The organism is Gordonia sp. HS-NH1, assembly GCF_001418765.1.
Taxonomy (GTDB): domain Bacteria; phylum Actinomycetota; class Actinomycetes; order Mycobacteriales; family Mycobacteriaceae; genus Gordonia.
In genome coordinates this window covers 115,344-346,029 of sequence record NZ_LIYC01000001.1, presented here as the reverse complement: position 1 = coordinate 346,029, position 230,686 = coordinate 115,344, and the positions used below count along the sequence as shown (strand labels likewise).

At 68.3% G+C, this 230,686-nt stretch carries 207 protein-coding genes, 5 pseudogenes and 1 riboswitch (2 of these 213 only partly in view); of the genes and pseudogenes, 119 read left to right on the top strand and 93 right to left on the bottom strand.

Translation table 11 applies throughout. From position 1 onward, the window contains the following. The 3 genes in view from benC to benA are tightly spaced (at most 15 nt apart) and all read right to left on the bottom strand, a layout consistent with a single transcriptional unit that may run on beyond the window. Positions 1 to 500, bottom strand: the start of a protein-coding gene (gene benC, locus AMD30_RS01460; RefSeq protein ID WP_055474472.1) for a benzoate 1,2-dioxygenase electron transfer component BenC. The gene continues 2,335 nt to the left of window position 1, outside the view; only the first 500 of its 2,835 coding nucleotides appear in the window; it begins with the start codon at positions 498 to 500; its stop codon lies off the left edge, out of view. A gap of 15 nt (positions 501 to 515) precedes the next feature. Beyond that, positions 516 to 1,073, bottom strand: coding sequence for a benzoate 1,2-dioxygenase small subunit (gene benB / locus AMD30_RS01455; protein WP_055474555.1), 558 nt, complete (start codon positions 1,071 to 1,073; stop codon positions 516 to 518). Positions 1,074 to 1,084: 11 nt separating this feature from the next. Then, positions 1,085 to 2,467 (bottom strand): benzoate 1,2-dioxygenase large subunit, encoded by a 1,383-nt coding sequence (gene benA, locus AMD30_RS01450; protein ID WP_055474471.1) that lies wholly within the window; start codon positions 2,465 to 2,467, stop codon positions 1,085 to 1,087. Between the two features lie 220 nt (positions 2,468 to 2,687). On the opposite strand from benA, the gene AMD30_RS01445 reads away from it, so the two are divergent. The 4 genes from AMD30_RS01445 to catC all read left to right on the top strand — a co-directional run bounded on the left by AMD30_RS01445 (position 2,688) and on the right by catC (position 5,968). Next, the gene (locus AMD30_RS01445; protein WP_055474470.1) at positions 2,688 to 3,644 is read left to right on the top strand and encodes a LysR family transcriptional regulator; all 957 of its coding nucleotides are present in this window, start codon (positions 2,688 to 2,690) and stop codon (positions 3,642 to 3,644) included. Next, positions 3,641 to 4,744, top strand: coding sequence for a mandelate racemase/muconate lactonizing enzyme family protein (locus tag AMD30_RS01440; RefSeq protein WP_055474469.1), 1,104 nt, complete (start codon positions 3,641 to 3,643; stop codon positions 4,742 to 4,744). Before AMD30_RS01445 ends, AMD30_RS01440 begins: the two co-directional genes overlap by 4 nt. Positions 4,745 to 4,808: 64 nt before the next feature. Continuing rightward, positions 4,809 to 5,675: a catechol 1,2-dioxygenase gene (catA, locus tag AMD30_RS01435; RefSeq protein ID WP_055474554.1), complete on the top strand. Its 867-nt coding sequence runs from the start codon at positions 4,809 to 4,811 to the stop codon at positions 5,673 to 5,675. After that, the gene (gene catC / locus AMD30_RS01430) at positions 5,675 to 5,968 is read left to right on the top strand and encodes a muconolactone Delta-isomerase (protein WP_010842743.1); all 294 of its coding nucleotides are present in this window, start codon (positions 5,675 to 5,677) and stop codon (positions 5,966 to 5,968) included. The genes catA and catC overlap by 1 nt, the downstream gene beginning before the upstream one ends. A gap of 8 nt (positions 5,969 to 5,976) precedes the next feature. Here the strand turns inward: catC and AMD30_RS01425 are convergent, their stop codons facing one another. Next, positions 5,977 to 7,140 (bottom strand): metallophosphoesterase, encoded by a 1,164-nt coding sequence (locus AMD30_RS01425; protein WP_035717373.1) that lies wholly within the window; start codon positions 7,138 to 7,140, stop codon positions 5,977 to 5,979. Between the two features lie 116 nt (positions 7,141 to 7,256). Here AMD30_RS01425 and AMD30_RS01420 point away from each other — a divergent pair. Then, positions 7,257 to 8,096, top strand: a pseudogene (locus AMD30_RS01420) (sulfurtransferase); the annotation flags it as partial. Here the strand turns inward: AMD30_RS01420 and AMD30_RS01415 are convergent. The 3 genes from AMD30_RS01415 to AMD30_RS01405 form a co-directional block, all read right to left on the bottom strand. Next, the gene (locus tag AMD30_RS01415) at positions 8,008 to 9,312 is read right to left on the bottom strand and encodes a fatty acid desaturase family protein (protein ID WP_197282722.1); all 1,305 of its coding nucleotides are present in this window, start codon (positions 9,310 to 9,312) and stop codon (positions 8,008 to 8,010) included. The pseudogene AMD30_RS01420 and the gene AMD30_RS01415 sit on opposite strands and share 89 nt — an antisense overlap. A gap of 258 nt (positions 9,313 to 9,570) precedes the next feature. Further along, the gene (locus AMD30_RS01410) at positions 9,571 to 10,554 is read right to left on the bottom strand and encodes a TauD/TfdA dioxygenase family protein (protein ID WP_055474468.1); all 984 of its coding nucleotides are present in this window, start codon (positions 10,552 to 10,554) and stop codon (positions 9,571 to 9,573) included. A gap of 101 nt (positions 10,555 to 10,655) precedes the next feature. After that, complete coding sequence (locus tag AMD30_RS01405) at positions 10,656 to 13,001, bottom strand: arylsulfatase (protein ID WP_055474467.1); 2,346 nt, start codon at positions 12,999 to 13,001, stop codon at positions 10,656 to 10,658. Between the two features lie 232 nt (positions 13,002 to 13,233). Here AMD30_RS01405 and AMD30_RS01400 point away from each other — a divergent pair. The 5 genes and pseudogenes from AMD30_RS01400 (at position 13,234) to AMD30_RS01380 (ending at position 20,664) form a co-directional block, all read left to right on the top strand. Beyond that, positions 13,234 to 14,828 (top strand): annotated as a pseudogene (locus AMD30_RS01400) (ABC transporter substrate-binding protein). A 2-nt stretch (positions 14,829 to 14,830) separates the two neighbouring features. Then, the gene (locus AMD30_RS01395) at positions 14,831 to 15,787 is read left to right on the top strand and encodes an ABC transporter permease (RefSeq protein WP_014928132.1); all 957 of its coding nucleotides are present in this window, start codon (positions 14,831 to 14,833) and stop codon (positions 15,785 to 15,787) included. 2 nt (positions 15,788 to 15,789) lie between these two features. Next, positions 15,790 to 16,725 carry an ABC transporter permease gene (locus AMD30_RS01390; RefSeq protein WP_055474466.1) on the top strand — a complete coding sequence of 312 codons (936 nt, stop codon included), beginning with the start codon at positions 15,790 to 15,792 and terminating at the stop codon, positions 16,723 to 16,725. Next, positions 16,722 to 18,434, top strand: a complete 1,713-nt coding sequence (locus tag AMD30_RS01385; protein WP_055474465.1) for a dipeptide ABC transporter ATP-binding protein — start codon at positions 16,722 to 16,724, stop codon at positions 18,432 to 18,434. The genes AMD30_RS01390 and AMD30_RS01385 overlap by 4 nt, the downstream gene beginning before the upstream one ends. Before the next feature lie 73 nt (positions 18,435 to 18,507). Further along, on the top strand, positions 18,508 to 20,664 hold the full coding sequence (locus AMD30_RS01380) for an acyl-CoA dehydrogenase (protein ID WP_055474464.1): 2,157 nt from the start codon (positions 18,508 to 18,510) through the stop codon (positions 20,662 to 20,664). Positions 20,665 to 20,686: 22 nt separating this feature from the next. Here the strand turns inward: AMD30_RS01380 and AMD30_RS01375 are convergent, their stop codons facing one another. Further along, positions 20,687 to 21,004, bottom strand: coding sequence for a hypothetical protein (locus AMD30_RS01375; protein WP_010842754.1), 318 nt, complete (start codon positions 21,002 to 21,004; stop codon positions 20,687 to 20,689). A 38-nt stretch (positions 21,005 to 21,042) separates the two neighbouring features. Further along, positions 21,043 to 21,726 carry a winged helix-turn-helix transcriptional regulator gene (locus tag AMD30_RS01370; RefSeq protein WP_035717375.1) on the bottom strand — a complete coding sequence of 228 codons (684 nt, stop codon included), beginning with the start codon at positions 21,724 to 21,726 and terminating at the stop codon, positions 21,043 to 21,045. An 82-nt stretch (positions 21,727 to 21,808) separates the two neighbouring features. On the opposite strand from AMD30_RS01370, the gene AMD30_RS01365 reads away from it, so the two are divergent. From AMD30_RS01365 to AMD30_RS01340, 6 genes are all read left to right on the top strand, one after another. Then, a complete protein-coding gene (locus tag AMD30_RS01365) occupies positions 21,809 to 23,371 on the top strand; it encodes an MFS transporter (RefSeq protein WP_055474463.1) in 1,563 nt (520 codons plus the stop codon). 222 nt (positions 23,372 to 23,593) lie between these two features. After that, positions 23,594 to 24,343 (top strand): FadR/GntR family transcriptional regulator, encoded by a 750-nt coding sequence (locus tag AMD30_RS01360; RefSeq protein ID WP_010842757.1) that lies wholly within the window; start codon positions 23,594 to 23,596, stop codon positions 24,341 to 24,343. Between the two features lie 157 nt (positions 24,344 to 24,500). Further along, a complete protein-coding gene (locus AMD30_RS01355) occupies positions 24,501 to 25,616 on the top strand; it encodes an ADP-ribosylglycohydrolase family protein (protein WP_055474462.1) in 1,116 nt (371 codons plus the stop codon). Between the two features lie 169 nt (positions 25,617 to 25,785). Beyond that, positions 25,786 to 27,030 carry an HNH endonuclease signature motif containing protein gene (locus AMD30_RS01350; protein WP_055474461.1) on the top strand — a complete coding sequence of 415 codons (1,245 nt, stop codon included), beginning with the start codon at positions 25,786 to 25,788 and terminating at the stop codon, positions 27,028 to 27,030. A gap of 173 nt (positions 27,031 to 27,203) precedes the next feature. After that, the gene (locus tag AMD30_RS01345; RefSeq protein ID WP_055474460.1) at positions 27,204 to 27,986 is read left to right on the top strand and encodes a hypothetical protein; all 783 of its coding nucleotides are present in this window, start codon (positions 27,204 to 27,206) and stop codon (positions 27,984 to 27,986) included. Positions 27,987 to 28,014: 28 nt separating this feature from the next. Then, positions 28,015 to 28,506 (top strand): NADPH-dependent FMN reductase, encoded by a 492-nt coding sequence (locus tag AMD30_RS01340; protein WP_010842761.1) that lies wholly within the window; start codon positions 28,015 to 28,017, stop codon positions 28,504 to 28,506. Here AMD30_RS01340 and AMD30_RS01335 read toward each other — a convergent pair. The 8 genes from AMD30_RS01335 to AMD30_RS01300 form a co-directional block, all read right to left on the bottom strand. Continuing rightward, complete coding sequence (locus tag AMD30_RS01335; protein WP_010842762.1) at positions 28,461 to 29,876, bottom strand: amidohydrolase family protein; 1,416 nt, start codon at positions 29,874 to 29,876, stop codon at positions 28,461 to 28,463. The two genes, AMD30_RS01340 and AMD30_RS01335, sit on opposite strands and share 46 nt — an antisense overlap. After that, positions 29,873 to 30,484: a pyridoxamine 5'-phosphate oxidase family protein gene (locus AMD30_RS01330; protein ID WP_044507256.1), complete on the bottom strand. Its 612-nt coding sequence runs from the start codon at positions 30,482 to 30,484 to the stop codon at positions 29,873 to 29,875. The genes AMD30_RS01335 and AMD30_RS01330 overlap by 4 nt, the downstream gene beginning before the upstream one ends. Next, positions 30,481 to 31,281 (bottom strand): creatininase family protein, encoded by an 801-nt coding sequence (locus tag AMD30_RS01325; RefSeq protein ID WP_010842764.1) that lies wholly within the window; start codon positions 31,279 to 31,281, stop codon positions 30,481 to 30,483. The genes AMD30_RS01330 and AMD30_RS01325 overlap by 4 nt, the downstream gene beginning before the upstream one ends. Continuing rightward, positions 31,278 to 32,609, bottom strand: coding sequence for an FAD-binding oxidoreductase (locus AMD30_RS01320; protein WP_010842765.1), 1,332 nt, complete (start codon positions 32,607 to 32,609; stop codon positions 31,278 to 31,280). Before AMD30_RS01320 ends, AMD30_RS01325 begins: the two co-directional genes overlap by 4 nt. Continuing rightward, positions 32,606 to 33,784: a hypothetical protein gene (locus AMD30_RS01315; RefSeq protein WP_055474459.1), complete on the bottom strand. Its 1,179-nt coding sequence runs from the start codon at positions 33,782 to 33,784 to the stop codon at positions 32,606 to 32,608. The genes AMD30_RS01320 and AMD30_RS01315 overlap by 4 nt, the downstream gene beginning before the upstream one ends. 98 nt (positions 33,785 to 33,882) lie before the next feature. Beyond that, positions 33,883 to 34,788: an ABC transporter permease gene (locus AMD30_RS01310; protein WP_014928118.1), complete on the bottom strand. Its 906-nt coding sequence runs from the start codon at positions 34,786 to 34,788 to the stop codon at positions 33,883 to 33,885. After that, positions 34,785 to 35,555, bottom strand: coding sequence for an ABC transporter ATP-binding protein (locus AMD30_RS01305; protein WP_014928117.1), 771 nt, complete (start codon positions 35,553 to 35,555; stop codon positions 34,785 to 34,787). The genes AMD30_RS01310 and AMD30_RS01305 overlap by 4 nt, the downstream gene beginning before the upstream one ends. Next, positions 35,555 to 36,889: an amidohydrolase family protein gene (locus AMD30_RS01300; RefSeq protein WP_055474458.1), complete on the bottom strand. Its 1,335-nt coding sequence runs from the start codon at positions 36,887 to 36,889 to the stop codon at positions 35,555 to 35,557. Before AMD30_RS01300 ends, AMD30_RS01305 begins: the two co-directional genes overlap by 1 nt. Before the next feature lie 216 nt (positions 36,890 to 37,105). Between AMD30_RS01300 and AMD30_RS01295 the strand changes: the two genes are divergently transcribed. From AMD30_RS01295 to AMD30_RS01285, 3 genes are all read left to right on the top strand, one after another. Further along, positions 37,106 to 37,711 carry a helix-turn-helix domain-containing protein gene (locus tag AMD30_RS01295; RefSeq protein ID WP_010842770.1) on the top strand — a complete coding sequence of 202 codons (606 nt, stop codon included), beginning with the start codon at positions 37,106 to 37,108 and terminating at the stop codon, positions 37,709 to 37,711. 70 nt (positions 37,712 to 37,781) lie between these two features. After that, entirely contained in the window at positions 37,782 to 38,747 is a 966-nt protein-coding gene (locus tag AMD30_RS01290) for a PDR/VanB family oxidoreductase (RefSeq protein WP_055474457.1), read from the top strand. Then, the gene (locus tag AMD30_RS01285) at positions 38,744 to 40,054 is read left to right on the top strand and encodes an amidohydrolase family protein (protein WP_156354129.1); all 1,311 of its coding nucleotides are present in this window, start codon (positions 38,744 to 38,746) and stop codon (positions 40,052 to 40,054) included. Before AMD30_RS01290 ends, AMD30_RS01285 begins: the two co-directional genes overlap by 4 nt. A 220-nt stretch (positions 40,055 to 40,274) precedes the next feature. Here AMD30_RS01285 and AMD30_RS01280 read toward each other — a convergent pair whose 3' ends face one another. Beyond that, positions 40,275 to 40,751 carry a cupin domain-containing protein gene (locus tag AMD30_RS01280; RefSeq protein WP_055474552.1) on the bottom strand — a complete coding sequence of 159 codons (477 nt, stop codon included), beginning with the start codon at positions 40,749 to 40,751 and terminating at the stop codon, positions 40,275 to 40,277. 162 nt (positions 40,752 to 40,913) lie between these two features. On the opposite strand from AMD30_RS01280, the gene AMD30_RS01275 reads away from it, so the two are divergent. Then, the gene (locus AMD30_RS01275) at positions 40,914 to 42,005 is read left to right on the top strand and encodes an alpha/beta hydrolase (protein WP_035718281.1); all 1,092 of its coding nucleotides are present in this window, start codon (positions 40,914 to 40,916) and stop codon (positions 42,003 to 42,005) included. Positions 42,006 to 42,042: 37 nt separating this feature from the next. Beyond that, a complete protein-coding gene (locus AMD30_RS01270; protein WP_055474456.1) occupies positions 42,043 to 46,302 on the top strand; it encodes a non-ribosomal peptide synthetase in 4,260 nt (1,419 codons plus the stop codon). A gap of 91 nt (positions 46,303 to 46,393) precedes the next feature. On the opposite strand, the gene katG is transcribed toward AMD30_RS01270, so the two are convergent. From katG to AMD30_RS01255, 3 genes are all read right to left on the bottom strand, one after another. Then, the gene (katG, locus tag AMD30_RS01265) at positions 46,394 to 48,619 is read right to left on the bottom strand and encodes a catalase/peroxidase HPI (protein WP_055474455.1); all 2,226 of its coding nucleotides are present in this window, start codon (positions 48,617 to 48,619) and stop codon (positions 46,394 to 46,396) included. 52 nt (positions 48,620 to 48,671) lie between these two features. Continuing rightward, positions 48,672 to 49,115 carry a Fur family transcriptional regulator gene (locus AMD30_RS01260; protein WP_010844737.1) on the bottom strand — a complete coding sequence of 148 codons (444 nt, stop codon included), beginning with the start codon at positions 49,113 to 49,115 and terminating at the stop codon, positions 48,672 to 48,674. Between the two features lie 122 nt (positions 49,116 to 49,237). Beyond that, the gene (locus tag AMD30_RS01255) at positions 49,238 to 50,254 is read right to left on the bottom strand and encodes a ferritin-like domain-containing protein (protein ID WP_055474454.1); all 1,017 of its coding nucleotides are present in this window, start codon (positions 50,252 to 50,254) and stop codon (positions 49,238 to 49,240) included. A gap of 294 nt (positions 50,255 to 50,548) precedes the next feature. On the opposite strand from AMD30_RS01255, the gene AMD30_RS25360 reads away from it, so the two are divergent. Continuing rightward, entirely contained in the window at positions 50,549 to 50,797 is a 249-nt protein-coding gene (locus AMD30_RS25360; RefSeq protein WP_231632617.1) for a hypothetical protein, read from the top strand. Next, positions 50,794 to 52,065 (top strand): Mur ligase family protein, encoded by a 1,272-nt coding sequence (locus AMD30_RS01250; protein WP_231632616.1) that lies wholly within the window; start codon positions 50,794 to 50,796, stop codon positions 52,063 to 52,065. Before AMD30_RS25360 ends, AMD30_RS01250 begins: the two co-directional genes overlap by 4 nt. Positions 52,066 to 52,076: 11 nt before the next feature. Here AMD30_RS01250 and AMD30_RS01245 read toward each other — a convergent pair whose 3' ends face one another. The 3 genes from AMD30_RS01245 to AMD30_RS01235 form a co-directional block, all read right to left on the bottom strand. Further along, complete coding sequence (locus tag AMD30_RS01245; protein WP_231632615.1) at positions 52,077 to 53,531, bottom strand: CYTH and CHAD domain-containing protein; 1,455 nt, start codon at positions 53,529 to 53,531, stop codon at positions 52,077 to 52,079. 91 nt (positions 53,532 to 53,622) lie between these two features. After that, a complete protein-coding gene (locus AMD30_RS01240; protein WP_055474453.1) occupies positions 53,623 to 54,519 on the bottom strand; it encodes an MBL fold metallo-hydrolase in 897 nt (298 codons plus the stop codon). 31 nt (positions 54,520 to 54,550) lie between these two features. Then, complete coding sequence (locus tag AMD30_RS01235) at positions 54,551 to 55,099, bottom strand: DUF6328 family protein (protein ID WP_055474452.1); 549 nt, start codon at positions 55,097 to 55,099, stop codon at positions 54,551 to 54,553. 189 nt (positions 55,100 to 55,288) lie between these two features. On the opposite strand from AMD30_RS01235, the gene AMD30_RS01230 reads away from it, so the two are divergent. After that, positions 55,289 to 56,065, top strand: a complete 777-nt coding sequence (locus AMD30_RS01230) for a DUF427 domain-containing protein (protein WP_055474451.1) — start codon at positions 55,289 to 55,291, stop codon at positions 56,063 to 56,065. A 34-nt stretch (positions 56,066 to 56,099) separates the two neighbouring features. Here AMD30_RS01230 and AMD30_RS01225 read toward each other — a convergent pair whose 3' ends face one another. Both AMD30_RS01225 and AMD30_RS01220 read right to left on the bottom strand, forming a co-directional pair. Next, positions 56,100 to 57,395 carry a TerD family protein gene (locus tag AMD30_RS01225; protein ID WP_055474450.1) on the bottom strand — a complete coding sequence of 432 codons (1,296 nt, stop codon included), beginning with the start codon at positions 57,393 to 57,395 and terminating at the stop codon, positions 56,100 to 56,102. A gap of 154 nt (positions 57,396 to 57,549) precedes the next feature. Continuing rightward, positions 57,550 to 58,788: a cytochrome P450 gene (locus AMD30_RS01220; protein ID WP_055474449.1), complete on the bottom strand. Its 1,239-nt coding sequence runs from the start codon at positions 58,786 to 58,788 to the stop codon at positions 57,550 to 57,552. A gap of 151 nt (positions 58,789 to 58,939) precedes the next feature. On the opposite strand from AMD30_RS01220, the gene AMD30_RS01215 reads away from it, so the two are divergent. After that, on the top strand, positions 58,940 to 60,835 hold the full coding sequence (locus tag AMD30_RS01215) for a glycoside hydrolase family 15 protein (RefSeq protein WP_055474550.1): 1,896 nt from the start codon (positions 58,940 to 58,942) through the stop codon (positions 60,833 to 60,835). Positions 60,836 to 60,909: 74 nt separating this feature from the next. On the opposite strand, the gene AMD30_RS01210 is transcribed toward AMD30_RS01215, so the two are convergent. Further along, positions 60,910 to 62,352 carry a glucose-6-phosphate dehydrogenase gene (locus AMD30_RS01210; RefSeq protein WP_231632614.1) on the bottom strand — a complete coding sequence of 481 codons (1,443 nt, stop codon included), beginning with the start codon at positions 62,350 to 62,352 and terminating at the stop codon, positions 60,910 to 60,912. A gap of 157 nt (positions 62,353 to 62,509) precedes the next feature. On the opposite strand from AMD30_RS01210, the gene clpB reads away from it, so the two are divergent. Then, positions 62,510 to 65,062: an ATP-dependent chaperone ClpB gene (gene clpB, locus AMD30_RS01205; protein ID WP_010844726.1), complete on the top strand. Its 2,553-nt coding sequence runs from the start codon at positions 62,510 to 62,512 to the stop codon at positions 65,060 to 65,062. A 96-nt stretch (positions 65,063 to 65,158) separates the two neighbouring features. On the opposite strand, the gene AMD30_RS01200 is transcribed toward clpB, so the two are convergent. The 4 genes from AMD30_RS01200 to AMD30_RS01185 form a co-directional block, all read right to left on the bottom strand. Then, entirely contained in the window at positions 65,159 to 66,796 is a 1,638-nt protein-coding gene (locus AMD30_RS01200) for an HNH endonuclease signature motif containing protein (RefSeq protein ID WP_055474548.1), read from the bottom strand. A 197-nt stretch (positions 66,797 to 66,993) separates the two neighbouring features. Continuing rightward, positions 66,994 to 67,869 (bottom strand): vWA domain-containing protein, encoded by an 876-nt coding sequence (locus tag AMD30_RS01195; RefSeq protein ID WP_156354127.1) that lies wholly within the window; start codon positions 67,867 to 67,869, stop codon positions 66,994 to 66,996. Between the two features lie 105 nt (positions 67,870 to 67,974). After that, the gene (locus AMD30_RS01190) at positions 67,975 to 68,925 is read right to left on the bottom strand and encodes an AAA family ATPase (RefSeq protein ID WP_055474447.1); all 951 of its coding nucleotides are present in this window, start codon (positions 68,923 to 68,925) and stop codon (positions 67,975 to 67,977) included. 60 nt (positions 68,926 to 68,985) lie between these two features. Then, positions 68,986 to 69,813, bottom strand: coding sequence for a mycofactocin-coupled SDR family oxidoreductase (locus AMD30_RS01185; RefSeq protein ID WP_010840816.1), 828 nt, complete (start codon positions 69,811 to 69,813; stop codon positions 68,986 to 68,988). A 131-nt stretch (positions 69,814 to 69,944) separates the two neighbouring features. On the opposite strand from AMD30_RS01185, the gene AMD30_RS01180 reads away from it, so the two are divergent. After that, positions 69,945 to 70,568 carry an acyl-CoA-like ligand-binding transcription factor gene (locus AMD30_RS01180; protein WP_055474446.1) on the top strand — a complete coding sequence of 208 codons (624 nt, stop codon included), beginning with the start codon at positions 69,945 to 69,947 and terminating at the stop codon, positions 70,566 to 70,568. A gap of 28 nt (positions 70,569 to 70,596) precedes the next feature. On the opposite strand, the gene AMD30_RS01175 is transcribed toward AMD30_RS01180, so the two are convergent. Continuing rightward, positions 70,597 to 72,153 carry an MFS transporter gene (locus AMD30_RS01175; protein ID WP_055474445.1) on the bottom strand — a complete coding sequence of 519 codons (1,557 nt, stop codon included), beginning with the start codon at positions 72,151 to 72,153 and terminating at the stop codon, positions 70,597 to 70,599. Further along, complete coding sequence (locus AMD30_RS01170) at positions 72,153 to 72,737, bottom strand: TetR/AcrR family transcriptional regulator (protein ID WP_010840803.1); 585 nt, start codon at positions 72,735 to 72,737, stop codon at positions 72,153 to 72,155. Before AMD30_RS01170 ends, AMD30_RS01175 begins: the two co-directional genes overlap by 1 nt. 109 nt (positions 72,738 to 72,846) lie before the next feature. Between AMD30_RS01170 and AMD30_RS01165 the strand changes: the two genes are divergently transcribed. Together AMD30_RS01165 and AMD30_RS01160 are read left to right on the top strand one after the other, a co-directional pair. Beyond that, a complete protein-coding gene (locus tag AMD30_RS01165) occupies positions 72,847 to 73,944 on the top strand; it encodes a GIY-YIG nuclease family protein (protein WP_035716944.1) in 1,098 nt (365 codons plus the stop codon). Positions 73,945 to 74,048: 104 nt separating this feature from the next. Continuing rightward, positions 74,049 to 74,864, top strand: a complete 816-nt coding sequence (locus tag AMD30_RS01160; protein WP_010840801.1) for an SDR family NAD(P)-dependent oxidoreductase — start codon at positions 74,049 to 74,051, stop codon at positions 74,862 to 74,864. Positions 74,865 to 74,874: 10 nt separating this feature from the next. Here AMD30_RS01160 and AMD30_RS01155 read toward each other — a convergent pair whose 3' ends face one another. The 3 genes from AMD30_RS01155 to sigK form a co-directional block, all read right to left on the bottom strand. Then, the gene (locus AMD30_RS01155) at positions 74,875 to 75,603 is read right to left on the bottom strand and encodes a mycothiol-dependent nitroreductase Rv2466c family protein (protein ID WP_010840800.1); all 729 of its coding nucleotides are present in this window, start codon (positions 75,601 to 75,603) and stop codon (positions 74,875 to 74,877) included. Positions 75,604 to 75,688: 85 nt separating this feature from the next. Beyond that, the gene (locus tag AMD30_RS01150) at positions 75,689 to 77,926 is read right to left on the bottom strand and encodes an NADP-dependent isocitrate dehydrogenase (protein ID WP_010840799.1); all 2,238 of its coding nucleotides are present in this window, start codon (positions 77,924 to 77,926) and stop codon (positions 75,689 to 75,691) included. A gap of 317 nt (positions 77,927 to 78,243) precedes the next feature. Next, positions 78,244 to 78,798: an ECF RNA polymerase sigma factor SigK gene (gene sigK / locus AMD30_RS01145; protein ID WP_010840798.1), complete on the bottom strand. Its 555-nt coding sequence runs from the start codon at positions 78,796 to 78,798 to the stop codon at positions 78,244 to 78,246. 254 nt (positions 78,799 to 79,052) lie between these two features. Here sigK and AMD30_RS01140 point away from each other — a divergent pair, with 254 nt between their 5' ends. From AMD30_RS01140 to AMD30_RS01100, 11 genes and pseudogenes are all read left to right on the top strand, one after another. Beyond that, the gene (locus AMD30_RS01140; protein ID WP_010840797.1) at positions 79,053 to 79,658 is read left to right on the top strand and encodes a DNA-3-methyladenine glycosylase I; all 606 of its coding nucleotides are present in this window, start codon (positions 79,053 to 79,055) and stop codon (positions 79,656 to 79,658) included. Between the two features lie 29 nt (positions 79,659 to 79,687). After that, positions 79,688 to 80,434, top strand: a complete 747-nt coding sequence (locus AMD30_RS01135) for a maleate cis-trans isomerase family protein (protein ID WP_055474444.1) — start codon at positions 79,688 to 79,690, stop codon at positions 80,432 to 80,434. After that, entirely contained in the window at positions 80,431 to 80,826 is a 396-nt protein-coding gene (locus AMD30_RS01130) for a PPOX class F420-dependent oxidoreductase (protein WP_010840795.1), read from the top strand. Before AMD30_RS01135 ends, AMD30_RS01130 begins: the two co-directional genes overlap by 4 nt. Before the next feature lie 254 nt (positions 80,827 to 81,080). Next, a complete protein-coding gene (locus tag AMD30_RS24425) occupies positions 81,081 to 81,179 on the top strand; it encodes a hypothetical protein (RefSeq protein WP_010840794.1) in 99 nt (32 codons plus the stop codon). A 3-nt stretch (positions 81,180 to 81,182) separates the two neighbouring features. Then, positions 81,183 to 82,808, top strand: coding sequence for a potassium-transporting ATPase subunit KdpA (kdpA, locus tag AMD30_RS01125; protein WP_084817172.1), 1,626 nt, complete (start codon positions 81,183 to 81,185; stop codon positions 82,806 to 82,808). A 90-nt stretch (positions 82,809 to 82,898) separates the two neighbouring features. After that, positions 82,899 to 83,030: pseudogene (locus AMD30_RS25770) on the top strand (potassium-transporting ATPase subunit KdpA); the annotation flags it as partial. After that, positions 83,027 to 85,171: a potassium-transporting ATPase subunit KdpB gene (gene kdpB / locus AMD30_RS01120; protein WP_010840792.1), complete on the top strand. Its 2,145-nt coding sequence runs from the start codon at positions 83,027 to 83,029 to the stop codon at positions 85,169 to 85,171. The pseudogene AMD30_RS25770 and the gene kdpB, both read left to right, overlap by 4 nt. Positions 85,172 to 85,175: 4 nt before the next feature. Beyond that, positions 85,176 to 85,811 carry a potassium-transporting ATPase subunit C gene (locus tag AMD30_RS01115; protein ID WP_010840791.1) on the top strand — a complete coding sequence of 212 codons (636 nt, stop codon included), beginning with the start codon at positions 85,176 to 85,178 and terminating at the stop codon, positions 85,809 to 85,811. Positions 85,812 to 85,830: 19 nt separating this feature from the next. Continuing rightward, positions 85,831 to 88,380: a sensor histidine kinase gene (locus tag AMD30_RS01110; RefSeq protein WP_010840790.1), complete on the top strand. Its 2,550-nt coding sequence runs from the start codon at positions 85,831 to 85,833 to the stop codon at positions 88,378 to 88,380. Next, positions 88,377 to 89,081, top strand: coding sequence for a response regulator (locus tag AMD30_RS01105; RefSeq protein WP_010840789.1), 705 nt, complete (start codon positions 88,377 to 88,379; stop codon positions 89,079 to 89,081). Before AMD30_RS01110 ends, AMD30_RS01105 begins: the two co-directional genes overlap by 4 nt. Before the next feature lie 22 nt (positions 89,082 to 89,103). Further along, entirely contained in the window at positions 89,104 to 90,033 is a 930-nt protein-coding gene (locus tag AMD30_RS01100; protein WP_055474443.1) for an aminoglycoside phosphotransferase family protein, read from the top strand. Between the two features lie 559 nt (positions 90,034 to 90,592). Here the strand turns inward: AMD30_RS01100 and AMD30_RS01095 are convergent. Continuing rightward, positions 90,593 to 91,333, bottom strand: a complete 741-nt coding sequence (locus AMD30_RS01095; protein WP_055474547.1) for a maleate cis-trans isomerase family protein — start codon at positions 91,331 to 91,333, stop codon at positions 90,593 to 90,595. A gap of 56 nt (positions 91,334 to 91,389) precedes the next feature. On the opposite strand from AMD30_RS01095, the gene AMD30_RS01090 reads away from it, so the two are divergent. The 4 genes from AMD30_RS01090 (at position 91,390) to AMD30_RS01075 (ending at position 95,634) form a co-directional block, all read left to right on the top strand. After that, the gene (locus AMD30_RS01090) at positions 91,390 to 92,796 is read left to right on the top strand and encodes an amidase (RefSeq protein WP_055474442.1); all 1,407 of its coding nucleotides are present in this window, start codon (positions 91,390 to 91,392) and stop codon (positions 92,794 to 92,796) included. Next, positions 92,793 to 93,329, top strand: coding sequence for a DUF3830 family protein (locus AMD30_RS01085; protein WP_010840784.1), 537 nt, complete (start codon positions 92,793 to 92,795; stop codon positions 93,327 to 93,329). Before AMD30_RS01090 ends, AMD30_RS01085 begins: the two co-directional genes overlap by 4 nt. A 10-nt stretch (positions 93,330 to 93,339) precedes the next feature. Next, positions 93,340 to 94,128, top strand: a complete 789-nt coding sequence (locus AMD30_RS01080; RefSeq protein WP_197282721.1) for a GntR family transcriptional regulator — start codon at positions 93,340 to 93,342, stop codon at positions 94,126 to 94,128. 120 nt (positions 94,129 to 94,248) lie between these two features. Beyond that, on the top strand, positions 94,249 to 95,634 hold the full coding sequence (locus AMD30_RS01075; protein WP_014928071.1) for an MFS transporter: 1,386 nt from the start codon (positions 94,249 to 94,251) through the stop codon (positions 95,632 to 95,634). On the opposite strand, the gene AMD30_RS01070 is transcribed toward AMD30_RS01075, so the two are convergent. From AMD30_RS01070 to AMD30_RS01020, 11 genes are all read right to left on the bottom strand, one after another. After that, the gene (locus tag AMD30_RS01070; RefSeq protein ID WP_055474440.1) at positions 95,631 to 96,839 is read right to left on the bottom strand and encodes a M20 family metallopeptidase; all 1,209 of its coding nucleotides are present in this window, start codon (positions 96,837 to 96,839) and stop codon (positions 95,631 to 95,633) included. The genes AMD30_RS01075 and AMD30_RS01070 overlap by 4 nt on opposite strands. Continuing rightward, complete coding sequence (locus AMD30_RS01065; RefSeq protein WP_014928069.1) at positions 96,836 to 98,074, bottom strand: aminotransferase-like domain-containing protein; 1,239 nt, start codon at positions 98,072 to 98,074, stop codon at positions 96,836 to 96,838. Before AMD30_RS01065 ends, AMD30_RS01070 begins: the two co-directional genes overlap by 4 nt. 24 nt (positions 98,075 to 98,098) lie before the next feature. Then, positions 98,099 to 99,292, bottom strand: a complete 1,194-nt coding sequence (locus tag AMD30_RS01060; RefSeq protein WP_014928068.1) for a M24 family metallopeptidase — start codon at positions 99,290 to 99,292, stop codon at positions 98,099 to 98,101. Between the two features lie 50 nt (positions 99,293 to 99,342). Continuing rightward, on the bottom strand, positions 99,343 to 100,860 hold the full coding sequence (locus AMD30_RS01055; protein WP_055474439.1) for an NAD-dependent succinate-semialdehyde dehydrogenase: 1,518 nt from the start codon (positions 100,858 to 100,860) through the stop codon (positions 99,343 to 99,345). Next, on the bottom strand, positions 100,857 to 103,841 hold the full coding sequence (locus tag AMD30_RS01050) for an FAD-binding and (Fe-S)-binding domain-containing protein (protein WP_055474438.1): 2,985 nt from the start codon (positions 103,839 to 103,841) through the stop codon (positions 100,857 to 100,859). The genes AMD30_RS01055 and AMD30_RS01050 overlap by 4 nt, the downstream gene beginning before the upstream one ends. A gap of 10 nt (positions 103,842 to 103,851) precedes the next feature. After that, positions 103,852 to 105,159 (bottom strand): aspartate aminotransferase family protein, encoded by a 1,308-nt coding sequence (locus AMD30_RS01045; RefSeq protein WP_055474437.1) that lies wholly within the window; start codon positions 105,157 to 105,159, stop codon positions 103,852 to 103,854. A 45-nt stretch (positions 105,160 to 105,204) separates the two neighbouring features. Next, a complete protein-coding gene (locus AMD30_RS01040) occupies positions 105,205 to 105,651 on the bottom strand; it encodes a MarR family winged helix-turn-helix transcriptional regulator (protein ID WP_010840775.1) in 447 nt (148 codons plus the stop codon). After that, entirely contained in the window at positions 105,648 to 106,253 is a 606-nt protein-coding gene (locus AMD30_RS01035; RefSeq protein WP_055474436.1) for a DJ-1/PfpI family protein, read from the bottom strand. The genes AMD30_RS01040 and AMD30_RS01035 overlap by 4 nt, the downstream gene beginning before the upstream one ends. Before the next feature lie 69 nt (positions 106,254 to 106,322). Then, the gene (locus AMD30_RS01030) at positions 106,323 to 107,684 is read right to left on the bottom strand and encodes an MFS transporter (RefSeq protein WP_055474435.1); all 1,362 of its coding nucleotides are present in this window, start codon (positions 107,682 to 107,684) and stop codon (positions 106,323 to 106,325) included. Positions 107,685 to 107,886: 202 nt separating this feature from the next. Then, the gene (locus tag AMD30_RS01025) at positions 107,887 to 108,876 is read right to left on the bottom strand and encodes a 3-hydroxybutyryl-CoA dehydrogenase (RefSeq protein WP_055474434.1); all 990 of its coding nucleotides are present in this window, start codon (positions 108,874 to 108,876) and stop codon (positions 107,887 to 107,889) included. Continuing rightward, the gene (locus AMD30_RS01020; protein ID WP_010840771.1) at positions 108,873 to 110,012 is read right to left on the bottom strand and encodes an NAD/NADP-dependent octopine/nopaline dehydrogenase family protein; all 1,140 of its coding nucleotides are present in this window, start codon (positions 110,010 to 110,012) and stop codon (positions 108,873 to 108,875) included. The genes AMD30_RS01025 and AMD30_RS01020 overlap by 4 nt, the downstream gene beginning before the upstream one ends. Before the next feature lie 133 nt (positions 110,013 to 110,145). Between AMD30_RS01020 and AMD30_RS01015 the strand changes: the two genes are divergently transcribed. The 6 genes from AMD30_RS01015 (at position 110,146) to AMD30_RS00990 (ending at position 115,139) form a co-directional block, all read left to right on the top strand. After that, positions 110,146 to 111,132 (top strand): Lrp/AsnC family transcriptional regulator, encoded by a 987-nt coding sequence (locus AMD30_RS01015; RefSeq protein ID WP_055474433.1) that lies wholly within the window; start codon positions 110,146 to 110,148, stop codon positions 111,130 to 111,132. Position 111,133: 1 nt separating this feature from the next. Further along, positions 111,134 to 111,808: a YoaK family protein gene (locus AMD30_RS01010; protein ID WP_055474432.1), complete on the top strand. Its 675-nt coding sequence runs from the start codon at positions 111,134 to 111,136 to the stop codon at positions 111,806 to 111,808. Continuing rightward, the gene (locus tag AMD30_RS01005) at positions 111,808 to 112,809 is read left to right on the top strand and encodes a D-2-hydroxyacid dehydrogenase (protein WP_055474431.1); all 1,002 of its coding nucleotides are present in this window, start codon (positions 111,808 to 111,810) and stop codon (positions 112,807 to 112,809) included. Before AMD30_RS01010 ends, AMD30_RS01005 begins: the two co-directional genes overlap by 1 nt. A gap of 37 nt (positions 112,810 to 112,846) precedes the next feature. Next, positions 112,847 to 113,779 carry a hypothetical protein gene (locus AMD30_RS01000; protein ID WP_055474430.1) on the top strand — a complete coding sequence of 311 codons (933 nt, stop codon included), beginning with the start codon at positions 112,847 to 112,849 and terminating at the stop codon, positions 113,777 to 113,779. Positions 113,780 to 113,842: 63 nt separating this feature from the next. Beyond that, positions 113,843 to 114,421, top strand: coding sequence for an orotate phosphoribosyltransferase (pyrE, locus tag AMD30_RS00995; protein ID WP_055474429.1), 579 nt, complete (start codon positions 113,843 to 113,845; stop codon positions 114,419 to 114,421). Next, positions 114,414 to 115,139, top strand: coding sequence for a TrmH family RNA methyltransferase (locus AMD30_RS00990; protein ID WP_055474428.1), 726 nt, complete (start codon positions 114,414 to 114,416; stop codon positions 115,137 to 115,139). Before pyrE ends, AMD30_RS00990 begins: the two co-directional genes overlap by 8 nt. Positions 115,140 to 115,146: 7 nt before the next feature. Here the strand turns inward: AMD30_RS00990 and AMD30_RS00985 are convergent, their stop codons facing one another. Next, entirely contained in the window at positions 115,147 to 115,863 is a 717-nt protein-coding gene (locus AMD30_RS00985; RefSeq protein WP_010840760.1) for a VTT domain-containing protein, read from the bottom strand. 227 nt (positions 115,864 to 116,090) lie between these two features. Here AMD30_RS00985 and fbaA point away from each other — a divergent pair, with 227 nt between their 5' ends. Beyond that, a complete protein-coding gene (fbaA, locus tag AMD30_RS00980; RefSeq protein WP_055474546.1) occupies positions 116,091 to 117,128 on the top strand; it encodes a class II fructose-bisphosphate aldolase in 1,038 nt (345 codons plus the stop codon). A 60-nt stretch (positions 117,129 to 117,188) separates the two neighbouring features. Here the strand turns inward: fbaA and AMD30_RS00975 are convergent, their stop codons facing one another. The 3 genes from AMD30_RS00975 to AMD30_RS00970 all read right to left on the bottom strand — a co-directional run bounded on the left by AMD30_RS00975 (position 117,189) and on the right by AMD30_RS00970 (position 119,666). Beyond that, positions 117,189 to 117,479, bottom strand: a complete 291-nt coding sequence (locus tag AMD30_RS00975; protein ID WP_156354125.1) for a hypothetical protein — start codon at positions 117,477 to 117,479, stop codon at positions 117,189 to 117,191. Positions 117,480 to 117,627: 148 nt separating this feature from the next. Continuing rightward, on the bottom strand, positions 117,628 to 117,783 hold the full coding sequence (locus AMD30_RS25195) for a hypothetical protein (RefSeq protein ID WP_014928053.1): 156 nt from the start codon (positions 117,781 to 117,783) through the stop codon (positions 117,628 to 117,630). A gap of 137 nt (positions 117,784 to 117,920) precedes the next feature. After that, complete coding sequence (locus AMD30_RS00970; protein ID WP_084817180.1) at positions 117,921 to 119,666, bottom strand: Rv0361 family membrane protein; 1,746 nt, start codon at positions 119,664 to 119,666, stop codon at positions 117,921 to 117,923. A 353-nt stretch (positions 119,667 to 120,019) separates the two neighbouring features. On the opposite strand from AMD30_RS00970, the gene AMD30_RS00965 reads away from it, so the two are divergent. The 4 genes from AMD30_RS00965 (at position 120,020) to AMD30_RS00950 (ending at position 124,071) form a co-directional block, all read left to right on the top strand. Beyond that, positions 120,020 to 120,472 carry a DUF3151 domain-containing protein gene (locus AMD30_RS00965; protein WP_010840755.1) on the top strand — a complete coding sequence of 151 codons (453 nt, stop codon included), beginning with the start codon at positions 120,020 to 120,022 and terminating at the stop codon, positions 120,470 to 120,472. Between the two features lie 33 nt (positions 120,473 to 120,505). Next, a complete protein-coding gene (locus AMD30_RS00960) occupies positions 120,506 to 121,630 on the top strand; it encodes an FUSC family protein (RefSeq protein ID WP_035716911.1) in 1,125 nt (374 codons plus the stop codon). Positions 121,631 to 121,678: 48 nt separating this feature from the next. Then, positions 121,679 to 122,587 carry a cation diffusion facilitator family transporter gene (locus tag AMD30_RS00955; protein WP_010840753.1) on the top strand — a complete coding sequence of 303 codons (909 nt, stop codon included), beginning with the start codon at positions 121,679 to 121,681 and terminating at the stop codon, positions 122,585 to 122,587. 131 nt (positions 122,588 to 122,718) lie between these two features. Next, a complete protein-coding gene (locus tag AMD30_RS00950) occupies positions 122,719 to 124,071 on the top strand; it encodes an MFS transporter (RefSeq protein ID WP_014928049.1) in 1,353 nt (450 codons plus the stop codon). A gap of 60 nt (positions 124,072 to 124,131) precedes the next feature. Here the strand turns inward: AMD30_RS00950 and AMD30_RS00945 are convergent, their stop codons facing one another. After that, positions 124,132 to 124,788 (bottom strand): hypothetical protein, encoded by a 657-nt coding sequence (locus AMD30_RS00945; RefSeq protein WP_010840751.1) that lies wholly within the window; start codon positions 124,786 to 124,788, stop codon positions 124,132 to 124,134. An 81-nt stretch (positions 124,789 to 124,869) separates the two neighbouring features. On the opposite strand from AMD30_RS00945, the gene AMD30_RS00940 reads away from it, so the two are divergent. Both AMD30_RS00940 and AMD30_RS00935 read left to right on the top strand, forming a co-directional pair. Then, positions 124,870 to 126,156: an adenylosuccinate synthase gene (locus AMD30_RS00940; RefSeq protein ID WP_010840750.1), complete on the top strand. Its 1,287-nt coding sequence runs from the start codon at positions 124,870 to 124,872 to the stop codon at positions 126,154 to 126,156. Between the two features lie 74 nt (positions 126,157 to 126,230). Then, a complete protein-coding gene (locus AMD30_RS00935; protein WP_010840749.1) occupies positions 126,231 to 127,784 on the top strand; it encodes an adenylate/guanylate cyclase domain-containing protein in 1,554 nt (517 codons plus the stop codon). Positions 127,785 to 127,793: 9 nt separating this feature from the next. Here the strand turns inward: AMD30_RS00935 and AMD30_RS00930 are convergent, their stop codons facing one another. Together AMD30_RS00930 and AMD30_RS00925 are read right to left on the bottom strand one after the other, a co-directional pair. After that, complete coding sequence (locus AMD30_RS00930) at positions 127,794 to 128,192, bottom strand: hypothetical protein (protein WP_055474426.1); 399 nt, start codon at positions 128,190 to 128,192, stop codon at positions 127,794 to 127,796. Positions 128,193 to 128,264: 72 nt separating this feature from the next. Next, on the bottom strand, positions 128,265 to 129,857 hold the full coding sequence (locus AMD30_RS00925) for a Na+/H+ antiporter (RefSeq protein WP_010840747.1): 1,593 nt from the start codon (positions 129,855 to 129,857) through the stop codon (positions 128,265 to 128,267). A 44-nt stretch (positions 129,858 to 129,901) separates the two neighbouring features. Here AMD30_RS00925 and AMD30_RS00920 point away from each other — a divergent pair, with 44 nt between their 5' ends. The 7 genes from AMD30_RS00920 to AMD30_RS00890 all read left to right on the top strand — a co-directional run bounded on the left by AMD30_RS00920 (position 129,902) and on the right by AMD30_RS00890 (position 136,686). Next, the gene (locus tag AMD30_RS00920; protein WP_014928045.1) at positions 129,902 to 130,261 is read left to right on the top strand and encodes a UBP-type zinc finger domain-containing protein; all 360 of its coding nucleotides are present in this window, start codon (positions 129,902 to 129,904) and stop codon (positions 130,259 to 130,261) included. A gap of 106 nt (positions 130,262 to 130,367) precedes the next feature. Further along, a complete protein-coding gene (purT, locus tag AMD30_RS00915) occupies positions 130,368 to 132,140 on the top strand; it encodes a formate-dependent phosphoribosylglycinamide formyltransferase (RefSeq protein WP_035716909.1) in 1,773 nt (590 codons plus the stop codon). A gap of 14 nt (positions 132,141 to 132,154) precedes the next feature. Further along, complete coding sequence (locus AMD30_RS00910) at positions 132,155 to 132,634, top strand: DUF456 domain-containing protein (protein WP_010840744.1); 480 nt, start codon at positions 132,155 to 132,157, stop codon at positions 132,632 to 132,634. Between the two features lie 144 nt (positions 132,635 to 132,778). Then, positions 132,779 to 133,891, top strand: a complete 1,113-nt coding sequence (locus AMD30_RS00905) for a ferredoxin reductase (RefSeq protein ID WP_014928043.1) — start codon at positions 132,779 to 132,781, stop codon at positions 133,889 to 133,891. 8 nt (positions 133,892 to 133,899) lie between these two features. After that, positions 133,900 to 135,183, top strand: a complete 1,284-nt coding sequence (locus AMD30_RS00900) for a fatty acid desaturase family protein (protein ID WP_055474425.1) — start codon at positions 133,900 to 133,902, stop codon at positions 135,181 to 135,183. Between the two features lie 88 nt (positions 135,184 to 135,271). Then, positions 135,272 to 136,174: an LLM class flavin-dependent oxidoreductase gene (locus AMD30_RS00895; RefSeq protein WP_231632612.1), complete on the top strand. Its 903-nt coding sequence runs from the start codon at positions 135,272 to 135,274 to the stop codon at positions 136,172 to 136,174. A gap of 26 nt (positions 136,175 to 136,200) precedes the next feature. Then, positions 136,201 to 136,686, top strand: coding sequence for a hypothetical protein (locus AMD30_RS00890; RefSeq protein WP_014928040.1), 486 nt, complete (start codon positions 136,201 to 136,203; stop codon positions 136,684 to 136,686). On the opposite strand, the pseudogene AMD30_RS25355 reads toward AMD30_RS00890, so the two are convergent. From AMD30_RS25355 to AMD30_RS00875, 4 genes and pseudogenes are all read right to left on the bottom strand, one after another. After that, positions 136,660 to 136,956: pseudogene (locus AMD30_RS25355) on the bottom strand (AMP-binding enzyme); the annotation flags it as partial. The gene AMD30_RS00890 and the pseudogene AMD30_RS25355 sit on opposite strands and share 27 nt — an antisense overlap. Before the next feature lie 18 nt (positions 136,957 to 136,974). Next, positions 136,975 to 138,288: an AMP-binding protein gene (locus AMD30_RS00885; protein WP_231632611.1), complete on the bottom strand. Its 1,314-nt coding sequence runs from the start codon at positions 138,286 to 138,288 to the stop codon at positions 136,975 to 136,977. Continuing rightward, positions 138,285 to 139,076 (bottom strand): SDR family NAD(P)-dependent oxidoreductase, encoded by a 792-nt coding sequence (locus AMD30_RS00880; protein WP_055474424.1) that lies wholly within the window; start codon positions 139,074 to 139,076, stop codon positions 138,285 to 138,287. Before AMD30_RS00880 ends, AMD30_RS00885 begins: the two co-directional genes overlap by 4 nt. A 31-nt stretch (positions 139,077 to 139,107) precedes the next feature. Further along, positions 139,108 to 140,823: pseudogene (locus tag AMD30_RS00875) on the bottom strand (thiamine pyrophosphate-binding protein). A 113-nt stretch (positions 140,824 to 140,936) separates the two neighbouring features. On the opposite strand from AMD30_RS00875, the gene AMD30_RS00870 reads away from it, so the two are divergent. Beyond that, complete coding sequence (locus AMD30_RS00870; RefSeq protein WP_055474423.1) at positions 140,937 to 141,851, top strand: helix-turn-helix domain-containing protein; 915 nt, start codon at positions 140,937 to 140,939, stop codon at positions 141,849 to 141,851. A 16-nt stretch (positions 141,852 to 141,867) separates the two neighbouring features. On the opposite strand, the gene AMD30_RS00865 is transcribed toward AMD30_RS00870, so the two are convergent. Further along, positions 141,868 to 143,433 carry an MFS transporter gene (locus tag AMD30_RS00865; protein WP_055474543.1) on the bottom strand — a complete coding sequence of 522 codons (1,566 nt, stop codon included), beginning with the start codon at positions 143,431 to 143,433 and terminating at the stop codon, positions 141,868 to 141,870. A gap of 146 nt (positions 143,434 to 143,579) precedes the next feature. Between AMD30_RS00865 and AMD30_RS00860 the strand changes: the two genes are divergently transcribed. Both AMD30_RS00860 and AMD30_RS00855 read left to right on the top strand, forming a co-directional pair. Continuing rightward, entirely contained in the window at positions 143,580 to 144,617 is a 1,038-nt protein-coding gene (locus AMD30_RS00860; RefSeq protein WP_010840734.1) for an Lrp/AsnC family transcriptional regulator, read from the top strand. Positions 144,618 to 144,692: 75 nt separating this feature from the next. Next, on the top strand, positions 144,693 to 146,030 hold the full coding sequence (locus AMD30_RS00855) for a ClC family H(+)/Cl(-) exchange transporter (protein WP_055474422.1): 1,338 nt from the start codon (positions 144,693 to 144,695) through the stop codon (positions 146,028 to 146,030). Positions 146,031 to 146,109: 79 nt separating this feature from the next. On the opposite strand, the gene AMD30_RS00850 is transcribed toward AMD30_RS00855, so the two are convergent. Genes AMD30_RS00850 through AMD30_RS00840 form a run of 3 tightly spaced genes read right to left on the bottom strand, consistent with a single transcriptional unit; the run spans position 146,110 to position 149,116 of the window. Then, positions 146,110 to 146,940 (bottom strand): ABC transporter ATP-binding protein, encoded by an 831-nt coding sequence (locus tag AMD30_RS00850; protein WP_055474421.1) that lies wholly within the window; start codon positions 146,938 to 146,940, stop codon positions 146,110 to 146,112. After that, positions 146,937 to 148,076, bottom strand: a complete 1,140-nt coding sequence (locus AMD30_RS00845) for a FecCD family ABC transporter permease (protein WP_055474420.1) — start codon at positions 148,074 to 148,076, stop codon at positions 146,937 to 146,939. The genes AMD30_RS00850 and AMD30_RS00845 overlap by 4 nt, the downstream gene beginning before the upstream one ends. Further along, on the bottom strand, positions 148,073 to 149,116 hold the full coding sequence (locus AMD30_RS00840) for a FecCD family ABC transporter permease (RefSeq protein WP_044507228.1): 1,044 nt from the start codon (positions 149,114 to 149,116) through the stop codon (positions 148,073 to 148,075). The genes AMD30_RS00845 and AMD30_RS00840 overlap by 4 nt, the downstream gene beginning before the upstream one ends. Before the next feature lie 273 nt (positions 149,117 to 149,389). On the opposite strand from AMD30_RS00840, the gene AMD30_RS00835 reads away from it, so the two are divergent. Then, a complete protein-coding gene (locus tag AMD30_RS00835; RefSeq protein WP_010840729.1) occupies positions 149,390 to 149,899 on the top strand; it encodes a hypothetical protein in 510 nt (169 codons plus the stop codon). Positions 149,900 to 150,067: 168 nt separating this feature from the next. Here AMD30_RS00835 and AMD30_RS00830 read toward each other — a convergent pair whose 3' ends face one another. After that, the gene (locus tag AMD30_RS00830) at positions 150,068 to 151,465 is read right to left on the bottom strand and encodes an FAD-dependent oxidoreductase (protein ID WP_010840728.1); all 1,398 of its coding nucleotides are present in this window, start codon (positions 151,463 to 151,465) and stop codon (positions 150,068 to 150,070) included. A gap of 178 nt (positions 151,466 to 151,643) precedes the next feature. After that, on the bottom strand, positions 151,644 to 152,669 hold the full coding sequence (locus tag AMD30_RS00825) for an ABC transporter substrate-binding protein (protein WP_055474542.1): 1,026 nt from the start codon (positions 152,667 to 152,669) through the stop codon (positions 151,644 to 151,646). 170 nt (positions 152,670 to 152,839) lie between these two features. On the opposite strand from AMD30_RS00825, the gene AMD30_RS00820 reads away from it, so the two are divergent. The 3 genes from AMD30_RS00820 to AMD30_RS00810 are packed head-to-tail and all read left to right on the top strand — an operon-like array spanning position 152,840 to position 154,934. Beyond that, entirely contained in the window at positions 152,840 to 153,310 is a 471-nt protein-coding gene (locus AMD30_RS00820) for an Rv0361 family membrane protein (RefSeq protein ID WP_055474419.1), read from the top strand. Beyond that, a complete protein-coding gene (locus AMD30_RS00815) occupies positions 153,307 to 153,720 on the top strand; it encodes a rhodanese-like domain-containing protein (RefSeq protein ID WP_014928026.1) in 414 nt (137 codons plus the stop codon). Before AMD30_RS00820 ends, AMD30_RS00815 begins: the two co-directional genes overlap by 4 nt. Beyond that, the gene (locus tag AMD30_RS00810) at positions 153,717 to 154,934 is read left to right on the top strand and encodes an O-succinylhomoserine sulfhydrylase (RefSeq protein WP_055474541.1); all 1,218 of its coding nucleotides are present in this window, start codon (positions 153,717 to 153,719) and stop codon (positions 154,932 to 154,934) included. The genes AMD30_RS00815 and AMD30_RS00810 overlap by 4 nt, the downstream gene beginning before the upstream one ends. Positions 154,935 to 155,024: 90 nt before the next feature. Here AMD30_RS00810 and AMD30_RS00805 read toward each other — a convergent pair whose 3' ends face one another. Then, a complete protein-coding gene (locus AMD30_RS00805) occupies positions 155,025 to 156,101 on the bottom strand; it encodes an isochorismate synthase (RefSeq protein ID WP_055474418.1) in 1,077 nt (358 codons plus the stop codon). Positions 156,102 to 156,208: 107 nt separating this feature from the next. Beyond that, a riboswitch (SAM riboswitch) is annotated at positions 156,209 to 156,322 on the top strand. 18 nt (positions 156,323 to 156,340) lie between these two features. On the opposite strand from AMD30_RS00805, the gene AMD30_RS00800 reads away from it, so the two are divergent. Together AMD30_RS00800 and AMD30_RS00795 are read left to right on the top strand one after the other, a co-directional pair. Continuing rightward, a complete protein-coding gene (locus AMD30_RS00800) occupies positions 156,341 to 157,705 on the top strand; it encodes an aminotransferase class V-fold PLP-dependent enzyme (RefSeq protein ID WP_055474417.1) in 1,365 nt (454 codons plus the stop codon). 4 nt (positions 157,706 to 157,709) lie between these two features. Continuing rightward, entirely contained in the window at positions 157,710 to 158,210 is a 501-nt protein-coding gene (locus AMD30_RS00795) for a hypothetical protein (RefSeq protein ID WP_055474416.1), read from the top strand. Between the two features lie 150 nt (positions 158,211 to 158,360). On the opposite strand, the gene AMD30_RS00790 is transcribed toward AMD30_RS00795, so the two are convergent. Continuing rightward, on the bottom strand, positions 158,361 to 158,873 hold the full coding sequence (locus AMD30_RS00790) for an inorganic diphosphatase (protein ID WP_010840705.1): 513 nt from the start codon (positions 158,871 to 158,873) through the stop codon (positions 158,361 to 158,363). A gap of 163 nt (positions 158,874 to 159,036) precedes the next feature. On the opposite strand from AMD30_RS00790, the gene dacB reads away from it, so the two are divergent. From dacB to tilS, 3 genes are read left to right on the top strand one after another with little or no spacing between them, the layout of a single operon-like run. Continuing rightward, a complete protein-coding gene (gene dacB / locus AMD30_RS00785) occupies positions 159,037 to 160,440 on the top strand; it encodes a D-alanyl-D-alanine carboxypeptidase/D-alanyl-D-alanine endopeptidase (RefSeq protein WP_055474415.1) in 1,404 nt (467 codons plus the stop codon). Further along, positions 160,437 to 161,591, top strand: a complete 1,155-nt coding sequence (locus AMD30_RS00780; RefSeq protein ID WP_055474540.1) for a zinc-dependent metalloprotease — start codon at positions 160,437 to 160,439, stop codon at positions 161,589 to 161,591. Before dacB ends, AMD30_RS00780 begins: the two co-directional genes overlap by 4 nt. Then, entirely contained in the window at positions 161,570 to 162,523 is a 954-nt protein-coding gene (tilS, locus tag AMD30_RS00775) for a tRNA lysidine(34) synthetase TilS (protein ID WP_055474414.1), read from the top strand. Before AMD30_RS00780 ends, tilS begins: the two co-directional genes overlap by 22 nt. A 33-nt stretch (positions 162,524 to 162,556) precedes the next feature. On the opposite strand, the gene AMD30_RS00770 is transcribed toward tilS, so the two are convergent. After that, the gene (locus AMD30_RS00770; protein WP_010840701.1) at positions 162,557 to 163,261 is read right to left on the bottom strand and encodes a hypothetical protein; all 705 of its coding nucleotides are present in this window, start codon (positions 163,259 to 163,261) and stop codon (positions 162,557 to 162,559) included. 332 nt (positions 163,262 to 163,593) lie between these two features. Between AMD30_RS00770 and hpt the strand changes: the two genes are divergently transcribed. The 9 genes from hpt to AMD30_RS00725 all read left to right on the top strand — a co-directional run bounded on the left by hpt (position 163,594) and on the right by AMD30_RS00725 (position 172,122). Then, positions 163,594 to 164,157 (top strand): hypoxanthine phosphoribosyltransferase, encoded by a 564-nt coding sequence (gene hpt / locus AMD30_RS00765; RefSeq protein ID WP_010840700.1) that lies wholly within the window; start codon positions 163,594 to 163,596, stop codon positions 164,155 to 164,157. Positions 164,158 to 164,316: 159 nt separating this feature from the next. Beyond that, positions 164,317 to 166,797, top strand: a complete 2,481-nt coding sequence (ftsH, locus tag AMD30_RS00760) for an ATP-dependent zinc metalloprotease FtsH (protein WP_055474413.1) — start codon at positions 164,317 to 164,319, stop codon at positions 166,795 to 166,797. Between the two features lie 9 nt (positions 166,798 to 166,806). Beyond that, the gene (gene folE, locus AMD30_RS00755; RefSeq protein ID WP_010840698.1) at positions 166,807 to 167,418 is read left to right on the top strand and encodes a GTP cyclohydrolase I FolE; all 612 of its coding nucleotides are present in this window, start codon (positions 166,807 to 166,809) and stop codon (positions 167,416 to 167,418) included. Between the two features lie 50 nt (positions 167,419 to 167,468). Then, a complete protein-coding gene (folP, locus tag AMD30_RS00750) occupies positions 167,469 to 168,323 on the top strand; it encodes a dihydropteroate synthase (protein ID WP_055474539.1) in 855 nt (284 codons plus the stop codon). Next, positions 168,316 to 168,687: a dihydroneopterin aldolase gene (folB, locus tag AMD30_RS00745; RefSeq protein WP_010840696.1), complete on the top strand. Its 372-nt coding sequence runs from the start codon at positions 168,316 to 168,318 to the stop codon at positions 168,685 to 168,687. Before folP ends, folB begins: the two co-directional genes overlap by 8 nt. Beyond that, entirely contained in the window at positions 168,684 to 169,202 is a 519-nt protein-coding gene (folK, locus tag AMD30_RS00740; protein ID WP_010840695.1) for a 2-amino-4-hydroxy-6-hydroxymethyldihydropteridine diphosphokinase, read from the top strand. Before folB ends, folK begins: the two co-directional genes overlap by 4 nt. Next, entirely contained in the window at positions 169,199 to 169,714 is a 516-nt protein-coding gene (locus AMD30_RS00735) for a DUF3180 domain-containing protein (protein WP_055474412.1), read from the top strand. Before folK ends, AMD30_RS00735 begins: the two co-directional genes overlap by 4 nt. Before the next feature lie 115 nt (positions 169,715 to 169,829). After that, a complete protein-coding gene (locus AMD30_RS00730) occupies positions 169,830 to 171,167 on the top strand; it encodes a DUF6779 domain-containing protein (RefSeq protein ID WP_055474411.1) in 1,338 nt (445 codons plus the stop codon). A 139-nt stretch (positions 171,168 to 171,306) separates the two neighbouring features. Further along, entirely contained in the window at positions 171,307 to 172,122 is an 816-nt protein-coding gene (locus tag AMD30_RS00725) for a hypothetical protein (protein WP_055474410.1), read from the top strand. Positions 172,123 to 172,152: 30 nt separating this feature from the next. On the opposite strand, the gene AMD30_RS00720 is transcribed toward AMD30_RS00725, so the two are convergent. Next, positions 172,153 to 173,550 (bottom strand): serine/threonine-protein kinase, encoded by a 1,398-nt coding sequence (locus AMD30_RS00720; protein ID WP_055474409.1) that lies wholly within the window; start codon positions 173,548 to 173,550, stop codon positions 172,153 to 172,155. 286 nt (positions 173,551 to 173,836) lie between these two features. Here AMD30_RS00720 and AMD30_RS00715 point away from each other — a divergent pair, with 286 nt between their 5' ends. From AMD30_RS00715 to AMD30_RS00700, 4 genes are read left to right on the top strand one after another with little or no spacing between them, the layout of a single operon-like run. After that, the gene (locus tag AMD30_RS00715; protein ID WP_055474408.1) at positions 173,837 to 174,901 is read left to right on the top strand and encodes a Rossmann-like and DUF2520 domain-containing protein; all 1,065 of its coding nucleotides are present in this window, start codon (positions 173,837 to 173,839) and stop codon (positions 174,899 to 174,901) included. Between the two features lie 23 nt (positions 174,902 to 174,924). Next, positions 174,925 to 175,872, top strand: a complete 948-nt coding sequence (panC, locus tag AMD30_RS00710) for a pantoate--beta-alanine ligase (RefSeq protein ID WP_014928010.1) — start codon at positions 174,925 to 174,927, stop codon at positions 175,870 to 175,872. A 2-nt stretch (positions 175,873 to 175,874) separates the two neighbouring features. Then, positions 175,875 to 176,315 carry an aspartate 1-decarboxylase gene (panD, locus tag AMD30_RS00705; RefSeq protein WP_014928009.1) on the top strand — a complete coding sequence of 147 codons (441 nt, stop codon included), beginning with the start codon at positions 175,875 to 175,877 and terminating at the stop codon, positions 176,313 to 176,315. 17 nt (positions 176,316 to 176,332) lie between these two features. Then, positions 176,333 to 177,136 (top strand): type III pantothenate kinase, encoded by an 804-nt coding sequence (locus tag AMD30_RS00700; protein WP_014928008.1) that lies wholly within the window; start codon positions 176,333 to 176,335, stop codon positions 177,134 to 177,136. Between the two features lie 18 nt (positions 177,137 to 177,154). On the opposite strand, the gene AMD30_RS00695 is transcribed toward AMD30_RS00700, so the two are convergent. Then, entirely contained in the window at positions 177,155 to 177,742 is a 588-nt protein-coding gene (locus tag AMD30_RS00695) for a TetR/AcrR family transcriptional regulator (RefSeq protein WP_014928007.1), read from the bottom strand. Between the two features lie 60 nt (positions 177,743 to 177,802). Between AMD30_RS00695 and AMD30_RS00690 the strand changes: the two genes are divergently transcribed. Further along, positions 177,803 to 178,768, top strand: coding sequence for an alpha/beta fold hydrolase (locus AMD30_RS00690; RefSeq protein WP_055474407.1), 966 nt, complete (start codon positions 177,803 to 177,805; stop codon positions 178,766 to 178,768). A gap of 11 nt (positions 178,769 to 178,779) precedes the next feature. Here AMD30_RS00690 and AMD30_RS00685 read toward each other — a convergent pair whose 3' ends face one another. Then, positions 178,780 to 179,250 (bottom strand): TetR/AcrR family transcriptional regulator, encoded by a 471-nt coding sequence (locus tag AMD30_RS00685; RefSeq protein ID WP_055474406.1) that lies wholly within the window; start codon positions 179,248 to 179,250, stop codon positions 178,780 to 178,782. A gap of 82 nt (positions 179,251 to 179,332) precedes the next feature. On the opposite strand from AMD30_RS00685, the gene AMD30_RS00680 reads away from it, so the two are divergent. From AMD30_RS00680 to lysS, 3 genes are all read left to right on the top strand, one after another. After that, on the top strand, positions 179,333 to 180,475 hold the full coding sequence (locus tag AMD30_RS00680) for an FAD-dependent oxidoreductase (protein WP_055474538.1): 1,143 nt from the start codon (positions 179,333 to 179,335) through the stop codon (positions 180,473 to 180,475). Positions 180,476 to 180,633: 158 nt separating this feature from the next. Beyond that, positions 180,634 to 181,098: a hypothetical protein gene (locus AMD30_RS00675; RefSeq protein ID WP_055474405.1), complete on the top strand. Its 465-nt coding sequence runs from the start codon at positions 180,634 to 180,636 to the stop codon at positions 181,096 to 181,098. Between the two features lie 60 nt (positions 181,099 to 181,158). Next, a complete protein-coding gene (gene lysS, locus AMD30_RS00670) occupies positions 181,159 to 182,727 on the top strand; it encodes a lysine--tRNA ligase (protein WP_156354123.1) in 1,569 nt (522 codons plus the stop codon). A 42-nt stretch (positions 182,728 to 182,769) separates the two neighbouring features. Here the strand turns inward: lysS and AMD30_RS00665 are convergent, their stop codons facing one another. Both AMD30_RS00665 and AMD30_RS00660 read right to left on the bottom strand, forming a co-directional pair. After that, positions 182,770 to 183,645, bottom strand: a complete 876-nt coding sequence (locus tag AMD30_RS00665; protein WP_231632609.1) for a type IV toxin-antitoxin system AbiEi family antitoxin domain-containing protein — start codon at positions 183,643 to 183,645, stop codon at positions 182,770 to 182,772. 108 nt (positions 183,646 to 183,753) lie between these two features. Then, positions 183,754 to 185,337, bottom strand: a complete 1,584-nt coding sequence (locus AMD30_RS00660) for a FadD3 family acyl-CoA ligase (RefSeq protein ID WP_055474403.1) — start codon at positions 185,335 to 185,337, stop codon at positions 183,754 to 183,756. 43 nt (positions 185,338 to 185,380) lie between these two features. Between AMD30_RS00660 and AMD30_RS00655 the strand changes: the two genes are divergently transcribed. The 7 genes from AMD30_RS00655 to AMD30_RS00625 all read left to right on the top strand — a co-directional run bounded on the left by AMD30_RS00655 (position 185,381) and on the right by AMD30_RS00625 (position 194,845). Beyond that, complete coding sequence (locus AMD30_RS00655) at positions 185,381 to 186,652, top strand: acyl-CoA dehydrogenase family protein (RefSeq protein WP_055474402.1); 1,272 nt, start codon at positions 185,381 to 185,383, stop codon at positions 186,650 to 186,652. Then, positions 186,652 to 187,491 carry an SDR family oxidoreductase gene (locus tag AMD30_RS00650; protein WP_055474401.1) on the top strand — a complete coding sequence of 280 codons (840 nt, stop codon included), beginning with the start codon at positions 186,652 to 186,654 and terminating at the stop codon, positions 187,489 to 187,491. The genes AMD30_RS00655 and AMD30_RS00650 overlap by 1 nt, the downstream gene beginning before the upstream one ends. 37 nt (positions 187,492 to 187,528) lie before the next feature. Further along, positions 187,529 to 188,686, top strand: a complete 1,158-nt coding sequence (locus AMD30_RS00645) for an acetyl-CoA C-acetyltransferase (RefSeq protein WP_055474400.1) — start codon at positions 187,529 to 187,531, stop codon at positions 188,684 to 188,686. A 162-nt stretch (positions 188,687 to 188,848) separates the two neighbouring features. Next, a complete protein-coding gene (locus tag AMD30_RS00640; protein ID WP_055474399.1) occupies positions 188,849 to 190,375 on the top strand; it encodes an aldehyde dehydrogenase family protein in 1,527 nt (508 codons plus the stop codon). Between the two features lie 87 nt (positions 190,376 to 190,462). Next, on the top strand, positions 190,463 to 191,146 hold the full coding sequence (locus AMD30_RS00635; protein WP_083889035.1) for a TetR family transcriptional regulator: 684 nt from the start codon (positions 190,463 to 190,465) through the stop codon (positions 191,144 to 191,146). A 61-nt stretch (positions 191,147 to 191,207) separates the two neighbouring features. Next, on the top strand, positions 191,208 to 193,112 hold the full coding sequence (locus AMD30_RS00630) for an ABC transporter ATP-binding protein (protein WP_044507212.1): 1,905 nt from the start codon (positions 191,208 to 191,210) through the stop codon (positions 193,110 to 193,112). Then, positions 193,109 to 194,845, top strand: coding sequence for an ABC transporter ATP-binding protein (locus AMD30_RS00625; RefSeq protein ID WP_055474398.1), 1,737 nt, complete (start codon positions 193,109 to 193,111; stop codon positions 194,843 to 194,845). The genes AMD30_RS00630 and AMD30_RS00625 overlap by 4 nt, the downstream gene beginning before the upstream one ends. Positions 194,846 to 194,993: 148 nt before the next feature. Here the strand turns inward: AMD30_RS00625 and AMD30_RS00620 are convergent, their stop codons facing one another. The 5 genes from AMD30_RS00620 to echA20 form a co-directional block, all read right to left on the bottom strand. Beyond that, positions 194,994 to 195,785, bottom strand: a complete 792-nt coding sequence (locus AMD30_RS00620; protein WP_055474397.1) for an ABC transporter ATP-binding protein — start codon at positions 195,783 to 195,785, stop codon at positions 194,994 to 194,996. A 94-nt stretch (positions 195,786 to 195,879) separates the two neighbouring features. Beyond that, positions 195,880 to 196,992: an NAD(P)H-dependent flavin oxidoreductase gene (locus tag AMD30_RS00615; protein WP_010840670.1), complete on the bottom strand. Its 1,113-nt coding sequence runs from the start codon at positions 196,990 to 196,992 to the stop codon at positions 195,880 to 195,882. Beyond that, positions 196,989 to 197,780, bottom strand: coding sequence for a CoA-transferase subunit beta (locus AMD30_RS00610; RefSeq protein ID WP_055474396.1), 792 nt, complete (start codon positions 197,778 to 197,780; stop codon positions 196,989 to 196,991). The genes AMD30_RS00615 and AMD30_RS00610 overlap by 4 nt, the downstream gene beginning before the upstream one ends. Beyond that, a complete protein-coding gene (locus AMD30_RS00605; RefSeq protein ID WP_010840668.1) occupies positions 197,777 to 198,670 on the bottom strand; it encodes a CoA transferase subunit A in 894 nt (297 codons plus the stop codon). The genes AMD30_RS00610 and AMD30_RS00605 overlap by 4 nt, the downstream gene beginning before the upstream one ends. Position 198,671: 1 nt before the next feature. Continuing rightward, positions 198,672 to 199,457 (bottom strand): (7aS)-7a-methyl-1,5-dioxo-2,3,5,6,7,7a-hexahydro-1H-indene-carboxyl-CoA hydrolase, encoded by a 786-nt coding sequence (gene echA20, locus AMD30_RS00600; RefSeq protein ID WP_055474395.1) that lies wholly within the window; start codon positions 199,455 to 199,457, stop codon positions 198,672 to 198,674. 90 nt (positions 199,458 to 199,547) lie between these two features. Here echA20 and AMD30_RS00595 point away from each other — a divergent pair, with 90 nt between their 5' ends. From AMD30_RS00595 to AMD30_RS00585, 3 genes are read left to right on the top strand one after another with little or no spacing between them, the layout of a single operon-like run. After that, complete coding sequence (locus AMD30_RS00595; protein WP_055474394.1) at positions 199,548 to 200,336, top strand: SDR family oxidoreductase; 789 nt, start codon at positions 199,548 to 199,550, stop codon at positions 200,334 to 200,336. A gap of 60 nt (positions 200,337 to 200,396) precedes the next feature. Next, positions 200,397 to 201,281, top strand: a complete 885-nt coding sequence (locus AMD30_RS00590) for an SDR family oxidoreductase (protein ID WP_055474393.1) — start codon at positions 200,397 to 200,399, stop codon at positions 201,279 to 201,281. Next, positions 201,278 to 201,658: a hypothetical protein gene (locus AMD30_RS00585; protein WP_055474392.1), complete on the top strand. Its 381-nt coding sequence runs from the start codon at positions 201,278 to 201,280 to the stop codon at positions 201,656 to 201,658. Before AMD30_RS00590 ends, AMD30_RS00585 begins: the two co-directional genes overlap by 4 nt. Before the next feature lie 79 nt (positions 201,659 to 201,737). On the opposite strand, the gene AMD30_RS00580 is transcribed toward AMD30_RS00585, so the two are convergent. Further along, positions 201,738 to 202,394 carry an acetyltransferase gene (locus AMD30_RS00580; RefSeq protein WP_010840663.1) on the bottom strand — a complete coding sequence of 219 codons (657 nt, stop codon included), beginning with the start codon at positions 202,392 to 202,394 and terminating at the stop codon, positions 201,738 to 201,740. Between the two features lie 169 nt (positions 202,395 to 202,563). Here AMD30_RS00580 and fadD8 point away from each other — a divergent pair, with 169 nt between their 5' ends. Further along, a complete protein-coding gene (fadD8, locus tag AMD30_RS00575) occupies positions 202,564 to 204,210 on the top strand; it encodes a fatty-acid--CoA ligase FadD8 (protein ID WP_055474391.1) in 1,647 nt (548 codons plus the stop codon). 50 nt (positions 204,211 to 204,260) lie between these two features. On the opposite strand, the gene AMD30_RS00570 is transcribed toward fadD8, so the two are convergent. Together AMD30_RS00570 and AMD30_RS00565 are read right to left on the bottom strand one after the other, a co-directional pair. Continuing rightward, on the bottom strand, positions 204,261 to 205,379 hold the full coding sequence (locus AMD30_RS00570) for a DUF5685 family protein (RefSeq protein WP_055474390.1): 1,119 nt from the start codon (positions 205,377 to 205,379) through the stop codon (positions 204,261 to 204,263). 78 nt (positions 205,380 to 205,457) lie between these two features. Then, positions 205,458 to 206,408: a helix-turn-helix transcriptional regulator gene (locus AMD30_RS00565; RefSeq protein WP_055474389.1), complete on the bottom strand. Its 951-nt coding sequence runs from the start codon at positions 206,406 to 206,408 to the stop codon at positions 205,458 to 205,460. 91 nt (positions 206,409 to 206,499) lie between these two features. Here AMD30_RS00565 and AMD30_RS00560 point away from each other — a divergent pair, with 91 nt between their 5' ends. Further along, a complete protein-coding gene (locus tag AMD30_RS00560) occupies positions 206,500 to 207,135 on the top strand; it encodes a TIGR03086 family metal-binding protein (RefSeq protein WP_055474388.1) in 636 nt (211 codons plus the stop codon). A 28-nt stretch (positions 207,136 to 207,163) separates the two neighbouring features. Here AMD30_RS00560 and AMD30_RS00555 read toward each other — a convergent pair whose 3' ends face one another. Then, positions 207,164 to 207,655 (bottom strand): nitroreductase family deazaflavin-dependent oxidoreductase, encoded by a 492-nt coding sequence (locus AMD30_RS00555; RefSeq protein ID WP_010840658.1) that lies wholly within the window; start codon positions 207,653 to 207,655, stop codon positions 207,164 to 207,166. Then, positions 207,655 to 208,818 (bottom strand): steroid 3-ketoacyl-CoA thiolase, encoded by a 1,164-nt coding sequence (locus tag AMD30_RS00550; RefSeq protein ID WP_014928762.1) that lies wholly within the window; start codon positions 208,816 to 208,818, stop codon positions 207,655 to 207,657. Before AMD30_RS00550 ends, AMD30_RS00555 begins: the two co-directional genes overlap by 1 nt. Before the next feature lie 341 nt (positions 208,819 to 209,159). On the opposite strand from AMD30_RS00550, the gene AMD30_RS00545 reads away from it, so the two are divergent. The 5 genes from AMD30_RS00545 (at position 209,160) to AMD30_RS00525 (ending at position 212,819) form a co-directional block, all read left to right on the top strand. Next, positions 209,160 to 210,479 carry a cytochrome P450 gene (locus AMD30_RS00545; protein ID WP_035716895.1) on the top strand — a complete coding sequence of 440 codons (1,320 nt, stop codon included), beginning with the start codon at positions 209,160 to 209,162 and terminating at the stop codon, positions 210,477 to 210,479. Continuing rightward, positions 210,476 to 210,940 carry a nuclear transport factor 2 family protein gene (locus AMD30_RS00540; RefSeq protein WP_010840655.1) on the top strand — a complete coding sequence of 155 codons (465 nt, stop codon included), beginning with the start codon at positions 210,476 to 210,478 and terminating at the stop codon, positions 210,938 to 210,940. Before AMD30_RS00545 ends, AMD30_RS00540 begins: the two co-directional genes overlap by 4 nt. Before the next feature lie 237 nt (positions 210,941 to 211,177). Beyond that, complete coding sequence (locus tag AMD30_RS00535) at positions 211,178 to 211,657, top strand: RNA polymerase sigma factor (RefSeq protein ID WP_055474536.1); 480 nt, start codon at positions 211,178 to 211,180, stop codon at positions 211,655 to 211,657. Then, positions 211,654 to 212,274: a hypothetical protein gene (locus AMD30_RS00530; protein ID WP_055474387.1), complete on the top strand. Its 621-nt coding sequence runs from the start codon at positions 211,654 to 211,656 to the stop codon at positions 212,272 to 212,274. Before AMD30_RS00535 ends, AMD30_RS00530 begins: the two co-directional genes overlap by 4 nt. Beyond that, a complete protein-coding gene (locus AMD30_RS00525) occupies positions 212,271 to 212,819 on the top strand; it encodes a carboxymuconolactone decarboxylase family protein (RefSeq protein ID WP_014927990.1) in 549 nt (182 codons plus the stop codon). The genes AMD30_RS00530 and AMD30_RS00525 overlap by 4 nt, the downstream gene beginning before the upstream one ends. Before the next feature lie 43 nt (positions 212,820 to 212,862). On the opposite strand, the gene AMD30_RS00520 is transcribed toward AMD30_RS00525, so the two are convergent. From AMD30_RS00520 to AMD30_RS00510, 3 genes are read right to left on the bottom strand one after another with little or no spacing between them, the layout of a single operon-like run. Continuing rightward, positions 212,863 to 214,041, bottom strand: coding sequence for a thiolase domain-containing protein (locus AMD30_RS00520; protein ID WP_055474386.1), 1,179 nt, complete (start codon positions 214,039 to 214,041; stop codon positions 212,863 to 212,865). Next, positions 214,041 to 215,090: a thiolase domain-containing protein gene (locus AMD30_RS00515; protein WP_055474385.1), complete on the bottom strand. Its 1,050-nt coding sequence runs from the start codon at positions 215,088 to 215,090 to the stop codon at positions 214,041 to 214,043. Before AMD30_RS00515 ends, AMD30_RS00520 begins: the two co-directional genes overlap by 1 nt. A 16-nt stretch (positions 215,091 to 215,106) precedes the next feature. Then, a complete protein-coding gene (locus AMD30_RS00510; protein ID WP_055474535.1) occupies positions 215,107 to 216,153 on the bottom strand; it encodes a Zn-ribbon domain-containing OB-fold protein in 1,047 nt (348 codons plus the stop codon). 91 nt (positions 216,154 to 216,244) lie between these two features. On the opposite strand from AMD30_RS00510, the gene AMD30_RS00505 reads away from it, so the two are divergent. Together AMD30_RS00505 and AMD30_RS00500 are read left to right on the top strand one after the other, a co-directional pair. Beyond that, positions 216,245 to 217,282 carry an LLM class F420-dependent oxidoreductase gene (locus tag AMD30_RS00505; protein ID WP_010840648.1) on the top strand — a complete coding sequence of 346 codons (1,038 nt, stop codon included), beginning with the start codon at positions 216,245 to 216,247 and terminating at the stop codon, positions 217,280 to 217,282. Between the two features lie 69 nt (positions 217,283 to 217,351). Then, complete coding sequence (locus AMD30_RS00500) at positions 217,352 to 218,086, top strand: PAS and ANTAR domain-containing protein (RefSeq protein WP_084817170.1); 735 nt, start codon at positions 217,352 to 217,354, stop codon at positions 218,084 to 218,086. Between the two features lie 48 nt (positions 218,087 to 218,134). Here the strand turns inward: AMD30_RS00500 and AMD30_RS00495 are convergent, their stop codons facing one another. Further along, positions 218,135 to 218,956, bottom strand: coding sequence for a crotonase/enoyl-CoA hydratase family protein (locus AMD30_RS00495; protein WP_010840646.1), 822 nt, complete (start codon positions 218,954 to 218,956; stop codon positions 218,135 to 218,137). Between the two features lie 110 nt (positions 218,957 to 219,066). On the opposite strand from AMD30_RS00495, the gene AMD30_RS00490 reads away from it, so the two are divergent. Both AMD30_RS00490 and AMD30_RS00485 read left to right on the top strand, forming a co-directional pair. Then, complete coding sequence (locus AMD30_RS00490; RefSeq protein ID WP_055474384.1) at positions 219,067 to 220,692, top strand: acyl-CoA synthetase; 1,626 nt, start codon at positions 219,067 to 219,069, stop codon at positions 220,690 to 220,692. A gap of 23 nt (positions 220,693 to 220,715) precedes the next feature. Further along, a complete protein-coding gene (locus tag AMD30_RS00485; RefSeq protein WP_055474383.1) occupies positions 220,716 to 221,855 on the top strand; it encodes an NAD(P)H-dependent flavin oxidoreductase in 1,140 nt (379 codons plus the stop codon). A gap of 21 nt (positions 221,856 to 221,876) precedes the next feature. Here the strand turns inward: AMD30_RS00485 and AMD30_RS00480 are convergent, their stop codons facing one another. From AMD30_RS00480 to AMD30_RS00455, 6 genes are all read right to left on the bottom strand, one after another. Continuing rightward, positions 221,877 to 222,629: a YoaK family protein gene (locus tag AMD30_RS00480; RefSeq protein ID WP_010840643.1), complete on the bottom strand. Its 753-nt coding sequence runs from the start codon at positions 222,627 to 222,629 to the stop codon at positions 221,877 to 221,879. Between the two features lie 275 nt (positions 222,630 to 222,904). Further along, entirely contained in the window at positions 222,905 to 223,141 is a 237-nt protein-coding gene (locus AMD30_RS00475; protein ID WP_231632607.1) for a hypothetical protein, read from the bottom strand. A gap of 68 nt (positions 223,142 to 223,209) precedes the next feature. Continuing rightward, positions 223,210 to 223,449, bottom strand: coding sequence for a hypothetical protein (locus tag AMD30_RS00470; protein ID WP_055474381.1), 240 nt, complete (start codon positions 223,447 to 223,449; stop codon positions 223,210 to 223,212). A 194-nt stretch (positions 223,450 to 223,643) separates the two neighbouring features. After that, positions 223,644 to 225,173: a long-chain-fatty-acid--CoA ligase gene (locus AMD30_RS00465; protein ID WP_055474380.1), complete on the bottom strand. Its 1,530-nt coding sequence runs from the start codon at positions 225,171 to 225,173 to the stop codon at positions 223,644 to 223,646. Continuing rightward, the gene (locus AMD30_RS00460; protein WP_055474379.1) at positions 225,170 to 226,294 is read right to left on the bottom strand and encodes an acyl-CoA dehydrogenase family protein; all 1,125 of its coding nucleotides are present in this window, start codon (positions 226,292 to 226,294) and stop codon (positions 225,170 to 225,172) included. Before AMD30_RS00460 ends, AMD30_RS00465 begins: the two co-directional genes overlap by 4 nt. A gap of 94 nt (positions 226,295 to 226,388) precedes the next feature. Then, on the bottom strand, positions 226,389 to 227,591 hold the full coding sequence (locus AMD30_RS00455) for an acyl-CoA dehydrogenase family protein (RefSeq protein ID WP_055474534.1): 1,203 nt from the start codon (positions 227,589 to 227,591) through the stop codon (positions 226,389 to 226,391). 147 nt (positions 227,592 to 227,738) lie between these two features. Here AMD30_RS00455 and AMD30_RS00450 point away from each other — a divergent pair, with 147 nt between their 5' ends. The 5 genes from AMD30_RS00450 to AMD30_RS00430 form a co-directional block, all read left to right on the top strand. Further along, entirely contained in the window at positions 227,739 to 227,933 is a 195-nt protein-coding gene (locus AMD30_RS00450; RefSeq protein ID WP_010840635.1) for a ferredoxin, read from the top strand. An 82-nt stretch (positions 227,934 to 228,015) separates the two neighbouring features. Beyond that, complete coding sequence (locus AMD30_RS00445; protein ID WP_055474378.1) at positions 228,016 to 228,906, top strand: 3-oxoacyl-ACP reductase; 891 nt, start codon at positions 228,016 to 228,018, stop codon at positions 228,904 to 228,906. A 63-nt stretch (positions 228,907 to 228,969) separates the two neighbouring features. Beyond that, complete coding sequence (locus AMD30_RS00440; RefSeq protein ID WP_010840633.1) at positions 228,970 to 229,734, top strand: MlaE family ABC transporter permease; 765 nt, start codon at positions 228,970 to 228,972, stop codon at positions 229,732 to 229,734. A 3-nt stretch (positions 229,735 to 229,737) separates the two neighbouring features. Beyond that, positions 229,738 to 230,589: an MlaE family ABC transporter permease gene (locus AMD30_RS00435; RefSeq protein WP_010840632.1), complete on the top strand. Its 852-nt coding sequence runs from the start codon at positions 229,738 to 229,740 to the stop codon at positions 230,587 to 230,589. A 57-nt stretch (positions 230,590 to 230,646) separates the two neighbouring features. Then, positions 230,647 to 230,686: the start of an MCE family protein gene (locus AMD30_RS00430; RefSeq protein WP_044507199.1), read on the top strand. It continues 1,082 nt past the right edge of the window; the window shows 40 of its 1,122 coding nt (coding positions 1–40); the start codon lies at positions 230,647 to 230,649; its stop codon lies beyond the right edge, outside the window.

Sequence of the window (230,686 nt, the reverse complement as noted above, 5' to 3'; positions counted from 1 at the left end):
CCGTCATCGCTGCCGGGGATCTCGATGTTCACGTATTGACCCGGCAGGAACGCCAGTTGTCCGCGATTCTCGATGCGGATACCCAGCCGGACGGTGGATTCCGACAGCCGGTCGAGCTCGACGACGGTGCCGGTGAATCTGGCCGCCTGCGTCTTGGCGATGTCCGACGTCGCCGGGATCTGCAGAACCAGATCGGATCTCGGCTTCATGCAGCACGGCAGCGCATAACCCTGCTCCGACTCGTCGTCGCTGAGAGCGTCATCGATGTAGGTGCCGCCGTCATAATCCCCGGACTCGCAGAACGACTTACACGTGCCGCACGCGCCGTCGCGGCAGTCGAGCGGGATGTTGATGCGCTGACGATACGACGCGTCGGCGATGGTCTGATCCTCCCGGCACGTGATGAATCGGGTGACCCCGTCCTCGAAGGACAGAGCCACCTGGTGGGTGGTCGCGGTGTCGTCGGTGCCGGCGACACCCGACTCTGTGGTGACAGTCATTGACAGGTCCTCCTGTCAGAAGTGGTAGACGTCGACGACGTGATGGATGTAGTCGTTCTTGAGCACGATCGTCTTGCGCCGGATCAGCGGATGCTCGCCGGAGAAGTCGATCGTGTAGAACGAGGTGCCGTAGTACGGGTCGACGGTGTTGTACCGGAAATACATGGTGTGCCAGTTGAATCGGACGTCGACGAGGTCACCGCGCCGGTCGATGACCTCCACGTTGGTGATGTTGTGACTCGTCCGCGGTTCCGGAAGTGACGTTGCCGACGACCGCTCGGTGCGGATCCGGAACACCCGGTCCTCGAGGCCGCCCTTGTTGCCGTAGTAGATGAGAGAGATCTCGCGGTTCGGGTCCTCGGTGAGGCGGTCCCGGTCGTCCCACGACGGCATCCAGTAGACGACGTCGTCGGCGTAACAGTCGAGCCACTTCTCGAACTCGCGGTCGTCGAGGTGACGCGCCTCCCGATAGAGGAACTGCTCGATCATGTTCTGGGTGATGAGTTTCCCGGTCGAGTCGGTGGCGCCTCGGGGGGACGCCGGTGCAAGGGAATCGGTGTGGACGTTCGTCATGGCCATCCCTTTCAGTGCTCGGTGGCGGTGATGCGTTGTTCGGCGGCAGCTGCGGCGCGCATCGTCTCGAGCCAGTGGCCGTGCTGGACGGGGTAGAGGCCCTCGTCCTCGTTCTTGACGCCGGCCGAGATCACCCCGGTCATACCCAGCGATTCGGCGACGGGGTCGGGCCCGGTGAGCCAGTGCTCGGCGCCTCGGCTCATGTCGTTCCACGGCGCGGCCTGCGCCCGGAATGTGAGCTGGCACGAGCGGAACTCCTCGAGGTCGTCGGGCGTGGCCATGCCGGAGGCGTTGAAGAAGTCTTCGTACTGACGGATGCGGTGCGCCCGTGCGGAGTCGCTCTCCCCCTTGGGGGCTATGCAGTAGATGGTGACCTCGGTCTTGTCCGGGGCGATCGGACGGAAGTGGCGGATCTGCGTCGAGAACTGGTCCATCAGATAGACATTCGGGTACAGGCACAGGTTGCGCGAGCCCTTCACCATGAACTCGCCCTTGGCGTCGCCGTGGATCTCCTTCAGATGCTCGAGCGAATCCCACAGCGGACGGTCCTGCGGATTGGCCGCCCACGTCCACAGGCACAGGTGACCGTTGGGGTAGGACCAGTAGCCGCCGCCGGACTTCCCCCAACCGCCGGCGTCCAGTGCCTTGGTGTCGTTCTTCGACTCGCCGGTGCCGCGACGAGACGTGGTGGCAGCGTAATTCCAGTGGGTGGCCGTGACGTGGTAGCCGTCGGCACCGTTCTCCGCCTGCACTTTCCAGTTCCCGTCGAAGGTGTAGGTGGATGCGCCGCGCAGGACCTCGAGTCCGTCGGGGGACTGGTCGACGAGCATGTCGATGACCACGCGCGTGTCGCCGAGATGGTCGGCGAGCGAACTGACGTCGTCGTTCAGGCTGCCGAACAGGAAGCCGCGGTAGCTGTCGAAGCGCGCGACCTTGGTCATGTTGTGCGAACCGTCGACGTCGAAGGTGTCCGGGTAACCGGCGCCGTCCGGGTCCTTGACCTTGAGCAGCGTGCCGTCGTTGCGGAAGGTCCACCCGTGGAACGGACAGGTGAGGGTCATCCGGTTGTCGGTCTTGCGACGGCAGATCATGGCGCCGCGGTGCGCGCATGCGTTGATCAGGCAGTGCAGTTCACCGCTCTTGTCGCGGGTGATGACCACGGGCTGCCGACCGATGTAGGTGGTGAAGTAGTCGCCGGGCTCGGGGACCTGGCTCTCGTGCGCGAGGTAGATCCAGTTGCCCTCGAAGATGTGCTTCATCTCCAGCTCGAAGATGTCCTCATCGGTGAAGATCCGTCGGTTGGCGCGGTAGACGCCGGCGTCACGGTCGTCGACGACCGCGTCGCCGAGGACCGAGTTCACATGGTTCAGGTGTTCCGATACTGACGCGGTCATGGTCGTTTACCTCCAGAAAGTGGGCTGCTCTTTGCACTGTGGCAGCACGTGGTGGCGATCACACTGGGGTAATTGCCAGTCCTGGCCCAGTAGTCGATTGATCGATGTGATTGATCAATCGACGTAAATTTTGTCTTTGTCATGTATGGATCGACGCTCTACCGTGAGACGTGTCCGCGGTCACAGCCGCGGTGGGTCGATCGGCGAGACGAGGCGGGTCATGGAACTACGGCACTTGCGGTATTTCGCCGCGGTGGCGGACACCTGCCATTTCGGCCAGGCGGCGGAGTCACTTCATGTGGCGCAACCCGCGCTGTCGTACGCCATCCGCCAGCTCGAGGCCGAGCTCGACGTCACACTGTTCACGCGGACCACGCGCCAGGTGTCGCTCACTCCGGCCGGGCAGTACCTCAGGGTCCAGACCGAACGGATCCTCGCCGGCGTGGACGAAGCCGTGGACGGCGTGCGTCGGATCGCCGCCGGCCGCAGCGGTCTTGTCCGGGTCGGTATCACCGGTATCGCCGCCTTCTCCCACCTTCCGCGTATCGCACGGGTCGTCAAGCGCGAGTTGCCCGACGTGGATCTCCGTATCCGGTCCGACATGCTCACGCCGGGGCAGTGCGATGCCCTGCGGGTCGGCAGCCTCGACCTCGGGGTGCTCCGCCCGCCGGCGATCGGTGAGGACATCGAGACGAAGGTGATCGATGTCGAGCCGATGGTGCTCGCGGTGTCGGTCGATCACCGCCTCGCCGTCGAACCCGTGGTCTCGGTCGCCGACCTTCGCAACGAGCCGTTCGTGCTCTACGACAGCCGGGACTCGGCGGTCAACGATGCCGCGGTGCGTGCCTGTCGCGCAGCGGGTTTCGTTCCGCATCGGGCTCACCAGGCGCCGGGTACCGCCGTGCTGCTGGCGCTGGTCGCCGCCGGCCTGGGTGTCTCCCTGCTGCCGGCCTCGGTGCGTTCGCTGCCTCTCGACGGCCTCGTGGTGCGCGACCTCGCCGACGCCGACACCGTCGAGGTCGCACTCGCGTGGAGGTCGGGCGCCGACGACCCGGTCGTCGCCGCGGTCGCCGAGGTCATCGTCGACGCCTTCGCCCCCGATCCCGGCGAGACCCCGCTCGCCGACCATCGTTCCGTGAGCGCCCGTCCGGGTGCGCGATCTGGAGAGACATCGTGAAAATCACTGCTGTGGAGGCGATACCGTTCGCCATCCCCTACGTGAAGCCGCTGCTGTTCGCCTCCGGTGAGGTGCACGCCGCGACCCACGTGCTGGTCCGGGTGCACACCGACGCCGGGGTGGTCGGCGTCGCCGAGGCGCCGCCCCGGCCCTTCACCTACGGGGAGACCCAGGACGGCATCATCGCCGTGATCGAGGGAATCTTCGCGCCTGCCGTCGTCGGCCTCACCCTGCTCGAGCGTGAGGTCGTCGCCGCCCGGATGGCCCGGACGATCGGCAATCCGGCCGCGAAATCGGCTGTGGACATGGCGATCTGGGACGCCCTGGGCAAGGTTCTCGGACTCCCGGTCGGCGACATGCTCGGTGGCTACACCGACCGGATGCGGGTCAGCCACATGCTCGGTTTCGCCGAGCCGGCCGCGATGGTCGCCGAAGCCGAGAAAATGGTCGACACCTACGGGATCCGCACGTTCAAGGTGAAGGTCGGGCGTCACCCCGCCTCCCTCGACACCGCGGTCGTCCGCGCCCTCCGCGAGCGGTTCGGCGGCGACGTCGAACTGTACGTCGACGGCAACCGGGGCTGGTCGGCCGCCGAGTCCGCGCGAGCCATGCGGGAGATGGCCGACCTCGATCTGTTGTTCGCCGAAGAGCTCTGTGACGCAGCAGATGTGCTCGGCCGGCGCTGGCTCGTCGAACAGCTGGCGGTGCCGTTCATCGCCGACGAATCGGTGCCCACCCCCGCCGACGTCACCCGCGAGATCCTCGGCCGGTCGGCGACCGCCATCAGCATCAAGACCGCACGCTCGGGGTTCACCACGTCGCGCCGCATCCACCACCTCGCCGAGGGCCTGGGCGTACCGGTCGTCATGGGCAACCAGATCGACGGCCAGGTCGGGACGGCCTGTGCGCTCGCGTTCGGCAGCGCCTTCGATCTGACCTCGCGTTACGCCGGTGAGCTGTCGAACTTCCTCGACATGAGTGACGACCTGCTGGCCGAACCGCTGCAGATCCGTGACGGCCACCTGCACCGCTCGACCGCGCCGGGCATCGGTTTCGAGATCGATCCGGACAAGCTCGAGCAGTACCGCACCGACAACTGAAAGCACCGCCCCCCCAACACCTTTCGTGGCAGCCCCACGAACCCGGAGCAACAAGGAGAAGGACATGACCACCACCGAGCATCCCCAGGAAGTCGCCACCGCCGCCGCGTCCGGCGCCTCGGCGACCGAGCGGTTCCACGCGGACAAGTCGCCGTTCGAGGCCGTCAAGGACACTCCGCCCGAGCGTGTCTCCACCCTCATCAACGAGGTCCTCGCCGGCGTGCACGAGACCATCCGCAAGCACAAGGTCACCTACGACGAGTACAACGCCCTGAAGGCGTGGCTCATCAACGTCGGCGAGGACGGGGAGTGGCCGCTGTTCCTCGACGTGTGGGTCGAGCACGTCGTCGAGGACGTGGCCACCGAGCACCGCCAGGGCAACAAGGGCAGCATCGAGGGCCCGTACTACGTCCCGGACGCACCGGAACTCGGCGCCAAGGGCACCCTCCCGATGCGCGACGACGAATCCGGCGATCCACTCCTGTGGACCGGTCAGGTCCGGTCGTGTGATGGCACCGCACTGGCCGGCGCCACGGTCGAACTCTGGCACGCCGACGACGACGGCTTCTACTCCCAGTTCGCCCCGGGGATCCCGGAATGGAACCTCCGCGGCACCTTCACCGTCGACGACGACGGCCGGTTCGAGATCACCACCATTCGGCCCGCGCCGTACATGATCCCGACCGACGGCTCGTGCGGGAAGATGATCTCCGCGGCCGGCTGGCATCCGTGGCGTCCCGCGCACCTGCACCTCAAGGTGTCGGCGCCGGGCCACGAGCAGCTCACCGCGCAGCTGTACTTCCCGGGCGACCCGCACAACGACGACGACGTCGCCAGCGCCGTCAAGCCCGAACTCGTGCTCGATCCGCAGGCCGACGGCAAGGGTGGCTACACGGTCTCCTACGACTTCGTGCTCGACCCGGAGAAGTGATGCTGTTCCACGTACGGATGGACGTCTCCATTCCCGACGATCTCGACCCCGACGTGCGGGCCGACACCGTCGCGAGGGAGAAGGCGTACTCCCAGGATCTGCAGCGGGCGGGCAAGTGGCCGCACATCTGGCGGATCGTCGGCGAGTACTCCAACTTCTCGATCTTCGACGTCGAGTCGAACGACGAACTGCACGCGCTGCTGTCGGGCCTGCCGCTGTTCCCGTACATGCAGATCAAGGTCACCCCGCTGGCGACCCATCCGTCGGACATCAACGGCCCCGCTGCTGCCTGAGCGAGTACTCAGGGCGCGTCAGATCGCAGGGTGAGCATCGTGATCTCCGGCGGGGCGAGGACCCGTACCGGGGGACCCCACGCCCCGGCGCCGCGGGTGGTGTACACGGCGGTGTCACCGACCTCGTCCAGGCCGGTGACGGTCGGCTGCTGGGCGCGTACCAGATAGCGGATGGGCCACATCTGCCCGCCATGGGTGTGGCCCGACAGCTGCAGGTCGACACCCAGATCGGAGGCCTCGAAGGCCTGCCGCGGCTGGTGGGCGAGCAACAGGACGAAGTCCTCGGCTGACGAACCCGACAGGGCGGCAGGCAGATCCGGTTCATACGGTTCCGGGGCGGTGTAGTCGTGGACCCCGGCCAGCTGGATCGTCGCGCCGTCGACCTCGAGGGGCACCCGGGCGTTGCGCAGCGTCCGCACGCCGAATTCTTCCCAGACGTCGAGCCACCGACCGCCGTCGTCGGCGTAGTACTCGTGGTTTCCGCTGACACCGAAGACGCCCAGCGGAGCCCGGAGATCGGCGAGCGGTTCGAGGGTGTCGCGGACGTACGGGATGGTCCCGTCGGTGAGGTCGCCGACGAGGACGACGAGGTCGGGCTTTTCCGCATTGACCTGATCGACGACGCGTTGCGTGAACGACGCGTCGCGGGCCGGACCCACGTGCAGATCCGACACCACGGCGATGCGCGTGCCATCGAACTGCGCGGGCAGTCCCGGCAGGGTGGCGTCGACGTCGACGACCTGCGGCCGGGATGCCTCGAACACCCCGTAACCGGTGATGGCGAGAGCGAGGACCACCACCGTCGCGGTGGCACCGCGGAGTCGGCCGAGCCGGCGGGCCGCGAGCGCGGGGGTGTCCTGCACACCCGACCGGCGTCGGCGGATCGACCGGACGACGTGCGCCGCGAACGAGACGAGGCCGATCACCGCGAGGCCCAGGAACAGATAGAGGACCGCCGCCATCCACACGAGGCCGACGAAGGCGAACGGCCGTGACCACGACGGGTCCACCGAGCGTCCGGCGGCGAAGCCGACGAGGACGAGTGCCCACAGCATCACCAGCAGTATGTCGGCGATGATCGACCACGGTCGGGGAAGCGCGGTGGCCCGGACGATGCGCCGGTGCAGCCAGAAGGTGATGAGTCCGAAGACGACGGCGGAGAACAGCGCCACGAACGGGACCCCCTGTTGTTGACGATGCTGTCGATGTCGACAGCGTTGACGTGAGTGCCCGGACTCGGGCGGTTCGTCCCATTCTTCCATCGCGGCCCGTTGGTACCCTCGCCGCCATGAGCGACGTCGTCATCGATCCACTCGACCTGGCCGAGATGCTGCTGGCGACGCCGCCGGTGCTGCTGGACGTGCGCTGGCAGTTGGGCGACTTCGACGGCCGGCGTGCGTATCGCGAGGGTCACATCCCCGGCGCGGTCTACGTCGACCTCGACTCCGAACTGGCGGCCCCGCCGTCGGGCCCGGTCGGCGGACGACACCCGCTGCCCGCCGTCGCCGACCTCCAGGACGCGGCCCGGCGCTGGGGGATCGACGACGGCGTGCCGGTGGTGGTGTACGACGACTCCGGAAATCTCGCGGCCGCCCGCGCCTGGTGGCTGCTGCGCTGGGCCGGGATCGCCGACGTGCGACTCCTCGACGGCGGTCTGGCGGCATGGCGTGCCGAGGGCCTGCGGACGACGACAGGCGACGGCGGTCGGCCGCGACCCGGCAGAGTGACGCTCGCCGCCGGGCACCTGCCGGTCGCGACGATCGACGACGTGGCGGCCGGGCCGGAACACCTGCTCGACGCCCGCGCCGCCGAACGTTATCGGGGCGAGTCCGAACCGGTCGACCCGCGCGCGGGTCACATCCCCGGGGCCATCAGTGTCCCGACGGCGGACAACGTCGACGCGTCCGGGCGCTTCCGTCCGGCCGATGAGCTGCGGCGGCGATTCGCGGGTGTCGGCCTCGACCCGGAGACCGCGTCCGGCGCGGTGGTCTACTGCGGTTCCGGGATCAACGCGGCGCACCAGATCGCGGCGCTCGCCATCACCGGTATCGACGCAGCGCTGTTCCCGGGCTCGTTCTCGCAGTGGGCGTCGGACCCGCAGCGACACGTTGTCGAGGGTGACCGGCCAGGGCACTCCGGAGACCGGTCCGTCGGCCGACTCCCGGACTGACGCTGTCCACCCTCGGGACCACGGAGCGGAATCGCTGTTCCGAACCGGTCTCCGGGGCGTCGTGTGACGAACGACGGAGGAATCGGTCGGGGAGAGCCAGTTTGTGAACGGTGCGGAGCGCGAGCAGGTACTGATGTGCCAGGGAGCCCGTGGTGTAGGGAAGGTCGTAGCGCTCGCACAGTGCCTGCACGCGACGGGAGATCTGACGGTAGCGATTGCTGGGAAGGTCGGGAAACAGGTGGTGCTCGATCTGATAGCACAGGTTGCCGCTCATGAACGCCATGACCGGTCCGGCACGAAAGTTCGCGCTGCCCAGCATTTGTCGTAGATACCAGAGCGGCCGGGTCTCGGATGCGAAGTCGCTCATGGTGAACTTCTCGGCGCCGTCGGGAAAATGTCCGCAGAAGATCACCACGTACGCCCACAGGTTGCGGAGCACGTTCGCGGTGAGGTTCGCGGTCATGGTCGAACGGAACGCGGGTCCGGTCAACGCGGGGAAGACGACGAAGTCCTTGAGGAGTTGCCTGCCGATCTTGCGGGAGAACTCGCGGCGGCTTCGCGCCCGTGGGGCCGGCAGTCTCGCGGGTGCCGCTTCCGCCGCCGCGGCCTCTCTGGCCTTCTCCGCGTCGAGGTCGTGCCTGGCGATGCCCCACTCGAATGTCAGTGCCAGCACGATGTTGGCGAGCGGTTGCAGCGCGTTGATCGGTCGCCACGGGACGTCGCGGGTCATGCGGATGACGCCGAATCCGATGTCGTCGTCCATTCCGACGATGTTGGTGTAGACGTGATGGGAGTAGTTGTGTGCCTGCTTCCACTGGGCGGACGGCCCGACCTGGTCCCATTCCCACTTGGCGCTGTGCAGTTCGGGATCGTTCATCCAATCCCACTGCCCGTGCATGATGTTGTGGCCCAGTTCCATGTTCTCGATGATCTTCGCGCATGCGAGCAGGCCCGTTCCGACGATCCATGCCGGCCGGCGTCTGGAGAAGACCAACACCGCCCGTCCGGCGACCTCCAGCGATCGCTGCAGCGCGACCGCGCGGTGGATGTAGCGCGCATCGCTCGCGCCCCGATCGGCTTCGACGTCGGACCGTATCGAGTCCAGTTCGCAAGCGAGCGAATCGATGTCGGCGTCAGAGAGGTGTGCGTACCCCGCGATGTCGGTGATGGCCATGTCTGCTCCAGTCTGCACCCGGCACACTCATCACCCTGGCTGCTCGCCCCAGGGTGCCTGAGCGGTGTGCAGGTGGCGGGTTCTCCCCATCACCAGTGCGTAGCGGTGGGGTACCCAGCCGACGGGCGGATGAACCCGGATCACGACGGATCGTCGGGAGTTCTCCGTCACAACGCGGTCTCGCCGGTCTCGGGGTACCCGGCGGTCGGGCCGAGATCTGTGACCGCCGGGTACCCGGCCGGTGGTGGCCGGGGAGGTTCAGGCCGCGAACACCGACAGACGTGCGGGTTCCTCGACGACCGAGTAGTGCGTCGCGTCGCCCTGGAGAATCTGGCTGGACTGACCGTGGACGTCCACCGGTACATCGCCGGCCAGCGTGATGCGGTGCAGTTCGCGCTTCTGGTTGCCGAAGTCGGCGATGCCGTAGTGCTGCGTGGCGCGGTTGTCCCAGATCGCCACGTCGCCGAGCTTCCAATTCCACCGGAAGGTGTTCTCCAGCTTCACGATGCGAGCCTGGAGGAGTTGGTAGAGGTCGGCGAACTCCGAACTCTTGAGGCCGCGGAACTCCTTGGCGAAGTGCCCGAGCAGCAGGCTGCGTTCGCCGGTCTCGGGATGGACTCGGACGACGGGGTGCAGCGTCTGGTACTCCGAGCTGGTGAACTCCTTGTAGTGATCGGCCTTGCGGCTGACGTCGATTCCCCCCGAAGGTTCCGACTGGCTGACGTAGTCGTACAGGTTGGTGTGGGTGGCCCACAGTTCCTCCGCCAGTGCGCGCAGCGGTTTCGGCAGCTGTTCGTAGGCCGCCACCGTCGACGCCCAGGTGGTCGCGCCGCCGTAGGCGGGCAGCGTCACGGCGCGGAGAATGGACGCCTTCGGGATGCGATCGACGAACGTCACGTCCGAGTGCCAGCTGTTCGCCGCACCCTCGATGGTCAGCAACTGCTCACCGCGTGAGGTCACCGTGGGATGAGGTGCGGTGGGATCGCCCAGGAGCTCGGCGAAGGCGTACTGGCTGGCGTCGTCGAGCTGATCCTGGCCTTCGAAGACGATCGTCTTGTTGATCGCGAGCGCCAGCCGGATCGCCTCCACCTGTTCCGGGGCGATGTCCCCGCCGAGCCGCACCTGCCCGACGCGGGCCCCGATGTGCTCGCCGAGCTTGTCGACGGTGATCCCCGCGTCGCGGTAGATCCGATGCGCCGCCTGCTCGCGCTCGGTCCGGTCCTCGATCTGCGCCAAGGTCATCTCGTGTCCTCTCTTCTCGATGTCGTTTCGTGGCAATCGGATTCATGAGATCACCACGATGGCGATGCGATCGAGGTAATCGCTCACGGTGATCGGAAGCGTCAGTCCGCCGAGGACTCGGCGGCCTGGTCGATCTCGCGCCGGACATCGGCGGGGACCCGCACCGTTCCGGGGCGGTAGGTCACCGCGCGAAGCGCTGGGCCGAACCGGAACACGCCCCGGCGCCTCCGGAGATCGGGATCCACCGGCCCGCGGGCGTCCACGCCCACCGAGATGCCCGTCCACGGCGCCATGCCGACCAGCTGCACCTGATCGTCGAGCTTCGCGATGACCGACGAATGTTCGCCGGCCGCCGCCTCGATCGTGAATCCCCAGCGCACCGAGGGCGTCGCGACGGCATGGACGACGAGCCGGGTGGTACCCGACGGCATCGGACCCGACACGCGGTGCCGGCGACCGTAGGCGTTGAACACGAAATGCGCCGAGCCCGACTCGACATACAGCAGGTACCCGCCCTGGGGGTCTCCATGCGCGACCACGACGCCCTCGGCGTCGGGAGTCCATCCGTCGAGTTCGGCCTCGATGTCGAAGTCGCGGTAGGCGATCAATCGACTCGAGCGGTACCGCTCCAGGGCCGGCGTGCCGGCGAGGATCCGCACCGGGTCGCTCAGGCGCTCCTCCGCGGGCCGGCGGCGGGACTGTGCCGCGGGCGAGTCGAACAGCGGGAACACCGTGTTGTGCCACGCCGCCTCGTCCCAGGCACGGGCCAGCTCGGTGACCTTGTCGGGATGCGTCGCAGCCAGATCGCGGGTCTCGGCGGGATCGTTCGTGACGTCGTACAGTTCCCAGACCGGATCGTCCACCGCCGCCGGATCCTGATGCAAGGACACCAGTTTCCAGCCGTCGCGATAGAACCCGCGATGTCCGCCGAACTCGGCGTACTGCTCGATGTGGGGAGACTCCGCAGACGGATTCCGGAGGAAATCCACGACACTCACGCCGTCCCGCTCCTGGGCGGGCCGTCCGTGCCGGTGGGTGGGGGTGTCCACCCCGGCGAGTTCGAGGAGCGTCGGGACGACGTCGGTCACGTACGAGAACTGCCGTCGCACGCCATTGTCCCGGGGGTCTCGCGACAGGCCGGCGGGCCACGAGATGACGAACGGCACCCGGACGCCGCCGGCGAAGGTCTGGCCCTTGTAGAAGCGGAACGGTGTGTTCGACGCCTGGCCCCAGCCACGCGGATAGTGCACCCCCAGATCGGGTGACCCGATGAGATCCTCGTCGTGCGGTACGTCGCGCTCCCAGTCCGGCGGCACCGGTCCGTGGACGAATTGACTGAAATACGAACGGGTCCCGGACGGGCCGCCTTCGGCGGTCCCGCCGTTGTCCGAGGTGAAGACGACGATGGTGTTGTCGAGCTCGCCGAGTTCGTCCAGCGTGTCCAGGACCCGGCCGACGCTCTGGTCGACGCTGTCGACCATGGCGGCGTAGACCTCCTGGTAGCGCTGGAAACGCCGCTTCTCCTCGACCGTGAGGTCCGCCCACGGCGGGGCGTCGTATCCCGGTTCGGTGTTGCGCTCGGCCATGCGGGTACCGGCGTCGAACAACCCCTCCGCTTTCTGGCGCTCGAAGCGTTGTTGTCGCACGACATCCCAGCCGTCGGCATACCGGCCGCGGTATCTGGCGAGATCGGACTCCTTCACCTGGTGCGGACCGTGCATCGCGATGTGGGCGAAGTACAGGAAGAACGGCTTGGTGGGGTCCTGTGCGCGCAGACTCTTGATCTGCCCGATGGCGCGATCGGTGAGGTCGTCGGTGACGTAGTAGTCCTCGGGATACGTCTCGACGTCGACGACCGAGTTGTCGGCGATGAGCTGATTGGGGTAGAAGAACGAGTTGAGGCCCTCGAGCGAACCGTAGTAGCTGTCGAAACCGCGCTGCAGCGGCCATGATCCCCGGTCGCGTCCCGGACCCATGTTCGCGTCGCGGACCAGATGCCATTTCCCGACGGCGTAGGTCGCATAACCGGATTCACGGAGGATCTCCGGCAGCGCCAGCACGTCGTCGGCCAATTCGAGACGGAGGCCGGGAAAACCCGGGTCCGAGTTCGCGACGCTCCCGTAGCCCGCGCGATGCGGGTTGAGGCCGGTGAGCAGAGCGGCTCGTGCCGGTGAACACACCGGGGTGGTGTGATAGTTGCTCAACCGGATTCCGTTGCGCGCCAGCCGATCGAGATTGGGTGTGTCGATCTCGGCGCCGAACGGCGCGATGTCCGAGTAACCCATGTCGTCGATGAGGACGACCACGATGTTGGGCGCTCCGGGCGGCGCGGACTTCTCCTCGGGCCACCAGGGTTCCGACTGCGAGGTGGTCCGCCCGACCACACCGCCGAAACCCTGGTAACCGCGGGCATTCTCGGGAATCGTGGGCGGGTTGCGGTCAGCCACGTGGCGGTCCTCCTGTCGTCGCGTCCGGGTCGTCGGGACACCGGGCACGACGCACGGTGCCGTACGGCCCCACGGGTGTCAAGGGTTCCATCCCGGTGAAATCGAAGGACGCATCTCCGAGTGGCCGACGGCCAGAATGGGCGTCGAACATTCGCTCGTGGATGTCGACGCCCCACATCCCGGTCCGCGCTGCGGCGCACTTGCGCAGCCATCACAGAAACGCCGAAACCATATGCTCCGACGTCGAAGCGTCCGTGTGTGCTGCACACTGGTCGTGGTCATCGCGACTCTGTTCGCGGTGGCCGGTTGCCAGTCCGCCGTGTCCCGGCAACAGAACTCCACGGTCCGATCGCTGCAGCCGGGTGAACCCGTACCGCGCGGCGGCGAGCTGCGGGTCGGCGTGCTCAACGACCTGAGTCCGAAAGCCTTTCTGCAGATCGGAACCGGTGCGCTCAACGGTCATGTCGTGGCGAACACCTACGACACACTGATCCGCTACGCACGGGACTCGCTCACCGTCGAGCCCTCGCTGGCGACCGGCTGGCAGCTGTCCCCGGACGGACGGTCGCTGGCCCTGGATCTGCGCCGGGACGTGACGTTCCACGACGGCCGGCCGTTCGTGGCCACGGACGTGGAGCATTCGATCAGGGCATACGTCGGTGGTCCGTGGACCCCGCAGTTCAAACGAACGGCCGCGGCCATCACCGGCTTCGACACCACCGACCCGCACCGCATCGTGCTCGAATTCGCCCATCCGCTGAGCAACATCTTCGACCTGCTCGACTCGGCTCCCGTCATCGACGGGAACACGTTGGCAGACCTCAAGGCGGCAAGCGGTTCAACGGCACCGGCCCGTTCCGGTTCGAGTCATGGCAACCGAATTCCGCGGTCCGCCTGGTGCGTAACGAACGGTATTGGGGCGGCGCGCCTCCTCTGGACGCCGTCCGGTTCGTGGTGGTCAAGGACCAGCAATCGTTGTCCACCCGCCTGCGGACGGGGCAGCTCGACGTGGCGGAGGGACTCAGCCACCACGACCAGCAACTGGTCACCTCGCGGTACGGCTTCGAGGAGATCACCCTGACCGGTGCCGAGTCTCAGCAGTATGTCGGCATCAATGTCACCAATCCGGTGCTGTCCGACGTCCGGGTCCGCCGCGCCATCGCGTACGCGATCGACCGGAAACGGATCATCTCGGATGTCTATCGGGGGAGTGGATACCCGGTGAACCTGCCGTGGCCGGAATGGTCGCCCGCCTTCCGGCCCGACGACAACGCGACCTACACCCGCGATCTCCGTCGGGCACGGGCCCTGCTCGCCGAAGTCGGTCCCATTCCTCCGCTGTCGCTGGACTTCTCGACGCAGGGCGTCGACCGGATCATCGCCGAGATCGTCCAGTCCAACCTCAAGGACATCGGGATCACCGTGGAGCTGGTACCCAACGACCGGACCCAGCAGGCGTCGAAGCTCATCGGCGGCGAGTTCGCCGGATTGTGGTTGCTGCAACACGGTTTCGCTCAGTTCACGCCGTCGACACTCGCGGTGTCGGCGTATCCGTTCAATGCGGCCAAGAACTCGTCGAACTATGTGAACGCGGCGTACGCGGCCGCGGCCGAGGCGGCGTGGACCGTTCCGGACGGCTCATCGCCGGAAGCCCTCGCCGCCTACCGGCAACTCGACGACATCTGGCTGCGTGACCTGTTCCTCGTCGAGGTGGGTGTCGTGCTGATGAAGGTGGCGACCGCGGCCTCCGTGGGCAACATCGACTGGGACCGGCGCAACCAACTCCATCTCGCCAACGCATTTCTCACCTCGGCGGGGAAGCAGTAGACATGTTCGGATACCTGGCCCGTCGGCTGCCGACCGCCATCATCGTGCTCGCGGTCGCGTCGTTGCTCATCTTCTCCATCGTGCGACTCATCCCGGGTGGCCCCGAGGCGGCTCTCGCCGGGCCCGACGCGTCGCCGGAGGCACTCGAGGCCATCCGGCACGACCTCGGTCTGGACCGCGGCTTCATCGCGCAGTACGCCACCTGGATCGGCAGTCTCCTGACCCTCGACTTCGGCCAGAGCTATCAGGTCGGCGGCAGCATCGGCGACCTCATCGCCTACGGCCTGACGAACACACTGATCCTCACCGGTGCCGCGCTCGTCGTCGCGCTGGTGTTGGCCTTCGGGCTGAGCCTGGCGGCGACGCTGTGGGACAACAGGATCGTCAACGCCGTGCTCACGAGCGTGAACGCGGCCGCGATCGCATTGCCGACGTTCGTCGTCGGGACCGTGCTGATCCTGGTGTTCGGGGTCCGCCTCCGATGGCTGCCGGCCGGCGGAACACCACCCGACGGATTCACCGACAGTCTGCAGATCAGCGCGCAGTATCTGCTGCTGCCCGCACTCACGCTCGGCCTCCCGGCGGGCGCCATGCTGGCACGGTTCCTCACCGAGTCGATCCGCACCGAGTTGCGGCAGCCCTACGTGCTGACCGCCCGCGCGCTGGGGGTGTCGCATTCCGACATCGTCGTGAGACACGCTCTGCGCAATGCTCTTCCACCCACTCTCACCGCTCTCGGACTGACGGTCGGTGCGCTGCTCGGCGGCGCTGTGCTGGTCGAGTCGATTTTCGGGTGGCCCGGCCTCGGTCTCCTCACCGAGGAGGGGATCTTCTCGCGCGACTACCCCCTCGTCCAGGTGCTCGTCCTGCTCTCGGTGGCCGTTTTCGTGATCATCCAGTTGCTGGCCGACATCGCGCATGCCTGGCTCGACCCCCGTATCCGTCTGGCAGGTGAATAGACATGTCCCACAGCCTCACCGGTTTCTCCGGTGCGTCGACGACCGGCGCCACACCGGACCCCGACCTCGCGCCCGGGCTGCTGCCCGAGAGTCCGGATGACCGCGAGGCCCACGGTTCCCGATCCCCGTTGTGGCGCAGCCTGTTCCGTGGCACCGGACTGGTCGGCAGTGTGCTTGTCGGTCTCGTCGTGCTGCTGGCGGTGTTCGGCCCCTTCGTCACCTCTTTCGGACCCGATCAGCAGATCGACGGCGCGTATCTGTTGTCGCCGAACGCAGAACACTGGCTGGGTACCGACGAGGTCAACCGCGACCTGCTGACGCGCGTGATCCACGGGATCCGGATCGACCTGCTGATCATCTTCACCGCCGTCCCGGTGGGTGCCGCGATCGGCATCCTCGCCGGGCTGATCACCGTCTCGAGTCCCGTCAGCGATGTCGTCGCCCAGCGGGTGTTCGACGTGATCCTGGCGTTCCCCGCCCTGATCCTCGGCATCACGCTCACCGCGATCCTCGGCCCCGGTGCGTTGACGGTGGGGATCGTCATCGCCGTCGCCGAGATCCCGATCTTCGGTCGGCTCACCCGCACCTCGGTGTTGCGAATCCGGGAGATGCCCTACGTCGAGGCGGCGCGGGTCAGCGGCGCGTCGACTCCCCGGGTGCTTCTGCGACATGTCCTGCCCAACTCGGTCGAGTCGCTCGCGGTCCAGTTCGCGCTGTCGCTGTCGCTGGCGGTGTTCATCGAAGGCGCACTGAGCTACCTCGGGGTCGGCGTGGTCGCGCCGACACCCTCGCTGGGATCGATCCTGGCGACCGGCAACGGATACCTGGAGACCAATCCGTGGTTCTCGCTGGGCCCCCTGCTGGTCGTGTCCGTCCTCGTCCTGGGGTTCTACCTGATCGCCCAATCCATTTCGCACAACCGGAGGGTAGGACGATGACCGTCACCAGCTCGAACACGACGTCCCGGGACGGCGGGTCCCCGGAGACCGGATCCGCGGCCCTCGTCGTCGACGATCTGCACGTCGACTTCTCGTATCCCCGGCCGGCCGTCGCGGGCATCGACCTGAGGGTCGATCGGGGCGAGATCGTGGCGCTGGTGGGAGAGTCCGGGTCCGGCAAGAGCATCACCGCCCGTGCCGCCATCGGGCTGCTCCCCGACACCGCCCGCGCCACGGGATCGGTGCGGGTCGACGGCGTGGAGGTCCTCAACCGGCCCGACCGCGTGCTCGACGGCATCCGCGGCGCCCGGGTGGCGATGGTCTTCCAGGAACCGCAGACGGCGCTCAATCCGTCGCAGACCATCGGATGGCAACTGCGCCAGGCCCTGCGCGCACACGGACGTGTCCCCCGGCAGCGGGCACGCGCCCGCGCCGTGGAACTCCTTGCGCTCGTCGACATCCCCGATCCCCAGACGCGGGTCGACCACTACCCGCACCAGTTGTCCGGCGGACAGAAGCAGCGAGTGGTGATCGCACTCGCGCTCGCGAACGATCCCGTCCTCCTGCTCGCCGACGAACCCACCACCGCCCTCGACGTCTCGGTCCAGCGCGAGATCCTCGACCTGCTCGTCCGGCTACGCGCTCGCACCGGGGCCGGAATCCTGCTGATCACCCACAACCTCGGCGTCGTGGCGGACATCGCGGACCGTGTCGTCGTCGTCCAGCTCGGCGAGGTCGTGGAGACCGGGGATGTGTACGAGATCTTCGCGAATCCGCGGGAGCCGTACACCCGGCAGCTGCTGGCCGCCGTCCCGCGATTACCCGACGCCGAGGTCGACGGCGAGGTCGGCGGCGAGGTCGGCGGCGACGGAAACGGGGCCGACGACGAGTCGGGAACCGGTGAGACGGTCGTCGCGGTCGAGGGGATCACCGTGCGTCACACCGGCCGGTTCGGGGCCCGGCCGCACACCGCACTGGCGGACGTGTCGCTGACCGTGCGGCGTGGCGAAGTGCTCGGCGTGGTCGGTGAATCCGGTTCGGGCAAGACCACACTCGGGCGTGCCATCGGGGGACTGGTACCCGTGCAGGCGGGCCGCATCCTCGTCGAAGGCGACGACATCGCGACGGTGTCGAAGTCCCGGCTGCGGGCGCTCCGGCGCCGGGTCGCCTTCGTCCCGCAGGACCCGACGGCGTCGCTGGATCCCCGGTTCAGCGTCGCCGAATCCATCCGGGAGCCATTGGACATCCAGGGCATCGGATCGCGCGCCGACCGGGCGGCGCGCGTGGCCGAACTCCTCTCGGCGGTCCAGCTGCCCACGTCGTTCGCGCAGCGCCTGCCGCACGAGCTGTCCGGTGGACAGCGGCAACGGGTCGCGCTCGCACGGGCACTGTCGGCGGACCCTCATCTGCTGATCGCGGACGAGCCGACGAGTGCCCTGGACGTCTCCGTGCAGGCTCGGGTACTCGACCTCTTCCTGCATCTGCAAAGCGAATTCGGGTTCGCGGCGATCTTCATCAGCCACGACCTGGCCGTCGTCGAGCAGGTCGCGGATCGTGTCGTCGTCCTGCGCAACGGCGGGGTCGTCGAGAGCGGGACGGCGCGGGATGTGCTCACCAGGCCCGAGGACCGGTACACGAGGGACCTGGTCGATGCCGTGCCGTTCCCCGACCCGATCGTGCAGCGGGCGCGGCGGGAACTGATTCGATGATTTTGTCTCAAGCGTCCACAACGGAACGGGTGGAGATGGTGTGATCGGGTGACCGACGATCCCGGGAGCCGTCATGAGCATCGCCCTGACCGAAGACCACGTCGAACTCGCATCGGTGGTGCACGAATTCACCGTCGACCGCAAGGTGCGGGCGCAGGCGCGAGACCGTCTCGACGCAGCCGAGGAGGCCAGACCCACATTCTGGCCGGAGATCGCCGATCTGGGCTGGCTGGGGCTGCACGTCGCCGAGGAATACGGCGGCTCCGGTTTCGGTGTGGCCGAGTTGGTGGTCGTGACAGAGGAATTCGGCCGCGCGGTGGCGCCGGGCCCGTTCCTGCCGACCGTGATCGCCTCGGCGATCCTGAACCATGCCGATGACGACACGCGAGCCCGCTGGCTGAGGTCACTCGTCGACGGCACGATCACGGCGGGTGTCGCACTCGCGCCGGGACTGATCGAGTCCGGTGGTGTGATCTCCGGTGACGTCGACGCGGTGCTCGGCGCCCCACTGGCGGATCTGCTGGTGCTCATCGCCGACGACGACGTGCTGGTGGTGGAGTCGTCGGACTCCGGTGTCGAGGTGGGCGCGCACGCCGACCTCGACCCGACCCGACTGTCGGCGAGGGCGTCGCTGTCGGACGCCGCCGTCGTCCGTCTGCCGAGACTCGCCGCCACCGCGCTGGCCCTCGCCCGGACGCTGGTCGCGGCCGAAGCCGTGGGAGGGGCGCGTGATGCGCTGGACACCGCGGTGGCCTACGCGAAGGTCCGCGAGCAGTTCGGCCGGACGATCGGCTCGTTCCAGGCGGTCAAACACCACTGCGCGAACATGCTGGTCGGCGCCGAGGCCGCGACCGCGGTGGTGTGGGACGCCGCACGGGCAGCCGACGAGGGAGCCGACGCCTTCGGGCTGGTGGCGGCGTCGGCCGCAGCGCTGGCGATGCCCACGTACACGAGGAACGCGGAGCTGAACATCCAGGTGCACGGCGGCATCGGATTCACCTGGGAGCACGACGCGCACCTGCACCTGCGCCGCGCCACCGTGGTCGAGGCGCTGTTCGGCGGGCAGCGACCCGCCCGGGACGTGTACGAGTACTCCGCCTCCGGGATCGTCCGTGCCAACAGCCTCGACCTTCCGCCGGAAGCCGAGGAACTGCGGACCCGTGTACGCGCTGACATCGCCGAGATCGCGGCGCTCGACGATCCCGCCGCTCAACGGGAGAGGCTGATCGACACCGGGTATGTGATGCCGCACTGGCCCACCCCGTGGGGACGTGCCGCGGACTCCGTCGAACAACTCGTCATCGAGGAGGAGATGGCCGCGGCGGGCGTGCAGCGGCCCGACTACAGCATCACCGGGTGGGTCATCCTCACCCTCATCCAGCAGGGCACGCCGGACCAGATCGACCGGTTCGTGCGGCCGGCGCTGCTCGGGGACGAGGTGTGGTGTCAGTTGTTCTCCGAGCCGGGCGCGGGATCGGACGCGGCGGCGGTCAGCACGCGGGCCACGCGCGTCGACGGGGGCTGGCGCATCAACGGCCAGAAGGTCTGGACCAGCGGCGCACACCTGTGCCGACGGGGTCTGGCGACGGTTCGGACCGACCCGGAGGCCCCCAAACACAAGGGCATCACCGCCGTTGTGATCGACATGTCGGCACCCGGGGTCGAGGTGCGTCCGCTGCGTCAGATCACCGGCGGATCCGAGTTCAACGAAGTGTTCTTCACCGACGTCTTCGTCCCCGACGCCGACGTCGTGGGCACGCCGAACGACGGCTGGGCCGTCGCCCGCGCGACCCTCGGCAACGAGCGGGTCAGCATCGGCGGCGGTGCACCGGGCAGCGACGGGGCGGTGCGGCAGATGGTGGCGCTCGTCGCGGGCTACGGGGACCGGGTCGACGGGGCGGCGACGAAGGTCGGTGAGTTCTTCGCCGTCGAGGATGCGCTGCGACTGTTGAACCTGCGTCGTGCGGCCCGATCGGTCGTCGGCGCGGCCCCCGGACCCGAGGGCAATGTCACGAAACTGCTTCTCGCCGAACACCTCGGTGATCGCGCCCATCTCGCCGCGGAACTGCTCGGACCCGACGTCGCGTTCTCGGCGGGCCCCGGCAAGCTGGCCGGTCTGCTGATACTCGGCGCACGCGGGATGTCGATCGCGGGTGGAACCTCGGAGATCACCCGCAACCAGATCGCCGAACGCATCCTCGGGCTGCCACGGGACCCGCTGATCCGGTGAGGGTCGCGCTGATCCCTGGCGTTCACCGTCGCCCGGGCGGGCGGTCACCGGCCGGGCGCAACGCCCACGACGGCACCCAGTGGGTGACCTTCTCCTGCCGGTCCTTGGAGGTGATCGTGTAGGTGACCTTCCCGTACCAGGCACCCCATTCGTCCCGCCCCCACTCGGTGAGAACCCCGAGGTGCACGGACCGGATCTGTAGCCCGTCGGGGTGATACTCGCCGCTGAAATGCGGTGCGTTGGGATACAGCGCACCCAGATCGATCAGCACCGCCTTGTGGCCGACGCGGACAAAGGCCGGTCGGTGTGGCTGGCCGTTGTCACCGCCGATCCACTTCATGCCCACACGTCCAGTTTCGCACGTGTGTTCGAGCGGTGTCACCCGTGGTCGGCGGGCGTCCGTGTCTGAGTGGCGGGTAGGGCCATCGAGGTCAGGCTGCGGACGCGTCGGAGGGTGTCCTCGTTGCCGGTGATCGACACTGCAGTCGGTGCGGTGTGCTGTCCGGCCAGGAGGGCGAAGACGGCTTCCGAATCACCGCTGATCACTGCGTCGACCTCGGGATCGTCCGTGGCCGGCGATGTGTGCACGCCCGAGTCGCCCGCGACCAGGAGCAGGGAGTCGCCGTCGGTGTCGATCCGGAGTCGCACTGCCGGGAAAGCAGCGTCGTCGGGCAGTTCCCGCGGCTCGGGATACAGGGCCATGATCGCGAAGACGAGCCACCGGCCGCGGGTGTGGTCATCGCCGGAGCCGTCCATCATCAGGGGTGCCCCCCAGCGCGCCATCTCGACCAGTGGGCCGCGTAGTGCGTGGCCCCAGGCGGTCAGCGAGTACACCTTCGCCGAGACCGGTGCGGATTCGGCGCGACTGGTGATCACTCCGTCGTCCTCGAGCGTGCGCAGCCGCTGAGCCAGGAGATTCGACGCGATTCCCGGCAGGGCGCGTTGCAGGTCCGAGTATCTGCTGGGGCTGATGAGGAGCTCGCGGACGATCAGCAGGCTCCATCGGTCGCCGATCACGTCCAGTGCGCGGGACAACGCGCAGAACTGGCGGTAGGACTTCACGCCCACATCCTACACTTGACTTTATCTACTGAGTACTTGAAATAATAAAGCAGTGACTCTCCCATTCCCATCCCGCCGGCAGATGCCGCCGGCCCTGGTGCTGCTGGTGCTGTGTACTGCGACCCTCGCCATCAGTCTGGCCACCACCGCGATCAACGTCGCCCTGCCGTCGCTCGCGGTGGAACTGGGCGCCGACAACCGGCAACTCCAGTGGATCGTCGACGCCTACAACCTGCTCTTCGCGACGTTTGTGCTCGCTTTCGGCAGCCTCAGTGACCGCTTCGGGCGCAAAGGGGCGTTGATCGGCGGGCTGGCCATCTTCGGCGGCGGCGCGGTGGGAGCGTCCTTCGCCGACAGCTCCGGCCAGCTGATCTTCTGGCAGGCGGTGATGGGCCTGGGTGCCGCATTCGTCTACCCCACCACGCTGTCGATCCTGTCGAACGTCTTCACCGAACGAGCCGAGAAGGCCAAGGCGATCGGTATCTGGGGCGCGACAACCGGTTTGGGGGTCGCCTGCGGGCCGATCCTCGGCGGATGGCTGCTCGAGTCGTTCTGGTGGGGGAGTGTGTTCCTCGCGCTCGCCGGGGCCGCGCTGATCTCCATCGTCGCCACGGTCGCGGTGGTCACCACGTCTCGGGATCCGGCCACGCCGCGTATCGACTACGGCGGGCTCGTGCTCTCGGTCCTGGCGGTCGGCACGCTGGTGTTCACCATCATCGAAGCCCCCGAACACGGATGGACCAGCCCGGCGTCACTGGCCGGCTTCGCCGTCACCGCGGCAGCGTTCATCGCTCTCGTGTTCTGGGAGCGCTCCCGGGCCGAGCCGATGATCGACGTCCGGCTGTTCACGAACATGAGGTTCACCGCTGCGAGCGCATCGGTCACCTTCGCCTACTTCGCACTGTTCGGCTTCATCTTCCTCATCACCCAGTACTTCCAGCTGGTGCGGGACTTCCCGCCGCTCGAGACCGGCCTGAAGTTCATCCCGGTCGCCGCGTCGATCGCCGTCGGTTCCGTGCTCGGCACGGCTCTGGCCGTCCGATACGGCAACAAAGTGGTGGTCAGCACCGGGCTGGTCTTGTTCACGGTGGCATTTCTGTGGATCTCGACGCTCAGCGCGTCGACCGGCTACCTCGAGATCGCCCTGCAGATGGTTCCGCTCGGACTCGGTCTGGGCCTCACGTCGGCCCCGGCGACGGAAGCCATCATGGGTGCGGTCCCGCGCGACAAGGCAGGCATCGGTTCGGCGATGAACGACGCGACGCGCGAAGTCGGCGGCACACTCGGCGTCGCCGTCATCGGCAGCGTGTACGCCTCCCTGTACGCATCGTCATTCGCCGAGTCCGACGTGGCCCGCGAGTTGCCGGCTCCGGTCGTCTCCGTCGCCGAGGAATCGGTGGGGTCGGCCACGGTCGCGGCCGACCGGCTCGCCGGCGCCGGTGCACCCGACCTCGGCCGATCCCTCTCCGCGGCCGCCGATTCCGCATTCCTGGATGGACTGACCGCCGGTTCCTATGTGGCCGCGGGCGTCACGTTGCTGGGCGCCGTCGTGGCAGCGCTGTTCCTTCCGTCGAGGCCGAAAGACGAAGTGCGTCAAGACCATCCTGGAGCCGACGCGCTCGCGCACCCAGGACGGCGACGATGACATCGAAGAAGGCAACGTCGTGTTCGGTGAGGACCCCGCTGAGCGAAGAGCCCGGCTGGCACGCTGGTTGTGCAGGAGAGTTCGCCACAGCGTCCACGATTCTAGGAACGGCAATGGGTAAGATCCTTCTGTGAATTGAGCAGCTGCCGAGAATGGCGGCCGGCGGGTTCCTGCCTCGCGGCACGCCCGTGTCGGGGCTGGCGCTGCGTGAACGGAGGGGTTGTGGCACGAGGTATCGAGCACTCGGTCGTCCGAGTCCCCAAGGCGGGCGAGCTGGTGGCTGCGCAGCTGCGGCGCCAGGTCGTCACCGGCGAACTGAAGGCCGGCGACCCGTTGCCCAGCGAGACGACGCTGATGGAACGCTTCGGAGTCTCCCGTCCGACGTTGCGCGAGGCGTTCCGGATCCTGGAGTCCGAATCGATCATCGTCGTGCTCCGTGGTGCGCGTGGGGGTGCCCGCGTGCTCGCCCCGAGCGAGTCCGTGGCGGCTCGGCACATGGGTCTGCTGTTGCAGTACAAGGGAGTTCCGCTTGCCGACGTCTACAGGACGCGGACCGAGATCGAGGTGGCGGCGCTGCGCGCTTGGGGTGGCCGCGTCAATGATCTCGACGTGCTGTCGGGGTTGGTCGTAGAGGCGGCCGACACCATAGACGACGCCCCGCAATTCGCCAAGGTCGACTCCCGCATCCACCAGGCCATCACGGATCTGTCCGGTACGCAGACCCTGTCCGTGCTCGCCGGCATGATCCTGAACGTCATGGACGAGCACAAATCCTTGCACCTGTCGGTGCATGGCGACGATCACGAGCGCGATACGGACGAACTGGCTCTACGCGCATACCGGCGCCTGCTGAAACTGCTGACGGCGGGCGACGTCGATGGTGCGGTCGCGCACTGGCGCCGCTTCCTTCGGAAGATCGAGCCGCTTGTCATCGCCGATCCCGATACCACGCTCGTCGAGGTCCTTTCCTGACATCGGGTGCCTCGCCCACGTCCCGCCCGGCAGCCCCAACTCAGTGTCTGTCGTCTTGAGGTCGTCAGACAACGCCCCTTCGCGGTCCGCTGTCCTGCGGCGTCGGCGGGCGCGTGTGACCATGGGGAGACGCCGGGGAGAACTGTAGGGGGCGACCATGGATCGATTCAGCGGATGCTTACTCGCCGGTGCGGCCGGCGACGCGCTGGGCGGAGCGGTCGAGTTCTCGACGCGGGACTCGATCCTGGACCGGTTCGGGCCCACGGGGATCACCTCGTACGCGGAGGCGTACGGCGGCGTCGGCACCATCACCGACGACACGCAGATGACGCTGTTCACCGCCGAGGGCCTGCTGCGCGCCTGGGCGCACGACTGCGCGGGCGGGATCTCCTGTTACGCGGCAACCACGGCGCGCGCCTACCTCCGCTGGTTCATCACCCAGGGCGGCCATCCGCGGCACGGTGTGCTGGCGACGACCGAACGGTCGAGCTGGCTGGCGGGACACCGGCAGCTGCACAGCCGGCGTGCACCCGGAACCACCTGCCTCGAGGCACTCCGGGTGACCACTCGTCCCGGCGAGCCCGCCGACAACGACAGCAATGGGTGCGGCGGCGTCATGAGAGTGGCGCCCGTGGGGTTGTTCGCGGCCCGAGCCGAGTGGTCGGCCGGGGGTGCCTTCGATCTCGCGGCAGCGCTCGCCTCGCTCACGCACGGACACCCCTCCGGCTCGTTACCCGCCGGTGTTCTCGCGGTCGTGATCCGCGATTTGGTCGCCGGGGCGAGCCTGCCGGAGGCGTTGGCGGAGGCGAAGGGGATTCTCCGGATGCGCACCGGCCACGAGGAGACCCTTGTCGCGCTCGAAACCGCTGAGGCACTGGCCGATTCGGGCCTGTCCCACGAGGCGGCGATCGAGCGGCTGGGTGGGGGCTGGACCGGCGAGGAGGCGCTCGCCATTGCCGTCTATTCCGCGCTGGTGGCCGACGACCTCGAAGAAGCGGTGATCATCGCGGTCAACCACGATGGCGACTCGGACTCCACGGGCGCCATCGCCGGCAATCTACTGGGTGCGCGCGACGGCGTGGCAGCGATCCCGCAGCGCTGGCTCGAACCCCTCGAACTCCGCGACGTCATCGTCGAGATGGCGGGCGATCTCTACGATTTCGTGGACTGGGACACTGCCGAGTCCGATGCGGACGCCGGGTCGGCCCGTTGGGTCGAGAAATACCGGGGATCGCGTCCGGGTACGACCTCGGACCTTCGCCCGGTGGGTTGACCTCCCCGGCGTACTTGCAGCTGTGACTGGTGGGGTTTCTGTTCACCACAGTCCACCACAGTTCACCGCTGGTACGTGTGTGACATAAGCTGCCGCACAATCAGATTCGTAAGAGAACAGGCTGTGGACAAACCTCGTCGTCGAATGTTTTGGCGAGTACCTTGGTGTCATGACCTCGATCACGGAGCTCCGCGACACCCTCATCGTCTTGCAACCACCACCCGGCGATCCGAGTGGTCGCGCGGTGTTCGACCGACTCGACGAACTGCGTGTGTTGCGCAATGTGCTGGATCACCAAATCGCTGTGCACGTAGCTCTTCTGGATGCTTCGGGTGCGGCGGCGCGGGCGGGATCGACGACACGGTCGTGGCTGATCGAGATGGGAATGCCACCATCAGTTGCCCACCGTGGTGTGCGGATAGCCGGCAGCCTGGCCTTGTTGCCGAAGGTCGCCGACTGTGCCGCCGACGGGTACCTGTCTGCCGAGTGCGTCGACGCGGTCGTTCGAGGGATCGCTCTTATCGACAAACGCGCTGCAGCACCGCTTTCCGACGACGACCGTCGGGTGTTCGAGACCGAACTGCTGACACAGGCGTTCTCCGGTGCCACTCCCGCCGAGATCGACACCGGCGCACGTGGTATCGCGGTGCGTGTCGCCGCCGCGGATCCCGACACGGTTCCGGCGGCTGATGATGCGTCGTTGAACACGGTGCACACCAGGGTGACCGAGGAGGGGCGGGTCGCGATCAGCGCGGATGTGACCGCAGTGATCGGGGAGAAGTTCTTGTCGATGATCGACGAACGATCCGGTCCGCGTCCCGAACCCGACGGCGCCGAGGACCGCCGCTGTGTGGCTCAGCGTCGTGCGGACGGGTTGGAGTTGCTGTTGGATCAGGCGGCGATCGGTGCGGCGATGACCACCGCGGGGGCACCGCGTACGCAGGTTCTGGTCACCGTTCCTGCCGGCGGCGTCGATCCGGCACGGTTGCCGTGGGTCGGGGCGATATCGGCCGCGTCGGCGCAGCGGTTGTCGTGTGATGGCCGGGTCGCCGAGATCATTCTCGACGCCGAGGGCGTGCCGCTGCGGATGGGAACCACGAAACGGCTGTTCCCGCACCATCTGCGGCAGGCAATTATCGTGCGGGACTTGTGCTGCGTGAAATGTGGTGCGCCCGCCGCGCATACGCAGGTCCATCATCTGGTGCACTGGGCTGACGGTGGTCCCACCGATCTGGACAATGGGTGCCTGTTGTGCCAGCGGTGTCATACCCAGGTCCATCACCACGGGTGGCAGGTGGTGATGGGTCCCGACCGGCATCCGTGGCTGATCCCGCCTGCCGACATTGACCCGCGACGTCTACCCCGACCCGCCTACAACCGGCGCACGATGCGACTCGACGACGCCCTCGTGTAACCGCTTCGCCCAAAGACCCTCCGGCGCCGATCCGGCGCCACACGTCCTTTGACAACTCAAGACGCGGACGCGTTTCGAATCCCCGGGACCCATGCCCGGCCTTGACGCGGTCTCCAGCGCAGCTCAAGGGGAGTTGCGGCGTGAAACGGACACTTGCGCCTACGTTGGGACACATGACACCCACGCGTCTCCCCGGTCCGATCACCTGGCTCGCCGTGTTCCTCGCCGTGGCTCAGGTGCTCGCGCCCGTCGTCCCGTTCTCCGGATTCGGCGCCTCGCCCAACGAGTCGACGACCGATCTCCTGATCACCCCGGCGGGTTACACGTTCTCGATCTGGAGCCTCATCTACCTGCTGTCGATCGTGTTCGCCGTCGCGGTGGTCTGGAAGGGGTCCACCGGGACCGATGATCCGCGGCGCCTGCTCATCGACCTCGAAGTCGCGTTCGCAGGCGCGGCGGTGTGGATTCTGGTGTCGGCCGCCGAGTGGACGTGGGTGACCCCGCTCGTGCTGACGGTCATGACGGTGGCCCTGCTCGACGCGGCCCGGATCGCCGCGAGACCGGCCGACGGCTCGGCGCCGCGATGGCTCACGGCAGTGACCCGCATCCTCGTCGGTGTCTATGCGGCGTGGGCGACCGCAGCGGTCTTCCAGAACTGGGCCGCCGCGATCGGAGCCGACCTCGCCGACCCGCGATCCCTGGGCTGGCAGCTGGCCGTTCTGCTCGCGTGCGCCGTGGTCGGGCTGGCCGTCACGGCAGTCGTCGGGTCGGTGCTCGTCGCCTACCCGCTCACCCTGATCTGGGCGTTCGTCGGGATCATCGTGAACGCACAGGGCGAGACGACGGCCGTCGTCGGAGTGGCGGCCGGGACGATCGTGGCGCTGATCGTGACGACGGCAGCGATCACGGTGCTGCGGCGCCGGGCCGGTACGCCGGCGTCGGCTGAGGCACGATAGGCGGGACCGATACTGCGAAAGGCGGACCATGACCACCACCGTTGTCGCCGGGAACCCCAAACCCGGTTCGCGCACCCTCGATGCCGCCCGGCAGCTGGCGAAGGCGCTGACCGGAACCGAACCCGACCACGTCATCGACGTGATCGACTTCGGGGCAGGTCTGCTCGGGTGGGGCGACGCCGCGGTCCGGGGCGCCGTGGAGACCGTCGCCTCCTCGGATCTCGTCGTGGTCGCCAGCCCGACCTTCAAGGCGACCTACACCGGAGTCCTGAAGCTCTTTCTCGACCAGTTCGCCACGGGCGAGGGTCTACGAGATGTGACCGCCGTCCCGCTGATGCTCGGGGCGGGCCCCGCGCATGCCATGGCGCCCGACCTGCTGCTCAAACCGGTCCTGGTGGAACTCGGCGCGGTGTGCCCGGCACCGGGCCTCTACCTGATCGACTCGACCTACAGCACCGATTCGCGGATCGCCGACTACACCGAGCGGTGGTCGTCGACGCTCGTGCGACTCTCACCGTGACGCGCCGCGACGACCGGGTGTATCCCCGAGTGCGCGGCCGAGGCGATCATCCGCTCGGTGAGTTCGGAATCGGCCTGGGCGCGTACGGGATCGGCCACGTCGCGATGCCACACCGGCCGGCCTCCCACGATGACCTCGCGCAGGTTTCGCAGCCCGCATCCGAGAACGTACGTGGCGACGGGGTCCCAGATCGGTCCGAGGTGGGGCGACCGTGGGTCGACGACGAGGAGGTCCGCGAACTTGCCCACCTCCAGCGAACCGACCTTGTCGGCCACCCCGATCGCCGATGCTGACCCGAGCGTGTGCAGCATCAGTACATCGAGCGGGGTCAGAATCGCGGCGTCGCTGTGCTTTCCGCGCTGGAGGAACAATCCGGTCCGCATGTTCTCGAACGGGTCCGACACGTCGGTGCACGACTGATCGTCGACACCCATGCCGACGGTGATCGAATCCCGAAGCAGGCGTGGCACATCGGCGATCCCCGAACCGAGCCGGCCGTTGGACATCGGTTGCCACACCACTGCCGACCCGGTCTCGCGCACCCTCGTGACCATGTTCTCGGTCGGATGGACGAAGTGCCCGAAGGCGAAGCCGGGCCCCAAGACGCCCGCGGCGTCGTACCAGTCGAACTTCGACTGCTGGATCTCGATCTGTTCGGCCGTCTCGACGAAATGTGCCTGATTGGTGATCCCGTACCGGTCCATCAGGGCCCGTTCGCGCTCGGCGGTCGCCTGCGACGACGACCACTGCACCGACCCGTACACCGAGCCGCCCAGATCGAGTGCCGGGTCGACGGTGCTCAGGTGGGTCATGACCGCGTCGAAGCCCGTGAAGGCCGCGTCCTCGCCGAGCTGTTCGTCGTCGAGCCGCACGCTGGTGACGAAGCGGATGCCGGCGGCCGCCAGACCGTCCACCTGCGCGGTGACGAATTCGGGCGGGTGCACGCGCGCCGCCTTGAGGACGGACTCCTCGTAGTCGAACAGCGCGAGGACACGCGACTGGGTGAAGTTGTACACGGACGTGATGCCGGAGGACAGGTGGTCGAGCCCGCCCGCCAGCGTCATCCAGTACAGGTCCTCCGCCTCGGCGCCGAGCAGCATCGTGCTGTTGAGCGTGACCCATTCGTAGAGCGGACTGTTCGGGGCGACGCCTCGCATCCCGCCGGTGTAGATGTGGCTGTGGGCCGAGACGAAACCGGGTGCGAGGAAGGCGCCCTCGAGGTCATGGCGGGGGAGAGGTGCGTCGGCGGGTGGGGAACCCTCGCCGATCCCGGAGATCCGGCCGTCGGTCCCGACCGACAGCCATCCCCAGAACCACGGTTTCTCGCCGCTGACCGGCAGGATCAGCGCGTTGTGGTAAGTGCCGGTCATCCCGGTAGTACCTCCGATGTCCATTGATTGTCGTTGTGGGTGAACCGTACTCGTTGCGACGGACCGTCCGGGTCGCCCCGCCAGAAGGTGATCTCCCGCAGGTCGACGGCGTATCCGGTCCAGGTCGGCGGCGCCGAGAGTCGCGGGTGCGCCGCGTCGAAGTCGGCCCAGCGCCGCCGCCGCTCCTCGGGAGACAGCGCCGCGAGGTCGCCGTCGTTCATCCACGCCAGCAGCTGCAGGTAGCGAGAACGGCGTGAGAACGCCTGGTGCAGTTCGTCCTCCGGGGCGCGTCGGACGTCGCCGTGCGCGACGACCTGACGGCCCACCGCAGGCCAGGCGATCGCGACCGAGGCACGGGGGTTCTCGGTGAGTTCGGCGACCTTCGCCGATCTGGTGTCGGTGTGGAAGTACACCGCCGTGTCGTCGGCTTCGGTGATGAGAACGTGTCGAACCCGGGGATAGCCGTCGCGGCCGCACGTCGCCAGTGCCATCAACGGACGGGGTTCTTCCGGTGCGGGCAGCCAATCTCGCAGTAGTGTCATCGGCTGGACCGTGAGCTGATCGGCGTTCGCGCAATCGGTTCCGAAGCCGGTCCCGCTGGTGATCAACGTCCGACCCGGCCCGGGTCGAACGTGGCGATCTCCGGAAGTGCGGCGACGAGGGCGTCGACCCGCTCGTCGAAGAGCTCCGCGCCGGTCGACGCGTCGGCGCCGGTGGGATCGCCGATGACGCCCGACTCGGCGAAATCGGTGGAGAGCCAGCCGAATCGGACCGTCCCGGCGAACCCGACGTGTGTCGCGTCGGCGACCGCGTCCGCGACCGTCGCGACCGCCTTGTCCATGTACACCAGATCCGGTCGGAGGTGCAGCATCATCGAGGTCTCGGCCCACCCGGCGTGGATGCCGAGTCCGCGCTCGGTGGGACCGGGATGGCCCGGGCCGGAGGAGAAGAACGTCTGCAGGTCGAAACGTCGTCGGAGCTCGCGCGCCGCAACCTCGATCAGGGCGGAGTTGCCGCCGTGCGCGTTCAGGAAGAGCACACGTCGCGCGGGGGTCTGCGCCAGCGAGGCACCGATGTCGACGATCGTCTCGAACAGGGTGGTCGCCCGCAGCCAGATCGTGCCCGGCAGACGAGAGTGCTCGTCGGACTTGGTGTATCCCAGTGCGGGCAACAACCAGACGTCGTACCCCGCAGCGGCACCGCGTTCGACGACCGCCTCGGCGACGGCTTCGGCGACGATGAGGTCGGTGGCGAGCGGGAGGTGCGGTCCGTGCGGTTCGATTGCGCCCGTGGGCAGGACGAGAATGGAATCGCGCGACAGGGCGTCACCGACCTGTTCGGTGGTCAGCTCGGCGTAACGCCGATTCCCGGCCCGGTTCACGCTCGTCGTGTCCACGGCGTTCACATCCACCTTCCCGGGTTGAGCAGCCCCTTCGGATCGGTCCGCTGGGCCAGCGCGCGGACCCGTTCGGCGTCGAGGTCGACGTACCACTGATGCGGGGAGTGGACCCCGACCCCGAGTTCTTCGAGTGCGGCGACCCCGTCGATGACCTGCTGCGGACTGCGGTAGATGCCGTTGAGCATTCCGAACATCATCTCGTGGCCGACCTCGAGATGCAGCATGCCGCCCTCGTAGACCTGCTCGACCTCGTCGAGACGGCTGACGAGTGCGTCGCCGCGTACCTCCATGTGAAACCACTTGTCCGGCTGCGACTTCTGCAGCCACCATGTCGGGTGGTTGTAGGACAGCGTGGACAGTTTGACCGTCTCGGCGATGCCCTCACGGACCGCTTCGACGCGGCCGCCGGCGGCCGCGATGAGATCGGTGGTCTCCACCAGGGCCCGGGCGTCGATGATCCCGCGCACGCTGGCGCGTCCCCGGACGAGGGCGGGGTCGTCGGGCAGGGCCGCGGTGATGATCGGACCGTCCGCGGACAGCAGCCGCGGCTTCGGTTCGATGGCCGCCAGCCGGAAGGCCGCGTCGAATGCCTCCCGGCCGGACTCGAAACTCGCATAGACACAACGCCATTGCTGTAGCGGCTCCACCCGGACCGTGGCCGCGACGATGATGCCGGCGACCCCGTAGGTGTGCACGAAGGGCGTCGCGTCGTCGCCGTCGAGGTGGACCACCTCGGCATCGCCGGTGGCGTGGACGACATCGAGCGCCTCGACGAAACCCTGGTGGTTGCGGCCGTGCACGATCGTGCCGGTACCGGCGGAGCCTCCCGCGAGGAAGCCGCCGAGGGTCGACTGGACCGTGGACGGGTACATCCACAGCTGGCTGTCATGAGCCCAGGCCGTCTGTTCCAGGTTGATCATCCGCGCGCCCGCCTGCGCGGTGACCGAACGTCCGGTGACGTCCCGTATCTCGGTCAGCGACGTCATGTCCAGGACGAGTCCGCCGAAGCGCGGGATGACCTGGCCGTAGTTACCGGTCCCCTTGCCGCGCGTGGTGATCGGCACCCCGCGGGCGACGGCCGCACGCACGATCTCGGGCACCGCGTCCGCTGTACGCGGATAGCACACGAGGTCCGGTTCGCCGAGGTCCTGCGCGGAGAGGATCGGGCTCATCCCGGAACCGTCGCGGGCCGCCCGTGCGAGTGCGCGGGGCAGCGAGCTGATGCCGCGCGGGCCGACGATCGCGAGTAGATCGTCGGCCAGCGCGTCGACGTCGTCGGGTCCGAAGTCGGGGCGTCCCTCATCCGTGCCGACGGCCACCACGGGCGCGGTCACTGGGGCAGGCCTACCGAGGTGTCGATGAAGCGGTTGGTCGCGATCGCCTCGGGGGTCAGGCGGTCGGCGGCCGGGGTGCCCTGTTCGGTGAAGATCGGTCCGGTCACCTCCATCACGCGGGCGACGCGGGCGGTGTCGAAGTTGCCGATGGTCGCGTCGGGGCCGTTGCTCACCAGGTTGAGCTCGGCCATCGTCTTACGGGCGTAGTCGGCGTTGCGCTGGGAGTACACCCAGCCCGTGTCGTACTGTTCGACGGCGTCGAGGATGACCTCGTCCGCCGCCTGGGGCGAAGCCAGGTAGTCGACGGACCCGCGCTGCAACACGGGGACGAGCTGTTCGAGGCAGGCGGCGTTCTCCTCCAGTGCTGCCGAGCGCACCGCGACGGACGACTTGTAGGTGGGGAAGCCGACGTCGTGGATCAGCTGGTACTTCACCGGCTTCTGCCACCCCTCGACCTCCTCCTGATAGACCTGGGGCTCAGAGCTGGCGAATCCCTGCTGGGCGGTCTTGCCGCCGTCGGAGACGAAGTTGGCCGGCGATCCGTCGTAACTGCCGTCGACCTGACCGGGGGAGAGGACACCCGACCCGGTCAGGTAGTCCATGTACGTCGACCCCTCGAAGTAGAGCACGCGCGCGTTCGCGGGCTTGAGGTCGGCGATCTTCTGTACCTGCGGGTAGGTGGCGGGATCCCACATGATCATCTGCGGGCTGATGTCGAGCGGCGCCATGACCGCGGTCGTCGGATTGTCCTTCGAGTTCTGGATCGCCTGGTCGGTGTCCACGTACCCGAGGAGGATCTCCGGATCGGAGTACATCTGCGAGGTCACCGACTGGAAACCGATGGCGGGTCCGCCGGAACGGATCTCGATGTCGACGCCGGTGTACTCGCCGCGGTCGAACAGCGGACCGACGACGCGCTTGTTGCCGGCGTTGATCGTCGGGTCCGGGCCGAGGAGGTGGTAGAGGTGCCCGTGTTCGGCCTCCGGATTCCAGTCGGTCTGGACCACGATCTTGTCCGGGCAGTTGGCGCTCAAGTCGACCGGGCCGATAGCCCCGGTGTACCCGGAGGACTCGGTGCTCTCACCGGAACCGCATGCGGCGGTGAACGCGAGGGCGGCGGCCACGGCCGCGACACCGGTGGTCTTGGACAGGCGGCGCCAGACATGTGTGTTCATGGGTTCCTCTTTCGTGCAGGGAGATTCGGGCAGGACTGAAGGGACGAGAAGATCGGGAAAGGCGGGTAAGACGACCGGGTCGATCGGTGGGGGTCGGGTCAGCGCTGATACCAGCGTCCGACGATGCGGTTGCCGAGCCACCCGAACAACCAGAAGACGGCCACGCCGAGAAGTGAGGCGAGCACGATCGAGGCGAACAGTTCCTCGGCCTGCAGTCGCGAACGATAGTTGTCGATCAGGATGCCGATGCCGGGATTGCCCTGCTTGAAGAAAAAGTCGCCGACGATCGCACCGACCACCGACAAGCCCGCCGAGATCCGCAGGCCGGCGAAGATCGCCGGCATGGCGGCGGGGAACTCCAGCTTGCGCAGGACCGTGACGCGGCTCGGATGGTGCAGAGCGAACAGGTCACGCATCTGCCGGTCCACGGACCGCAGGCCGAACAGGGTGTTGGACACGATCGGGAACAACGAGATCAGCACGCAGACGAAGACGCGTGCGCTGAAGCCGAATCCGAACCAGAACCCGACCAGCGGAACGAGTGCGAGAATCGGGACACACTGCAGGACAACGGCGTAAGGGAACAGTGCGTTCTCCATCAGTCGCGACTGCGACATGATCACCGCCCAGGTGATGCCGATCACGGCGGCGATGGCCAAACCCGTCAGCGCCACGGTTGCCGTGCGGCTCAGGGCCTCCCACATCTCCTGCGCGGCGTCGCCGAGCAGGCCGTCGGTGACGACCTGATGCGGTGGCGGCATGAGGAATCGTCGTCCGGGGTCGAGCACCGCGTAGCTCACGAGATACCAGGCGCCGATGACCAGTGCCAGGACGACGAGCGGTGCGGCGATCCCGACCGCCCTCGAGCGAGCGCGGCCCCGACGGCTCGTGCGCGTGGCCACGGCGAGTTCGGTGGTTGACCCGGGGTCGGGCGCACCGGCCTTGCCGGGCTTCGGGGTTCTCACGCTCGGTGTGGTGTCGGTGCCGGTATCGGGGGCGGTCATGAATGTGCCTCTCGGAGTGCGCGTGAGATCCTGCCCGCGATCGCGCCGAACTCCGGCTCGAAACGCAGGTCGGGTGCCCGGGGATAGTCGAACGGGACCTCGATCTCGTCGACGATGGTCCCCGGTCGCCCAGACATCACCAGGACCCGGGTGGACAGGAACGCGGCCTCGGCGACCGAGTGCGTGATGAACAGGCCGGCAAAGCGTTTGACGGCGAACAACTCCGTCAGATCGGTTCCGAGCCGCTCACGGGTGAGTTCGTCGAGGGCGGCGAAGGGCTCGTCGAACAGGAACAGGTCGGGGTCGAGGGTCAGTGACCGGGCCAGCGACACCCGCATCCGCATGCCGCCGGACAGCATGTGCGGCAGGTGCTTGTCGAAACCGGTCAGCCCGACCGTTTCGAGAGCGGCGCGAACTCGCTCGCGCCGTTCGGCTTTCGGCGCGCCGTCCAGTTCGCCGAGCAACGCGACGTTGTCGGCCACCGACCTCCACGGGAGCAGGGTCGCATCCTGGAACACGTACCCGATACGCGCGGCACCGCTCTGCAGGTAGCCGTCGGTGATCGTCTCCAGTCCCGATGACAAGCGCAGCAGGGTCGACTTGCCGCACCCGGATGGCCCGACGACGCTGACGAATTCGCCCTCACGCACGGTGAGGTTCACATCCCGGAGGGCATGGGTGCCGTCCGGGTAGGTGAGCTCCACGTGTTCGAAGCCGACGAGTGGGTGACCGAGTGCCGGCCTGGGGGTCGTTGCTGGTGAACTCATCATCTCTCCAAACCGACGGGGGATCTGCCCGGCGCAGACATCCCGGCTGGGTGTACTCCTGCTGGGGACAGTTCTGCTGGGGACGAAACGGGCGGCACCGGGAAACTGGTCCAGCTGGTGGTCTCGGTGCGCGCGACCGGGGCGCCGTTCACGATGACGACCCGGTCGGCCGGAGCGGTCGCGATGACCTCGGTGAGGTCGTTCCCGCGGATCGCGACGAGGTCGCCGCGCGCGCCGACAACCGGTCCCGCGGGCTCGAGTCCCAGCACGGCACGCGCCTCGGAGGTGACCATTTCCATTGCCGTGTGGGGATTCTGATGCGCCGCGGTGATCAGCAGGGCAGCTGTCTCCAGGTGGTCGGCCCGCCCGACGGGATTGAACGGGTCACGGATGTTGTCCGCGCCCCCGACGACACGGACGCCGTGGTCGCGCAGGACGTCGATCGGGGTGATTCCCCGGCGGCCGGCCGAAGGACCATGGCGGCCTTGGAGATACAGGTTCGTCACCGGCAGTGCGACGACCGAGACGCGGGCGCGCGCGAGAGCCCGGGCGACCCGTTGCAGGTCGTCGGTGGCCAGGGTGTCGAGGCGGCAACAGTGGCCGGCCGTGCGGACACGGTCTTCCGGCCAGTCCGCCACCCGATCCGCGAAGGCCTCGATGGTCAGGTGGTCGCCGTCGAGGAACTCGTCGACGTGCAGGTCGGCGCCGATGCCGCGCGCCTCGGCCAGATCGAGCAGCCTCGTGAGTTCGAGGAGCGGATCGTCGGCGATGTGTGGGGCGCCGCCGACCAGATCGACGCCTGCGTCGAGCGCGGCCTCGATGTGCGCGGTGGGCGCCAGTGGGCTCGCCAGTACCGCGACCTGGATGTCCATCAGCCCGCGCAGGTGATCCCGGATCTCGGTGAGGACACGGACGGCGCGCAGGGGGTCCTCGTGTGGGAGCACGTCGGCGTGGGTGCGCACCGCGGTGATCCCGTTCCGCAGCATGGACGAGGTCGCCTGCAGCGCACGGGTCCGGAAGGAGTGCTCGTCCAGGGCGACACTGCCGGCCCGCCAGGAAGTGATCGCGTCGGCGAGATCGCCGCTCGGGGGCGACAATTCCGACCAGGACAGGGCCTTGTCGAGGTGGGCGTGGGGTTCCGCCGCGGGTGGCAGGAGTAGGTGACCACCCAGATCGAGCCAGCCGGGACCGCGCGGTGTGTCGGGAGAGAACGGCGTGACGGCCCGGACCCGACGGATGCCGTCGGCATCGGCCGACAATTCGACGTCGACCACCGAGCCGTCGGGCAATGACCCGGTGATGCCCGGGACGGGCGCGGTCTGCGGAGCCTGCATACGGAAACTTCCTCGAGGACTTCGGTGGCGTGCAACGGTGCACGTGAGGTCGGTGGTCCCGCTGTGGCTGGGGTCGGCGGGGGTGGGGCGGTTCGTGATACTTGTTGATCACGTCAACACGACCGAATATAGGAACGCGCTGTTGCCGCGACGTTAACCAGCGCTGCGGGCGTGTAACCATCGATCCGACTTTCGCCGGAGGAAGGGTGTGGGCACATGGCGCTCGACGAGCCGGATCTCGCGCAGGCGTCGCTGGGTGCGGAGATTCGCAGACGACGCAAGCAACACGGTCTCACGCTGGCGAATCTGGCTGCGCAGGCCGGTATCTCGCACCCGTTCCTCTCGCAGCTCGAACGCGGTTACGCGCGTCCCAGCATGACGACCCTGGAACGGATCGCGCGGGCCCTGGACACGACCCAGGTGAGTCTCATGCTGGCCGCCGACCCCGCGCATGTGGCGGGAGTCCCGTCGTCGGCGCCCGTGGGTGCGCAGCTGGTGCGTGCGGGAGAAGGTGCGATCCTCCCGCAGGCCGGCGACAACGCCGGATATGCGCGCCTGCTCGTCCGGGGGGACGCCGCGTTCTTCCCCCAGGAGCAGTCGTTGAACAGACGGGACTACGGCGAGTACTTCCAGCACGACCAGGACGAATGGCTGCACGTCGTCGACGGCGAGATCGAGGTCGATCTCGGTGACGGCAGTGTTCTCGAATTGCGAAGAGGCGACAGCCTTTACTACGCTGGCGGAATTCCCCACCGATGGCGGCTCATAGGTCGCGAGGCCGCTCGCCTGGTCGTCGTCCAGGCGTCGGCGCAGGTGTCCTGACCCGGGTCGGTGGGGGTGGTTCCCGTGGCTGGGAATCCCGGCGGAGATCATCGTATCGAGGAGATCTCCGATGTCTTTGTCAGCAACCGACATCCAGGACACCGTGCGTGTACGCGTGGTGTCCCGGCGCCGACTCACCAGTCGGGTGGACGAATTCGTCCTCGCGCCGGTGGGGGGCGCGGCGCTCCCGCCGTGGACCGCCGGATCGCACGTCGATCTGCACACGCCCGCCGGGCCGGTGCGGCAGTACTCCCTGTGCTCGTCGCCCGACGACACGAGCACCTACCGAATCGCTGTCGAACGTCGCCTCGACAGCCGCGGCGGGTCGATCTCCGCGCACGACGACATCGAGGTGGGCGCCGAGGTGACGATCGGTCTGCCGCGCAACCACTTCGCGCTGACGCGCGCACTCGGCTACGTGTTCGTGGCCGGTGGTATCGGCATCACTCCGGTCCTCGCCCTCATGGAGCAGGCGCATCGATCCGGCCGGCCGTCGCGGCTCGTCTACGTCGGGCGGTCGCGGGCGGAGATGGCATTCGTCGACGAGATCGAGTCCGGGTACCCAGGGCTGGTCACCGTTCACGAGTCCGGTCGCTCGGGCCGCCTGGATCTCGGTGATGTGCTTGGCGGGTTGCCGCGCGGTACCGCCGTGTACACATGTGGTCCGCCGTCGATGCTGGATGCGGTGGCGCGCGTGTGCGAACCGCAACCGGCGGTGGATTCGTTCGCCGAGACGTTCACCGCGACGACAACGGAATCCGCGGCGAACACCGACTTCGAACTCTCGCTGGCCTTCTCCGGCGTGACCGTGACGGTGCCGCACGACCGCACCATCCTCGACGTCCTGGACGGACGCGGGGTCGTGGCACCCTCGTCGTGTCGCGAGGGAATCTGCGGAACGTGTGAGACGGGGGTGGTCAGCGGCGAGGTGGACCACCGGGACTCGATCCTGTCCCCGGAGGAGCGGTCCGAGAACGAATCCATGATGATCTGCGTGTCTCGTTGCACGAGTGGTCGTCTGGTGCTCGAACTGTGACCACCACCGTGCTCACCGGGGCGGCCGCGGTGATGCGCGACGCCTCGATGGTCACCCGCGACCCGGTCGTCGTCGAGGACGGACGGATCGGGGACGCGGCCGGCGAGCAGGCCCGAGCGGATGAGGTCGTCGACGTCTCGGGGTGCGTCGTCACACCCGGTCTCGTGAATGCCCATCACCATCTGTTGCAGACCGCCTTCCGGTCGCGCCCGGAGAGCCGGTCCGTCCCGATGCCGCAGTGGCTCGGCCTGATGGCGCAACGCTATTCGTCGGTCGGTGTCGATCCCGAGCTCACCGCCGCGGCAGCAGCAGTCGGACTCGCCGAATCACTGCTGTGCGGGGTGACCACGGTGGCCGATCACCATCTGACCTGGCCGCGCGATCAGGACCCGGTCGCAGTGGCCGGCGGGACGATCGGCGCCGCGGCGCGAGTCGGCGCGCGGTTGGCGTTCGTCCGGGGCACCGCCCGTGACGACCCGGATCTCGCTGCCGCGTCGGTCGAGGACATCCACGGCACGTACCTGGGCGCGGCGACCAACGGCACCAGCGCCGACGGCATGCTCCAGCTGGCCGTCGGCCCGTCCGGCGTACATGCCGACGGGCCGGAGACCTTCGCGGCACTCGCCGAGGTCGCGTCGAGCCTGGGTCTACGTCGCCGTACGCAGGCCAACGAGCAGGTCGACGTGCAGATCGCCGCGGAACGATACGGGCGCCGTCCCCTCGCACTGCTCGACGAGTGGGGTTGGCTCGACGACGACGTCACCGTGGCACACCTGTGCGACATCACCGACGACGAAGTGTCCCTCCTCGCGAGATCGGGAGTGTCGGCGACCCATGCTCCGGGATGCGACGTACCGATGGGATGGGGTGTCGCGCGCGTTGCCGCACTCATGTCCGCGGGGGTGCGGGTGGGCCTCGGCACCAGCGGCGGCGGTAGCAACGACGCCGGACACCTGATCGCCGATGCCCGTCTGGCCGTGCAGGTCTCGGGCTTGATCGGCGAACCCGTCACGGCCCGTGCGGTTCTCGCGATGGCCTCCGAGGGTTCGGCCATGGGCCTCGGCCGCAGCGAGCTGGGGCACCTGCGACCCGGCGCCGCCGCCGACCTCTGTGTGTGGGACTGCTCGGACGTCTTCGACGCCGGGGTTCCCGACCCACTCGACGGCCTCCTCTGGGCGGCCCCGGGACGGCGACCCCGCGACGTCATGGTCGGCGGGCGGTGGGTGGTGCGCGACGGCCGACTTCTCACCGCGGAATCCCGAACGCTCGCAATCGAACTCGGCGCCCTGCTCAGCCGGCGGCAGTGACCTGCTCACTGATCCGTGAGGTGCGCGAACCTGCTCCTGAGGTGCGAGCGACGTGGCCCCCTGCTCCCTGAGGTGCGAGCGAAGCGAGCCTCGAAGGGCCTTCGCGAGGCGGGTTGCGAGCCCCTTCGTGGCTCGTCGCTTGCGCTCCTCGCACCTCAGGGAGCGGAGGGGCTTTGCTTGCGCTCCTCGACCTCAGGGAGCGGAGGGGCGTCGCTTGCCGTCAGGGAGTGGCCGTCGCGCACGGCGGCGCCGGCGAGTCCTCGGAGAGCGGCTTGTTCAGTGGCATCAGGTACAGGACGTCGAGGATGACCGGAGTGGTCCCGAGGTTGGTCCCCTCGTGGGTGTTTGCCTTGCCTCCGGGCTCCTGGATGATCTCCCCGGTCCGGTAGACGACGGGTTTGCAGTCGGAGCCCGGGTGAGTGAGCGTGCCCTGGCGGACCAGACCGATGAGCGTGCCGTCGTGGTAGTGCCAGCCGGTGGTGCCACCGGGCGCGATGGTGATCTCGCGGACCTCGACGTGCACGCCGTCGGGTACGAAGGGCAGGAGGTCCGCCGGGATGTCCGCCTTGGCCAGGCTGACCGCCGAGATTCCGGAGGAGGGCGTGGCATTCGCCGTCGCCGACGACATCGCGAGGGGTGTCAGGAGAGCGGCCGCGGCGGCGAGCGTCGCGACGGCGGTGCGCAGGAGAGGTGTCATCGTCCGACCGTACGTGGGCAGGGCGGAGGGCATAACCGATTCGTCCGATTCCGCTGTGGGACAGCTCTGGACGATTGACCAGAACTGTCCGGAGTACGCCGGTGATGTGCATACGATGACGGAGTCGGCTGGATGACCCGGCCCGAACCCAGGGAGCCATGGATGTCTCGCTTGTCCAACGCCGTGATCGCGGGTGGTGCCGCCGTTCTGTGCCTCCTGCTCGGCGTTGGGGGGCTGCTCGTGCCGTCGGCCGGCGCCGCGGGCGCGGACACCCTCGCCGGGGTCGGCTACGCCAAGGCGACCGCGGGTGCGCCGTACCGGGAGACCTGGGTGTCGCCGCGGAACCTGGTGGTGTCGGTGTGGTCGCGGTCCATGCAGACCCAGGTCCCGTCGCTGGTGCAGACGCCTGCGAACCGCAACCAGGCCGCGCCGGTGATGTACCTGCTCAGTGGATCGTCGGGCGGCGAGGACGACGACGACTGGACGCACGCCACCGACGCCAACGCGTTCTATGCCAACAAGAACGTGTGGACCGTCACCCCGATCGGCGGTGCTGCGAGCTACTACGCCGACTGGCGCCGCGTCGACCCCGCCGCGAACTTCCGGTTCGGCGTGAAGACGTCCCGGCCCCTGCGGTGGGAGACCTTTCTGACCTCGGAGTTGCCCGCCGCCTTCGAGAACGCGCACGGGGGACGATCCGGGCCGATGCGCTCGCGCGGCGTCGCGGGTATCTCGATGGCGGGTACCGCGGTGCTCCGGATCGCCGAGAACCACCCGGGGTTCTATCGAGCGGTCGGCTCCTACTCGGGATGCGCCGACACCGCATCACCCACCGGACAGCTGCTGCTGCGCAACGTGGCGTTCGTCCCCGGACTCGCCGACGCCAGCAACATGTACGGTCCGCCCGGCGACCCGCAGTGGGCGGCGCAGGACCCGGTGATCAACGCCTACAAGCTCGCTCGTCGCACCCCCGCCCTGTGGATCAGCGCGGCGACGGGCTTGCCCGGCGCACATGACAACCTGTCGGACCGGCGCGTTGCGGGCAACGTGGGGGAACTCGCCGAACAGGTCGCCGCCGGTGGTTTCGCCGAGGCCACTGCGCGTTCGTGCACGGTGACGATGGCGAATCGCCTCGCCGCACTTCGCATCCCGGCCGTCGTCCGGCTCCCGGCGACCGGCACGCATTCCTGGGGGTACTGGGAGGACCAGATGCATGAGTCGTGGCCGATGTTCGCCCGCGCGCTCGGAGCGTGACACGGCCGACCGGACGACGTCCGGGGGGCGATCCGCGATGACCGTGACGCGCCGCGGCCTGTGGCTCTCGCAACTGCTGCACCCTGAGGTCTCGCACGTCGTCGCATTCGGCCTGACCTTGCGCGGCCGGCTCGACGCCGATCGACTGCACCACGCTGCCGGCGCAGTGCTCGACCACGTCGGCTGGTGCGACGTGCGTCTGCACCCGGAACGCTCACCGGGCGAGGGTCATCCGCAGCCGCTGTGTCCCGCCGGTTCCGGGCTGGACCCGGTGGAGAACGTGGACCTGTCCGCGTGTGTCGACCCGGCGGCCGCGAGCGAGTCGCGTGCGCAGCGTTTCCTCGACGACCCCGCAGGTGCCGACCTCGGACTGCCGCTGTTCCGCAGCGAACTGCACGTTCTCGGTCCCGACTCCCACCGCTGGATCGTGCGCGTTCATCACGTGCTCACCGACGGCGCCGGAGCCCTGCGGGTGATGGCGCACATCGCCGGTGTCTACGCGGGAACCGCGCGGCCCGACGAACTGTTGCTCGCCGACGATCTCGAACTCGAAGCCGATGAGAAGGCATACCGCGACTCGCGACGACGAGTGACCGACGAGGAACACTGGGCGCGAGAACTCGACTGCCTCGAACCGTCCCTGCTGGCCGGGCCCGTCGCGCATCTCACGTCGTCGATCGCGCGGGTCACCGAGACCCTGAGCAGTCCGCGTGTCGCATCGGCGGCGGAGTTCGTCGCGGCCTTCGCAGGTCTGTGCGCCCGGCTCCTCGACACCCCGGACGTGGGGCTGAGTCTTCCGGTGGCCGTCCGAACGTCGGCGGCACGATCACGGGCGGTGCAGCCCGTCTCGAACGTCGTGCCGTTGCGCCTCGACGGAATCGGGGACCGTGACGCCGCGCAGGCGGTCGCCGATGTGTCGTCGGCCCTGATCGACGCACTCCGCCGTCAGCGTTACCCCCGCGAGGACATGCTGCGAAACCGGCAGGGGCTTAATGGTTTCGGTGCAGTGGTCAACCTCCTGCCGGGTTTCGAGTCGCCCGCTGTCGACGGCCTGCACTGGGGACTCGAGCTGATGCGGACCGGACCGATCTCCGACGTCGCGGTGACCCTGCACCCCGCGGACCAGGAAGGGCGTCAGGCGGTGACCTGGGAAGCCCCGGCGGCAGTCGTCGACGCCGACGCGCTGGCCACCCTTGCCCGGCGCTTCGACCGCCACCTCACCGCGACCCTGCACGAACTGGACGGCGGCGCCCGGGTTCCCGACGACTCGGTGTTCGTCGACGGGGAATGGGAGCGGTTCCGGTACCGGAGCGGACCGCCGGCGCCGCCGTTCGTGCCGACCGTGAGCCACCTCGAGGACTATCGGTCGTCGAATCCAGAGGCAGTCGCGATCATCGACGGTGAGGTGTCGGTGTCCCGGCGCGAGTTCGCCCTCCGGGTGGATCGGGGGACTCGGCTGCTCATGTCGGCCGGGGTCGGTGCGGGCGACCGCGTGGCGGTGTCGATCGATAGGTCGGTGGCCTCGATCGTCGCGTTCTGGTCGGTGCTGTGCGCGGGCGGCGTGTGGGTGCCCGTCGGCGACCCGTTCGCACCGGAGGCGAGGACGCGGGATCTCGTCGAACGCTCCGGCGCCGAAGTCGGGTTGTGCACGCCGGGCACCGCACGCCCGGGCTCGGTCCGGTGGCTCGACCTCGAGCACGACGACCCCGGCTCACCGATGGCAGGCCGGTCGCGCGGCCTGGAATGCGGGCCCGACGACGCCGCCTACCTGCTGTTCACCTCAGGATCCACGGGCACACCGAAAGGCGTGGTGATGCCGCACCGCGGCATTCCCGCCCTGGTCGCGGAGATCCGACAGACCTATGCGCTCGCACCCGGGTCGCGCATCCTGCACGCGTCGTCCCCGACCTTCGACACCGGCGTCGTGGAGATGCTGTGCGGGGTCGTCTGCGGGGCGACCGTCGTCGTCGCGCCGAACTCGGCGTCCGGTGGTGAGGCCCTCGCCCACCTGATCCGACGACACCGCGTCAGTCACCTCATCGTCACGCCGTCGGTCCTGGACACGCTGCCCGTCGACCTCGCCGACGACCTCGTGCAGGTGATCATCGGCGGTGAAGCCCCCTCGCGGCGCCTGGTCGACACGTGGTCGGGTCGTGTTCGACTGAGGAATGCCTACGGACCCACCGAAACCCGATGCAGCATCAACATCTCCGGACCGTTGGCCCCGGGCAGGGCGATCACCGTGGGTCCGCCGATGGTGGGGGTGAGCGAGGCGGTCCTGGACCGGCTGGGGCGGTCGCAGCCTCCGGGCGCGCTGGGCACACTCCACTGCGCGGGACCGCAGCTGGCCGACGGCTATCTCGACGACCCGGTGTCCACCGCGGAAGCTTTTGTCGCGTGCACGTTCTCGACCGGGGAGACGATGTACCGGACGGGAGACCTGGCGCAGTGGTCCGGCGCGGGTGAGATCAGCCTGCTGGGACGGCGTGACAAGCAGGTCACCCTGCGCGGGCTGCGCATCGAACTCGCCGAGATCGACGCCGCGCTCGGGCGGTGCGCCGGCGTACGGAGCTCCGCGACGATTCTGCGGGAATTACCCTCGGGCCGAACCGCATTGGTGTCGTTCGTCGTGCCGCGTGATTCCGGAACGGACCCCGACACACCCGGTCTACGCCGCGCAGTCGCCCGTGTGCTGCCGTCGTACATGGTCCCGGCCCTCGTCGTGTGCATCGACGCGCTGCCCCCCACCGGCAACGGCAAGCTCGACGTGCGAAAGCTGGCGGAGTACCCGCTCCCCCGCAGCCGGTCCGCGCGGGGACCGGTGGGGTCGCACGAGACCCTGCTGGTGCGGGTCGTGGGGGAGACCCTGGGCACAGATGCGGTGGATCTGTTCGCCGGCTTCCTCGAGCAGGGCGGCGACTCCCTGGCGGTCATGCGGGTCGTCGGCTTGCTCACGGCGGCAGGGCATTCCGAGATCGGCCCCGACGACGTGCTCACCGCGCCCGACCTGGAGACGCTGGCGCAGCGGATGGTCGAGCCGGTGGGCCCGGACGTCGACACACGTCGACCGGTCGCGCTCGACGAGGACCGTCCTCTCACGTCCGCGGAACGGACGGTCGAACGCGCGCCGGGACATCCGCACGGGCAGCTGATCCGCCTCGGCTGGGTTCCACCCGAGGCCGGGCGGCCCACTGCCGTCGAACTGCGAGAGTTGCTCCGGACGTTGGCCGATCGGCACCCCGCCCTGCGATCGATCTATCCGGACACCCCCGCCGGGCCGGTGCAGCGGGCGATGGCGGGCGGCGCCGACGCGGCCGTCGATGCCGCCGTGCAGATCGTTCCACTCGCCGAAGCCGGCCCGGACCCAGGGCGGGACGACCTGCGTGCGCTCGCCGAACAGATGTCGGCGTCGCTGGATGTGCGGGTGGCTCCACCGTTCTGCATGCGGATTCTGGCGGATGCCGACGGCGGTGTGACGGCTGCGGTCGCGGTGTTCCATCACATTGCCGTGGACGGGCACTCGCTCGGAGTGCTCGCCACCGAGGCCGACCTCATCGCTCGCGGAGTGAACATGCCCGCTGCGCAGTCGATCTCGTCGCCGACACGGACCGCCGACGACGCGGTCGACGGGCGGTGGTGGAAGGAACTGCTGGGTGCGCCGGCCGACCGGACCTTCACCCTGGACGGTCTGGACCCCGTCTCGTGCGAACAGTCCGCGGCCCTACGCCGTCGGGCTCTCGTCGACGCCGACACCTACGCGCAGTTCCGCACTGGTGCGTCCGAGCGCGGTATGACCCCGTTCGAGGCGTTCGGGTGCGCGGTGTCCGTGGCGCTGGCACGGCTCACCGGGCAACACCGGGTGATGGCCGCCACCGCGGCGTCGAAACGGCCGGCGGGTGCCGACGGCATCGTGGGCGATTTCGTCATATCCGCGATGACGCCGCTCGACGCCCGAGAGGATGTGCGCGACTCGGTGGAACGCACCCGCCGGTGTATCGCCGCGGCGACCGCGCCGATGGAAGACGTGCTGGACGTACTGGGAAAGCCGGTCGTCGACGGGCGGCTCTTCCCGGTTCCGGTCCTGCTCGGCTGGACCCCGACGATCACCCCGCCCCGTTCGGGCGGTGACCTGTACGTGTTCCCGCCGCGGACCTCGCGGTGGATGCTGCAGATCGAGGGCTCGCCGACCGCGCGAGGGGAGCTGCAGGTCATGGTGACCGGCGCGGCCGCCGCACTCGATGGGTCCCGGGTCGAGCAGGTGCTCGCCGAGGTCGTCGCCTGCGTTCGCCGGGCGTGACGCGAGCGAGCCCGCGCGCACGGGTCACTGAACGCAGAACACCCCGCGGACAACTCGCCCGCGGGGTGTTCTGGGTTGCGACGGTGAGAGATCAGGCCAGATCGAACCGATCGTTGTGCGAGACCTTCACCCAGGCCTTGACGAAGTCGTCGACGAACCGCTCCGCCGAGTCGTCCTGGGCGTAGACCTCGGACAGTGCTCGGAGCTGCGAGTGTGATCCGAACACGAGATCGGCCGCGGTCGCGGTCCACTTCTTCTCGCCGGTGGCGCGATCGGTTCCCTCGTAGACGTTTTCGTCGGAGCCGGTCTTCCACTCGATGTTCATGTCGACGATGGTGCGGAAGAAGTCCGTCGACAGAACCCCGGGTCGGTCGGTGAACACACCGTGCTTGGCGCCACCGTAGTTGGTATCGAGCACCCGGAGGCCGCCGATCAGGACGGTCAGCTCCGGCGCGGTGAGATCCAGCATGTACGCGCGGTCGAGCAACAGCGACTCCAGCGGTGTCTTCTCGCCACCCTTGCTGTAGTTGCGGAAGCCGTCGGCCCGGGGCTCGAGGACCTCGAACGAGTCGACGTCGGTGCTCTCCTGCGACGCGTCGGTGCGGCCGGGGGTGAAGGGCACGGTGACCGGGAATCCGGCTGCCTCGGCGGCCTTTTCGACCGCGGCCGCGCCGCCGAGGACGATGATGTCGGCGAGCGACACCTTCTTGCCTCCCGACGCCGAGTCGTTGAAGTCCTTCTGGACCTGCTCGAGGACCGGCAACACCTTGGCCAGTTCGCCGGGTTCGTTGATCTCCCAGTTCTTCTGCGGCTCCAGGCGGATGCGTGCGCCGTTGGCGCCGCCGCGCTTGTCGGTGCTGCGGAAGCTGGCGGCCGACGCCCACGCGGTCTTGAGGAGCTGCGTCGGCGAGAGCACCTCGAGCAGCTTTCCCTTCAGGGAGGCGATGTCGTCGGCGTCGATCAGCGGGTGGTCCACCTCCGGAACCGGGTCCTGCCAGATCTGCGGCTCGGGAACCCACGGGCCGAGGTATCGGCTGACGGGACCCATGTCGCGGTGTAGGAGCTTGTACCAGGCCTTGGCGAACGCCTCGGCGAGTTCCTCGGGATGGTCGAGCCAGCGACGGGTGATGTCGGCGTAGATCGGCGACTCACGCAGTGCGACATCGGTGACCAGCATCGTCGGGGCGCGCCCGGGACCGCCGAACGGATCGGGGATGGTGCCCGCTCCCGCACCGTCCTTGGCGACGTACTGCCACGCACCCGCGGGACTCTTGGTGAGTTCCCATTCGTAACCGTAGAGGTTCTGGAGGAACCCGTTGCCCCACTGGGTGGGGGTGGACGTCCAGACGACCTCGAGGCCGCTGGTGATGGTGTCCTCGGCCTTGCCCTTGCCGAAGGACGACTTCCAGCCCAGGCCCTGCTGCTCGATCGGAGCGCCCTCGGGCTCGGGGCCGACCAGATCGCCGTTGCCCGCGCCGTGGGTCTTGCCGAAGCTGTGACCGCCGATGATGAGCGCCGCGGTCTCCTCGTCGTTCATGGCCATCCGGCTGAAGGTCTCGCGGATGTCCTCGGCGGCGGCCAGCGGATCCGGCTTGCCCTCGGGTCCCTCGGGATTCACGTAGATGAGGCCCATGGTCGTCGCGCCGAGCGGCTTGGCCAGTTCGCGCTCACCGGAGTAGCGCTTGTCGGTGCCCAGCCACGCATCCTCCGGACCCCAGAACACCTCCTCGGGCTCCCAGATGTCCTCACGGCCGAAGCCGAAGCCGAAGGTCTTGAAGCCCATGGACTCCAGGGCGACATTGCCCGCGTACACCAGCAGGTCGGCCCAGGACAGTTTGGTGCCGTACTTCTGCTTGATGGGCCAGAGCAGGCGACGCGCCTTGTCCAGGTTGGCGTTGTCCGGCCAGCTGTTCAGCGGGGCGAATCGCTGTGCACCCTGACCACCGCCGCCGCGGCCGTCGTAGATGCGGTAGGTGCCGGCGGCGTGCCAGCTCATGCGGATGAAGAGGCCGCCGTAGTGACCGTAGTCGGCGGGCCACCAGTCCTGCGACGTGGTCATCAGCGAGATGAGGTCTGCCTTCAGTGCCTCGACATCGAGCTTGGCGAATTCCGTTGCGTAATCGAAGTCTTCGCCGAGCGGGTTGGAGAGCGAGGAATGCGCGTGCAGGATCGAGAGGTCGATCTGCTCGGGCCACCAGTCCTTGTTGGTCAGCGGCGCATGCGCTTTGGGCTCCGGCGACGAGATGACCGGGTTCTCGCTCTCGCTGTTGCTTCGCGTCTTGTCGTCGGGATTGGGTGGACGGCTGTCGGAGGTCACGACATTCCTTTCGAGGGGGAACAACTGACGGGCTGTGATCACACGGGTGTGATCAGGTCGGGGCTGTACTGAGGCACTCGGGGCATCGTCCCCAGAAGATGACCTCGGCCTCGTCGAGGACGAACCCGTGGTCATCGGATGGGGTCAGGCATGGGGCTTCCCCGATTGCGCAATCCACGTCGGCAATTGCGCCACAGGCGCGGCAGACGACGTGATGGTGATTGTCTCCGGTGCGAAACTCGTAGCGCGACAACGAACCCGACGGCTGGATCCGGCGGATGAGACCGCGCTCGGTCAGGGCGTGCAGCACATCGTAGACGGCCTGACGTGAGACCTTGGGGAGGGTTTCGCGTACCGCGTGGTAGATCGTGTCCGTGTCGGCGTGTGGGTGATCGTCGACGGCGTGCATCACCGTCACCCGCGGCTGGGTGACACGAAGATCTGCGGCCCGGAGTTGCTGGGCGTAGTCCGATGTGGATGCCACGCCATTCACCATAGGGGCGTCGACGCGGTCTCGCACGGTTTTTCTGGATCTGATCCAAACTTCTTTTTCAGTCCAGACACGACGACGGCCGCCATCAGGTGGATGGCGGCCGTCGGGTCGGTCGGTCCGGCAGATCAGCTGTCGATGCCGACCAGGTCCTTCGCGAGTTCGGCGAATCGGATCTCGATCGCCGACACCACGCGCTGGCGGTTCTTGTGCGCCTCTTCGTAGGCGAGGGTGACGCGCAGGTCGGCAGGCTTGGTCAGCTCCTTGACCGCGGCCACGGCGTCGGTGACGTTCAGGCCGACATAGCCCTCGATCGGGAGATCTTCGGCCTCAACGGTTCCGGTGATCTCGCGCAACTGGTGGAGCGCGTCGGCGGCACCCTTGGCACCGTTGTCGCGAGCGCTTTCCTCGACGGCTTCGAGTGCCGCGTCACGACCGGCGGCGACTGTCTTGGACACGGCTGCGCCGGCGTTGCCGACCGCGTCACCCGCTCGCGACGCGGTCTCGGTCGCGTCGTCGACCGCACGTCCGAAGCGGCTGCGGATCGAGTCCACGGGATCGGGCAACTGGCGGGCGAACTCGGCGGTGCGGTCGATGGCCCACGATGCTCCGAGTGCCGGTGCGGTGAGGGCGCGTGCCGCCAGCCCGCTGGCCCACTGCGAGGGTCCGCGACGCAGCGCGGCCGGGCCGCCGAGCGCCTCCTCGGCGAGAACCGTGGTGAGCCAGTGAACTGTGGCCGTGTGCGCATCGATGAGCTGATCGGCCAGGTTGACGAGCGCCTGGTCTTTCTGACCGGTGGCCAGCGCCTTGAGGTAGGTGGCGCGTGCGACGAGTCGCTGCTCGAGGGCGAGGTCGTCGAGCAGGGCCTCGTCGAGCGGCTGGGTCTGTTCGGCCAGCGTCTTGGCGACGGCTCCGAAGCGGCCCAGCACGGGACGGACCACGTCGACGAGACCGCCGCGGTCACGCAGCGCCGTCTCGATGGTGAGCGCGCGCTCGCGCGCATGTTCGGCGTTCTCGGCGAGTTCCTTGCGGATCGCGTCGGTGCGGGCCTGGGCCTGCCGGGTCTCGGCGATCTGGATCTCGGTGTGCGTCAGCGCGAGGATCGCGCGAAGTTGCTGGTGGACGGTCGTGGTGGAGACGGTCATCGGTTCTTGCTCCCCTCTGGTGCGGTTCGTGATCGGGCTACAACCCGAGTGTTGCCACGACGAGGGCATATGTAACACCCCACTCGAAATCGGTTGCGGCTCGCGAGTCAAAGGTCAAGTGCCGCAACGCTTGCTATGCAATGTGATGCGGGTCACACTTACTCGCGGGTTGACGAACCGTGTCCGATTACGGGGATTTGCACGTAATCGGCAGGCTGACCGACCGGATGCGCGCCCGGGTCGGCGCCATACGTCGAGGTTTGGTGGTGTCCGCACCACGGGTACCACGGCGCGATGAGCCCGGAGCGGAGTGTTCGCAGCGCGGACCTCGACCTGGGTGGACAGGTCACCGTCGCGCGTATCGCCGACCATCTCGGGGTGCCGGTCGTCGGCGCCGCCGACGCCGGTTCGGCGGTGGTCCGCGACGTCGAGGACGATTCCCGGACGATTCGTCGCGGGGACGCCTACCTGGCGATTCCGGGCAGCCGGTGGCACGGACTCGACTTCGAGCGGGAGGTGGCGGCGGCCGGACCGTACTGGTGATCAGCGATCGCCCGTCGTCCCTCCTGCCCACGCTGGTCGTCGACGATCCGCGACGGGTCATGGGACCGCTGGCGTCGTGGTTCCACGGGGAGCCGTCGCGAGACCTGCGTGTCTTCGGCGTCACCGGCACGAACGGCAAGACCAGTACCACCCACTTCGTCGATGCCGCCCTCGCCGCGGCGGGCGAGGCCGGCGGGCTCATCTCCGGCGCGCGTATCCGGGGACCCGGATGCGACACCGTCCCGGTGCGCACGACGCCGGAGGCGCCGATGCTGCAACGGACACTGGCGACGTTCCGGCGCCACGGCGTCACCTGCTGCGCCATGGAGGTCTCTTCGCACGCGATCGATCAGGGGCGGGTCGACGGCACCGTGTTCCGGGTGATGGCGTTCACCAACCTCTCCGACGACCACCTGGACTACCACGAATCGATGGCGGACTATTTCGCCACCAAGGCGGCGATGTTCACCGCGGAGCGGACGCAGATCGCCGTGATCGACATCGACGACGACTGGGGTGCGCGACTGGCCGGCGACACGACGACCGAGACCTGGACCTGTTCGACCACCCGCAAGGACGCCGATGTCGTCGCCACCGGGATTCGGACCGGTCGCCTCGGGACCGAGTTCACCGTGCACACGCCGCACGGGCGAACCCGGATCGGGCTCCAGGTGCTGGGTCCTCATCAGGTCGGCAATGCCCTGGTCGCGCTCACCTCCGTGGTGGCCGACGGCGTCGACCTCGCCGCGGCGGCCGAGGGGATCTCCTCGGTGACCGGGATCCCGGGCCGATGCGAACCCGTGCACGCCGGGCAGCCCTATCGGGCGATCGTGGATTACATGCACAACACCGCGGGACAGCACGCGATGCTCCCGTACCTGAGGTCGCTGACGCAGGGCGGGCGACTGATCGTGGTCATCGGCGCGACCGGCGGGCGTGACCCGGGAAAACGGGAACCCCTGGGAGAGGTCGCAGCACAGCACGCCGACGTCGTGATCGTCACCGACGAGAGTCCCGAGGACGAGGTCCCGGCCGCGATCCGGGCCGCTGTCCTCCGGGGCGCGCGTCGCGCGGCATCCGCGGTGGTCATCGAGGAGGCGGACCGGCAGACGGCATTCTCGCTCGCCACCGCCATGGCCGGTGACCGCGACGTGGTCGTGGTCACCGGCCGGGGGAGCGACACCTTCCGGCGGTATGGACCGGACACGACGTTCTTCGACGACCACACCGAGCTGCGGCGTGCGATCCTCGAGACGCCGCGCGGGTGACGCGGCAGGCGTCAGTTCGTCCCGGACAGCACGGCGTCACGGGCGGCCGCGGCGGCGGCGAGTTCGCGCTGGTACAGGATTCCGTAGGTGAATCCGTTTTCTCCCTTGCGAGTTCCGGCTCCGGCCCCCAGCTCGCGTAGCGTGCGGGCCGCCACGGCGGCGTCTTGGTGTTCGCCCAGTACGGTCTGGATTCGCTTGTACCGCTTGGCCTGGCCCCGCCCGGTCGACCGGGCGACGACCGGCGCGGCCAGCTCACCGGCGTACCGGGCCCGTTTCGCCGCCTTGCGCGCCCGGTGGAGATCCTCCTCGTGGCCGGTCGCAAGCGCGTGCGCGAGGCGCTTGTCGGCCTTGCGCGCGGCCCGGGTGGCGATGCGCCGCAACTCTTTCTTCGTGATCTGGTCGTCGGCGAGCGGGATCGAGTCGTTCCAGGTCGCGAGTGTCGACAACAGCACGAGGTACCGGTCCGACCGCATCTCGTCGGTGACGCTCTGCCGATGGTGGTGCTGCTGCGCGGAGAGCTCTTCCTCGATCCGCGCCGCGACCGGTCCGAGAACCAGCTCGTCGGGGAGTTCTGCCACCGCGGAGGCGAATCGCGCACGTAGGACCTCACGGTCACGCACCTCGCCGAGTACACCGGCGAACCATCGGAGTTCGTCGTCGAGACCCGCGAGACCGTCCGGTTCGAAGAGCGGAGCGGCCGTCCGGAGGGTGCTGCGCAGCCGTCGGATGGCCACTCGAACGGCGTGCACCGGGTTCGCGCCCCGACGCAGGGCGACATCACCGGCGAAGATCGTCGAGATCTGCTCCCGGACGTAGTCCGCCACGGCGACGGCGGCCGGCGAGACCGACACGGCACGGCGGGGCGCTTCGTGCCCGACCGCGCGTTCGAACGTCGACGATGCCGACGCCGGACGGGCGCCCGCCCCGACCATCCGTTTGCGCACGCTCTTCGGGATGGTCGTCGAGCCGGACCCCGCTCGCACCCCGACCTCGCGCCACGACGTGGCGGTGGCGACCGGGCCGGTGGCGGTGGCCGAGACGGTGTCGTCGACCACGTCGTAGGCGACCTCGCCGTTCGCGTCGAGGTGCCGGTGGCGGGTTCGGTGCGTGTGGACGATCGCCGCGACGCGTAACGGCTTTCCGCCGCTCAGACCCCACAGGGCATCGGCGATCGCCGACGGCACGGCGGTGGAGGGTGCGTCGATCTGCTCGGTGATGTCCTCGCCGGCGGACGGGGTCGTGACCCGCCAGCCGGCGTGCTGATCCTCATCCCCGCCGTCGGAGTCCCCGCCGTCGGAGTGGACGACGATGGTGCCGTGGGCGAGCAGGTCCCGGTCCTCGGTGTCGTAGTAGGTGTCGCTGAAATCGATCGACGAGATCTCGACGTCGCCGGAGTCGCCGAGGTCGGGGATCGCGCTGTCCAGACCGAAGTCCCAGCTGTTCTCGCGCGTCGTGTCGGTGCCCATTCCTCGCTCCTCACTCTCGCTGATGTCGATGAACCTGCAGAGGGTGTCCGATCCGGACATCCGGTAAACCTCCCCGGCCGGCGCGATCACGTCACGCGCGGTGGTAGACGCCGTCACCGGAGCGGGCAACCTGCCCGTGGCGCAGGAGCCGCTCGAGATGGAGTTCGGCGGTGCGCTTCTCCACCGCGTCGACGAAGGGCAGCTGCACATGCGGGCGGTAGACGAGCCGTTCGACGACGATCTCGTCGACGGTGCGCGGCCGCTGCAGCAGTTCCAGCAGCCGCTCGTCGCGCCGGTGGATGACGCCCTCGTAGTCCGCGAGGCGCGAGCGGAAGTCGTCGGCGCCGGTGACCACTCCCTTCTGATGGAAGGTGCCGTACCAGCGGGCGTCGATCTCCCGCACCCGCGCGATCGACGCCAGGTAATCGTCGACGCTGCTCCCCAGGTCGCCGTACATCGGTCCGAACGAGGTGAGGTCGATGTCGGCGAGGTAGAGGAAGCCGGTCGGCTCGACCAGCACACCGGAATGTCCCGCGGTGTGACCGGGCAGGTGCACGACCGTTGCCGTGACGTCGCCGAGTTCGAAGACGTGCCCGTCGTCGACCCCGGCGGCGTCGGGAAAGCCGGGCGTCAGGTCGAAGGTGTCGCCGATCTGGGCGTCGAGGCCGGCTCGCTGTTCGTCGGTCAAACCGTAGTTGTCGAGGAGGACCTGGAGGGATCGCACGCCGTCGACATCGGCGTGGTGGGCGAACTTGTCCGCGGCGAAGTGCCGGAGGCCGGCGATGTGGTCCTCGTGGGCGTGACTGATCATCACCGCGTCGGGGTGCACGGGATCGTGGTCGACCTCGAGGGAGGGATCGATCACCATGGTCGCAGCGGAGCCGCGGACGACGACGGTGTTGCCGTAGGGAAACGCGCCGCCGTGTGACGACGCGAGCACGGTCACCTCGTCGTAGCGGTTCTCGATGAAACTCGGTGCGAGGGTCACTTCGTCTGGGTACCCCGGCGGGTGAACGCTGTCAACGCCGCGGGTCGTCGGCGGACTCCTGCGGCGAGCCGGTCGTCGCGCGCAGCCACAGCGGGACGATCAGCCAGGCGAGGGAGAACACGACGAGCGTGACGACTCCGGCGATCGCCGACGGGACCGGCCCGGCGGTCGCGCCGAAGACGACCGTGACCGCACCGGACAACGCCAGTCCCAGCAGTGTCAGACCGGCGAACGAGAGGTAGTGCGCATAGGAGACGATCAGCGCGAGCTGGTGCTGACGGAACAGCGCCCGGTGCAGGGCCACCGGCGCGGCGAGCAGGATCGCCGCACCGACGGCGCACGACACGGTGATCAGGTAGATGGTCCGCAGCACCCCGCCGAGTTCCTCGAACCCGTCGTGAAACGGCAGGGTGAGCAGGAACCCGGTCAGGATCTGCACGCCCGTCTGCACGACGCGGAGCTCCTGCAGGAGCGAGTTCCAGTTGCGGTCCAGCCGTTGGGTTTCCGTTTCGTCGCGCTGGGAGCGGTTCCACTCGGCGTCGCCGGAGCCGGTGCGGTCGGTGTCCGTGGGCCTGGTCACCTGCCCATCGTCGCACCGTTGGGTCTCGTCGGGCCTGCCGCCGAGTCTCGAAGCGGTCACTCTCGACGCCGAGCCCCCTGCTCGGGGTGGGCCGCTTCGCTCGTGCCTCAGGGAATGGAGATGGGTCGCTCCGCTCGGGGGGGCTGACCGACCCTGGCGTACCTCGCGTGATCGGAGGACGATCGGACCATGGCCACGTCGATGGACGAACTCACGATGTCCCAGCTCGGTTCGCTGCGCTGGGCGGACATGCGCCGGCGGGTGCGCGCTATGGTCGACGGGCAGGTCGTCGTCGACTCAGCGACGGCCCTCCAGGTCTGGGAGCCACATCGAGTGGTCGGGTGCTACGCCGTACCCGCTTCCGATGTTGTTGCGCGACTCGACAATCCACAGCAGACCGACGCTACCGCCGAGCATGCGTCGATCCTGACGCCCGACGATCCGTTCGCGCTCCACACCACGACCGGCACGGTCTACGACCTCCAGGCCGGCGGACGGACACTGCGCGGCGCCGGGTTTCGGCCGCAGGACCCGGACCTCGCCGATCACGTCCTGCTGGACTGGTCGGCTTTCGACGAGTGGCGGGAGGAGGACCAGACGGCGATCGGTCATCCACACGATCCGTTCCAGCGCATCGACTGTCTCGACACCAGCCGGCATGTTGTGGTGGCGGTGGGCGACACGGTCCTGGCGGAGAGTCGACGCCCGACGCTGTTACTCGAAACCCATCTGCCGCCCCGTCATTACCTTCCGCGCGAGGATGTCCGGATGGACCTGCTCGTCCCGTCGGACACCGTCACGGTGTGCGCGTACAAGGGTGAGGCGAGCTACTTCTCGGCGATCGTCGGCGACGACATCGTGCCCGACGTGGCGTGGACCTACACCGATCCGCTGATCGACGCCGAGCCAGTGCGGGACCTCATCTGCTTCTACGACGAGCGGGTGGAACTGACCGTCGAGAACTGAAACCGTTCTGCTGTCCGGGGTTTCCCGAGTGCCGTCACAGCTCTCCGTGGTAGCGGTCCAGCCCCGAGCCGTTCGCCTTCTTGCTGCGTCCGGTCGGTGCCTCCTTGGCACTGCGCACCCACTTACCGGTGCGGTCGAGAGTGGGCATCCGCTCGGAGAAGAATTTGCTGTAGCGGGTCGTCCCGTCGACCTTCAGCACACCGTCCTGCACATCGATGTGCGCAACCGTTGCCCAGAACGAGTTCTTGCTGTTGCCGACATGGACGAGGATCTCGTCGCTGTCCGGCTCGGGTAGGCCGTTCTTGCCCGGTCGTCCGTATCGGATCGCCACCCGCGGCCTGCCGAACTTGTCGATCGCACCGGCCCCGTTGTCGACGGATTGGTACACATTGACGAGGAGATCGCCGTTCTCCTTCGGTAGCACCGTGACCTGCTCGACGGCGGGCTTGTTCCCTCGTCCTGGACCGCGGCTGTCCCCGTGGTGCTCGATGAAGGGCCAACTGCGTAGGTCGCCGCGGTGGCCCTGCTCGCCGCTGATGACCACATACTTGTGCGCGACCTCGTCGCGGCAGAAGAAGTACACGTCGAGGTCTCCCTGGCCGTACTGCTTGACCCGACCGTCGGCCTCGTACACGGCGCCGCGCCCGTCCCACTCGAGGCCCACGGTGAGAACCCAATCCGAGGATCCTTTGCGAAGGTCGATGGACGCGGTCTTTTCCGTCGAGTCCTTCGTGATCGAGACCTTGACCTTGGACATGTTGATCGGTGATCGTGCTTCCGGCGCCGGTTGGGCGGCAGGTGTCGGAGGGGCCGGCGTCGCGATCTGTGCAGTCTGCTGGTTCGGCGCGTCGTCGACCACGATTCCGAAGTCGGTGGCGAAGGCGTCCAACCCCTCGCGGTAACCCTGTCCGATCGCGTCCAGCTTCCAATCTCCGTCCCGGCGATAGAACGCCACCAACTGGAGAACTGTCTCGGGGCCCGGGTCCGGTGGGGTGAACGCCCATCTGCCCGAACCCGAGATGGTCACCGTCAGCGGGCCGATCTGTTCGACAGTCTTCCGCTGTGCCTCGGTACTTGCCGCAACGACTATCCGGTCGACGTCGGGGGGCGCCGACGGCAAGTCGACCACACAAGAACTCGAGCCCTGCAACCGGACTCCGGAGGAGCTGGGATTGTTGAAGAAGATCAGGTCGTCGTCCGTGCGGACCTTGTGCCCCGCAGTCAGGAGCACTGCGATGAGGTCGACGTCGTCGGGCGAACCGCTGTGCACCTCGACGAGGTGCGCGGTCGTGCTCAGGGCGGTCTTGGAGCCCTTGGTGAGCTCGTCCACAAGTACTCCTCGAAAGGTGGCGATGGGGCGGGCCAATGATATGCGGGGGCGCTGTCAGGGACCACGCAGCCGGCCGACGGACATCCGACCCGTCGGTTCACGAAATGACAGCTGCCACTCCGATTGTCAGGCAACCGAATGACATTCGGCTCGATCAGCGCAGCGAGTAGCGGACCGGCAGGTGCTTGAGTCCACCCACGAAGACGGTCGCGGCCAGCTCGGGCGTTCCGGCCGGTTCGATGGTGTCGAGCCGCGGGATCAACTCGGCGAAGAAGCTCCTCATCTCCATTCGAGCCAGTGCGGCGCCGAGGCAGAAGTGGACGCCGTAACCGAACGACAGGTGTTTGTTGGGGAAGCGGCCGACGTCGAAGGTGTGCGGATCGTCGAAGACCTCTTCGTCCCGGTTGCCCGATGTGTAGGCGAGATAGACGGATTCACCCTTGGCGATGGGGACACCCCGCACCGAGGTGTCCTCGGCGGCGGTGCGCATGAATTCCTTGACCGGCGTGGTCCATCGGATCATCTCCTCGACCGCGGTGCCGATGAGTTCGGGTTCGCGCCGGAGACGTTCGAGTTCACCGGGATTCTCGATCAGCGCCCGTAGCCCACCGGAGATCGCGTCCTTGGTGGTGTCGTGCCCGGCGCTCGCCACGATCACGTAGTACGACGCGGTGTCCACATCGGAGAGTGGCTCGCCGTCGACGAGGCCGCTGGCGATGGCCGACGCGAGGTCCTCGGTCGGGTGAGCGCGCCGGGAGGCGGTCAGCTTGCCGAAGTAGGCGAAGAAGTCCAGGAGTGTCGCCATCCGCTCCTCGATGGTTGCCCCTCGCCGGTACTCGGCGTCGTCGGCACCGAACATCTCCTGTGTGAGCTGATGCATCCGCGGAAAGTCCGCTTCGGGGAGACCCAGCAGCGAGAGGATGACGTACAGCGGGAAACCGACCGCGATCTCCTCGACGAAGTCGCACTCCGGGCCGATGTCGCGCATCCGGTCGACGTAGCGCTTGGCGAGTTCGTCGACGCGCGACTGCAGATCCCGCAGGGCCTTCGGCCGGAACCAGTCGGCGCCGATCGCGCGGACCTTGCGGTGATGCGGGTCGTCCATGTGGATCAAGGTGCGCAGTCCCGCACCGGATTCCAGCTGCGCTCGGGCGGCGTCGTCGGCGGCCGCGGTGGTCAGCACCGGTCGCGGTTCACTGAGCCACAGGTTGTTGTCGCGCTCGATGTCCATGATGTCGGCGTGCCTGGTGATGGCGTAGAACGGCCGGTACGGACCGTGGTCGACGCGCGGCACGGGATCGTGCGCACGCAGGTACGCCATCGCGGCATGCAGTCGCGGCTCGTCGGTGTAGGCCTTGGCGTCGGCGAAGACGCCGGCGGCGTCGTCGGTCATGCTCGTGCCCGCGCTGCTTGTCGCCACCGATGCGTCCTTCCGTCGAGAGGTACTCCTCGCACCGAGTGTCCGATATCGGCGTGTTCGGGGTCGGCGGATTGGCGAACATGATCGCTTCACGCCGGCCCATCCGGGACGAGTCACGCGCCGAATGGCGGCCATGAGCACCGCGACCGAATCCGGCGAGGACGCCACTCCGACTTCCCGCTGCGACGGCGCGACGACTGCCGACTCCACCGGCGACTATCTGCCGATCGCCGACCACGGTGTCATCGGTGACCTCCGCACCGCGGCCGTCGTGGGAGTCGACGGGCGGATCGACTGGTTCTGCTGTCCGCGGTTCGACTCGCCGAGCGTGTTCGGCTCGTTGCTCGATGCGCACCGAGGCGGCGCCTGGACGGTGGAACCGGTGGACGGTGACGTCACCACCCGGCAGTTCTACCTTCCCGACTCCAACGTGCTCGTCACCCGCTTCCTGAGCGAGGACGGAGTCGCCGAGGTGCAGGACCTGATGCCGATCGCCAGACCACACGATCCCGACCACCGAACGCGGATCATCCGTCGGATCTCCTGTGTGCGGGGTTCCGTCCGGTTCCGCGTGACGGTCGCGCCGCGGTTCGACTACGGCCGTGCGGCACATTCCCTCGTCGTCGAGGACGAATCCCGGGTTCGCTTCGAGACCGACGACCTGGTGCTGCATCTCGTCTCGACCGTCAGCGTCGACACGGTCGACGACCGGGATGCGCTGGCCGACTTCATCGTCGAGACCGGCGAATGCGTCACGTTCGTCCTCGCTCCCGACCCCATCGGGCCGGAAGTACTCGACCACGACAGTTCTCCCGCGGTCGTCGCCGCGACCGTCGCGTTCTGGCAGGACTGGGTCTCTCGGTCCTCCTACACCGGCCGATGGCGGGAGATGGTGCATCGGTCGGCGCTCACACTCAAACTGCTGACGCATGAACCATCCGGGGCGGTGGTGTCCGCGGTCACCGCCGCACTTCCCGAGGAGATCGGCGGCGAACGGAATTGGGACTACCGCTATGTGTGGATCCGCGACGCGGCGTTCACGCTCTACGCGTTGTTGCGGATGGGGTTCACCGACGAGGCGAGTGCGTTCATGGACTGGCTGACCTGCCGATTCGACGACGGCGCTGACGTGTCGGGAGATCTGGGGCCGCTGCGATTGATGTACACGCTCGACGGCGATCCACCACCGGCCGAGACCGAGCTCGATCATTGGGAGGGTTACCGGCAGACCTCGCCGGTGCTGATCGGGAACGCCGCCGCTGATCAACTCCAGCTCGACATCTACGGCGAACTCATCGACTCGGTGTACCTGTACAACAAGTACGGACCGGGCATCTCCTATGGATCGTGGACACATCTGTGCACGGTGGCCGGCTGGCTCGTCGACAACTGGGATCGCCCGGACCAAAGCATCTGGGAGGTGCGCAGCAAGCCGCAGGACTACGTCTACTCGCGCGTGATGTCGTGGGTGGCGCTGGAGCGGATGATCCGGATGAGCCGTCAGCGCGGACTGCCCGGTGACGTCGCCGGTTGGATGAAGGCCCGCGACGACATCTTCGTACAGATCATGGAGCGGGGTTGGAACGACGAGGTGGGAGCGTTCGTCCAGACCCTCGATTCCGACCGCCTGGACGCGGCACTGTTGCTGATCCCCGCCGTGAAGTTGTTGTCGCCCACCGACGATCGGTTCCTCAGCACTCTCCAGCGGATCGAGGAAGAACTGGTGAGCGACTCCCTGGTGTTCCGGTACGACACCGACGGCGGGCACGACGGCATCGACGGAGCCGAGGGTACCTTCTCGCTGTGCTCGTTCTGGTACGTCGAGGCGCTCACCCGGACCGGCCGTCTGGGCGACGCGCGTCTCGCGCTCGAGAAGATGTTCACCCACGCCAACCACCTCGGCCTGTACGCCGAGCAGGTGGGTCTGACCGGTGAACAACTGGGCAACATGCCGCAGGCGTTCACCCACCTAGCGCTGATCAGCGCGGCCATCAACCTCGATCGGCAGCTTGGTGATTGATTCAGGTGCCGCGGATCCGGTTGCGGTTTATCCCGGCAACCGGGAAAAACCGCAACCGGATCTGACTCTCGTCCTCAGATCCAGCCGGACCCGCCGCACAGGTCGCCGGCGGCCGCGGGGCCGGTCGACCCTGCCGCATATGGTTGCGGTGCAGGCGGATTCGTCAGTACCGGTGCCGCGACCTCCCAGACATGTGCGAGGCCGTCGGGCCGGGTGAACAGCGACCGGTCACCGCGCAGCACATCGACGATCAGTCGTGCATAAGGCGACAATCCGTCGGCCACCTCGTCGAGCTTCTCGGTCATGTGCGCGACGGACAGGTCGGTCCCCGAACCCGGTTCCTTGATCGTGACGGCGAGATCGATGGCACCGTCGCCGGCCAGGTCGAAGGTCAGCACGGTGCCGTCGGTCGGAGTGTCGGTCAGCGGACCGTCGGCGGGGGCGCGGAAGACCAGGCTGAGGCGTTGCGCGCTGTGGTCGAGCATCTTGCCGGTACGGAGCAGGAACGGGACACCGTGCCAGCGGTCGGTGTCGACCCACAGGCGCACCGCCGCGAACGTCTCGGTGGTGGAGTCGTCGGGGATGCCCTCGGTGTCGCGGTAGCCCTCGTATTGACCGAAGACCACCTCGGCGGGGTCGAGTGGCCGGAAGGCGGCGATGACCGACTCCCGGGCGCCGAGCAGGTCCTCGGCGCCGAGCGAGACCGGAGGTTCCATCGCGACTTCGGCCGCCACCTGGAACAGGTGCGTGACGATCATGTCCAGGAATGCCCCGGTGGCGTCGTAGAACGCGGCGCGGTCGGCGATGTCGAGGGTTTCCGGGACGTCGATCTGGACCTCCTCCACGTGCTCGCGGTTCCACACCCCGGCGAACAGGCCGTTGGCGAAACGCAGCACGTGCAGGTTCTGGGTGCTCTCCTTCCCCAGGAAATGGTCGATCCGGTAGATCTGGTCTTCGTCGAGGGATTCGTGGACCGCCTCGTCGAGGGTCCGGAATCCGCCGGGTGACGTACCGAACGGCTTCTCGTAGACGACGCGCGAGTTCTTCGCGAGACCGTGCGCGGCGATCGCTTTCGTGTAGTCGACGAAGGTGGTCGGCGGGAGGGCGAGATAGTGAACCAGCTGGGCCGTGCCGCCGATGGCGTCTCGGCTGGCGTCGATCACCTCCAGCAGGCGGCCGGGGTCGTCGGCGGTGAACCCGCCGCCGGCAAATCGAATGGTCTCGGCGAACGAGGCCCATTCGTCCGAGGACACCGACCCGTCCGAACCGAATTCCTCGACCGCGTTCTTCACGTGCTGCCGGAACTCGTCGTCAGTGCGGTCGCCCCGGCCGTTGCCGATGAGCTGCCACCCGTCCGGGAGCAGGCCTCGACGGTGGAGTTCGAACAGCGAGGGCAGGACCATCCGCTTGGCGAGGTCGCCGGTCGACCCGAAGAGAACGAAGATCACTGCCGCGTCCGTGGCGGCAGGGGCGTCGGACTGTGTCGCGTTCTCCCGGGCGGAGCTGTCTGCGGTCATGCATTCAATACTGCCGGTCGACGACGCGGCGGCACGGATAGTGTTCTAGATCACAAATCTAGTAGACCTGAGCGGAATGCACTCAACTCTAGTGGCGTTACAGACCTCGTAGGGCTCATACTTGAGCCTGTTGGACTAAAGAGAAAGGTGCACGCGAGTGGACAGCTTCACCCCCACCACCAAGACGCAGCAAGCGTTGAGCTCTGCTGTGCAGGCGGCGGCCAGTGCTGGCAACCCCGACGTGCGACCGGCCCACATCCTCGTGGCACTGCTCGATCAGTCCGACGGCATCGCGTCGCCGCTGCTCAAGGCAGTGGGCGTGGACCCGTCGAGCGTTCGTGCGCAGGCCCAGGCTCTGGTCGATCGCATGCCGACGGTATCCGGCGCCAGCTCGACGCCTCAACTATCCCGCGAATCGATCGCGGCCGTCACCGCTGCCCAGCAACTGGCCGGCGAGCTCGACGACGAGTACGTCTCGACCGAGCACGTCGTCGTCGGTCTGGCGACCGGTGACTCCGATGTCGCCAAACTGCTGCACAACCTCGGTGCGACTCCGCAGGCTCTGCGCGAGGCGTTCGTCGCCGTGCGAGGCAGTGCGCGGGTCACCTCTGAGGACCCCGAATCGACCTACCAGGCTCTCGAGAAGTACTCGACCGACCTGACCGCGGCGGCCCGCGAGGGCAAGCTCGACCCGGTCATCGGCCGCGACACCGAGATCCGGCGCGTCGTGCAGGTCCTCAGCCGTCGGACCAAGAACAACCCGGTCCTGATCGGTGAACCCGGTGTCGGCAAGACCGCCATCGTCGAAGGACTCGCCCAGCGTATCGTCGCCGGCGACGTGCCGGAGTCGTTGCGCGGCAAGACCGTCATCTCCCTCGACATGGGTTCGATGGTCGCCGGTGCCAAGTACCGCGGTGAGTTCGAGGAACGCCTCAAGGCCGTGCTCGACGAGATCAAGGGATCGGCCGGCCAGGTCATCACCTTCATCGACGAGCTGCACACGATCGTCGGCGCCGGTGCGACAGGCGATTCCGCGATGGACGCGGGCAACATGATCAAGCCGATGCTCGCCCGTGGTGAGCTGCGGCTGGTCGGTGCCACGACCCTCGAGGAGTACCGCAAGTACATCGAGAAGGATGCCGCACTCGAGCGTCGGTTCCAGCAGGTGTACGTCGGCGAGCCGTCGGTCGAAGATGCCATCGGCATCCTCCGCGGCCTCAAGGACCGGTACGAGGTGCACCATGGTGTGCGCATCACCGACTCCGCATTGGTCGCCGCTGCAACGCTTTCCGATCGCTACATCACGTCGCGGTTCCTGCCCGACAAGGCCATCGACCTCGTCGACGAGGCCGCGTCGCGGTTGCGGATGGAGATCGACTCGCGCCCCGTCGAGATCGACGAGGTCGAGCGGATCGTCCGTCGGCTCGAGGTCGAGGAGGTCGCCTTGCAGAAGGAGACCGACGCGGCGTCGAAGGACCGGCTCGAGAAGCTGCGCGCCGAACTGGCCGACCAGAAGGAGAAGCTCAATGAGCTCTCCGCCCGGTGGCAGTCGGAGAAGACCGCGATCGACGCGGTTCGCGACCTCAAGGAGGAGCTGGAACGGCTTCGCGGCGAGGCCGATCGGGCCGAGCGTGACGGTGATCTCGGGCGCGCAGCCGAACTGCGGTACGGCAAGATCCCCGGCCTGGAGAAGGAACTCGAGGCCGCGATCGAGAAGACCGGCACCGATCCCTCGCAGGACGTGATGCTGCAGGAGGAGGTCGGCCCCGACGACGTGGCGCAGGTCGTGTCGGCGTGGACCGGAATCCCGGCCGGACGCATGCTCGAGGGCGAGACCGCCAAGCTGCTGCGTATGGAAGAGGAACTGGGACACCGGGTCATCGGCCAGAAGGACGCGGTGCAGGCGGTGTCCGACGCGGTGCGTCGTGCACGCGCAGGCGTCGCCGACCCGAACCGGCCGCTCGGCTCGTTCATGTTCCTCGGCCCCACCGGCGTCGGCAAGACCGAGCTCGCCAAGGCGCTCGCCGAGTTCCTGTTCGACGACGAGCGGGCCATGGTCCGTATCGACATGAGCGAGTACGGCGAGAAGCACAGCGTGGCAAGGCTCGTCGGCGCTCCGCCCGGTTATGTCGGGTACGAGGCCGGTGGTCAGCTGACCGAGGCGGTGCGACGTCGTCCGTACACGGTGGTCCTGTTCGACGAGATCGAGAAGGCCCATCCGGACGTCTTCGACGTGCTGCTGCAGGTGCTGGACGAAGGCCGCCTGACCGACGGACAGGGCCGGACGGTGGACTTCCGCAACACCATCCTGATCCTGACCTCCAACCTCGGTGCGGGTGGCGACAAGGACCACGTCATGATGGCCGTGCGCTCGGCGTTCAAGCCCGAGTTCATCAACCGTCTCGACGACGTCGTGATCTTCGACGCCCTGAGCCCGGAGGAACTGGTGTCGATCGTCGACATCCAGCTCGGCCAGCTCAAGAAGCGGCTCGCGCAGCGCCGCCTCGACCTCGAGGTGTCGACCAAGGCCAAGGAATGGCTGGGCGCACGGGGATTCGACCCGCTGTACGGTGCCCGTCCGCTGCGCCGCCTGGTGCAGCAGGCCATCGGTGACCAGCTCGCCAGGCAACTGCTCGCCGGAGACATCCGCGACGGTGACGTGGTCCCGGTCAACGTCAGTGCCGACGGAGAGTCGTTGGTACTCGGCTGAGTTCAGCTCGACAGAGTTCATCGCAAGACAGGGGACCCATCCTTCGGGATGGGTCCCTTTGTCGTCGGTGGGTGATCGTCGATGTGGGGGCGCGGTTCAGTGGGTGGCCAGGAGCGTCATCAGGTGCGCTTCGACGAGGGAAGGTCGGGGTGGGGGTGGGCCGGGTCGTGGCGGTCGGACGTCGATGACGTGGCTGGTTGTCAACCATGAGCGGCGCGGGTCTTGGTGGCGTGGCTTCTCCGGGCGTGCTTGATCGCCGGGCCGGGTTGGTGGTCCGTGGATCTCGTCGCGCACGGTGTTCAGATGTTCTGCGAATCGCCGGGGTATGTCGGGTCGGCGGTTGATGTGTTCGGGGTTGGGCGGTGCGCCGGGTTCGGCGTTGAGTTTCCAGGCGCAGCGGCCTTCGTCGGGTCCGTCGCGCACGACCCGGGTGGTGTACTGGCCGGGGTTCTTGCCGACCATGCGGTTGTGTCGTGGGCATGCGGGTGCGAGGTCGTCGATGTCGGTGAGGCCACCGTCGGCCCAGTCCCGTTGTGCGTGGTGGAGTTCGACGTGGGTGGCCGGTTGGTCGCATCCCGGTGCCGAGCACACCTCGCCGTCGGGGCGGGCGAAGGACACGAGCCGCTGGTTCCGGGTGGCGAACCGTTTTCCGCGCCCGAAGTACAGCGGCACGGTGGTGGCGTCTTTGAAGATCGCCAGCCATGGTTGCGTGTCGGCGGCGAGTGCGATGACGTCTGGGATGGGCAGCAGGGTTCCGGTGGCGGTGGTCGCGAGGCCGGCTTCGCGGATCAGGTCGCCGAGGTCGGCTTTGATGATCAACTGAACGGGTAGTCCTCGATGCGAGGTGCCGAGCGTGCCATCGGCAAAGCCCGCGGCGAGTGCGGCATCGAGAGCGTCGTGGTTGATCTGGGCCAGGGTGCGCCCGTCACGATCGGCTGCGGCTGCCACCGCATCGGGGTCGGCGGTGCCGCCCGGTCCGCGGGGCGAATCAGGGTCGTCGGGGTTGTTGAGTCCGGGCTTGCCCCAGACTGCGAACATCATCGTGAGTCGGGCGACGAGTTCGGGGGTCAGGGTGCCCGACACCTTGGCGGTGCCATCGGCACGTTGCCGGCTGATCCACAGGTTGCGCCGGCGTTTCTGGTCGGTGTCGTCGGCCAGGGTGCCGTCGGGGTCGAGGTGGGCGAGCAGGCGTGCGCCGAGTTGGGTGATGTCGGCGGGGGTGTGGGCTTCGGCGATCTCGGCCATCTGTCGTTCGGCGGCGACCTTCACGTCGTGGTCGACGGCTGTCGGGATGCGGTCGAGGACATCCAGTGCGGCCTGCACGTGCGCGGTGCCGACCGTGCCTTGAGTGAAAGCCTCAGCCAGGCAGGGGTGTTCGGGTGGCAGGACGTCGCCGCCAAGGCTGGTCCGGTTAATGGTGGCGTCCATCTGCTTACGGCGACGCATCGGATTCGACACTCGCAGCCGGTGCGTCATGAACTGCATGAGGGTTCGGCAGCCGGTCTTGCGGGGGAGGTCGCGGGCCTCGGCCTGGTCGATCTGCCGGTCACCGGCGACGGTCAGTCGTGCGATGGCGCGTTCGGTATCGACTGCGACGTCGATGAGTTCGGCATCGGTGCACGGCGACAGATCCACCGACTGCAGCTCGTCGAGCACGCGGTGGAGATCGGCGAGCAACGCGACCGCACGAGGCGACGGCACGTCGGTGCCGACGTCTCGCTGGGAATCGAACATGACCGTCACCCCCCGTGTGCGGTTCGAATATCGTTCAAGTGTACCTCAATGTCGACGCATGGCAAGCCCAAACACCATGTTGTGCAACGTTATTCGGCGACCTCAACTTGTCGGTGCCGTGTGGTAGAGGGCTCGGGCGGGAGTGTTCTCTCGCGACTCACGGTGATCTGACCGACAGGCGGCCACCGCTCCACCGCTCAGGCGAAGATCGCCTGCAGGGCGCGTACGACGCCGTGGTGGTCCCGTATCGGCCGGCATCGCCCGTGGCCGATGAGCGCGAGGTCCTGGGCGAGTTCGGTGTCGTGTTCACCCGAGGTGTCGAGCAGCACGTCGAGGCGGGGGAGCCGTCCGGCCACGTCCCGGGGATCGGGTCCGGCGTTGTGGACGCAGTCGCTCAACAGGATCACGCGGGCATCGGCGGACGGTACACCGGCAAGCTGTTCGAGGGCGGTCTGAAGTGGGAAGGCCACATTGGTCAGGCCCTGCGCGGGCAGGGCGAGGAGTTCGTCGACGAGACGCTCGGTGGTCACCGGCCGGCCGAGGGGGACGATGAGCGCGGCGTCGGACCAGAAGGCGATGACGGCGAGATCGTCACGCCCGAGTTCACCGGCGAGAGCGCCGGCAGTCGCTGCCGCGGTGCGCACCTGTTCGCCACGGGTCGAGCCGGACACGTCGACCGCGAGCACGATCGAGCGCCGGCGCCGGACCCGCTCGCGCACGCGGATGTCGTCGTCCTCGGGGATCGGGTTGCCGATGAGTGCCTCGAGTGTCGCGTCGAGGTCGAGTTCGTCGGAGCCGCCACGCCACCGCTGGGTGGTGAGGGTTCCGTTGGCGCCGCGGCGTGCCTTCGGTGTGTCCACCGGGCGCGCGAGACGGAGGCGCCTCGCGAGCTGTACGGCTCGCTCGCGCGCGATCGGGTCCGGTTGTGTCGCGGCGGATTCGTCGTCACGGGCACCGGCGTCGTCCGTGACCGTGCCGATTCCTCGTGTCGAGCCCGACGGTGCGTCTCGCGTCCTTCGGCGACGCCCCACCTCGGAGGGGGCTCCGCCACCACCGGAGGATTCGAGCAGCACGGGGTTCTCCGACAGCTGTTTGGGTTTGCGTCGCAGGGGCTTCCGGCGACGGGCCCGTGCGGTGACCGAATCACGCCGGAGGGGTGAATCGGCCTCGACCTCTCTTCAACCCGGCTCAGCCGCCGCCGGCGCCAGCAGGAAGTGGTTCTGCCAGATCTCGGCGAGCACCTGCTCGGCAGTCGTGAACACGGTGTCGTCGAGGTGGATTCGGCCGGACAGGGCGACCTGCATGGCGTCGAGGAAGGTCGCGGTGTAGTCGGACGGCAGGTCGCGCGGCGGTGCGATATCGTCGTCGGCCGGGATGGTGATGCCGCGCATCTCGCACAGCTGATGTGCGAGCAGTGCGGTGTCGATGGCTCCGCGTACGCTGCTGCCCTGTCGGACGGCGTCGTGCCGGCGGGTATCCCGGGTGACACCCACGGCGTCCGCGACCACCCGCGTCGACGTCAAACCCGTCCTGCGCGAGACGATCTCCCGTTCGGCCGCATCGTCCTGGTAGTCGACGACCAGCCGGCACATCCGGTCGTAGACCGAGGTCGACAGGCGTGTCGTCCCGACGTTGTCGAAGGGGTTCATCGACGCAACGATGCGGAAACTCGGCTGTGCGGTGATGGTACCGACGCGTGGGACGGTGATGGTGCGCTCGGCCATCGCGGTGAGCAAGGTGTCGATGGTGTCCTCGGGTGCCCGATTGAATTCCTCGACGTAGAGGAACCCGCCGGCGCGCATGGCCTCGATCAGTGGGCCGTCGACGAAGTTGTCGGGCGAATAGTCCTCCCGCAGAACCCGTGCCGGGTTGTGGTGACCCACGAGGCGACCAGGGGTCAGGTCGGCATTGCCCTCCACCAGTACGAGCGGAATGCCCCAGTCGGCGGTGATCGATCGCAGCAACGTGCTCTTGGACGTGCCCGGCGGGCCTTCCAGGATCAGGTCCCGGCCGGCGGCGACCGCGGCCAGGACCAGATCGAGCTCGCGATCGCGGCCGACGACCTCGGCGGCGATCCGGGCCCGGATCGCCGCGAGGCCGTGGGTCTCCAGCGGCCGAAGTGAGGTCATCTGAACACGTCCTCCTTGAGTGCTGTGATGCCGTCGAGAAGTTCCACGCCCAGGGTTCTTCTAAAGTCGTCCGCCGGCGTCGACGACATGGGTGGTCCCGGTGACGTAGCGGCCGTCGTCGGAGACGAGGTAGAGGATCGCATTGGAGATGTCGACCGGCTCGACCATCGCGATCGGCAGCCGGTTCAGCTCGCGGGCGGCCTCTTCGAAGTCGGCACGCGACGGGTTCTCGAGGTCTGGGCGGAAGAGCCGGTAGGTGGCGTCGTTGAGGATCATCTCGGTTGCCACGGTGGTCGGGTGAACGGTGTTGACTCGGATGCTCTGCGGCGCGAGCTCTTTGGCGAGGACCTGCATCATGCCGATGAGCCCGGCCTTGGCCGCGGAGTAGTGGGCGATGTTCTCGTTCGCCCACATCGCGGCGAGCGAACTGGTCAGGACGATCGAGCCGCCGCGCCCGCCCGCGACGATGTGTGGTGCCGCGGCGCGCACGGTCTTCCACACGCCGGTGAGGTTGATGTCGATCATGGTCTGCCACATCGTCTCGTCCATCTCGAGGGTGGGCGCCATGGTGTTGATGCCGGCGTTGGCGAGGACGATGTCGATACGTCCCAGTTGTGCCATCCCGTCGTCGGCGGCCTTCTGCAGGGCCGACAGGTCGCGAACATCGGCTTCGGCGGCGACGATCCGCCGGTCGAGTGCCTCCACTTGACGCACGGTCTCCTCGAGGTCGCCCGGCCGGGCGGTGTCATAGGGGACGGTGTCGACCTGCTGGGAGATGTCGACTGCGATGATGTCGGCGCCTTCCTGTGCCAGCCGAACCGCATGACTGCGTCCTTGACCGCGCGCTGCTCCGGTGATGAAGGCGACTTTGCCCTCCAGCTTGCCCATGGTGATCCCTTCGACATGACGCGCGACCAGTGATGCACGTCTCCCCGACGACGATATGTCACGGCGTGCCATAACGGTGGCGAAACAATCTTTTCGATGTCGGGTGGGTGCGGGCGGGGAGGGGTGACACGATGGCGGGCATGGAAACAGCACGGTCGTCGGAGGCGCGCGCTGACCGGGGTGGCCGTCCAGCGACGACCAGCGCACATGAACTCGCCGCCCGCGCTCAGGAACTGTTCCTCGAGCGGGGCTTCGAGAAGACGAGTGTGGGTGACATCGCCGACGCGGCAGGGGTCAGCCGCCGGACCTTCTTTCGCTACTTTCCGACCAAAGCCGACGTCGTGTGGGTTGAGTCGGCGGCCGAACTCGATCACTTCCGCCAACTCGTCGCCGCGGCGGCCACCGACACCCCTCCCCACCTGATCGTGACCGAGGCGTTCATCGCGGCAGTCGATCACGGCCGGGCCGAAGCGCGATGGGCGCGCCATCGGGCGCAGCTCATCCTCACGGTCCCCGCGGTGCAGGCGCAGGCGAACATCGTCTATCGGCAATGGCGGACGGTCATCGCCGATCTCGTCCGGACGCACTCGGCCGGGTGTGGCGACGACGCGTACCCGACCGCGGTCGCATACGCGGTCATCGCGGGATCATCTGCCGCACACGAAATGTGGCTCGAGCGTGACGATCTGGAGCTCGGTGACTGTCTCCGACGCATGTTCGAGCTGATGGTGCCGGAGCCTCCGTCCGACCGGTGACGTCAAGTGGCCACCGCCCGAGTGGCGCTCAGTGCTGCGCGGCAGTGACATCCGTGCCGCGCGGCACGAGCGCGAAAACGGCCACGGCGACGACGATGAGTGTGAGTCCGCCGATCAGGCTCGTCTCCTGCATGGCGTAGGTGAACGCCGTCGCCGCCCGCTCCGCGAGACCCGGGGCGCCGGCCGTCTCGGCGAGACCCATGGCAGCGCCGAGGGATTCGGCGGCCGCCTCGGTCGCCTCGGTGGGAACTCCGGGGATCGGGTCGGTCGTCAGCGTGGACCGGTACAGGATCGAGGCGACGCTGCCGAGGATGGCGACGCCGAGCACGTTGCCGAGGTCGTACGCGGTCTCCTCCAGCGCGGCGGCATTGCCCGCCTTGGCATCCGGGGTGCCGGCCATGATCATCGCCGACGCGATCGCCAGCGAGCCGATGCCGAATCCGACGAGCACCTGGGCGACGGCGACCGTGCCGTAGCCGAGGCCGTCTGAACCGACCGACATCAGCGCCATGCCGACACCGGCGATGCCGATGCCGCCGGCCACGACGGCGCGCGCGCCGACCATGCGGGACAGCGGGGCGGCGATCATCGAGGAGACCATCGCCGCCCCCGCCACCGGCAGCAAGCGGACACCGGCCGCGATCGGGGAGTGTCCCTCGACCAGCTGGAGCCATTGGGCCAGCAGCAGCAGTGCCGCGGCGAGTCCGAACATCGAACCGAGCGCGGCGAGGACGCCCGCGCTGAACGGGCGGCTGCGGAACAGGGAGATGTCGAGCAGTGGTTCCGTGCGACGCAGGCAGCGTCGCACGAACAGGGTCAGGATGAGGACCGCGCCGAGGAGGGCCGTCCAGGCGGCCGGCGCGAGGAGGCTCTCTTCTTTGGCGAACCGCTTGATCGCCCAGACCAGTGCAACCATGCCGGCGATCGACATCAGGGCACCGACGGCGTCCCACCGGCCGGGTTGCGGGTGCTTGGACTCGGGCAGGATCACCAGGGCGGCGACGATCGCGATGACCATCAGCGGGACGTTGACCAGGAACGCGGCTCGCCACGAGAAGTACTCGAGGAGAACACCGCCGACGATCGGGCCGACTGCGGCGCCGAGACCTGACACCGCGGCCCACAGCCCGAGGGCGGTGGCGCGCTCGGCGGGGTCGGTGAAGATGCTGCGCAGCAACGACAACGTGGTCGGCATGATCATCGCGCCGCCCACGCCAAGCAGCACCCGCACCGCGATCACCGCGCCGGGCGAATCAGCCAGCAGGACCAGTGCCGAGGCGCCGCCGAACACTGCGAAGCCGGTGACCAGCATCCGCTTTCGGCCCCACCGGTCGGCCAGCGAGCTCATAGAGAGCAGCAGGCCGGCCAGGACAAGAGAGTAGGCGTCGATGATCCACAGCTGCTGATCGGCGGTCGGGCGCAGGTCGGCGGCCAGATCGGGCAGCGCGACGTTGAGGATCGTCAGGTCGACCGTGATCACCAGCAGGCTGGCCGACAGCACAGCGGCCGACGCCCATCGGCGCCGGAAGGACAGGCCCGGTGCGGTGCCTTTCGACGAACTGGTCGTCGACGGGGGTTGCGTCATCATCGGCTCCGGTTCTCGTCGGTCGGAGAAATCAGCCCGGTGAGCGCTGTCAGGGCGGCGGTCAGGTCGTCGATGGACAGCGGTGTCCCGTAGAGGAGTGCGTGCATCGCCACCCCGTCGGTGTAGGCGGCGATCGCGCGGGCGGCCGTGTGACCGACGCGCGGCGCCAGCATCTCGACCAGTCCGTCGGGCCAGCGGACCGCGAGCGGACGCAGCGAGGGGTCGATCACCGCAGCCGACACGAGTGCGAGGTCGGCGCGGATCAGCCGTTCGTCGGACATGTACTCGTGGAGCGCCTCGGCGAAGACCGCGGCCGAGGGCCCGTGTTCGTCGAGTGTCTCCGCGACCTCGGCAAGTCCGGAGTCGATGTCATCGGCCAGGCGGGCGAGCGCTGCCTCGCGCAGATCGTCGAGCGTGGCGAAGTACTGCGTCGTCGAACCGAGTGGCACGCCGGCACGTCGGGCGACGAGTCGGTGTGTGAGACCGTCCGAGCCGACCTCGGTGATCAGGGTGGCGGCTGCCTCGATGATCGTCCGACGGCGTTCCTCGGGATCTCGGCGGCGGCGGGCCGTGGCCTCCGTCATGACTGTCCTCTCGACAATAATGTACGTATGTACATGTACAAAAGTACATTAAAGCTTGTCGGTGTTCGAGGTCAAGTGCTGGCATCATGCGACCATGGCGGTACGCAGGATGGATGCGGTCGAGCTGCCCCGGACGGCCCTCGAGGCCTTCCTCTCGTCGTCGGCCTTCGCGGAGATGCTCGATCCGGACGACGAGCGGACGGCATCGCGCGGCGCGGCGGCGCGACGTGCCGAGGTCGCCGACGTCGTGCGCGCCGTCGACCGTTTCGCCGGCCGGCGGTTCGTCGACCGGGAGCGAGCCGGTGAGGTCGTCTTCGGCGGGGTCACCGGCGGCGGGCTGGGCGTCCGGCCGTCCGTTGTCGACGAGGTGCTCGCCCTGTTGCGGCCGGTCGCGGTTCCGCCGCCCGGTCCGCCGAAGCCGGTTCCGCACGAGGCCCAGTCGGCTCTCGGGGTGTACGTGTACGCCCTCGTCGATCCGCGCGACGCCTCCTTGTTCCACGTCGGCGCGGGCCGCGGTGACCGCGTGCACCGCTACTCGGCTGCCGCGCTGGCGGGGGTCGTTCCCGATCCGGCCGACGTCGTCGGTGATGACGACCCGGCCGATATCGCGGACGCGATCTCCGAACGCATCCGCGACATCGATGCCGATGGGTTCGGCGTCGAGCACTGGATACTGCGATACGGCATCGGCAGCGCCGATTCGGCTGAACTGCATGCTCTTTCGCTGAGACGCTCCGGGCTCGACGTCGCCGCCCTGGCCGCATCGGACCTACCGGCCGCGCCGGATGCACCCGGGCCCTGGCGCATCGAGGAGCTCGTCCTGCGATACGCGGCGCCGGTGTCGCCGCCGCTGCCGGACCCGTGCGTGCTGGTGAAGGTCGACGCATCGGCTCGTAGCGACGCGACCGCCGACGTCATCTACGAACATTCCCGCAGCGCCTGGCGCGCCGGGCCGCACCGGACCGTGCCCGACCTGCCCGTGCTGGTCTTCGCCGATGATCTCGTCCGCGCGGTCCACCGCGTCGACTACTGGGAGTCCTATCGCGACGCCGAGGGCAATCTCGACCCGAAGCGATGGGTGTACACCGGCAAACCCGACGCGGAGCTCGAAGCCCGATACGTGGGCACGAGTCTCCGGGAGGTGCGGCAGGAGCGCGGCGGGAAGTGGAACCCGTCCGGGTGGCACCCCTACGGACACGTTCCCTGAACCCCGGCCTCACCCCCGATGGAACAAATCCGCTTCGTCGTCCAGAGCCGGGGCGTGCGGCCTGGTAGAACTCGCGGCATCGTCCGTCGACAGAAGGCCACCCCATGTCACCAGATCGCCGCGCGACACCGGACCGCCGCACCGCCCTGATCACCGGCGCCTCCGCGGGTATCGGCAAGACTTTCGCAGCGCACCTCGCCGCGGAGGGATACGACCTCATGCTGGTTGCGCGTCGGGCGGACCGGCTCGACGAGTTGTCCGAGCGACTGGGTCGAGAACACGGTGTCCGATGCGAGGTCTTCGCCGGGGACCTGTCCGACCCCGCGACACCGGGCGCGATCATCGAGCACGCCGAGGAGGCCGGGCTGGGCATCGATGTGCTGATCAACAACGCCGGGATGTCCCTCAGCACCAAGTTCGCCGAGACGCCGTGGGAGGAGGTGGGAGGCCAGCTGCAGTTGATGCTGACCTCACTGACCGAACTGTCCCATCGAGTGCTTCCGGGGATGAAGGAGCGGCAGTGGGGGCGGATCGTGAACCTGTCCTCCATCACGGCGATGTTGCCTCCCGCGGAGGGCCTGCTCTACAGCGCCATCAAGTCCTATGTATTGCTGATGTCCCAATCCCTGGACATGGAACTGAAGCCGCACGGTATCCACGTGACGGCGCTCTGTCCCGGATTCACCAGGAGCGAGTTCCACGATGCGATGGGCGCGGAGACCCGTCAGACCGCCGATCGATTGCCGGGTGTGCTGTGGCAAGACCCCGAAGACGTCGTGGCCGAAGGGTGGAACGCGGTGATGAAAGGCGACGCGGTGTGCGTGACGGGGATGGTCAACAAGCTGGCCACTGCGGCCGTGCGGCCCATTCCGCCGGGTATCCAGTACTTCCTCGGCCGGACGCTCAACCCGTTCAAGTAAAACAGCTCGACTACTTCTTGAGGCGTCGGCTCCCGCCGTGCCAGTCCTCCTCGGCGCCCGTCTCGTCATCGGTCACGCCGAAGGCACGCAACTGTGGCTTCTCCCGCAGGCTGCGCTTGAGCTCGGCGAAGCCGGGGAAACTCGCCAGTCCGATCACGTGATCCCACAACGTGATCGCCTCGTCGTCGCCGGGTAGGCGGCTGATCACGGGCCCGAAGAACGCAACTCCGTCCGGTGGCCGGAAGTGGATGATCGGCGTACCCACGTCGCGCCCGGTCAAGGTCAGGGCCTGATCGGTCTCGGCCTGGATCTCGGCGTCGAAGCCGGTGTCGTCGAGTGCGTTCAGGTGATGCGCGGGCAACCCGAGCTCGTCGAGGACCGGTCCGAGGAAGTCCGCGGTACCGCGGAAGTCGGTGTCGTCGACCGTGTAAGAACCGGTGTGTGCGTCGAAGATCCGCGTGCCCAGCGCCTCGTAGAGCGGGCCGATGGCAGCTCGCCCGTGGTCGCCGCGGATGCTCGCCGCGGCCCGCAGCAGTCGTAACCCGGCCGTGTGTCCGGCCTCGTACTCCGGTGGGAACTGAGCGTCGTAGTCGACGTGCGCGTTCAGCAGGCGTAACGAGATGAACCGCCAGTCGACCGTGTACTCGCGCTGGGACTGCACCTTTCGCACCCATTTGCTCGTCATCCACGCGAACGGGCAGACGGGGTCGAAGTAGAAGTTGACGTCGGCGTCGGTCATGCGTCCCGACGGTAGCCGACGAAGAAAGCCGACGCGGGCGGGAGAGGTGTCGTGACAACCTCTCCCGCCCGCGGCGGTACGACGATCAGCGCTGGGCGCTCGCGAGTGCCTCGTTGAACGTCGTGCTCGGACGCATGACGGCGGCGGTCTTGTCCCAGTCGGGGTAGTAGTAACCACCGATGTCGACCTGCTCACCCTGCACCGAGTTGAGCTCCTCGACGATCTTGTCCTCGTTGGCGGCGAGGGTCTCGGCCAGCGAGGCGAAGTGCTTCGCGAGGTCGGAATCCTCGGTCTGCGCGGCGAGTTCCTGCGCCCAGTAGAGCGCGAGGTAGAACTGGCTGCCGCGGTTGTCGAGCTCGCCGGTCTTGCGCGACGGTCCCTTGTCGTTCTCGAGCAGCTTGCCGGTGGCGGTGTCGAGGGCCTTCGCGAGGATGACGGCGCGCTTGTCGTCGAACTTCTTGCCCACGTCCTCCAGGCTCACTGCGAGCGCGAGGAACTCACCGAGCGAATCCCACCGGAGGTGGTTCTCCTCGATGAGCTGCTTGACGTGCTTGGGTGCCGAGCCGCCCGCACCGGTCTCGTAGAGTCCGCCGCCGGCCATCAGCGGGACGATGGACAGCATCTTCGCGCTGGTGCCCAGTTCCAGGATCGGGAACAGGTCGGTGAGGTAGTCGCGCAGGATGTTGCCCGTGGCCGAGATCGTGTCCAGGCCACGGACGACGCGCTCGAGGGTGTACCGCATCGCGCGGACCTGCGACATGATCTGGATGTCGAGGCCCTCGGTGTCGTGGTCGGGCAGGTACTTGTGAACCTTCTTGATCAGCTCGTTCTCGTGCGGGCGGTACGGGTCGAGCCAGAAGAGGACCGGCATCCCGGAATCGCGGCACCGGTTGACGGCCAGCTTGATCCAGTCCTGGATCGGGGCGTCCTTGACGATGCACAGACGCCAGATGTCACCCTCCTCGACGGTCTGGGTCAGCAGCACCTCGCCGGTCTCGAGATCGGTGATGTTGGCGGTGCCGCCCGCGGGGACCTCGAAGGTCTTGTCGTGTGAGCCGTACTCCTCGGCCTTCTGCGCCATCAGGCCGACGTTGGGGACAGTGCCCATCGTGGTGGGGTCGAACTGCCCGTTGGTCTTACAGAAGTTGATCATCTCCTGGTAGATGCGGGAGAAGGTCGACTCCGGGTTGACGGCCTTGGTGTCCTTGAGCCGTCCGTCGGCGCCGTACATCTTGCCGCCGGCGCGGATCATGGCCGGCATCGAGGCGTCGACGATCACGTCGCTGGGGGAGTGGAAGTTGGTGATCCCGCGGGCCGAGTCGACCATCGCCAGCTCGGGGCGATGCTCGTGGCACTTGTGCAGGTCGTCGATGATCTCCTCGCGCTGCGCGCTGGGCAGCGACTCGATCTTGCTGTAGAGATCCGACAGACCGTTGTTGACGTTGACGCCGAGCTCGTCGAAGAGTTCGCCGTGCTTCTCGAACGCCTCGCGGTAGAAGACCTTCACCGCATGCCCGAAGACGATGGGGTGCGAGACCCGCATCATGGTGGCCTTGACGTGCAGCGAGAACATCACGCCGGTCTTGTAGGCGTCCTCGATCTGCTCCTCGTAGAACGCGATCAGGGCCTTCTTGCTCATGAACATGCTGTCGATGACGTCACCGTCGGTCAGCGACACCTCGGGCTTGAGGACGAGGGTCTCGCCGGAGTCGGTGAGCAGCTCCATCTTGACCTTGCGGTCTCCGGAGACGGTCATCGACTTCTCGCCGTGGTAGAAATCGCCTTCACGCATGTGGGCGACGTGGGTGCGCGACGCCATCGACCACTCGCCCATGCTGTGCGGGTGCTTCCGGGCGTACTCCTTGACCGCCTTGGGCGCGCGGCGATCGGAATTGCCCTCGCGCAGAACGGGATTGACCGCGCTGCCCAGGCACTTGGTGTACCGGTCGCGGATCGCGCGTTCTTCGTCGGTCTTCGGGTTGCCGGGGAAGTCGGGGAGGTCGTATCCCTTCTCCTGCAGTTCCTTGATGGCGGCGAGGAGCTGGGGAACCGACGCGCTGATGTTCGGGAGCTTGATGATGTTCGTGTCGGGAGCCTGGGTCAGCTTGCCGAGCTCACCGAGATTGTCGGTGACCTTCTGGTCGTCGGGCAGGAGGTCGGAGAACTCGGCGAGGATGCGAGCCGCGACCGAGATGTCACTCGTCTCGATGGCGATCCCAGCCGCTCCGGCGAACGTACGCACCACCGGCAGAAACGCGTGAGTGGCGAGCATGGGTGCCTCGTCGGTCAGCGTATAGATGATGGTCGGCTGTTCGGCACTCATGCGATGTGTTCTCGATTCTGTCTTGGTTGACGCTGCAGTGTGCGGCCTTGTGGGTCCGGCTTTACCGATATCACGACGGGGATGGACTCGTGTGACATCCACCCATGATTTTGCCTGTCCTCACCGGGCGACGGGAGACGTGGTGGGTGGAATCGGACAGAACGCGTGGTGCTAACGGCTGTGACCTGGCCTGAGTCCCAAATTTTGTGTGGCCGACGACACAGCGGCTCCTGTCCTGGTCCGGACATGAGTCGACCCCACTCGGGTGGCGTGGTCGCCGGCGAGCGGGGTCGGTCGGAACGGTGGAACGGGAGGTGTCAGGCGGCGCGGCCGGGGACGGTCTGCCGGAGCCGGATCAGGCCGTCGCGGATCCGGGACTTGACGGTCGGCAGGGCCACCTCGAGGTGTTCGGCGACCTCCCGGTAGGTGAGTCCGTGGAAGTAGGCGAGTTCGATCGCCTGTCGCTGCAGCGGGGTGAGTGTCTCCAGGCCGGTGTGGATGAGACGGGCGATCTCGCGCCGCTCCACCGACTCGCTGACCTCGTCGATCTCGCGGCCGGTGTCGGCGATGCCGTAGGCGACGGTGCGGCGGGTCGCGGCGGACTCCGACCGGACGCGGTCGACGGCGCGGCGGTGCGCGAGCGTCAGAATCCAGGAGAGTGCCGAACCGGAGGCGGCGTCGTAGGCATCGGCGTTGCGCCAGACCGCGAGGAAGGTTTCCTGCGTTGCCTCTTCGCTGTACCCCGGGTCGCGGAGCACGCGCAGCGTCATGCCGTAGACGCGGTCACAGGTTGCGTCGTAGAACTGCGCGAACGCGTCCATGTCGCCGGTCGCCACCCGGGCGAGGAGGGCGCTCAGATCGGTGTCTTTCATCACGAAGCTCCTTGCCGCAGATGTTGGTGACGCTCTCGGAGTCCGCTCCGGCGATCACTGCCCGGGGTGTCCTGCGATGCGATGTGTCCAACGCTAGGCGGGCCACCGTCGGAAGTGATCATCGCGAGACACAACGGGATGGATTCGCAATGCTTGATAACGGTGAGATAACGGTGGCGATCGAGGCCTCATACCGGCGATGAGCAGGAATGTCGGCGTCGCGGAGTAGCCTCCTCGCGACGAGAGGGACATGCATGCCTGACGACACGATAACGATCGCCGACGGCCGGGCGCGCTGCTCGTGGGCGGCGCGCGAGCCGGAGACCACCTACCACGACACGGAGTGGGGTTTCCCGGTCGCGGGCGACACGGCGTTGTTCGAACGCGTCTGCCTCGAAGGTTTCCAGTCAGGGCTGAGCTGGCGGACCATCCTGATGAAGCGGGACAACTTCCGTGCGGCGTTCGCCGGATTCGACATCGAGCAGGTGGCACGGTTCACCGATGCCGACGTCGCCCGGCTGCTCGGCGACGCCGGCATCATCCGGCACCGCGGCAAGATCGAGGCGTCGATCAACAATGCACGACGCGCCGTCGAACTCATCGATGAGCACGGGTCGTTGGAGTCGTACTTCTGGGGTCACGCGCCGAGCGGGGACCATGTGCCGGGCTCGATGACGACCTCGCCCGAGTCGGTCGCGCTGTCGAAGGACTTGAAGAAACGCGGCTGGCGGTTCGTCGGTCCGACGACGATGTTCGCCCTCATGCAGGCGACGGGGATGGTGAACGACCACGCATACGGCTGCGTGATCCGTGCGGAGGTGGACGCGGCGCTGCGGGACGCGCACCCACAGAAATTGTAGACAATCCGACAATGTGTCATCATCCCTGCATGACGGCCCAGATCGGCATCGGGATGGTGTGTCCGTTCGACATGGCTCTCGATCGTGAGCTGTGGCGATGGATGCCGGATTCGGTGTCGTTGTATTTCACCCGCACCGGCTTCATCGACGCGCCGGTCGACGTCGAACTGTGTCGCGACCTGAACAATCACGCCGAGATCGCCGCTGCGGTGCGAGCCGTGTCTTCGGTTCGACCGCGTGCGTTCGGCTACGCCTGTGCGTCGGGCAGCTTCGTCTACGGGATGGCCGGTGCGCTCGAGATCTCGAACTGCATGGTCGCGGCCGGTGCCGACCGGGCGGTGACGACCTCCGAGGCATTGATCCGCGCACTCGACGCGCTGGACATCGGCACGCTCTCCGTCGCCACCCCGTACACCGCGGCTCTCACCGGATTGCTGTGTGACTTCCTCGCCGAGTCCGGCCGGAGCGTCGTGGCGCAGGCCGGACTCGGTCGAGACCACGAGATCTGGACGATCCCGTACCACGTGACCGCCGATCTCATCCGGGCCGCGGACCATCCCGACGCCGATGCCATCTTCGTGTCCTGCACCAACCTGTGGACCTACGACATCCTCGCCGGCCTCGAAGCCGAGCTCGGCAAGCCGGTCCTGTCGGCGAACCAGGTCACCGCCTGGGCGACCCTCCGCGACGCCGGGGTTCTCGGAGAATTCACCAGGCCCGCAGGCTCGTCGAGCGGCCATGCGCAGGCACTGTTTGCCCGTAGCATTGCCGCATGACCTCGAGCGCGGCGACATTCGGCGAAGCAGGCACCGCCAAGTACGTGAACCTGACGACCTACCGCAAGGACGGAACCCCGGTGACGTCCCCGTTGTGGGCGGCGCTCGACGGCGACCGCCTGGTCATGTGGACCGTCGCGGACTCGTGGAAGGTCAAGCGTCTACGGCGCGACCCCCGTGTGATCGTGCAGGCCTGTGATGTGCGGGGTAACAAGACTTTCGGTGCACCGGTCAGCGGTACCGCCGAGGTGCTCGACGAGGCCGGCAGCGACCGCGTGAAGCAGGCGATCGCTCGCAAGTACGGACTCCTCGGCAAGATCAGCATCTTCGGCAGCAAGATCCGCCGCGGCAAGCACGGCAGCGTCGGGATCGTGATCACACCGGTTGCGTAGAACTCCACGACCGGGCGGGACAAACGCGTCGTCAACGCGGCGTCAATAATCCTGAGCATCGCGTATGGAATGCGTTAAGGACTCTCCCGCGGACCCTGGGGCTGCGTGATCCTTCGATGAGGCCACCGAACGGGTGGATGTCGAAGTGATCGGAGAGTGACTCTCGTGGCGGACCTCGTCTACGTGCTGCTGGCGGTCGCGGGGTTCGCCCTGTGTGTGCTGGCCGTGCGTGCTCTCGATGTCAGGACCAAGTCGTGACCGCCGACGGGGTGATCAACGTCGTGCTGCTGGCGCTCGCGGCCGCGACGGTCCTGTTCCTCCTCGGTGCACTCGTGTTCCCGGAGAGGTTCTGATCGGTGAACACAACTGTTGCCGGGCTGCTCCAGGTGGCCGCGCTCGTGACGATCCTTGCCGTGGCATACATCCCGTTGGGCGACTACATGGCACGCGTGTACGCCGGTGGTAAGGACCTACGTGTCGAGCGCGTCCTCTACCGGATGGCGCGCGTGGACCCCAGCCGAGAACAGACTTCGACGGGATACGCCCTGGCGGTACTGGGCTTCTCGTTGATCTCGTTCCTCGTCGTCTACCTTCTGCAGCGTCTCCAGGGGGTCCTGCCGTGGTCCGACGGCAAACCGGGCGTGTCCCCGTCGATGGCGTTCAACACCGCGATCTCCTTTGTGAGCAACACCAATTGGCAGTCCTTCTCGCCCGAAGTGGTGATGAGCAACCTGACGCAGATGATCGGGTTCGCCGTCCAGAACTTCGTCTCTGCGGCGGTGGGCATGGCGGTCGCGATGGCGGTCATCCGCGGCATCATGAGCCGACGCGGAACCGGTGAGATCGGGAACTTCTGGGTGGATCTCGTGCGTGGGTCGATCCGAATTCTGTTGCCGCTCAGTCTCGTCCTGGCGACACTGCTGATCACCCAGGGTCTGGTGCAGTCCTGGCACTCCGGATTCGGCTGGACCACCCTCGACGGAGCCGATGCGCGGAGCGTGGTCGGCCCGTTCGCCTCCCAGGAGGCCATCAAGGAACTCGGCACCAACGGTGGTGGCACCCTGTCGGCGAACTCGGCGCACCCGTTCTCGAACCCCACGCCGCTGTCGAACCTCCTGGAGATCGTCGCACTCCTGCTGATCCCGGTCTGCCTGACGCGCACGTACGGGACGCTGGTCGGCGACCGGCGGCAGGGCCTGGCGTTGCTCGCCGTGATGGCCGTGATCTGGTCGCTGATGCTCACGCTCGTGTGGGTCTTCGAGACCCGCACCGCCGGAAGCGCTTCCGCGGCCGCCGGGGCCATGATGGAAGGCAAGGAGGTCCGATTCGGAATTCCCGGATCGGCGCTGTTCGCGGTCTCGACCACCGGCACGTCGACCGGCGCGGTGAACTCCGCGCACGACAGCTTCTCCGCGGTAGGCGGCGGCGCCGTCCTGTGGAACATGCTTCTCGGCGAGGTCGCGCCCGGCGGGGTGGGATCGGGTCTGTACGGCATCCTCGTGATGGCGATGATCACCGTCTTCGTCGGCGGTCTGCTCGTCGGACGCTCGCCGGTCTTCCTCGGCAAGCGCATCGGGCAGCACGAGATCACGATGGCCGCGCTGTACGTGCTGGTGATGCCGGCACTGGTGCTGACCGGGGCCGGGATCTCCATGATCCTGGGTTCGACGACCGACGCGCAGGGCAACAGCGGGGATCCGGGCAGCCCGGGTTCGATCCACGGGTTCAGCGAGGTCCTCTACGCGTATGCCTCGGCAGCCAACAACAACGGCAGCGCCTTCGGCGGCCTCACGGCGACCGGTGACTGGTTCCAGGCCTCCCTCGGCATCGCGATGCTCCTGGGCCGATTCCTGCCCATCGTGCTCGTGCTCGCGCTTGCCGGCCTCCTGGCACGCCAGACCCCACGCGGCGGTGGCACGAGCACCGGTACCGCCTCGCCCGTTGCCGTTTCGCCCGTTGCTGTTTCGCCCGTTGCTGTTTAGCCCGTCGCCGGTGCCGTGAACAGCGACGACCCAACGACAACCGCAGTCCTGCCTGCCCCCGCAGGCACCGCCCCGAATGCCGTGGAGCCGGACACGCGTTCGACGCTGCCCACCTCCGGGTTCCTGTTCGGATTCCTTCTGGCCGCGACCATCGTGCTCGTCGCCGGACTCACCTTCTTCCCGGCCATGGCGCTGGGACCGATCGCCGAGGCACTGCTGTGACCACTCAACTCATCTCGACCGACGAACCCGCGAAGCGGCGCGTCGAGGACTCCGACGAAGCGGGATCGGCGCTGGTGTCGAGAGGAGCCTTCGACGTCCGCTCCCTGGTGACGTCGATGCCGCTGGCCCTACGGAAACTCGACCCGCGAGATCAGGCCCGGAATCCGGTGATGTTCGTCGTGTTCCTCGGAGCCGTCGTCACCACCGTGCTAGCGGTGGTGCGTCCGTCCTGGTTCAGCTGGACCGTTGCCGCCTGGCTGTGGTTCACCGTCCTGTTCGCCAACCTCGCCGAGGCCGTCGCGGAGGGGCGTGGACGGGCGCAGGCCGACAGTCTGCGGAAGGTCAAGCGCGACACGGTCGCCCGCCGGCTATGTGCCGACGACGATGTCGCCGGCACCGGGACGACCGAGGAGGTCGCCGGGAGCGACCTGCGGATCGGCGACCTCGTCGTGGTCGAGGCCGGCGAGATCATCGCCGGTGACGGTGACGTCGTGGACGGGATCGCCACCGTGGACGAGTCGGCGATCACCGGCGAGTCGGCGCCGGTCGTCCGCGAGTCCGGTGGGGACCGATCGGCGGTCACCGGTGGAACCGTGGTGCTCTCCGACCGCATCGTCGTCCGGATCACCACCACCCCGGGAGAGACCTTTGTCGACCGGATGATCGCGCTCGTCGAGGGGGCGGCCCGCAAGAAGACCCCCAACGAGATCGCTCTCGACATCCTGTTGACGAGCCTCACGGTGATCTTCCTGCTCGCAGTGGTGGCCGTCGCGCCGATGCAGGAGTACGCCGGACAGTCGCCCGACCCGGTGAAGCTGATCGCGTTGCTCGTGTGCCTCATACCGACGACCATCGGCGCCCTGCTCAGCTCGATCGGCATCGCCGGCATGGATCGTCTGGTGCAGCGCAACGTACTGGCCATGTCGGGGCGCGCGGTCGAGGCCGCCGGCGACATCGACACCCTGCTGATGGACAAGACCGGGACGATCACCTACGGCAACCGTCGAGCCACCGACCTGTACCCGGCGCCGGGAGTCCCCGTCGACGAACTGGCGCGGGTCGCCCACCGATGCAGCCTCGCCGACGACACACCCGAGGGACGCAGCATCGTCGACCTCTGCCGGTCGGCGTACGGGATCGCGCCGGACGGGGGAGTGAGCTCGGACCGAGCACACGACACGATCGTCCCGTTCACCGCCCAGACCCGGATGAGCGGGGTGGACTCGCCGACCGACGGCATCCTCGTCGAGTACCGCAAAGGCGCCGCCGATGCGGTCACCCGATGGGTCACGGCCGGGGAGGGGACGGTCGACGACACCGTCGCCGCCGACGTGGAACGGGTGTCGTCGGCGGGTGGGACACCGCTGGTGGTCGGCGTTCGCGCCGCCGGGGAACCGGCCGAGGTCATGGGTGTGATCGCCCTGTCCGATGTGGTGAAGCCGGGAATGACAACACGTTTCGCGCAGCTGCGCGCGATGGGCATCCGCACCGTGATGGTCACCGGCGACAATCCGCTCACCGCCCGGGCCATCGCGACCGAGGCCGGCGTCGACGATTTCGTCGCCGAGGCCACGCCCGAGCAGAAGCTCGACCTCATCCGCTCCGAGCAGGCCGCCGGGCGCCTGGTCGCGATGACCGGTGACGGCACCAACGACGCGCCCGCACTCGCGCAGGCCGATGTGGGGCTGGCGATGAACACGGGGACGTCGGCGGCCAAGGAAGCCGGCAACATGGTGGACCTCGACTCCGATCCGACGAAACTCATCGAGGTCGTCGGCATCGGCAAGCAGTTACTCATCACCCGGGGTGCCCTGACGACGTTCTCCCTGGCCAACGATCTCGCGAAGTACTTCGCGATCCTCCCCGCGATGTTCACCGCCGTCTATCCGCAGCTCGACGCCCTCAACATCATGGGCCTGCATTCGGCGCAGTCGGCCATCGTCTCGGCGGTGATCTTCAATGCGCTGATCATCGTGGCACTGATCCCGCTGTCGTTGCGCGGGGTGCGCTACCGGCCGGACTCGGCGTCGAAGTTGTTGGGCCGCAACCTACTCCTGTACGGGGTCGGCGGGGTCATCACCCCGTTCGTCGGCATCTGGCTGATCGATCTCGTCGTTCGACTACTTCCGGGAATGGGATGACTCCATGAACACGATCTGGTCCGGCTTCGTCCGGCAATGTGTCGCCGCCGCAGGCATGATCCTGGGTCTCACGCTGATCCTGGGGGTCGCCTATCCCGCTGCGGTGTGGGCGATCTCGCGCGTGAACACCGACGGCGCGGAGGGCTCGCAGGTCTCCGACGCCGCGGGCTGTCGCGTCGGGTCCACGCTGATCGGTGTCGATCCCCGGGTCGAACCGGGTGCGCCCGACCCGTACCTGCATGCCCGGGTCCTGGGTGCTCCGGGCGAGCCGATGGCGACCGGCGACCCGTCGGCGTCGGCGGCGTCCAACCAGGGGCCCAACAGCGAGGTCCTGCTGACGAACGTCACCGCGCGTCGAGCGCTGATCGCAGAGCGGGAGAAGGTGGCGCCGTCCGCGGTGCCCGCCGACGCGGTGACCGGGTCGGGATCGGGACTCGACCCGCACATCAGTCCCGAATACGCCGAGCTACAGGTTGCCCGGCTGGCCCGCGAGAACCGTCGTACGCCGGCCGACATCCGGGGAATCATCGACGCCTCCACGCAGGGCAGGCAGTGGGGGTTCCTCGGTCAGCCCCGCGTGAACGTCCTCGAGGTGAACCTGGCGCTGGGGCACGCACCGGCCGAATGTCGGGCCCCGTGACCGAGGCTAGAATCGATCGATGAGCTCTGCGGCCGGACACCCCGAGGGACGGGGCAAGCTGCGAGTGTTCCTCGGTTGCGCGCCCGGCGTGGGGAAGACCTACGAGATGCTCGCGCAAGCCCGAACCCTCGTCGACGAGGGAACGGATGTCGTGATCGGCGTCGTCGAATCCCACGGCCGGGTGGCCACCGCCGCTCTCGTCGAGGGTTTGGAGACGATCCCGCGCATCAGCCGGTCGTACCGCGGGACGCCACTGGAGGACATGGACCTCGACGCGGTGCTGGCGCGCCGGCCGGAGGTGGCGCTCGTCGACGAACTCGCCCACACCAATATCCCCGGGTCTCGAAATCGCAAGCGGTGGGAGGACATCGAGGAACTGCTCGGCGCCGGCATCGACGTCTACTCGACGATCAACATCCAGCACCTGGCGAGCCTGAACGACGTCGTCGCGCAGATCACCGGCGTGGTGCAACGGGAGACCGTGCCCGACGACATCGTGCGCGGTGCCGACGAGATCGAACTCGTCGACATCGATCCACAAGCGTTGCGGCAGCGCCTGTCCGCGGGCAAGGTCTACCCGGGCGGACGGGTGGACGGCGCCCTCGCCAACTACTTCCGGCAGGGCAACCTCACCGCGCTACGCGAGCTCGCGCTGCTGTGGCTGGCCGACCAGGTCGACGACAAGCTCGCGGATTACCGTGCGGCACATTCCATCACCGAGACATGGGAAGCGCGTGAGCGGGTCGTCGTCGCCGTCACCGGTGGCGCCGAATCGCCGACGCTGCTCCGACGCGCGAGCCGGATCGCATCGCGTTCGAGCGCGGAACTGCTGGCCGTCCACGTGGTCCGGGGCGACGGGTTGACCGGTGTGGGGGTCGACCTCGCCGCGCTCAAAGAGCTCGCCGCGGGATTCGGGGCACGGATTCACACCGTCGTCGGCGACGACATCCCGGACACGTTGTTGGAGTTCGCACGCGGGGTCAACGCCACCCAACTCGTCCTCGGCACCTCACGGCGACCGAGGTGGCAGCGGATCTTCGACGAGGGTGTCGGGGCGGCGGTGGTCAGCGACAGCGGCCGCATCGACGTGCACATGGTGACCCACGACGAGACGTCACGACGGTCGCGCCTGGACATCCGGGACACCCGTTTCCACCGGCCGTTGAGCTGGCTCTTCGCCGTGCTGGTGCCCGCGGGCGTCACCGGTGTGCTGCAGCTGCTCGACCCGTGGCTCGGGTTCGCCAGCCAGTCGGCGTTGTACTTCGTTGCGGTGCTGGCGGTGTCGATGCTGGGCGGAATCCTGCCGGCAGCCCTGTCGGCGGTGATCTCGGGTCTGCTGCTGAACTTCTTCTTCACCGATCCGAGGTTCACGTTCACGATCAGCCAGCCCGACAACCTGATCACCATCCTGGTCATGCTGATGATCGCGATCGCGGTTGCCGCGCTGGTCGATTCGGCGACGGTACGCCGGGCGCAGGCGCAGGACGCCGCGCGCGAGGCCGAACTGCTGGCGCTGTTCTCCAGCGTCGTGCTCGGCGGCGCCGACGTCCCGGTTCTCCTGGAGCGGTTCCGGGAGACCTACGATCAGTCCGCGGTGTCGGTCGTGCGGCGGACCTCACGCGCCGGCCGCGTGGTCGAGGCCGCCGTCGGCGAGTCGCCTCCGGTGTCGCCGGAAGACGCCGACACCGTCTGCGTCGTGCCGGGTGAGAAGTTCGAACTGCTCTTGCGCGGACCGAAGCTCGGCGCGCGGGACCGGCGCGTCCTGGCAGCCGTGGCCGGGCAGGCCGCGGGCGCGGTACAACGGCACGCGCTGGAAGCAGAGGCGGCGACGGCCGAAGCCCTCGCGCGCACCGACGAGCTTCGGCGGGCACTGTTGTCAGCGGTCGGCCACGACCTCCGGACACCACTGGCCGCGGCGAAGGCCGCGGTGTCGAGTCTGCGCAGTGACGATGTCACGTTCAGTCCCGAGGACACCGCGGAACTGCTGGCGACCGTCGACGAGTCGGTCGACCACCTCACCTCGCTGGTGGGTAACCTGCTGGATTCATCGCGGCTCGCCGCGGGTGCGGTTCGGCCGCACCGGCAGCGGACCTTTCTTCCCGAGGTCGTCCACCGCGCCGCCGCGGCCGTGGCCCGAACCGACCGGGAGCCGGCCCTGACCTTCGATCTCGGTCACGCCTGGGCGTACACCGATCCCGGGTTGCTCGAGCGTGCCCTGGCGAACCTCATCGACAACGCGCGCCGTCACGGCGGTGGGCATGTGGAGGTCACCGCTCGGTTGACCCCCGCCGACCCGCCACGATGCGAGATCCGGGTCATCGACCACGGACCAGGGCTCCCGGTCGTGGACCGCGACCAGATCTTCGCGGCGTTCCACCAGGGCGGCGACACCAGCGGTGCGTCGTCGGGGGTGGGTCTGGGGCTGTCGGTGGCACAGGGGTTCGTCACGGCCATCGGGGGAGTGCTCGGCGTCGAGGACACGCCGGGCGGCGGCGCCACGATGGTCGTCGACCTGCCCGCGACCGACGACCTCGACGTCCCCGCCGAGACGGCAGGACCGGTCCGATGAGCACGGACAAGACACGCGTCCTGGTCGTCGACGACGAACCGCAGTTGTTGCGGGCCCTGCGCATCAACCTCAACGCGCGTGGCTTCGCGGTGACGACCGCCGCCACCGGCGCGGCCGCGCTGGCGGCAGCGGCTCGGGAGAACCCGCATGTGGTCGTGCTCGACCTGGGACTGCCCGACATCGACGGTCTGACGGTTCTCGAGGGACTGCGCGGATGGACGACGGTTCCGGTCATCGTCCTGTCGGCGCGGACCGATGCCGCCGACAAGGTGGTGGCCCTGGATTCCGGGGCCGACGACTATGTCACCAAACCCTTCGGTATGGAGGAGTTCCTGGCCCGGCTGCGAGCCGCTCTCCGGCGCGGTGCCGCGTCGCACGCGACGTCGGAGTCGCCGGTGGTGGACGCGGGCGCGTTCGTCGTCGACCTCGCCGCCAAACAGGTGACGCGCGGGCAGGCGTCGGTCCATCTCACACCGACGGAATGGGGCATCCTGGAGCTGCTGGTACGCAACGAGGGAAAGCTGGTGTCGCAGAGCGACATCCTGAGCGCGGTCTGGGGTCCGGGATATCTCGGGCAGAGCAACTACCTGCGCGTCTATCTGGCGAGTCTGCGGCGCAAGCTCGAAGAGGATCCGGCGCATCCTCGCCATCTCATCACCGAGGCGGGAATGGGTTACCGGTTCGTTCGCGGGGCGCCGTGATCGGCGATGCCGGAGTGTCCCGATGATCACCGCGTCGGAGATCCCGGACGGACTGTCGGAGCAGGCCGCGCTCGGTCCGCTCTGGGCGGACTGGCTGCGGCGACTTCCGGGTGCCGTCTCGGCGCTCCTGGACGAGTGGGGTCTGCGCCGTGACGGCGAGGAGTTGTGGCACGGTTTCGAGTCGCTCGTGGTTCCGGTGATCGATCGGCACGGCACGCCCGCGGTCCTCAAGGTGGCGTTCGACGGTGACGACGAAGGCGCGCAAGAAGCACTGGGACTGCACCATTGGCAGGGTCGTGGGGCGGTACGCATGCTCCGCGCCGATCCCCGTCGCCGCGCACTGCTCCTCGAACGTCTCTCGCAGCGTGACCTGACGACCGTCGACGACGACGAGGCCTGCCTGGTGGTGGCTGATCTGTACGGCCGGCTGCACATTCCGGCACCGGGCCGACTCACTCCGCTCACCGCGCATCTGGAGCGATGGCTGGGCGATCTGGCCAGTATCCCGCGGGACGCGCCGGTGCCGAGGCGCTTCGTCGAACAAGCGCTGTCTCTCGGACGAGACCTGCTGGCCGACAATGCGACCGTGGGTGTCATCGTGCACGGCGACCTGCACCATGAGAACGTCCTCGCCGATGCCGACGGGCGGTGGGTCGCCATCGACCCCAGCCCGATGTCGGGTGACGCACACTACGAACTCGCCCCGATGCTGTGGAATCGTCTGGGCTCGCGCGCGTCCGACGTGCGCTACGACATCCGTCGGCGGTTCTACACCATCACCGACGCGGCCGACCTCGATCAGGATCGTGCACGCGACTGGGTCATCGTACGGATGATCCTCAACGCGCACTGGGCCATCGTGGATGCCGAACGCGCGGCGCGCCCCCTTCGCCCGACCGACCGCGAATGGATCACCACCTGCGTCACCGTTGCCAAAGCGGTGATCGACTGACCTGCGCCCGATTTCGTCGACTGTGCGTCCGATTTCGTTGACTGTGCGTCGGATCGCGTCGACTGTGCATCTGTTTCCGTCGGCTGTGCATCTGTTTCCGTCGGCTGTGCGTGTGATCCGGTCGACTGTGCATGCTTTCGCACAGGGATCTCGCACAGGGGCCGCTGCACGACTGGTTTCTGGGAAAACACGTGCGCTTTCGGATCGAATTCCCGGTCTGCTCGGTGCTCGGTGCTCGGTGCTCGGTGGTCGGATTCGGTTCGGTTGGGAATGGTGTCGCATCTGACTCCAGTTCGTCGACGCGACTTCGATCGAGGTCGCCTCGACGAAACGAAGTCTGGCAGTCACACATCCCAATCTCCGCGACCGAACCTGAACTCGATCCACGGGCGTGCTGACAAAAGAACGCACGCACAGTCGACGAGAAGAGGCGCACAGTCGACGGAAACGGACGCCCAGTCGACGGGAATGCCAGCACGGTCGACGGGGGCGTTTGGTGTGCGAGACGGTCACCCCGACTGCGCGATCCGCCGAGCCGACACCCGGACCGCCGGCTCAGTCAGCCGCCAGCTGAGGTGAACAGGCTCCCGAGTCGGGGAACGTCGACCGTGAGCCCGGTGAGTCGGAGCCCCTCCCACGCGGTGACCTGGTTCGCGGTCAGCACGGGTTTGCCGAACCTGGCCTCGAGGTCGGTGATCCACATCGCGGTGTGCAGCGCGGTGTCGGGAACCAGAATCGCCTGTGCTGATTCACAATCGGCGCGTGCCAGCATCTCGAACAGGCCGTCGCCGTCGAACGTCCCCGCCTCGGTCGCCGTCCCGATGTCGTTGGCGCGCAATGCCACCACCTCGACACCGGCGTCGGCGAGAAACCCGGTGAAGCGAGTCGCCAGCGGCTCGGGGTAGGTCGCGGCGATCGCGATCCGCGACAGGCCGAGATGCCGGCACGCCTCGGCGAACGCCAGTGACGTCGACGACGCCGGGCGACCCGCCCGCCGGGCGACGTCGGTCGCCTGCCGTCGGGCACCGTCGAAGCCGTAGACGAAACTGCCGGAGGTGCACGCCCACATCACGGCGGACGGGTGCAGATCATGCGCGCGACGCACGCCGTCGGCGAGGCGGTCCTGCTCGCCGACCGCGGCCATGGCCTCGATGGTGTGGTCGTCGGAGTCCACCGCGGTGATGAGGACCGGCAGCCGGACATCGAGTGCGGGTTCGGCGGCGCCGATGGCCGCCTCGATGAGTTCATAGTCGTCCTCGGCGGCGTGGCCGGGATAGAGCATCGCGACGGCAGTTGTCACGCCCACACCTCCGAGGTAGATTGTCAACAATCTACCAACTGTCTCCGAGGGGGCGCATGTCGGACGCCACGCGATGGCTCAGCGCCACGGAACTTGCCGAGGCCTACCGTACCGGTGCGCTCACACCGGAAACTGTGGCCACGGAACTGCTCGACGCCATCGAGGATGTCGATCCGTCGATCAATGCGTTCTGCCTGGTCGACCCCGACCGCACGATCGCCGAGGCCCGGGAATCCACTGCAAGGTTCGCTGCCGGGACACCCTTCGGCCCACTCGACGGCGTACCGGTCTCGATCAAGGATCTCCTCCTGACGGCGGGATGGCCGACATTGCGCGGCTCGTTGATGATCGAACCCGACCAGATGGTGTGGGACACCGACGCGCCCGCGGTGGCACGCCTGCGCGAAGCCGGCGCGGTGCTGCTCGGAAAGGTCACGACGCCGGAGTTCGGCTGGAAGGGTGTGACCGACAGCCCCCGTACCGGAATCACCCGCAATCCGTGGGACACCTCGTGCACGTCGGGTGGATCGAGTGGTGGCAGCGCCGCCGCGCTCGCCGCCGGCCTGGGACCGCTGTCGGTCGGCACCGACGGCGGCGGTTCCATCCGGATACCGGCCGCGTATTGCGGCGTCGTCGGATTCAAACCGACGCTGGGACGGGTGCCGATGTATCCGCCGAGTCCGTTCGCACCGGTCGCCCACGTCGGGCCGATGACGCGGACGGTATCGGATTGTGCTGCGCTGCTTGATGTCCTGAGTGGGTTCGATGCCCGCGACTGGTCGGCTCTGCCTCCGCCGACGACAGGTGCGGTCGCAGCGATCGCCGATGTCCGCGACCTCGCGGACCTGCGTGTCGGTTACAGCGCCGATCTCGGGTTCGGCTCCAATGATCCTGGCGTGCAGGCCAACACCGATCGGGTGGCGTCGGTTCTCGAGCAGCTCGGCGCGACCGTGGAAAAGGTGGACCTCGGGTGGGATGACCCGGCCTGGGCGTACCACGTCATCTGGTACGCCGGGGCCGATGTCGTCGTCCGCGGGCTCGGGCCGCGTGCGGCCGAGAGCGTGGATCCACTGCTGACGGAGGCTTTGGAGCGACACCGCGATCTCAGGGCATCCGATGTCGTCGGCGCGACCGCCCTGCGGATGGAGATGGGTACCCAGATGAGCCTTCTCCACGAGGAATTCGATGTCCTGCTGACGCCGTCGATGCCCACCGTGGCATTCGGGGCCGGTCGCACCGTTCCGGATGGGTCGCCGTCCCCCGAATGGACCTCGTGGACTCCGTACACCTACCCGTTCAATCTCACCGGACAGCCGGCGATCACCGTGCCGAGCGGATTCGCCGACGGCCTGCCGACCGGGGCGCAGTTCGTCGGCGCACGGCACCACGACGCCACGGTTCTGCGGGTCGCGGCGGCATACGAGGCCGCTGCCGGGTTCACCATGTTGGGGGACCGGGCGTGACCGATGAACAGCGGGGCGGCGTGCGGTCCCGGGATGACCGATTCATCACCGTGACACTGGAGAGGCGAGGCGTCCGCGCCGTGGCGCGGATGCTGGACACCGAGGCGCCGCGCACCGCCGCCGCGGTCTGGGACGCTCTGCCGCTGGGCGGGCAGGTCTTTCACGGGAAGTTCGCGCGCAATGAGATCTACACGTTGCTGCCGGCCTTCGCCCCGGCGGAACCGGGCATGGAGAACACCACCATCACCCCGATACCCGGTGACCTGTGCTACTTCACATTCGACGGGGTGCTCGAGAATCCGGCGTACGGCTACGAGCTCGGATCGGCGCCCGCCGAACATCGGCTCCTCATCGATCTCGCGGTCTTCTACGGTCGCAACAATCTGCTGGTCAACGGCGACGTGGGCTGGGTCCCGGGCAACGTGTTCGCGACGATCGTCGAAGGACTCGACGAGTTCGCCGCTGCCTGCAACGACGTCTGGATGGGCGGCGCGCGCGGGGAAACACTGACTTATGCGCGCCATTCACGGTAAGAAAGAGGGGATGACGGTGACGATGAAGGTGGGGGCCGAGGCTCCGGGTCCGGAGGACCCGGGGACGGACAGAACCGTTGTCCACCAGCCCAAACAGGGTAAATCGCCACGTCGCCGGGTGTTGTCGCCGTTGGTTCAGGAATCGACACCGGCGATCATCGCGCGTAAGTTGCACGATGCGATCGCAAATGGGGACTTCGCACCCGGCTCGCAATTGACGGAGTCGGGCCTGGCGGCCGACCTGGGCGTCAGTCGTGGTCCCCTCCGCGAGGCCATGCAGCGTCTCACCGCTGAGGGGCTGCTGGTCAGCCACCGCAACCGCGGCCTGTTCGTGGTCTCGATGGAGGACGACGACATCCGGGACATGTACGTCGCGCGGACTGCCGTGGAACGCGCTGCCGTGCAGCAGGTGATCGCGCACGGCGAGCAGGAGGCGGTACAGGCGCTGGCCGAGGCGGTCGACGCGATGCGTGACCACATCGAGGAGCCGAACGGCGCCGGGATGGCGGAGGCGGACATGGCCTTTCACCAGACCCTGGTGGAATATGCCGGAAGTCAGAGGCTTTCGCGTCTGCACGAGACAATTCTCGTGGAGACACGGATGTGCCTGCGAGCCATGCGAGGAACGTATTCCTCGGGAAAGGACCGGATCGACGAACACCAGGCGTTGGTGGACGCCATCGCCGCGGGAGACGCCGCGGCGGCGGATGCTCTGATGATCGAGCACATGGCTGACGGGTTGCGTCGCCTGATCGGTGACGGCGAGGACGCCGCCGGCCTTCAGGTGGCCAGGGGCTGATCGCCCGCGGCCGGAGGAAGCACGCAGCCGAGAACTCGCTGCCAGTGCACCTCGTGGGTCCACCGAGCGCTGCACGACGAGCTCGAAACCCTCAGCGGCCCCACGAATCAGGAAGCGCAGATGAGCGATACGACGACAGCAGACACCTACGAGCAGCTCGCACCGGACCCGAACTCTCCCGAGGGCAGGAGACTCCTCCGCAAGGCCATCGGTGCCTCGGCGATCGGCAACGCCACCGAGTGGTACGACTACGGCGTCTACGCCGCGGCCTCGGTCTACCTGACACAGGCATTCTTCCCCGGCGAATTCGGAACCGTCGGCACCATGCTGGGTTTTGCGATCTCGTTTGTCCTGAGGCCGCTCGGCGGCATGGTCTGGGGTCCGATCGGGGATCGCATCGGACGCAAATCTGTTCTCGCGATGACGATCCTGCTCATCTCCGGGGCGACCGCGCTGATCGGTCTGCTGCCCACACACGCGTCGATCGGTTTCTGGGCGCCGGTACTGCTGATCCTGCTCCGCGTGATCCAGGGTTTCTCCACCGGCGGTGAATACGGCGGTGCCGCAACGTTCATGGCCGAGTACGCGCCCGACAACAAGCGCGGCAAGTACGGGTCGTTCCTCGAATTCGGAACCCTCGCCGGCTTCTGCGGCGGCACACTGTTCGTCCTGTTGCTACAGCTGGCGTTGACCGACAGCCAGATGGATCAGTGGGGTTGGCGTATCCCGTTCCTGCTCGCGCTGCCGATGGGCCTGATCGGCCTGTACCTGCGGTCGCAGATGGAAGACACACCCGTGTTCCAGGAACTGGAGCAGGACAACGAGATCAAGGGATCGGCCTACAGCCGATTCAAGGATCTGCTGGTCAACTACCGGCGTCCGATCATCACCATGTTCGGTCTCGTGATCGCGCTCAACGTCGCGAACTACACGCTGCTGGCGTACCAGCCGACCTACTTGCAGAACACGATCGATCTGTCCGAGACCTCGGCCAGCGTCGTCAACCTCATCGGCCAGCTCGTGATGATGTTGCTGATCCCGTTCTTCGGGTGGTGGTCGGATTCGACGGGCCGCAAACCCATGTGGTGGGGTTCGCTGATCGGCCTGTTCGTCCTCGCGCTACCGCTCTATTGGCTGATGGGACAGGGATTCGCCTGGGCCATCGTCGCATTCGTCATCCTGGGCGTGCTCTACATACCCCAGTTGGCGACCATCTCGGCGACGTTCCCGGCGATGTTCCCGACCCAGGTCCGCTATGCGGGTTTCGCGATCTCCTACAACGTCGCGACCGCCGCATTCGGCGGGACGGCGCCGCTGGTCAACGACGCTGTCGTGGAAAGCACCGACTGGAACCTGTTCCCCGCCGTCTACATGATGGGTGCGTGTGCCATCGGCATGGTCGCCCTGTGTTTCCTCAAGGAGACCGCGGGTGCTTCGCTCCGCGGCACCGAGATCCCGAGCCTCGAGAACGATTTCACGGCGCTGCAGAAGCAGGAGGCGAACTAGGGCCCGAGCAGGCGCATCGCGGCGAGGGTGTAAGCCCGCGCCGCGGTGACCAGATCGGCGATGGCGACCGACTCGTCGGGCTGGTGGGCGTCGGTGTTGATGTTGCCGGGTCCGAGCACGATCGACGGGACACCGAGGTCCCGGCTGACGAAACCGCCGTCGCAGGCAGCGGTCCACCCGCCGACGGAGGTGACGGCGCCGGCGTCGACGACCGAACCGACAGCCGTGGTGACAAGCGGATGCGCGCCGTCGGTCGCGAAACCAGGCATCTCCATGGTCACCTGGACGTCGACAGTGATGCCGTCGGTGTCGATCCCGCTGTCGCGGATGGCCGTTCGCAGGTCCTCGGCGATCCGATGCGGGTCCTCGTCGGGCATCAATCGCCGGTCGATGCCGAGTGAACAACCGGGTGCGACCACCGAGATGCCCTGTCCGCCCGCGATGGTCCCGACATTCCAGGTGCCGTGGCCGAGCAGATCGTCGGCGGACTCGGCCAGCCGCTCGCCGTCGGCCCGGATGATCTCGACGATGGCCGCCGCGGCGTCGATGGCACTGCGTCCGTCCGAGGGGCGTCCGGAGTGTGCGGCGCGTCCGGTCACCTCGATCTCGATGTACGACGCGCCCCGGCAGCCCCGGACCACCTGCATGTCGGTGGGTTCGGCCACCACGCAACCGAGGAACTCGTGGTCGGCGGGACGGCCCACGAAGTCCCGCACGCCGGTTCCGTGTTCCTCCTCGTCGACCGTGCATACCAGGCGGACCGGTCCGGAGAGTTCGATGCCGGCCTCGCCGGCCCGGCAGAGGGCGTTCATCGCCGCGACGACGGCGGCGAGTCCGCCCTTCATGTCGGTGGCACCGCGGCCGTAGATCCGGCCGTCGCGGATACGGACCGTGTACGGATCGGCCGACCAATTCGGGCCCGCCGGGACCACATCCGAATGTCCGAGGAACATCAGCCCTGGTGCTGTCCCGGCGCGCACGGTGGCGACGAGATTGGGTCGCCCCGGGGACACTTCGTGCGTCGTGACGTCGAAACCGAGCGTGCGGCAGGCATTCTCGAGGACCGCGACTGCGGCCGACTCGGTACCGCCGGGGTTCTCGCTGGACGCCTCGACCAGGGCCGAGGTGAGCGAGGTGATGGCGGCCTCGTCGATGAAGCCGAGCACTGCGGACTCGGCTGCGGTCAGGTCAGGTTCACCACTCACCCGACCATCTTCTCAAGACTGGCCGTGAGACGCCGGACACCCTCGTCGATCCGCTCCGGGGTGCTCGATGCGAAGCAGAGGCGCATCGAGTTCCGGAAGCGTCCGCCCGGCGACAGCGCGGGGCCGGGGATGAACGCCACACCGTCGGCGAGCGCGATCTCGAAGAGCTCCCGGGTGTCGATCTCGGCGAACTCCTCGCGCAACGTGACCCACAGGAAGAACCCGCCCTCGGGGTTCGTGGTCACCACGCGATCGCCCAGATGACGCGCGATGGCGTCGAGCATGGCGTTCTTGCGCTCTCGGTACAGCACCCGGATCCCGGCGAGGTGGTCCTCGAGACCGCCGCGGGCGATGTACTCGGCGACGATGTGCTGATTGGGCACGTTGGTGCACGTGTCCATCGCCTGCTTGCCGTTGATCAACAGCTGGCGCAGCGACGGATCCGCATCGACCCAGCCGACCCGCCAGCCCGGGGCGAGGATCTTGGAGAAGGTGCGCACGGAGAAGATCAGCGGATCGCCGGGGCTCAGGGTCTGGAAGGTCGGGATGTCGGTGCCGGCGAACCGCAACAGCCCGTACGGATCGTCGTCGATGACGACCGAACCCCAGGTGTGCGCCAGCCGTAGCAGTTCGCGGCGTCGTTCCTCGGACATGGTGACGCCGGACGGATTCTGGAACGTGGGGATGGTGTAGATCGCCTTGGGCGTTTGACGGGTGCGCGCGACGAGCGCCTCCAGCTGGTCGACCTGCATACCGTCGTCGTCGACGGGGACCTCGAGCAGCTGCGCGCCATACGACAGCGCGGTGGCGCTGCCGTTGGTGTACGTGGGGGACTCCACGACGACCAGATCGCCGGGGTCGACGAACAGCTTGCAGGCGAGGTCGAGTCCCTGCATCCCGCCGGTGGTGATGACCAGCCGGTCCAGGGTGGACGGGTCGGGAGTCGTGGCGAGATAGTCGACGAGGAGTTGCAGCAGCCGTGGTTCGCCCTCGGTGGCCCCGTAGGTGAACGACGAGTTGTCCAGGATCTCACCGGCGATCTGACGGAACTCGTCGGCCGGCACCGCCTCGTCCGCCGGGGACCCCATCGCGAAGCGCACGATGTCGTGCGACTGCGCGGCCAGCAGCGAGGTCGACGAATCGATCATCGAACCGACCAGGTCCTTGGCACGGCCCGCCAACGGTAGTGTTGGTGCCGAATGCCGGGTCTGATAGGCGGTTTCGGTTGTGGTCACTTTCTTCACCTCGTCTCTCTGTGGCTACTTCTGGATCAGTTCGCGGGGGAAGTCGGTGAAGGTCTCGACGCCGGTCGGGCTGACGCGGACCGACTCGGACAGCTCGAAACCATAGTTGTCCATCCACATTCCGCAGACGATGTGAAAGGTCATGTTGGTCTCGAGCACCGACTCGTCCTCGCTGCGGATGCTGATGGTCCGCTCGCCCCAGTCGGGCGGATACCCGATGCCGATCGAGTAGCCCAGCCGCGAGGGCTTCTCGAGGCCGTACTTCGCGAGCGTCCAGTTCCACGTGGACGCGAGTTCGCGCGTGGCCACGCCCGGTTTGATGGCCTCGAGCACATTGTTCAGTCCCTCGGCGGTGGCCTTGGCGACGTAGTCGAGGTCCTTGCTCGGGGTGCCGAGCGACACGGTTCGCGCGAGCGGGCAGTGATAGCGGTTGTGTGCACCGGTCAATTCGATGACGACTGCCTCGTTCTCGACGAAAGTGCCCTGGTGCCAGGTGAGGTGCGGGGTGTCGGCCGCCGCGCCGGTGGGCATCATCGGGACGATCGCCGGATAGTCGCCGCCGTACTCCGGGGTGCCGGTGATCTGCGCTTGCGAGATGGCCGCGGCCGCATCGCATTGCCGGACACCGATGTCGATGGTGTCGATGGCGGCGCGCATCGCCTTCGAGCACACCATTCCGGCCTGGCGCATCAGCTGCACCTCGGCGTCGGATTTGACCGAGCGTACCCAGTTGACGAGCTCGAAGCTGTCGACGAGCTTCCACTCCGGGATCGCGTTGAACAGTGCGCGGTAGGCTTTGGGGGAGAAGAAGTGTGAGTCCATCTCCAGACCCACCGACCCGGTGTTGGATGCCGGTGCGATGAGGTGCCGCTGGCGCAGTGACCAGGCGACCCAGTCGAACGGGTGCAGGTGCGGACGGTGCACATAGCTCTCCGGATAGCCGACGATCTGATCGGCCGGCAACCACGTCGTCCGGTGTGCGCCATGCGCATCCATCTCGCGAGCGTAGAAGACCATCTCGCCGTCGATCGGCACGAACAGCATCTGCGGGGTGTAGAACGACCAGGCGTTGTAGCCGATCAGGTAGAAGATGTTGGCCGGATCGGTGACGATGATCGCCGACAGACCCTGACGGTCCATGAGCTCACGGACACGGGTCAGGCGCTGCTCGTACTCGCTGTCGGTGAACAGCTGAGCACCCAGGTACATGGTTTTCTCGCTCCTGCCTGTCTGAACCCAGACCGGTTCCGGAAATGTTGTCAGCGAAGGGGAATCGGCGTGGCCGTGTACTTCATGTCGAGAAACTCCTCGATGCCCACGCGTCCACCTTCGCGTCCGAGTCCCGATTCCTTGACCCCGCCGAACGGGGCCGCCGGATTGGACACGGCGCCGGTGTTGACCCCGACCATACCGGTTTCCAGCGCGGCCGACAGTCTGGCGCAACGGTCGACGTCCTGGCTGAACAGATAGCCGACCAGCCCCCACGGTGTGTCGTTGGCCAGCGCGATGACCTCGTCGTCGGCCGCGGGATCGTCCGGTTCGTCGGCATTGCCGAACGGGACGATCGCGGCCACCGGCCCGAAGATCTCGGTGCGCATGAGATCCGCGTCGAGTCCGACGCCGGTCAAGACGGTCGGTGGATAGAAAAAGCCTGGGCCCTCCGGGTTCTCACCTCCACAGACCACCGTTGCACCCTTGGCCACGGCGTCGGAGACCAGCGTCGAGACCTTCTCGACGGCCGCGCGTTCGACGAGCGGGCCGACCTGGACGTTGTCGGCCGCACCGTCGCCGACCCGCAGCCCGGCCATCTTCGCGGCGAAAGCGGCGGTGAACTCGTCGATCACGCTGCGGTGCACGAAGACCCGGTTGGCGGCGGTGCAGGCCTGACCGATGTTTCGCATCTTGGCGAACATCAGACCGTCGACGGCTCGTGGGATGTCGGCGTCGGCGCACACGATGAACGGCGCGTTGCCGCCCAGCTCCATCGATGTCCGCATGACCGTGCCCGCCGCCTGTCGCAGCAACAGTTTCCCGACCTCGGTCGACCCGGTGAAGCTGATCTTGCGGGCGAGGCCGCTCTCCATCCACTCGGTGACGACCGTCGACGGGTCGCTGGTGGTCACGACGTTCAGCACACCCGGTGGGAGGCCCGCCTCGACGAGGATGTCGGCCAGCAGCAGAGTGGTGAGCGGGGTGAGTTCGGCGGGTTTGATGACCATGGTGCATCCCGCCGCGATCGCCGGCCCGATCTTGCGGGTTCCCATGGCCAACGGAAAATTCCACGGCGTGATCAGGATGCACGGGCCCACGGGTTGCCTGGTCACCACGATCCGATGCGATCCGTCGCCGGTGGTGGTGGAATCGCCGCCGATGCGGACGGCCTCCTCGGCGAACCATCGGAAGAACTCGGCGCCGTAGGCGACCTCGCCCTTGGCCTCGGCGAGAGGCTTACCCATCTCGGCGGTCATCACCGCGGCGATCTCGTCGACCCGGTCCATGATGAGCCGATGTGCGCGATAGAGGATCTCGCTGCGGCTGCGCGGTGAGGTGGCCGCCCACCCGGCCTGATGCGCGGCCGCGGTCTCGAGCGCATGCCTGGCGTCGACGGCGTCGGCGTCGGCGACGCGGGCGAGCACGTCGCCCGTGGCCGGATTCACGACGTCGAAGCGCTCGCCGGAAGCGGCGGGAGTCCATGTGCCACCGATGAACAGGTCGGTGTGGACGCGGGACACGGCTTCGGGAGCGTTGTGCGGGGTCACGGGGGCGGGGGCCGTCATGGTCGTACTCCTCGGATGTCGGTGGCTGTATCGGGTGACGTGGCGAGCAGCTCGGCGAGATGGACTCCGCGTGGCCGCCCGCGGGAGAGGTCGTCGTCGACGGTCGCGAGGTGTTCGACGGCCATCGCGCAGCTGAAACCGTCGGTGACGACGGGCCGATGCGGGGCGTCGCGCAATGCAGGCGCCAGGCCGTTTTCCGCGACGGCCATGCTGACTTCGTAGTGCCCCTTCTCGAAACCGAAGTTGCCGGCGACACCGCAACACCCGTCTGCGGTGTGCACGGTGACCCCGAGGGCCTCGAGAGCGGCGACGCCGACCCGCGCGCCGAAGACCGCGTACTCGTGGCAGTGGGTCTGCAGCGTCACCTCGTCGGGCAGGGCCGGTGGTCGCCAGCCCGCATCGAGCAGGGCGGGGAGGTGGGCGGCGAAACTCCGCACGCGTGCGGCCACGCGCCGCGCGGCCTCGGTCGGGATGAGTTCGGGAAGATCCTTCGCCAGCGCCGCTGCACAACTGGGTTCGACAACCACGATCGGCCTGTCCGTGCCGTCGTCGAGGTCGGCGACAGTGCGGCGCAGTACCTTTCGGGCGCGGCCCAGCTGCCCCGTCGAGATCCACGTGAGGCCGCAACAGTTGTCGGACGCACAGCCGACGGGATTCGATGCACGGTCGACGGAGTGGGCAGCGCGGAGGACCTCGGCCACGGCGGTGGCCACATGCGGGCGGAATGCTCGGGTGAAGGAGTCGACGAACAACACGACCGAGGAACTCGCATCGACGGGGGCGAGAGGTCCGAGGTGGGTGCGCCGGGCCCGATGCGACGCGAACGCGGGCATGGTGCGTCGGGGATCGAGGCCGCCGGCGCGTGCGGCGGGACCGCTGAGCCGGGACCGCAGTGCGCGGTTGAGAACCGGTGCCGCGAGCCCCGCCGCCGACAACCACGCGGGCATCCACCCGAGGGAGTAGTGCGACAGCGGCCGGAGCCGCCGCCGATAGTGGTGGTCCAGGAACTCCGATTTGTAGGTGGCCATGTCGACCCCGGTCGGGCAGTCGGTGGAACACGCCTTGCACGACAGGCACAGTTCCAGGGCCTCGGCGACATCGGTGGACCGCCACCCGTCGTCGACGGTGGGAGCGGTGCGGACCATGTCCTGCAGCACGCGGGCTCGACCGCGAGTGGAGTCCTTCTCGTCGCGGGTGGCCTTGTAGCTCGGGCACATCACCCCGCCGGCATCCGCACGACACCGTCCGACACCGATGCACCCCTGCACCGCGTGGACGAACGGGTCGATGAGTGGGAGCTCCGCGGGATCCGGTCCGGCGGTGTCATGTCCGAGGGTGAAGCTGGTGGGCCAGCTGCGACGCGGCACGTCGGCGAGGGCGAGGTCGGTGGTGATGGGTGCCGGGTCGACGATGCTGCCCGGGTTGAGGATTCCGTGCGGATCCCAGATCGCCTTGAACCGGGCGAACGCCGACATCATCGCCGGGCTGTACATGATCGGCAGGAGTGCCGACCGGGCACGTCCGTCACCGTGCTCGCCGGACAGCGAACCTCCGTGCCGCACCACGAGTTCCGCGGCCTCGGTACAGAAGCGCGCCATCACCGTGCGTCCCTCGGCGGACCGGAGGTCGAAGGTGATGCGGACGTGCATGCAGCCGGCGCCGAAGTGTCCGTACATGACACCGGTGAGACCGTGGTGGTCGAGCAGGCCGGCGAAGTCGTCGAGGTAGTCGGCGAGCCGCTCGGGCGCGACGGCTGCGTCTTCCCAGCCCGGCCAGGATTCGTAACCGTCACCGATGCTCTCGTCGTCGGGATCGGCCAGTCGTGACGAGAGACCCGCGCCGTCCTCGCGGACACGCCAGAGCGCATTGCGGTGGACGGGGTCGTCGACCACCGCGGCGCCGATCATCCGCCCCTGCGCACGCAGGTGGTCCAGGAGCCGCTTGGCGGTGGCCGACACATCGGATTCGGATTGTGCGGCGGCGCTGTGCTCGTCGAGGTCGACGAACAGCCAGGCCGATCCCGCGGGCAGGCCCGCGACGGACTCGCGGCCACGCCGTGCCGCCATCGTGGCGACGATCTTGCGGTCGATGCCCTCGATGGCCGACGGCGCGAACGGCAGGATCGCCGGTACGTCGCGAGCGGCGTCGGCGGGGGAGCGGTAGCCGATGCACAGCAGGAGCTGCGATGTCGCGACCGGCACCAGCGCGACGCTCGCCGACACGACGATCGCGCAGGTTCCCTCACTGCCGACGAGGGCGCGCGCCACGTCGAAACCGTTCTCCGGCAGCAACTTGGCAAGGTGGTAGCCGGAGACCTGCCGCGGAATGGTCTCGAGCTGGGTCCGCAGGATGGCCAGGTTCGCAGCGGTCAGCTCCCGCAGCGATCCGGTGATCTCGGCTGCCCGCGTCACCGCCGCACCGTCGGCGGGATCGGTGGCCCGCAGTCCGTCGCGGGTTGCGGTGAGCAGCAACCCCTCCGCCGTCACGAGATGCAGTTCGACGATGTGATCGCTCGTGCGACCGTGGCGGACCGAGTGATTGCCGCAGGCGTCGTTGCCGATCGCACCGCCGAGGGTTGCACGCGACGCCGACGACGGATCCGGCGCGAACGTGAGCGTGCCGTCGGTCGCGGCCCGTGCCTCGGCGGCGAGGGAGGTCAACACGATCCCCGCACCAGCGACCGCGGTTGCGGATTCGGCGTCGACGGACAGGACCCGATCCAGATGCCGGGACAGGTCGATCACCACTCCGGGGCCGATCGCGTTGCCGCCCATCGAGGTACCGCCACCGCGAGGGACGACGGGTACCCGGTGTTCGTGACACCATCCGACCACCGTCGCGACCTCCCGGGCGGTGTGCGGGAAGGTGACGGCCAGCGGTGGAACCCGGTAATTGGAAGCGTCGTAGGAGTATTCGGCGAGGCGACGCGTCGAGGAGTCTGCGTCGACGCCGAGTCTGGTGAGTTCGGCCGCGATGTCCACCGGAACCGGGCTAACCGAGCGCGGTGGCGAGTGCGGCCGCGAACCGGGCGACGCCGAGGTCGATCTCCTCGGCCGTGACCACCAGAGCGGGGATGAGACGCACGACGTTGGCAGAGGGCCCGCAGGTGAGGGACAACAAACCCTGGGCCGTGGTGGCCTGCTGGACGGCGAGCGCCGCCGCCGCGTCGGGCGTGGTGTTCCCGGCGGCATCCGTGGTGACGAACTCGATCCCGGCCATCAGTCCCAGGCCGCGCACGTCCCCGACCCCGGGGAACGCCGCACACACCTCTCGCAGGCCGGCGAGCAGCTGCTCACCGCGTACGCGCGCGTTCTCGACGAGACCCTCGGACTCGATCACGTCGAGGGTCGCGATCGCGGCGGCGGCCGCGACGGCGTTCCCGCCGTACGTGCCGCCCTGCGACCCCGGCCACGCCTTGCTCATCAGAGCCGTCGGCGCCGCGATCGCCGAGATCGGGAAGCCGGATGCCAGACCCTTGGCGGTGATGAGGATGTCGGGGATCAGTCCGTCGGCGTGCTGGTGACCCCAGAACCTGCCGGTGCGACCGAATCCCGCCTGCACCTCGTCGAGGACGAGGAGGATGCCGTGGCGGTCGGCTCGTTCCCGCAGACCCTGCAGGAACCGCGGCGGGGTGGGCAGGTATCCGCCGTCGCCGAGGACAGGTTCGATGAGGAACGCGGCGGTGTCGTTGGGTGCGACGCGCGACTGGAGCAGATAGTCGAGCTCGCGAAGCGCGAAGTCGACGGCGGTGTCGGTGTCCCAGCCGTATCGGTAGGCGTAGGGGAACGGCGCCATGTGCACGCCGCTCATCAGGGGCGAGAAGCCCGCCGAGAAGCGGGTCCCCGCGGTTGTCAGGCTGGCGGCCGCGACCGTCCGGCCGTGGAATCCGCCCTGGAAGACGATGATGTTGGGTTTCGCGGTGGCCATCCGTGCGAGGCGGATGGCGGCCTCGACGGCTTCGGAACCGGAGTTGGCGTAGAAGACGGAGTCGAGTCCGGCGGGCAGTACCGCCCCGAGACGAGCGGTGAGCTCCAGGAGCGGCGTGTGCATGACGGTGGTGTACTGCGCGTGGATGACCTTGGCGCACTGCGCCTGTGCGGCGGCGACGACGTGCGGGTGGCAGTGTCCGGTGCTGGTCACACCGATACCGGTCGTGAAGTCGAGGTAGTCGCGTCCGTCGGTACCCCGGATCCACGAACCCGCCGCGGTGTCGACGACGACGGGCGTCGCCTGCTTCAGCGCCGGGCTCAGCGACGCGGTCTGGCTGTTGCGGATCGGGGAGTCAACGCTGGCGGTCATGCGTACACGGTGACGCCGGATCGTACGATTGTCAACAATTGGACATCAACGCTGGCCGTCGAGTGTGTCGAGTGCAGCGCTGAGGTCTTGGAGTGCGTGCAACGCCTGTTCCCATCGGACGGGGTCGAGGACTGTCGCCAGTCGGTCGGCTGCCTCGCGGTGCCCGGGGTCGATGGCCCGCACGGCCGCGAGACCCGCCGCCGTGGGGGCGACGAGCTTGGCCCGCCGGTGGGCCGGATTGTCCCGGTATTCGGCCAGTCCGTCGGCGACGAGCAGGTCGGCGGTGCGCTGGACGCTCTGCCGCGTGATCCCCATCGCCCGCGCGACACCCGCGACCGGCAACGGTTCGTCGAGGACCGCGCCGAGTACCTGCCAGCGCGTGGCGGTCAGGGCGGCGGGTTCGGCGAGACGTTCGGCGAGCGCGAGGAACTGGCCGTTGAGGCGGAAGGCGGTCAGTGCCGAGGCCGACAGCAGATCTTGGTGGTCGCTCACTGCTCGCCGGCCAGGGCGTAGAAACCGCTGGGGTCCTGGTGGCCGTAGAGCTGATACCAGGCGTCGAGAACCGGCGGAGAGTAGATGCCGAGCAGTGCGAAGACCTCGCGTGCGAAATCGACGGGTGCGATGGCCGCGGCGGTGATGACTCCGCGATCGGTGACGGCAGGGGCGTCGACGTAGTGTGCGGCTCCGTCATAACCCGTAGGTGTCAGCTGCTCGGGCGCGTTGCTGGTGTGGCGTCGGTCGTCGAGCAGCCCCGCGCGTGCGAGGCCCATTGTGGCTCCGCAGATCCCGGCGACCGGAGTTCCGGCATCCGCCCAGCGCCGGGCGGCGTCGACGAAGGCGTCGTTGGACTCCCAGATCTGGGCGCCGGGCAGGACCAGCATCGCGCTGTCCTCGGGCTGGACGTCGTCGAGTGTGGTGTCGGGCACCATCGTGACCCCGCCGATGGTGCGGACCGGCTCCCGCGAGGCGCCGACGGTCACGATGCGGAACGACCCCGGCTCGGCCTGGTACTCGGGATTGTTGACACCCGATGCCACGTAGCCGAACTCCCAGTCCGCGAGGGTCGGGTACAGGGCGAGATGGACGGTTTTCATGATGCCTCCTCGAAACGACGATGACAGCATCCTGTCATTAAGACAGGATGCTGTCAATAGCGCCTCGGCTCAGCTCCGCGGACGCTGTCGTCGTGGCGGTCGTCCGGCGAGGGCCGGCGCGGTCTCCCGGATGACCATCAGGCAGCAGAGGCTGATCGCCATCAGTGCTGCCGCGTAGATCCCCACGGGGATCACACTGCCGGTGGCACTGACGATCCGGTTCGCGATCATCGGGGCCAGGCCGCCGCCCAGCACCGCGCCGACCTGGAAGCCGATCCCGATGCCGCTGTAGCGCTGCGTGATCGGGAACAGCTCCGCGAAGGTCGTCAGCATCGGACCGTAGACGAAGCCGGTGAGCGCGAACCCGATCGAGATGACCGTGATGCAGGCCGCCAGGGACCCGGACGCGGTGACCCAGAACAGGATCGGCGCGAACAGCAGGGAGGTGACCATGCCGAATCCGATCACCGTCTTGCGGCCCAGCCGGTCGGACAGGTGACTGCCGAGCACGACGGTCGCGGCGTGACAGGCGAGCGCCAGCGTACTGCCCAGGACCACCGGCGACCGCTCGAAGCCGCGTCCCGGATCGGTCTCGGTCAGGAAGGAGAGCATGAACGTGAACAACAGGAAGGCGTAACAGTTCTGACCGACGTTTATCCCGGCGGCCAGGGCGACACGACGCCAGTTCTGCCGGAGAACCGCGAAGGCCGGCGGCGAGTTCTCCTCGGCCCGCTTGGACTCGACGAAGTCCGGTGTCTCGCTGACCCGGGACCGCGTCCACACCCCGATCGCCAGTACGACTCCGCCGATGAGGAACGGGATGCGCCAGCCCCACGCCAGGACCTGCTCCATGGGCATCAGCAGCACGAGCGCGAACGACAGATTGGCCAGGATGCCGCCGACCGGCGAACCGAGGGTGACGAAACACCCGTACAGACCACGCCGGTGTGCCGGCGCGTGTTCGGCGGCGAGCAGGGCCGCGCCGCCGATCTCACCGCCTCGTGAGATGCCGTGCACCATGCGGAGGAAGATCAGGATGATCGGCGCCACGATCCCGATGGCCTGGTAGTCGGGGAGGACGCCCATCGCCAGGGTCGACCCGCCCATGAGGAGGAAGGCCGCGGTCAGCGCCTTGCGCCGACCGAATCTGTCCCCGAAATGTCCGAAGATCAGGGCTCCGATCGGCGCCATCACGAAACCGACCGCGAAGGTCGCGAATCCGAGGAAGGTGCCGAACCAGGGATCGTCGACGTTGAAGAAGATCTTGTTGAAGACCAGTGCCGTCGCGGTGCCGTAGATCGCGAAGTCGTAGAACTCCATGATCGTGCCGACGCCGGACGCGACGGCGACGCGGGTGGTGCGCTCCCGCCGGGGCGGGGCGGCACTCGGTGCCGACGGGTCGGGTGGTGCAGAGTTGTCGAGAGTTACCACGGATCACTCCTCATCGGTGGTCGAACGGGCCCTGGAGGCCGGCATTCGTTTGGCTGTACTCGTGGATGGATCGATTGTGTCGGACCCGCGGCTCGCGGGGAATCGGGAAAAGCTTTACCGCGCCGACTCATTGGACGCGACCGGGCGTGCTTCACCGCGCCGCCGGGACTCCGGTGGCGGGACGTGGGCGTCTCCGGTCGGGTCAGTCGGCCTTGCTGAACTCCTCGTGGCGGGCGAGGCGTCCGACGGCGTCGAGCACTCGGGCGAAGTCGGCGATCCGCTGCGCCCGGTAGTCGGCGACGGTCGCCGGGTCGAACTCGTAAAAGCCTGCGCCGTCGGATATCCCACGGCGGCCGGACGTCATGTTCGTCTCGACCAGCGCTGCTGGTGCGAACCTCTCGCCGAGCTCTCGACGCAGGTAGTTCGACGCGTGGAAGAGGGTGTCGCAGCCGCCCCAGTCGATGAACTCGAGCAACCCGAGAACCGCGAAGCGCGAACCGAATCCGATGCGGACAGCGGTGTCGATGTCCGCGGCGCTCGCCACCCCCTCGGCCACCATGCGCGCTGCCTCGTTCATCACCAGCGCCTGGAGCCGGGGGACGATGTACCCGGGCGAGGGGGCGCACACCACGGGGACCTTCCCGACCGCTACCAGCAGGTCGCGGGTGGCCTCGACGGCCCCGGGACTCGTCGCCGTGCCGGGCGCCACCTCGACGAGCGGCATGAGATCGGCCGGGTTGAGCCAGTGCGCGTTGAGGAATCGCGCCGGCGCCGCCAGCGAGCCGGCGAGTTCGTCGACGAGGAAACTCGACGTGGTCGACGCGATGGGGACGGTGTCGCCGACCATGGCCTCGATCCAGGTGAGCGTGTCGCGCTTGACCTCCGCGACCTCGGGCACGGCTTCGAAGACGAGATCCGCCCCGGCCATCGGGGCGAGGGCGTCGACCTCTCCGACGACCGTCACCAGAGTCGCGACGTCCTCGAGGTCCTCGACCGCCAGCAGGCCGAGCGTGACCTTGTGCGCGAGTGCCTGCCGAACCGATGCGCGGACCCCGTCGAGATAGGCCGCTGCGCCGGCGCCGCGGTCGCGGAGGTCGACGACCGTCACCGCGACATTCCCGAAGGCCAGCGCAGCGGCGATGCCCTGGCCCATCCGGCCGGCGCCGACAACGGCGACGTGGCGGCCCGTCACTGCGCCGGCCCGTCGTGGAGAAATGCCCGCATGCCGGACGGGTCGAGGTCGGCCAGCCCCAGGTTCGCCAAGGTGCGCCCGCGGGTCGCGGCCGGGCGGCCGGTGACCGCCCCGGCGAGGGCGAGCAGGCCGTCGGCCACCGGAGACGGCACGTCCGCCCACGTCGCCACGGAACTCAGCAGCGCGAGACCGATCTCGACGTCCTCGGTCATGTAGCGGTGGGTCCGCAGGTCGATGTTCTCGCGCCAGTCGCCGCTGTCGGTGAGCTTCTCGTGGGCGGCGTTGCCGTACATCCACTCGTCGCCGTCGGCGGTGTAGTGGTCGGCGAGCGGGAAGTGCGGCGCACCGTAGCCGAGTGCCTCCCGGACCGCGATGCGCTCGGCGTCGAGCGCGGAGGTGACCCGCCGGATGGAGTCCTGGGTACCCTCGTTGTGGATGTCCCATGACGGAAAGTGTTCCAGTGGACCGGCATTCATCAGGATGAGCGGCGGGTGGATGATGGGCCCGGCGTTCATCAGCGCGCCGCTGAGGGCGTCCTCGACGCGCTCGACGGCGGGGTAGACCTCGCCGAGAACCGCGAGCGCCCGGTCGGTGTGCCGTGCCGGGAAGACCCCCGTGGGCAGGCGCGTGGCGTATCCGCTGACCACGACGCGGGTGTCGCCGTGTTTGCGCGCGAGGTAGGGCAGGGTGCCGGTCTCGGCGAACGCGACGTCGGCGGGGTTTCCCGCCGCGCGCACGGCTTGGGCGAACACGATCGACCCGAAGCTGCCCGGCGGCAGGTAGACGATCTGACCGTCGCGCAGGTGCGGCGCGAGTTGCCGGGCGAGCGATTCGTGGGCGAAGGCGGGAACCGGCGCGACGACGACCTCGGCGTTGGACACCGCCTCGGCGAGATCGGCGACGATCGAGATGCCACCGCCGGTTCCACCGCCCGTGTCGCCGTCGCCGAGGTGCAGACCGTCGACACCGATCTGCCGCCGGCCGAGGTGATCGTCGATGTCGAGCGTCCCGCGCTCGACCAGCGACGAGAACGCCGCGGAGTCCCGTCGCCACCAGGTGACATGGTGGTCCTTCTCGCTGAGTTCCGCCGCAGCCGCGTAAGAGCCGTGACCTCCGCCGATGACGCAGACCTTCACTGATCGTCCTCCTCGTTTCCGGACCGCCCGTGCGGCCACTGGGTGTTGGGAGGAAACGTAGGAGCGCTGCCGCGGGCTGTCCCGGCGACTGCCGATACCGAAAAAAGTTCACCGCGTGATGCAGGATTGTTGCGTGCCGGACGACCTCGATTATCAGATCGTTCACGCTCTGCAGGTCGCGCCACGGGCGCCCTGGGGCGTGGTCGGCGACGTCGTGGGCGTGAGCGCGGCGACCGCGGCCCGTCGCTGGGAGCGGCTCGTCGACAGTGGGCTCGCCTGGATCGTGACCTATCCCGGTGCCGCGTACCTCAACACCCGCTGCAGCGCCTTCGTCGAGGTCCAGGCGTCGTCGCGGCGCGAGGAGCTCGTCGAGCATCTCGCCGCCGACCGGCATGTGGCCACGATCCAGCGCACCGCGGGCGACGGCGACCTCCTGCTGACCGTGATGGTCCCGGACCTCGGTTTCCTCGGCGACTGGGTGCAGCGCCTCGCCGAGACCGAGGGCGTCGCCAGGACGCGGACGAGGGTGGTGATGCGGGTCTTCGGCGAGAGCGAACGCTGGCGGGTGCACACGCTCTCCGACGCCGACGAGTCGGTGCTCGGCGAGTACCGGCCCGAGCATCGTCCGCTGGTGCACGGACCCGACGAGATGGATCTGCGGCTCATCGCCGCGCTGGCCGAGGACGGTCGACGCTCGGCGGTCGACCTGGCTGCCGCGAGCGGACTGAGTGCGCCGACCGTCCGGCGTCGGCTGACCGCCCTCGTCGCCGAACGCGTTCTGTCGATCAGATGCGAAGTGGCCCATGTCATCAGCGGCTGGCCGGTCACGGCGAACGTGTGGGCGCGGGCGTCGTCGCGGTCGATCTCGGCGCTCGTAGACGCGCTCGACGACCTGCCCCAGGTGCGGGTGTGTTGCGAGGTGACCGGCACCGCGAACATCGTGATGGGCGTGTGGTTGCACACCATCGGCGAGTTGTCGGAGTTCGAGCAGCAACTCGAGAGCCGGGTACCGGGGCTCGTCGTCGCAGACCGTTCGGTCACGCTGGAGACCCCCAAGCGACTGGGCTCGCTGCTCGACCGGTCGGGCTGCCGCACGGGGTCGGTTCCGGTGGTGCTGTGACATGGCCACGTCGACCACGCTGCGCTTCGCCCTACTGATCACCGCGGCATGTGGGTTTCTCGACAGCTACACGTACCTGTCGCGCGGCGGGGTGTTCGCCAACGCCCAGACCGGAAACGTCATCCTCCTCGCGCTGAATCTCTCGGAGCGACACTGGTATCAGGCGTCCGGCCATCTGTGGCCGATCCTCGCGTTCCTCGTCGGCGTCGTGCTCGCGGTGCACGTGAAGGCCGGCCGATTCGACCGTCTGCTCGTCTATCCCATCCGGGTGACGATGGCGCTGCAGGTATTGATCCTCGTCGTGATCGGCTTCGTCCCCACCTCCGTACCGCATTCATTCGTCACCATCCCCATCTCATTCATCACGGCCATGCAGATCGAGCTGTTCCGCAACATCGGCGATCTCAACTACATCGCGGTGGCCACGACCGGAAATCTCATGCGGCTCGTGGAGGCCGGGTACGGCGTGACCGTCGACCGGACGCCGGATGCGCGGAAGGCCCTCGCGGTCTACGGTCGCCTGGTGGGGGCGTTCGCGGGTGGCGCACTCGTCGGGGCGGTCTGCACCCAGCTGCTGGGCGGTCGCGCCGCCTGGCTACCTGCCGGTTTCCTCGCGGTGACGCTGTTGCTCTTCGTGATCGACGATCATACCGATCCGTCGCCTACGGTGGGGTAATGACAACGCAGGCGCCCGTCATTGCACTGTTGATCTCGCCCGACGATCCCCCGCCGGGAAATCTGGCCGAGATCGAAGAACTCGCGACGGTACGACTCTGCACGGCAGACGATCTCGGCGCCGCCCTGCCGGGCGCGGACGTTCTCGTGCTGTGGGACTTCTTCTCCCGCGGGCTCGCCGAGCACTGGGGTGAGGCGACGGCATCCCTGCGCTGGGTGCATGTGTGCGCCGCGGGAGTGGATTCGCTGCTCTTCGACGAATTGCGGTCCTCGGATGTCGTCGTCACCAATGCCCACGGCGTCTTCGACCGTCCCATCGCGGAATTCGTCCTCGCCGCGATCCTCGCCCACCACAAGGGTTTACACGAGTCGATGGCCTTGCAACGCGACCACGAGTGGCGACACCGCGAGACGGTGGCCACCCACCGCACCTCCGCGCTCGTGATCGGTACCGGCGGGATCGGTCGAGCGACCGCGAAACTGCTTCGCGCCGTGGGCATCCGGGTGGTGGGAGCGGGCCGGACCGCGCGCGCGTCGGATCCCGACTTCGGACACGTCGTCGCCACCGACGACCTCGCCGCGCACATGGGCGGTTTCGACACCGTCGTCGCGATCGCTCCGCTGACCGAGCAGACCGCCGGGATGATCGACGCGGCGGTACTGGCGGCGATGAAACCCGGCGCGCACCTCGTCAACGTCGGACGCGGCGAACTGGTCGACGAGGCGGCCCTCGTCGCGTCGCTCCGGTCGGGGCATCTGGGGGCGGCCACGCTCGACGTCTTCGTCACCGAGCCGCTGCCCGCCGACAGCGAACTGTGGGACCTGCCCGGGGTCGCGATCTCGGCCCACATGAGCGGAGACGCCGTCGGATGGCGCGAGGCGCTGGCCGAGCAGGTCCTCGACAACCTCCGGCGCTACGTCGCGGCGGGCACCGAGGAGCCGGCCGACGTGCTGGTCAACGTCGTCGACAAGGAACGCGGGTACATCCGGGTAGGCGGATGACCTCACCGCGGGCCTGCCGATAGTAGGCTGTAGCGCGATGACCACCGTCTATTTCCTGATCGCAGCCGTGGCCCTACTGGGTGCGGGTGTCCTGTTGTGGCTCGACCGCCAGCGGTCGAGCGTTGCACGGCACCAGCGTGCGGTCTGGGGCGACGAGCACGAGTTCAAGTTCCGCGAGTCGGACACCAAGCTGCGCAAGGTCTTCCGTCGCGCCACCATGAATGTGGGCGACCACATCCCGGTGCAGGACGTCGCCTACGGACACTACGCCGGGGTGGAGGCCGTGGTCTTCGACCTCGCCGAGACCGCGACCGTGATCGCCGTCCGACGGTCCTCGCCGTCGCATGTCGTCGTCGACCTGCGGCACGAAGACGTCCTCGCCCCCGCGGAGGAGGACGTGGAACTGCTGGGCGCGATGGGTCCGCGTGTCATGTTCTCCAGCAATCTCGACGTCGCCCGCCGGGTGTGCGACCGCCGGATGGTCGCGCTCGCCAACAAGGCGCCAGCGTTCGTCGAGGTCCTGTGGAACGAGGGCAACTGGGCGCTCGGTTCGATGCCGGTGACCAACGACCCGGCCAAGCTGAACACCGGCCTGGAGGTCGTCCGCCGGTTCGCCGACCTTCTCCGGGTGCTGCCGCCGACGCGGGAACCCGAGGACTCGCCGGATCCGCGCGACCCGCACGGACCCACCCGGGCCGAGCTCGCCGACGAGAAGACCGAGTCACTGCGGGACAAGCGCAGGCGAGAGGCCGCGGCCGCGCCGTCCGGCGGTGGGGCGCCGGCCGGGGAGTCCGAGAACCAGGCCGCGACGCGGAAGCCTCCCACTCCGTCCCCGGCGTCGCCGACGACCGGAGGCCGGCGGATGACCCCGATGCCCGTGCGTGGGTCCGGGACCCGCGGGCACGCCGGAACGGCTGACCAGACACCTCGCCGTGACACCGGCGAGCGGCCCAACCGCCACCGCAACTGATCGCGCCACCACCCCACGCAGCCGGAGATCGAATCCCGGCACGTCGATCGAGAGGGAAGTCGCATGTCCTCGTCCGCCCCGGTTCCTGCCGAGACCCCGCGGGTCGACCCGACCGCGAAGGCACGGCTGGCCGAGCTCGTCCGCGAGCTCGCCGTCGTGCACGGCAGGGTGACGCTGTCGTCCGGTAAAGAGGCCGACTACTACGTCGACCTGCGTCGGGCGACCCTGCATCACGAGGCCTCGCGGCTCATCGGGCGGCTGATGCGCGAACTGACCGCGGACTGGGACTACGTCGCCGTCGGCGGCCTGACATTGGGTGCGGACCCCGTGGCGACGTCGATCATGCACGCCGACGGGAAGCCGGTCGATGCCTTCGTCGTCCGGAAGGCCGCCAAGGCGCACGGCATGCAACGCCAGATCGAGGGGCCCGACATCGAAGGTCGAGACGTGCTCGTCGTCGAGGACACCAGCACGACCGGCGCCTCGCCGTCCACGGCTGTCGAGGCCGTGCGCGGCATCGGGGGCAACGTCGTCGGCGTGGCCACCGTCGTCGACCGCGCGACCGGCGCCGATGCGGTCATCACCGCGCTCGGCGTGCCGTACCGCTCCCTCCTGGATCTCGGCGATCTCGGGCTTGCCTGACGCCGGGTCGGGGGACCCCGACGATCTCCCAGCCCCGGATCCCGCCGAGGATCCCGATGTCGTACCCGGTCCCACCGAATGGCAGACCGGGCCGACCGTCGGCGTGGGGCCGTGGGCCGACGAGCACCCCGGCCGTCCCGTTCCCGACGATCCGCGCCTCGACGGCGAGCTTCTCGCACACGGTGACACCCGCAACGTCGTCGACGCCTATCGGTACTGGTCGAGGGAGGCGATCGTCGCCGACATCGACGCTCGCCGGCACCCGCTGCACGTCGCCATCGAGAACTTCGCACACGACGCGAACATCGGCACGGTGGTGCGCACCGCCAACGCCTTCGCGGTGGCCGCCGTCCACATCGTCGGACGACGCCGCTGGAACCGTCGCGGAGCGATGGTGACCGACCGCTATCAGCACCTGATGCACCACGAGACGGTGTCCGATCTCATCTCCTGGGCTCGCGACGAGGGGCTGACCGTGGTGGCGGTGGACAACACTCCCGGTGCTCGTCCGCTCGAAACAGCCGATCTACCGCGCGACTGCGTGCTGCTGTTCGGTCAGGAGGGCCCCGGGGTCAGCGACGATGCGCAACGCGAGGCCGATCTCACGGTGTCGATCGCCCAGTTCGGTTCGACGCGCAGCATCAACGCGGGCGTGGCCGCCGGAATCGCCATGCACGCATGGGTCCGGCAGCACGCCGACCTCGACGCCGCGTGGTGAGGGAAGCTCAGTTCTTGGCGTCGTCGGACGCGGGGAGGGGCTCCTCCTCGACGACCTTCTTGCGCGAGCGCAGGATGCGCTTGACGATCTCGGTGATGATCGGCAGAACCGAGATGAAGACGATGAACAGGAAGATGTAGTCGATGTTGTCGCGGATGAACTCGATCTGGCCCAGGAAGTAGCCGAGCAGCGTGACTCCCGCACCCCAGGCGACCGCGCCGATGATGTTGTACGTGAGGAAGATCGGGTACCGCATCTTCGCGGCACCGGCGACCAGCGGGGCGTAGGTCCGCACGATGGGGACGAAGCGCGCGAGGATGATCGTCACCGGACCGTGCTTCTCGAAGAACTCGTGTGCTTCCTCGATGTAGACCTGCTTCAGGATCTTCGCGTCCGGCCGGAACAGCGAATACCCCGCCTTCTTGCCGATCCAGTACCCGACCTGGTCACCGAGGAAGGCCGCGATGGGGATCAGGACGAGGAGCACCCACAGCGGGGCGAAGGGCTCGATCTCCGCCGACTTCGCCGCCACGATGAGCCCGGCGGTGAAGAGCAGCGAGTCGCCGGGGAGCAGCGGGAACAGCAGACCCGACTCGATGAACACGACCAACAGCAGACCGGCCAGCATCCACGTGCCGAACGAGTTGAGCAGGTTCACCGGATCCAGGAATCCCGGCAGGAGCGCCAGGTTGGTGGTCGTGGTGGCAAGCGCGGAGTCGATCACGGGGACCCAGAGTACCTGCGCGTGGGGCGAGGACAGAATCTCACGGGTCCGCCACCGCCGGTTTCCAGCAGGTCCGGGCATGAATGGTGCCCGCGCCGGGTGATGTGGCACCTGCCATACTGAGTGAAGTCCGGCCGCGGGAAGTCCGGCTGCTCGCCACCGAAGCACCAATCGACGGCGAGAGAACCCGAACACCAGAGCACATCAACACCCTGGAGGATCCGTCGATGCCCATTGCAACCCCGGAGCAGTACGCCGAGATGTTCGACAAGGCGAAGAAGGGCGGTTACGCATTCCCCGCGATCAACTGCACCTCGTCGTCGACGATCAACGCCGCCATCAAGGGTTTTGCCGACGCAGGCAGTGACGGGATCATCCAGTTCTCGACCGGTGGCGCCGAGTTCGGGTCCGGCCTGGGTGTCAAGGACATGGTGACCGGTGCGGTCGCGCTCGCCGAGTTCGCGCACGTCGTCGCCGAGAAGTACGACGTCCTCATCGGCCTGCACACCGACCACTGCCCCAAGGACAAGCTCGACACCTACGTCCGCCCGCTGCTGCAGGTGTCGCAGGAGCGCGTCGACGCCGGCCGCAACCCGCTCTTCCAGTCGCACATGTGGGACGGCAGCGCCGTGCCGCTCGACGAGAACCTGGAGATCGCCAAGGAGCTGCTGGCGAAGGCCGGCGCAGCCAACATCATCCTGGAGATCGAGATCGGCGTGGTCGGCGGCGAGGAGGACGGCGTCGAGAACGAGATCAACGACAAGCTGTTCACCACCCCCGAAGACTTCGAGAAGACCATCGAGGCCCTCGGCGCCAGCGACTCGGGCAACCGGTACCTGCTCGCCGCGACCTTCGGCAACGTGCACGGCGTCTACAAGCCGGGCAACGTGAAGCTGCGCCCCGATGTCCTCAACACCGGCCAGGAGGTCGCCGCGAAGAAGCTGGGCCTCGGCGACGGAGCCAAGCCCTTCGACTTCGTCTTCCACGGCGGATCGGGCTCGCTCAAGAGCGAGATCGATGAGGCCCTGAGCTACGGCGTCGTCAAGATGAACGTCGACACCGACACGCAGTACGCCTACACCCGCCCGGTCGCCGGCCACATGTTCAGCAACTACGACGGTGTGCTGAAGGTCGACGGCGACGTCGGCAACAAGAAGGTCTACGACCCGCGCAGCTGGTCGAAGAAGGCTGAGACCAACATGAGCGAGCGCGTCGTCGAGGCGTGTAACGACCTCAAGTCCAACGGCAAGTCCCTGACTGCCTGACGGAGAGTCCCACGATCGCTGCCCGCACCCCGAAAGGGTGCGGGCAGTTGTCTTTTCGGGTCACCAGCCTGTTGGTGAATCCGGCGTCGGATCGCGTTCTGACCACCACGTGCTCAGACGCCAGACGGTCGCGCCGACGATCGGAACGATCCAGACGATGCTCAGCCAGGCCACACTGCGTTGCAGGCCCAAGCGATGACCGACGACGTCGACCGTTGCAAACATCGACAGGGTGATCCATACGGAGAACAGGACGAGGGATGCGAAAGCAAAATAGACCACACGGCTGAGATCCGCGCTGCACGCAGCGTCTGGAGCGCATTCTGAAAGTCCGGCCTCGGCAAGCAGCACAGGTGCAATCTACCCATCGCCGGTGGTTGAACAGTGTCGCACAGGATGAAATTGCCGCGGTCCCTCGATGCTCGCAGCGTCGCGACATCTGTGTGTTCATCGATGAGGCCAAGCCGGCGAACCACCTACGTGTCCGTGCTGGAGCGCCTCAGGTGAGGGCGAGCCCGACGACGACCGCGGCGGCGAGCGCGACCATCACCAGCGCCGCGATGACGACGGCCGGGTCGACGCGCGACCGGGACCGTTGCGGCGAACCGACGTCGTAGGGACGGATTCGATTGCTTCGGACCCGGTTGTCCGGCACGGGACGGATGTCCGTCGAAAGACCCCGGCGTGGCGTCGTGCCCGCAGGTGGTGCCGGTCGGGACGGGGGCGTGAAGTAGCCCGGCGCAGAACGGTTACGCGGGCCGGCCGGCGGTGGGCCGGACCGATGTCCGCTCGTCACGTGGGGTTGCAGACCTTCCAGTCGTCGCCGTCGCGCTGCAGGTTCAGCGTGACGGTCTCGGGCTGATCGGGTGAATTGGTGTGTACCGCGACCACTTCGACGACGGCCTGGTCACCGCCTTCGACGACGCGGACCGCGTTGATCGCCTGCGTCTGCACGAGTTCGTTGCGGGCCCGTTGCGCCTCGTAGGTGCGCTGGTACGCGGCGTCGTCGAAATCGCTGTAGAAAGCGTTGAGCTCGCCGCAGGTGACCGACCGCAGGGTCGAGAGGTCACCCTCGTACAGTGCGGTCGTGTAATCCATGGCCACGGTCGCGGCCTCGTCGGCGGGCGCCGGTGCGCGCAGGCTGTTGTAGGCGAAGATGCCGCCGACGACGGCCACGATCACCACCACGACCGCTGCCGCCGCGATCAGCAGCCCCTTGCCGCGCTTCTTCTTCGGTGACGTGGGGCCGCTACCCGGGATGACCTGCGGTTCGCGGTCGGTGGTCGTCCAACCCTCGGTCGATGCAGCAACGGCGGGCTCCGGTGTGGTCCGGGCCTCCTCCTCGGCCGGCGCGGACGTCTCGGTCCGCGCAGAGGCGGCGGCAGCGGCTGCCGCGGGGATCACGGTCGTCGCGGCGTCCGATCCGGAGTCCTCGGCGGCAGCCTCGGTCTCGGTGTCGGTGGTGTCCGTCTCGTTCGTGTCGGTGCTCCCACCGGCGGGGACGGTGATCGCCTCGGTCGGCGAGTCGGCCTCTGTCTCCGCCGTCTCGTCCGCCGCTGCGGTGGTCTCTGCCGTTTCGTCCGCCGCCGCTGCCTCGGGTGCCTCGTCCTCGAGAACCGCCGGCTCGGTCGTGTCGGTGGCGTCGGCCGGCTCGTCGTCCACCGGCTCCGCCTCGGCGTCCGGGTCGACGACGGGGTCCTGGTCTGCTTCTGATGCGACACCGGACTCGTCCGGTGCAGTCTCGTCCGGCGCGGCTTCGTCCGTCGCCGTGTCGTCGTCCACCGGCTCGGCTTCGGCCTCCGCGTCAGCATCGGTCTCGGCGTCGGAATCGGCATCGGCATCGGCCTCGGTCTCGGCGTCGGAGTCATCGGGAGCCGATCCGGCTGCCACCGCGGCCGCACCCGCCGCTGCCACACCGGCGCTGACCGCGGTACCCGTCGACGGGTCCGTGTCGTCGGGAAGCGTCGGTTCGGCGGTCGCCTCGGTATCCGAATCCGAATCCGAATCCGGCTCGGGCTCAGTGGATTCGGACTCGGGAGCCTCGGCGTCGGGCGGCCCGGACTCGGTGTCCGAGGCTGCTGTCTCAGAGTCGGCGAGCTCGGCTTCGGGGGATGCTGCGTCGGGCCCCGGGGCTGTCGGGTCGATGTCGTCGAGGTCCTCGAGCTCGGCGGCGTCGGGGAGATCCGACCGTTGGATGACGGTGGTCGCCGAGTCGCTCGGGCCGAGGCGCTTCGGTGCAGGAGTGGCGTCGTCGGGGGCGCTTTCGTCGGCAGCGGTCTCGCCGGTCTCCGCGGACTCGGGTTCCGCACTCAGCGGGTCGATGTCGTCCAGGTCCTCGAGGTCCTCGGCCGACGGCAGGCTGTCGCGGTTGATCACCTGGGTGGCGCCGTCGATCCCGCGCCCACCCTTCGGTTTCGGTGCTGCGGGCTTCTTCGCGGCACCGTCCGCCGTGGACGCGTCTGCCGTGGACTCCGCGGCGGTCGCCTCGGTCGTCGCGGCCTTGTCCTCGGCGGTCTCGTTCTTGGTGGAATCGTCCACAGCTGGCTCGCGGCCCTCTCTGCTGGTGCTGGGTGGAGTGGCGTCGGTGCCGGTCGGAGTGGTGCCGGGCACCGGTCGTGCACCCGTCCGGCGAGCGCGACGATCATCCCGAACCTGTTTCAGGGTCGACAATGCCCTGGTGACAGCAGCTCTCGGCCTCTCGGATCGCGCCATCGACTGTTTCACCCCGTATTCGCCATCGCACGACTTCGGTCCGGCCGCCCGACGACGCCGATCACCGGGGGCAGCAGGACCGATTGCGTCATTCACCCTAGCGAACGGCCCGACATTCCAGCACTAGGGCGTTTGATCGAACGGACGGCCCCGGGCGGCACGATGCTTGAATAGAGGACATGACGTCTTTCGGAGATCTTCTCGGCCCGCAACCGGTTCTGCTCACCGGGGACGACGACGCCGAATCAGACCTGCTCAACGGTGCCGCCGCGGCGGAGGTCGCGGCCGCGCATCCGACCGCCTCGATCGCCTGGGCCTACCTTGCCGAGGCGGCTCTCGAGTCGTCGAAGACCGCCGCGGCCGGTGACGACATCGACTCTGCCGCGGTGATCGCGGCGTACGCCTATGCGCGGACCGGTTATCACCGCGGCCTCGATCAACTGCGACGACACGGCTGGAAGGGTTTCGGGCCGGTGCCGTGGAGCCACGAACCCAATCGCGGCTTCCTACGGTGCGTCGGGGCGCTCGCCCGGGCCGCCGAACTGATCGGCGAGGAAGACGAACACCTGCGTTGCCTCGACCTGCTCAACGACAGCGATCCACGCGCGGCCGCCGAACTCGGCCTCGTGTGATCCGACCGGTCACCCGCGGATGACGTCCGCCTGATGGCAGCAAGAGCCGCGAACCCGTCGTATCCGCGCCGGGTGTTCAACGCGATGCCCGCGCCGCTGAAGAACCGGCTGCGCCGGCTACGCGTGTCGTTGGTGCCGATCGTCCAGTGTGCGCTGGCCGCCGGGGTGTCATGGTGGATCGCGGTGGAGGTCTTCGTCCATCCCGATCCGTTCTTCGCGCCCATCGCCGCGGTGATCTCCCTCGGCCTGTCCCTCGGGCAGCGGTGGCGCCGGGCCGCCGAACTCGTCGGCGGCGTCGCGATCGGCATCCTCGTCGGCGACCTGTTCATCAGCCTGGTCGGCGAGGGGGCCTGGCAGATCATGGTCGTCGTCGCCCTGGCGATGACGGTGGCGGTCTTCCTCGACGACGGCCCGCTCGTCCCCATGCAGGCGGCCTCGTCGGCCGCGCTGGTCGCGACGCTCCTCCCGCCCGGCGGCGTGGCGGGTTTCCATCGCGCGCTCGATGCGCTCATCGGCGGGCTGGTCGGCATCCTCGTGGGGGCGCTCCTGCCGGTGAATCCGGCGAGCCGGGCGCGCCGTGACGCGGCCGGCGTCCTCGCGACGGTCCGCGACGCCGCCCGCCAGCTGGCCACCGGACTGCGCGAGCGCGACGAGGAACTCATTGCCGCCGCACTCGAGTCCGGGCGCGGGACGCAGGCCGCGATCAACAAGATGCGGTCGGACATGACCGGCGGGCGCGAGGTCACGCGCATCTCACCGCTCTACTGGGGCTCCCGGATGCGGCTGGACCGGATCTCGGCGACCGCCGACCCCATCGACAACGCGGTCCGCAACTTCCGCATCATCGCGCGGCGTTCGCTCGGCATGACCCAGCGGGGTGTGCCGGTGCTCCCCGAGCTGATCGAGATCATCGACGATCTCGCCGGGGCCTTCGAGGTGCTGCGCGCGATGATGATGGCCGATCCCGGTGAGGAACCCGATCAGGCCGACGCGGCCCGGGTGATCCGCAGCATCGTGCGCAAGGCCCGCGTCGACCTGGTCACCAACAGCGAGTTGTCGGAGGCCGCGTTGCTCGCCGAGATCCGCTCGCTGCTCGTGGACCTGCTGATGACGGCGGGTCTGCGCAGGTCCTCCGCACTGGCGACCCTCCGGAGCTGACCGACCTGTTGCCACATATGCGAACTTCTGCATATATTGACCGGCATCATGGGGCACTCACATTCGCACTCGCACGCTCCCACGGCCGGGGGCCGGCGCCGCCTCTGGCCGATGGTGCTGGCCGTCGCGCTCATCGGCGGCTACTTCGTCGTCGAACTGGTCACCGGCATCCTGGTGAACTCGCTGGCACTGATCGCCGACGCCGGCCACATGCTGACCGACGTCGTCGCACTCGTCATGGGCCTGATCGCACTGCTGCTCGGCCGTCACGGGCGGACCACCGACACCCGTAGCTTCGGCTGGCACCGCGCCGAGGTGTTCACCGCGGTCGCCAACGCCGTACTGCTGATGGGCGTCGCCGTCTTCGTGCTCTACGAGGCGGTCGAGCGGATCGGCAGCGATCCGCAGGTCCCGGGCCTCACCCTGATCGTCGTGGCCCTGGTGGGCCTGCTGGTGAACCTCGGGGTCATGCTGCTGCTGCGGGCCGACGCGAAGGAATCGATCGCGGTCCGCGGCGCATACCTGGAGGTGCTGGCCGACGCCGTCGGCAGCGTCGGCGTACTCGTGGCCGGCATCGTCGCGATGACGACCGGATGGGGTTACGCCGACATCGTCGTCGCGGTACTGATCGCGCTGTGGGTGGTTCCGCGGGCGGTGCGACTGGCACTCGACGCGCTGCGCATCCTGAACCAGCAGGCGCCGGCCCACGTCGACGTCGAGGCATTACGGGCCGATCTGGCCGACATCCCGGTGGTCGACGACGTGCACGACCTCCATGTCTGGACGCTCACGACCGGGATGGATGTGGCCACCGTGCATCTCGGCAGCAATCGGCCCAATGCCGAGGTGTTGCCCGCCGCGCAGGCCGTCCTGGCGCGCCACGGTCTCGAGCACGCGACGGTGCAGATCGATCCCGACGATCACCAGCGACGGTGCCGGGAGGAGATGACCTGGTGACCGCGCGCCGTCGAGCCGCGGACAGGCCCCACATCGCGGCCGGCTGACGCCCGAGCAGCGGTCGCAACTTTTCGTTCACGCTGATTCGTAGTCGCCGGATCGGGCGGCCGCGTCGTTACCGTGTGTCGGTCATGGCTACCTCCACACTCGCAGCTGCGCCGGTCGTCGAGACCGATGCCGAGCGTCGCAAGCGCCTCCGCACCGTCGTCGCGGCAAGTCTTCTCGGCACGACCGTCGAGTGGTACGACTTCTTCCTCTACGCGACCGCGGCGAGCCTCGTGTTCAACCAGCTGTTCTTCCCCGACCAGAGTTCGTTCGTCGGCACGCTGCTGTCCTTCGCCACGTTCGCGGTGGGCTTCGTGGTGCGTCCGATCGGCGGAATCGTGTTCGGGCACATCGGCGATCGCATCGGCCGCAAGCGCACACTCGCGATCACGATGGTGATGATGGGCGTCGCGACCGCCCTGATGGGCGTGCTGCCGACCGCGGCGTCGGTCGGTGTGCTCGCCCCGATCCTGCTGCTGCTCCTGCGGGTCGTGCAGGGGTTCGCGCTGGGCGGGGAGTGGGCGGGTGCGGTCCTGCTGTCGGTCGAGCACAGTCCGGACGGCAAACGCGGTCTGTTCGGGAGCATCCCCCAGATCGGTCTGGCGCTCGGACTCGCACTGGGTACCGGTGTGTTCGCCCTGCTGCAGGTGGTCCTCGACGAGCAGGCGTTCCTGACCTACGGCTGGCGCATCGCGTTCCTGGTGAGCATCGTCCTCGTGGTCATCGGCTTCGTCGTGCGCCTGAAGGTGGACGAGACGCCGGCGTTCGCCGAGGTCGCCGAACTCGCGAAGAAGTCCACGGCACCGCTGCGCGACGTCGTGGTCCCGCCGAACACGCGCAACACCGTCCTCGGTCTCCTCGCCCGGTGGGGTGAGGGCTCCGCCTTCAACACCTGGGGCGTCTTCGCGATCGCCTACGCCACCAGCGAACTCGACATGGAGAAGGTCCCGGTCCTGGTGGCCGTGACGATCGCCTCGCTGGTGATGGCGGCCCTGCTGCCGTTCTCCGGCCTGCTCACCGACCGCTATGGCGCCAAGACGATCTACCTCATCGGGATCACCGCCTACGGCGTGGCGGTCTATCCGGTGTTCGCCCTGTTCGGGACGGCGAACCTGCTGTGGTTCACCGTCGGGCTGGTGATCGTCTTCGGCGTGATCCATGCGCTCTTCTACGGCGCGCAGGGAACGTTGTTCGCGAGCCTGTACCCGACCCCGGTGCGCTACACGGGCCTGTCGGTGGTCTATCAGTTCTCCGGCATCTACGCCTCGGGACTGACGCCGCTGATCCTCACCGCACTGATCGGCGCGGCGAGCGGGTCGCCGTGGCTGGCCGCCGGATATCTCGTGCTCACCGCGATCATCAGCGTCGTGGCGACCGCGCTCATCCGGCGCGACGACCTCCACCTCACCACGGGCCCGGAGGCACGTCCGGTCGCCTGACCCGTCGGGAATCGGTAGCGACAATGCGCGTCATATCCGCACTGGCGCTACGGATTCCGGTCAGGGGCGGACGAGCAGCAGATCGGTGACGTGACGGTAGAACGTCGACCGCTTGAGGACGCGCGGGTTCACCACACCCTCACGTTCGACGACGACATTGGTGCCGCCGGTCTGGCAGGCACGTCCGGCGAACCACTTGCCCGGCAGCAACATCCGCTCGACCTGCGCGCGTAGCCCGGGCGCGGCGAGGGTCGGTTCGATGAGGATCGAGCGCACCTCGCCGTCGAAAAGTCGCTCGTTGTCGACATAGGTCTCACCGTGCAGTTTCGCGCCGTCGGCACCAAGATGACGGGCGCTGCCGACCACGACCGTCGCGGCGTCGTCGCGGATGAGCGGGACCGCGACCGCGGTGCCGTGCTCGGCCAGTTCACGCGCGGCCGGCCCGTGCGGCAACCCGTAGCGGCGCGTCGCCGGGGTGGCCTCGGCGGAGACGTACGCGACCTCGACGTCGAGTCGTTCGGTGACCATGAGTGCGGCGAGCACCTGGGACAGGAAGATGTCGTTCTCGTGGGGCACGGTGGGCGCGAACCGTTCGGCGACGCGCGGTTCGACGACCAGGCGGGAGACGTCGGGATCGGTCAGGGCATCGGCGACCGCGGCACGGACGGCCTTCTTGTCGTCGGCGCGGCTGGTCTGGCTGAGAAGGGCAAACGGCACGCGGATAGCGTATCGAGCGCGCGGACCCAGTAGTGTTGGTCGGGTTTGGTCCCAAGCGCGCCACACAAAGGAGTACCGGACATGGCCGCGATCGTGCTTATCGGAGCCCAGTGGGGTGACGAGGGCAAAGGCAAAGCGACCGACCTCCTCGGAGGCCGGATCAACTGGGTTGTCCGCTACCAGGGTGGCAACAACGCCGGGCACACCGTCGTACTGCCGAGCGGGGAATCCTTCGCGCTGCACCTCATCCCGTCCGGCATCCTGACGCCCGGCGTGCAGAACGTGATCGGCAACGGCGTGGTCGTCGACCCCGGCGTGCTCCTCACCGAGCTCGGTGGACTCGAGGACCGCGATGTCGACACCTCGGGCCTGCTGATCTCCGCCGACGCGCACCTGCTGATGCCGTACCACGTCGCGATCGACAAGGTCACCGAGCGCTTCCTGGGCAACAAGAAGATCGGCACCACGGGCCGCGGCATCGGCCCCTGCTATCAGGACAAGATCGCCCGCGTGGGGGTCCGCGTCGCCGACGTCCTCGACGAGAAGATCCTGGCCCAGAAGGTCGAGGCCGCGCTCGAACTCAAGAACCAGATCCTGGTCAAGATCTACAACCGCAAGGCCCTCGACCCGGCGCAGGTCGTCGACGAGGTCCTCGGCCAGGCCGAGGGGTTCAAACACCGCATCGCCGACACCCGGTTGCTGCTCAACCAGGCACTCGAAAACGGCGAGACGGTGCTGCTCGAGGGTTCCCAGGGAACCCTGCTCGACGTCGACCACGGCACCTATCCGTATGTGACGTCGTCGAACCCGACGGCCGGCGGCGCGGCGGTGGGTGCCGGTATCGGCCCCAACAAGATCACCACCGTCCTGGGCATCCTGAAGGCCTACACCACACGGGTGGGCTCGGGGCCGTTCCCGACCGAGCTCTTCGACGAGTGGGGCGCCTACCTGGCCAAGACCGGCGGCGAGGTGGGTGTGACCACCGGACGTGCCCGTCGCTGCGGCTGGTTCGACGCCGTGATCGCCCGCTACGCCACCCGCGTCAACGGGATCACCGACTATTTCCTCACCAAACTCGACGTCCTCTCCAGCCTCGACACCGTGCCGATCTGCGTGGCCTACGAGGTCGACGGCGAACGGGTCGAGGAGATGCCGATGACCCAGACCGGTTTCCACCACGCGAAGCCGATCTACGAGGAGATGCCGGGCTGGTGGGAGGACATCTCCCAGTGCAAGACCTTCGAGGAACTGCCGCAGAACGCGCAGAACTACATCCTGCGGCTCGAGGAGCTCTCAGGTGCGCACATCTCGTGCGTGGGCGTGGGTCCCGGTCGCGACCAGACCATCGTGCGGCGCGAGATCGTCTGAGGACCGACGCTCCCGGCGGTGGCTCCGCGAAGCTCGTCGCGGATCCGGGCACGGCTCGTGATTAGCTAGTGCCCATGCGTGCCAAGCGGGGGAGTCGCGACTACGGTTCCATCCTGCTCGGATCCGTCGGCGAGAGCAGCATCAAGCAGCGGGTCCGGATTCAGACCCTGCTGACCGCGTCGATCGTGGTGGCCAACATGTTCGGCGCGATCGTCGCGGTCGCGCTCACCGCGGTCGGCATCCCGCAGCCGACCGTCTTCACCGCCGAACTCTGGTGGGTCAACTTCATCGTGGTGCCCGTCTACATCACCGTGGCCTTCGTGGTCGGGATCGGGTGGGGTACCTACGTCGGCGTCCGCGACCTGCGCTGGGCCATCCGCGACGTCCCGCCGACGAAACGTGACGCCCGGCGGACGATGCGGCTGCCGTGGCGGCTGTCGCTGGTGCAGGGTTTCCTGTGGGGTGTCGCCACCGTCATGCTCACGATCATGTACGGGATCGTCGACCCGCAGCTGATCCCGAAGACGCTGTTCGTGGTGAGCCTCAGTGGCGTCGTGGTGGTGGCGATCTCGTATCTCTTCATCGACTTCACGCTGCGTCCCGTTGCGGCGGACCTGATCTCGGCCGGGCATCGTAGGCGTAAGCGCACCGGTGTGAAGGCGCGCTCGGTGGTCTCGTGGATGGTGGGTTCGGCGATCCCGATCATCGGCATCCTGCTGGTGCTGGCCTTCGGGCTCGCACGGGACGAGACCTCCAAGCTCGACTTGTTCGTCGGTGCCACGGTCCTCGGGGTCACCGCCCTGTTCACCGGTCTGCTCCTGACGCTGCTGTCGAGCATGAGTGTGACCGGACCCATCCGCAGCGTGCGTGCCGGGATGAACCGCGTGAGCGACGGCGACCTCGAGAACGCCGACCTCGTCGTCTACGACGGCACCGAACTCGGCGACCTACAGGTCGGTTTCAACTCGATGGTCACCGGACTCCGTGAGCGAGAACGGATACGGGACCTCTTCGGCCGTCACGTGGGCCATGAGGTCGCCGAGGCGGCGATGTCGTCGAGTCCCGAACTCGGTGGCACCGAACGTCTGGCCGCCACGCTGTTCGTCGACGTCATCGGTTCGACGACGCTTGCCTCGCAACGACGACCGACCGAGGTCGTCGAGATCCTCAACAAGTTCTTCGCCGTCATCGTGCGGTCGGTCGAGGAACACGACGGCCTGGTGAACAAGTTCGAGGGCGACGCGGTGCTCGCCATCTTCGGCGCACCCATCGACCTCGACGACGCCGCCGGCAGCGCACTCGCCGCCGCCCGCGACATCGCCTCCGGTCTGGCCGAGGAGGTACCGGAGCTGTCGGCCGGGATCGGGGTCAGCCACGGGGCCGTGGTCGCCGGGAACGTCGGCGCCATCGAGAGATTCGAGTACACCGTCATCGGCGACCCGGTCAACGAGAGCGCCCGGCTGTCGGAACTGGCCAAGCGGGATCCGCGGCGCCCGCTGGCCTCCGGGCGCGCGGTCAAGGCCGCGCAGCCGAGTGAGGCGGCGCGCTGGGAGGAACAGGAGACCACCTCGCTGCGCGGCCGTACGGAAGAGACCGCCGTGTTCGCCGCGTTCGTCGACGAAGAATGACGTTCTCGCTCAGCCGATCGCGTCCTCGGAGCTGATCAGCAACCCGTCGGGGCCGACGATGCTCAGGCCCAGTCCGTCGAAGACGGAGTACTTGTATCCGTTGTTGTAGGCGACGTAGTAGTAACGGCCACTGCCGTTCTCCTGCAGGTGCACCTCGGACACCGGGACGCACAGGGTGTTCCCGCTGGAGCGGGCGACACCCCGGTATTCGAGCGTGCCGTCGGTGCGCCACTGGCAGATCGACGCCGCCGACTGCGCGGTGACGACAGAGGTGACGGTCCGTTGCCCGGCATCGCAGGACGGTGCGGACGGAGCGGCGGCAGCGGTGGAGGTGCCGACGGCGAGAGCGCCGGCGGCGAGGACGAGGGAGGCGCCGGCGGTGGCCAGGCGGGTCATGGTCGTGGTCATGGGAACCGAAGGTAGGGCAGGGCTTCCGAACGCGGAATGGGCAGAACTCCCCGGGTTCGTTCGGGTGGGGGACTAAACGTCGCGGTCGCCTTGTCCCTCGGCGAAGTCGAGGCGGCGCAACGCGATCCGCAGTACTTCGTCGTCGATGCGGCCGGCGTCGCGTTCGGCGATGAACACCGCGCGCTGGATCTGCAGGATCTCCGTCCGCAGACGGGCCCCGGCCGACGTCGGACTCTCGCCGAGGTCCTCGGGTCCGCGGCCCAGCTCCTCCCACGCGACGTTGCGCTGCGTCGTGATCCACTTGCGCAGCATCGCCACCTGGAGGCGGCGTGGATCGTCGTCGGTCAGCTCGGTGGCGTATTCGTCGAGCCGGCGTTCGGCTTCGCGGGACGCCCGGTCTTGTGCGGATGCATAGGCCAGCCGGTCCTGGGCTCGCTCGTCGCCGCTGACGCCCAGGAACCGGATGACCCAGGGCAGCGTCGTGCCCTGGATCAACAGCGTGCCCACCACGACGACGAAGGTCAGGAACAGGATCTCCGCGCGGGCGGGGAAGGGCTCGTTCGCCTCGGTGTACACGGGAATGGCGAACGCGGCGGCCAGCGAAACCACTCCGCGCATGCCGGCCCAGGACACGACGAAGACCGACGCCGGGGTGGGTGACGGTTCGCGGTCGCGGATCCGACGCGACAGCAGGCGGGGCAGATACGTCGCGGGGAAGACCCAGACGATCCGCACGAGGATCGTCGCCGCCAGGACCGCCGCGGCGTCGATGGCGATCTGCGTCCACGACTCGTTCTCGACGCCCTCGATGAGCATGGGCAGCTGCAGACCGATCAGCAGGAAGACGAACGACTCGAGGATGGTGTCGATCGACTTGCGCACCGCGTCGTCCTGCAGTCGCGTCGCGTAACCCAGCCGCACCGATCGGTGCCCGAGGTAGAGACCGGCGGTGACCACCGCGATGACACCCGAGCCGTGCAGTTCCTCCGCGGCGTAGTACGTGGCGAACGGGACGATGATGCCGATGGCGGTCTCCATCGGCGGGTCGGTGAGCCAGACGCGCACCCAGGACACCACCATCCCCACGACGAGTCCCACGATCAGGCCGCCGAGGGCCGCCACCGCGAACGTCAGGACCCCTTCGCCGACCGTCGCGGTGGCGCCGACCGCCGCGGCGAGTGCGATCCGGAAGGCGGTCAGCGCGGTTGCGTCGTTGAGCAGGCTCTCGCCGCCGAGCAGTGTCATCATCCGGCGCGGCAGACCCAGCCGGCGACCGATGGCCTGCGCCGAGACAGCGTCCGGCGGTGCGACGACGGCCCCGAGGACCAGCGCCGCGGCCAGCGGGAGATTGGGGACCACGAGATAGGCGACGTACCCCACCACCAGCGTCGTCACCAGCGGGAGTCCGACCGCCAGGAATCCGATCGCGCGCCAGTTGGCGCGGAACGCCTGGTACGAACTCTCCTGCGCGGCCGAGTACAGCAGCGGCGGCAGGATGAGGAACAGCACCAGTTCCGGCTCGAGGGCCACCGACGGCAGCTCGGGGATCCATCCGATCCCCAGGCCGACGGTGACCAGCACGAGTGGCGACGACAGTTCGTAGCGACGACACAGCGCGGCGACCGCCACGGCGATGACCGCGACCAGCAGTAGCGATGCGCCCATTCGAGCGACTCTAGTGGCGCCCTCCGCGGTGGATAATGTCGAGCATGCAAATCTTTCGCCGGAAGTCCTCCTCCCCGGTCGCGTCCGGTCCACCGGAGGCCGGTTCCGACAGTTCGACGGCTACCGCGCGCTGCGCTGAGCTGGAGGCGTTCGACGCCGCACCGGCCGGCGATCCGGCACCCGCGGCCGGCGACGCCCGCAGCTGCCAGGATTGCGTCGCGATCGGTGAGACCCACTGGGCCCACCTCCGGAAGTGCTTGACGTGCGGGCACATCGGGTGCTGCGATTCCAGTCCGCGCCGGCATGCGACGGGTCACTTCCACGACACCGGGCACCCGGTCATGCGTTCGGCCGAACCGGGCGAGGTGTGGCGATGGTGCTTCGTCCACGAGGTGACGGGATGACCGCGCGAGGTCGGCGGGTGTGTCGTATGCCGGGGGTGAGTGACATCAAGCCCGCTCCCGGCGCGACCGCGTCGGGATCTGTGCTGACGGCAAGTAGGATTTGAGGATGACGTCGAACAGCGAGAGCGCGACCAGCGCAGCCCAGCCGGCGCCGACGACCGGGCCCCCGGACGTCATCGGCACGCCGCTGAGTCCGACCGCGACCAAAGTGATGGTCCTCGGAGCCGGTGAACTCGGCAAAGAGGTCGTGATCGCGTTCCAGCGCCTCGGGGTCGAGGTCGTCGCCGTGGATCGGTACGCCGACGCACCCGGCCACCAGGTCGCCCATCACGCCGAGGTCATCGACATGACCGATGCCGATGCGCTGCACGCCGTCGTCGACAAGCATCGTCCCGCGTATGTGGTGCCGGAGATCGAGGCGATCGCCACCGAGGCCCTGGTCGACATCGCCGAACGCGGTATCGCCGAGGTCATCCCGACGGCGAGCGCGGTCGTCGCCACGATGAACCGCGAAGGGATCCGGCGCCTCGCCGACGAGGAGCTCGGCCTGCCGACGTCGCCGTATCTCTTCGCCGACACACTCGAGGAAGTCACCGTCGCAGCCCGCCAGATCGGGTTCCCGTGCGTGATCAAGCCGGTCATGTCCTCGTCGGGCAAGGGCCAGTCGGTCGTGCGCGGTCCCGAGGACCTGGCGTCGGCGTGGGAGACCGCGAACACCGGCGGTCGGGTGCGTGGCAGTCGGGTGATCGTCGAGGGCTTCGTCGAATTCGATTACGAGATCACCCTTCTCACCGTTCGGGCGATCGATCCGGCCACCGGCAGGCTGACGTCCCATTTCTGCGCGCCGATCGGTCACCGCCAGATCAACGGCGACTACGTGGAGAGCTGGCAGCCGCACGAGATGAGCCCCGACGCGCACGCGTCGGCGACATCGATCGCAGCGCGCATCGCCACTGCCCTCGGCGACGGAAAGCTGGCCGGGCGAGGCGTTTTCGGCGTCGAGCTGTTCGTCAAGGGAGATGACGTCTACTTCTCCGAGGTCAGTCCCCGGCCACACGACACCGGTCTCGTCACGATGGCGACCCAGCGTTTGTCGGAGTTCGAGATGCACGCTCGGGCCATCCTCGGCCTCCCGGTCGATGTCACGCTCGCGTCCCCGGGGGCGTCGGCGGTCATCTACGGGCAGCTCGACCAGCCCGCCATCGGGTTCGAGAACGTGGCCGCGGCGCTCGCCGTGCCGGAGACCGACATCCGCCTGTTCGGCAAGCCCGAGAGCTTCCACCGCCGGCGGATGGGCGTGATCACGGCGACCGCCGACGACGTCCCGGCCGCCCGTGAGCGCGCCGTCCGCGCCGCGTCACTGGTCACCCCGGTGCCCGGCCGCGCCGCCGTCCGCACGGTCTCCCCGCTCCCACCCGCCCCGGCCCCGGCGCCTCCGCGACGTCCCGGACCTCCGCCCGGACCGGCCGGTCCGCCGCGTGGACCCGCGGGTCCACCGCCCGGCGTGCCGAAGCCGGTGGGCGCGCCGCCGGGCCCGCCTCCCGGTCGTCCGGGTCCGCCGCCCGCACCCCGGCCTCCGGTCCCGCGACCGGTGGGCGGTCCGCGCCCGATGCCCCCGGCCCCGAAGCCCCCGCTCCCGAAGTCCCCGTCCCCGATACCCCCATCAGGGCCCCCTCCGCGACCTGCTGGCCCGCCGCCACGGCCGGCGCCCACCACACACGCCCCGAACACCCAGGCCCCGAACGCCCAGGCCCCGAACACCCAGGCTCCGAACCCGCAGGGCCCGGACGATCAGGCCGACGCGATGACCTCGATGGTCAAGACCGGTGGCCGGTCCTCCTCCGATGCGCGCCCCGGCGCGTCGGGTTCCGGCGAGTGACCGGGCGACACTAGGTGCCACTCTGGGGTGAGCTGCTCGTCGCAGCCGTGATCGTGGTCGGTCTCGTGGGCATCGTCGTGCCGATCCTGCCCGGGACCCTGCTCATCGTGGGCGCCCTGTTCGTCTGGGCGCTGGTCGTCGGCGGCTGGGCCTGGTCGGTGTTCGCACTGGCGCTCCTGGTCATCGCCGCCGGCGAGGTGATCAAATACCTGGTCGCCGGGCGTTCCCTGCGGTCGGACGCGATCCCCAACCGGACCATCGTGGTCGGCGGACTCGTCGGCATCGTCGGGTTCTTCGTCGTCCCGGTCGTCGGGCTGCTGCTCGGGTTCATCGTCGGCGCCCTCGTGTCGGAGCTGATCCGCACGCGGAGCATCGAACGTGCGTGGCGAGGCGCGTGGGCGGCGCTGAAGGCCGCCGCGAAGACCATCGGCATCGAATTGCTGTTCGCTCTGATCGCCACTGGCATCTGGACCGGCGGCGCGTTCGCGTGGTAACTGCCGGAGCGTCGCGCCACCGGCGATGACCTGGCATTATCGATTCTTGTGACCGCGGTCACCGATGAATGTGTACAGTCGTGCACCGAAGGGTAAATACCCGCCGGTAACTCCAGCCAAGGGGATTCCAGGGGAGGAGTCTGCGTGAACCTATTGAAGTGGAGCAAGCGGCCGGCCGCGGGTGTCGAGGCCCGCAAGCCGGAGGTCAACATCCTCCGGGGGCTGGTGGCCCGGGCCACCACGCCGCTGCTGCCGGACGACTATCTACACCTGATCAACCCACTGTGGAGCGCACGCGAACTGCGCGGCAAGGTGCTCGACGTCACCAAGGAGACCGACGACACCGCGACCGTCACGATCCGGACGGGCTGGGGTTTTCCCGACTCGTACAAACCGGGGCAGTACGTCGGCATCGGTCTGCAGATCGAGGGCAAGTGGCACTGGCGGTCGTACTCGCTGACGTCCATCGGAGCCGGCGAGAACAAGACCATCGCGATCACGGTGAAGGCCAACCCCGACGGGTTCCTGTCGTCGCATCTGGTCGACGGCGTCAGCCCCGGGACGATCATCCGGCTGCAGTCACCGAAGGGCGACTTCCACCTGCCCGAACCGGTTCCGGGCAAGATCTTGTTCGTCACCGCCGGCAGCGGGATAACGCCCGTGATGGCGATGCTGCGACAGCTGAGTGCGCACGGCCAGACCCCCGACATCGTGCACATCCACTCCGCGCCCACCCGCGACGACGTGATCTTCCTCGACGAGATGGAGCAGCTCGCCGACGAGGCCGACGACTACGACCTCAACCTCCAGCTGACCAAGGAGATGGGCAAGTTCGACGTCTCGCGGATGGACGAGTGGGCGCCGGACTGGCGTGAACGAGAATGCTGGGCCTGCGGGCCGGTGGCGCTGCTCGACGCGATGGAGGCCCATTACGAGGACGGCGGTCTGCGTGAGCGGCTGCACGTCGAACGTTTCGCCATCGCGCGTACCGACCACGGTGGCGAAGGTGGCACCGTGAAGTTCGCGATCTCGGACAAGGAAGCCGAGATCGACGGCGCCACAACGCTTCTGGAAGCAGGTGAGAACCTGGGAATCCAGATGGCGTTCGGATGCCGGATGGGCATCTGTCAGACCTGCGTCGTGCCGCTCGCCGGAGGTTACGTCCGTGACCTGCGCACCGGCGAGGAGCGTCGCGAAGGAGAACGAATCCAGACATGCATCAGCGCCGTGTCTGGTGAATGCACCCTCGATCTGTAGGAGGCTTCATGGCCATCACCGACATCGATCAGTACGCACATCTCACCGACAGCGACGTCGAGACCCTCGGCGCCGAACTCGACGCCATCCGGCGTGACATCGAGGAGTCTCGCGGCGAGGCCGACGCCAAGTACATCCGGCGGGCGATCAGCATCCAGCGAAGTCTCGCGGCCGGCGGCCGCCTCGCCCTGATGTTCAGCAACAAGAAGGTCGCATGGGCGGCCGGTACCGCGATGCTCTCGCTGGCCAAGATCATCGAGAACATGGAACTGGGCCTCAACGTGATGCACGGACAGTGGGACTGGATGAACGATCCGGAGGTCCACTCGGCGTCGTGGGAGTGGGACACCACCTGTCCGAGCGTGCAGTGGAAGCACTCGCACAACTTCGTCCATCACAAGTACACGAACGTCGTCGGGATGGACGACGACGTGGGCTACGGAATCCTCCGCGTCACCCGGGACCAGCCCTGGGAGTGGTGGAACGTCGGTAACCCGATCTACAACCTGACGCTGGGCACGTTCTTCGAATACGGTGTCGCGCTGCATCATCTGGAGACGGAGAAGCTGCGCAGCAAGGAGAAGACCTACCGCCAGGCGGCCAAGGATCTGCGGGTGATCGGTACCAAGGTCGGCAAGCAGGCCGCCAAGGACTACCTGATCTACCCCGTCCTGGCCGGTCCGAACTGGAAGACGACCCTGACGGCGAACTTCACGTCGAACATCATCCGCAACTACTGGGCGTACATGGTGATCTTCTGTGGTCACTTCCCCGACGGTGCCGAGAAGTTCACGGTCGAGGAGTTCGAGAACGAGGACCAGCCGCGCTGGTACCTGCGGCAGATGCTGGGATCGGCCAATTTCAAGGCGGGTCCCCTGATGCGGTTCATGAGCGGCAACCTCAGCCATCAGATCGAGCACCACCTGTTCCCCGACCTGCCCAGCAGCCGGTACGAGGAGATCGGGGTGCGCGTCCGCGAGCTCTGCGACAAGTACGACCTGCCGTACACGACGGGGACCCTCTTGGGTCAGTATGCGCAGTCGTTCCGGACGATCGCCAAACTGGCACTGCCGAATTCACTGTTGAAGGCGACATCCGACGATGCGCCGGAGACGGCGTCGGAGCTGCGGTTCGCGATCCGCGAGGGTATGACCGACCACTTCGGCGTCGACCCGGAGACCGGCAAGCGCCGCGGGTTGCGGACCGCGTTGCGCGAACTGAAGAACTCGCCGGTGCGGTCGGCGCATGTGGGACGGGCCGCGTCCGGTAGTCCGGGACGGAACCAGAACTGACACAACAGATGTCGCGCATCGTTGCGTTTCCCGCAACGATGCGCGACATCTGCGAAACCACGTCCGGGCGCGGGGCGTCCGTGCCAGAATGGCGCTCGTGCGCATCGGGATGACGATGCCCGTGATGGAGCCCGATCTCGACGCGGAGACGCTCCACTCGTGGGCCACCACCATCGACGACGGTCCGTTCAGCTCGCTGTGCTGGGGTGAACGCATCGCGTTCGACAACCCGGAATGTCTGACCTTCCTCGGGGCCCTGGCGGCGTGGACGCGCCGGGTGCCGCTGGTGATGACGGTCGTCGTGCCGCAGCTGCACGACCCGGTGCTGCTCGCCAAGTCGCTGGCGACCGGCGACATGCTGTCGGCCGGACGCCTCACCGTGGCGCTCGGAGTCGGTGGGCGACACGAGGACTACCGGGCGGTCGGCGCCGACCCGTCGACGCAGACGATGCGTCAACTGGCCGACCGGGCCGCGACGATCAAACGGGTGTGGGCCGGGGACAAGCTCACCGAGTCGGTCTTGCCGGTCGGTCCGCCGCCGCACCGGAAGGGCGGGCCGCAGTTGCATGTCGGCACCACCGGACCGAAGACCATCCGCAGCGCGGTCGACTGGGCCGACGGGATCGCCGGGGTCACCCTCGATCTCGACACCCGCAAGCAGAACGAACTCTTCGACGTCGCCCGGTCGGCGTGGGCAGACGCCGGCCGCGCGGCGCCGCACCTCGCGACCTCCTTCTGGTTCGCGATCGGTGACGGTGACGGACCCCGTGCCCAGGTGACCCGGCACCTGCACCACTACATGAACTGGATCCCGACGGAGTTCGTCGACGCGATCGCACCCACCACGGGGTGGGCGGGCACCGAGGCAGAGCTCACCGAGGTCCTCCGGCGCTTCGCCGACATCGGCACCGACGAGGTGCAACTCATCCCGACGAGTTCGGACCCCGAGCAGCTGAGACGCGCGGCAGACGTGGTCGCGGCATTCGCCTGACGAAACGGCGCCGCCGGCTCTAGGGTATGGCCGTGGCCTCCCTGCGCCGGATGCTCGGCATCGGCAAACTCCCCGACGACCTGCGCGGCGAAGTCGTCGCCGAGCACGCCCATCACATCGTCGAATTCGTGCCCGTGACATTGCGATTCAGCGGCCGGGTCCCGGGCCGGAAGGCGCAGGGCAACGTCCGTCCCTTCACCGGTGCCCTGGCGCTGACCCAGCGCCGCGTGCTGGCGACCATGTCGACCGTGCCCGGCCGGGCGGGTCGATCCGTCGACTGCGAGTGGACGGCCGTGCCGGGTTCGATGGTCCGCGCTCGTCTCGACACCGACGGTCTCGTCATCGAGATCCCCGCGCTCGATCGTGTCGACCCCGACTTCTCCGGCACACTCAGCCTGACCTACACGACCGAGCTGCCGTCCTCGGCGCTGCAGTTGGCACCGGCCCGCGAGGTCTGGTTCGACGTACCCGCGCGCTATGTCACCTCACTGGTCGGGGGACGCCGGGGTTGACCCGGCCGGTCCGGGAGGAGTCGTGAACTGCTCGCGCAGGGCACGTTTGAGGATCTTCCCGGTCGCTCCGAGTGGGAGCGTGTCCACGACGTGGACGGCCTTGGGCACCTTGTACCCGGCCAGCCGCGCCCGGGCGAAGGCGCGCAGGTCAGCGGCAGTGGCCTCGTGTCCCGGTGCGGCCACGACGAACGCCGTCACCACCTCACCCCAGGTGTCATGCGGCAGCCCGACGACCGCGACCTGTGCGACACCCGGGTGGTCGCCGAGAACCGCTTCGACCTCGGTGGGTTAGACGTTCTCGCCGCCGGTGATGATCATGTCCTTGAGCCGGTCGGTGACGTACACGTAGCCGTCGGCGTCGATCCGGCCGATGTCGCCGGTGTGCAACCAGCCGTCGGGATCGATGGTCGCCGCGGTCTCGGTGTCGCGTCGGTGGTAGCCGCGGGTCGCCTGCGGTGTCCGCACGCAGATCTCGCCCTGCTCGCCGCGCGGCGCTTCCTTCCCCGATGCGGTCCGGATGCTCAGTTCCACCCAGGGGTACGGCCGGCCGACGGAGCGGAGCAGGTGAGCCCGATCGGGGTCGGTGCTGTGGTCCTCGGCGTCGAGTTGAGTTACTGCGCCGTGGGTTTCGGTGAGTCCGTACACCTGGAACATCGGGGTGCCGAAGGTGCGCAGAGTCCGTCGCAGCAGCGCAGGGGTGATCGGTGCGGACCCGTAGGCGATCGAACGCAATGCTCCGACATCGGCCCGCTCGGCGCCCGGTACGTCCACGAGCATGCCGATGACCGTCGGGACCAGGAAGACGTTGGTGACGCGTTCGCCGACCAGGGTGTCCAGGAGTGACTCCGGGGTGAAGTCGGAGATCACGATGTTGTGTGCGCCGTTGGCGAGTCCCACCAGCGCCCAGCCCAGCCCGCCGATGTGGAAGAGGGGCATCGCGCACAGGCTGACCGACGATTCGTCGAAGCCCCACGGCCCACCGGCCTGGGTGCAGGCGCCCAGGTTGGTGTTGGAGGTGAGTACTCCTTTGGGGCGGCCGGTGGTGCCCGAGGTGTAGAGCTGGAGGACGACGTCGTCGGCGTCTCCGACATGACCCGGATCGCTCGAGGACGCCGTCGCCACCAACTGTTCGTACGACCGCGGTTGTCGTGGGTCGCCGTACACGATCGGTTCGGTGAGAGTGGTTGCATTCAACCGTATCTCGGCGATCGAGTCGAGAAAGTCGCGGTGGCAGACGATCAGACGTGCTCGTGCGTCGGCGACGACTTCGCCGAGCTCGCGGACCGAGAGTCGCCAGTTCATTGGCACGGTGACCGCGCCGATCTTCGCGGCGGCGAGCACCGTCTCGATGATCTCCGTCGAACTCCTGCCCAACACGGCGATACGGTCGCCGGCTCGGATGCCGCGGTCGCGCAACACGTTCGCGAGGCGGCTGGTGCGGTCGTCGAGCTGCCGGTAGGTGAGGTGGACCCCGGCCCCGGACAACGCCGGGGCGTTCCCCTGCAGACGGGCCCGGAGCCGGGTCTGCTCGGCGAGACGGTATCCGCCGGCCCGGGTCGCGGTGCGCGTCTCGGCGTCGTCCCGTTGTGTCGGAGCCGTCATTGCGCGGCCGAGATCTCGGCGAGGTGGCGCATCACATCGGGGTACCGGCGCAGATGCGCGCCGCCGTTGATGTTGATCGTCTCCCCGGTGACCCACCGTGAGTCGTCGGAGGCGAGATAGAGCACCGCGTCGGCGATCTCGTCCGGTCGGCCGTTGCGCCCCAGCGGGGTGTTCGCGGTGAAGTCGTCCTGGATGACCGGAATGGAGGTGAGGGTCTGCACCAGCGGGGTGTCCACGAGCCCCGGCGAGATCGAGTTCACCCGGATACCGCGCGGGGCCAGCTCGAGTGCGGCGACCTCGGCGAGCATCACCATGCCCGCCTTGGCAGCGCAGTAGCCCGCGAAGCCGGCTGCCGGTTGGCGGGCATTGAGAGAGGCGATGCCGATGAGTGATCCGCCGTCGTTCAGCGTTCGTCCCGCGTGCTTGGTCACCAGGAACGAGCCGGTGAGGCACAGCTCGATGGTCGTGTGCCACTGCTGTGCGTCGAGGTCGACGATGAAGCCGGGGATGTTCAGCCCCGCACAGTTCACCACGGTGTCCACGCCGCCGAGGTCGTCGGAGACACCGGTGAGGAGTGCGGCGATCGATGCCTCGTCGGTCACGTCGACCCAGTGAGCCCGCGCACCGCCCCCGATTTCTCGCGCAACCGATTCGGCGGCTTCGCGATTCACGTCGGCCACGGCCACCGTGGCACCGTGAGCGGCCAGGGTACGGGCCGCGGCTTCGCCGATGCCCGAGCCGCCGCCGATGACGACGGCGATCTTGCCTGCGACGCGTTGGTCTGCCATGGTCTTTCCCTCTCGATGGTGTGGTCGGTGGTCACCGGGGCAGGTTCTCGTAATAGGGGACGACGATCTCGTCGGTGCTCGTCACGTCGCCGAGCATCATGGTCGTGATCGGATGGACGATGCCGGGTTCGATCTCGGCGTTGATGCAGGCGGGGACACCGGCGCCGAGTGCCTTGTCGACGGCCGGGGCGAGATCGTCGATGTGCTTGACGCGCATGCCGATACCGCCGAAGGCCTCGGCGATCTTCTCGTAGTCGCTGTCGGCCAGCTCGGACACGACCACGCCTCGGGGCCCGAAGACGGCCTCTTGTCCGTGGATCGACATGCCCCAGACGGCGTTGTTGAAGACGACCGTGGCCACCGGTAGGTGATGACGGGCCATGGTGTCGAACTCCTGCGGGTGGAAGCCGGCCGCGCCGTCCCCGGTGATCAGCACGACGGGTGCGCCTGGTCGGGCGCGGGCCGCTCCGATCGCGAATCCCGGCCCGACACCCAGGCACCCGAGGTAGCCCAGCCGCAGGACGCTTCCCGGACGGCCGACGGCGACGAAGAACTCCGCCCAGGACGGGGCCTCGGCGCCGTCGAGCACGAAGATGGTGTCCGGCGGGCATGCTTCGACGATGGCCTTGGCGGCGAAGTAGGGGTGCATCTTTCCGGTGTCGGTGGCCGCGTCGGGGAAACCGGCGGCGTGAGCGCCCTTGGCGGCCTTGACCGTAGCCGCCCACTCCGACCAGTCCGGCCAGGTTCGTCCGGCGGCTTCGGCCGCGAGTTGTTCGAGCGCGGCGCGGCAGTCGGCGACGATGGGAACCTCGACGTCGTAGATCCGGCCGATCTCGGCGGCGTCGATGTCGATCTGGATGATCTTGGCGCCGGGGAACATGCTGGCGCGGCCGCCGGTGAACATCCCTGCCCGCGTGCCCGCCATGAGGACGACGTCGGGTGTCGGTGCTCCGAGAGCCGGGATGGTGCCCATCGACAGGAGTCCGCCACCGGCGAGCGGATGGTCGGCCGGGATGGCGCCGTCGGCCTTGCCCGGGTAGAAGACGGGTACGCCGACGGTCTCGGCGAAGGTCACGAGCGCTTCTTCGGCACGCGAGAAGGTGACGCCGCCGCCGATCACGATCGCGGGATTCGATGCGGTGTGGAGCAGGTCGAGCGCGAGGGTGACGGCGTCGGGATCCGCCCCGGACCGGGTCGGTACCCGATAGTTGGTGGGGAAGCGCACCTGGTCGTCGTCGGCCTCGCCGAACATGACGTCGATGGGCAGCTCGAGCAGGACCGGACCGGGCACGCCGCTGGTGGCCTTGCGGATCGCGAGCGCCACGATCTCGGGGACCCGGGCGGCGTCGGTGATCCGGTATGCCCACTTCGTGACCGGATCGGCCGCGGCGATCTGATCGAAACCGCCCTGCAGCGGATTGGTTTCGGTCTCACGCAGCGGCGGGGCGCCCACGACGAACAGCGTCGGTGAGCGGTCCAGATAGGCGTTGGCCAGGGCGGTGTAGACGTTGGTGAACCCGGGTCCGGAGGTGACCACGCAGACGCCGAAGCCGCCGGTGACGCGTGCGTACGCATCGGCGGCATGGCCTGCGCTGGCCTCGTGCCGGGTGTCGGTGAGCCTGATCCCCTCACCCGCACAGGCGATCAGGAACGCGTCGAGGTGTCAGCCGTGGAGGGTGAACACCTCGGTGGTGCCGGCCTGGGCGAGCGCGCGGGCAAGTAGTTGACCGCCGTTGACAGTTGCCATTGTGGGGACCTTTCGAGAGCTGTCCAACGTGTGCGGCCGAGAGTAACTGGCATCACAGTGCGACACCAGGGTCGCATTATGCAAACACTCTGGTCGATGGCACGATTGTGAGCATGGCTCGCTCCTCCCCACAGACCGAACGCATCGTCATGCTGATGCAGTTGCTGACCGATCAGCCGACGACGGCACGGAGTCTGGCCGACATCGCGCGCCACCTCGGGGTCTCCAAGCCCACCTGCTATCCGATGGTCATCGCGCTGACCGAAGCCGGGTGGCTGCTCCGCGATCCCGTCAGCAAGGGCTATCGGTTGGGCCCCGCGGTGGTCCCGATCGGGGATGCGGCGTCGCGGGCGATGGCTCCTGTCGAGGTCGCCCGTCCGCTGATGCGCGATCTGGCCGACGACAGTGACATGGCCGCAATCGCTTTCGTCCCCACCGGGGCCGACCTGGCGATAGGGGAAATCGTGCAACCCGTGACCGGTCGTCGCGGCACGCTGGGCCTGCGCCTGGGTGACACCCTGGAGATCGCGCCGCCGCTGGGCGCCGGGCTGGCCGCGTGGTACTCACCCGACCGGTTGGACGAGTGGCTGCTCCTCGGCGCGGACCACGTCGGAGTCGACCATGCCGAACTGCGCGAGCTGTATCGGCCGATGCTCGAGGTGATCAGGGCACGCGGATATGCGGTGGAATGCGCCGATCAGCGAGAGCAGTCGCTGTCGGCGACGGTTGCCGGACTACGCGGGATGGGTGTCGCAGGTCAGCGCGCGGTCACCGCGTTACGGGAGGCGCAGCGTCGCTTGCCCACCGACGTCGTGGTCGGTGAGATCGATGCGGACACAGAGTATCGGCCCATCTCCGTCAATGCCGTCGCCTTCGCGCCCGGCGGAGTGCCTGCCGTCATCCTCGCGATCGTCGACGCGCGGACGTCGCTGAGCGGGCGCGAGGTCATCGGGCTCGGCGAGAAGGTCAGGGCCGCAGCAGATGCGGTGACCGAAGGGCTCGGCGGGACTCCGCCTGTCCAGCCGTAGGCCGGCGGCCCGACGGTCACCCGGCCGGCTGCTCCTCGACGGCCCGACCGGGACGCAGCATCACGAGGGCGAGGATCGCGGCACCCGCGGTGAGGACGCCGGAGAAGGTCAGGCACAGCTGCATGCCGTCGAGGAAGGCGTCGCCGACGGCGCCCATCACGGCGGGGGTGTCGGCGCCGAGGTTCAGGCCGCTCGCGGCGGCAAGGCCGTCGGTGTCGACCGCGCCGACCACGCGGTCGCGCACGGGCTCGTCGATGCCGGCGTCGACGAGCTTCTGCGGCAACGAGTTCACCGCCCCGGCGGTCAGCAGGGCGCCGAGCACGGCCGGACCGAGCGCGCCGCCGACCTGACGGAAGGCGTTGTTGCCGGCCGCGGCCATACCCGACAGGTGATAGGGCACCGCCGACACCGCGGTCGCGGTCATCGGCGCCATCACCAGCCCCATTCCGAGTCCGAGCACGACCAGACGCCACGAGATGGCCGCGAACGAGGTGTCGGCATCGATGGTCAACAGTGCGAACTGCGCAACGGCGACCATGAGCAGGCCGCCGCCGATCAGGAACCGCGCGTGGATTCGATGCATCATCCTGCCGGCGAGGGCGCCGACCAGCATCGAGGCGCCGTTCATGAGGGCCAGCCGCCAACCCGCCTCGATGGTGCCCAGCTGCTGCACCAGGCCGAAGTACATGCTCAGCACGAAGATGAACCCGATCAGCGCCAGGAAGGTGATCATCGCCACCAGCGTGGTGGCGGTGAAGGCGCGACTGCGGAAGAGGTCGAGGTCGAGCATCGGACTCGCCGAACGCTTTTCGGTGATGACGAAGGCGACCGCGGCGACGACGGCGATCAGCAGTGCGAGAACGACCCGGGTGTCGCCGAAACCGTAGACACCGGCCTCGATGACGCCGAACACGAGCGCGGTGACCGAGATCGCGGCCGAGATCTGACCGGGCCAGTCGAGGCGGCGGGCTCGGGGCGCGCGGGATTCCGGCAGCGTCGCCACCGCCACCGCGAACGCGATCAGCGCCACCGGGATCGGCAGCAGGTAGATCCAGCGCCAGCCCGCGGACTCGGCGACCGGGCCCGCCACCAACGGCCCGACCGTCAGCGAGAGCATCAGCGCCGACGCCCAGATGCCGATGAACTTGCCGCGTTCGCGGACGTCGGGGACCGCGTGGCTGATCAGCGCCAGGGTGGTCGGCAACAGTGCGGCCGCGCCGGTGCCGGCGAGCGCCTGCCCGATCCACACCATGCTGATCGACTGCGCGGACAACGCCACCAGTGCGCCCAGTGCGGTGAGGCACAGACCGACCAGATACACCTTGCGTCGCCCGTGCACGTCACCGAAGACCCCCGCAGTGAGGATGAAAGCGGCCATCGGCAGCACGAAAGCGTCTTGGACCCAGGACAATTGAGCAGTCGTCGCGCCGAACGCGGTGCCGATCGCCGGTAGGGTCACGGCGACGCTGGTGATGGGCAGGTAGGCGACGAAGACGCCGAGGCAGGCCATCACGATGGTGGCCGTCCGGCGTTCCGGAGGTGCGGACACGTCGGTGATGACGGGAGAGGTGGTCGCGGTCACGCGCTCGCTTTCGCTGTCGGGGAAGGGAGGTCGCCGGTCGGCGCAGGAATCAATTGTCTGCACCACGTCCGCGAAACCGCGGACGGATTCGCTGAGGCGGATCGAATATCGCACCACGCCCTCACCGGCGGTAAGATTCCTCCACCATGGATGACATCGACGGCACGATCCTCCGCGCACTCCAGGTGTCACCCCGGGCGACGTTCCGACAACTGGGCGAGGTGGCGGGGGTCTCGGAACAGACGGCGGCGCGCCGCTACCAGGCGCTACGGCGAGCCGGGGTGATGAAGGTCGTCGGGATCATCAAGCCCTCCGTGCGCGGGCAGTCGGAGTGGGTGGCGCGAGTGCGATGCCGTCCGGACCGGATGGAACCGCTTGCGTCCTCGCTCGCCCGCCGCCGCGATGTCGCCTTCGCCTACGTCGCGTCCGGTGGTGCGGAGATCATCTGCCTCATCCGGGCGCCGCTCGGCGCATCGGGCGAGGACGCGATCGCGAAGACGTTCCCGGCCCGCGCCTCGGTGACCGACGTCAGCATCGATCTCATCCTGCACGCCTTCGACCCCGGGCACCCGGCGTCGAGATGGACCGGATTCGGCGGACACCTCGACGGCCGGGACCGAGATCTACTCGCCTCCGCCGCGGCCGGTGCGGGCGACGACACGCCGGAGGACGCGGAGCAGGACGACTCGGCGTCGGATGCCCCGGCCGGCGGTGGGCGCCTCACGGCCGACGACGCGACCCTCATCGAGGCGCTGGTCCAGGACGGTCGGCGACCGCACCGCGAGCTGGCGCGTATCTGCGGATGGACGGTCGGACGGGTCCGTCGCCGGCTCCGCGCACTCGAACGCGCCGGGGCGCTGTTCTACGACGTCGAGATCCTGCCCGATCGCCTCGGCTTCGACCTGAGCGCCACCCTGTGGCTGACGGTGACGCCGTCGGCTCTCGATCAGGTGGGAACCGAGCTGGCGGCTCACGACGAGGTGGCGTTCGCGGCCGCGATCAGCGGCGAGCGAAACCTCATGGTGTCGGTGATCTGCCGGGACACCGCGCATTTCTACGACTACCTGCGTACCCGGGTCGCCGCCATCGACGGTCTCACCGGGTACTCGGTCAGCATCCGGATGCGCCGGCTGAAGCAGAATGCCTCGCTTGTGGTGCAGGGGCGGCTGATTCAGCCGGTGTGAGGCCTCGCGAGGGTCCGGCGGTCGACCGTCGGCAGTCGGCTCTCGGGAGCGGGCCCGTCGGGGTAGCGTCCACGTGTGACCTCGCCACATCGAGCCGACCGGGGACTGGTGCGACTGTGTGTGCTGGCCGTCGTCGCCGGGCTCGCGACCGGGCTGCTGGGCGGCGCGTTCCGCTGGTGCCTCGGACACCTGGATCGCTGGCGCGTCGAGATGCTCGACTGGTCGGCGGGATTCGGTGTGCCCGGGTGGCTCGTCCCCATCGCGGTGACCGCGGCCGGCGCTGCGGTCGGCGCGCTCGCCGTCCGCCTGGTGCCGACCGCGGCGGGCAGCGGAATCCAACACGTGGAGGCGGTCGAGCGCGGCGAGGCGGTCCCGGCCCCGCTGCGGCTCATCCCGGCCAAATTCGTCGGTGCGCTCGCCGCGATCGGTTCGGGGCTCGTGCTCGGTCGCGAAGGGCCGACCGTGCACATGGGAGCCGTCGTCGGCTCGGAGACCGGCCGGCGCGGAGGGCTCGACGACGTCGACGTCCGGGTGATGCAGACGTCGCTGAGCGGCGCGGGGCTGGCGGTGGCGTTCACCGCCCCGATCGGCGGCGCCCTGTTCGCGCTCGAGGAAGTGGGACGTTCGTTCCGGCTGCGCCTCGTGCTGCCGACGGTCTTCGCCGTGGTTGCCGCGGTCGCCGTCGGACGGGTCATCCTCGGCGACCGCCCGGAATTCGACGTACCGTCCCTCGACGTGCCGTCGGTGACGACGCTGCCCGTCTTCGTCGTGTTCGGGCTCGTGTCCGGACTCGTCGGGATCGCCTACAGCCGAACGGTTCTCGGCACGCTGGGCTGGGTCGGCCGGTTCTCGCGGGTGCCCCCGATCGCTCGCGCAGCCCTCATCGGTGCGGCGATCGGGGCGTTGCTGGCCATCGATGCACGCACCGCGGGCGGCGGCGACGGGCTCACCCAGGCGGTCGTCGACGGCGGTGTCGTGCTCCCGGCGCTCGTCGCGCTCTTCCTCGTCCGTTTCGTCGCCGGCCCGCTGTCCTACGCCGCGGGGACGCCGGGTGGTCTGTTCGCGCCGCTGCTCGCACTGGGCGCGCTGTGGGGTGCGACCTTCGCCGAGGTCGCCGACGTCGTTGTCCAGCAATCGGACCCCGGTGGATCGGGATTTCGGGGCGCGATGATCCTGGCGGGGATGGCGGCGCTGTTCGGCGCGGTCGTCCGGGCGCCGCTCACCGGGATGGTCGTGGTGATGGAGATGACCGCGACGACCACGGTCGCCCTCCCCATGCTGGCCGCGACGGCCGCCGCGGTCCTCGTCGCACATCTGTCCGGGTCGCCGCCGGTCTACGACTCGCTCCGCGAGCGGATGCTCGCGAATTCGGTTCGGCGGGAGGACGAACCGGGTCCGGACCCCGCTCCCTGAGGGGTGAGCTCGCGAGCGTCACGATGCTCAGGGAGCAGGAAGCAGGTCGTTCTCTCGGATAAGGGGGCGGGGGCTCGACTCAGGACTTGGCGTGGGTCCGCGAGTCCAGCGGCACGATGAGCGGGCCGCCGGTGACCGGATCGGTCATGACGTGCGCCCGGAGGCCGAAGGCCGCGTCGAGGGTCTCGGCGTCGATGACCTCGCTGGGTGAACCGGTGGTGACGATCGCGCCGTTGCGCATGACGAACAGCGAATCACTGTACCGCGCAGCCAGATTGAGATCGTGCAGCACCATGACGACGGTCTTGCCGTGCTCGTCGCGGAGCTTGCGGACCAGGTCGAGGACGTCGATGGAGTGCGCGAGGTCGAGGTAGGTCGTCGGCTCGTCGAGCAGGATGAGATCGGTGTCCTGGGCCAGGGTCAGCGCGATCCAGACCCGTTGCCGCTGCCCGCCCGACAGGGCGTCGAGGGTGCGGTCGGCGAGGTCGAGGGTGTCGGTCATCTCCATCGCCTGCGCGACCGCGGCCTCGTCGGCCGCACTGGCCTGCGCGAACCAGCGCTGGTGTGGATGACGTCCGCGCCCGACCAGGTCGGCGACGGTGAGTCCTTCGGGCGCGATGGGATTCTGGGGCAGGATCGCGAGGGTGCGGGCGACCTGTTTGGGGCGAACCGACGAGATGTCGTCACCGTCGAGGTAGACCGCGCCCGCCCGGGGAGGCAGCAGACGCGCGAGACACCGCAGCAGCGTCGACTTGCCGCATCCGTTCGAGCCGATGATCGTGGTGACCTGCCCGTCGGGGATGTCGATGTCCAGGCCGTCGATGACGATCCGTTCGTCGTAGCCGACGGTAAGGCCGACGCCGCGCAATCGCGCGGTGGTAGCCGTGGTTTCGAGGGAGGACGCGGTCATACGCTCGCCTTTCGGGACATGACGACCATCAGGTAGATCAGGAACGGCCCGCCGATCGCGGCGGTCACGATACCGACCGGCAGACCACCCGGCAGCACCGTGCGGCAGAGCAGGTCGCCGCCCAGGACCAGCGACGAACCGATCACGCCCGACACCAGTGGCGTCGGCACAGCGGTACCGGCCAGCCGCAGGGCGATCTGCGGGGCGAGCAGTGCGACGAAGGCGATCGGGCCGGCCGCGGACACGCTCAGTGCGGCGACCAGGACCGCGGTCAGGAGCAGGGTCGTCGACACCGCGCCGGTGCGGACCCCGAGACCGCGGGCGAGATCGGGTCCGAGGCTGAGCATCCCGATCTGGCGGGCCAGAACGATCACCACGACGATGCTCGCGCAGACACCGGCGACGACCGGCCACACATTGGACCAGCCGACATTCGCCACCGATCCGACGATCCACACCTGTGCGCGGCCGACATCCCGGATGTCGGCGCGGGAGAGCAGGAACTGGGTCAGCGCCTGCAGCAACCACGTCATGCCGACGCCGATCAGCACGAGCCGGAACGGGTTGATGCCGCTGTTGGCCTTGCGCCCCGGCCACGCCAGGACGTACATCGCGATGGCGGTCGCCAACCCGCCGATCATCGCCGCCGCCGGGACGCCGAGATCGCCGAGCCAGGCGCCCCAGCTGGTGGTCGAGAACGCGATCGCGGTCACCGCGGCCACGCTCGCGCCGGCTGTGATACCGAGCATGTCCGGTGTGGCCAGCGGGTTCTGGGCGATCAGCTGGGTCAGCGAACCGGCGAGGCCCAGGCCGAATCCCACGAGCAGCGCGACCAGCGCGCGGGGGAGCGCGACGTCGAAGACGACGACGTTCTCGACCCGGGTCCCGCCCCCGAGCAGGATGCGCGCGACGTCGATCGGGGTCAGGGGGAAGTCACTGACGCCGACGCTGGTGAGGAACAGGACGATCGTGATGGCCGTGGCCACCAGCGCCACGGCGAGCATGCGCGGCCGCACCACCATCGACATCGGCTCGATCGCGATCCGGTATCCGCCCGGATGAGGTGCGATCCGGGTCTTGGCCCTGATCCCGCTCTTCTCGGCGGTCTCGGTCTTGATGGAGGTCGGCGGGTTCACACGGTCCCCAATCTCTGTCGGCGGACCATGACGATGAGGAATGGGGCGCCGACCAGCGCCAGCATCACACCGACCTGCACTTCGCCGGGTCGGGCGACGATGCGGCCGAGGATGTCGCATCCGACGAGGAGGATGCCGCCCAGCAGAGCCGAGTACGGGATGATCCACCGGTAGTCGGCGCCCACGAACGCGCGCGCGATGTGCGGCACGACCAGACCGAGGAACACGATCGGCCCGCAGGCCGCGGTGGCGGCGCCGATGAGCAGCGTGATCGTCAGCACGCCGAGGGCGCGGATCAGCACGACCCGGGAACCGAGTGCCTTGGTCATGTCGTCGCCCAGGCTCAACACGTTGAGGAAGAACCCGCTCGCCAGGGCGAGGACGAGTCCCACCCCGATGAACGGCAGGCTGGCCCAGAACACGTCGATGCCTCGGCCCGCGGTGGAGCCGACGCTCCAGAAGCGCCACTGGTCCAGCGAATTGGTGTCGACGAGCACGATCGCGGATGTGATGGCGGTCAGCATCGCGGTCAGGCCGGTACCCGCGAGCACCAGGGTCAGCGGACTCGAGCCGCTCAGCGACGACAACCCGAACACGACGGTGGCCGCGATGATCGCGCCGATGAGTCCGAAGAACATGAAGGCGATCGGGCTGGTGATCCCGAGCAGGTAGATGCCGCCCACGACAGCACATGCGGCTCCGGCGTTGACGCCGAGCATTCCGGGGTCGGCGATCGGGTTGCGGGTGTGGCCCTGGGTGATGGCACCGGCCGCGCCGATCGCGAGCCCGGCGGTCAGGCCGAGCAGCGTGCGTGGGACCCGCAGATCCCACACGATCCCGTCGACGTCGGTGTCCTTCGGCACCTGCGGCATCCGCAGGTTGATCAGGGCGTTCCAGATCTCCTGGGCGCCGGCGGTGAAGCTGGGCCAGATCTCGTCGAGAGGGACCGGTCGGGTGCCGAAGAGCACGGACGCGACGACCAGCGCTGCAAGGGTCGCGAGCAGCAGCGGGATTCCGAGAACTCGGAGAGATCGACGCACAAAGGTAAACCTTACCAACCTTGGATTCGGCTCTTGCCCACCGTGTACCGATCGCGCGGAATGGGTGTCGTTCGGATAACGAATTGCTGACGAATCCTGAGGGAAGGCTGTGCGCGCGGTAACACTTCGCTCAGGCTGGGTCGATAATCCCGGTGTCGGTGAGCATCTCGGGCCGACAGCAGCAAGACCGGTTGCCGGTGGGGCGGCATGAGCCGCTCCCACGATGGCGACGTCGGGAAACACAGCAGTGTCGCCTACGAACGAGGAGGATCGATGAAATCGCTGAAACGGGCTCTCACGGGGGTTCTGGTCGCCGCAGGAATCGCGGGTGGATCGCTGGTGGGTGCCGCGCCTGCGCACGCCGCCGTTCCCAACCTCCAGATGACGGGCGGGGTCTACTGCCAGTTCGGAGCACCGGGCACGCCGTGGAATCAGGCGTGGAGCATGACCCGGTTCATGCGGGTCACCGCGCGTGACGGCGACTTCCGAAACGTCACACTGCAGGAGATCAACGGCGCGACGAAGTTCAAGTCGCAGCTGAAGAAGAACGAGTCGCTCACGATCAAGACCGTCTGGTTCGGCTGCTTCCCGTCGTCCATCGCCGGATATGCGATCTCTGATTACGCCGAGAACCTGACCGACAACGCCGGTTTCTGGTGGAACGTCCGGCGCATCGACAACCCACTGGACAGGTTCGGAACCGGCTCGTCCGCGTCGTCTGCGGTTGCGCTGACCGGTGGCGGCACCGACGTCGAGGGCGTCCCCGCGATCCCGGGCCGCTGACCGTAATCCGCCACGACTGAGCGTCCACGACAAGGCATTTCGCGTCGGGCGATGTGCGGGGAGGACGCCTCCGCACATCGCCCGGCGCATGCGAAAGAGCGGCGACCGAGAAAACTCGGCCGCCGCTCTTGTGGCTTCGACAGGCTCAGCCGGCAGGAGAGCCCGGTGTCACGCGGAGGGGCGTGACACCTTGTTCGGCTCGGAAGCGGCGAGCATGTCCTCGCGTTCGACGACCTTGACGCGTTCGCGGCCTTCGGCGGCGCCGAGCGCACGCTCGTGCTCGTCGAGCCGGTACCAGCCGTCCCAGGTGGTGAACGGGATGTTCTTGGACTCGAGGAGTTCGACGATGGCGTCCTCACCGGGGTGGGCGGGCTCGAGCAGCGCGCCCGCTTCCATGTCCTTGAGGATGCAGTCGACGGTCTCGTTGGCGTCGCCCTTGGTGTGGCCGATGAGGCCCACGGGTCCGCGCTTGACCCAGCCGGTCGTGTAGATGCCGGTCAGCTGCTGGCCCTCGTCGAAGACGCGTCCGGCCTCGTTCGGGATGACCCCGGCCTGCGAGTCGAACGGGATCTGCGGCAGGTTGTCCGAGAGGTAACCGACCGCGCGGTAGACCGCGCCGACCTCCCAGTCGGTGGTCTTGCCGGTGGGCTTGACGTTGCCGGTGCCGTCGAGCTGGGTGCGTTCGGTGCGCAGTCCGACGACCTTGCCGTCCTCACCGAGGATCTCGGTGGGGCTCTCGAAGAAGTGCAGGAACAGTTTGTGGATCGCGCCCTGCTTGGGTTCGCGGATCGCGTAGTTCTCGATGATCGTGGCGACCTGGTCGGTGATCTTCGACCCGCGGCGCGCGACGGCCGAACCCTCGTCGTAGTCGATGTCCTCGGGATTGACGATGACCTCGATGTTCGGCGAGTGGTCGAGCTCCTTGAGCTCGAGCGGGGTGAACTTGGCCTGCGCGGGTCCGCGACGGCCGAAGACGTGGACCTCGATCGCCTTGTTGGCCTTGAGGCCTTCGTAGACGTTCGCCGGGATCTCGGTGGGGAGCAGTTCGTCACCGGTCTTGGCGAGCACGCGCGCGACGTCGAGGGCGACGTTGCCGACGCCGATCACGGCGACCTTCTCCGCCTCGAGGGGCCACGTGCGGGGGAAGTCCGGGTGTCCGTCGTACCAGGCGACGAACTGGGCGGCGCCGTAGCTGCCGTCGAGGTCGACACCGGGGATGTCGAGCGCGCGGTCGTCGGTGGCGCCGGTGGAGAAGATCACCGCGTCGTAGTGGGCGCGCAACTCGTCGATGGTGATGTCGGTGCCGTAGTCGACGTTGCCGAGCAGGCGCACCTGTGGTTTGTCGAGGACCTTGTGCAGGGCGGTGATGATGCCCTTGATCCGCGGGTGGTCGGGTGCGACGCCGTAGCGGATCAGCCCGAACGGAGCGGGCATGCGCTCATACAGATCGATGCTGACGCCGCGGTCCTTGGCGGTGTCGGACTTCATCAACGCGTCGGCGGCGTAGATACCGGCGGGACCGGCACCGACGATCGCAACCCGCAGCGGGCGGCTGTTGTCGCTCATGGAGTAGGTGTCTTCCGTTGCTCAGCACGCGCGGACCAGTAATCTCGGCGACCCCCGGGTCCGCGCGTATGGATAAGGCCTATCCCTTCTACGGTAGGCGCTTGCTGTCCACGACCAAAATCCGTCTGTGAGGTAACCCTCACCTGGACGAGGGATGGACGGTCGAGGTCGCGGCGGCTCAGGCCTTGCCGGCGGCGGCCGCGATCGGTCCGACGGCCTGGTCGGCGACCCACGGGATCGTCAGGACCGTCGGCACCGACATCGCGCTGCCCACCTCCTGGGGGAGGTAGACGACGCGGCCCGACTGCGCCACGGCCAGGCGGTTGAATGCCGCGTTCGCCTTCAGCCGATCGTTGGAGCCCTCCCAGTCGACGGCGACGACGACGTCGGCGGAGTCGAGCAGATTGAGGCTCTCGGCCGGCAGTTCTCCGTAGAAACCGCTGGTCACCGACGGTTGCAGCGCAGGCGGGAAGGTGAACCCGTAACCGGCGACCGTCTGCCCGCGGCCATCGCCGGGGCCGTAGATCGACACGCCGCCGGTGGGGCTGGCGGTCACGACGACAGCGGTCTTGCCCGCCAGTTGCGGGTTCTGCTCGCGAACGCCCGCGAGGAACTGTTCGGTCTCGGCCACCTTGCGGTCGGCGAGCTCGGGAAGCCCCACGGCGGTGCCGATCTGGCGGGTCTGCGCGTCCCACGGCACCTGCCACGGCTGGAACTGGGCGGGCCGCAGGATCGTCGGTGCGGTCTTGCCCAACAGGTCGAACTGATCGCGGGTGGGATCCGCGCCGACCGCGGTGATGAGGTCGGGTTCGGTGGCGAGGGCCTTGGGGATCTCGTCGCCGAAGGCGCCCGAGACGTTGGGGAGGACCACCGGCGTCGAGTCCGCGAGCAGCTCGGCGTTCCACGGCGCCGAGGCCTGATCGGGGTCGGCGAAGGGTGCGATGGTCGTGGGCGTGACACCCAGGGCGAGGAGGGTGTCACCGTCGCCCACACCCATCGCCGCGATGCGCTTCGGCGCCTGTGCGACCGTCGCCGGGGCGTAGGCCTGCTGCACGGTCACCGGGATCGCGCCGGCCTCGGGTGCGGGTACCTGCGCCGTGCCGGAGTCGACCGTCTCGTCCGGCGGCGAACACGAGGTCGCCAGGAGAGCTGCTGTCAGCAGCCCGACGAGAAGGGTGAGTGTGCGGTGGGTGGTAGAGCGCATCCGGGGTCCTCGCTGGTCGTTGCGTTCGGCGTCGTTGTTCTCCGCGGTACTTAGGGCCACCTTACTCACGGCCCTCCGATCGTCGACCACGCGCCGGTCCGTCGTCCGGCAGGTCACGCGCGTCGACGCCGGTCTCAGGTGCCTCCTGGTCGCTCGATAGACTCCCCGCCATGGCCGAAGCTGCAGGTGAGGGTGACCAGAGGCCCCCGTCGTGGAAGAACGCGTGGCCGTTCTTCGTCGCGGCGGGCGTCGTGGGCCTCGTCGTGCTCGGCGTCGTGCTGTCGAACGTGATCCGTCCTGCCGAGGATCGGGCCGGTGACTCGGCCCAGGTCCAGTACGCGATCAACGACGTCTACACCGCCCGCAACGGCCCGAACTACGCCGAGTACCGCGCCAACACCTGCGCGGCCGACGTCGAGGCGGCCGACTTCGTCTCCGAGGAAAAATTCCTCGCCGACAACCGGGAGTCGTTGGTCGCCAACGGTCACATCGAGATCCCGGAGATCACCGAGCTGGTGGTCGACGGTGACCGCGCGACCGCGAAGGTTCATTGGCACTATGACAAGACCCCCGACGACGTGAATGTCGTCGACACGATCGTGGTGCGCGAGAACGGCGAATGGAAGGTGTGTTCCTCATGACCTATGCCGGAGATCTGACCCCCCGTGAGGCGTGGGAGAAGCTCGAGAACAACCCGGACGCGGTTCTGGTGGACTGTCGGACGCAGGCCGAATGGTCGTTCGTCGGCGTACCCGACCTCGAAGTCCTGGGGAAGCGCACGATCTTCGCCGAGTGGACCACCTTTCCCGAAGGTCGACGCAACGACGACTTCATCACGCAGCTGCGGGATTCGGGCGTCAGCGACGACCACGAGGTCATCTTCCTGTGCCGGTCCGGTCACCGTTCGATCGGCGCCGCGGAGGCTGCGACGGCGGACGGTATCGCCAAGGCCTACAACGTCGTCGACGGATTCGAGGGTGCCCTCGACGAGAACGACCATCGCGGGACGTCGGGCTGGCGTGCCGAGAACCTGCCGTGGAGGCAATCGTGACTTCTGATCTACCCGTGGGTCGTGAACTGCCCGAGGGGCTCTCGGCCGACACCATCGCGGTGCGCGGCGGGCTGGCCCGCTCGGGTTTCCGCGAGACGGCCGAGGCGATGTACCTCACGAGCGGTTATGTCTACGACTCCGCCGAGGCCGCCGAACGCGCCTTCACCGGGGAGGACGAGCGATTCGTCTACTCGCGCTACGGCAATCCGACCGTCGAGATGTTCCAGGAACGTCTGCGTCGACTCGAGGGTGCCGAAGCGTGTTTCGCGACGGCCAGCGGGATGGCCGCGGTCTTCGTCGCGCTCGGTGCGCTGCTGAAGGCCGGCGATCGCCTGGTCGCCGCCCGCAGCCTGTTCGGTTCCTGCTTCGTGGTCTGCAACGAGATCCTGCCGCGCTGGGGGATCGAGACCGAGTTCGTCGACGGCGAGGACCTGGAACAGTGGGAGCGGGCGCTCTCCAAGCCCACCGACGCAGTGTTCTTCGAGACCCCGTCGAATCCGATGCAGAGCCTCGTCGACGTCGTCAAGGTCTCGGAGCTGGCGCACGCGGCGGGCGCACAGGTGGTGCTGGACAACGTCTTCGCCACCCCGCTCCTGCAACGCGGTCTCGAACTCGGTGCCGACGTCATCGTGTACTCGGGCACCAAGCACATCGACGGCCAGGGACGTGTGATGGGCGGTGCGGTACTCGGAACCAAGGAGTACGTGGACGGGCCGGTGCAGCAACTCATGCGGCACACCGGCCCGGCGTTGAGCCCGTTCAACGCCTGGACGCTGGTGAAGGGTCTGGAGACGCTGCGCCTGCGCGTCGACGCCTCGGTGTCCTCCGCGCTCCGGATCGCCGAGTTCCTCGAAGCCGATCCGCGGGTGCGATGGGTGAAATACCCGTTCCTGCAGTCCCATCCACAGTACGAGCTGGCGCGGGCGCAGATGTCCGGCGGCGGCACCGTGGTGACCTTCGAGCTGAACGACCACGACGGCATCGACGGCAAGAAGCGGGCCTTCGAGGTCCTCAACGGCTTGCGGATCGTCGACATCTCCAACAATCTCGGTGACTCCAAGTCGCTGATCACGCACCCGGCGACCACCACGCACCGTGCGATGGGGCCCGACGGACGCGCGGCGATCGGTCTCAGCGACTCGGTCGTGCGGCTGTCGGTCGGTCTCGAAGGGGTCGACGACCTGCTCGGCGATCTGGATCAGGCGCTGGGCTGACCCGTCGCGTTCCCCTCTTCCGTTCCCGCTCGGCCCGGCGGTGTGAGCGGTCACGGATCGGGTGAGCGGACGGTGATTCCCGCCGCGGTCTCAGTCGAGGCCGTCGATGCCCAGCGCGTTCAGGACCGTACGGAGTTTGAACGCGGTCTCCTCGAGCTCGCCCTGAGGGTCGGAGTGTTCGACGATGCCGCCACCCGCCCACGTTCGCAGACTGCGGCGATCGGCTTCGAGCTGGAGGCACCGGATGGTGACCATCCATTCGCCGTCGCCGGCGGCGTCGCACCAGCCGACGGCGCCCGCATAGAAGCCGCGTTCCCCCTCGACTTCCCGGATGATCTGCGCGGCAACATCACTGGGTGTACCGCAGACCGCGGGGGTCGGACCCAGCAGGAGGGCGAGATCCAGCGCGGTGGTCGACGGATCGCGAAGTGTCGCGCGGATGGGGGTGGCGAGATGCCACACCTCTCCGGTCGACTGCAGTTGCGGGGTCGACGGCGCGTCGACGTCGTCGCACAGGTGCGCCAGCCGGTCGCGCAGGTGATCCACGACGAACGCGTGTTCGGCGAGATCTTTTGCCGAGGAGAACAATCCGTCGGCGACGGCGCGGTCGACGACCGGATTCGGTGACCGCGGAGCCGAACCCGCGTACGGGTGGCAGGTGACGACCGATCCCGACTTGCGCAGCAGCACTTCGGGACTCGCGCCCAGCAGCCACGCGCCGGAGCCGGTGGCGGCACCGAGGTCGACGCCGAACGCGTTGTGTCCGGCGTTGCCGCCCGCCAGGGCGTCGAGGAGTTCGTGGGGCGCGACCTCGGCGTCGAGCACGATGTCGACGCTACGGGCGAGGACGACCTTGCCGACGTCGCCGGCGACGATCCGCTTGACCGCGTGCGCCACCCGCTCGCGGTGCTCGTCGGCGGTCGGGTGCAGGGTCGTCGAGACCGGGGTGCGCGACAGCGGTGGCCCGCCCGTCAGCGGTGCGTCGTCGAAGTGCAGGACCTCGGGTACCACCAGCGCGGCCGGGTCGGAGAGATCGAACGGGATCGCGCCGGTCAGCCCGTCGATCGTCCCGGAACGCAGCGCGGCCGAGGCCGCGTCGACATCGGTGAACCCACGGACGGCGCCCCGGCCCCGCACGGTGCCGTGCGGGCGGGACAACACGAACACATCAGTCGCTGACACCCCTGACACGCTACAGGTAAGTGTGCCCTAACTTTGGATCACGATGAGTGAAAATTGACACGCCCGCGCGGCTTCGGCGAGGCTTGCACATAGGTCATGAGTGCCAGTGACAAGCCCCGGCTCGCTGGTCGGCAACCCTCCTCCGCGGTGGGGTGCTCCGGGTGACGACCTGGCCGCGTACCGACCGGACGCGGCAAGCGCGGAATTTCAGAGGAGCTCCTGCCATGACCGCTGTCCTGTCAGCACCCGACACGACCGGCCACGAGACTGTCGACACCCCCGTCATCGATTCGACCCACCATCGGTATCCGGCCATCCCCGGGCTGGCCCCGGTCGTCGGCGCCGATGTGTCCGTACCGCTGGCCCACGGCGGCACAACGCGGTACGTCAACCTCGACTACGCGGCGAGCGCGCCGGCTCTGAGCTCGGTGGCCGCCGCGGTCGCCGTTGGACTCGGCGAATACGCGAGCGTCCATCGCGGCGCCGGTCATCTGTCGCAGGTGACCACCGCCCGGTACGAGGCCGCCCGGGACACCGTGCGCCGGTTCGTCCGCGGACGGGTCGACGACACCGTCGTCTTCACCCGCAACACCACCGATGCCATCAACCTCGCCGCTCACATCACCCCCGGGGACGTCGTCGTGCTCGACATCGAGCATCACGCCAACCTGCTGCCGTGGTGCGCGCCGCGCGACGGCCGCAACCGGGCCCGAATCGTCCGCACCTGCGACACGATCGAGGACACCCTGGTCGCGCTCGAGGCGGAGCTCGCGTCGGCGCCGGCAGCGCTGCTCGCGGTCACCGCGGCGTCGAACGTCACCGGCGAGGTGCTGCCGATCACCCGGCTCGCCTCGATCGCGCACCGGCACGGGGCCCGGATCCTGGTCGACGCCGCGCAACTCGTCGCGCACCGCCCCGTCTCCGTCGTCAGTCACGGCATCGACTACCTGGCCTTCTCCGGGCACAAGGCATATGCGCCGTTCGGTGCCGGGGTCCTGATCGGCCGGACCGACTGGTTCGACGCCGCCGACCCCTATCTGGCCGGCGGGGGAGCGACCGCCGACGTCGACCTGAGCCCGCACGCCGGTGGCGTGACCTGGCACACCGGAGCCGCGCGTCACGAGGCCGGTTCGCCGAACGTGCTCGGCGCGGTGTCGATCGCGGCGGCCTGCGAGGCGCTGGCCGACCTCGGTCCCGAGGCCATCGGCCTGCACGAACTGCGCCTGGCCCAACGCCTGGACTCCGGCCTGGCCGCCATCCCCGGGGTCGTGCCCCTGCGGATCTTCGCCGATTCCACCGACCGGGTGGGAATCGCGGGGTTCACCGTCGACGGGATCGCGCCGCGGGTCGTCGCCGAGTATCTCAGTGCGCAACACGGAATCGGCGTGCGCGACGGCCGGTTCTGCGCTCACCCGCTGCTCGAGCGCCTCGGACATCCGGCCGGCGCGGTCCGCGCGAGCTTCGGGGCGGGTACCACCTCCGACGACATCGACCGCCTCCTCGAGGCACTGCGCGCGCTGACCGAACACGCACCGATCGACCATGCACTGACCGAACAGACCATCCGACCAAAATCGAATGAGGGGTGATGAGATGACCATCGAACTCGACGCACCGGCCGATCGCGCAACCGTGATCGCCGCACCGACTTCCGCTCCGACGGCCCCGATCAGCATCGGACGACCGGGGTTCCAGATCGCCATCGCCGGAGACGAACTGGCGCAGACGTTTCCGATCGTCGTGCGGCGTGAGACCCTCCGCGATGCGCAGCGTGCCCGCTCTCTGCTCCGGGCCGGCACCCACGATCAGGCGAAGTTCGTGGTCGCCCTCGAGGTGGAGGTGACCGTCGCGGCGGATGCCGCGTCGGCGCGTGCCGCGGCCGCTGCCGCGGTGGACGCATCGTCGGAGGCAGGCTCCGGGACCATCCGCTACATCGGCACGACACACGGACTGATCACGCTGGTCCGGGACATCTACGCGGCCGAGGTCGCCGACGCCGTGATCCTCGTCCCGATCGACGGCGCAGCCACCGAACGCCGCATCCGCGAACAGATCCTGCCGGTTCTCGCCGAGCAGCGGCACCGCGTGGCCTGACGGGGCGGCCCGTCACAGAAGCGCGACTTCGGAACGTGCGCGCTATCTGCAACTGCCGCAGTTGAACTCAAGTGGCGCACCTGCGCCGTAGACACCCCCGCCGGCACCATCTCACGATGGTGCCGGCGGGGGTGTCTCGACGGTGATCCGTCAGCCGCGCGAGGGCTCGTTGGCAGCCTCGGGATGCGAGGCGAGGCGGTCGATCGCATCCTGCGCGATCTTCTCGGCCTGCTCGCGGCCGACCCAGCCGCCCGGCTGGACCTCCTTGCCGGGCTCGAGGTCCTTGTAGTGCTCGAAGAAGTGGGCGATCGGGCCCAACTCGTACTCGGACACGTCGGAGATGTCCTTGATGTGGTCCCACCGCACGTCCTTGGCCGGGACGCACAGCAGCTTGTCGTCGCCGCCGGCCTCGTCGGTCATGGTGTACATGCCGACGACCCGTGCGCGCACGATGATGCCGGGGAACACCGACTCGGGGAGCAGGACCAGCGCGTCGAGCGGGTCGCCGTCCTCACCGAGGGTGCCGTCGATGTACCCGTAGTCGGCCGGGTAGCCCATCGAGGTGTACAGGTAGCGGTCGAGGTAGACCTTGCCGGTCTCGTGGTCGACCTCGTACTTGTTGCGGCCACCTTTGGGGATCTCGATGGTCACATCGAATTCCACAGTTCCTCCTGGCAGTCTTGATCGGGGATGCCGCGTCGGGCCGAAACGCCCGCACGCTGCCCCAACGATACTGTTGGTCCGGCGACCTCGATGTTCGTACCCCTCATTGTGCGTACATCCGGCCGTTCAATCGACCGTGAACCGCGAGAGACCCGGAGGTTTTGTGGGCGCATCCACCCGAAACGGCGGTCGCCGCGGTCGGAGACTCCTGTGGTGGACGGTCACCGCGGTGGTGATCCTGGCCCTGGTCGCCGCGGCCTCGGTCGTGATCGCACTCCGCCTCGATCGGGAACCGGAGCTCCCGCCGGGAGTGCCACCGCAACCCGCCGCGGTCGCCGTCGATCCGCGGATCGACCCGGTGGCCGCCTCGGCGCCCGAGCCGACGCCGCAGGGTGTGTCACGCGCGATCGCTCCGGCACTGCGCAACCCCGCCCTCGGCGAACTCACCGGCATGATCAGCGACTCGCTCACCGGCGCGGTCCTGTGGACCAGCGACCCGGAGCGTCCGCGGATCCCCGCGTCGAACGCCAAGATCCTGACCGCCGCCGCCGTCCTCGACGCCGTGCCCCACGATCAGCGACTGACGACGACGGTGGTGGCCGGCAGCAACGGACAGGTCATCCTCCGCGGTGCCGGTGATCCCACCCTGTCGGCCCAGCCCGCCGGGACCGACACCTTCTACACCGATCCGGGTCGCATCGCCGACCTCGCGCGCCAGATCGAGGAGACCGAGATCCCGGTGACCTCGGTGGCCGTCGACCTGAGCGCCTTCTCGGGACCCACGATGGACACCACCTGGGATCGCCGGGACATCCAGGGCGGCGACATCGCCCCGATCGAATCGCTGATGGTCGACGGTGCCCGGCGGGAACCGCTGGACGAATACTCGCCGCGTACCGCGACCCCGGGCCTCATGGCGGGGGAGGCGCTGGCCGCCGCCCTCGACGTCGAAGCGCCCGTCACCGAGGTGACCGGTACCGCGCCGACCGGGTCCGGGGACGAACGCGTGATCGCGAAGGTCCAGTCGGCCCCGCTGGTGACGCGGGTCAACGACATGCTGCGCTACAGCGACAACGTGCTCGCCGAGACGCTCGCCGTCGAACTCTCGGTGCACCGCGGCGGGCCGCCCACGCACGCCGGCGGCGTCGACGCGATCGAACAGGTGCTGTCGTCGATGTTCCCGGACCAGTGGGCCGGTACGACGCTGCACGACGCGTCGGGGATCTCCTACGCCAACCGGACCACGCCGGAGTTGCTCGACACGGTGATGACAGCGGCGAGCGGGCCGAGCAGGCCGGCGCTGCGCCCCATGCTCGACGGTCTGCCGATCGCCGGCGGTACCGGCACCCTCGCGGACCGGTTCGACGCCGCCGACAATCCCGGTGCGGGCTGGGCGCGGGCGAAGACCGGAACACTCACCGGGGTGAGTTCGTTGACCGGCATAGTGCAGACAGTCGACGGCCGCGTGCTGTCGTTCGCCCTGATGTCCGGCGGCACCTCGCCGGCGGACGCGCGACCCGCCCTCGATGCCGTGGTGGGCCAACTGAGAGAGTGCGGGTGCCGATGATCACGTCAGGAATCGCCGGGTCGGAGACCACGGACGCCGGGAACGCCGGAGCCGAGACCGGGACCGCTCCGGAATCGGGCGTCGAGGAATCCGCCGACCGGGAACGCCACCCGGGTATCGGCTCGCAGATCGACTGGTCGCTGGCGGCCTCGACGGCGAAGCGACTCGCCCGGCCCGGCCCGAAGACGACGTCGTACACCTACGAGGCGGCCCGCGCGGAACTGGCCGATGCCGCCACCCGCGCCGAAGCCCCGGTGCGAGAGGTCACGGGCCTGGCCGACGGCCTGCGCGTACCGACCACCCGAGTCCTCGACCGGGCCGGCTGGATCGACGCGGCGTCCCTGTCGATGCGATCGATGCTCGGTTCGGACGACGAGTCCACCGACGCGGGATCGCCGGGGCTCGCGGCACGATTCGGCGGACTGCAGGCCGGTGGTCTGCTCGCGTTCCTCTCCACCGCGATCCTCGGTCAGTACGATCCGTTCACGCCCGATCCGGAGACCGGCGAGCCCGGTGTGCTGATGGTGGTGACGCCGAACATCATCAACGTCGAACGCCAGCTCAAGGTGATCCCGTCGGACTTCCGGCTGTGGGTGTGCCTCCACGAGGTCACCCACCGTGTGCAGTTCTCGGCCAACCCGTGGCTGCGGGACTACATGCAGGACAACGTCGCGGTGCTCACCTCCGACGCCGGCGAGTCGACGACCGAGATCGTCACTCGGATGACGAAGGCCCTCAAGGGTTCCGATGGTCCGCGCGAGAAGGGCGTGATCGGCGCGATGCAGCTGCTGCAGAGCCCCGAACAGCACGCCGCTTTCCAGCGCATGATGGTTCTCGGCACCTTGCTCGAGGGGCACGCCGACCACGTCATGGATGCGGTGGGCCCGGTGCATGTGCCGTCGGTGGCGCGCATCCGCACCGCCTTCGACAAACGACGCACCGCACCGCAGAATCCGGTGCAGCGGATCATCCGGGCCCTCATCGGGATGGACGCCAAGCTCGCGCAGTACATCCGAGGAAAAGCCTTCGTCGACGCGGTGGTCGAGGCAGTCGGGATGGAGCGGTTCAACACGGTCTGGACCTCGCCGGACACGATGCCGCTGCCGAACGAGATCGACGACCCGCAGGCATGGATTCAGCGGGTCTTGTGAGGCGGGCGGTCGCGGAATTCGCGGCCGCTCATCGGGTCGGGCCGGAGGTCTGCGTCGGACTCTCCGGCGGGCCGGACTCGCTCGCGCTGACCGCGGCCGCCGTCGGTGCCGGTCTCGACGTCACCGCGCTGATCGTCGATCACGGACTCCAGCCGGACTCCGCGCGGGTGGCAGTGGCCGCGGCCGACGCGGCGCGTGTCCTGGGCGCCCGAGTCCATGTCCTGCCGGTGCGCGTCGGACGTGGTGGAGGTCTCGAGGCCGCCGCTCGCGATGCCCGGTACGCAGCCCTCGACGAGGCCCGCGGTGGTCGGCCGGTTCTGCTCGGCCACACCGCCGACGACCAGGCCGAGACCGTGCTGCTCGGGCTGGCGCGCGGATCCGGCTCACGATCGATCGCCGGCATGCGTGCCTGGAACGACCCGTGGGCCAGACCGTTCCTCGGGGTCCGGAGGCAGCAGACGCTGGCGGCCTGTACCGAACTCGGTCTCGCACCCCATCACGACCCGCACAACCGCGATCCGCGGTTCACCCGCGTCCGTCTGCGATCCGAGGTCCTGCCGTTGCTGGAGGACGTGCTCCACGGCGGCGTCGTCGACGCGCTGGGTCGCACCGCCGAGGGGCTGCAGGCCGACAACGATGCACTCGACGAGTGGGCGGCCCGCGTCCTCGCCGAGGCCGCACGCGGCGACGTCCTGGCCGTCGGCCCGCTTCGCGACGCGCCACTCGCGGTTCGGACGCGAGCCCTGCGTGCCTGGCTGCTCGACATCGGGGCGACCGAGCCGACCCATCGGGTCGTCACGGCCGTGGCGGGCCTCCTGGACTCGGCCGCCGTCGCCGACCGGACCCAGATCGCCGTCGGCGGCGACCCCGACGTCCGCCGTGTCGTCGTCCGTACGGGCGAAACACTGACGGTCCGCCTCACCGCGAGGTGAGACGGACCGTCGTCGTGGAAGTACTACGTTCCCTCAGCGCCGAGGCGGCACGAAGGGCGAGTTGATCGTCTGGAAGTACTGGATCCCGGCACCGATCAGGGTGCCGCCGCCGCCGAGGGCGAGACCGGCGATGCCGCCGATCGCGGCGGCCGGCGCGACGCCCACCAGGCAGCCCACCACCGCGGCGGCCAGGCCGATGACGCACCCGATCACGCCGCCGACGATTCCGCCGACGACAGTACCGACCAATGTGCCGATCGAGGTTCCGGCCCGGAGTTGTGATTGGAATCGTTCGAGAGCCTGGTCGTCGCGTTCTTGTCGCGTCTGCGGCGCCGCGACATTGTGCCGGGCAATGCCGCGCAAACTCTCGACCTCGGTCGGATTGACCGCCGACGAACGCGAGACCTCACGGGACGGAATGAGGGTCACGGCGTTCCCCGCGATTCGCGCGTCGATGGGAAACTGTCGGAATTCGCTGCGGTAGTTCAGCGGCATGCGGAAGAGTTCTGCGCCGGCGGTATCCCGAACCGTCACATTCCCGTTCTCCGTGCTCACGGATGCGTTGTGCACCGTGAGAGTGAGCGCCGAGGCATTCCAGGACGCGTCATAGGTGGCCGCCGGGGCCTTCTGAGGTGCAGCTTCGGCGGTGGCGGCGAACACCGTGACGACTGCGGTGGCCAGACACAGAATCACGCTGAGGCGTTTTTTGCGCAGGGGGATACGCGAAGTGGGGAACACGAGTGCTCCTTCTTGTCCACACGGGACAGGGCGTGAGAAGGGAGGGGATATCAGAGGTCTGGTGCTCAGCTCTCTGTTTTCGAGAATGTCAGACGCTCGATCCACATCGAAACGCAACCTCGAGGAATGGTGCCCGTGTGATGAGTTGTTATGTGACCGTTATCCGCATAGCAATTCCGCGAAATGTCGACGTGAATGGCCATAAATGGTTTGAACTGGCAATTCAGCGAAAAACCGCAGGTAGGCCGCGGCCATTCCCGGCGTGCGTCCGCGGAGCCCCGGAGAGGTACCCCGTTCGCCGCGGCACCGCGAAAACATGACAAGCTGGGAGCGTGCAGTCTGCCGACCCGTACGCCGCTGACATCGACGCTGTGCTGATCACCGAAGAGGAGATCAAACAGCGAACCGCCGAGCTCGCCCAGTCCGTGGCATCGCGCTACGCCGACATCGAAGAGGATCTGGTCCTCATCGGTGTCCTGAAGGGCGCCATCATGTTCATGACGGACTTCGCGCGGTCCCTGCCGATCCCGTCGCAGATGGAGTTCATGGCGGTGTCGAGCTACGGGTCGTCGACATCGTCGTCGGGCGTGGTCCGCATCCTCAAAGACCTCGACCGCGACATCGAGGGCCGGGACGTCCTGATCGTCGAGGACATCATCGACTCGGGCCTGACGCTGTCGTGGCTGATGAAGAACCTCGCGACGCGTTCGCCGCGCAGCCTCGAGGTGTGCGCCCTGCTGCGCAAACCCGACGCCGTCCGCTCCACGATCCGGGTCGCCGACGTCGGTTTCGACATCCCGAACGAGTTCGTCGTCGGCTACGGCCTCGACTATGCCGAGCGCTACCGCGACCTGCCGTACATCGGCCGGCTGAAGCCGTCGGTGTACACGCACTGATGCTCCGGGGCGCCACACGTGCCCGACCTGCGAGGGAACGGTTTCACCAGCGCGATCGTTGACCGGTAGCCTCAATGTGTACGTCGACGGGAAGGACATGGGAACGGCGTCGGCACCGGGACTCGATCCCGCGAGCCCGCTCGACCCCCACCAACTGGCATGAACCGTAAGACAGTCTTCCGCAACCTCGCCATCCTGGCGCTCATCCTGCTCGCCCTGTGGGGCTGGAGCGTGATGAGCGACTCCGGCCGGGAGTACCGCGGCGTCGACACCTCCGTCGCACTGCAGCAACTCAACGACAAGAACACCAAGTTCGTCAGCATCGACGATCGCGAGCAGCAGCTCCGGATCGAGCTCAAGTCCCCGATCAAGGTCAACGACGCCGACGCCGGCAAGATCAGTGCCAAGTACCCGGCGCAGGCGGGTGACCAGGTCTTCGAGGCCGTCCAGGGCACGGGCGCGCCGTACACGACCAACGTCAACGAGCAGTCCGTCCTGTGGCAGATCCTCATCTTCGTGCTCCCGATGATCCTGCTGTTCGGCTTGTTCTTCTTCGTGATGAGCCGCATGCAGGGCGGTGGTCGCGGCGGCGTCATGGGCTTCGGCAAGTCGAAGGCCAAGCAGCTCAGCAAGGACATGCCGAAGACGACGTTCGCCGATGTCGCGGGCGCCGACGAGGCCGTCGAGGAGCTCTACGAGATCAAGGACTTCCTGCAGAATCCGGCGCGCTATCAGGCGCTGGGCGCGAAGATCCCCCGGGGTGTGCTGCTCTTCGGCCCACCCGGAACGGGCAAGACGCTGCTGGCCCGGGCGGTCGCCGGTGAGGCCGGGGTCCCGTTCTTCACGATCTCCGGTTCGGACTTCGTCGAGATGTTCGTCGGTGTGGGTGCATCCCGCGTGCGCGATCTGTTCGAGCAGGCCAAGAACAACAGTCCGTGCATCATCTTCGTCGACGAGATCGACGCCGTCGGACGCCAGCGCGGCGCGGGCCTCGGCGGTGGTCACGACGAACGCGAGCAGACCCTCAACCAGCTGCTCGTCGAGATGGACGGCTTCGGTGACCGCTCGGGCGTCATCCTGATCGCGGCGACGAACCGCCCCGACATCCTCGATCCGGCGCTCCTGCGCCCCGGCCGATTCGATCGCCAGATCCCGGTCGGCAATCCCGACATGGCCGGTCGCCGGGCGATCCTGAAAGTCCACGCCAAGGGCAAGCCGATCGATCCCGACGCCGACCTCGACGGTCTGGCCAAGCGCACGCCCGGGATGTCGGGCGCCGATCTGGCCAACGTCGTCAACGAGGCGGCGCTGCTCACCGCGCGCGAGAACAAGCAGACGATCACTGCCGAGGCCCTCGAGGAGGCGGTCGACCGGGTCATCGGCGGACCGCGCCGCAAGTCCCGGATCATCAGTGAGCACGAGCGCAAGGTGGTGGCCTACCACGAGGGCGGACACACCCTCGCCGCATGGGCGATGCCCGATCTCGATCCGATCTACAAGGTCACGATCCTGGCGCGCGGGCGGACCGGCGGCCACGCGCTGGCCGTCCCCGAGCAGGACAAGGACCTGATGACCCGCTCGGAGATGATCGCGCGGCTGGTGATGGCCATGGGCGGTCGTGCGGCCGAGGAACTCGTGTTCCACGAACCGACGACCGGTGCGTCGTCGGACATCGACCAGGCGACGAAGATCGCGCGGGCGATGGTCACCGAGTACGGCATGAGTTCCAAGCTGGGTGCCGTGCGTTACGGCCAGGATCAGGGCGACCCGTTCCTCGGCCGGTCGATGGGCTCGCACACCGATTACTCCGCGGAGATCGCGAGCGAGATCGACGACGAGGTACGCCGGCTGATCGAGGCCGCGCACACCGAGGCGTGGGCCATCCTGACCGAGTACCGGGACACCCTCGACGTGCTCGCCACCCAGCTCCTCGAGAAGGAGACGCTGACCCGCAAGGATCTGGAGAAGATCTTCTCCGATGTGGACAAGCGTCCGCGGATCACCGCCTTCAACGACTTCGGCGAGCGCACTCCCAGCGACAAGCCGCCGGTGAAGACGCCGGGCGAGCTGGCCATCGAACGCGGTGAGCCGTGGCCGCCGCCGGAGCCGGCCAAGATCCCCGAACCGGTGGGAGCCGGTTATCCAGGTGCACCGCAGGTCCCGGGCCAGGTGCCGAACTATCCGCCGATGTACCCCGAACCGGGGACGTCGGGCGGACCGACACCGCCGGTTCAGGGCAATCCGGAACCCCGGTACCCCGACCCCGGGTATCCGGATCAGCACCATCCCCCGCAGTATCCGAACCCCGGTTATCCGAACCCGAACTATCCGAACCCGAACTATCCGAACCCGAACTATCCGAACCCGAACTATCCGAACCCGAACTATCCGAACCCGAGTTACCCGAACCCCGGTAACCCGCAGTACCCGGATCCGGGATACCGCGACTCGGGCTCCGGTCGGACGCCGCCGGAGCCGGGCGGGCCGTACGGCGGACGAACGCGTCCGGACTACGGCGCGCCACGAGACTGGTCCGCCCCCGGCTGGCCGCCCGAGTCGGCGCCGCGCCCGGGCCGTAACGGCGAGGCCAACGGGTGGGGACACCGCGCCGATGACGACGACTCTCGGCCGACTTCGTAAAGTGGCTGGATGAGCATCAACGAGCGGCAGGACGCCGAACTCGCCGGACCTCGAGGGGACTTCGACCAGGCGCGCGCCGAGGCCGCGGTCCGCGAATTGCTGCTGGCCGTCGGCGAGGACCCCGACCGGGAAGGTCTCCTCCGGACCCCGACGCGGGTGGCGAATGCATACCGGGAGATGTTCGCCGGTCTCTACACCGAGCCCGACGAAGTCCTCGCGACGACGTTCGACGAGGATCATGACGAGATGGTGCTGGTCAAGGACATCCCGATGTACTCGACCTGCGAGCACCATCTGGTCTCGTTCCACGGGGTCGCCCACGTCGGCTACATCCCCGGCGCGTCGGGTCGGGTCACCGGCCTGTCGAAGCTGGCCCGGCTCGTCGACCTGTACGCGAAGCGCCCGCAGGTCCAGGAACGGCTCACCAGTCAGATCGCCGACGCCATGATGCGCAGGCTCGAGCCCCGCGGGGTGATCGTGGTGATCGAGGCCGAGCATCTGTGCATGGCGATGCGGGGGATCCGCAAGCCGGGCGCGACGACGACGACGTCGGCGGTGCGCGGCATCTTCAAGACCAGTGCGGTCTCCCGCGGCGAAGCCCTCGACCTGATCACCCGGTGACGACGCCGCACGCGGTTCCCGCCCGCGGCGGAGTGCACCGGACCCTGGTGATGGGTGTCCTCAACGTCACCGCCGACTCGTTCTCCGACGGCGGTCGCTACCTCGACGCCGATGCGGCGATCGCGCACGGTCTCGAACTGATCGACCAGGGTGCCGACCTCATCGACGTCGGCGGCGAATCCACCCGCCCCGGCGCGGTCCGGGTCGACCCCGAACTCGAGACGGCTCGCGTCGTGCCGGTGATCAGCAAACTCGCCGCGCGCGGGGTGGCCGTGTCGGTCGACACGATGCGGGCGCCGGTGGCCGCCGCAGCGGTGGAAGCCGGTGCGGCCATCGTCAACGACGTCTCGGGCGGGCGGGCCGACGCCGACATGGCACGGGTCGTCGCGGACGCGGGGGTGCCGTGGATTCTCATGCACTGGCGCCCGGCCGGCGACACCGCCGACCGTCGGTTCACCCACCGCAGCGGAGATGTCGGGGGTTACCGGGATGTGGTCGCCGAGGTCAGTGGTGAACTGCTCGCCCAGGTCGACGCCGCGGTGTCGGCCGGGGTCGACGCCGACCGCCTGATCCTCGACCCGGGACTGGGCTTCGCCAAGACCGCCGAACACAACTGGGCCCTGCTGCACGCCTTACCCACCTTCACCGGGCTGGGCTTCCCGATTCTGGTCGGGGCCTCCCGCAAACGTTTCCTCGGCACGCTGCTCAGCCGCGACGGCGCGGACCGCCCGCCCGCGGGGCGCGATGTCGCGACCGCGTCCGTCTCGGCACTCGCCGCCGCCGCGGGTGCGTGGGGCGTGCGCGTGCACGACGTGGCGAGCAGTCGCGACGCGGTCGCGGTCGCCGCGGCGTGGCGCGCAGGCGGTTCCCGAACCTCATCACCGGTAGGAGAGACGAATGGCTGATCGGATCGAACTGCGCGGGCTGAAGGTCCGGGGCAATCACGGTGTCTTCGACCACGAGCGCGCCGACGGCCAGGACTTCTTCATCGACGTCGTGCTCTGGCTGGATCTGCAGGCCGCGGGGGAGTCCGACGATCTCGCCGACACCGTCGACTACGGTGCGCTCGCGCAGCAGGTCGCCGGCATCGTCGGGGGCGAACCGCGCAACCTCATCGAGAAGGTGGGCGCCGAGGTGGCCGACTCGATCATGACCGACGAGCGCATCAGTGCGTGCGAGGTGACCGTGCACAAGCCGTCGGCGCCGATCCCGCTGACCTTCGACGACGTCGCGGTGGTGACCCGACGTTCCCGCAAGGGGACGCGATGAGCCGCGCGGTGCTCTCGGCGGGGTCCAACGTCGGTGACCCGACCGCGCACCTGCGTTCGGTCGTCGAGGGCTTCGCCGACGAGCTGGTCGCGGTGTCCGCGGTGTACTCGACGCCCCCATGGGGTGGGGTCGAGCAGGACGACTTCCGCAACATCACGCTCGTCGTCGACGGACCGTACGATGCCCGACAGTGGCTCGAGCGTGGTTTCGAACTAGAGCGGGCGGCCGAGCGGACGCGGGAGATCCGCTGGGGACCAAGAACTCTCGACGTCGACGTGATCAGTGTGTCTGATTCTGACGGAGTTGTCGTGACCGACGGACCGGACCTGACGCTGCCCCATCCCCGTGCGGCGCAACGGGCTTTCGTCCTCGTCCCGTGGCTGGAGATCGAGCCCGACGCCACCCTGTGGACGCCGGCCGGCGAACGCGCGGTCGCCGATCTCGTCGCCGGGCTCGACGCCGCCGAGCGGGATGCGGTGCAGCCGGTCGGCCGCCTGACCGGGGGCGAGCCGTGAGTGCACCGGATCCGCGCCGGCCGGAGCAGGACGACGAGGAGGCCGGCCTCGGCCCCACCCGGGTCCGTGATCTGGCCGCGATCGCGGCGGTCACCGCGATCGTCGCGTGGATGCTGGTGCGGTACAACTACTCCGATCTCCCGCCGTTACCGCTGCTCGCCGGTGTCGTGCTGTATGTGCTTGCGGCACTCGAGATCGTCATCGCCTTCGTAGTCCGCTCCCGGGTCGAATCCCGCGATGTGGGTCGCGCCCGGGGACAACTCCATCCGCTCACGGCCGCGCGAGTGCTGGCCCTGGCCAAGGCTTCTGCGATCCTCGGTGCGATCGCGGTCGGGGTCTGGCTGGGATTGCTCGCGTTCCTGCTCGGTCAGCACGATCTGGCCGCGGCCGACCACGACCGGCCGGGTGCCATCGTCGGGCTGATCGGCGGGGCGGTCCTCGTCGGTGCCGCGCTGTGGCTCGAGTACTGCTGCCGGGCCCCCGACGACCCGTCCGCGGTGGGCGATTCGTGACGGTTGCCGCGAGCGGCGGTCGTCCCGTCGACGCATCGCCTAACATGCGGACTATCTGAGAAACTCCGCACCCGCCTGACGTCCGAATGTACTCACAGCCTGTAAATTCACGATCATGACGACCTCGAACGGCCGTGCCGCCGACTCGCGCCGCTCGAGTCGGTCGCCGGCTCAGTGGTTGCTCGGCCTGTTGATCGTGCTCGCGCTGGTGGCCAGCATCCTCATGGTCTTCACCGACCGTTTGTCGATCACCGGCTCGCTGGCGGTCATCGCAGCGCTCTGGGCAGCCGTCATCGGCGCGATCCTGGTGACCAAGTTCCGGCGGCAGGCCGAGAGTGCGGAGGCGAAGAGCCGGGACCTGCGACTCGTCTACGAATTGCAGCTGGAACGTGAGATCGCGGCACGACGTCAGTACGAGCTCGACGTCGAGACGACCATCCGCAAGGAGGTCACCGCAGAGTCGAACGAGGAACTCTCCGAATTGAAGGCTCAGGTCCTGGCGTTGCGGTCCAGCCTGGAGATGCTCCTCGGCGAACCGCTCCCGGACCAGCGGGCCGCGCTGTCCAGCGAGAAGATGCGCGAACTGGCCTCGGGCCTGAACGACGAATCCCGCACCGGCCGCCGATCCGGGACATTCGGCGGCGACTTCGGCGGCGTGTCCTCCTATGGCGCCACCTACGCCGACGACGGGGCGCTCGCCGCCCGCGACTTCGCCGCCACCGCACCCACCGCGGACGACGGTAGACACACGGGTTCGGTCGACCCCAACGAGATGACCGAGGTGATCCCGATCGTCACCGACGATCCGATCTCCGGCCGTATCGCGACCGAGGTCTCGCCCGACGAGGTCGCCGAGACGAACACGTCGGCCGATTCCACGGCCGGCGACCGGACGTCAGGCGGCGAGGCCTCCCAGGCCGATGTGTCCGATGCCGATGTGTCCGACGCCGAGATCGTCGACACCGAACATTCCGACTCGACCACCGGGGACTCGGGTGCGGGTAAGGCGGAGTCCACGTCGCTGCCGTTCTCCGGCGGCTTCTACCTCGGAAACGAGGCCGAGGAGCCGACACCCCCATCCGCCGAGACCCGGGCGCGGGTCGACCCCGCGGACCAGCCGCTCTACACCGACGACACCCCGACCGACGAGTGGTCGACCGGGGCGCAGCCTGTCGTCACTCCGGATACCGATGCCCCGCCCGTCACCGACGCCCCGCCCGTCACCGACGCCGACGAGGTGGAGCCACCCGCGTTCCTCGGTGCCGCGGGGCGCCATGAGAACCAGCCCGGCGGCCGGGCCGTGGAGTCCTACGGCGGTGGCCGCCGACGCCGTGCGGCCGACGACGACGCGGAGTCCGCACATTCGGCGGGGCTCCCGGTCTCCGAACTCCTGAACCAGTTGCGTTCGCAGACGGAGACGTCCGGGGGCGGGCGCCGGCGCCGGAACGGCTGAGGCCCGACACTCCGGGCGTTCTGGCATGCGAGGACGCTCGCGGTCGATCGCTGTACGTTCTGTCATCCGTTCGGGTCACATCTGTGACGTCACCACGGATTAGCCCGTGCGAGTTGGACGATCGCCCTAGTATTCCCGTATGAGCGAGACGCTCGCTGGTGGGGAGTTCGGTTTCGGGCCCGGGTCCGGTCCGTCCTTCGCCGCGATCCGCCACACCGACCGCGGGAACGCGGTCAAGCAGTCACTGGTGAGCGCCGCCCTGTTCCTGCCGGTGATCGCCTGGTGGCCGACTGTGCTGTGGCTCTTCGCTTTCGACCCGCTCGACGGCACTCCGTTCCCCGAGTACTACGCGAACCTGCAGGCCAACGGCCCCGAGGCCAGTCTGCTGCTCATCTGGTCGCTGACGGCGCTGATGCCGCTGTACATGGTTCTCGTGCTGGGGATCTGGGCGCGGAGCCCCCTTCGATCGGGTATCGCAGTGGTGATCGGTGCGGTCGGTGCACTCGGATTCTGGGGCGGGCAGGTGCCTGTCCTGGTGCGGTCGGGGGAGTACCCGATCCTCACCTTCTGTTCGGAGAACATGCCCGCCTTCGTCGTGTTGCTGATCGTGGCGTGGTCGGTCGCGCGGCGGCGCGGATTCTGGTGGTTGCTCGCGATACCGGTCATCGCGCTGTTGGCGATCAACGCCTACGAGGGCTGGGCGTCGAATCCGGTCGATGCGATCGTCGACGGCACGGGGAGACTGCTCGACGTTCCGGCCTCGCAGGTACTGGATCCGTTCTCGCCGAGGTTCCGTTCACCGTTCGACGATGTGGTCGACGTCGTGGCGGGGATCGTGACCCTCTGGGTGGTGGATTCGGTGTTCGGTGCCCTGTCCCGGCAGGGGCGCGATCCGCAGCAGTCCCGGCCGGGTCGCGACCCGCAGCAGACCCGTGTCGCCGATCATCGACGCTGACGAAAGCGGTGCTGTGACAACGAATTCCGGTCAGAACTGCATCGTGACGGCACGTCCGACGGTGAACACGATGAACCCCAGACTCAGGGCGATGCCCAACGCACACAGCGCCTGCGCGAGCCGTCCGGCCGAACTCGGCTGACCGCGACCGGCCAGATACCAACCGGCCACACCGACCGGGAGACCCATCCCGCCGACGACGCTCAACGGAACCGCCACCACGCCGCAGGCGAGCGACGCGGTGGTCCGCCGGGACGCGCCGGCGCCGGCCGCAGGCGAGTCCAGCACCGGGAGATCGCGCGAGGCCCGCACCGTCGATGGAGTCGGATCATACTGTGGCACAGTGTGTCCCGGCAACTCGGAGTACGCCGTCGCGCGCAGGTGGGACGACGGCGGAGCGGGACCCGCCGGGTTGCTTCCCGGCGGGGTCGCGGCGGCCGTGGGAATCGCGGCGGTGGACGCGAGGACGGTCGGGGGAAGCGGAGCCGGGGTCGGTGCGGATGTCGGTGCGAGGGGGGCTCGGGCGCGCATCGTGCGGTCGGAGCGGGGGACGAACGTCGTGGTGTCGATCGCCGAACGGAGTTCGGCGGCAAACGCTCCGGCCGACGGTGGCCGGTCCGCGCGGTTCTTGGCGAGGCCGGAACGCACGACGTCGGACACCGCCCGGGGGACGTCGGGCCGGAGTGCGGACACCTCCGGGGGGGGCGTGCTGAGGTGGTGGTGGATCATCATCGCGGGCGTGCGTGCGCTGAAGGGTACTGTGCCGGTGAGTAATTCGAAGATGCTGCAGGACAGTGAGTACACGTCGCTGCGGGCATCGAGGGTCTGGGCGGAGAGTTGTTCGGGTGACGAATAGGGGAAGGACCCGATCACCAGATCCGTCGAGGTGAGTGAGGTCGCGCCGCCGTCGGTCGACCGGGCGATACCGAAGTCGGCCAGACGGATTCGTCGTTGCACGGATCCACCCGGGAATCGCGGGCCGGGCTCTTCGGCGCTGATCAGGATGTTGGCCGGCTTGACGTCGCGATGGAGCAGGCCGGAACGGTGCGCGTGATCGAGGGCGGCACCGATGGCGTCGCCCACCGCCGCCACATCGGCGAGTGGAAGGCCGCCGGGAACGGTGGAGAGCAGCGCCGCCGCGTCGGTGCCGCGCACGTACTGCATCGAGATCCAGAGGCGTCCGTCCACCTCGCCACGGTCGTAGACGCTGACGATGCAGGGATGGTCGAGCTGGGCGGCGAGGTCGGCCTCGCGGGTGAACCGGGCGCGGAAGGTCGGATCGTTCGACACGTGCTCGGCCAGCACCTTGATGACGTCGTGGCGGGGCAGCCGAGGATGGCGGACGAGGTACACCTCGCCCATGCCGCCGGCACCGATCTTGCGCACGACCGTGTATCCGGCGAACTCTGTGCCCGGTTCCAAGCTCATGGCGGACCTTCGTGTGTGGGCGTGTCGGGGTGAACGGCGGCCGCCTCAGACTACGCCGCTTCGGCCCAGGTCACCGGGGGTTCGGTCGTTGGATCGACATGTCCGGGGTGCAGCCCGGGCCCACCACGGGGTGACACCTGTCACAGACATTGGCACCGGCCGCGGTGTCGGACCTACTCTTGCTCTGCAACGTCTGGTACCCGTGCCGACGCCGCCGCGATGAGTCCGCTCACGTGACGGTCGATCCGGCAGAGGCGGGACTGGAACGACACTCTGGAGGACAGCGGTGACCTCACCGAGCGGTGATGCCGGTATGCCGTCTGCACGGCGGACCGGTGGCGATGACGCCTTCGGCGATGATCTGCACGCCCATCACCCGTTCGCGGACGACGCGTATCCCCGGTCCGCTTCCACCGATCCGTTTGCCGGCATGACGAACCTGCCGGCCCCCGCCCGACTCACCGTCGGTCTCGTGTCTGCCGGCCGCGTCGGAACGGCGTTGGGTGAGGCGCTGGAGAAGGCCGGGCACGTGGTCGGCGCCGTCGTCGCCCGCTCGCCCGAGTCCCGTGGCCGCGCTGCGCGCCGGCTCCCCGATTCCGAGATCCTCGATCTCGACGAGGTCGTCGCACGGTCCGAGCTGTTACTGGTCAGCGTGCCCGACGCGACCCTGGGTGCCGTCGTCGACGAGATCGCCGCGTCCGATTCGCTCCGGCCCGGGACGATCGTCGCGCACACCGCGGGCGCGCACGGAGTGGCCGTGCTGCAACCGCTGACCGATCGTGGGGCCCTCGCGATCGCCCTGCATCCCGCGATGACGTTCGTCGGCTCCGAGGACGACACGGCTCGCCTCACCAATGCGTGCTTCGCGATCACCGCCGCCGACGCTGTGGGTGAGGCGATCGCATCGTCGCTGGTCCTGGAGATGGGCGGCGACCCGGTCCGGATCGCCGAAGCCGATCGCACGCTCTACCACGCCGCCCTCGCGCACGGCGCCAACCATCTGATCGCCCTGATCTCCGACGCGGTCGTCGCGCTCAATGCCGCGATCGACCACTCCGGCCGTGACACCGCGACCGTCGACGGACACGGCAACCGCCTGGCCGAACGCATCCTCGGCCCGCTGGTCGCGGCGTCGCTGCGCAATGTGCTGGAACTGGGGCCGTCGGCACTGACCGGGCCGGTCGCACGTGGTGACGCGCCCGCGGTCACCCGGCACCTGGCAGCGCTGCGCACCGTTCCCGGCGGGACGGGACCGCACGGTATCGCCGACGCCTACCGCACACTCGCCCGACGCGCCGCGGACCACACCCAAGCGCCGCAGGCGTTGATCGACGCACTGGAGGACCGATGACATCACCAAGCGGAGGAGGCGGCGTGAGCGGCCCGCTCGAGCAACAGCCCACCTACTCGGCCGGACGGATGACCGTGCATCGTGAGCCGGCGTCCCTGACCCGCGTCACCCGCGCGCTCCGCGCGTCGGGCAAGCGCGTCGTGCTCGTTCCGACCATGGGTGCCCTGCACGCCGGCCATCTCGAACTCGTCCGGGCCGCCAAGGCGAAGGGCAACACGGTCGTCGTGGTGTCCATCTTCGTCAACCCGCTGCAATTCGGCGCCGGCGAGGACCTCGACGCGTATCCGCGCACTCTCGACGCCGACCTCGCGCTGCTCGAGCCGCTGGGCGTCGAGTTGGTGTTCGCGCCGTCCGCGTCGTCGATGTACCCGAACGGCCCGCGTACGACGGTCCACCCGGGAGAGGCGGGCGGAATCCTGGACGGGGTCTCGCGTCCGACGCACTTCTCGGGGATGCTGACCGTGGTCCTCAAGCTGCTCAACATCGTCGGACCGAACGCGGCGTTCTTCGGCGAGAAGGACTATCAGCAGCTGGTGCTCATCAAGCAGATGGTGACCGATCTGAACCTCGACGTCGACATCGTGGGGGTTCCGACCGTGCGCGAATCCGACGGGCTGGCCATGTCGTCGCGCAACCGCTACCTCACCCCGGAGCAGCGCGAGCTGGCGACGGCCATCTCGGCGTCGCTCGTCGCGGGCGCCCATGCGGCCGAGGGCGGCCGGGACGCCATTCTGGCTGCCGCGCAGTCGGTGCTGGCCACGGTGCCCGAGATCGAGGTCGACTATCTCGCCCTGCGCGGACGCCAGCTCGACGAACCGCCGGAGAAGGGACCGGGACGATTGCTCGTCGCGGCGCGGCTCGGCAACGCGCGCCTGATCGACAACGTCGGTGTGACGGTCGGCGGAGTCGCCGCGCTCGAAGAAGAACTTGCCTGGACCAATGCCACCACAACTACGACAGAGGGACGATGACCATGTTGCGCACCATGATGACCTCGAAGATCCACCGCGCCACCGTGACCCAGGCCGATCTGCACTATGTCGGTTCGGTCACCATCGACTCCGACCTGCTCGATGCCGCGGGCCTGCTCGAGGGCGAGCAGGTCACCATCGTCGACATCGACAACGGTGCCCGGCTCGTGACCTACGCGATCGCCGGTGAGCGTGGCAGCGGTGTCATCGGGATCAACGGCGCGGCGGCGCATCTCGTCCACCCGGGCGATCTCGTCATCATCATCGCCTACAGCATGCTCGACGCGGCCGAACTGCGTGAGTACTCGCCGAACGTCGTGTTCGTCGACGCGCAGAACCGCATCGTGACCACGGGCGACGACCCGGCCGACGTGCCCGAGGGGTCGGGTCTGCTGGACCCGCGTCACCTCGACAGTCCGATCTTCGCCGACGCCTCGCTCTGACGCGGCAACAACTTTCGATGCTGCTCACCGTCGACGTCGGGAACACCAACATCCATCTCGGCGTGTACGCGGGGGTGGGGGATCACGCACGTCTGGTGCGTGACTGGCGAATCCACACCGACCCGCACTACACCGCCGACGAACTGGCGTGGGCGTTCCGCGGCATGCTCGGCGACGACATCGACCAGGTCACCGGTGTGAGCGCGTTGTCGACGGTGCCGTCGCTCCTGCGCGAACTCCGCGTCATGGTGCCGCGCTACTTCGGTAACGGTCCGCACGTGCTGCTCGAACCAGGCGTGCGCACCGGCGTTCCGCTCCTGGTCGACAACCCCAAGGAGGTCGGCACCGACCGGGTCTCCAATTGTCTGGCCGCACATCATGAATTCGGCGGGCCCTGCATCGTGGTCGCGTTCGGCACGGCAACGGTCGTCGACGCGGTGTCCGCGTCGGGCGAGTTCCTCGGCGGGGCGATCGCGCCCGGGGTGAATCTCGCTGTCGAGGCCCTCTCCGAGCACACGGTGACCGTTCGCAAGGTCGAGCTCATGCCGCCGCGCGGCGTGCTCGGCAAGAACACGGTCGAGGCGCTGCAGTCGGGCATCCTCTACGGCTTCGCCGGTCAGGTGGACGGCCTGGTCGACCGTGTCTGCGACACCGTCCCCGGATTCGACGGCGACGATGTGACCGTCGTCGCGACCGGCTACCTCGCACCGCTCATGTTCGACGAATGTCGTTCGCTCACCGATCATCACCCGCATCTGACCCTGGAGGGTCTGCGCCTGGTCCACGAACGGGCCAAAGCCAATCCGCGGCGCGGAAAGTGATCTCACGAACCGCGGTGATCACCGGTCCCCGCGGAGTGCGGCCTCGGTGTAGGCCGTGATGCGGTCGGTCAGTTCGCCGCCGGCCAGGTCGGTGCCGGCCAGCTGATGGACCTGGGCGTCGACCGCCGCGAACGCGAGCCGTAGGTCGGTGACCGCGGAGTCCGCCGTCCAGCCGTCGGCGACGAGATGAGCGCTCAGCCGCTCGATCAGGCTGTCCACGAGGGCGGTGTACCCGGCGGCGAGGCGCGCCGGGTCGGCCAGTTCACGCAGGCGTCCGTGGGCACGGCCGTGGGTCGAGTTCTCGTGCACCGCCACCTCGATCACCGCGCGCATCACCTCCGGCCACGGGCGCGAACCGGCGGGGTGGGCGTCGAGAATCGCGGTGATCGCCTGGCCGGCGGCGTCCAGATGGCGGAGTGCGAGTTCGTCGAAGATCGCCTGCTTGTCGCCGAAGTACTGGTAGACCGAGCCGACCGACACCCCGGCCTTCTCGGCGATGCGGTTGGTCGTCAGTTCCGCGCCCTCGGTGTCGAGAAGTTGAGTGGTCGCCTCGAGGATCAGGTCGACGGTGAACGAGGAGCGTTGCTGCCGTGGCCTTTTGCGCATCTGCTCGATCCTGGTGAAATGCGAGTTGTCCCATGCCGCCACCGGTTCGACGATGGATGCATGAGCTGCGAATCCGGAACCCCCGAATCCTACCTTCGCTTCCTGCCCGAACCGTGGCGATCCGAAGCCGTCGGGGTCGCGGCCGAATCCACCTGGTGGGCGTGGCCGTCGAGCTCCGGGCGGCCGTGCGGGGACGTGGACGTGCACGTCCTGCGGGCGCGCCGAAGTGCCGCACCGCTGCGCGTGCTGCTGCTGCACGGAGGTGGCGGCCACAGCGCCGTGGTCTGGCCGCTGGGCGCGATCCTCGCGAACGAGGGGTTCGAGGTCCTCGCCCCCGATCTGCCGCAGTACGGGCGCACCCGGGTGAGCGATACCGGGCGGGTCCGCTATCAGGACTGGGTCAGCCTGGTCGCCGACCTCGTGGCGGCGGAGACCGAGGACGACCCGCGTCCGCTCGTCGTGCTGGGCGCGAGCCTCGGCGGCATGCTCGCCTACGAGGTCGCCGACCGAACGGGGCGTGTCGCCGCGGTCGTCGCGACGTGCCTGCTGGATCTGGCCGGTGACCCGGCTGCGCGTCGAGCAGTTGCGCGCACGCCGGTGCTCGCCCGACTGGTCCCGCTGATGCCGGTGCTCGCCCGGGTCGGGGCTCTCGCGCGCGTGCGGTTCCCGATCCGCTGGGTGGCGCCGATGTCGGCGATGAGTCTCGACCCGGAGCTGTCCCGGGCGTGCCTCGACGACCGGCTGGGTGCCGGATCGTCGGTGTCGCTGGGGTTCCTGTCGGACCTGATGACGCACGACGTGCCGGACCCAGAGGGGTACCGGGGTCCGCGCGTGCTGCTGGTCCACCCGGCGGCGGACTCCTGGACGCCGCCTGAGGTCAGTGTGCGTTTCGCGCGACGGATGGCGGCGCGCACCGACATCCACCTGCTGACCGGGTGCGGGCACTTCCCGGTCGAACAGCCCGGCATTGACGAGCTGGCCGAACACCTACGCGCGCTGGCCGCCGATCTCGTCGGGACGGCGTGAATCCCCGTCGGTCAGCGGAACGCGCGGAGCAGGAGAGTGGGATCGTGGTCGGCGTCGGTGCCGTCGGAGTTGCGCAGCAGTGCGTCGAGGACCAGGCCGTCGAGCGCGGCGACCAGCTGCCGGGCCTCGCCGCGGGACAGTCCGCCGTCGACGAGCCCGTCGACGTAGCGGTCGCGGTGTCCGACCATGGCCCGTCGCAGCTCCTCGTCACGAGTCGACAGGAGCATGAGCTCGTAGCGGGCCCTGGTCCGGACTCGGTCGGCGCCCAGCCAGCGGACGATCACCTCGTGCGTCGACTCGCCGTCGGCGGCCCGGTCGCCGAGAAAGACGTGTTCGACGAGCGCCGCGAGAAAGCCGCTCTGACCGCCGAAATGGTGACGAACGCTCCCGTGCGGCACGCCCGACGCGTCCTCGACGGCGCGCGCGGACGCCTGGCGGATCCCCACCGTGCCGATGAGGGTGATGCCGGCGTCGAGCAGCACGTCGCGTGTCGAGGCACCAGATGATTTCTCCACATGGAGAAGTCTATCTGCTATGGTTCTTCTCCATGTGGAGAAGAGACTCGTGAAGGTCGTGGTGGTGGGTGCGGGGATCGCCGGGCTGTGCACGGCGGCCGGTCTGGCGTCGACGGGGGCGCGTGTCACGGTCGTCGAGCGGGCGCCGGAGGTTCGGGGCGGGGGCGCGGGACTGAGCATCTTCGCCAACGGAATCCGCGCGCTCGACTCGCTCGGGCTGCGATCGGTGATCGGTGAGGCCCTGGCGCCGACCCCGCCGGCAAGCGGAACGCGGACACCGGACGGACGCTGGCTCAGCCGCTTCGATCCGGCGTCGCTCACCGACATGCGCGTGGTCCGCCGTGCCGACCTCCACGCGGCCCTGCTCGGCGCCGTCGCAGGTGTCGCGGACATCCGGACGGGCTCCGGGGTCGAGGAGATCGCCCCCGGGAACGGTGTCGTACGCATGGACGACGGAACAGAGATCGGCGGGTGCGACCTGATCGTCGGCGCGGACGGGTTGCGCAGCCGGGTGCGTGGCGCGATCGTCGCGGACCCGGGCGTCCGCAGATGTGGATACGCCGCGTGGCGGGCGGTCACGTCGTCCCCGGTGGCGGTCGACGCGGCCGGCGAGACGACCGGTCGCGGAGCGCGCTTCGGGATCGCGCCGCTGGCTGACGGTCACGTCTACTGGTTCGCGTCGGTGTCGGACGCCGGGGACCGCACCGAAGGTGGTCTCGATGAAGTACGGCAACGGTTTTCGGGTTGGCACCGGCCGATCGGCGAACTGCTCGACGCCACCGACCCGGCGACCGTCGGGTACCTCCCGATCGAGGAACTCGCCTCGCCGCTGCCGACCTTCGTGGGAGCGCGCGGGCCGTGTGGGAGTGTTCTCGTCGGCGACGCCGCGCATGCGATGACCCCGAATCTGGGCCAGGGGGCCAACCAGGCGATGGAGGACGCGGCCACCCTGGTGGTCTTGCTCCGACGGTCGGGCCACGGCGGCCTCGACGACGCCCTGCGGGCCTACGACCGCCTGCGGCGCCCGCGGACCCAGCGCATCGCACGGCAGGCGTCGATGATCGGGCGGGTCGGGCAGATGCGTGCCGCGCCTGCCGTCTGGGCCCGTGACCTCGCCCTGCGGATGACGCCCGACGCCGTCCTGAATGCGCAGATGCGACGCGTGCAGCGGTGGCAGCCGCCTGAGGTGTGACGGTGTCGGTCAAGTCGGGGTCTGGCCGGTGGGGCCGGGCTGTGGCATACTCGTCGCCGTGATCATGAGCTGTCAGGAGTGTTGTCGGGGCTAGTACCGCGTCTGCGGCTGCCCTACTTCGCGCTCCCCGCTCGATCTCGATCACTTCAGGACTTCACATGACCGCTTCGGTTGTTTCTTCTGCTCTTGCCCCGTCGGCCGCGTCGGTGTTCGCCGTGGCGCCACCGACCGTCGCCCCGGCCCCGTCGGCGCCGCTGTCCCTGCGCGTCGAGGACTACGCGTCCGCGGTCGCCGCCGGCGCCACCCCCGTCGATGTCCGCTCCCACCGGCGCCGTCAGCTCGACGGCGCCTTGTTCGGCGCGCTGGCCATCGACGCCGTCGAGGTTCTCGACCGGCTCACGCCGGACACCCCGGGTTCGCTGCGCACCGCGCGACCCGAATCCCGGTGGATTCTCGTCAGCGAGGACGGGCACGAGGCGGAATGGCTCGCCTGGCACCTGCAGGCGCGTGGCGTGCACGGTGCGGTGTTCGTCGTCGGCGGGCACCGCCGGATGCGGTCGGCACGGGTCAACGGGCGGATTCGTCCCGACGACCTCGCCGTCATCTCCGCGCACGAGAGCTGAACCCGCCCAGCGCGACCCGATTGTGGCCGCGATCACGCCGAGGCGGTGAGTTGGGAGTCGATGACCGGCCCCGATAGGGTGCGTGGGGTGAGTGACAGCCCGACCAGCACCGCCACCCCCGAAGCGACCGACGAGCAGACTCCCGAGCAGTTGCGCATCCGCCGCGAGAAGCGTGAGCGGATCCTGGCCGAGGGCCGTGAGGCATACCCGGTCTCCATCCCGCGCACCCATAGTCTTGGCGAGATCCGCGCGGCCTATCCCGACCTCGAGGCCGGTACCGAGACCGGTCAGCACGTCGGCGTCACCGGGCGCGTGATCTTCCTGCGCAACAAGGGCAAGCTGTGCTTCGCGACGCTGCAGGAGGGCGACGGCACCCAGCTGCAGGCGATGGTCAGCTTCAACGGTGTCGGCGAGGAAGCGCTGGCGCGGTGGAAGTCCGAGGTGGACCTGGGTGACATCGTGTTCATCTCCGGCGAGGTCATCAGTTCGCGCACCGGCGAACTGTCGGTGATGGCCGACGGCTGGCAGATGGCGTCGAAGTCGTTGCGTCCGTTGCCCGTCGCCCACAAGGACATGAACGAGGAGACCCGGGTCCGGCAGCGTTACGTCGACCTCATCATGCGTCCGGAGGCGCGCAGCATCGCCCGCACCCGGATCTCGGTGATCGCCGAACTCCGTGCGGCTCTGGGGCGTCGGGGATTCCTCGAGGTCGAGACCCCGATGTTGCAGACCCTGCACGGCGGGGCGGCGGCACGTCCCTTCGTGACGCACTCCAACGCCTTCGACATCGATCTGTTCCTGCGCATCGCGCCGGAGCTGTTCCTGAAACGCTGCGTGGTCGGCGGCATCGAGCGCGTCTTCGAGATCAACCGCAACTTCCGCAATGAGGGGGCCGACTCCACCCATTCGCCGGAGTTCGCGATGCTCGAGACCTATCAGGCCTACGGCACCTACGACGACTCCGCGGTCATGGTCCGCGAACTGGTGCAAGAGGTGTCGCAGGCCGCGCTCGGCACCCAGACGCCGACCATGCCGGACGGTTCCACCTATGACCTGTCCGGCGAGTGGACCGCGCTGGAGATGTACCCGTCGCTGTCCGAGGCGCTCGGCGAGCAGATCGTCCCCGCGGGCGCCGACGGTGAGACCACCGTCGAGGAGTTGCTCGCCATCGCGGCACGCGTCGGACTCGAGATCCCGAAGGACAAGGGTTACGGGCACGGCAAGCTCGTCGAGGAACTGTGGGAACACATGGTCGGCGAGAAGCTGGACCGGCCGGTCTTCGTCCGCGACTTCCCGGTCGAGACCTCGCCGCTGGTCCGCGCGCACCGGTCGGTGACCGGCGTCGTCGAGAAGTGGGACCTGTACGTGCGCGGCTTCGAGCTGGCGACCGGATACTCCGAACTCGTCGACCCCGTCATCCAGCGCGAGCGCTTCGCCGACCAGGCCCGCCTGGCCGCCGCCGGCGATGACGAGGCGATGGTCCTCGACGAGGAGTTCCTCGCCGCGATGGAGTACGGCATGCCGCCGACCACCGGCACCGGTATGGGCATCGACCGCCTGCTGATGGCCCTCACCGGCCTCGGTATCCGCGACACCATCCTGTTCCCGCTGGTGAAGCCCCGCACCTAACCTCCCGGGATTTCGTAGCAACAACGCGCGCTATGGCCGTATTCACGCTACGGATTTCCGACGAAGGGCCGTCCGGACCTGTGCCAGCACCCAGGCCGGGCGGGCGGTCACGTCCTGCCAGGTGAAGCGCAGGACGGTCCAACCGTTCGCGACGAGGTCGTTCTGGCGGGTCCGGTCCCGTTGGAAGGCGACGGCGTCGCTGTGGAAGGCCATGCCGTCGATCTCGATGGCGATCTTCGACGCCATGAAGGCGAAGTCCAGGACATAACCGCAGGCGGGCGTGTTCGCCGACCATCCCGTCAGTCCGGAACCGCGCAGCAGTGTGGCGGTGATTCGTTCCGCCTCGGACCTCGCGCCCGAGGACATCGCCTCGAGCATCGCGCGCGCTCTCGGAGAGCCTCGACGCCCGGCGTTCCGACGCTGGACAACGTCGAGCGCGGCGACGGTGACCTTCTTGGTCAGCAGCGCGGAGTCCATCACTTTCACCCCCGATTCCACCGATGCGTCGAGAACCGTCAGCTCGAGCGCGGTCACGGCCAATCCGTCGACCTCTGTGAGGTCCCGGCGGTCGACGTTGCGATGCCAGATCCGCGCGCCGTCGACCGGTGACCCGTGCCGACCGTGCGGTGCGACCACCACGGGGGACGCGGGGACCTGGGGGACGATGCCGTGCCACCACGCCGCGGCCGAGCTCGCGAGAGCGGCGTCCGGCCCGGCACGCAGCACGGCGAGCCGCATCCGCATCCGGTCATCGACCGTCCGGTCGCCGACTCGGAAGACACCCCTGGCGACCCGGACCCACTCGCCGGTGGCGACGCGATGTCGGATCCTGTCGGCGGACACGCCTACGTCGAGCAACTGCCGGGTCGTGAACACGCCGTCGTGGGCCGCGATCATCGCGCGTGGGTCCTCGGTCACAGAACTTCGACGCACCGCGGCCCCGACCGGTTCCCGCCGCGAACACGGGTCGATTCGGTAGCAAGAATGCGCTTATAGCGCGCGTTGTTGCTACGAAACGCCGCGGGGCTAGGTGAGGTTGCGCTTGAGGATCTTGCCCGACGCGTTGCGGGGGAACTCGTCGACGAAGACGACCGACCGGGGGATCTTGAAGTTGGCGAGGTGCTCTCTGGCGTATGCGATGACCTGCGCTTCGTCGAGGTCGGTGCCGGAGCGGACCGTCAGATAGGCGCGGCCCACTTCGCCGAGGCGATCGTCGGGTACGCCGACGACCGCCGATTCGGTGACGCCGTCGATCCGGGCGAGGGTCTGCTCGATCTCCGCGGGATAGACGTTGAACCCGCCGCAGATGTACATGTCCTTGAGTCGATCGGTGATCTTCAGATTGCCGCGCTCGTCGATGGTCCCGATGTCGCCGGTGTGGAGCCACCCGTCGGCGTCGATCGTCGCCGCGGTGGCGTCCGGATCGTCGAGGTATCCGACCATCACCATGTCTCCGCGGGCCAGCACCTCACCGTCGTCGGAGAGCCTGATCTGCATGCCGGGGAACGCGCGTCCGCAGGTGTTGGCCACCGTCGTGTCGTCGTCGTCGGGCGTGCAGGTCGACACGAAGCCGCTCGCCTCGGTCAGGCCGTAGGCGGTGATGACGGTGTCGACACCCAGGTCGTGCTGCAGGCGTTCGACGAGGACGACGGGCACGATGGCGGCGCCGGTGATGACGATGCGCAGGCTCGAGAGGTCGTGGTCGGCGCGCTTCGGGTCGTCGAGGATGGTCTGGAAGATCGTGGGAGCGCCCGGGAAGACCGTCGCGCGTTCGTCGGACACGAGCTTCATCGCCTGCTCCGGCGAGTAGACGGCGAGCGGCAGCATGGTCACGCCGAACAGGACGCTCGGCAGGATGCCGGCCTTGTATCCGAACGTGTGGAAGTACGGGTTGACCATCAGATAGCGGTCATCGGGGTTCAGCCCCGCGTTCGCACCCCACCCGTGTGACCCGGTCAGGGTCTGCCGGTGTGTTGCCAGCACGCCCTTGGACTTCCCGGTCGTGCCGGAGGTGAAGAGGATGTCGGAGATGTCCTCCGGGGAGACGGCGCGGGCGCGACGGTCGGCATCTGCCCACGCGTCGTCGGTCGCGCGTTCGAGGAAATCGTGCCAGTCGACCGCACCGTCGGGTGCTGTCGCGCCGGGGGTGAGCGGCACCCGCACGACCACCGCGGGCATCGAGGCGCGGTGATCGCGTAGGAGTTCCGACGCGTGGTCGGCGCCGAGGAACTCGCCGGACACGACGACCGCCCGGGCCCCCGAACGTTCGATGATCTCGACTGCCTCGCCGGTGGTGTAGCGGGTGTTGAGCGGGACGAGTGTGGCGCCGGCGTAGTGGACTCCCAGCGCCGCGATCGGCCAGTGGAAGCTGTTCGGCGACCAGATGGCGACCCGGTCCCCGGCCTCGATGCCCGATGCCACGAGTGAACCGGCGAAGGCGCGGACCGCGCTGTGCAACTGGGCCCAGGTCAACTCGAGTCGCGGATGTGACGAAGGGTCCCACTGGCCGTCGACGAGAGCGATACGGTCGGGCCAGGTGCGCGCAGCGCGACGCAGTGCGGCCGGTGTGGTGGGAGAGGGGAGAGTCTCGTGCAGAGAGGTCTGCGCCATGCGCCCCAACCTAGCACTTGCTTGGTGCGTTATGCTAGCGCTCATGACCACGACGAATCTCGCCGATCGTGCCGTCGACCTGGGTGAATGGGCGAAATCGACACCGAACGCCGGCGCCGAGTTCGCGGACGCGGTGCGGGCGTGGCTCGACGAGAATCTGACTGGCGACTTCGCCGATCTGAAGGGCCGTGGCGGCCCGGGTAGCGAACACGAGTTCTTCGCCGAACGGCTCGAATGGGATCGCCATCTCGCCCGCGCCGGATGGACCTGCATCGGCTGGCCGGTCGAGTACGGCGGTCGTGGCGCGACCCTCGAGCAGCGGATCATCTTCCACCGCGAGTACGCCCGCGCGAATGCGCCCGCCCGGGTCAACCACCTGGGCGAGGAACTGCTGGGCCCCACACTCATCGCCTACGGCACCGACGAGCAGAAGCGGCGTCTGCTGCCCGGGATCGTCGACGTCACCGAGTTGTGGTCGCAGGGTTACTCGGAACCGGGCGCCGGCTCCGACCTCGCGGGGGTCTCCACGACCGCGCGGCTCGACGAGTCGAGCGGATCGGCCAAGTGGATCATCAACGGCCAGAAGATCTGGACCTCGCTCGCGCATGTCGCGCAGTGGGTGTTCGTCATCGCACGTACCGAGAAGGGATCGTCGCGGCACGCCGGGCTGAGTTTCCTGCTGGTCCCGCTCGATCAGCCGGGAATCACCGTCCGGCCGATCCAACAGCTCACCGGCACATCCGAATTCAACGAGGTGTTCTTCGACGACGCAGAGACCGAAGCCGACCTGATCGTCGGCGACCCCGGCGACGGCTGGAAGGTCGCGATGGGGCTGTTGCAGTTCGAGCGCGGTGTCTCGACGCTGGGCCAGCAGGTCGGATTCGCGCGCGAGCTGGGCAATCTCACCGACCTCGCGCGAGCCAACGGGTCGGTCGACGATCCGGAGATCGCGTCACGACTCGCGCGCGCCGACATCGGGCTGAAGGTCATGCGGGCCCACGCCCAGCGGACGCTCGACGGTGACGTCACCTCCCAAGCGGGCGCGGCGTCGGTGTCGAAGTTGTTGTGGGCCAACTGGCATCGCGATCTCGGCGAACTCGCGATGGATGTCGTCGGCGCACCGGCACTGATCGGTCCGGCCGCGACCGCCGAAGGCAAGGCCAACGACATCGCCGATCCGGAGAACGTCGAACTCGACGAATGGCAACGGCTCTACCTGTTCACCCGTGCCGACACGATCTACGGCGGGTCGAACGAGGTGCAGCGCAACATCATCGCCGAGCGAGTGCTCGGCCTACCCCGAGAGGCACGCTGATGACCGGAGTCGACGTCAACGGGGCCCGCGCCACGGACCGAGCGGCCTCCCCGCTCGCCACTCCTCCCGCCGAGGTCGCCGGACACGACCTGCTGCTGGGCAAGAAGGTCGTGGTGACCGCCGCTGCCGGAACGGGTATCGGCTTCGCGTCGGCCCGCCGCGCGCTTCTCGAAGGCGCGGACGTGCTCATCAGCGACTGGCACGAACGGCGCCTCGGCGAGGCCGCCGAGAAGCTGGCCGCCGAGTTCCCCGGCCGCACGGTCACCCAGCGCACCTGCAATGTGCAGGTCACCGCGGAGGTCGACGCGCTGATCGACGACGCCGCAACGCAACTCGGACGCATCGATGTGCTGGTCAACAACGCCGGACTCGGCGGGGAGACCCCGGTCGCCGAGATGACCGACGAGGAATGGGACCGCGTCCTCGACATCACGCTCACCGGTACCTTCCGCGCCACCCGCGCGGCCCTGAGGTACTTCGGCTCGGTCGAACACAACGGGGTCATCGTCAACAACGCCTCGGTGCTCGGCTGGCGGGCCCAGCGCGGACAGGCCCACTACGCCGCGGCGAAGGCCGGGGTGATGGCGCTGACCCGGTGTTCGGCACTCGAAGCCGCCGACGTCGGGGTGCGAATCAACGCGATCGCGCCGTCGATAGCCAAACATCCGTTCCTCGCGAAGGTGACCAGCGACAACCTCCTCGACGAACTCGCCGCCCGGGAGGCCTACGGGCGCGCCGCCGAGGTGTGGGAGGTCGCCGCGACCGTCGCGATGCTCTCCAGCGACTACACCACCTACCTCACCGGCGAGGTCGTCTCGATCTCCAGTCAGCGCGCCTGACCGCCAACGACGTCCACCGATTCAAGGAGCACCGACCATGACCACCCCCCAGGCCTACATCGTCGACGCCGTCCGCACCCCGGTCGGCAAGCGCAACGGCTCACTGGCCAAGACCCACCCCGCCGACCTCGGCGCCCACATCATCTCCGCCCTCGTCGAGCGCACCGGAATCGACCCGGCTGCCGTCGACGACGTGGTGTTCGGCTGCCTCGACACCATCGGCGGCCAGGCCGGCAACGTCGCCCGGACCGCTTGGCTCGCAGCCGGTCTCCCGCTGGAGGTGCCCGGCACCACCGTCGACCGGCAGTGCGGCTCCAGCCAGCAGGCGATTCACTTCGCCGCGCAGGGCGTCATGAGCGGCACCCAGGACATCGTCGTCGCCGGCGGGCTGCAGAACATGAGCGCCATCCCGATCTCGCAGGCGATGATCTCCGGCAAGGAGTTCGGATTCACCACGCCCACAGCCGAATCCGCGGGCTGGCAGGAGCGCTTCGGGGACGCGCAGATCTCCCAGTTCCTCGGCGCCGACATGATGGCCAAGAGGTGGGACATCAGTCGTGAGGACATGGAGCGCTGGGCGCTGCAGTCACATGAGCGTGCCCGGGCGGCGATCGCCGACGGCAGGTTCGACGCCGAGAACGTCGCGCTCGGCGACTGCGTCGTCGACGAATGCCCGCGCGAGACCTCGATGGAGAAGATGGCCGGTCTGCAGGTGCTCGCCGAGGGGTCGCGGCTGACGGCGGCCGTCGCCTCGCAGATCGCCGACGGCTCCTCGGCGACACTCGTCGTCTCCGAACGTGCGCTGAAGGAGCACAACCTGACACCGCGCGCCCGCATTCACCACATGTCCGTGCGCGGCGACGACCCCGTGATGATGCTCTCCGCGCCCATCCCGGCCACCAAGTACGCGCTCGACAAGACCGGACTGTCGATCGACGACATCGACGTCGTCGAGATCAACGAGGCATTCGCGCCGGTCGTGCTCGCCTGGCTCAAGGAGACCGGCGCCGACCCCGCCAAGGTCAACCCCAACGGCGGCGCCATCGCGCTCGGCCACCCCCTCGGCGCCACCGGCGCCAAGCTGTTCGCCACCCTGCTCAACGAACTCGAGCGCACCGGCGGCCGCTACGGCCTGCAGACCATGTGTGAAGGCGGCGGGACCGCCAACGTCACCATCATCGAGCGGCTCGGCTGAGAGTTCACCCCTCGACGTTTCGGTCCCGGGGTCGTACCATTCTGACAACAGGCGTGCCCACATCACGGTGTGACCTGGCGCATACTATTGTGTGGGACAGGCGGACTGTTTTGTTCCAACGCCGCACGTCAGGTGCAGCACGACCTAGCTGAGGGGATCTCGATGACCAAGCCTGCTGAACACACCAGCACCGACGCGATTTCGACGCGGGGTGTCTCGTCGGAGGCACACACGCTGACCGAACTGGTTGACATCCAGCGCGCGGCCTTCCTGCGCGACGGGATCCCCGACTCCGACACCCGCATCGACCGCATCACGCGGCTGGCGGCGCTGCTGCTCGACAACGCCGACGAGATCGCCGCCGCGTTGGCCGAGGATTTCGGTGCCCGCCCGCGTGAGCTGTCGCTGGCCGCCGATGTGGCCGGCTGCATGATCGACCTCGCTCACCAGCGCCGGGGCGTCAAGGACTGGATGGCCGAGTCCAAGGTCGCCAAGGTCCAGGGCCTGCTCGGATACAAGCAGAGCATCCGGCACGACCCGCTGGGTGTCGTCGGGATCATAGGGCCGTGGAACTTCCCGCTGCAGCTCACGATCGTGCCCGCGGGTTCGGCTTTCGCGGCCGGTAACCGGGTCATCCTGCGCCCGTCGTCGGTGACGGCGAAGACCACGGACGTGATCGCCAAGCACGCGCCGGACTACTTCTCGATCGAGGAGCTGGCGGTCGCCACGTCGAAGCACGGTTCGGGTTCGGACTTCGCCAAGCTCAAGGTCGATCACATGTTCTTCACCGGCTCGCCCGGCGTCGGTGCCTCGGTGGCTCAGGAGGCCGCGAAGAACCTCATCCCGGTCACTCTCGAACTCGGCGGGAAGAACCCGGCTGTCGTCGACATCGACGCCGACATCGACAAGGCCGCGACGATGCTCGCCGACGCCCGAATGGTCAACGGCGGCCAGGTGTGCCTGTGCCCGGACTACGTCTTCGTCCCCGAGGCCAAGCTCGGTGAGTTCACCGACAAGGTCGTCGCGCGGTGGACCAAGAACTTCCCGACGATCATCGACAACGACCAGTACACCTCGACGATCAACCAGAAGAACTATGAGCGCATCCTCGGGCTCATCGACGACGCCGAGCAGCTGGGCGCCACCAAGCGTCAGGTGATCCCCGGCGGCGAACCGCTGCCGGACGCCGCGCGCCGCAAGATCCCGCCGACGCTGCTGACCGGCGTGAAGGCGGGCATGAAGATCGAGGAGGACGAGGTCTTCGGTCCGGTGCTGACCGTGTACCCCTACCGCGACCTGTCCGAGGTCATCAGTCAGATCAGCTCGCACCCGCATCCGCTGACCATGTACTGGTGCGGCGACCAGAACGAGCGGTTCCAGAAGCTCGCCGACAACACGCGCAGCGGCTCGATCAACGGCAACGACTTCGCCATCCACCTGTTCAGCGGCGAGCTGCCGTTCGCGGGTGTCGGCAACAGCGGGATGGGCGGATACCACGGCCGCACCGGCTTCGAGACGTTCAGCCACGCGCGGGCCGTCGCGTTCTCGACGCTGCCGGTGAGTGTTGCCGAGATGATGTCGCCGCCGTTCCTGCCCAAGGACACGAAGCTGACGAACAATCAGCTCAAACTGTGGAAGTTCTTCAACAACCGCGCGATGAAGAAGGTGCGCAAGCGCCTCGGCGCATAAGATCGGTCGTCGTGGCCGGGATCGTCGACCGACGGTCCCGGCCAAGCGCTTGCTAGGGTGTGCGCAGACTCTCTCAGGAGGATGCGCTTGTCACCACGAGGCCAGACCAGGATCGATGCGAAAGGCAGATCCGACGCGACCGCGGCCGCCGCGGACGTCAAGCCGGCCGGCGGACAGCGGACCGATACGCCGGCCCGCTCGTCGCGTCGAGACGAGCTGCTGGCGACGGCCGGGCGGATGTTCGCCGAGCAGGGTCTGCGGTCGACGACGGTCCGGGACATCGCCGACGCCGCCGGCATCCTGTCCGGCAGCCTCTATCACCATTTCGACTCCAAGGAGTCGATGGTCGACGAGATCCTGCGGGGCTTCCTCGACGACCTGTTCGCCCGTTACCGGCAGATCGCGGCGTCGAGCACGTCGGCGACCGAGACCCTGCGCGGACTCGTCATCGCGTCGTTCGAGTCCATCGATGCCGAACGCAACGCGGTCGCGATCTACCAGGACGAGGCGAAGCGTCTCTCCGGCCAGGAACGCTTCACCTACATCTCCGAACTGAACGTCGAGTTCCGGCAGCTGTGGCAGTCGGTGCTGCAACGCGGGGTCGAGAACGGGGAGTTCCGGGCAGATCTCGACGTCGAGCTCGTCTACCGGTTCATGCGCGACACCGTGTGGGTCGCCGTGCGGTGGTACCGGCCCGGCGGCACGATGTCGGTCGATTCGATCGCGGACCAGTATCTGTCGGTGGTCCTCGACGGCATCCTGCCGCGCTGACCACCGACGTCGAAGTTAGGGTAGCTTTCCTTTCCCAGCGTCCGGCCGTTATTGTGCGCATATGACAATTGGCGGAACCGATGTGTCCGCGCCGGCAGCAGTCTCCGACGTCGACGCCGAACCCGACGATCCGAAAGCCGCGCGCGCCCAGGCCAGATCCGAGTCCAAGGCGAAAGCCGCCGCACTCGCCGACGTCCTGGCCCCGGTGAAGACGCGCACGATGCTCGCCCAGTTCGTGCAGATCTTCGCCTCCGCCGCAACGGTGGTGCCGTTCATCGGGATCGTCGAGCTCGGGCGCATCCTGCTCGAGCCGGGACCGATCGACTCGGGACGCGTGTGGCTGGTCGTGTGGCTGGTCGTCGCCGGTCTCGGTGCTCGCGCCGCCTTCAGTTTCCTCGCACTGGCGATCACCCACTTCGCCGATCTCGATCTACAGGCGCAACTCCGAATCCGCATCGCGGACAAGCTCGGTCGGTTGCCGCTGGGATGGTTCAGCCGCACCAGCTCCGGTGCCGTCCGCAAGTCCGTGCAGAACGACGTCGCCGACCTGCACTACCTCGTCGCGCACGCGACGGTCGAGGCGACGGCGGCGATGCTCTCGCCGATCTTCGCGTTGATCTACTGCTTCTACCTGGATTGGCGTCTCGGACTCCTCGCCGTCGCCACGGTGCCGCTGTACGCGTTGACCTACTCCTACATGGCCCGTGACCTCACGACCGAGATGGAGAAGATGGACAAGGGTGTGGCGCGGATCAGTGCGACCATCGTCGAGTTCATCTCGGGAGTCGCCGTCGTGAAGACGTTCGGGCAGACCGGTAAGGCGCACCGGCGGTTCGTCGACGCCGCCGACGAGTTCAACGACGACTTCGCCGGTTACATGGGCCCGATGCTGCGCGTCCAGGCGGTCACCACCGTCCTGATCAGCGCGCCGCTGATCCTGCTGGTCAACCTCGGGGTCGGGTACTGGCTCGTCGACAACGGCTGGGTGCAGCCCATCGAACTCGTCGGCTCGACGCTGATCGCGATGGTGCTGCCGACCGCGCTGCTCACCGTGTCCACCGCGGTGCACACCCGTCAGCAGGCCTCGGCCGCGGCGCTGCGCATCGCCGCGCTGCTCGCCGAACCGGAGCTGGTCGTCCCGGAGAATCCACAGGTGCCTGCCGGTCACGACGTGCGTATCGAGAACGTGCACTTCACCTACCCGCCCCGTCTCGGGGTGCCGTCCGGGGTGAAGGCGCTCGACGACGTCAGCGTGGAGCTGGCCGAGGGCACCGTGACCGCGCTCGTCGGGCCGTCGGGAAGCGGGAAGTCGACGCTCGCGACGCTGCTCCCGCGTTTCGGTGATCCCGACTCCGGTGCGGTGCGTATCGGCGGGGTCGACGTGCGCGACATCGCACCCTCCGAGCTCTACCGCCACGTCGGTTTCGTGCTGCAGGACGTGCAGCTGCTGACGATGTCGGTGCGTGACAACATCCGCCTCGGCCGTCCGGACGCGAGCGACGAGCAGGTCCACGACGCCGCCCGGGCCGCGCAGATCCACGAGCGCATCCTGGAGCTGCCCGACGGTTACGACACCGTGGTCGGCGATGGTGCCCACTTCTCCGGCGGTGAGGCACAACGTGTCTCGATCGCGCGGGCACTGCTCGCCGACACGCCGATCCTCGTCCTCGACGAGGCCACCGCCTTCGCCGACCCCGAGTCCGAGGCGCAGATCCAGCAGGCCATCGGCGCGCTGATGACCGGGCGGACCGTACTCGTCATCGCCCACCGTCTCGGCTCGATCACGCACGCGGACAACATCGTCGTCCTCGACCGGGGCCGGGTCGTCGAACAGGGCCGCCAGGACGAACTGGTCGCCCGCGGCGGGCTGTACGCGTCGATGTGGGCCGCCTACGAGGCCGGGACCACCAGACAGGACGAGGAGATCGCGCGCGGCGCGGTCGCGAACAGCGAGGTGGCACGATGATCCGCGGTTTCTACACGATCCTGGGTTCCGAACGTGCACGCATGGTCGTCTTCCTGTCCTGGGTGGTCGTCTACGGCGTCGCGCAGGGGCTGGCGATGCTCACCCTGGTCCCGATCGTCGAGCATCTGCTGACCGGTGATCTGTCCGCCGCCGCGAACTGGTTGTGGCCGTTGGCCGTCCTCGTCGTCATCTGCGCGGTGAGCGCCTACGTGCAGTCACTCAAGGGCATGACGATGGCCCTCTACGCCATGCGCATGCTGCACCACCGGCTCGGCGATCACATGGTCACGCTGCCGCTCGGATGGTTCACCCGTGACCGGGTCGGCGACGTCTCCCAGATCGCGGTCAAGGGAACGATGTTCGTGGGCAGCACCGGTGCGCACTACATCACCCCGGTCGTGGTCAACACGGTCAGCTCCGTCGTGGTCGTCATCGGCATCTGCTTCTTCGACTGGCGCATCGGCCTTCTCATGGTCGCCGGCACGTTGCTCCTCATGTATGTCGGCAAGTTGTCGAGCTCGTTCCTCGCGAAGTCCGAGGGACGCAAGCGCGCCGAGGCCGTCAAGGTCAACAACCGCGTCCTGGAATTCGCCCGCTGCCAGGCGGTGCTGCGAGCCTTCGGCGATTCGGACTCCGCGCACAAGCCGCTCGCCGACGCCCTCGGACAGCAAGCACGCGTGGGCAAGTCGATGCTGTGGCGCTCGATCCTCGGCATCCTGCTGAACGGGTTGTCGGTGCAGGTCGTCTTCAGCGCCGTGCTCGCGCTCGGTGCGTGGCTGGCCGTGGCGGGACACATCGAGCCCGCCCTGCTGATCGCGGTCTTCGGTCTCGCGGCGCGCTTCTTCGGTCCCATCGGCGAACTCGCGGAACTGGGTTCGACGCTGCGCATGTCCACCGACGAGATCAACCGCATCACCGGCGTGCTCGACACCGACCGGATGCCCGCGCCCGATCAACCGGCGGAGATCACCGAACCGGGTGCCGTCGAACTCGACGGTGTCGCATTCGGATACGAGACCGGTGCGCAGGTCCTGCGCAACGTGTCGCTGCGGGCACGCCCGGGCACGATGACCGCTCTCGTCGGCCCGTCGGGCTCGGGTAAGTCGACGATCTTCCGCCTCATCGCCCGGTTCTACGACGTCGACGGCGGCGTCGTGAAGGTCGGCGGCGTCGACGTGCGCGAGCAGGAGACCGGTGCACTCATGGGCCAGTTGTCCCAGGTGTTCCAGGACGTCTACCTCTTCGACGACACGCTGTGGGAGAACATCAAACTCGGCCGCCCCGAGGCGACCGACGACGAAATCCGCGCGGCCGCCGAGACCGCCGGGGTCACCTCGATCGTCGACCGGTTGCCCGACGGCTGGCACACGGTCGTCGGCGAGGGCGGTTCGGCCCTGTCCGGCGGTGAGCGGCAACGTGTCTCGATCGCCCGCGCTCTGCTGAAGGGCGCGCCGATCGTGCTCTTCGACGAGGCGACCAGCGCTCTCGATCCCGAGAACGAGACCCACGTCGCCGAATCCATCCGCAGGCTCGCCGATCAGAGCACGGTGCTCGTCATCGCACACAAGCTGTCGACCGTGATCGCCGCCGACCAGATCGTCGTGCTCGACGACCAGGGTGGCGTCGACGACATCGGCACCCACGACGAACTGCTCACCCGCGGTGGGCGTTACCGGGAGTTCTGGGACCAGCGCGCCGCCGCTGCCGGATGGACGCTGACGCCATCGGCTTAGGCGGCGTCACCCTCCTCAGGGCGGTTTTCCTACTGCTGCCTGAGGTGTGAGCGTCCCCATGCTCCCTGAGGAGGTCCGGAGCTTGCGGAGGGCCGTCACCCCTGCTCCCTGAGGAGGTCCGGAGCTTGCGGAGGGCCGTCACGAAGGGTCAGTCGCGGGCGCCTCGCGCCGACCATCGCCCGTCGCGGTGGGTGATCTCGATGGGGTGGTCGAAGCACTCGGTCACCAGCGCGGTGGTCAGGACGTCGTGGACCGGGCCCGCGACGAGGACCCGGCCGCCGGTCACCAGGACGGCGTGCGTCGTCGTCTCGGGCAGTTCCTCGAGGTGATGGGTGACGAGCACCGTCGCGAGGTCGGGGTGGGTCCGGTGGAGTCGGTCGACGGTCTGCAGGAGTCGCTCGCGGGCGGCGACGTCGAGACCGGTCGACGGCTCGTCGAGCAGCAGGAGGCGTGGATCGGGCAGCAGCGCGCGGGCGATCAGCGTCCGGCCGCGTTCGCCCTGCGACAGGTTCGTCCACGGCGCCGACGCGAGGGCGCTCAGGCCGAGCGTCTCGATCAACTCGTCGGCCCGGGCGAGAGTCTCCGGGGTCGGTTGCCTGCGATCCATCAGCTCGGTGGTTCCGGTAGCGCCGGTGAGCACGACCTCGCGGATCGTCAGCGGCGACCGCAGCGGATGCCTGGGATTGACGTGGCCGATGGACTCACGGAGCTTCCGGGTCTCGACCCGCCCCAGTTGGTGTCCGAGGACGTGGACGCTGCCGCGCGTCGGATGTTCCTGCGCGCCGCAGAGGCTCAGGATCGTCGACTTGCCCGCACCGTTCGGACCGATGAGCGCCCACCGCTCGCCGGCCCGGATGGTGAGGTCGATGTCGGTGAGGATCGCGCGGGACTGCCGCACGAAGTCGACCGAATCCAGGCGGAGGACATCGGGGTTCGTCACGATGCGAACCTACCGGCGGCACGCTCCGGGCCTCCTCAGGGGGTGTCGGCCCTCCGCACGCTCCGGGCCTCGAAGGCCTCGAAAGCCACCGACCCTAACCCAGCGCCCCGAGGCCCTTCAGCCGTTCGTGCGCCTGGGTCATGATCGACTGGATCAGCTCGTCACAGCTCGGCAGGTCCTCGATCATCCCGACCACCTGGCCGGAGGCGAGCACCCCGGCGCGGGTGTCGCCCTCGACGAGGCCGGCCTTGAGCAACATGGGGGTGTTGCCGGCCATGATCACCTGCTGCCACGTGCGTTCGCCCGACTTCTTCATCGTGCGTCCGTCTTTGAGCATCGTCGTCCAGCGCATCCCGGTCATCTGCTTGAACTCGTTGGCGTTTCGGGCCGCGGCGACGAGTGCCTTGACCGGGCTCCCGTTCTCCAGCGCCTCCACCAACGGTGTACGCAACACCCGGTGCGGCATGCCGTCGACCTTCACCGAGACGACGGTGTCGTTGAGACCACGTGCGAGGTACTCCTGCTTGACCGAGTCGGGCACCGCGCTGTCCGACGTCAGCAGGAACCGGGTGCCCATCGCGACGCCTTGAGCGCCGTAGGCGAGCGCGGCGGCGAGTCCGCGACCGTCGAAGAACCCGCCCGCGGCCACCACCGGCATGTCGATACCCTTGGCGGCCAACGCATCCAGCACCGATGGCAGCAGCAATGTGGTGGCGACGGGCCCGGTGTGGCCGCCGCCCTCGCCGCCCTGCACGATCACCGCGTCGGCACCCCAGGATGCGACCTTGACGGCGTGTTTGGCAGCACCGATCGACGGGATCACGACGATGCCGTGGTCCTTGAGCTTGGCGATGAGTTCGGGTTTGGGTGCGAGCGCGAAGGATGCGACCTTGACGCCCTCGCGGATCAGCAGGTCGATCCGAGCCGGGGCATCAGTGGCGTCGGCGCGCATGTTCACGCCGAACGGCTTGTCGGTCAACGACTTCGTCTTCCCGATGGCCGTTTCGAGTTCGGCGAAGGTCATCGTGGCCGACGCCAGGATTCCCAGCCCGCCCGCGTTCGAGGTGGCCGACGTCAGCGACGGGCCGGACACCCAGCCCATCCCGGTCTGGACGATCGGGTACTCGATCCCGACGAGCCGGGTGAACGGGGTCGACAGTCCCGCCGCGCGTGCCGGGCTTGGCTGCGCGGCGGTGGGGCCGCTCATCGGACCTCCTTGTTGCGGACGCCCTTCGGGTCGAGGACGTCCCGGATCAGGCCGAGCTCCTCCGCCGTAGGCCGGCGTGTTGCCGGTGCGTCGGCAAGACCCGCGATCTCGAAGCCGGTGTTCTCGGCCACCTCGTCGGCACCGACCCCGGGATGCAGGGACAGGGCGCGCATGGTGTGGCCCGGCCCGCCGAAGTCGAAGACGCCGAGATTGGTGACGACGCGGTGGATGTTCAGGTCGTCGAAGGCCGGGTTCTCGGGATCGACCTTGTCGAAGCCGACGCCCGACACGATGTCGACGGACTCGCCGAAGACGCGCGCCGTGTGGCGGGGCACCCAGTAGCTGGTGGGGTGGTTGATGGTGTTCCCGGGCGCGCCGCGCACACCGAACATCTGGCGGGTGGGACGTTGCAACGGGCCGAAGGCGGACAGATTCTGGTTGCCGTACCGGTCGATCTGGTTGGCGCCCATCACCACATGACGGCGGCCCGACGCCACGACGTCGAAGACCTTGCGGAAGGGCATCCAGCCCTCGATCGGCCCGGTCTTGCCGATCGGCGGGGTGTCGGCGAGGATCAGCGCCTCGCCGTCGGTGATCAGCAGGTCGGGTTCGGTGGTGAGGCGCGCCAGCCGGGCGCCGAGCAGGGGAGTGGGTGCCATCGGCGATGCCATGATCTCGCCGGCGCCGGCGAAGATGTCGGCACACGAGATGACGCAGTACTCGGCGCGTGTGGGTTCCTCCGGTGCGGGGAAATCGCCGGGCGTGGTCGCGGTTTCGGCGGTGCTCACTGTCCGGTCTCCTTCTGCTCGTCCTGCCACGCGGCCACTTCTCGCTGGTACGTCTGCTCGTCGACGTCGAGGAATCGGCGCGAGAACGCCTCCCACGTCTCGGGTTCCTTCGCGGACGCGACGTAGAACTGCTGGAATTTCTCGTCCCGCCCGTACTCCCCGGCGAACGTGAAGTGGGCCCCGTTGGGCGCTTGGACAACCCGGTCGACGGCCATGCGGTTGAGCAGGAGACGCTGATGCGGAACGGTCTTGACGAGCACCTCGGTCGAGACGATCTGATCGGCCTCGAGGTAGCGACGTTGCGCCGCGGCGCAGTAGAGATCGTCGAAGTACGGGTCGACACCGGTGTAGGCGGCGTTGCCGTGGACGTCGGCCAGATCCAGGTGCACGAAGGCGGCGTCGAGCGTCAGCGCCGGCATGGCCACCAGCGTCTGGGTACGGCCGTCGGCGTCGGGATAGGGCGAGGTGACGGTCTTCAGCTCGCCTTCCCAGAAGTTGAGGACGTCGGAGCCGAGGCCGGCGCGGATGGGCAGGAACGGCACGCGCGCGGCGGCTGCCTCCAGGCCGCACTTCACCATTCCCTCGTCCATCTCGCGGACCTCGATCTCGCCGTTCGTGCGCGCCTTGGCGAACCACGGATCGTAGAACGGGGCCGAGTCGAGTGAGACGAAGCCGTAATACGCGCGGCGCACCTTGCCTGCGGCGCAGAGCAATCCGAGGTCGGGTCCGCCGTAGGTGACCACGGTGAGGTCCTTGACGTCGGACCGGGCGAGTGCGCGCACGAGCGCCATCGGCTTACGGCGCGAACCCCATCCGCCGATGCCGATGGTCATGCCGTCGCGCAGCTCGGCGATGACGTCGTCGAAAGTGCTTGTCTTGTCGGTGGGCATCTCAGGCATGTCCTCCATCCGAAGCGGAATTCGCGGCGAGCGGCTTGCCGGTCGACACGAAGGCATCGCGGTGTTCGTCGGCGACACCGGCCAGGTTCAGCTCGAAGGTGTATCCCTGTTCGAGGCGGTAACTCGCCTTGACGTCGACGGGATCGATGTTGTTGATCGCCTCCTTGGCGGCGCGGATCACCCGGGTGTCCTTGGCGGCGATGGCCTCCGCGATCTCGAGTGCGGCGTCGAGCAGCTCCTCGCGGGGCACGACCCGATACACCGACCCGAAGTGCTCGAGTTGCTGGGCGGTGACGTTCTTGGCGGTGAAGTAGAGGGTTCGCATCATGTGCTGTGGCACGAGGCGCGCGAGATGTGTTGCCGCGCCGAGCGCTCCGCGGTCGACCTCGGGCAGACCGAAGACGGCGTCGTCGGACGCCACGATGACGTCGGCGTTCCCGACGAGTCCGATGCCCCCGCCCACGCAGAACCCGTTCACGGCGACGACGACGGGTACGGCGCAGTCGTAGACCGCACCGAACGCGGCGGCGCATCCGCGGTTGGCGCCGATCAACGCGTCGAATCCGTCGGTCGCCTGCATCTCCTTGATGTCGACGCCCGCGTTGAAGCCGCGACCCTCGGCACGCAGCACCACCACGTGGGTGGTCGGGTCCGATCCCGCGGCTGTGATGGCGTCGCCGAGTTCGAACCACGCGGCCGATGGCAGCGCGTTGACCGGCGGGTAGTCGACGGTGACCGTCACGATCCCGGTATCGGAACGTGTCGTGGTGATCGGCACGCGGGCTCCTCTCATGGGGCGGTTCGGACAGCCCAGAGGACTGCGGAAGCGCACCAAGCAAGTGCTTGGTTGTTTGGTAGGGTAGCACCCATGCAGACGCAGTCACAGGTCGAGCTGGGCCTGGTCGGAAAGGTCGTGTTGGTCACCGGCGGGGGTCGCGGGGTGGGTGCGGGGATCACCCGTGTCCTGGGCTCGCTCGGCGCCCGACCGGTGATCTGTGGCCGCAACGCCGACAACCTCGCCGACGACCTCCGCGACGTCGACTTCGTGTCCTGCGACGTTCGCGACGCGGATGCGGTCGAGGCGATGGTGGACGAGGTCATCCGGCGCGCCGGACGTCTCGATGGTGTCGTGAACAATGCCGGCGGCTCACCCTTCGCGCTGGCCGCCGACGCATCGGTTCGATTCGCGAGCAAGATCGTCGACCTCAACCTGCTGGCCCCGCTGGCAGTGGCCCGCGCGGCCAACGCCGTGATGCAGATGCAGCCCGACGGCGGTGCCATCGTGAACATCTCGAGTGTCAGTGGCCACCGAGCGTCACCCGGGACATCGGCCTACGGGGCGGCGAAGGCCGGACTCGACAATCTGATGAGTTCACTCGCCGTCGAGTGGGCGCCACGGGTGCGGGTGAACTCGGTCGTGGCCGGCCCGGTCGTCACCGAGCAGTCGCATCTGCACTACGGGGATGACGCCGGAGTCGCGGCGGTCGGCGAGACCATCCCGATGGGCCGCATGGCCACGCCCGTCGATGTCGGCAACGCGGTGGCGTTTCTGTTGTCGCCGCTCGCCTGCTACATCAGCGGATCGACGCTGACCGTGCACGGGGGTGGCGAGAAACCGGCATTCCTCGACGCCGCGACCGCCGGCAATGCAGTCTGAGACCCGGCGCGCGGATCGGGCCCGAGAGAAGTTCGGAAAGGAAAGAGTGTGACCAGCACAATGAATGAGGGTCGTGTCGTCATCGTAACCGGTGCCGGCCAGGGCATCGGCCGTGCCCATGCCCTCGCGTTCGCCGCCGACGGCGCGAAGGTCGTGGTCAACGACTACGCCGAGGATCCGGCGACCGAGGTGGTCGACGAGATCGTGGCCGCGGGCGGGCACGCTGTCGCGTCGGTGGGTGATGTCGCGGACTGGGACTCTGGTGCGGCCATGGTCGAGACAGCTCTCTCGGAGTTCGGCCGCCTCGACATCCTCGTCAACAACGCGGGTTTCGTGCGCGACCGGATGCTGGTCTCGCTGTCGGAGGAGGAATGGGATGCGGTCGTCCGCGTGCATCTCAAGGGACACTTCGTCGGCTTGCGCCACGCGGCGGCGCACTGGCGTGCCCAGGCCAAGGCCGGCGACGTCCCGCAGGCACGCATCATCAACACCAGTTCCGGTGCGGGCCTCTACGGTTCGGTGGGTCAGGGGAACTACGTCGCGGCCAAGGCCGGGATCGCGGCCCTCACGATCCAGGCGGCGGCGGAGCTGGGGTCCTATGGTGTCACCGTGAATGCGATCGCCCCGGCCGCCCGCACCCAGATGACGATGGGTGCCGGTGATGCCATGGCCGCTCAGATGGCCGCGCCCGCCGACGGTTCCTTCGACACGATGGATCCCGCGAACGTGTCGCCACTCGTGGTCTGGCTCGGTTCGCCCGAAGCGGGTTCGGTGAGCGGCCGGGTGTTCGAGGTCGAGGGCGGCAAGATCTCGGTCACCGACGGCTGGCAGCGAAGCATCGAGCGGGACAAGGGGTCTCGCTGGGAAGCTGCCGAGCTCGGCCCGGTGATCGAGGAGATCCTGGCGAAGGCGCCGGTTCCGATGCCGGTCTACGGCGCGCGATGACGCCACACGCCGACTTCTCGGCCGAACGGATCGGGGCGGCGCGGGCCTACGTCGACGCCCTGGTGAGTCACGATCCATCGGCGGTCGCGCTGCACCCTGACTGCACACGCGTGGAGTTCGGCGTCCGAACCGGTCGCAACGGCGCCCACATCGCCCGAAGCCTCGCCCGCGGTCCGCAATTCCGTCTCATCCATCGGATCTCGGACTTCACCGCCACGGTCGACGGCCACAGCGTGACCACGCGCTACGTCGTCCACGTCCGACCCAAGAGACTACGGCTGGGTGCGACGGTGTCGGAGACCTTCGTCGTCGATGAGGACAATCGGATTCGCGCGATCGTGGCGCACTTCGGGCTTCCACGGCCCCAGCGGGCCTGATCGCCGAGCGCACTCACCACGGATGGCCGTGTCCACCACCCGAGGGGCGGTGGACACGCCCTCCGGGTGGAGCTGCGTGTCAGGCGCCCGGCGCGCGGACGACCATCGGTACGCCGGGGAAGTAGGCCGCCATCTCCGAACGGGATTTGCGCAGGGCGGCGGTGCCATACCCGGCCTTGCGGAACTGCGGATGAATCCAGATGCGCAGGTCGATCTCGCCGTCCTTCAATTCGCCGAAGACGAAGCCGACCTTCGAGTCGCCCTCGACGGCGACCAGCCAGACGGCCTCCTCGGCGTCGACCCGGGCGGTGGCCGCGCTGATCTCGGCCGCGACATCCCCGGCGGGAGCGCCGGAACCGTCTCCGGCGGTGCCGATCTCGTTGGTGCGCGCCGAGAACAGCTCCGCGTCGGCGGACGGGTCGAACGGACGGAGGTCGAGTGTGTCACCGCTGCTCGCCGGCCGTTCGGCCAGCGTGAAGGTGAGCGCGCTGTTGAGGTCGTCGAGTTCGGCCTGGTTTTTTCGACGGTCGTCTTTGGTGAGCTGATCGAGCTTCATGTCCAGGATGGCTTCGGCACCGAGCCGGGACTTCCCGAGCAGCCCCACGATCGCGGTCACGGCCTCGTCGTGATTCTCGGCGTCGACGATGGCATCGAGGACCTCGTGCCGACGTTCGAGGGCGGTCAGCAGGGCGTCGGCGATGTCGCGACGGGTGGTGGCGAGGTCGAGGTCAGTCATGCTTCGATCCTAGGTCACCGGTCGTCACCATGTGGTGGACATCATGTCCGCCGGCGGCGTCTCCGCCGGCCGATACGGCCCAGAAATTTAGAACAGGTTCTACTGCTATGTACGGCTGTTTTCGAGGAGATTCTTCCCTCCGGCTGTAACGCGTCCTAGTCTGGTGGGCATGACGAACGAGGGTACGACGACAGCACCGGCCGACTTCGATCACCTGCGCGGGGGCACGCATATGGGCGACCTGATGGTCGCGGCGCTGCGGCGGCACGCCGACCGCACCGTCCTGTCCCTCGGCGACACCGAGATGACCGGCGGTGAGATGGCCGCGTCGATCAGCAGGTACATCCAGGCCTTCGAGGGTTTGGGAGCCGGTACCGGGACCGCGGTGGGCCTGCTCGCGCTGAATCGTCCCGAGGTGCTGTTCGTGATCGGCGCCGGCCAGACCCAGGGGTGGCGCCGCACCGCACTGCATCCCCTCGGCTCGCTCGACGACCACGCATACGTGCTCTCCGATGCCGGCGTGTCGACCCTCATCATCGATCCGGTGCCCATGTTCGTCGAACGGGCCGCGGCCCTCCTCGAACGGGTGCCCGGCCTCAAGCAGGTGCTGACGCTCGGGCCGGTACCCGAGCAGCTGGCCGCACATGCACGTGACGTGATCGCCGAGGCAGACGGCTTCGAACCGAAGCCCCTTGTCGCGGCGCACCTCTCACCCGACCACGTCGTCTCCATCACCTACACGGGCGGGACCACCGGCAAGCCGAAGGGGGTCATCGGAACGGCGCGTGCGATGTCGACGATGACGCAGATCCAGCTCGCCGAATGGGAATGGCCCGAGCATCCGCGATTCCTGCTCTGCACTCCCCTCTCGCATGCGGGTGCGGCGTTCTTCGTCCCGACCCTGATGAAGGGCGGATCGATGGTGGTCCTGTCCAAGTTCGACCCGGCCGAGGTGCTGCGCACCATCGAGGAGCAGAAGATCACCGCGACGATGCTGGTGCCGTCGATGCTGTACGCGCTGATGGACCACCCGGACTCGAAGACGCGTGACCTGTCGTCGCTGGAGACCGTGTATTACGGTGCGTCACCGATCAATCCGATCCGCCTCGCCGAGGCCATCGAGCGCTTCGGGCCGATCTTCGCCCAGTACTACGGCCAGTCCGAGGCGCCGATGGTCATCAGCTACCTGGCCAAGGGAGACCATCCGGGTCCCGGTGAGGACCAGCGTCGGCTGAGCAGTTGCGGACGGCCGTCGGCCTTCCTGCGCACCGCCCTGCTCGGACCCGACGACAAGCCCGTGCCCCAGGGTGAGCCCGGCGAGATCTGTGTCGCCGGACCACTTCTCGCCGGTGGGTACCTGGGTCTCCCGGAGCAGACCGCGGACACCTTCCGCGACGGCTGGCTCCGCACCGGCGACGTCGCGCGCGAGGACGAGGACGGGTTCTGGTTCATCGTCGACCGCACCAAGGACATGATCGTCACCGGTGGGTTCAACGTGTTCCCGCGCGAGGTCGAGGATGTCGTCGCCGAACATCCGGCGGTCGGTCAGGTCGGTGTGATCGGTGTCCCGGACGAGAAGTGGGGTGAGGCGGTCACCGCGATCGTCGTCCTGCGCGGCGATGCCCCCGCCGACGACGCGGCGAAGGACCGCATCGTCACCGAGATCCAGCAGTCCGTGAAGGACCGCAAGGGGGCGGTGCAGTCACCCAAGCGCGTGATCTTCGCCGACGCTTTGCCGTTGACCGCCCTCGGCAAGCCGGACAAGAAGGCGCTGCGGTCTCAGTACTGGGCCGACTCCGACCGCGGCGTCGGGTAGGTCCCGATTCGCATGGCCCCTGCCCCGTACGGACGGTCGGAGAACGCGGGTCACAGGTCGCAGCAGTCGCAACAATCGCAGCAGTCGCAGTCGTCGCAGACCGCGTCCTTGTACTTGTCGGTGAAGTGATTCCAGTGGTCCGTGCAGCAGGCCTTACCGAAGCAGGAGACGCCGATGAACGGCAGAATCCGCTCGCCGAATGATCGATTCGGTTTGAACGGCGGCGGATAGGGCCACTCGGAGGGATATCCGAAGGGCCGGTGCGGAGGCCACTGGGTGCGCGAGTCGGCGGTGACGGAGATGGCGTCGGCGTGCGGATGCATGCGCTTGTGAATGGCGTGCCGCAGGCCGTCGAGCAGAACCACGCGCAGCAAGCGGTCGTCGGCGAGGGAGAGGTCGGCATAGCGCGCCCGGATCGCGGCAGCGAGTCGTCGACACTGCTCGAGCGCGGTCTCCGGAGACGTGCCGGTCGCCCGGAGCGGATTGAATCGCCCCTCGGCGGCGTCGGAGTCGTAGTCGTCGACCGCGTCCAGCAGATGCGCGATCCGGCCGAAGTCGGCACCGATGTCGCGGAGCGGCTCCTGGTTGCCCGGGACCTCGGCCAGGACCGCCGAAGTGGCGAAGACCTGTGCGGCGGCGGCACCCGAAGGTTGCGTGAGGTCGTCGAGCACGACGCTCGTCGATTCGATCTCCGCCTGCCGGGACAGGGTCGTCATCATGGCGTCGACGTCGAGGCGGCCGGCGACCGTGGTGTCGGCCGCGGCGTGCCGACGCAGGTGGCCCCCGGCGTACTCCGCGAGCTTGGCGCGGACCGGACGCCGGGGTGCGAGCGCGTGATGTTGTTCGCTGCCGACATCGGCGGCCTTCGCGGCGGCCAGGGTGAGCGAGGCGGTCGTGGCGAGACGCACGCCCGGCTCGTCGGCGGACACGACCGTCGCCGTGCGCATTCCGCGCAGAGGGCAGCGCCCGGCCTCGGTGGACGCGCACTCCTTCGTCGACTGCGCGGCGGTGAGAATCGAGACCATCACCGCGTCGGTGTTGACCGTCAGCCTGCTCGACTGACCGTGGTTGTCTCGCAGCGAGAGACAGACCCCACACAGGTGAGAGCGCCACTGGTCCATCAGGTCGTCGTCGAGTGCGTGCCGACATGGAGTGAGAACCCCGAACATCCGTGAATCAGACCACACGGCCCGAGGTGTCGCCAGGCGATTCATTCGTTCGGTGCAGGTGACGCCTCGTGTACGCCGTCACTCGCCGGTCGCGGCGCGGGCACGGGCCGTCAGCGCGGTCCGCAGCCAGTCCGGCTCGCGCACCACGAAGTCGTGATCGAACATCGTCGACCAGAGCGCGCGCACCGCGTGCCGGCGGTCGGCGAACCGGAGATCGAGACGGCACCGGCCGTCCGCGGATTCACCGAGATGTGTTGCCGAGGCGATCGATCCGATTCGTTCGGCGTCGTCGGCCGAGCAGTCGATCACGACGTCGACCGGATCGAAGGAGCGCCGGAAGGCGTCACGGTGCCGCTCCCAGATCTCGGCCAGGTCGACCTCGTCGGAGCGATGAGCCGGCTCGTCGAGGATGTCCACATCGCTCATCCGGGAGAGCCGGAACATTCGTTCGGCAGGCGTCGCTGTCGCATCTCGGCGTCGGGACCCCGCGACGAGGTACCAGGTGTCGCCCGCCACGATCAGGCCGATCGGATCGAGTACGTGCTCGCGCGCAGCGTCGGCTCCCCGGCTCCGGTAGCGGACACGGATCCGCCGGCCCTCGAAGACGGCGATCTGCACGGCCTGGAGGTTGTCGAGGACTTCGGGGGCCCGGACGAAACCCTCCGGACGGACCAGGATCCGCTGCGCGGCCCGCACGGCCTGGCTCCGGTGCGCTTCGGGCAGTGCCGCGGTGACCTTACGCATGGCGCTGGCGAACGCGGGGGAGTCGACCCGTCCGGTGCCGGCGAGGAGAGACGTCGCCTCGTCGACGGTCAGCCCCGTGAGGTCGGTGCGGTACCCCGGTAACAGCGCGAACCCGCCGTGTCGTCCGCGCTCGGCGTACACCGGCACGCCGGACAGCGACAGCGCATCGATGTCGCGGAGCACGGTTCGCTCGGAGACCCCGAGCTCGGCGGCCAGCTCGGCAGCCGTCACCCGCTCGTGCTTCTTCAGCAGCATCAGCAGGGCGATGAGACGTTCGGCGCGCACGGTAGAGATTCTTCCGGAAAAACATGACAGAAGGTGTCGTGTATCGAGACTTCACTGGTCCTCGTACCCGAAAGACACGAGAGGACATGCCATGAACGCACCGACCACGAACTCCGGACCGGCTCCTGAGACGACACCCGCCTTCGACGATCCCCGGCCGGCGTTCCGCGCCGCCACCGCCTGGGTCGTGGAGTTGCTCGAGGGAGTGTCCGACGACCAACTCGACTCGCCGACGCCCTGCGACGACTTCGACGTCCGGACCCTGTCGGCGCACCTCGTCGCCGTCGCGCATCGCGCCGCAGCGCTGGCCGAGGGTGCCGACATCCGCACGATGGCGTCGATCGCCGAGCAGTACGACGCCCGGACGTACGCGGCCCTCATCGACCAGGCGCTCGACTCGTGGTCGGATGACACCAAGCTCTCCGTGATGGTCCAGATGCCCTGGGGTGAGGTCCCGGGCGCCGGGGCCCTGTGGGGTTATGTCAGCGAAACCCTCGTCCACGCTTGGGATCTGGCGGTCGCCACCGGCCGGCCGGCCGAGGCCGACGCCGAACTCGCCGAGACGACCCTGGGGGTGGCCCGACAGTTCATCCCGGCCGCGATCCGCACCGACCCCGCCGTGCCCTTCGGGCCCGTCGTCGAACCCCGCCCCGAGGCCGGACCCACCGAGCGGCTCGCGAACTGGACCGGCCGCGACTCCGTCACCTGGGTGCGGCGGCAACCCTGACGATCGGGCCCCCGGCGGTCCTGTTGCCTCAGCGGGCCGGCTCGCAGATGACCACCGGGATCGTCCGTTCCGTCCAGGCGGCGTAGGTGTCGTAGTCGGCATAGGTGTCGACCAGATCGGGCCACAGGTCGGCGCGTTCGGAATCGGTGGCGGTGCGCGCCACGAGGTCGTACTTCTTCTTGCCGAGCTGGATGGTGACCTGCGGGTTGTCCCGGAGATTCAGATACCAGGCCGGATTCTTGGCCGAGCCGCCCTGCGACGCCACCACCACGAACGACTCACCCCGTCGCAGATAGATCAGCGGTGCGGTCCGCGGCTGGCCCGACTTGCGGCCGATCGTGGTGAGCAGGCACACCGGGGCGGGCTTGCGCAGGCCCGCCCCGACTCGCCAGGTCCCCCCGATCCGGCCTCCGGTGGCCTTGTACAGCGCGGTGTTCGCCTTCGATCCCAGCTTGATGAACTTGCTGACGACGGGCGAATCCAGTTGTGCCGGCTTGTTGTCCGGATCGAAGGCCGGCATCAGATCCGCTCGATGATGGTGCCGGTGGCCATCGCGCCACCAGCGCACATCGTGACGAGCGCGGTCTGACCGTCCCGGCGCTCCAGCTCGTGCAGGGCCGTGGTGATCAGCCGAGAGCCGGTGCTGCCCACGGGATGTCCCAGCGCGATGGCCCCACCGTTGACATTCACCTTGTCCAGGTCGGCGCCGTGGACCTGGGCCCAGCTGAGGACCACGGAGGCGAACGCCTCGTTGATCTCGACGATGTCGATGTCGGACAACGACATACCCGACTTCGCCAGGACGCGCTCGGTCGCCTGGACCGGACCGTCGAGATGGAAATGCGGTTCCGCGCCGACCAGGGCCTGTGCCCTGATGCGCGCGCGGGGCGTGAGGCCCAGCTCGCGCGCCTTCGACTCGTCCATGATGAGCACGGCGGCCGCGCCGTCGGAGATCTGCGACGACGTCCCCGCGGTGTGGATGCCGCCCTCGAGAACGGGTTTGAGCGCGGACAGGGATTCGAGCGTGGTGTCGCGCAGGCCCTGATCGCGGCTCACGTCGAGGATGTTCCCGGTGAACTCGCCCTCTTTGGTGCGCTCGGGCGCCTTGAGGCTCAGGACCTCGCGATCGAAACGGCCCTCGTCCCACGCCTGGCGGGCATTGCGCTGACTACGCTCGCCGAGCGCGTCGATGTCGGCGCGCGTGATGCCCCGGCGCTTGGCGATGCGCTCGGCGGCCTCGAACTGGTTGGGCATGTCGATGTCCCACGAATCCGCGTGGTACGGGCCGGCACCCGTACCCACATTCGCGCCGAGCGGGACGACGGACATCGTCTCCACCCCGCAGGCGACGCCGATGTCGATCGCGTCGGAGGCGATCAGTCCGGCGATCAGGTGATTGGCCTGTTGTGCCGAGCCGCACTGGGCGTCGATGGTGGTGGCTCCGGTCGCCTCAGGGAGGCCCGCGGACAACCACGCCTTGCGCGTGATGTTGCCGGCCTGGGCGCCCGCCTGGGTCACGCAGCCGCCGATCGCCTGTTCGACGAGCGCGGGGTCGATGCCCGCCTTCTCGAGGAGACCTCGCTGGGTGAGGCCGAGCAATTCCTCGGCGTGCAACCCCGACAGCCATCCGCCGCGCTTGCCGATCGGCGTACGCGCCGCCTCCACGATGACCGGAACGCCCATGGCCACTCCTTCGTTAGTCCCAGTGAACTCCGTTGCCCACGGAGCATGGCCTGTCGACGGGACGTCGAGGCCGCTGAGATCCAAGCTAGAACACGTTCTATGTTTGCGTCTATGGTGGGGGCTCAACGTGTTCTGTAACCATCGCCCGACGGCTGTCGCGGAGGTCGTGTCCCTGCTGCACGCGGACAGATGTCTCGCGGTTCACGAGTCAACGTCGCAGGTGGGGACCACGGGGCGACCAGAGAACTAGAACAAGTTCTCATCCGGGGGTGTCGAATGGGTCACAGTGTGCTTGAATGTGATTGAAACAGGTTCTAAATCTCACAGCGAGGTGGTGTGACGTGACCCAGGCCCAGAGCGCCCCGATCGGCAGCGAGCCGACCCCGGCGGATTCTGCGCGCACGAGCCCTTCCGACGTAGTCGCGAAGTGCCCGTTCATGGAGCAGGAGGGGTGGGATTTCACCAACCCCGACCTGCTCGAGCAGGGAATCCCCGTGCAGGAGTTCGCGCAACTGCGCAAGACCGCGCCGGTCTGGTGGAATGCCCAGGCGCCCGGCAAGGGCGGTGGTTTCCACGACGGCGGCTACTGGGTGATCTCCAAGCACGCCCATGTCCGTGAGATCTCGAAGAACAACGAGGACTGGGAAACCAACGCCAACGGCGTCATCATGCGTTTCGACGACGAGATGACCGCCGATCAGATCGAGATCACCAAGGCCCTGCTGATCAACCATGACCCGCCGGAGCACACGCGTCTGCGCAAGCTGGTCTCCAAGCTGTTCACGCCCCGCGCGGTGCACTCGCTCGAGGAGAAGCTCGACGACGCCGCCCGTGAGATCGTCACCCGGGCCGCGGAAAAGGGCAGCGGCGACTTCGTCAAGGACGTCGCCGTCGACCTGCCGCTGCTGGCCATCGCCGACCTGCTCGGTGTGCCGGAGTCGGATCGGGAGAAGCTGTTCGACTGGTCGAACTCGATGATGAACGCCGACGATCCGGACTACACCACGGATCCCCAGCAGGCCAACGCCGAGATCCTCGGCTACGGCTACACGATGGCCGAGGAGAAGCGCAAGAACCCCGGCGAGGACATCGTCACCACGCTGGTGAACGCCGACATCGACGGGCAGTCGCTCGACGAGACCGAGTTCGGGTTCTTCTTCATCCTCCTGACCGTCGCGGGCAACGAGACCACCCGTAACGCCATCAGTCACGGGATGAATGCGTTCCTGGACAATCCCGACCAGTGGGAGCTGTTCAAGAAGCATCGTCCGGCGACGGCGGTCGACGAGATCGTCCGGTGGGCCACCCCGGTGAACTGCTTCCAGCGGACGGCCAAGCGGGACACGCAGATCGGCGGCGTCGACATCGCCAAGGGCGAGCGCGTCGGTATGTTCTACGGTTCGGCCAACTACGACGAGGACGTCTTCGACGATCCGTTCTCGTTCAACATCATGCGCGATCCCAACCCGCACGTCGGGTTCGGCGGCAACGGTGCGCATTTCTGCGTCGGCGCCAATCTCGCACGGATGGAGATCAACCTGATGTTCAACGCGCTGGCCGACACGGTGCCCGACATCACCAAGCTCGACGCCCCTCGCCGCCTGCGGCACGGCTGGATCAACGGGGTCAAGGAACTCCGCGTCGACTACGGCACCAAGTGACCGCGGCAGAAGACACCGCACCACGGGAGACGCCGGCATACCTCGGCATCGACCGGGAGAACCATCCCGCAGTCGTGGCGGGACGTCGTTCGCGTGAGTTCGTGGCATCGCGGGACAAGCAGGCCTGGATCGACAACTTCGCGGCCGACGCGACGGTCGAGGACCCGGTCGGGCCGTCGATGTTCGATCCGGACGGCGTCGGATTCCGTGGGCACGAGCAGATCTCCGAGTTCTGGGACAAGTCGATCGGCACGACCGAGAGCATCGACTTCCGCTTCGACGAGGAGATCATCTGCGGGAACGAGGTCGCCTACATCGGCAGCATCGTCACCCACATCGCCGGCCATGTCTCCGAGGCGCGAGGGGTTTTCACCTACCGCGCCGACGCCGACGGGAAGCTGTCGGCATTGCGTGCCTTCTGGGAGGTCGAGAAGACGATCAACTCGGTGCGCAAGGCCTGAGGGTCGCACCACGGTCCGACGCGGGCGGGACAGGTTCCTCACCTGTCCCGCCCGCCGTCGTCTGTGCGCCCAGCCGAGGAGGCCGCCCGAGTTCGCGCATCCGCCGTTACAGCCGGGCGCCCGTGCCGGAAGATGTATCGCAGGGTCCATGATGCCCGGGGCGTCGCCGACGGCCCACGGTGTCGATGGCGAAGGGGGGACGACTCGAAGTCGGGCGCGGTCGATCAGTTCGACGCGGTGTACCGCGAACACGTGGCGGGGGTCTGGCGCTACGTGCGAACCCGCGTGCCCGCGAATGTCGATGCCGACGACGTGACCGCGGAGGTCTTCGTGAAGGCGATGCGCTCCTGGGACCGATTCGACGATCGGCGCGGCACCGTCGGCGCCTGGCTGATCGGCATAGCCCGGCACGTCGTCGCGGACTGGTGGGCGCGGCAGTCTCGGGAGGTGCCGGTCGCCGAGGTCGACGTGGACGCCGCGGTGATGTCCGCTCCCGACGGCGACCCCGAGACCTCGATGTTGCGCGCCGCGGCGGCCGACGACGTGCGCAGCCGGCTGTGGGTGCTCACCGCGCGCGAACGCGAGGCCGTGGCCCTGCGGTTCGGCACCGAACTCAGCTCTGAGGAGATCGGGGTCGCGATGGGGATCTCGGCAACCGCCGCCCGGATGCTCGTCTATCGCGGGGTGGCGAAGTTGAGGGAGGTGATGCCGAGGTGACGCCAGAGGATCCGGCTGCGTCCGAGGCGTACGACCCTGCCGAGGTCGCGGCGGCCGAACTGCTCGACGCCAGGATCGCGGCCGTCCTCGACGGGCGCGAGATGCCGGGTGCCCGGACACCCGAACTCGAACTGCTCGCCGACGGCTTACGCCGTGATCCGCCCCCGTCGACCTACGCCGCGGTCGATCAGGGCCTGGAGTCCCGGCGTTCGGCCCGTCCGAGACGACGATGGTCGGCGTCGCAGGTGGCCGCGGCCGTGCTCGGCGCGGTCCTGGTCATCCATGGCATGGGGAACTTGGTTGCCGGGGAATGGATCTCGGCGTCGCTGGGCGAGCCGTACAACCAGCACGCGATGATCGACGGGGGACTGGCGTTCATCGCCCTGGGTGCGGCGATCGCGGTCGCCTCGACGCGCCGGCGGTGGTTGCCCGTCGCCGTCATCGTGGGCGTGCCGCTCGGACTGGTCATGGGTGGACGCGGCGTGCACGAGATCGGCGTGTTCGCCTGGGGTGCGGTCGCGCACGGTGCGGTCGGTGTGGCCGCGCTGGTGTTGCTGGTCACCTTCGTCCTGGGCGGGCGTTACAGCCGAGGGCCGGATGAGGAAGGACGGGTATGAGAGCACTGCATCGAATCCGGAATTACGTACGCGCCATGCGACGGGCACGGCGCCACCGCACCGAGCTCGTCGGCCATCTGGCACGGCGGCCGCTGCTTGCCGGCGGGGTCGCCGGGATGGAGAGCGCGATGCTGCTGTCCAACCGGATGGACCCGAAGCTCAAGGAACTCGCCGAACTCAAGGCGGCAGGCATGGTCAGCTGCGAGTTCTGCCTCGACATCGGGTCGGCGGTCGCCTCCGGCGCGGGCATCACCGAGCAGCAGCTCCGCGACCTCCCGCGTTATCGGGAGTCGACGGCCTACACCGACCTGGAGAAGCTCGTCATCGGTTACGCCGAGGCGATGACGCGCACACCGGCCGTCGGGGAGGACCTCGCCGAGCTGCGTCGTGAGCTGGGCGAGCACCTGTCGGAGACCCAGATCGTCGAACTCGCCATGACCGTCGCCTGGGAGAACCAGCGGGCGCGCCTCAACCAGTCTCTGGGTGTCCGGCCCACCGGAATGTCCGACGGCCTCGCCTGCGCTGTGCCCGAACGCATTTCGTAGCATTCATGCGCACATGGCGCGCATGGATGCTACGAAATACGCGTCAGTGCAGGGGTTTGTCGGCGCCGACGAGCCACATGGAGAAGTACTGGGAACCGCCGCCGTAGGCGTGGCCCAGGGCCTTGCGGGCGTCCGCGACCTGGTGGTCGCCGGCCTTGCCCATGACCTGGATCGCCGCCTCGGCGAACCGGATCATGCCCGACGCCCCGATCGGGTTCGACGACAACACACCGCCGGACGCGTTGAGCGGGAGTCGTCCGCCGATCTCGGTGTCACCGGATTCGGTGAGCTTCCAGCCCTCGCCCTCGGCCACGAAGCCGAGGTTCTCCAGCCACATCGGCTCGAACCACGAGAAGGGCACGTAGATCTCGGCGGCGTCGATCTCCTCGAGGGGATTGCTGATGCCGCCTGCCTTCCACAGGGCGGCGGCGGCGTCGCGACCGGCCTGCGGGCTGACGACGTTGCGGTGCGCGTACGACAGCGGCTCGGTGCGCATCGCCGTGGCATGAATCCACGCCACCGGATCGCCCGCGGCGATCGCCGCGTCGGCGACGTCTTCGGCACCGATGACGACCGCGCACGCCCCGTCCGACGACGGGCAGGTCTCGTCGTAGCGGATCGGGTCCCACAGCATCTGCGAGCTCATGACCTTCTCGACGGTCTGATCCGGCTGGTGCAGGTGCGCAAGCGGATTCAGCGCGCCGTTGCGACGGTCCTTGGCCGCGACCATCGCGCCGATGTGTTCGGGGGCTCCGGACTGCCGGATGTAGGCGCGCACGTGCGGGGCGAAGAAGCCGCCCGCGCCAGCGCCCACCGGTTTGGTGAACGGCACCGGGATCGACAGGGCCCACATCGCGTTGGACTCCGACTGCTTCTCCCAGGCGACGGCCAGGACCCGTTTGTGCACTCCGGCGAAGACGAGCGACGCGGCCACGTTGGCCGTCGAGCCGCCGACCGAACCCGCGGTGTGCACGCGGATGAGTCGTTTGCCGACCGCGCCGATGGCCTCGGCCATCGCGAGCTCGGGCATCATCGATCCCTCGAAGAGGTCCGGTGCCTTGCCGATGACGATCGCGTCGATGTCGTCGAGAGAGACCTTGGAGTCGAGGAGCGCGGCATCGATGGCCTCGCGGACCATGCCGGCCATCGTGACATCGGACCGCTTGGCGACGTACCGCGTCTGTCCGGTTCCCAGCACCGCGGCTCGATTGTTGTGTCCCATCAGTTCTCGCCTCCCGAGTTCGTTTGGGCACTCAGGGTGACCACCATGTTCTGCTGCAGCAGCGGCCCGCTCGACGCGTGGGCGAGTGCGGTGCCCGCGTTCCCGCTGAGGATCTCGTGCGCCGCGTACCCGATGCGCTGGAGACCGGCGGAGAACAGCGAGTTGCCGGCCAGCGAGCCGCCGGACGGGTTGATCCGCACCGAGTCTGGCAACCCGAGCGCGTTGCGGACGATGATCTCCTGATGTGTGTACGACGCGTTGATCTCGGCGACGTCGACCGCTCGGCTGCGGTCGCCGAACGCGGTGTCGCCGGCGACCTTCGTCGAGGGCGACAGCGTGAGATCGCGTGCCCCGAAGTTGGGCGTGTCGATGCGGTGGTCCCACCCGGTGACGAACGCGGGATTGGCCACCAGCTCACGGGCCTTGCGCTCGCTCGCGATCACGACCGCGGCGGCGGCATCGGTGTAGGGCGCGATGTCGTGCTGCCGCAACGGGTTCGCGACGTACTCGCGGCCGAGCAGCTCGTCGACCGAACCGCCGAAGGTGCGCGCGCCGATCTCGGCCATGTCGGCCTCGGTCCACACGCCGGCGTCGATGCCGGCACGTGCCTGGAGGGCGCCGAGCGACCGCGCGTCCGGGTGCAGCGGGGCGACGGTGTACGGGTCGGTCTGCAGGGTGAGGGTCTGATCGGCGTTGCCCGCGGTGGCCTTGCCGAATCCGTAGGCGAGGGCGAGGTCGACCTCGCCGGTCGCGATCTTCACCCACGCCTCGTAGAGAGCCCACGCGCCGTCCATCTCGACATGTGACTCGTTGATGGGCGGCATGGCGCCGATCGAGTCGATCGCGGAGATGAAGGAGAACGCGCGCCCGGCAAGGTAATCCGACGATCCGCTGCACCAGAACTCGATGTCGGTGCGGGCGATGCCGAGTTCGGCGTAGAGCTTGTCGAAACAGGGGATCAGCATCTCGACACCGTTGGTGGTGCCGTGGCTGCCGGCGACGTTGGGGCTGTGTGCGAAGCCGATGATCGCGATCGGTGGCAGTGTCATCAGAGGTGGTCCTTCATCACAGGTGGGCGCGGTAGGTGTCGTACTCGGCGTCGGGCTCTCCGGTGGGTGCGAAGTGACTGATGTTGCCGATCGAAAACTCCCACTCGTCTTCGGGAAGCCAGACGGCCTTGACGCGCATACCCATTCGGACCTCGGAGGCCTCACAGTCCAGGATCAGGTGCAGGAACGGGATGTCAGCGCCGTCGAGGAGTACGTACGCCGCCACGTAGGGCGGCTTGATCCGCTGGCCCTGGAAGGGCACGTTGACGATGCAGAACGTGGTGACGATGCCGGTGTGGCCCAGCTCGACACGTTCGGACGCGGGCGAGCCGTCGGCGGGACTGACCCCGCGAGGTGGGAAGTAGACGCGTCCGGCGTCGACTCCCGAACCGATGCGCGTGCCGATCAGCTTGCCCGCCTTCAGTCCTTCGAGATAGACGGATTCTTCTTCGTTGGCCGAGTGAGTGATCTCGGTGCTGACCGGGGTGGGGATGACGACGAGCCCCGTCTCGGCGCCCTGGGGGGCCTCCGCGGTGTTGGCCGGAGCGGTGGCGGGCTCCTCGCCGGGCGCGAAGTACGCGATGTCGTCGATCCGGCCTATGCGTGCCGCGCTGAACACGGCGTGAACCCGCAGGCCGGTCGCCAACGCGTCGGGTGAGTCGGCCGAAACCGCGTGCAGCAGTGTGGTGTCCGCGCCGTCGAGACGGATCAGCGCCCACGCGAACGGCGTGTCCAGCGGCTGGCCCGGCGTCGGCTCGGGGTTCCACGTCCAGGTGGTCACCGTGCCGATGGTCGACACCTCGACGAACTCGGCTGACTGCGCGCCGGTGACGGGATCGAACTCGACCGGGGGCACCGACACCTTGCCGTCGCTGCCCTTGGACCCGATGATCCGGCCGTCGCGCAGCGCGAGCGCGAACTGACTCAGAACCGGGCCCAGCGACCGTGTGTAGTCGAAGGAGTTGGTCAGGGGAGCGGTCAGGATGGGGGACTTCGGCTCGGGCACCTCGGCGACAGGATGTGGCGTGTCGGGATTCGGGGCGGCCGGAGACGTTACGCTCATGCTCACATCTCGAGTAGAACACGTTCTAGTATTGGACACAAGGTGCATGTCAGGCCGTGGGAATGCGCGGCCGGGTGAGAGGGGAGTGCCGGTGAAGCTCGGTCTGCAACTGGGGTACTGGGGTGCCGATCCGATTCCGGGCGCGCCCGCGTTGATCGCGGCCGCGGAGGAGTGCGGGTTCGACGCGGTGTTCACCGCGGAGTCGTGGGGCTCCGACGCCTACACCCCGCTCGCGTGGTGGGGCGCGGCGACCTCGCGCGTCCGGCTGGGCACCGCGGTGGCCCAATTGTCGGCGCGTCCGCCGACCTCGCTCGCCATGCACGCGCTCACCCTCGACCACCTCTCCGGTGGCCGGCACATCATCGGACTCGGGGTGTCGGGTCCCCAGGTGGTGGAGGGCTGGTACGGCGAACCATTCGCAAAACCGCTGGCGCGCACGCGCGAATACGTGCGTGTCGTGCGGGATGTGCTGGCCCGGCAGGACAAGGTGACCAGCGCGGGTCCGCACTATCCGCTGCCGTACCCGGCCGACGCACCCGGGGCGACCGGACTCGGCAAACCGCTCAAACCGATCACCCACCCGCTGCGCGCCGACGTGCCGATCTGGCTCGGCGCCGAAGGGCCGAAGAACGTCGCGCAGACCGCGGAGATCGCCGACGGGTGGCTGGCCATCTTCTTCAGTCTCGGTCTCGCCGACCAGTACAACTCGTGGCTCGACGAGGGTTTCGCACGGCCGGGTGCTCGTCGCTCGCGGGAGGACTTCGAGGTGGCCGCAACCGTGCAGGTGGTGATCACCGACGACGTGGCCGCCGCCATCGACCGATACCGGCCGTCGACCGCGTTGTACGTCGGCGGAATGGGCGCGAAGGAGAAGAACTTCCACGCGGAGCTGTACAAGCGGATGGGCTACTCGGACGCAGTCGACGAGATCGTGAGCCTGTTCCTCGGCGGCAAGAAGGCCGAGGCGGTGGCCGCCGTGCCCGACGAGATGGTCCGCGAGACGATGCTGGTCGGCACGGCCGACGAGGTACGCGCCCAGATCAAGGAGTGGGAGGCGGCCGGCGTCACGATGCTGATGGTGACCGCTCGCGACGCCGAGACGATCCGCGAACTGGCGACGCTGGTCTGATCCCCCTCCCGGACGCGGGTGCCCGCCGAAATCCATCCTCGAGGCCTCGCCGGTCATAGAATTCTCCGCGTGCAGCACGATGACCACGGCCCTCGTTGCGAGGACGCCGACCACGAACGGGGCGCCCTCCCGGCGAGGCGTCCGGACAAGACGTCCGACCGCATGCCGTCGGGAATCCGACGCATCGGCGACTTCCGCTTCTTCTACGAGGGTGAGAAGTGGGAGTGGTCCGATGAGGTCGCCGCGCTGCACGGCTACGGACCAGGTGAGGTGGAGCCGACCACCGAACTCATGCGCCGCCACAAGCACCCCGAGGATCGTGCCCACTTCGACGCGATGCTGGCCGAGATGCTCACCGATCACGCACCGTTCTCGAGTCGCCACCGCATCGTCGACACGTCGGGGCGGGTCCGCCCGGTCGCGGTCATCGCCCACTCCATCACCGACGCAACCGGGGAGACGATCGGCACGGAGGGCTTCTATCTCGATCTGACCGACGCCGAACTGGCCGTGGTACAACGGCGCGTCGACGACCAGGTGCGGGCCTTCCGCGACAGCAGCGGGGTGATAGAGCAGGCGAAGGGCATGCTCATGCTGGTCTACGGAGTCAACGCCGACCGCGCATTCGATGTGCTCCGGTGGCGGTCTCAGCAGGAGAACGTCAAGATCCGGGACGTCGCCGCGGCCCTCATTGTCGAGATCCAGGCGAGCCTGCCCCTGGAGAATCACCACCGTCGGCGCCTCGACGAGATCGTGCTGCGCGCCCGTAGGTCGTCGGGGAGTTCATCGGACGTCGTCCACTGAGCACCGGCGCGCACCGGGCATGCTGCTCGACCGGACTGCCCGGTGGCTCTACTCCCCGGTGAACTCCGGCGTGCGCTTCTCGGCGAACGCGCGGGGTCCGACCTTGGCGTCTTTCGACTTGAAGACCGAGATGCCGATCTTCGCGTCGATCTCGAAGGCGTCGAGTTCGTGCAGGCCCTCGGTGTCGCGGATGGTCTTGAGGATGCCCTGCACCGCGAGAGGGCCGTTGGCCGCGATCTTCTCGGCGAGTTCGAGCGCCTTGTCCAGGGCGGTTCCGTCGTCGACGACGTGGCCGATGAGGCCGTACTCGAGCGCCTCGCGCGCGGTGATGTGGCGGCCGGTCAGCAGGATGTCGCAGGCCACGGTGTACGGGATCTGCCGGACGAGACGAACCGCGCTCCCGCCCATCGGGTAGAGGCCCCAACGAGCTTCGGAGACACCGAATTTGGCGCTCTCGCCGGCCACCCGGATGTCGGTGCCCTGCAGGATCTCGGTGCCGCCGGCGATCGCCGGCCCCTCCACCGCGGCGATGAGCGGCTTGGTGAGCCGGCGCCCCTTCAGCAGAGCCGGCAACGAGGCCGGATTCCAGGCGCCGGAATCTACCGTGTCGCCGGGGGCGTTCTTGTTCATGCTCTTGAGGTCGGCGCCCGCGCAGAAGTACCCGCCCGCGCCGGTGAGGATGGCCACGCGGATGTCGGGGTCGGCATCGACCTGATCCCACGCCTCGGTCATGATCCGCATCATCTCGGTCGAGAGCGCGTTACGCGCCTCCGGGCGGTTCATCGTCACGATCAGGATGTGCCCGCGCTTCTCGACGAGGCACTCGGGTGCCTTCTCGGTGACGGACTCGGCGGGGGTTGCTGTGGTCATCGCTGCACTCCGGTGTCGCTGGGCTCGGGTGGTGTCACCGTGCTCAGGTGATCGCGGCGGCCGTGTTTTGCCGCTTGCCCAGAACGATAACACGTTCTAATTTTGAAGCCATGGCCTACACGATCGCCGACCTCATCGAGCATGCCGTCGACCTGGTTCCCGAGCGCATCGCGCTCGAGTCCGGTGACCGCACGCGCTCCTACGCCGAACTGGAGGCGCGGTCGAACGCCCTCGCCCACAAACTGCGGGAACTGGGCGTGCAGCCGGGCGACCGCGTGGGCCTGTACAGCAGGAACACCATCGAGTCGGTCGAGGCGATGGTCGCCATCTTCAAGGCGCGCGCGGTGATGGTCAACGTCAACTACCGCTACGTCGAAGCCGAGCTCGAACACATCTTCACCGACTCGGGGATGAAGGTGCTGATCCACGAACGCAGCTTCGCCACACGCGTCTGCAACACGTTGCCGAAATCGCCCGATCTCGAATACCGCATCGTCATCGAGGACGGGTCCGCCGAAGAGCTGTGCTGTGCGGGCCACAGCGATGCGGTCCGCTTCGAGGAGGCGATCGCGGCGTCGTCGGCCGAACGCGACTTCGACGAACGCAGCGACGACGACCTGTACATGCTCTACACCGGGGGTACCACCGGGAAGCCGAAGGGCGTGGTGTGGCGGCAGGTGGACGTGTGGCGCGTCCTCGGTGGCGGAATCGACTGGTACACCAGCGAACCCGTGCCCGACGAATGGCATCTCGCCAAGACCGGCGCCGAGGGCGGGCAGCTCGTCCGCTATCCGATCCCGCCGTTCATCCACGGCGGGTCGCAGTGGGCGATCTTCCAGTCCCTGTTCGCCGGCGGAAAAGCGGTGGTGTACCCCGAGTTCAGCGGTTCCGCCGCGTGGGACATCGTCGAACGGCACAAGGTCAACGTCGTGTTCATCACCGGAGATGCGATGGGGCGACCCATGATCGAGGCCCTCGAGAACGGCGGCGAGCGCGATCTGTCGAGCGTGCTGTCGATCGCGTCGTCGGCCTGTCTCTTCTCGCCGAGTGTCAAAGAGCAGTTCCTCGACCGTTTCCCGAACTCGATCATCATCGACGCGATCGGGTCGTCGGAGACCGGTTTCGGCGGGATGGGCGTGGTCGCCAAGGGCACACCGCACACCGGGGGACCGCGGGTGAAGGCCGACAGCGAGACCCACGTCCTGCGGGAGGACGGCACACCGGTCGAGCCCGGCAGTGGTGAGGTCGGCGTCCTCGCCCGTTCCGGACATGTACCGCTGCGCTACCACAACGATCCGGAGAAGTCGGCCAAGACGTTCAGGGTCTTCGACGGGGTGCGGTACTCGCTGCCCGGCGACAACGCCGTCCTCGAGGCCGACGGGACGATCACCATGCTCGGCCGAGGCTCGGTGTCGATCAACACCGGTGGCGAGAAGGTGTTCCCCGAGGAGGTGGAGGGCGCGCTCAAGGCCCACCCGGACGTGTTCGACACCGTCGTGGTCGGTGTGGCCGATGATCGGTGGGGCCAGCGCGTCGCTGCGGTCATCGCCACCCGGGACGGCGCGCGACCGTCACTCGCGAGTCTCAACGACGTCGTCCGAAAAGAACTCGCGGGCTACAAATGTCCGCGCAGCGTGTGGTTCGTGGACGAGATCAAGCGTTCTCCCGCAGGCAAACCCGACTATCGATGGGGAGCGTCGGTCACCACCGGGCGTCCCGCCGACGAGGCGCAGTAGAGCGCCGGAAGCGAGCTGACATCATGCGTACTGAACTGGCCGAGAAGTTCGGCATCGAGTACCCGATCTTCGGATTTACCCCCAGCCAGGATGTGGCGGCGGCGATCAGTCGCGCCGGTGGGCTCGGGGTGCTGGGTTGTGTCCGCTTCAACGAGGCCGACGAGCTCGACGAGGTCCTGGAGTGGATGCACGAGAACACCGACGGCAAGCCGTTCGGCGTCGATGTGGTGATGCCCGCCAAGATCCCCACCGAGGGTTCCAAGGTCGACCTCGATTCGATGATCCCGCCGGAGCACCGCGCATTCGTCGAACGCACGCTGGACGATCTGGGTGTGCCGCCCCTTCCCGGTGGTGATCGGGTCGACGCCGGTGTGCTCGGCTGGCTGCACTCGGTCGCGCGATCCCACGTCGACATCTCGATGGAGCATCGTCGTAAGTACGGGCAGATCAAGCTGATCGCCAACGCCCTGGGATCCCCGCCGCCCGACGTCATCCAGACCGCGCACGACAACGGTGTGCTGGTGGCCGCACTGGCCGGCGCGAAAGACCATGCGCTGCACCACGTCGAGGCCGGCGTGGACATCGTCATCGCGCAGGGTTACGAAGGTGGCGGGCACACCGGCGAGGTCACCTCGATGATCCTGTGGCCCGAACTCGTCGACGCGGTCGGCGACACCGCACCGGTTCTCGCGGCCGGTGGCGTCGGTAGTGGCCGCCAGATCGCCGCGGCCATCGCGCTCGGCGCCCAGGGGGTGTGGATGGGGACGTACTGGCTGACGGCCGCGGAGTACAAGCTCGGCGTGCCCGAGGGCTCCGACAAGCCGTCCACCGTCCAACAGGCACTGCTCAAGGCGACATCGCGCGACACCGTGCGTCGGCGAATCTACTCGGGAAAGCCTGCGCGACTGTTGAAGACGGCCTGGACCGATGCGTGGGACGCCGACAACGCGCCCGAGCCCCTGCCGATGCCGCTGCAGAATCTCCTTGTCGCCGAGGCGCATGCGCGTATCTCGGCGGCCGACAACCCCGACGTCGTCGCGATGCCGGCCGGCCAGATCGTCGGGCGGTGCAACGCGATCACACCGGTCGCCGACCTCATCGCCGACCTCGTGAGCGAGTACGACGAGGCCGTCGGACGGATGAACAAGACGCTGGGCGGCTGAGGGGCTGAGCGCAACGTCATGTCAGCGGACATCGGCACGCAAGAATTTCGGATGATCCAGGCGCCACGTGATCGCCGCCGCGACAACCGCGACCACGGCCAAGGTCAGCAGCGAGTTCCGTTCGTCGAAGGCGTTGAACAGGAGGCCGCCGAATCCTGCGCCGGCCAGGAATCCCGCGTAGGTACTGAGGTGAGCGACCCATCCCCATCGTTTGACGCCGGCCACGTGTAACCCGGCGCCCTGGCCGATTTTCACCAAGGTGCCGGTCACATAAGACAAGGGCATGACGACCTCGCCCTTGCGGCTGATCGAGGTGTTGAGTGCGCCGAGACCGAAGGCCAGGCAGAGGACAGGGCCGGCGCCGAATTCGCGATTGCCGTTCTCCAGGCCGATGTCGATGAGCCATGCCGCGATCGTCGAACCCGCGGTCAGCATCGTCGCCCCGTGCCGGGCCTTGCGCCATATATACATCCGCGCCAAGGTGGCCACGAACACGCCGAGAACGAAGACGATCACGGTGACCAGAGCTGTGAAACCGAGACGATGCGCCCCCTTGATGTGCTCGAGCACCAGCCGTTCGCTGTTGCCCGTCATGAAGGTCACGTACCAGCCGGAGGAGTACAGCCACGCCGCGGCGCCGGTGGCGCCCGCCAACGCGGCGAGGACGGCTGCGAGAACCATCTCCCGCCCGTCGTAGAACGGGCCCAGCAGCTGTTTTCGGGTTGATTCGCCGCTCGAGTCGGCAGTGGATGCGGCGCGTTCGACAACGGTCATCGGTTGGGCTCCAGTCCTGCTGGTAGGGCTGTGGTCGCGATAGGCCTTCGAACGGGAATGTGTAACTCGGCAGCACCGGCGGTAGGTCCCGTCGGCGAAGCCCGAATTGGGCAGTTCCCAACTCCCAGAGCACCCTAAGTCGGCCGTCAGCGCCACGTGAGTCCAACCACATGCCGGTCCCACCGGGCAATACGTCACCAATCGAGGTGACGGCGGAACCAACGCATCGGAACGACCGTTGACCGCGAACGATGGTGCCCGGTGCGACGGTCGAACTATGGCGAGGTGTACTCGCCCCACAGGTCGTCGACGACGTCGGCGACGTCGGGCGGGAGACAGCTAGCGTCCGGACACGGGCCCGGGGGCATGGGGGTCGGTGCGATCAGCGCACGCGGGTCGACCGGGTTGACGTAACTGAACGGTGGCCGGGACTCGCTGTCGGCGACCGACCCCGCGGGCAGCCCGAACATCTTGCACCCGACCACCGCCGCGGACCTGTTCGTGACGGTCACGGTGACGGAGTTCCCCGACGCCGCCGACGGCGTGATCGTCACATCGCCGGGTGCGTCAGGACCTCTTGTCAGAGGTTCGTCAGCAGGAACGCGGCGAAACCCGCTACGAACACGATGATGCCGACCACAACCCCGGTCCCCGTCTGTCTCGCCGGGCCAGGGAAGAGCATGCACAGAGCACCTCCGAGCAGGGCGAGCAGCGCGAGCATCACACCGAGACCCCAGAGGAGTGCGTACGCAACGAACGACAGGGCCACCGCAGCAATCGCGACAAACGGTGTGCGACGACCGAAATAGCGTGGATCCACGGTCAGATCTGCCTTCGTCTCCCCCCGGAGAGTGTGCGTAGAAGCTAGCACGGTCAGCGCCTTCCGGAACTGTGCGCTATCAACGTAGTGCGTGACGATCGAGAATGGGGAACAGCATCCACAAGTACGCCGGAATCCGTATGACGCTGAACCCGGAAACCGGGCACAACGTCATACGGATCGTGGGAGGGAGTTTACGTCGCGGCGCGGTAGACCCGATCTTCCCGCCGCCACGTGGGCGGGGTCGTGTCGGAGGCCAGCAGGCGCTTGACGGTCTTGAAGGTCGCCGTCTCCGGGAGTTCGGCGACGATCCGCACCCGGTGCGGCCACTGTTTCGGCCCGAGATCGTCCTGGGCGGAGAGGAACTCGGAGAGATCGTCGGCGGTGAGTCCGTCGGCGACGAGGACCGCCTCGATCTCGTCGCCGATCTCCACAGGCACGCCGTGCACGGCGGCCTGCCGGATGTCCGGATGCCGCAGCAGGATTCGCTCGATGGGTCCGGTGCCGATGTTCTCACCGTCGACGCGCAACCAGTCGCCGAGGCGCCCGGCGAAGTGCAGATAACCCTCGTCGTCGACCCAGGCGAGGTCGCCGGTGTGATAGATCCCGCCGCGCAGGCGTTCGGCGGTGGCGCCGGGGTCGTTGTGGTAGCCGGCGAAGAGTCCGGGCCCCGAGAGGTTCACGATCTCACCGACCACCCCGGCCGGAACGGGCTCACCGGTCTCGACGTCGACGACCGCCGTAGGTGCACGCAGCGGGCCCAGGGCATCGTCGGGTGTGTCGGGGGTCCGGGTGATGGCCACCCCGCCCTCGGTGGACCCGAAACCGTCGACGACGCGGCAGCCGAAGCGCTCGGCGAACCGGCGCCGGTCACGGGCCGACGCCTCGTTGCCGTACATGACCCGCAGTGAACTGGTGGCGTCGTCGGGGTGGGGCTCGGTCGCGAGGATGTAGTTCAGCGGTTTGCCGACGTAGTTGGCATACGTCACGCCGTACCGGTGGACGTCCTCGACGAACCCGCGCGCGGAGAAGCTGCGCCGCAACGCGATCGAGGCGCCGCCGGACACGGCGACGCACCACCCGGCGATCATCGCGTTGGAGTGGAACATCGGCATCGAGAGGTAGGCGACGTCATCCGGGCCGAGACCGAAACGTTCGGCGAGCATCGGGCCGCTGGTGGCGAAGGTCCGGTGCGTACATCGCACCGCCTTGGGATCGCCGGTGGTCCCCGAGGTGAAGATCAACATCATGAGGTCGTCCGGTGCCGGTTCGGCGAGGGGCGCCGGGTCGCTCGCGGTCACCGCGGCCGTCCATTCGGGTGAATCGACGTCGACGACGCGAGCTTCGCCGAGCTCGAGGCCGTCGAGCAGATGCCGGGTGTCCCCGTCGCACAGCACGATCTGGCAGTCGGCGCGGGCGATGTCGGCGGCTAGGGCGTTGCCGCGGCGTGTGGTGTTGAGACCGACCAGCACGAATCCGTGGCGTGCCGCCGCGGCGAACAGCGCGCTGAACTCCGGGGTGTTGGCGAGCAGGACGCCCACGTGGCGTGGGCGATCATCCGACAACCGGCTGCGCAACACCCCGGCTCGCCGTGCCGCGCCGACGAGATGGTCTGCCCACGAACAGAACCCGCTCTCGAACCAGACCCCGCGATCCTCGACCGCGGCCAGTGGCGCGAGTAGGTCGGCGACCGTGCGGGCCCGCACCGCGACCGGCTGGTTCACGCCGGCGCGGCGGCCAGTTCGGCTCCGATGACCCGCACCGACGCGGTGGCCGAGCCGAACGCGAACTCGTTGTGCTTGGCGCGCAGGAAGTATCGGTGCACCGGGTGGCTGGTGTCGAGGCCGACGCCACCGTGTACGTGCACGGCCGTGTGCGCCACCCGGTGACCGGCCTCGGCGGCCCAGAACTTGGCCGTCGCGACCGCGTTCTGCAGCTCCGGCGTGTGGCCGGTCGAGTGGTCGAGCAGCCAGGCCGCCTGTGTCGTCGTGAGTGCCAGTCCCTGCGTATCGATGTACCCGTCGGCGAGCCGCTGGGCCACCGCCTGGAACGACCCGATGGCGCGACCGAATTGCTCACGCTCGCGGGCATACTCGGCGGTGAGTTCGAGTCCGCGTTCCACGATGCCGGTCTGCTCGGCGCAGCACGCCAGGGTCGCGCGGGCCACGAGTGTCGCGGCCGTGTCGGCGCCGCCGCCGAGGACGGCGTCACCGGACACCGGCGTGCTGTCGAACTCGACCTGAGCCGAGGGGATCAGCCCGGTGGACGGGGTGGGGGTGACGACGACCCCAGGGGCGTCGGCGGCCACGACCACCGCCACGACGCCGTCGGGTCCGGATGCGGTGACCACGAACATGTCCGCGGCCTCGGCATAGGGAACGTCGACCTTGACCCCGGTGAGTGTTCCCTCCGTCGACAACGTGGCGGTGGGGGAGCGCAGGTCGGTGGCCAGGTCTTCCTCCACGGCTACCGTGAGCACCGCGTCACCGGTGGCTCCGGCGGCGAGGACCCGGTCGCGGAGCTGCGCCGAACCCTGGGCGGAGATCACCGGCAGGGCGGCGATCGCGTGGGGACCGAACGGCACGCGGGCCAGTGCCCGGCCGAGTTCGGTGGCCACGAGCGCGTTCTCGACGACGCCGAGATCGCCACCGGCATCACCGACGGCTTCCGAGGACAGCTCGAGGCCGAGGAGTCCGGCACCGCCGAGTTCGCGCCACAGGTCCGCGTCGAGCGCGGCACGCGTGGCCTCCAGGTCGGCGACCCGTTCGGGGGTGCTGATCGACGTCGCGATGTCGCGCGCGAGGCCGCGGACGTCGGCGCCGGATTCGGGAAGCGAGAAATCCATGGTGTGTCTCCATGTTCGGGGTGCGGGGTGGTTTCGATACGCCGCGTGCTCGCTGCGCTCGCTCGTGGCTACTCAACCAGCGGGGCGGGCTCTGTCAGCGACGCTGGTGCGGCAGGCCGAGAGCGAGCATGGCGATGATGTCGCGCTGGATCTCGTTGGTGCCGCCTCCGAAAGTGAGGATGAGTGAGGTGCGCTGGAACCGTTCCAGGCGTCCGTTGAGGTGGGCGCCCGTGCTGCCGGTACGCAGCGTCGCGGCGGGTCCGACGATTTCCATCAGCAGTCGATAGGCCTCGGTGGCGAACTCGGTGCCGTAGACCTTCGTCGCCGAGGCATCGGCCGGACTCGGCGATCCGCCGGAGCTGGCGACCGAGGCGATCTTCCAGTTGATCAGCTTGAGGAACTCGACCTTGGCATGCACCCGGGCCAGGTTCTGCTGCACCCAGGGGGCGTCGATGACCCGATGACCGTCGCCAGTCTTGGTCTGCTGTGCCCACGCGACCGTCTCGCGCAGCGCGGTCTGGATCGGTGCCGCGCTGCACAGCGCGACCCGCTCGTGATTGAGCTGGTTGGTGACCAGCGGCCACCCGCCACCCTCTTCGCCGACGATCGACGACGTGGGCACCCGGACGTCCTGGTAGTAGGTCGCGCTGGTGTCGACCCCCGACATGGTGTGGACCGGCGTGTAACTGAAGCCCTCGGCGGTGGTGGGCACGATGAGCATGGAGATGCCCTTGTGCTTCTTGCCGCCGGGTTCCAGCGTCGACGGATCGGTGCGGCAGGCGAGCCAGATGTAGTCGGCGTAGGCGACCAGGCTCGTCCACATCTTCTGACCGTTGATGACGTAGTCGTCGCCATCGCGCACCGCGGTGGTCCGGAGGGCCGCGAGATCGGTGCCGGCGCCCGGTTCGGAGTACCCGATCGAGAAGTGCAGCTTGCCGGCCGCGATCCGCGGCAGGAAGTACGCCTTCTGTTCGGCGGAGCCGTAGTTCATGATCGTCGGCGCCACCGAGTTGATGGTGAGGAACGGAACGGGCGCACCCGCGATCGCTGCCTCGTCGGTGAAGATCAGCTGGTCCATCATCGACCGGTTCTGACCGCCGAAGTCGGTGGGCCAGCCCAGGGCGAGCCAGCCGTCGGCACCCATCTGGGCGACGACGTCGCGGTAGGCGTCGCCCTCGCCGAGTTCGCCGTCGCCGCCGGACAGGGCGGCACGACGATCCTCGGTCATGAGGCCGGAGAAGTAGTCGCGGAGTTCCCTACGGAGCTCGGCTTGTTGGTCGGTATAGGCGATGCGCATCGACACTCCAAGGGGTGGATCGGCTAGCGTCCGGTCCCGGCTTATGGTCAAGTTGACAGTCGAAGTACTCGTGCACTTCTGAAACACGTTCTAACCTGTTCTCACAGCCCAGTCAACAGGCGACCCATCGACGAGGAGACGGTTCCGATGCGTATCAAGGCAGATTTCGACCTGTGTGAGTCCAACGCCATCTGTGTCGGGATGGCGCCGGACTTCTTCGACCTGGATGACAACGACTACCTGGTCATTCTCCAAGAGGACATCCCCGCCGACCGCGTCGAGGAACTGCGTCAGGTCGCCGCCAACTGTCCGAAGTCGGCGCTGGCCGTCGTGGAGGACTGATCCGGGCGAAAATGCGGTTCGGTTCCATCCGTTCGTGAATCATGCTAGAACAGGTTCTAGTTTTAGCTCAGGAGGATGTCGGGTGGGTTACTCGTTGGACGGTCGCGTCGCGGTCGTCACCGGTGCAGGTGCAGGACTCGGTCGCGCGGAGGCCATCGGATTGGCCGCCGAGGGGGCCGCGGTGGTCGTGAACGACCTCCCCGCGGCGCTCGAGCAGAGCGACGTGATCGACACGATCACCGCCGCGGGTGGCCGCGCGGTCGCGGTGCCCGGCGACATCGGCGAATCGGCCACGGCCACCGCGATCCTCGCGACGGCGACCGAACAACTCGGCTCGCTCGACATCGTCCTCAACAACGCGGGCGTCGTGCGCGACAAGATGCTGTTCAACATGACCGACGACGAGTGGGACCTGGTGATCCGCGTCCATCTGCGCGGTCACTTCCTGCTCACCCGAAACGCCGCGTCGCACTGGCGCGCGGAGTCGAAGAAGGCGGGCGGTCCGATCTACGGCCGGATCATCAACACCGCGTCGGAGGCCGGCCTGCTCGGTCCCGAGGGGCAGGCCAACTACGGTGCGGCGAAGGCGGGTATCACCGCGCTCACGCTGTCGGCGTCGCGTGCCCTCAAGCGATACGGCGTGCGCGCCAACGCGATCTGCCCGCGGGCACGGACGGCGATGACCGCCTCGGTGTTCGGCGACGCCCCCACCGAGGGCGTGGATCCCCTCGACCCCGAGCACGTCGTGCGACTGGTGTCCTACCTCGCCGGCCCCGACTCCGACGCGGTCACCGGCCAGGTGTTCGTCGTCTACGGCCCCAAGGTCACCCTGATGGCCGCGCCAACGGTCGACGAGGTCTTCGTCGCCGAGGGCGACGCGTGGTCCGCGGAGGACCTCGCGAAGACCCTGACGGGTCACTTCGCCGACCGCGATCCGGGACGCACATTCTCGGCAAGCGCTCTGGTCAACTGACCAATTCGGGTCAATTGTGCGTGATAGGTTTCGCGATGGTGCGAGGGTGAAGGGGGGCCGGAGGTGCTGAGCAAACTGGCCACACCCTTGAGCGGAATCGGGGATTTCGTCGCGCTCGGGGTCGAGTCGGCGCGCGAGTTGTTCCACCGACCGTTCCAGTGGCGGGAGACCGTCGAACAGTCCTGGGCGATCGCCCGCGTGTCGATGGTGCCCACGCTCCTCGTCGCCATCCCGTTCACGGTTCTCGTCAGCTTCACGCTGAACATCCTGTTGCGCGAGATCGGCGCTCAGGACCTCTCGGGTGCGGGTGCCGCGCTCGGCACGATCACCCAGATCGGTCCGATCGTCACCGTCCTTATCGTCGCCGGAGCGGGCGCGACCGCGATCTGCGCCGACCTCGGCGCCCGGACCATCCGCGAAGAGATCGACGCCATGAAGGTGCTCGGCATCAACCCGATCCACCGTCTGGTCGTGCCCCGCATCGTGGCCTCCACCGGGGTGGCGCTCCTGCTCAACAGTCTGGTCTGCACGATCGGCATCGGCGGCGGCTTCATCTTCTCCGTCTACCTCCAGGACGTGAATCCCGGTGCCTTCGTGGCCAATCTGACCCTGCTCACCGGCTTCGGCGAGTTGATGATCTCGATGGTCAAGGCCGCGCTGTTCGGCTTGTTCGCCGGGATGGTCGGCTGTTATCAGGGGCTCAACGTCAAGGGTGGCGCGAAGGGCGTCGGCGATGCCGTGAACGAGACCGTCGTGTACTCGTTCATGGCGCTGTTCGTCGTCAACGTCGTCGTCACCGCGGTCGGTCTCAAGGCAACGGCGGGCTGAGCGATGGTACTTCCGTTCACCACCCGGTTCCGGACCGCGCGCGTCGCGGTCAAGAGGGCCGGCGAGGACTGGGATCAGATCGGCGACCAGGCGCTGTTCTACTGGGACAGCGTCGTGTCGATACCCCGCGCGATCCAGCACTACAAGAAGGAGACGCTGCGGCTCATCGCCGAGATCTCCATGGGCACCGGCGCGCTGGCGATGATCGGCGGCACCGTCGTGGTCGTCGGCTTCCTGACGCTGTTCACCGGCGGCACGATCGCGGTCCAGGGCTACAGCTCGCTGGCGAACATCGGCGTCGAGGCACTCACCGGCTTCTTCTCGGCGTTCATCAACGTGCGCATCGCCGTCCCGGTGATCTCCGGCATCGCGCTCGCCGCGACCATCGGTGCCGGTGCGACCGCACAGCTCGGCGCCATGCGGGTCTCGGAAGAGATCGACGCACTCGAGACGATGGCGATCTCCTCCATTCCCTACCTGGTGTCCACGCGCATCATCGCCGGCCTGATCGCGATCATCCCTCTCTACGCGCTGGCATCGCTGGCATCGTTCCTCGCGAGCCGGTCGGCGACGGTCTTCCTGTACGGGCAGTCGCCCGGCGTCTACGACCACTACTTCGACACGTTCCTCATACCGTCGGACATCCTCTGGTCGTTCGTGCAGGCGATCTGCATGGCGGTCGCGGTCATGCTGATCCACACCTACTACGGCTACAACGCCTCGGGCGGGCCGGTCGGCGTCGGCGTCGCCGTCGGGAACGCGGTCCGCGCATCGCTCGTTGTTGTGGTCGTGATCACACTCTTGACCTCCCTCGCCATCTATGGCGCCGATGGCAAGTTCAACCTGGCGGGCTGAGTCATGAGCAGGAGACAAGAGCGTTCACGGGTCACCCGCCGAGCGGCGGCAGTCGCCATGGTCGCGGTGCTGCTGGCCCTGATCATCGGGGCGAGCG

Coding starts and splice junctions, on each gene's coding strand:
- benB (WP_055474555.1), bottom strand. CDS start 1,073: ATGACGAACGTCCACACCGATTCCCTTGCACCGGCGTCCCCCCGAGGC.
- benA (WP_055474471.1), bottom strand. CDS start 2,467: ATGACCGCGTCAGTATCGGAACACCTGAACCATGTGAACTCGGTCCTC.
- AMD30_RS01445 (WP_055474470.1), top strand. CDS start 2,688: ATGGAACTACGGCACTTGCGGTATTTCGCCGCGGTGGCGGACACCTGC.
- catA (WP_055474554.1), top strand. CDS start 4,809: ATGACCACCACCGAGCATCCCCAGGAAGTCGCCACCGCCGCCGCGTCC.
- catC (WP_010842743.1), top strand. CDS start 5,675: ATGCTGTTCCACGTACGGATGGACGTCTCCATTCCCGACGATCTCGAC.
- AMD30_RS01415 (WP_197282722.1), bottom strand. CDS start 9,312: ATGGCCATCACCGACATCGCGGGGTACGCACACCTCTCTGACGCCGAC.
- AMD30_RS01410 (WP_055474468.1), bottom strand. CDS start 10,554: ATGACCTTGGCGCAGATCGAGGACCGGACCGAGCGCGAGCAGGCGGCG.
- AMD30_RS01395 (WP_014928132.1), top strand. CDS start 14,831: ATGTTCGGATACCTGGCCCGTCGGCTGCCGACCGCCATCATCGTGCTC.
- AMD30_RS01390 (WP_055474466.1), top strand. CDS start 15,790: ATGTCCCACAGCCTCACCGGTTTCTCCGGTGCGTCGACGACCGGCGCC.
- AMD30_RS01385 (WP_055474465.1), top strand. CDS start 16,722: ATGACCGTCACCAGCTCGAACACGACGTCCCGGGACGGCGGGTCCCCG.
- AMD30_RS01380 (WP_055474464.1), top strand. CDS start 18,508: ATGAGCATCGCCCTGACCGAAGACCACGTCGAACTCGCATCGGTGGTG.
- AMD30_RS01375 (WP_010842754.1), bottom strand. CDS start 21,004: ATGAAGTGGATCGGCGGTGACAACGGCCAGCCACACCGACCGGCCTTT.
- AMD30_RS01365 (WP_055474463.1), top strand. CDS start 21,809: ATGCCGCCGGCCCTGGTGCTGCTGGTGCTGTGTACTGCGACCCTCGCC.
- AMD30_RS01355 (WP_055474462.1), top strand. CDS start 24,501: ATGGATCGATTCAGCGGATGCTTACTCGCCGGTGCGGCCGGCGACGCG.
- AMD30_RS01350 (WP_055474461.1), top strand. CDS start 25,786: ATGACCTCGATCACGGAGCTCCGCGACACCCTCATCGTCTTGCAACCA.
- AMD30_RS01345 (WP_055474460.1), top strand. CDS start 27,204: ATGACACCCACGCGTCTCCCCGGTCCGATCACCTGGCTCGCCGTGTTC.
- AMD30_RS01340 (WP_010842761.1), top strand. CDS start 28,015: ATGACCACCACCGTTGTCGCCGGGAACCCCAAACCCGGTTCGCGCACC.
- AMD30_RS01335 (WP_010842762.1), bottom strand. CDS start 29,876: ATGACCGGCACTTACCACAACGCGCTGATCCTGCCGGTCAGCGGCGAG.
- AMD30_RS01315 (WP_055474459.1), bottom strand. CDS start 33,784: ATGAACACACATGTCTGGCGCCGCCTGTCCAAGACCACCGGTGTCGCG.
- AMD30_RS01310 (WP_014928118.1), bottom strand. CDS start 34,788: ATGACCGCCCCCGATACCGGCACCGACACCACACCGAGCGTGAGAACC.
- AMD30_RS01305 (WP_014928117.1), bottom strand. CDS start 35,555: ATGAGTTCACCAGCAACGACCCCCAGGCCGGCACTCGGTCACCCACTC.
- AMD30_RS01300 (WP_055474458.1), bottom strand. CDS start 36,889: ATGCAGGCTCCGCAGACCGCGCCCGTCCCGGGCATCACCGGGTCATTG.
- AMD30_RS01295 (WP_010842770.1), top strand. CDS start 37,106: ATGGCGCTCGACGAGCCGGATCTCGCGCAGGCGTCGCTGGGTGCGGAG.
- AMD30_RS01290 (WP_055474457.1), top strand. CDS start 37,782: ATGTCTTTGTCAGCAACCGACATCCAGGACACCGTGCGTGTACGCGTG.
- AMD30_RS01280 (WP_055474552.1), bottom strand. CDS start 40,751: ATGACACCTCTCCTGCGCACCGCCGTCGCGACGCTCGCCGCCGCGGCC.
- AMD30_RS01275 (WP_035718281.1), top strand. CDS start 40,914: ATGTCTCGCTTGTCCAACGCCGTGATCGCGGGTGGTGCCGCCGTTCTG.
- AMD30_RS01270 (WP_055474456.1), top strand. CDS start 42,043: ATGACCGTGACGCGCCGCGGCCTGTGGCTCTCGCAACTGCTGCACCCT.
- AMD30_RS01260 (WP_010844737.1), bottom strand. CDS start 49,115: ATGGTGAATGGCGTGGCATCCACATCGGACTACGCCCAGCAACTCCGG.
- AMD30_RS01255 (WP_055474454.1), bottom strand. CDS start 50,254: ATGACCGTCTCCACCACGACCGTCCACCAGCAACTTCGCGCGATCCTC.
- AMD30_RS25360 (WP_231632617.1), top strand. CDS start 50,549: ATGAGCCCGGAGCGGAGTGTTCGCAGCGCGGACCTCGACCTGGGTGGA.
- AMD30_RS01245 (WP_231632615.1), bottom strand. CDS start 53,531: ATGGGCACCGACACGACGCGCGAGAACAGCTGGGACTTCGGTCTGGAC.
- AMD30_RS01230 (WP_055474451.1), top strand. CDS start 55,289: ATGGCCACGTCGATGGACGAACTCACGATGTCCCAGCTCGGTTCGCTG.
- AMD30_RS01220 (WP_055474449.1), bottom strand. CDS start 58,788: ATGACCGACGACGCCGCCGGCGTCTTCGCCGACGCCAAGGCCTACACC.
- AMD30_RS01215 (WP_055474550.1), top strand. CDS start 58,940: ATGGCGGCCATGAGCACCGCGACCGAATCCGGCGAGGACGCCACTCCG.
- AMD30_RS01210 (WP_231632614.1), bottom strand. CDS start 62,352: ATGACCGCAGACAGCTCCGCCCGGGAGAACGCGACACAGTCCGACGCC.
- AMD30_RS01200 (WP_055474548.1), bottom strand. CDS start 66,796: ATGTTCGATTCCCAGCGAGACGTCGGCACCGACGTGCCGTCGCCTCGT.
- AMD30_RS01190 (WP_055474447.1), bottom strand. CDS start 68,925: ATGACCTCACTTCGGCCGCTGGAGACCCACGGCCTCGCGGCGATCCGG.
- AMD30_RS01185 (WP_010840816.1), bottom strand. CDS start 69,813: ATGGGCAAGCTGGAGGGCAAAGTCGCCTTCATCACCGGAGCAGCGCGC.
- AMD30_RS01180 (WP_055474446.1), top strand. CDS start 69,945: ATGGCGGGCATGGAAACAGCACGGTCGTCGGAGGCGCGCGCTGACCGG.
- AMD30_RS01175 (WP_055474445.1), bottom strand. CDS start 72,153: ATGACGCAACCCCCGTCGACGACCAGTTCGTCGAAAGGCACCGCACCG.
- AMD30_RS01170 (WP_010840803.1), bottom strand. CDS start 72,737: ATGACGGAGGCCACGGCCCGCCGCCGCCGAGATCCCGAGGAACGCCGT.
- AMD30_RS01165 (WP_035716944.1), top strand. CDS start 72,847: ATGGATGCGGTCGAGCTGCCCCGGACGGCCCTCGAGGCCTTCCTCTCG.
- AMD30_RS01160 (WP_010840801.1), top strand. CDS start 74,049: ATGTCACCAGATCGCCGCGCGACACCGGACCGCCGCACCGCCCTGATC.
- AMD30_RS01155 (WP_010840800.1), bottom strand. CDS start 75,603: ATGACCGACGCCGACGTCAACTTCTACTTCGACCCCGTCTGCCCGTTC.
- AMD30_RS01150 (WP_010840799.1), bottom strand. CDS start 77,926: ATGAGTGCCGAACAGCCGACCATCATCTATACGCTGACCGACGAGGCA.
- sigK (WP_010840798.1), bottom strand. CDS start 78,798: ATGAAAGACACCGATCTGAGCGCCCTCCTCGCCCGGGTGGCGACCGGC.
- AMD30_RS01140 (WP_010840797.1), top strand. CDS start 79,053: ATGCCTGACGACACGATAACGATCGCCGACGGCCGGGCGCGCTGCTCG.
- AMD30_RS01135 (WP_055474444.1), top strand. CDS start 79,688: ATGACGGCCCAGATCGGCATCGGGATGGTGTGTCCGTTCGACATGGCT.
- AMD30_RS01130 (WP_010840795.1), top strand. CDS start 80,431: ATGACCTCGAGCGCGGCGACATTCGGCGAAGCAGGCACCGCCAAGTAC.
- AMD30_RS01115 (WP_010840791.1), top strand. CDS start 85,176: ATGAACACGATCTGGTCCGGCTTCGTCCGGCAATGTGTCGCCGCCGCA.
- AMD30_RS01110 (WP_010840790.1), top strand. CDS start 85,831: ATGAGCTCTGCGGCCGGACACCCCGAGGGACGGGGCAAGCTGCGAGTG.
- AMD30_RS01105 (WP_010840789.1), top strand. CDS start 88,377: ATGAGCACGGACAAGACACGCGTCCTGGTCGTCGACGACGAACCGCAG.
- AMD30_RS01100 (WP_055474443.1), top strand. CDS start 89,104: ATGATCACCGCGTCGGAGATCCCGGACGGACTGTCGGAGCAGGCCGCG.
- AMD30_RS01090 (WP_055474442.1), top strand. CDS start 91,390: ATGTCGGACGCCACGCGATGGCTCAGCGCCACGGAACTTGCCGAGGCC.
- AMD30_RS01080 (WP_197282721.1), top strand. CDS start 93,340: ATGACGGTGACGATGAAGGTGGGGGCCGAGGCTCCGGGTCCGGAGGAC.
- AMD30_RS01075 (WP_014928071.1), top strand. CDS start 94,249: ATGAGCGATACGACGACAGCAGACACCTACGAGCAGCTCGCACCGGAC.
- AMD30_RS01060 (WP_014928068.1), bottom strand. CDS start 99,292: ATGTACCTGGGTGCTCAGCTGTTCACCGACAGCGAGTACGAGCAGCGC.
- AMD30_RS01055 (WP_055474439.1), bottom strand. CDS start 100,860: ATGACGGCCCCCGCCCCCGTGACCCCGCACAACGCTCCCGAAGCCGTG.
- AMD30_RS01045 (WP_055474437.1), bottom strand. CDS start 105,159: ATGACCGCCAGCGTTGACTCCCCGATCCGCAACAGCCAGACCGCGTCG.
- AMD30_RS01035 (WP_055474436.1), bottom strand. CDS start 106,253: ATGAAAACCGTCCATCTCGCCCTGTACCCGACCCTCGCGGACTGGGAG.
- AMD30_RS01010 (WP_055474432.1), top strand. CDS start 111,134: ATGGCCACGTCGACCACGCTGCGCTTCGCCCTACTGATCACCGCGGCA.
- AMD30_RS01005 (WP_055474431.1), top strand. CDS start 111,808: ATGACAACGCAGGCGCCCGTCATTGCACTGTTGATCTCGCCCGACGAT.
- AMD30_RS01000 (WP_055474430.1), top strand. CDS start 112,847: ATGACCACCGTCTATTTCCTGATCGCAGCCGTGGCCCTACTGGGTGCG.
- pyrE (WP_055474429.1), top strand. CDS start 113,843: ATGTCCTCGTCCGCCCCGGTTCCTGCCGAGACCCCGCGGGTCGACCCG.
- fbaA (WP_055474546.1), top strand. CDS start 116,091: ATGCCCATTGCAACCCCGGAGCAGTACGCCGAGATGTTCGACAAGGCG.
- AMD30_RS00965 (WP_010840755.1), top strand. CDS start 120,020: ATGACGTCTTTCGGAGATCTTCTCGGCCCGCAACCGGTTCTGCTCACC.
- AMD30_RS00960 (WP_035716911.1), top strand. CDS start 120,506: ATGGCAGCAAGAGCCGCGAACCCGTCGTATCCGCGCCGGGTGTTCAAC.
- AMD30_RS00955 (WP_010840753.1), top strand. CDS start 121,679: ATGGGGCACTCACATTCGCACTCGCACGCTCCCACGGCCGGGGGCCGG.
- AMD30_RS00950 (WP_014928049.1), top strand. CDS start 122,719: ATGGCTACCTCCACACTCGCAGCTGCGCCGGTCGTCGAGACCGATGCC.
- AMD30_RS00940 (WP_010840750.1), top strand. CDS start 124,870: ATGGCCGCGATCGTGCTTATCGGAGCCCAGTGGGGTGACGAGGGCAAA.
- AMD30_RS00935 (WP_010840749.1), top strand. CDS start 126,231: ATGCGTGCCAAGCGGGGGAGTCGCGACTACGGTTCCATCCTGCTCGGA.
- AMD30_RS00930 (WP_055474426.1), bottom strand. CDS start 128,192: ATGACCACGACCATGACCCGCCTGGCCACCGCCGGCGCCTCCCTCGTC.
- AMD30_RS00925 (WP_010840747.1), bottom strand. CDS start 129,857: ATGGGCGCATCGCTACTGCTGGTCGCGGTCATCGCCGTGGCGGTCGCC.
- AMD30_RS00920 (WP_014928045.1), top strand. CDS start 129,902: ATGCAAATCTTTCGCCGGAAGTCCTCCTCCCCGGTCGCGTCCGGTCCA.
- purT (WP_035716909.1), top strand. CDS start 130,368: ATGACGTCGAACAGCGAGAGCGCGACCAGCGCAGCCCAGCCGGCGCCG.
- AMD30_RS00900 (WP_055474425.1), top strand. CDS start 133,900: ATGGCCATCACCGACATCGATCAGTACGCACATCTCACCGACAGCGAC.
- AMD30_RS00895 (WP_231632612.1), top strand. CDS start 135,272: ATGGCGCTCGTGCGCATCGGGATGACGATGCCCGTGATGGAGCCCGAT.
- AMD30_RS00890 (WP_014928040.1), top strand. CDS start 136,201: ATGGCCGTGGCCTCCCTGCGCCGGATGCTCGGCATCGGCAAACTCCCC.
- AMD30_RS00885 (WP_231632611.1), bottom strand. CDS start 138,288: ATGACGGCTCCGACACAACGGGACGACGCCGAGACGCGCACCGCGACC.
- AMD30_RS00880 (WP_055474424.1), bottom strand. CDS start 139,076: ATGGCAGACCAACGCGTCGCAGGCAAGATCGCCGTCGTCATCGGCGGC.
- AMD30_RS00870 (WP_055474423.1), top strand. CDS start 140,937: ATGGCTCGCTCCTCCCCACAGACCGAACGCATCGTCATGCTGATGCAG.
- AMD30_RS00860 (WP_010840734.1), top strand. CDS start 143,580: ATGGATGACATCGACGGCACGATCCTCCGCGCACTCCAGGTGTCACCC.
- AMD30_RS00850 (WP_055474421.1), bottom strand. CDS start 146,940: ATGACCGCGTCCTCCCTCGAAACCACGGCTACCACCGCGCGATTGCGC.
- AMD30_RS00835 (WP_010840729.1), top strand. CDS start 149,390: ATGAAATCGCTGAAACGGGCTCTCACGGGGGTTCTGGTCGCCGCAGGA.
- AMD30_RS00830 (WP_010840728.1), bottom strand. CDS start 151,465: ATGAGCGACAACAGCCGCCCGCTGCGGGTTGCGATCGTCGGTGCCGGT.
- AMD30_RS00825 (WP_055474542.1), bottom strand. CDS start 152,669: ATGCGCTCTACCACCCACCGCACACTCACCCTTCTCGTCGGGCTGCTG.
- AMD30_RS00820 (WP_055474419.1), top strand. CDS start 152,840: ATGGCCGAAGCTGCAGGTGAGGGTGACCAGAGGCCCCCGTCGTGGAAG.
- AMD30_RS00815 (WP_014928026.1), top strand. CDS start 153,307: ATGACCTATGCCGGAGATCTGACCCCCCGTGAGGCGTGGGAGAAGCTC.
- AMD30_RS00800 (WP_055474417.1), top strand. CDS start 156,341: ATGACCGCTGTCCTGTCAGCACCCGACACGACCGGCCACGAGACTGTC.
- AMD30_RS00795 (WP_055474416.1), top strand. CDS start 157,710: ATGACCATCGAACTCGACGCACCGGCCGATCGCGCAACCGTGATCGCC.
- AMD30_RS00780 (WP_055474540.1), top strand. CDS start 160,437: ATGATCACGTCAGGAATCGCCGGGTCGGAGACCACGGACGCCGGGAAC.
- tilS (WP_055474414.1), top strand. CDS start 161,570: ATGGATTCAGCGGGTCTTGTGAGGCGGGCGGTCGCGGAATTCGCGGCC.
- ftsH (WP_055474413.1), top strand. CDS start 164,317: ATGAACCGTAAGACAGTCTTCCGCAACCTCGCCATCCTGGCGCTCATC.
- folE (WP_010840698.1), top strand. CDS start 166,807: ATGAGCATCAACGAGCGGCAGGACGCCGAACTCGCCGGACCTCGAGGG.
- folP (WP_055474539.1), top strand. CDS start 167,469: ATGGGTGTCCTCAACGTCACCGCCGACTCGTTCTCCGACGGCGGTCGC.
- folB (WP_010840696.1), top strand. CDS start 168,316: ATGGCTGATCGGATCGAACTGCGCGGGCTGAAGGTCCGGGGCAATCAC.
- folK (WP_010840695.1), top strand. CDS start 168,684: ATGAGCCGCGCGGTGCTCTCGGCGGGGTCCAACGTCGGTGACCCGACC.
- AMD30_RS00730 (WP_055474411.1), top strand. CDS start 169,830: ATGACGACCTCGAACGGCCGTGCCGCCGACTCGCGCCGCTCGAGTCGG.
- AMD30_RS00725 (WP_055474410.1), top strand. CDS start 171,307: ATGAGCGAGACGCTCGCTGGTGGGGAGTTCGGTTTCGGGCCCGGGTCC.
- AMD30_RS00720 (WP_055474409.1), bottom strand. CDS start 173,550: ATGAGCTTGGAACCGGGCACAGAGTTCGCCGGATACACGGTCGTGCGC.
- panD (WP_014928009.1), top strand. CDS start 175,875: ATGTTGCGCACCATGATGACCTCGAAGATCCACCGCGCCACCGTGACC.
- AMD30_RS00700 (WP_014928008.1), top strand. CDS start 176,333: ATGCTGCTCACCGTCGACGTCGGGAACACCAACATCCATCTCGGCGTG.
- AMD30_RS00695 (WP_014928007.1), bottom strand. CDS start 177,742: ATGCGCAAAAGGCCACGGCAGCAACGCTCCTCGTTCACCGTCGACCTG.
- AMD30_RS00690 (WP_055474407.1), top strand. CDS start 177,803: ATGAGCTGCGAATCCGGAACCCCCGAATCCTACCTTCGCTTCCTGCCC.
- AMD30_RS00675 (WP_055474405.1), top strand. CDS start 180,634: ATGACCGCTTCGGTTGTTTCTTCTGCTCTTGCCCCGTCGGCCGCGTCG.
- lysS (WP_156354123.1), top strand. CDS start 181,159: ATGACCGGCCCCGATAGGGTGCGTGGGGTGAGTGACAGCCCGACCAGC.
- AMD30_RS00660 (WP_055474403.1), bottom strand. CDS start 185,337: ATGGCGCAGACCTCTCTGCACGAGACTCTCCCCTCTCCCACCACACCG.
- AMD30_RS00655 (WP_055474402.1), top strand. CDS start 185,381: ATGACCACGACGAATCTCGCCGATCGTGCCGTCGACCTGGGTGAATGG.
- AMD30_RS00650 (WP_055474401.1), top strand. CDS start 186,652: ATGACCGGAGTCGACGTCAACGGGGCCCGCGCCACGGACCGAGCGGCC.
- AMD30_RS00645 (WP_055474400.1), top strand. CDS start 187,529: ATGACCACCCCCCAGGCCTACATCGTCGACGCCGTCCGCACCCCGGTC.
- AMD30_RS00640 (WP_055474399.1), top strand. CDS start 188,849: ATGACCAAGCCTGCTGAACACACCAGCACCGACGCGATTTCGACGCGG.
- AMD30_RS00630 (WP_044507212.1), top strand. CDS start 191,208: ATGACAATTGGCGGAACCGATGTGTCCGCGCCGGCAGCAGTCTCCGAC.
- AMD30_RS00625 (WP_055474398.1), top strand. CDS start 193,109: ATGATCCGCGGTTTCTACACGATCCTGGGTTCCGAACGTGCACGCATG.
- AMD30_RS00615 (WP_010840670.1), bottom strand. CDS start 196,992: ATGAGCGGCCCCACCGCCGCGCAGCCAAGCCCGGCACGCGCGGCGGGA.
- AMD30_RS00605 (WP_010840668.1), bottom strand. CDS start 198,670: ATGCCCACCGACAAGACAAGCACTTTCGACGACGTCATCGCCGAGCTG.
- AMD30_RS00595 (WP_055474394.1), top strand. CDS start 199,548: ATGCAGACGCAGTCACAGGTCGAGCTGGGCCTGGTCGGAAAGGTCGTG.
- AMD30_RS00590 (WP_055474393.1), top strand. CDS start 200,397: ATGAATGAGGGTCGTGTCGTCATCGTAACCGGTGCCGGCCAGGGCATC.
- AMD30_RS00585 (WP_055474392.1), top strand. CDS start 201,278: ATGACGCCACACGCCGACTTCTCGGCCGAACGGATCGGGGCGGCGCGG.
- AMD30_RS00580 (WP_010840663.1), bottom strand. CDS start 202,394: ATGACTGACCTCGACCTCGCCACCACCCGTCGCGACATCGCCGACGCC.
- fadD8 (WP_055474391.1), top strand. CDS start 202,564: ATGACGAACGAGGGTACGACGACAGCACCGGCCGACTTCGATCACCTG.
- AMD30_RS00570 (WP_055474390.1), bottom strand. CDS start 205,379: ATGTTCGGGGTTCTCACTCCATGTCGGCACGCACTCGACGACGACCTG.
- AMD30_RS00560 (WP_055474388.1), top strand. CDS start 206,500: ATGAACGCACCGACCACGAACTCCGGACCGGCTCCTGAGACGACACCC.
- AMD30_RS00555 (WP_010840658.1), bottom strand. CDS start 207,655: ATGCCGGCCTTCGATCCGGACAACAAGCCGGCACAACTGGATTCGCCC.
- AMD30_RS00550 (WP_014928762.1), bottom strand. CDS start 208,818: ATGGGCGTTCCGGTCATCGTGGAGGCGGCGCGTACGCCGATCGGCAAG.
- AMD30_RS00525 (WP_014927990.1), top strand. CDS start 212,271: ATGAGAGCACTGCATCGAATCCGGAATTACGTACGCGCCATGCGACGG.
- AMD30_RS00520 (WP_055474386.1), bottom strand. CDS start 214,041: ATGGGACACAACAATCGAGCCGCGGTGCTGGGAACCGGACAGACGCGG.
- AMD30_RS00515 (WP_055474385.1), bottom strand. CDS start 215,090: ATGACACTGCCACCGATCGCGATCATCGGCTTCGCACACAGCCCCAAC.
- AMD30_RS00510 (WP_055474535.1), bottom strand. CDS start 216,153: ATGAGCGTAACGTCTCCGGCCGCCCCGAATCCCGACACGCCACATCCT.
- AMD30_RS00495 (WP_010840646.1), bottom strand. CDS start 218,956: ATGACCACAGCAACCCCCGCCGAGTCCGTCACCGAGAAGGCACCCGAG.
- AMD30_RS00490 (WP_055474384.1), top strand. CDS start 219,067: ATGGCCTACACGATCGCCGACCTCATCGAGCATGCCGTCGACCTGGTT.
- AMD30_RS00485 (WP_055474383.1), top strand. CDS start 220,716: ATGCGTACTGAACTGGCCGAGAAGTTCGGCATCGAGTACCCGATCTTC.
- AMD30_RS00480 (WP_010840643.1), bottom strand. CDS start 222,629: ATGACCGTTGTCGAACGCGCCGCATCCACTGCCGACTCGAGCGGCGAA.
- AMD30_RS00460 (WP_055474379.1), bottom strand. CDS start 226,294: ATGGATTTCTCGCTTCCCGAATCCGGCGCCGACGTCCGCGGCCTCGCG.
- AMD30_RS00455 (WP_055474534.1), bottom strand. CDS start 227,591: ATGCGCATCGCCTATACCGACCAACAAGCCGAGCTCCGTAGGGAACTC.
- AMD30_RS00450 (WP_010840635.1), top strand. CDS start 227,739: ATGCGTATCAAGGCAGATTTCGACCTGTGTGAGTCCAACGCCATCTGT.
- AMD30_RS00435 (WP_010840632.1), top strand. CDS start 229,738: ATGGTACTTCCGTTCACCACCCGGTTCCGGACCGCGCGCGTCGCGGTC.